Origin of the sequence: Streptomyces sp. NPDC017676 (assembly GCF_044329325.1) — a bacterium.
Classification (GTDB): Bacteria; Actinomycetota; Actinomycetes; order Streptomycetales; family Streptomycetaceae; genus Streptomyces.
Genome location: NZ_JBIRJA010000002.1, coordinates 400,291 through 628,148 on the forward strand (window position 1 = coordinate 400,291; position 227,858 = coordinate 628,148).

Consider the following 227,858-nt stretch of genomic DNA (forward strand, 5'->3'; position numbering starts at 1 on the left):
GCCGTCGCAGACGAGGCGGCCCGCGCGGAAGCGATGCCCGAGCCGCCCGGCACCGCCCACGCGGACCTCGGCACCGCGCGCGTACAGCGCCCACGCGGCCACGCACGCGTACAGCGCCTACGCCGACCACCCGCGCGTACCTCCCGCGCACCCGACACGCGCGCGTGCGTACGGGCGAGCGACCCCCACGCGCGCGTGGGGACGTGCGACCCCCTCCCACGCGCGCGTGGGCGCGGGGCCCTCACGCGCGCGTGGGCGAGACGGCTCCCCGCGGTGCGCGAACCTCACGACCCCCTACGCCGGCCGTTGCAGCACCGTCAAGCTGCGGTCCGGCAGGGTGATGCGGTCGCCGGCCGCCACCTTCGCGCCCGCTCCCGGTGGGACCCCTTCCGGGCGGGCCGTGTCGACGACCACCTGCCACTGGCGGCCGTGGTCGACCGGCACCAGGAAGTCCAGCGGCTCGGGGGAGGCGTTGAACATCAGCAGGAAGGAGTCGTCGGTGATGCGCTCGCCGCGTGGGCCGGGCTCGGAGATGGCGTTGCCGTTCAGGAACACGGTCAGCGCGGACGCCTGCGCCGAGGTCCAGTCCCGTTGCGTCATCTCCCCGCCCTCGGGGGTGAACCAGGCGATGTCGGACAGCTCGTCGTGGGTGCCCTCCACCGGACGGCCGTGGAAGAAGCGGCGCCGGCGCAGGACGGGGTGGTCGCGGCGCAGCCACACCATCGCGCGCGTGAACTCCAGCAGGTCGCTCTCCAGGGACTCCGGCCAGTCCACCCAGGACAGCTCGTTGTCCTGGCAGTAGGCGTTGTTGTTGCCGCGCTGGGTGCGCGCGAACTCGTCGCCGTGGCTGATCATCGGCACGCCCTGGGACAGCATCAGCGTGGCGATGAAGTTCCGCATCTGCCGTGCGCGCAGCCGCAGCACCTCCGGGTCGTCGGTCTCCCCCTCCGCCCCGCAGTTCCACGACCGGTTGTGGCTCTCGCCGTCCCGGTTCTCCTCGCCGTTCGCCTCGTTGTGCTTCTCGTTGTACGACACGAGGTCGTGCAGCGTGAATCCGTCGTGGCAGGTGACGAAGTTGATCGAGGCCAGCGGGCGGCGGCCGTCGTCCTGGTAGAGGTCGGAGGAACCGGTCAGCCGGGAGGCGAACTCGGCGAGCGTGCGCTGCTCGCCCCGCCACAGGTCCCGGACCGTGTCCCGGTACTTGCCGTTCCACTCGGTCCACAGCGGCGGGAAGTTGCCCACCTGGTAACCGCCCTCGCCCACGTCCCACGGCTCGGCGATCAGCTTCACCTGCGAGACGACCGGGTCCTGCTGCACCAGGTCGAAGAACGACGACAGCCGGTCCACCTCGTGGAACTGCCGGGCGAGGGTCGCCGCGAGGTCGAAGCGGAAGCCGTCGACGTGCATGTCGGTGACCCAGTACCGCAGCGAGTCCATGATCAGCTGGAGCACGTGCGGGGACCGCATGAGCAGCGAGTTCCCGGTGCCCGTGGTGTCCATGTAGTAGCGCGGGTCCTCCGTCAGCCGGTAGTACGACGGGTTGTCGATGCCCTTGAAGGACAACGTCGGACCCAGGTGGTTGCCCTCGGCGGTGTGGTTGTACACCACGTCCAGGATGACCTCGATCCCGGCCTCGTGCAGCGCCCGGACCGCCGACTTGAACTCCAGCACCTGCTGGCCGCGGTCGCCCCAGGAGGCGTACGCGTTGTGCGGGGCGAAGAAGCCGATGGTGTTGTAGCCCCAGTAGTTGTTCAAGCCCATGTCGACGAGCCGGTGGTCGTTCACGAACTGGTGCACGGGCATCAGTTCGAGCGCGGTCACCCCGAGCTTGGTCAGGTGCTCGATGATCGCCGGGTGGGCGAGGGCCGCGTAGGTGCCGCGCAACTCCTCCGGCAGTCCGGGGTGACGCATGGTCAGGCCCTTGACGTGGGCCTCGTAGATCACCGTGTGGTGGTACTCGGTGCGCGGCGGGCGGTCGTCACCCCAGTCGAAATAGGGGTTGATCACCACCGAGGTCATGGTGTGCGGCGCCGAGTCCAGGTCGTTGCGCCTCTCGGGCGCGCCGAAGTGGTAGCCGTACACCTCCTCGCCCCACCGGACCGACCCGCTGATCGCCTTCGCGTACGGGTCGAGCAGCAGCTTCGCGGAGTTGCAGCGCAGCCCGCGTCCGGGGTCGTACGGGCCGTGCACCCGGAACCCGTACCGCTGTCCCGGCATCACGCCCGGCACGTACGCGTGCCGCACGAACGCGTCGCTCTCGCGCAGTTCCACCGCCGTCTCCGAGCCGTCGTCGTGCAACAGACACAGCTCTACTCGGTCCGCGGCCTCCGTGAAGACCGCGAAGTTGGTTCCGGCGCCGTCATAGGTGGCGCCGAGCGGATACGCCTCTCCAGGCCAGACCTGCATGGATACGACTCTCCCAGGTGTGCCGTCCGCCGGGGGCCGCCTTGGCCCCGAGTCTCGTCCGAAAGTGAGGCAACCTCCCGTGGCTCGCCCGCCCTCTTATCCAGTGACCAGTGCGCACGGCGGTTCTGGTACCCGCCGTGCGCCGAACCAGCGGGGCAGATACGTACTCCCGGGGACCAGGGGGAGTAGGGGGAGAATGTGCGTGAGACAGTCCACCGCCATCTGGGCAAAGTACTGACCGGTGCGGCCCTCGCGGCGGCGGGGACCGCCGCGATGGTCGCGGTCATCTTGCCGGGCACGGCGGGAGCGGACGAATCCGGAGGGGCCGGCGGCGGCACGCGGGCCGCGCGACAGGCCGGGCAGGACCCGGACGCCGCGCCGCCCGGCGTCGTGGAGCAGGCACCGGCCGAGGAGAAGCAGGGCACGGGCCGTGACCCGCTCACCGACGACGAGTTGCGGCGGGTCGAGAAGATCGCCGCGGCGGGACGGCTTTCGGCCACGGCCCGGGACGTCGACGGCGACCGCGGACCGCAGCGGCTGAGCGTCGACCTCGCCGAGCCGGAGGCCGCGGAGGCGGACGACCCGGACGCGCCCCGGCGCGCGGACGTGACCTTCTACGACTACAAGAACGACACGCTCGTCACCAGGACCGTCAACCTGAGCACCGGGAAGGTCGAGCGGACCGGCACCCAGCGCGGCGTCCAGCCGCCGCCGAGCCGCGCCGAGAACGCCGAGGCGGCCCGGATCCTGATCGCCGGCCCGCTGGGCGCGGGACTCAAGGCGGACTACAAGGACGCCACCGGCAAGGAACTCACCTCACCGGACCAACTGGAGCTCAGCGGAGGGATCTACGAGGCCTCGCCCGGCGCCCAGCCCGCGGTGCTCGACAAGTGCGGCGCCCACCGGTGCGTGCGGCTGTTCTCCAAGGTCCGCAACGGGCCGTGGATCGACACCAGGGACCTCGTGATCGACCTGAGCGCCCGCAGGACCGCCGCCCTCGACCGCGGCTGACCGGCCGCCGCCCGACCTTCACACCCGTACTCCGGTAAGGGAGTCACCTCTTCATGCCCGAGAAGCACCTGTCCGGCGCGGTTCGGCCGCGAGGCCTCGGCCGCGCCGTCCGCAAGACCGCGGCCGTCGGCGTGTCCCTGGCCGCGCTGGCCGCCGGCGCGACGACCCTCGCCGGTCCGGCCGCGGCCCGGCCGGGGACCGCCCCGGCCGCGGCGGCCCCCGGCTGCAGCACCGCCTACACGATCGAACAGAAGCTCACCACCGGCACGACCTGGCGGATGTGCTGGCGCTACGACAGCAAGGCCGGCCTCGTCCTGGAGAACATCTCCTACCAGCCGAAGGGCGAGGCCAAGCCGATCAAGGTCCTCAACAGCGCCAGACTCGGCCAGATCCACGTCCCGTACGACGACGGGAAGCACGAGTACTACGACCTGACGGGCCAGGACTTCGCCCAGGAGCTGATGGAGCTGTCGCCGGGCGAGTGCCCCGGCGGCACCATCAAGACCGTCAAGGTCCCGGACGGCGACCCGCGCCACCCGAACGTCAACGGCCTGTGCACGACCACCCGTTCGCGCGGCCACGCCTACCGGATGCACGACCTGTTCCAGTCGGGCAAGACCTACCAGCAGCAGGGCAAGGACCTGCTGGTCTACACGGTCAACCAGGTCGGCTGGTACGAGTACATCACCGAGTGGCGCTTCCAGGACGACGGCACGATCAACATGAACGTCGGCGCGACCGGCAGCCTTTCCTTCGAGGACTACAACGCCCAGGACGGACGCGGCTGGCCCATCGGCAAGGGTGCCCGGGACTACGCCACCAGCCACAGCCACAACGTCTTGTGGCGGCTCGACTTCGGCCTCGACGGCTCGTCGAAGACGAAGGTCGAGCAGTACGACTCCACCGTCAGCGCCCCGGCCGGACGGGAGGGCCCGACCGCCAGGACCACCCGCACCAGGATCGGCAAGGAACTCGCGGGCGACTACAAGACCTACCGCTGGTGGCGGGTGGTCAGCGCCACCGGCAAGAACAAGGACGGCCACGCCCGTTCCTACGAGCTGGTCCCCGGGCCGACCACCAAGTACCCGGGCCGCAGCTTCACCAAGCACGACATGTACGTCACCGAGTACGACAAGTGCGAGCTGTTCGCCAGCAACAACCCGACGTGCGCGGCCGGCCACCCGAAGTCGGTCGACAAGTGGGTGGGCGGCCAGGCCCTCACACACCCCGTGGTCTGGGTGAACGTCGGTTTCCACCACATCGCCCGGGACGAGGACCAGCAGCCCATGCCGGTGCACTGGCAGGGCTTCTCCATAGCCCCGCGGGACGTCACGGCTATGAATCCGCTCACTCCGAAGGAGCTGGCATGGGAGAACGGGCACTGGGAATGGCGTAGTTGAGCACAGCAGCCGGGAAACCGGACCTGTCCATCCGGCTGCACCGCCGACCGCTCGCGGAGTACCCTTCCTTGATCGTTGAGACGGGAAAGGCCCGGGGGAGCGGAAGGCGGTGCACGGGTGGGCTCGGGAGGGCTGGAGCTGCCTCCTGGTGACGAGGGTCACGAGGGGAACTCCACAGACGTCCCGCCCGGCGCGGTGTCCCTGGCCCGGCCGATGGACGCGGGTTCCATCGGTCCGGAGCTGGACTGGGACGCCGACGCCTGGCGCGAGGTGCGCACCCGCGCCCAGCGGGCCGGCCGGGCCTACATCTGGCTGAACCTCGTCGAACAGCGGCTGCGCGCGGTCGTGGCGGCCGTGCTGCGGCCCATCTACGAACCCGTCCACGGCGACGAGTGGGTCGTGGCGGCGGCCGGGCCGGCCGGGCAGGAGTGGGTGCAGCGCGCGGTCGCCGTCCGCGAGGTCAGCCGCCGCAAGGGCTACTTGCTCGACCCGGCCGACGACAACGTGCTCAGCTTCCTCACCCTGCCCCAGCTGCGCGAGCTGGTGGTGCAGCACTGGCCGTGCTTCGAGCCGTACTTCGACGAGCGCCGGGACCTCGAACTCGCCCTGGACGAGCTGGAGGTCACCCGCAACGTGGTCTCCCGCAACCGGGCCCTGTCCGAGGCGGTCCTCAGCCAGGCCGAACGGGCCTCCGCCCGGCTGCTGGAGATGCTCGGCGCGGGCGGTGACGTCCCCTCGGCGCGCCGGCTGCCCGTCGACGCGGTCGAGGACCTGGTCGGCGACCGGTACGCCGACGTCGTCGCCGTCCACGCCGACCGGGTACGGCTGCTGCGCCAGTTCCCGGCCGAGGACATCTTCGGCGGCGCCCGTCGGCTCGACGCCATCGGCATCGGCCTGAACCTGCTGGTGCAGAACTTCTCCGGACGGCGCCTGGTCCGGCTCGCCGAGAGCGGCTGCCGGGTACGGCTGCTCTTCCTCAACCCGGCCTCCAGCTCGGTCAAGCGCCGCGAACGCGAACTCGGGATGAAACGGGGCGAACTGAGCCGCTCGGTGGAGATGAACATCCTGCACATGCGCCGGGTGCGGTCCCGGCTGCGCGACCCGGGCGCGTTCGAGATCCAGGTGTACGACGAGACGCCCCGCTTCACCGCCTACCTGGTGGACGGCGACGGCGCCGACGGCGTCGCCGTGGTGCAGTCCTATCTGCGCGGGGCGCGGGGGATGGAGTCGCCGGTGCTGGTGCTGCGCAACGGCAGCCGGCTGGTCAAGTCGGATGACGTGGGTGAAGTCGGACTCTTCCCGACATACCGCGAGGAATTCGAGCTGGCCTGGGCGGATTCGCGCCCGGTGTCCTGAACGGCCGGGACCGGGTGCGGGGGCGGGTTCGGCGGCGGGTTGCGGGGCCGGGTGCGGGCCGGTGCGGGGCCCGGAAGCGGAACGCTGTCGTCTGATTGTCAGTGCCGCGTGCGATGGTGGAGGCCACTGGGGGAAAGCACCACCAAGAAGGGGGGCCGCCCATGGGCTGGCACCGGGAGCTGCTGATCGGCTTCGACCTGGAGACGACCGGGACCGATCCGCGCGAGGCGCGCATCGTCACGGGCGCCGTGATCGAGGTCAAGGCCGGTGAGCCCATGGGACGCCGGGAATGGCTGGCCGATCCGGGCGTGGAGATCCCGGCCGACGCGGTCGCCGTGCACGGCATCAGCAACGAACGCGCGACGGCCGAGGGCCGCCCGGCCGACCAGGTGGCCGACGCCATCGCCGAGGTCCTGGTGTCGTACTGGAAGGCGGGCGTTCCGGTCGTCGCCTACAACGCGGCGTTCGACCTCACGCTGCTCTCGGCGGAACTGCGGCGGTACGGTCTGCCGTCCCTGACCGACCGGTTGGGCGGCACCCACCCCGCCCCGGTCGTCGACCCGTACACCATCGACCGCTGGGTCGACCGCTACCGCCGCGGCAAACGGAACCTGGAGGCGGTCTGCGCCGAGTACGGCATAGTCCTCGGCGCGGCGCACAACGCCAGCGCCGACGCCCTCGCCGCGGCGCGGCTCGCATCCGCGATAGCCGACCGCCACCCGAAGATAGCGTCCCTGGTCCCGGCGGAACTGCACCGCCGCCAGATCGAGTGGTACGCGCAGTGGGCGGCGGACTTCCAGGCGTTCCTGCGGCGCAAGGGGGAAGCGGACGCGGTGGTCGACGGCCGGTGGCCGCTCAGGGAACTGACCGAGGGCCAGCCCGCCTAGCCGTTCCGGTCCGCGGGCGCGTCGTGGCGGGCAGCGCGGTCAGCCGTCTCGCCGGGCCGCGTCCGATGGGCACCCTCAGAAGGGATACCACCGCACCGTCGCGTCCCCGTCCCGCAGCGACGCCACCCGGCGCCGGAACTCGGCCAGCGCCTTCGGGTTGGACGGCGCGTGCTGGGCCACCCACGCGCAGCTCGCCGTCTCCCGGGCGCCCCGCAGGACCGCGCAGCCCTCCCACTCCCGCACATCCCACCCGTACGCCTCGGTGAAGGAGTCGTACGCCTCGGCGGGCAGCCCGTAGCGGTCGCGGGAGAGAGCCATGGCGACCAGGTCGTGCTCGCGCAGATCGGCCGAGAAGGTCTCCAGGTCGACCAGGACCGGCCCCTCCGGCCCGACGTGCACATTGCGGGGCAGCGCGTCCCCATGGATCGGCCCCGGCGTCAGACGCGGTGTGAGCGCCGCCGCCTCGGCGGCGAAGCCGTCACGGCGCGCACGGAGGAAGGCCGCGTCCTCCGGGTCGATCGCGTCGCCCGCGAGCCGCAGCCAGCGTTCCACACCGCCCAGCAGATCGCGGGGCGGCAACCCGAAGGGAGGAGAGGGCAGTGCGTGCACCCCGCGCAGCAGGACGGCCAGATCCCGCGGCTCGGCCGGCCGTACGGGATCCGGCAGCCGGTGCCACACGGTCACCGGGTGGCCGTCCACCAGCAGCGGCTTCGGCTCTGCCGCCCGAACCGCGGGCACGTCCGCCTCGGCCAGCCAGCCGGCGACGGCCAGCTCGCGCTCGGCCCGCCCCAGCAGCTCCGCGTCCCGGCCCACCTTCACCACCAGGTCGCCGGCCGCGAACACCGCGTTCTCCCCGAGGGCCAGGAGCCGTGCGTCCCGGGCCGGGCCCAGCAGCACTCCCGCCGCGGCCAGTACGTCCCGCGCGCGTGCCTCGTCCATCGTCCTGCCTCCGTGCCGTCTTCCCGTGCCGTGTCCGTCCGGTCCTCGGCCAGTCTCGCATTCGCCCAGGCCGGCCACCGGGCACGGGCCCGGCCCTGGTGCGCGGTCCCTTGACGGGGTACCGGGCCTTTACGAACATGAACGCGCCCATCGGAGCAGGCAAAGGGGCTGGTTCCGTGACATCAGTGGCCGAAGCGCGGACAGCACCGGCCGGAGCACGGCGGCCGGCGGGCCGCCGCGTCGCCGATCGCGGCGCCTGGTTCCTGGTCCTGCCCGCCCTCATCCCGATCCTCCTGCTCAGCGTCGGCCCGCTGCTCTACGGCATCCTGCTGGCCTTCACCGACGCCCAGTCCGGCCGGACTGCCGCCACCCGGTGGATCGGCGCCCTCAACTTCCGCGACCTGCTGCACGACACCCTGTTCTGGGAGTCTTTCCGGATCGGGCTGGTCTGGGCGGCCGGCGTGACCGTGCCGCAGTTCCTGCTGGCGCTCGGCCTGGCCCTGCTGCTGAACCAGGATCTGCGCCTGCGCGGCCTGGCCCGCGCCCTAGCGATCGTGCCCTGGGCGATGCCCGAGGTCGTCGTCGGCATCATGTGGCGCCTCGTCTACAACCCGGACGCCGGCGTCCTCAACGAAACCCTGCGCGACCTCGGCCTCGGCACCGGCCGGGACTGGCTGAGCGGCCTGGCCACCGCGCTGCCCGCGGTGATCGTCGTCGGCGTCTGGGCAGGCCTGCCGCAGACCACGGTCGCCCTGCTCGCCGGACTGCAGAACGTCCCGCGCGAACTCCACGAGGCCGCGGCGGTCGACGGCGCGGGCGCCTGGCGCCGCTTCCGCACCGTCACCTGGCCGGCGCTCAGACCGGTGGCCCTCGCCATCACCGCGCTCAACCTCATCTGGAACCTCAACTCCTTCGCGCTGGTCTACGTGCTCACGAGCGGCGGCCCCGGCGGGAGGACCCGGCTGCCGATGCTCTTCGCCTACGAGGAGGCCTTCCGTTACGGCCAGTTCGGCTACGCGGCGGCGATGGGCTGCGTGCTCGTCGCGGTGGTCGCGGTCCTGCTCGCGGTGTTCCTGGCCGGCCGGCTGCGGGGCGGTGAGGAGGCATGAGGACCCGCCGCGCGGCCCGCGCCGGACAGTACGCCGCCCTCCTCGGCTACCTGCTCTTCCTGGCCTTCCCCTTGCTGTGGCTGCTGTCCACCGCGCTCAAGGCCCCGCGGGAGCTGGGCAGCCCGCACCCCACCTGGATCCCGCGCCACCCCACCCTGGCCAACGTCCGGCAGGCGTTCGCGGAGCAGCCGCTGGCGCACGCCGCGCTGAACTCCCTGCTGGTGGCGCTCTGCACGGCCGTCGTCGCGGTCCTGCTCGCGACCCCGATGGCCTACGTCATGGCCCGGCACCGCTCCCCACTGACCCGGGCCGCGACGGGGTGGGTGGTGGTCAGCCAGGCGTTCCCCTTCGTGCTGGTGATCATCCCGCTGTTCCTGGTGCTGAAGAACCTGCGGCTGATCGACTCCCTGACCGGGCTGGTGCTGGTGTACGTGGTGTGGGCGCTGCCGTTCGCGCTGTGGATGCTCACCGGGCACGTCCGGGCGGTGCCCGCCGAACTGGAGGAGGCGGCGGCCGTGGACGGCGCCGGGCGGCTGAGAACCCTCGTGTCGGTGACGGCGCCGCTGCTCGCACCCGGCATCGCGGCGACGGCGCTGTTCGCGTTCGTCACCGCGTGGAACGAGTTCTTCTTCGCGCTGGTGCTGCTCAAGAGCCCGGAGAGGCAGACCCTGCCGGTGATCCTCACCCACTTCATCGGCGCGGAGGGCGTGGCCGACCTCGGTCCGCTGGCCGCCGCCGCGTTCCTCGCCACCCTTCCCTCCGTGGCCGTCTTCGCGCTCGTCCAGCGGCGGATCACGGGCGGCCTGCTCGCCGGGGCGGTGAAGAGCTGATGGGCGGTGAAGAGCCGGTGCGGACCAGAAGCGCCACGGCGCTCGTCGTGCTCCTGCTGCTCCTCGCGGGCTGCTCTCCGGGCGGTCGCACGGACGGCGGCCCGATCACCCTGCGCTTCCAGTCCCTGGCCTGGCAACAGGAGTCCGTCACCGCCAGCAAGGAGCTGGTGAAGGAGTGGAACGCGTCCCACCCGGACATCAAGGTCGAGTACGTCCAGGGCAGTTGGGACGGCGTGCACGACCAGCTGCTCACCTCCTTCGAGGGCGGTGAGGCCCCCGACGTCATCCACGACGCCTCCGACGACCTCGCCGACTTCGCCCACGGCGGTTACCTCGCCGACCTGACCGGCCTGCTGCCCGCCCGGCTCAGGTCCGACATCCCACGGAGCAGCTGGGAGACGGCCGCGTTCGGGAACGGCCTCTACGGCGTGCCGTTCCTCCAGGAACCCCGTGTCCTGATCGCGAACGCGGACCGGCTGCGCGCGGCCGGGGTGCGCACACCGACACCGGAACACCCGTGGAGCTGGGCGGAGTTCCGGCAGGTGGCCAAGCGGCTCAGCGGGCCCGGGCGGTACGGCGTGGCCTGGCCGCTGAAGGAGCCTGTCTCCGCCACGCTCAACCTGTCCCTGTCGGCGGGCGGGCGGCTGTTCCACCGGGGCGCGGACGGGAAGGTCACCGTACGGTTCACGGCCGGGGACGCGGTCGTACCGCGCACCGTGCACGACCAGGTCGCCGTCGACCGCAGCGCGCCCGCCTCCACGCTCGGCAGCGGCGGCTCGGACACTCTGCCGGGCTTCTTCGGCGGCCGGTACGCGATGGTCCCGCTGGGCTTCTCCTACCGCCAGCAGATCGCGCAGCAGGCGCCCGAGGGATTCCACTGGGAGGTGCTGCCCGCGCCGGCGGGTGCCGACGGGCTCACCCAGGGCGTCAGCCCGCAGACTCTGTCCGTCTCCGCCGACTGCCCGCACAAGAAGGAGGCCGTCGCGTTCATCGACTTCCTGCTGCGGCCCAGGAACATGGTCCGCCTCGCACTCGGCGACTGGATGCTGCCCACCGGTACCGAGGCCCTGAAGGACCCGGCCCTGCACACCACGGAGAACGGCTGGGCCACCGGCACCGCCCTCGCGGCCCGGCTGCGCCCGGCGCCCGCCCAGTCCGTGCGCGGCTACCCCGAGTGGAAGGACAAGGTGGCCACCCCGGCCTACCAGGAGTACTACAGCGGCGCCATCGGCCTCGCCGAACTGCGCCGCCGCCTGGAGAGGGACGGCAATCTGGTGCTGGCCCGCTACCAGCGCTGAGCGCGGCCTCCGGTCCGGGTGGGGCCGGTCCGGCCTCGCACGCGCCGTCGCGCCGGGCGGGAATTCGATTGAACGAGACGTCTCGTCTCGCCTAGCCTTCCGGACATGACCGCACCCGCCCACATCGCCATGTTCTCCGTCGCCGCCCACGGCCATGTGAACCCCAGCCTGGAGGTGATCCGTGAACTCGTCGCCCGGGGGCACCGCGTCACCTACGCCATCCCGCCCGTCTTCGCCGAGAAGGTGGCCGCCACCGGGGCCCGGCCCGTGCTCTACACCTCCACCCTGCCGGGCCCGGACGCCGACCCCGAGGCCTGGGGGACCACCCTGCTGGACAACGTGGAACCGTTCCTGGACAACGCCGCCCAGGCGCTCCCCCAGCTCGTCGAGGCCTACGCCGACGACACCCCCGACCTCGTCCTGTACGACATCACCTCCTACTCGGCCCGGGTCCTCGCCCACCGCTGGGGCGTCCCGGCGATCTCGCTCTCCCCGAACCTCGTCGCCTGGGAGGGCTACGAGGAGGAGGTCGCCGAGCCGATGTGGGCCGAGCCGAGGAAGACCGAGCGCGGACGGGCGTACTACGCCCGGTTCGCGGCGTGGCTGGCCGAGAACGGGATCAGCCAGGACCCGGACTCCTTCGCCGGCCGCCCCGCGCGCTCCCTCGTGCTCATCCCGAAGGCGCTCCAGCCGCACGCCGACCGGGTGGACGAGCGCGTCCACACCTTCGTCGGCGCCTGTCAGGGCGACCGCGCCGACCAGGGCGACTGGCAGCGGCCCGCCGGTGCGGAGAAGGTCGTCCTGGTCTCGCTCGGCTCGGCCTTCACCAAGCAGCCCGCCTTCTACCGGGAGTGCGTGCGCGCCTTCGGCGACCTGCCCGGATGGCATGTCGTCCTCCAGGTCGGCCGGCATGTGAGCCGCGCCGAGCTGGGCGACGTACCGGCCCGGGTCGACGTGCGCGACTGGGTGCCGCAGCAGGCGATCCTGCGGCAGGCCGACCTGTTCGTCACGCACGCGGGCGCCGGCGGCAGCCAGGAGGGGCTGGCGACCGGGACGCCGATGATCGCCGTACCGCAGGCCGTCGACCAGTTCGGCAACGCCGACATGCTCCAGGCGCTCGGGGTCGCCCGGCACCTGCCCGCCGAGGAGGCCACCGCCGACCGCCTCCGCGAGGCCGCGCTCGCCCTGGTGGACGACCCGGAGGTCGCGCGCCGGCTCAAGGAGGTGCAGGCGGAGATGGCCCAGGAGGGCGGCACCCGGCGGGCCGCGGACCTCATCGAGGCCGAACTGCCGGGCCGCCGCCCGACGTAGGGAGCCGTCAGAGATACGCCGTGGTGTCGAGCCGGGCCTTGTGGACGATCGCTCCCGGCCGGGCCCGGTCGACCCCGCTCACGTTGAAGTGGACGTACTTCGTCCCGAAGGCGTTGCCGCCCGCCACCGCCCCCGTCCACATCTGCTCGCCGGAGGCGTGGCGCACGTACGACTTCACCAGCTTGCGCGTGTGCAGGGTCGTCCGCCGCATCGTCGAGGTGTCGACCGCGTAGACGCCGTTGGTGTCGGTGACCAGGAGCCGGCCGGGGTGCTGGTGGTCCGGCTGGAGGTCGTGCGGGTGGTGGAAGCCGGTGAGCCGGCGGGCGGTGTCCTCCACCAGCCGCGCCGAACTCGCCGTCGTCACGATCCGGTAGGCCGTCAGCACGGAGCCGCCCGCCGCCCACATCCGCTCCAGTCGCGGGTCCCACAGCAGGCCGTGCGCCTGGTGGAAGGGGATCGGCGCACCCGCGCGGACCAGCGAGCCGCTGTGGCTGCCGGTGGGCCGGAAGACGTGCAGGCTGCCGCCCTTGGCGTCGCCGCCGCCCGGCCCCCTGCTGCGGCCGGCGACCACCACCACGCCGGTGCCCGGTGCCCGCTCGATGGCGTGCGGGTAGTTGGGGACGTTCGCGGACCACAGCAGCTTCTTGTCGCGGCGCCGGTAGATGCTCGCAGTCCCGCTGTCCGGGGTGCCGTCACGGCGAGCAGGACCTGGCCGTCGCCGCTCGTGTCGCGGAAGCGGTGCTCCATGGGGTGGCCCGAACCCGCCGGATTCAGCTGCCACTTGATGTGGGCGTCGGTGAACGGCTTGTTGCGGTCGAAGAGGTAGATCTTCCCGGAGTTCACGTCCCCGACGAGCACGTCGAACGCCGGCGGTCCGGCCGCGCCCGCCGCGTGTGCGGGTGCCCCGGTCAGCAGCCCGGCCGCGGGCACGGCCAGCGCGCCCTTGAGCAGACTCCGCCTGTCCATGTGGTTCCTCCCCCGTGATACGGCGTACCTGTCCGGACAACGAGAGCACGGACAGGGCCCGTCGGTTCCCGGGGGCCGACGGGCCCTGTGGCAACGGGCGGAATCAGACAGTCAGCCGCTCGCCCCGGTCGGGCACCGGCGACGCCACCGGCTCCGGGGTCTCGTCGTGGGTGAGGTCCGGCAGGCGGTGCAGCCACTTCGGCAGGTACCAGTTGCGCTCGCCGAGCAGCGCCATCACTGCCGGCAGCAGCACCCCGCGGATGACCGTGGCGTCGATCAGGACCGCCGCGGCCAGGCCCACGCCCATCTGCTTCATGGACTGCATGGAGAGCGTGCCGAAGATCGCGAACACGGCGACCATGATGACCGCGGCGCTCGTGACGACCCCGGCCGTGGTGACCACGCCGTGCCGGATCGCGTCCTTCGTCGTACGGCCGCGCATCCGGGCCTCGCGGATCCGGGAGACCACGAACACGTGGTAGTCCATCGACAGCCCGAACAGGATCACGAAGAGGAACAGCGGCAGCCAGGTGACGATCGCGCCGACGCCCTCCGCGCCCACCAGCGAGGCGCCCCAGCCGTGCTGGAAGACGGCGACGAGGATGCCGTAGGCGGCGGCCACCGACAGCAGATTGAGCACGATCGACGTGACCGCGACGGTCAGCGAGCGGAACGACAGCAGCATCAGCAGGAAGGCGAAGACGACCACGAACACGAAGACCGGGACGACAGAGCCCATCAATTGGTCGTTGAAGTCGTGGTTGCCCGCGACCTGCCCGGTCACCGGCGCCCGCACGCCGTCGACCTTGCCGAGCGTGGCGGGCCGCACCTCGTCGCGCAGCTTCTCCAGGCTCTCGGTCGCCCGGTCCATGTCGGAGCCGCCGACCAGCGGCACGGACACCAGGGCCACGTCCTGGGCGTCGTACAGCTTGACGTCGACCGGGCCGCGCGAGGCGCCCGAGGTGACCGCCTGCTCCTTGAAGTCGGCCAGCGCCCGCCGGACTTCGGGGGCGTTGATGTCCTTGGCCTTGACGACGACCTCGGCCGGTTCGCTGCCGCCCGGGAAGGCGTCGTTGATGCGGTTGTACGTCTGCACGATCGGCAGCGAGTCGCCGAACTCCTGGTCCAGGGTGAGCTGCTGGGTCTTCATGCCGAGCGCGGGCGCGGCGACCGCCAGCAGCGCGCCGGCCGCGACGACGACCGAGACCAGCGGCTTGGCCAGCACACCCCGCAGCACGGCCGTCCAGAACCGGCTGTCCCCGTTCCCCCCGCGCCTGCGGCGGCCCAGGAACGGAAGCCGCCCCTTCTCCACCCGCTCGCCGAGCAGCGACAGCAGCGCGGGCAGCACGGTCACCGAGCCCACCATGGCGACCGCCACCACCATCAGCGAGGCCAGGCCCATCGCCTCGAACTCGGCCAGCCCGGTGAACAGCATGCCCGCCATCGCCACGCACACCGTGACACCGGAGACGATGATCGCCCGGCCGCTGGTCGCGGCGGCGATCCGGAGGGCGGTGCCGGCGTCCCGGCCGGCCATCCGCTCCTCGCGCTCCCGGCGCAGGTAGAACAGGCAGTAGTCGACACCGACGGCCATGCCGACCAGCAGCATCACCGAGTTGGCCGTGTCGCTCATCGGCTGGAGGTGGCTGACCAGGCCCATCAGACCCATCGTCGCCATGATCGCGGTGATCGCGAGGGCCACCGGCAGCAGCGCGGCCACCAGCGCACCGAACGCGATCAGCAGGATGCCGAGCGCCACCGGCACCGCCGAGTACTCGGCCTGCTGGAAGTCGTCCCCGAAGGCGTCCTTGTACTGCTTCTGCATGCTGGCGCCGCCGATCTCCTCGATCCGCAGCGTGCCGTGGTCCTTCTGCACCCCGGCGACGGCCTTGAGCACCGGCTCGATCCGGTCGGCGGCCGTCTCCGCGTCACCACGCAGGTCGAACTGGACCAGCGCGCTGCGGCCGTCCCGGGAGACGGTGTGCGTGTCGTACGGCGAGGTCACGCCCGTCACCCTGCCGGTGGCCCCGACGGCCTCGACCACGTCGGCGACGGCCGCGCGGAACTGCGGGCTGGTGGCCTTGACGGTGTCGTCCTTCGACTGGATCAGGACCGTCTCCGAGGCCGGCTCCTTGATCCCGGCGTCATCGATGATCTTCGCGGCGGTGTGCGTCTCGCCCTTGAGCTGGTCGCTCTCGCTCACGTCGACCCGGCCCGCCGCCGAGCCGAGGCCCATCGCCAGGACGACGAACAACACCCATATGCCGACGGCCGCCCAGCGGTGCCGGGCGCTCCAGCCGCCGGCGCGGGCGGCCAGCCCCCGCACCCGCACCTCTGTGTTCCCCATGACGGGTCTGCCCCCTCGTGTGCGGTGACGGCCCCCTGCCGCCACGTCTGCTTGCTCCTGTTCGACGGTAGGGGCCGGATAAAGCCATCTCGTCGTACTGCCCGGTGAACCGCGCCGGGTCCGGATCACCGCTGGGGAGGACAGTGGGCCCTTACATCTATCGCCGGTTCTCGGGGGCGGCCCTCAGGGACGCGATGTCCGATCCGCCGCCAGGGACCCCCTTTGTCATTACGAAAGCTTGTTGAACAAGTCACAGCTGTGTGGAGGAGTTGAACCCGGCCCCGCCGATCGGCCAGAGTTTCGCCCAAGCCGGCCGGCGCCCCGCCCGGCATGCGCAGAGCCCGGCCGTCGTGCCCGCCCCCACGGGGCACGACGGCCGCACCGCACCGGCGCCGCCAGGCGGACGTGTGTGCGAGGCTCTGCCCATGCGCTACATCATCATCGGGGCCGGCGCCGTCGGCGGTACCGTCGGCGGGCGGCTGGCCCAGGCCGGGCGGGAGGTCGTCCTCGTGGCCCGGGGCCCGCACCTGGCCGCCCTCCGCGAGCACGGACTGCGACTGCGGGTTCCCCAGGGCGAGTCGACGCACCGGCTGCCCGCCGTCGACGGACCGGGACCGCTCGGCGAACTGCGCGCCGACGACGTCCTCGTCCTCGCCGTGAAGACCCAGGACACCGTGGCCGCCCTGGAGACCTGGGCCGGCCTGCCCGTCGCCGGCGGCGGGACGGCGGCCGAACTGCTGCCGCTGGTCTGCCTCCAGAACGGCGTCGAGAGCGGCCGGCTGGCGCTGCGCCGCTTCCGGCACGTGTACGGCGTCTGCGTCTGGCTGCCGTCGACCTTCGTGGAACCCGGTGTCGTCTCCGCCGCCGGCGCCCCGCTCACCGGCGTCCTGCACCTCGGCCGCCTCCCGCACGGCACCGACGACACCGCCCGCCGGATCGCCGCCGACCTCGCGGACTCCCACTTCGAGGCGCCGGTGGTGCCCGACGTGGCCCGCTGGCAGTACGCCAAGCTCCTCGGAAACCTCGGCAACGCCCTCGAAGCGGTCAGCGGGCCGGTGGCGAGCGAGGAGGCACGGGCCCTGTTCGCGCGCGTGCGGGCCGAGGGGGAGGCCGTGCTGGACGCCGCCGGCATCCCGTACACCGGCGCGGAGGAGCAGCGCGCGGCCCGCGGCGACAAGGTCACCCTGGTCCCGCTGGACGGCGCTCCCCGCGGCGGCGGCTCCTCCTGGCAGTCCCTGGTCCGGGGCACCGGCACCATCGAGGCGGACTACCTCAACGGTGAGATCGCCCTGCTCGGCCGGCTGCACGGCGTCCCCACCCCGCTGAACGAACTGCTGCAAGGCCTCGCCAACCGGTTCGCCCGGGAGCGCCGGGCGGCGGGCTCGCTGCCCGTCGCCGACCTGGTCCGACTGGCCGACGAGGCGGTGCGCGCGTGACCGCCGGCTGAAATGGGTCAAGAGAACGGTGATGGATTGGGCCGGGATTCCGGACCACCGGCGCACTAGCGTCGACGCCATGACGCACAGCAGCACCGTCACGGATACGGATACGGACACGGACACCGCCACCACCGCCCCGACCCGGGTCGACTTCTTCTTCGACCCCGCCTGTCCCTTCGCCTGGATCACCTCCCGCTGGCTGCTGGAGGTGGAGCGACTGCGCCCGCTCGACCTCCGGTTCCGCGTGATGAGCCTGTACCTGCACAACACCGGCAACGAACTCCCCGACTGGTACCGCGACCTGGTGGACCGCTCGATCGGACCTGTACGGGTCGCCGTGGCCGCCGCCGAGCGGTACGGCGAGAAGGTGCTGCGCGAGCTGTACACCGCGTTCGGCACCCGCATCCACGAACAGGGCGTCGAGGACTTCGACACGGTGATCACCGAGTCACTGGCCGGACTCGGGCTCTCCGCCGATCTGTCCGCCGCCGCCCACGACCCGTCGTACGACGACGCGGTCCGCCGCAGCCACGCGGCCGGCGCCGAGCCGGAGACCGGTGGCTACGTCGGCACACCCACCCTCCACATCGACGGCACCGTCTGGTTCGGACCCGTGCTGCGCGCCGTCCCGCGCGGCGCCGAGGCGGCCGAACTCTTCGACAGCTTCCGGGTGTTGGCCCGGCACCCCGACGTCTTCGAACTGAAACGCACCCGCACCGGTGCGCTGCGGTTCGACTGACCCGGAGCGGGTTGGCCGATAAACGCCCCTCCGGCGGGCCGGCCGTACCGGACGTGTGACACGACGGCGCCGTCCGGCGCAGAACCAAGAGCCACCGCGGTCCGACGTCACAGGGGAGCGCCGGACCGCGGCGGCCGATACCACACGACCGCCCCCCGGCACCGCCCCTCACCGAACCAGGCGACAATCCCGCGGACTTGTCCCTAGGGTGAACGGCGCGGAAGGCCTGAGGGGGACGGACGGATGAGTGTGACGGGCAGACCATTGCCGTCATTGCCGCAGTACCGCAAGGACGGGGTGACCCGGCGCCTGAGCGCCTCGGTGCACCTCGACGACGACTTCGCCCTGTACGCCGACCGGATGCTCACCGGAGACCGGCTCAACGCGATCGGGCTCAGCCTCGACATCAACTTCGTCGCCCTCGCCCGGCACGCGCGTGCGGCCACCCGCCGCCGCGCCGCCCTCGACCGCCGGCTCGCCTGCCTCCGGACGGCCGTACCCCTCGCGCTCCTTGTCGGGCTCTGGGGACTGGTCAACGGACACCGGTCACTCGGACGGGTGGCGATTTTCGGCCCTCTCGGCGCCTACGCGATCGCCTGGACACGGTTCCGCCACACCCAGGCGCGCAGCCGCGTCATGGCACGGGAGGTGTTCCTCTCCACCGGCACACCCGAGCAGACCGCACCCCCGGTGGAGACCGGGGCCGAGGCCGCGCTGCACGACCTGAAACGCGCCGACGTCCTGCCCTACGCCGACGAGGCCGCCTGCACCGAGCCGTTCGTCGGCAGCGGCGACAAGACCAGGGAAGTCGTCCGGCAGCCCATCGACATCAACAGGCCCGCCGACGCCCCGGGCGGCGGCAAGCTGCCGATGCGCCCGTCCGACGTCATCGACCCGCACACCTACGTGGCACGGCACATGGAGAACATCTCGGGGCTCCAGGGGCTGCGGGCCAGGAACCGGCTCCACGTCCTCGGCAGCAACGCCCGCCTCATGGCCGAGCTGGTGCCCGACCCCACCCGGCGGCCCCGCGCGTACCTGCGGGCGATCCTCCACCACCCCAGCCTGACCTGGGAGGTGGCCGCCTCCGCGATACCGCCGCTGGTCGGCCCTTCTACCGCGTGGACCGGCTCCCGGTCGCCCCCTGGGAGAGCTGGTGGGACTTCCGGTACGCCACCCGCCGCACCGGCCCGGAACCGCACGGGGCCCTCGGCCGCATCCTGCGGCGCCACCGCCGGCAGGCCGACCACGACCGGGCGCCGGCCCGGACCCGCCGCGCCGTCACCAGGCAACACGTCCGCCACGACTACGGCGCCACGGGCAGCCTGCGCGAGGACCTCGGCGCCTGGGACGAGGCCGGCTCCGCCGAACGCACCGACATGCAGCACTTCCTGTTCCGGCTCCAGCAGGGCGTGCTGACCGCCACGGAACGGTTCCTGCGGGACCACGACATCGGCACCGGTTCCTTCGACAAGGCCGTACAGGTCATCAACACGCAGACCTACAACATCGGTAACGTCAGCGGTCCCGGCAACTTCGGCGCCCACGGCACGACCCTCCTGGGCGGGCGGCAAGGGCCCGGACCCCAGGACGGCCAGGGAGCCCAGGGCGGCCCCGGTCCCGCGGGATCAGGCCCGCCCGCGCCGAGGCCGTAACCGCAACCCCACCCATCCGACGGCTCCTCCGGTCCGGGGCGAGCCGCCGGACCGCGAGCGAGGACAGGACATGAGCACCTACAACTTCGGCAACGTCAACGGCCCCGCCGACTTCGGCGACCACGGCCAGACCCAGATCGACCACGCCCACCCCGACCTGCCCACCATGATGGACCTCGCCCAGCGGCTCACGGACACGCTGCGCGCCGAGTACCCGGAACTGGTGCCCCAGGGCGAGATCATCCAGGCCCAGTTCCAGGAGTCCGCCGAGGACGGCCTGCCGCCGAACCGCGGCCGGATCCGCTCCGCGCTGGAGACGATCGCCATCGCGGCCTCGGCCGGCACCGGCAGCCTCGCCTTCACCCAGCAGCTCATCAACGCCCTCGGGCTCTGACCGGCCGGAGCCCCGCCGCCACGGGGCTTCGGCCCTGCCACGTCACCGGGCCCGCACCACCGCCCGGACCCCGCCGCCGAGGCCGAGATCGAGCCCCGACCGCAGCGGCACCGTCTGACCGGCGGGCTGCCGGACCCGACAGGGCCCTGGGCAGCTCCAGGCGACACCCGAACTCCCGACCGGCCACGCGAACCGGGGTCCGGCCCAGGAGATCCGGAAGTGCCCGGGAGGGATTTTCGAGGAAGCCGGGCAGGTGGGAGCGGGCCGTGACGACTGATGCATCCCGGTACCGCCAGGGGCGCCGGGTACCGCGCGCCCCGCCGCCATGGAGCCGTCGGCGTCACCGCATCCGGGCGGCGCGACACGGCCGCGCGGCGGTCACGCGCCGAGTGCCGCCAGGGCAGGCCGGCAGGCGCTGTCGTACCGCTCCAGCGCCACCCGGGCCACCTCGGGGGCGGGACCGAGCACCTCGGCGAGCACGTCCGCCCCGGCCGCGCCGCGCGCGATCCGGTCCGGCAGGAAGCCGGGGGCCAGGACGTACGGCGCGACGGCGACCCGCTCGCAGCCGAGGGCGCGCAGCTCACGTACCGCGTCCTCGGTGCGGGGAAGGGACGCGGAGGCGAACGCGGGTCGCACGGCGCACCAACCGGTGTGCCACCACTCCCGCGCGATGTCGGCGATCACCGCGATCGCCTCCGGGTCGGAGGACCCCGCCGAGGCCAGCACGACCCCGGTCGAGGACTTGTCGGCGGGCGACAGGCCCGCCTCGTACAGCCGCCGTTCCAGCGCGGACAGCAGCAGCGGGGACGGGCCGAGCACGTCCGCCTGCCGGATCCGCAGCCGCGCCGGCGCGTCCCGCAGCACGGCGGGGATGTCGGCCTTGGCGTGGAACGCGCGGGTCAGCAGCAGCGGCAGGGCGACGACGTCCCCCACGCCCTCCACCGCCAGCGACTGGAGCACCCCGTGCACCGACGGGACGTTGAAGTCCAGGAACCCGGTCTCCACGCGCAGGCCCGGCCGCAGCGACCGCACCCGCTCCACCAGGGCGTGCACGGTCGCCGCGTGCCGCGGGTCGCGGCTGCCGTGGGCGATGACGAGGAGGACCGGACGGCGCATGGTCAGCCCTTCACCAGCAGGCCGCGGCTGCGCAGCACCCACCGCTCCAGCGGGCTGAAGATGAGCAGGTCGATGGCGATGCCGACGAACAGGATCAGGAAGATGGCCTCGAACACCATGGACATGGAACTGGCGTTGCGGCCGTTCTCCAGCAGCGCGCCCAGGCCGATGCCCAGGTCGGGGGAGGAGGCGATGATCTCCGCGGCCATCAGCGAGCGCCAGGAGAAGGCCCAGCCCTGCTTCAGGCCCGCGAGGTAGCCCGGCAGCGCGGCCGGCAGGACGATGTGCCAGGCGCCCCGCACCCCGGTCGCGCCCATGGTGCGGCCCGCCCGCAGGAACAGCGGAGGCACCTGGTCGATGCCGGAGACCAGGCCGTTGGCGATCGACGGGACCGCGCCGAGCAGGATCACCGCGTACATCATCTTGTTGTCGAGGCCCAGCCAGATCACCGCCGGCGGCACCCACGCCACCGACGGCAGCGACTGCAGACCGGACAGCACCGGGCCGATGGCCGCGCGCACGAACTTCACCCGCGCGACCAGCAGACCGAGCGGGGTGCCGATGGCCAGCGCGAACAGGAAGCCCAGCAGACCGCGCGAGACGCTGGTCCAGATGTAGCCCAGCAGCGTGCCCTCCAGCCAGGCACGCTTGAACTCGCCGCCGACGTCGGCGGGGGAGGGCAGCTTCGTCGGGTCGTCGACGATCTTGAAGGAGATCAGCGCCTGCCACACGACCAGCACCACCACGGTGGCGATGACCGGAGGCAGGATCTTGCTGGTGAACGTCTGCCGGAACGGCGTACGGCCGGCGGCGACGACCTCCAGGGCGTCCAGGCCCGCCTCGACGCTCCCCGCGTCCGCGACGGTCTTGGTCTCAGTGCTGGCCATGACGCCGGATCTCCCCACGCAGTACTTCGGTGATCTCCAAGGACAGTTCGGCGACCGGCGCGTCCTCGATGCGCCGCGGCTGCGGGATGTCCACCCGCCACTCACGGGCCACCCGGCCGGGGCGGGACGACAGCAGCACCACCCGCTGCGCCAGCCGTACCGCCTCGCGCACGTTGTGTGTGACGAACAGGACGGACACGCCCGTCTCCGCCCAGATACGGGTCAGCTCGTCGTGCAGCAGGTCCCGGGTGATCGCGTCCAGCGCGGCGAACGGCTCGTCCATCAGCAGCAGCTGGCTGTCCTGCGCGAGCGCGCGGGCCATGGCCACACGCTGGCGCATACCGCCGGACAGCTCGTGCACCCGCTTGCCGTACGAGCCCTGCAGCCGCACCAGTTCGAGCAGCTGCTCGGCCCGCTCGCGGCGCTCGTTCTTCGCGACGCCCCTGAGCTTGAGGGCGAGTTCGATGTTCTTGCCCGCGGTCAGCCACGGGAACAGGGCGTGCTCCTGGAACATCAGGGCCGGACGCCCGTCGGTCGCGATGCTGCCGGCGGAGGGCCGGTCCAGCCCCGCCACCAGGTTCAGCAGCGTCGACTTGCCGCAGCCCGAGGCCCCCAGGAGGGTGACGAACTCACCCGGTGCGACATCGAGGCTGATGTCGTCCAGGACGAGCTGCTGCCCGCCCGGTGTCGCGAAGGACTTCGAGACGTGCTCGATGCGCGCCGCGTGCTCGACCGTCTCGGCGGCCTCGGCGAAGGTCGTTGCCATGGTCGTCACCTCCTGGGAACTCATCGGCTACGGGACTTACTCGGCGCCGAGTCCGGCGTCACTGACGGTCGGCTCGCCCTCGGCCTTGAGGACCTTGTTCAGGAGGGTGAGGTCGTAGATGCCGTCCAGCTTGGGGTTCTCCAGCAGGCCGGCCTTGACGGCGTGCTTCGCCTCGGTGTCGAGGGTCGCGGCCAGCGGGTCGTCGGTGAACTGGACGGACTTCCACGCCGGGTCCAGCACCTTCGCGGGCAGCTCCTTGCCGGAGTCGACGCCGAGCTGCTTGTTCGCGGCGGCCTTCGCCTCGTCCGGGTTGGCGTTGATCCACTTGTTGGTCTCGACCGACGCCTTGAGGACCGCCTCGACGGCCTTCGGGTGCTCCTTGAGGAACTTCTGCGACACGATGATGTTCGTGATCACGAACTTCTTGTCCGGCCACAGCGTCGACTCGTCCAGCAGCACCTTGCCGCCCTCGGCGACCAGCTTGGACGCGGTCGGCTCCGGGACCCAGGCGCCGTCTATGGAGCCGGACTTGTAGGCGTCCGGGGTCACCTTGTTGTCCGTGCGGACGACGGACACGTCACCCTTGCCGCTCTGCGCGTCGACCTTCCAGCCCTGCTCGGCCACCCAGTTGAGGAACGCCACGTCCTGCGTGTTGCCGAGCTGGGGGGTCGCGATCTTCTTGCCCTTGACGTCCTTCAGGGACGTGATCTTCTTCGGGTTGACGACCAGCTTCACCCCGCCGGAGGCCGAACCGCCGATGATGCGCAGGCTCTTTCCGTCGGACTTGGTGTAGCCGTTGATCGCGGGGGAGGGGCCGATCCAGCCGATGTCGATGGAACCCGAGTTCAGCGCCTCGATCTCGGACGGACCGGCGTTGAAGACCTGGTACTTGGCCTCGGTGGCGCCCAGCTCCTTCTGGAAGAAGCCCTTCTGCTTGCCGACCAGGGCGGTGGCGTGGGTGAGGTTGCCGAAGTAGCCGATCTTGACGGAGCCGAGCCCGTCGATCTTCTTGGCGCCGGTGGCGATCTTGGCGCCCGCGTTGTCGTCCTTGGAGTCGGACCCGTAGCCGCAGGCTGCGAGGGACAGCAGGGGAAGTGCGGCGATCGCGGCGATGCCGCCACGGAGCAGAGCGGAGCGGTTGGCAGGCACGGGAGGCTTTCCTCTCGTTGGCCCGGCGGTCACGGTCTCTCAGGTCGTGGCCGGGAGTCGGCAAAGGGTCTTCGTCGCTTCCGGGACGTCGGGTGGGGGGACGGGGCGCGCAGGCAGTGCGCGTACGTCACAGCGCACATCGCGCGACCCCGCCCTGCCCGCTGCCGAGGGCGCCGCTGCCGACACGGCCGCCCTCCTTCGCGAACGTCGAGTAGAAATCGGTGGAGTTCATCGCTCAGAAGTCCCAGCCGTCGTCGTCGGCCGCGTCCTTGACCGGCTCCGGGGACGCGAACGACTCGCCGACCATGCCCGCGGTGAGCGTGGTGCCGTCGGCGGGGTCGATGAGGATGAAGGAGCCCGTGCGGCGCGAGTCGGCGTAGGAGTCGACCGGCAGCGGCTCGGCGGTACGGATCTTCACCCGGCCGATGTCGTTGGCGACGAGCTGTCCCGGGTGCGGGTGCAGGGACAGGTCGTCGAGGGTCAGCCGGGACGGGATGTCCTTCACGATCGCCTTGACCGTGCGGGTGCCGTGCTTGAGCAGCACCCGGTGACCGACGGTCAGCGGCGCGTCCGCGACGTGGCAGACGGTCGCCTCCACGTCCTGCGTGGTGGCCGGGGCGTCCTTCGTCGGCACGATCAGGTCGCCGCGCGAGACGTCGATGTCGTCGGCGAGCAGCACCGTCACCGACTGCGTCGTCCAGGCCACGTCGACCGGCTCGCCGAGCAGGTCGATGCCGGAGATCGTCGAGGTACGGCCGGACGGCAGGACGGTGACCGGCTCGCCCACGCGGAACGTACCGGCCGCGATCTGGCCCGCGTAGCCCCGGTAGTCCGGGTGCTCGGCGGTCTGCGGACGGATCACGTACTGCACGGGCAGCCGCGCGTGGCAGTGCGCCAGGTCGTGGCTGACCGGCACGGTCTCCAGATGCTCCAGCACGGTCGGGCCGCCGTACCAGTCCATGTTCGCGGAGGGCTCCACCACGTTGTCGCCGGCCAGTGCCGAGATCGGGATCGCGGTGACCTCCGGGACGCCCAGCTCGGTCGCGTACGCCGTGAACTCCTCGGCGATCGCGGCGAAGACCTTCTCCTCGTATCCGACGAGGTCCATCTTGTTGACGGCGAGGACGACGTGCGGGACGCGCAGGAGGGCGGCGATGGCCGCGTGCCGGCGGGTCTGCTCGACGACGCCGTTGCGGGCGTCGACCAGGATCACCGTCAGCTCGGCCGTGGAGGCGCCGGTGACCATGTTGCGGGTGTACTGCACATGGCCCGGGGTGTCGGCGAGGATGAACCGGCGGCGCGGGGTCGCGAAGTACCGGTAGGCGACGTCGATGGTGATGCCCTGCTCGCGTTCGGCGCGCAGGCCGTCGGTGAGCAGCGCGAGGTCCGGGCCGTCCTGGCCCCGGCTCGCGGAGGCGCGCTCGACGGCCTCCAGCTGGTCGGCGAGGACCGACTTGGAGTCGTGCAGCAGCCGTCCGACGAGCGTGGACTTGCCGTCGTCGACGGAGCCGGCGGTGGCGAACCGCAGCAGGGTGGTGGCCGAGAGCGCCTCGGTCGTGGTCGTGCTCATCCTTAGAAGTACCCCTCGCGCTTGCGGTCTTCCATCGCGGCCTCGGACAGCTTGTCGTCGGCGCGGGTCGCGCCCCGCTCGGTCAGCCGGGACGCGGCGATCTCGGCGATGACCTTCTCGATCGTGTCGGCGTCGGAGTCGACCGCGCCGGTGCAGGACATGTCGCCGACGGTGCGGTAGCGCACCTGCCGCTTCTCGACCGTCTCGCCGTCCTTCGGGCCGCCCCACTCCCCGGCGGTGAGCCACATGCCGCCGCGCTGGAACACCTCGCGCTCGTGGGCGAAGTAGATCTCCGGCAGCTCGATGCCCTCGCGGGCGATGTACTGCCAGACGTCCAGCTCGGTCCAGTTGCTGAGCGGGAAGACCCGGACGTGCTCACCGGGGGCGTGCCGGCCGTTGTACAGGTTCCACAGCTCCGGGCGCTGGCGGCGCGGGTCCCACTGGGAGAACTCGTCGCGCAGCGAGAAGACCCGCTCCTTGGCGCGGGCCTTCTCCTCGTCGCGGCGGCCACCGCCGAAGACGGCGTCGAACTTCTCGCTCTGGATCTTCTCCGTCAGCGGGAGCGTCTGGAGCGGGTTGCGGGTGCCGTCGGGACGTTCCTTGAGCACACCGCGGTCGATGTAGTCCTGGACGGACGCCACATGGAGGCGCAGCCCATGTGCGGCCACCACACGGTCCCGGTACTCAAGGACCTCCGGGAAGTTGTGTCCGGTGTCCACATGGAGCAGGGAGAACGGCACCGGCGCGGGGGTGAAGGCCTTCAGCGCGAGGTGCAGCATGACGATGGAGTCCTTGCCCCCGGAGAACAGGATCACCGGGTTCTCGAACTCGCCCGCGACCTCGCGGAAGATGTGCACCGCCTCGGACTCCAGCGCGTCCAGGTGCGACAGCGCGTACGGGCTGTCCGTGCCCTCGTCCACCGTGGCGACCGTGGTCATGCCAGTCCCCTCTCGCTCAGCAGCGCGTACACCGACGCGGCCGACTCCTGGACCGTCTGGTGCTGCGACTCGATCCGCAGATCGGGCTTCTCCGGCTCCTCGTACGGGTCGTCGACCCCGGTGAGCCCGGTCAGCTCGCCCGCGGCCTGCTTGGCGTACAGCCCCTTCACGTCGCGCACGCTGCACACCTCGACCGGGGTCGCCACATGGATCTCCAGGTACGGCGTCCCGTTCTCCTCGTGCCGCCCCCGCACCGCGTCCCGGCTCTCCGTGTACGGCGCGATCACCGGGACCAGCGCCTTGACGCCGTTGCGGGCCAGCAGCTCGGCGACGAAGCCGATGCGCTGCACATTGGTGTGCCGGTCCTCCCGGGAGAAGCCGAGGCCCGCCGAGATGAACTCGCGGATCTCGTCGCCGTCGAGCACCTCGACACGGTGGCCCTCGGCGCGCAGCCGGCCCGCCAGCTCGTACGCGATGGTGGTCTTGCCGGCGCTCGGCAGACCCGTGAGCCAGACGGTGGCTCCGGTCGTCACGTGGTTCTCCTGAATCCGCTCGTTCGTCATCCGTGCAGTCCGCACTCGGTCTTGGCCCGGCCCGCCCAGCGGCCGGCCCGCGCGTCCTCGCCCTCCAGGACCCTGCGGGTGCACGGGGCGCAGCCGACGGAGGCGTAGCCGTCCATCAGCAACGGGTTGGTGAGCACGCCGTGTTCGGTGATGTACGCGTCCACGTCGTCCTGGGTCCAGCGGGCGATCGGCGAGATCTTGACCTTCCGCCGCTTCTCGTCCCAGCCGACGACCGGGGTGTTCGCCCGGGTCGGGGACTCGTCGCGGCGCAGGCCCGTCGCCCAGGCCTGGTAGTTCTTCAGGCCCTCTTCCAGCGGCCGCACCTTGCGCAGCGCGCAGCACAGGTCGGGGTCGCGGTCGTGCAGCTTCGGGCCGTACTCGGCGTCCTGTTCGGCGACCGTCTGCTTCGGCGTGAGGGTGATGACGTTGACGTCCATCACGGCCTCCACGGCGTCCCGCGTGCCGATGGTCTCCGGGAAGTGGTAGCCGGTGTCGAGGAAGACGACGTCGACGCCCTTCAGCACGCGCGAGGCGAGATGGGCGACCACGGCGTCCTCCATCGAGGACGTGACGCAGAACTTCGTGCCGAAGGTGTCCACCGCCCACTGGAGGATCTCCAGCGCGGACGCGTCCTCCAGATCGCGGCCCGCCTGCTCGGCGAGCGCCCTCAGCTCCTCGGTCGTACGCTCTTCCTGAGCCGTCGTCATATCAGGTCGTCCCCTCCGTTGTCGGCTCGCTGAACGCCCCGGGCCAGCAGACCCAGGAACTTCAGCTGGAATGCGCGGTTGCACGCGGCGCATTCCCAGGCGCCGTGGCCCTCGCCGCTCGGGCGCAGGTCCTCGTCGCCGCAGTAGGGGCAGTAGAAGGGCGCGGCCCGCTCGCTCACGACAGCGCCTCCTCGCTCGCCCGCGCCGCCCAGGTCGCGAACCGCTCGCCGTCCGCGCGCTCGGCCTGGAACCGCTTGAGCACCCGCTCGATGTAGTCGGGCAGCTCCTCCGCGGTGACCTTCAGGCCGCGCACCTTGCGGCCGAAGGCCGGCTCCAGCCCGAGGGCGCCGCCGAGGTGCACCTGGTAGCCCTCGACCTGCTCGCCCTTGTCGTCGAGGACCAACTGGCCCTTGAGACCGATGTCCGCGACCTGGATACGGGCGCAGGCGTTCGGGCAGCCGTTGAGGTTGATGGTGATCGGCTCGTCGAAGTCCGGCAGCCGGCGCTCCAGTTCGTCGATCAGTTGCGAGCCGCGCTGCTTGGTCTCCACGATGGCGAGCTTGCAGAACTCGATGCCGGTGCAGGCCATGGTGCCGCGCCGGAAGGAGGACGGCCGGGCGGTGAGGTCCAGCGCCTCCAGGGCCTCCACCAGCGAGTCGACCCGGTCCTGTTCGATGTCGAGAATGATCATCTTCTGCTCGACGGTGGTGCGCACCCGGCCCGAGCCGTGCGCCTCCGCGAGGTCGGCGACCTTCGTCAGCGTGGCGCCGTCGACCCGGCCGACGCGCGGCGCGAAACCGACGTAGAACCGGCCGTCCTTCTGCCGGTGCACACCGATGTGGTCGCGCCACTGCTGCACCGGCTGCTCGGGAGCGGGACCGTCGGTCAGCTTGCGCTTCAGGTACTCGTCCTCCAGCACCTGCCGGAACTTCTCCGCGCCCCAGTCGGCGACGAGGAACTTCAGCCGGGCCCGGTTGCGCAGCCGGCGGTAACCGTAGTCGCGGAAGATCGAGATGACGCCCTCGTAGACATCGGGGACCTCGTCGATCGGCACCCAGGCGCCGAGGCGCACGCCCAGCTTGGGGTTGGTGGACAGACCGCCGCCGACCCAGACGTCGAAGCCCGGGCCGTGTTCGGGGTGGCGGACGCCGACGAACGCCACGTCGTTGATCTCGTGCACGACGTCCAGCAGCGGCGAACCCGAGATGGCCGTCTTGAACTTGCGCGGCAGGTTGGAGTACGCCTTGTTGTTCAGGACGCGGCGCTTCATCTCCTCCAGCGCCGGCGTGGCGTCGATGATCTCGTCCTCGGCGATGCCCGCCACCGGGGAGCCGATCATCACACGCGGGGTGTCACCGCAGGCGGTGACGGTGGACAGGCCGACGCCCTCCAGCCGGTCCCAGATCTCGGGCACGTCCTCGATCCGGATCCAGTGGTACTGGACGTTCTGCCGGTCGGTGATGTCCGCCGTGCCGCGCGCGAACTCCTGCGAGATCTCACCGATCACCCGGAGCTGCGCCGTGGTCAGCGCGCCGCCGTCGATGCGGACGCGCAGCATGAAGTACTCGTCGTCCAGCTCCTCCGGCTCCAGGATCGCGGTCTTGCCGCCGTCGATCCCGGGCTTGCGCTGGGTGTACAGCCCCCACCAGCGCATCCGGCCGCGAAGGTCGTTCGGGTCGATGGAGTCGAAGCCGCGCTTGGAGTAGATCGTCTCAATGCGTGTCCGCACATTGAGACCGTCGTCGTCCTTCTTGAACTGCTCATTGCCGTTGAGGGGCGTGAAATGGCCAACGGCCCACTGGCCCTCACCGCGGTGACGGCTCACCTTGCGGCGGGGCGCGGAGGCGGCGGGGTTCTGTGGGGTGGCGGCCATGGATGTACGTCCTTCGGGACAGGCGGGAATGCGGCTGACCTGCACGTCCGTGCGCATGCGGCAGGGGTGCGCGTCATTGCGCACACGTGATCGGGTGCAAGGGGGAACGGCGGTGCTGGGAGGCGTCAGCTCGCCGGACAGATGGCGCTGGACATGCGGCCGAGGTCGACGTGCCGCCGACTCACCAAGGCAATTCCAGTTCCGGACATGACGGAAGCGTGTCACGGCGATCTGGACACAGTCCAGCTTCATCCATCATGCGGACACCCTTGTCCCGGAATATGGAACAAGGGTGTCGTCGCTCACATGCGCCGTCGAAAGGCTTGTCCTGGCAGGTCAGGCGGGGTATGCGCCGGGCCAGGGACCCGGCGCGGCCACGTCCGGCTCCAGCTCCACCTTGGTGTCGAACAGCTTGAAGCCGCGCCGCTGGTAGTTGTCCATCGCGAACTCACCGTCCTTGCTGCACGTGTGCAGCCACACCCGCTTCGTCGGCGTCCGCCCCGGCCACCGCTCGGCCAGGTCCCACGCGCGGGCCGTCCCGTACATCAGCAGGTGGCCGCCGATGCGCCGGCCGCGGAAGGCGGGGATCAGCCCGAAGTACACGATCTCCACCGCGCCCTCGTCCTGCGGCTCCAGCTCGACGTAGCCCGCCGGGGTGCCGCGGTCGTAGGCCACCCACGTCTCCACACCGGGCCGCTCCAGGTGATCCCGCCACCGCGCGTAGGTCCAGCCCAGCCGGTCGGTCCAGCGGATGTCGCCGCCGACCGAGGCGTACAGGAACCGGCTGAACTCGGGGGAGGGTACCTCGGCGCGGACGATCCGGACGTCGCCGTCGGGGGCGGCGGCGGGCAGGAGGTCGGCCGGGGAGGTCTGCTCAAGGGACCAGGTGGTGACAGGGGCGCTGCTCATGCGAGCCAGGGAACCATCCTGCCGCCCGGTCTGTCGATCGGGTCCGGGGTGCCCCCGGCCAGGCCCCGGAGCCGAGCAGGCACGCCGCGGCCTCCGGAGCCGTGGGTCACGACGGCCCCCGGTGGCGGCCGTCAGTCCAGGGAGCGGTCCAGCTCGGCCAGCGGCAGCGCGAACAGCATGCGGTCCGACAGCGACCACACCTCGCCGGTCTCCTGCCAGTAGGAGAGGGAGCCCGCGTCCTGCGCCCAGCAGCGGTCCGAGGCGTCGGCTCCGCAGCGGGCCGCCCGGGCACCCCGGGTGTCCTGCCGCCACAGCCCGCCGTGCCCGTCCTGCGACTCGGGCAGCCGTCCCACATACCAGGACGGGCGGTCCGCCCCGGGCTTCCGGTACGACAGCAGGCCCCGGATCCCGTCGGCCCGGGTCCGGTACGCCTCCACCGCGTCCGCCCGCCCCCAGGCGTCCGTGGCGAGCGGCCCGGGACGCGCCGGATCGTCACTGAACGCGTACCGCCACAGCCGGGCGCTCCGGTCGCCGCCGGGCGCGGTCCACTCCGCGGCCAAGAGACTGTCGGGTGTCGTACCGCGGTCGAGGGCGAGCGCGCCCGGACAGGGCGGCCCGGAGGGGCCGCAACGTCCGGAGGTGAAGCGGTACGAAGCGACCGCGGGCAGTACGTAGTCGTGGCCGTCGGCGGACCAGCCGCCGGCCACGCGGCCGATCGCCGGCCCGTCGACCGTGGTGCGCTGGATGCGGTCCAGGTCGTAGACGTAGAGCGCGTCGGCGCCGCCGGCCGCGGTGGTGACCAGCAGCTTGTTCCGGTACCAGACCATGCCGGAGAGGCCGGAGGTCAGGCCCCGGTAGTCCCGGCCGCCGTCGACCGGCACCACCAGCAGCACCCAGCGGTAGGAGAGGTGTGCGGGATCGTCCGCGTCGACGAAGGCGACCCGGGCGAGGCCGCGCTCGGCGGGGCGGCCGGTGGTGGTGCTGTGCGTCCAGCCGGCGAGGACGACCCGGTGGGTGCCCCAGACGCCGTCCTCGTCGGCGTCCCCCGAGGTGGTCACCGAGGCGGGCCGCCAGTCGCCGGCGGCGGTGTCGGCCGGGTCCCAGCAGTAGGCGCGGGCGGCGGCCGGGGCGACGGGCAGCGAGGCGCGGTCGCCGGTGGAGCAGTCGTCACCCTCGCGCAGGGATCGGTCGGTGCTCCGGAGCACGGCGTCCACACCGACCGGGCGGCCCATCGCGCCGGCGAGGCGGTCCAGGGAGCGCGCGGGGACCCGGTGCTCCTGGAGGCGGAGCCGGCCGGTGTCCGCCGGGGAGGTCAGCGGCTTCAGCGCGCCCGGGTTCTCGGTGACGTCGGCCTGGGAGGCGCTGATCAGGGTGGCCGCGGCGGTGAGCGCGAGCGCGGCGCCGGTCAGGACCGCGCGCAGCGCAGCGCCCCGTCTGCGTCGGCGGTGTCTGCCGCGATGCTTCATCTCTCCTCCAGAGGACGGGCCAACTGCGCCTGACGATCCGTAGGTTCACGCGAGGAGCAGGTGGGGAGGCCCGTACGGGATGCTACGGCAGGAACGGGCCGCGCAGGGCAAAGTCCGCGCAGATGGGCGGAAGACGCGCGCGGGGCCGGGTCGGGCCGGATGGTCACGCTGGCTCGGGCTGCTCGGTACGGCCGTCGTGCACGGCGTTCCGCTTCCGGGTCACCGCTGGTGCTGTCGACTGGGGGAGCAGGTGGGACGGATCATCTGGAAGGATCACATCCACTTCCGTGTCGTCGCGGAAACGATACGGCCGATGCTGGAGAAGTTCCCCAAGGTACCTCCGGATCCGGGACATCTCGGCCCGTACCGTCACGGTACGGGAAGGATCGCCGAACAGATCCTCGGCCAGCCCCGCCGCCCCGCGCCCGGCACGGTTCTCGGCGAGCAGGAACAGCAACTCGGCATGGCGCGGACTCAGTTCCCGCGACCAGGTACCCGCCGACGCCGTGACCGTCACCGTGCAGCGGCCCGGCCGGGCGAGGTCCAGCACGATCCGGTGAGCACCGGCCCGCGACTCCTCCTCCGCCCGCAGCAGCCAGCCCCCGGCCAGCGGCTCCACCGCGCAGGAGCCGAGCGAGGGCAGCCACCGGCGGCCCGGCGCCAGCGTCCTGGGCAGCGTCACCCGCCGCACGTACGGCATCCCGGTCACGGCCGCCGCCCAGCCGTCGCGGTCCACCACCAGCGCCCGCCCGGCCAGCCGGGCCAGCACCGGTGCCGCCACCACCCGCAGCCGCTCCAGCGAGGCCAGATGAAGCTCCCGCAGCCGGGCCTCGGCCAGCTTGGCCACCGAGTCCACCCAGGCGAGGGTCGCCGGATGCATGGTCTCCAGCGGCCCGCTGACGTCCACCACGCCGAGCAGCCGCCCGTCCCGCGGATCCGTGATCGGCGCGCCCGAACAGGTCCAGGAGACGTGGGACCGTACGAAGTGCTCGCCGGCGAACACCTGGACCGGCCGCCGTACCACCGCCGGGGTGCCCACCCCGTTGGTGCCGACGACGTCTTCCCGCCAGTCCGCGCCGAGTTCGAAGCCGAGCCCGTCGGCCTTCCGCAGTACCGACGGCGCCCCCTCCCGCCACAGCACGCGGCCGTCGGCGTCCGCGACGACCATGATGTGCTGGGCGACGTCCGCGACCGAAAGCAGCCCCTCCCGCAGCACCGGCAGGACGTGCCGCAGCGGCGACTCCTCCCGCCGGCGCCGCACCTCGTCCGAGGGCAACAGCCCGGACCTGAAGTCGCGTTCGGGGTCGACGCCGCTGCGCAGCATCCGTCCCCACGACTGCTCGATCACCGGACGGGGCGCGAGCCGCGTCCGCTGCCCGGCGAGCGTGGCCTCGCGCACCTCGCTCAGCACCCGCGCCGCCTGCGCCGCGTCCACGGCGGCCAGGCGCGCCACGTTCATCGGCGGGTTCACCACTGCGGTCCTCCCGGAAAGGGGCGTCGAACACACTTGTCAAGCCGTCCGGGCGGCGGTTTCCGGTCCGGCTGTGCCCCTCATACTGCCGTTCCGGACATGGCGGAGGCACAGACTCCGCGCATGTGCCCCCATAAGTTGCAACCCCCTGCAACCCTGGTGAACCGCCCGGCCCTGGCCGAGACTTGACCCAGGCGGTAGGGGGTGGTGCCGTGTCGGCGCAGCACCACCCCCTCCCTCCGAGACCTCGGCCGGGTACGGCAGGTCAGACCGGGCGCGCTCGATCCACCACCGACTCCAGGTCCAGGCCCGTCGGCAACGTGCCGAAGGACGCGCCGTGGTCGCCGCCCAGGCGGGAGGCGCAGAAGGCGTCGGCCACCTCCGACGGGGCGTACCGGACCAGGAGGGAGCCCTGGAGGACCAGCGCCAGCCGCTCCACCAGGCGCCGGGCGCGCCCCTCGACGCCCTCCAGGTCGGCGAGTTCGGTGAACAGGTCCTTCACCGCCCGGTCCAGCCGGTGGTCCGCGCCGTGCGCCCGGCCGATCTCGGTGAGGCAGGCGTCCAGCGCGCCCGGCTCCCGCCGCAGGGCCCGCAGCACGTCCAGCGCCTGCACGTTCCCCGCACCCTCCCAGACGGAGTTCAGCGGCGACTCCCGCACCAGCCGGGGCAGACCGGACTCCTCCACGTACCCGTTGCCGCCCAGGCACTCGGCGGCCTCCACGGCCACCGGGGCGCAGCGCTTGGTGATCCAGTACTTCGCGGCCGGCACCGCGAGCCGCAGGAGGGCGAGCTCCTGCTCGCCACCGTCGTCCCAGGCCGCGGCCAGCCGCAGCGCGAGCGCGGTCGCCGCCTCCGACTCCAGCGCCAGATCGGCGAGGACATTGCGCATCAACGGCTTGTCGACCAGCTTCCCGCCGAACACCTCCCGGTGCGCGCAGTGGTGCACGGCCTGCGCCACCGCCTGCCGCATCAGGCCCGCCGAGCCGAGCGCGCAGTCCAGCCGGGTCGCTGCGACCATCCCGATGATCGTGCGGACCCCGCGCCCCTCCTCGCCGACCCGGCGCGCCCAGGTGCCGTCGAACTCGACCTCCGCGGAGGCGTTGGAGCGGTTGCCCAGCTTGTCCTTCAGCCGCTGGATCAGGAAGACGTTGCGGCCGCCGTCGGGCAGGACCCGCGGGACCAGGAAGCAGGTGAGCCCGCCCGGGGCCTGCGCGAGCACCAGAAACGCGTCCGACATCGGCGCCGAGCAGAACCACTTGTGCCCGGTCAGCACGTACGCGCCGTCCTCCGCGAGGGGCCGCGCCGCGGTGGTGTTCGCGCGGACGTCGCTGCCGCCCTGCTTCTCGGTCATGCCCATTCCGAACAGGGCACCGGGCTTCTGTCCGGCGGGCCGCAGCTCCCGGTCGTAGACCGTGGACGCCAGCCGGGGCTCCCACTCGGAGGCCAGCTCCGCGTCGGCGCGCAGGGCGGGCACGGCAGCGTGCGTCATCGACAGCGGGCAGCAGGTGCCCGCCTCGACCTGCGTCCAGACCAGGAACCCGGCCGCCCGGCGCACATGCCCCGACGGGCGCGTCCAGGCGCCGGTCAGCCCGGCCGAGACGCCCTTGCCGAGCAGCCGGTGCCAGGCCGGGTGGAAGTCGACCTCGTCGATCCGGTGGCCGTACCGGTCGTGGCTGCGCAGCCGGGGCGGATCCTCGTTCGCCTGCGTCGCCCACTCCTGGAGCTGGGCCGAACCGGCGGCCCGGCCCAGCGCGGACAGCTCGGCGCGCACCTCCTCCAGGACGTCGGCCCCGGTGTACCGGTCGACGGCCTCGGCGAGGGCCCGGTCGGCGGTGAAGACGTCGTAGCCGGCCAGCGGGGGCGGCTGGTTCGTCACGGTGTGGGTGGAGGTGCCTGCCATGGTTGCGAACCTACCCGGGACGGCGGCGGTGATGGCTCCCGGAGTGGCACAGCGCCGGAAATCGACGCGTCCGGCGATGCGTCTCCCGGTGATCGCCCCCGGAAGGTGAGGACGGGCCGGTGCGGCGGCTACCGTTAGGACGTGCAGCCAGCAAGTGAACCCCCCGAGCGGCCGGCCGGCCGGCTCCACCGGGCCAGAGCCCTCTACCGGAACGTCTCCAAGCGCAGGACCGCCTGGCTGTTGCTCAAGGACACCGTCAACTCCTGCATGGAGTACCGCATCCTGGGCCTGGCGGCCGAGGCGGCGTTCTTCACGCTGCTGTCCGTGCCGCCGCTGCTGCTGAGCCTGATCGGACTGCTCGGCTACGTCGACGACTGGACCGGCGCCGACACCATCCACAGCCTGGAGACCAACCTCCTGGAGGCCTCCCGCACGGTGCTGTCCGACAAGGGCGTCAAGGAGATCGCCGAGCCGATCCTGCACGACGTGATGAAGGGCGGCCGGCCCGACGTGATCTCCATCGGCTTCCTGTTCGCCCTGTGGTCGGGTTCGCGCGCGGTGAACGTCTTCATCGACACCATCACCGTCATGTACGGCCTCGACGGCGTCCGGGGCATCGTGAAGACCCGGATCATGGCGTTCCTGCTGTTCATCGTGGCGCTGCTGATCGGCTCGGTGGCACTGCCGCTGATGGTGGCCGGGCCGGACGCGGTGGTGCGGATCCTGCCGTGGTCGGAGACGGTCGTCCAGGTCCTGTACTGGCCGGTCGTGATCGTCCTGTCCATCGTCTTCCTGACGACCCTGTACCACGTGTCGGTGCCGGTCCGCTCCCCGTGGATCGAGGACGTGCCCGGCGCGCTGGTCGCCCTCGCCATGTGGGTCCTCGGCAGCTTCCTGCTGCGGATCTACCTCACGAGCACCATCGAGGGCGCCACCATCTACGGCTCCCTCGCCGCCGCCGTCGCCGTCCTGCTGTGGATCGGTGTGTCCGCGTTCGCCGTGCTCGTCGGCGCGGCCGTGAACGCGGCCATCGACCGGGTCTGGCCGGCCGCGGCCACGGCGGCCGCGCGCGAGGCCAACGAGCGGATGCGGCACGCGCAGGTCGCCGAGTACGTCGCCCGCGCCGCGGCGGCCCGGGAGGTCGACCCCGACGACCCCGACATGCCCTCCGAGTTCCCCGAACGCTGGTCCCGCTTCCTGCCCCCCGAGGACGTGACGGCCCGCCTGCGCACCCATGCCAAGAACCCGCATCACGCGCACAAGGGGAATGGGCGGGCCGGGGGTGGCGGGGGTGCCGGGGACGAGGGTGGGAACGGGGGTTCGGCGAAGGGTGGAGCTGGTCGGTTGTGATCGGCTGAGGGTTGGCTGTGATCGGCTGAGGGCTGTGATCGGCTGACGCTGGGAGTGGCCCCCCTGTCCCTCCCAGGCTCCCCCCTGACCCTCCCCGGTCCTCTCCACCCTCGGGGTGGACCCTGCGGTGGAGAAGGCGGCCGCGCTGGTCCCCGGAATGTCCACCCGGCACTCCACCCCTGCGTCGATCCGCCGGACACCGTCCCGCGCCTAGCGTGAACGTCGTGAATGCGCGGGCCGGAGGCGTCCGGCCAGAGCGGACAGCCGGGCGGCGCCGTGATTCGTCACGTCGTCCGGTACGGCTTTCGGCACCGGGCGAGGAGGCGGCGGACATGGCGGATCGGACGGGACACAGGGGACGGAGTGGTACGACGGGGAGGGCGGGCGGCGCGTGCGGGGACGCCGGGGCCGACGGGAGCGGTGCCGGCAGGGCGACCGGGCCCCCGGGGACGAGCGACACGACCGGGACGGCCGTGGCGACCAGGATCGCCGGGACCGCTCGCGGCCCCCTGTTCCCCCTCGCTGGGGACCTCGTCCTGCCGCTCCTCGTCTACGAGACGACGAGCGGCATGCGGTAGCGGTGGGCGCCCACGCTGAAGCCCACCCGGGTCCCGGCGGTCGTCGCCACCGCGAGCGGCCGGCGCAGGTCCGGTATCCGGAGGTGGGGCGAAGAGGTCGAGGTAGACGGCGGCGGCCGGAGTCGTGGCGGCGGCGCGGCAGCGGGTGTGTCGCGGCCGCCTCGGCCGTCGGGACCGGCACACGTAACTGGTGACCGCCGCGTACATGAAGCCGCCGTACAGCGGCACTCCGGCGACGTTGGTGAGAGCGTCCTCGGGATGACTCCACGACCCCAGGCGCACCTTGACCATCTCGAACAGCCGCCCCAGCACATGGCAGACGGCGATCACCGCGGTGTCCCGCACGGTCTCCCGGCCCACCCGGCGGGCGACGCGGGTGAGCAGTACGCCGTGGACGAGGACCAGGTCGTAGCGCGCCACCGGCAGCGGGGGCAGCAGCCGGGAGCGCCGATCCCGGCCGGCAGTGCCACGGCGAAGGCGCAGGCGCGGGCCTGGACGCCCCCCCACCGCGCCAGTTGCCCGGGCCCGTGCCGAAGCCCGCTCGCGGCGGCCTCTCCGCGTTGGGCATGCCCCTCCTTCGCGTGACAGCGCGGGCCAGATGGCGGGGGCCCCTGCTTGACCACGTGCACATCCGGCGGCCCGGTTCTCTGGACCGCGTCCGAATCTCCTTGTGGGCCGACGAGGGGCAGTGGTAGTTGGCCGATGCGTTCGTGTGTGCCGGATGCGGTGCGGAGTTGACCGTGCCCCTGCGGCGGGTGGCCCTGCCGGTGCGGGCCCGGCACCAGTGCGGGCACGAGATGCTCCCGGTGCTGATGGGGTCCGGGACCTACGCCGTCGCCCCGGAGCCCTGGGGCCACGGAGCGCCACCCACCGGCCCTGCTCGGCCAAGCCGGGACACGTCGGCACCCACCCGCACACGCGCCCGTCGTGGTCGTCGCGGTCCGGCTGACGGGCCCTCTGGCCCGCACCGTCCTGGGCCTGTTCCGGCCGGTCCACTCCTCTTTTCCCAGGTGACGGTCACCGCCACGATGGGGCGAGCGATGGATCTCCGCACAACGTTCCGCATCTGAAGTACGCCGTGCATCTCTTGCCCGGCTCGCCTGGGCCATCCACCGCCGGGTGCCCGGAGGCGGGACTGTGCGCGCGTCGGCAGCACCGGGACAGCGCGCCTTGTCGGAATCGCACTCCCACTTTCCCAGCACTGGAGTAGCCATGCCTCGATTCAGTACCGCACGCCTGCCCCTCATCACCCTCACTCTGGCCGGCGCCGCTCTGGCACTGCTGCCCGGTACTGCCGAGGCCGCGTCCGTCACCACCTGGGAGAAGGTCGCCGACTGCGAGAGCGGGGGCAACTGGAGCATCAACACCGGCAACGGTTACTACGGCGGTCTTCAGTTCTCGCTGAGCACCTGGAACGCCTACGGTGGCCGTGCCTACGCCGACTACCCCCACCAGGCCACCGAGAAGGAGCAGATCCTCATCGGCGAGAAGGTGCTCGCCGCGCAGGGCGAGCAGGCCTGGCCGTCCTGCGGCCCGCAGGCAGGCCTGGGTGCGGACACCGCCGACCCGTTCCCAGCCGATCCCACTCCGCCGTCGGGGAAGGTGTACGACCGGACCCGGTCGGCGTCGGGCGCGTGGTCGTCGGCGACCAACATCGACGGCAACACGGCGATCACCGAGATCGCCGCGTCCGGCCTGCCGGACGGCACCCTGCACGTGCAGTCCCTGGTGAACGGGAAGGTGTACGACCGCACTCGATCTGCGTCGGGTGCGTGGTCGTCGACGACGAACATCGATGACAACGGCGCCATCACGAAGATCGCCTCTGCGGCCCTGCCGGACGGCACACTGCACGTCCTGACCGTGGTCAACGGCGACATCTGGGACCGCACACGATCGGCCTCGGGCTCGTGGTCGTCCGCGACGAAGATCGACGACAACGGCGGTATCAAGGACCTCGCCGCGTCCAGCCTGCCGGACGGCACACTGCACGTGCAGGCGCTGGTCAACGGCGACATCTGGGACCGCACGCGGGCCGCCTCCGGGTCCTGGAGCAGTGCCGTGAAGATCGACGACAACGGCGGTATCAAGGACCTTGCCGCGTCCGGCCTGCCGGACGGCACACTGCACGTGCAGGCGCTGGTCAACGGCGACATCTGGGACCGCACGCGGGCCGCCTCCGGGTCCTGGAGCAGTGCCGTGAAGATCGACGACAACGGCACCATCAAGGCGATCTCCTCCGGCGCGGTCTCCGACGGCGGCATGCACGTTCAGGCCGTCGTCAACGGCGACGTCTGGGACCGCGAGATGTCCGCGGCGGGCAGCTTCTCCAGCGCCACACAGATCGATGACAACGGCGGCATCATCGCCACCTCAGCGGCTGGACTGCCGGACGGCACCTTCCACGTCGGCACCATCGCCTGATCGATCGCGGTCACCGCGACCCGTGCAGAGGATGCCGGAAGGCAGCGGACACTCCTGCACGTGAGGCGGTGGACCCGGGCGGCGGGGTGGTGGCCGCGAACGACCGACACCGTGATGGGTGTCTGCACGGATGAGGGCCTTCTGGGGTCCGGAGTGGACTGCGACATCCACCGCCGGAGCCCAGGAGGCCCTCTCGTCTCACCGCGATGCCCCGCTGACGCCGACGCCCACGGTGCTGTGCAGATGGGCGTAGCCGGTCCAGGACCGGTCAGCCGGCCAGGGGGTCTTCGAGGTCGTCCTGTACGCGTTGGTCCACCGTGACGCCAAGGACCGGCCGGGACGCCGAGGTGCGCGTCGATAGGAACAGCTGATCGTCATACACGTTGTTCGCACGTGCCGAGCGCGGGCCGCCGGTGGTTCGGCTACTTGCCGGGCACTCCGGTGGCAGCGGAACTCGCGCGGACCTCGCAGCCCGGCGCGGCGCGAACCCGTGGCGCCCGCACGACGAACCTCGCCGCGGTGTGGCCGGCCTGGAGGCGTTCCAGTTCGGAACCGGTGACAGCTCCACCACGCCGGAGGTCTCCGCCACAGGCGGGAAGGTGTCCGACGCGGGACCGGCCGACCGGGAGAGCGCCGCGTTCCTCCGGCGGTGCACAGGACGGCAGTCGCTCGCCGGCGGGCGCCGTTCACGCCCTGCCCCACGGGCCTCACCGTTCGGTCCGCGGTCGGCAGGGAGTCCCTGGGACCCGAACACCGGCCGCTGCCGGGAAGCGACCATCGGACATGACGGGCGCGAGGGCCCTTCGCCGGTGATCGGGGTGGAGACGGATGTCGTCGCCCACGCCGGACCGGAGGGCCCTCGCGCGATGTGCCGGGATGTGCGGCGGGTCGGTGCTCAGACGATCGTCTGCAGGTGCACGGTGCCGTCGGGCAGGCCAGCGGACTGGACCGCGAAGACGCCGCCGTTGGCGTCGACCTTCGTGGCGGAGCCCTGCCAGGTGCCGGAGGCGCTGCGGGCACGGTCCCACACGCCCGAACCCGGTACCACCGCGTCGACGGTCATGCTTCCGTCGGGCAGCGCCGCCGCGCTCACCGCGCTGATGTCGCCGTTGGTGTCGATCTGGGTGGATGCCTGCCAGTTGCCCGCGGTGTTACGGACGCGGTCCCAGATGCCGGAGCCGGGCACGACGGCCTCGATGCGCTGGGTGCCGTCCGGCAGCGCCACCGTGGCCAGCGCGGTGATGTTCCCGTTGGTGTCGATCTGGGTCGCCGACGTCTGCCACGTGCCGGAGGCGCTGCGCACCCGCTCCCAGATGCCCGAGCCGGGCACGAGCGTCTCCAGGTGCAGGCTGCCGTCGGTGAGACCCGCCGCGGCGACCCGGGTGACGGACGGGTTGTCGTCGATCTTCGTGGCCGCCGTCCAGGTGCCGTCGGTCTTCCGTGTGCGGTCCCACACGCCCGAGTTCTTCACCACCACGTCGACGTGGAGCGTGCCGTCCTTGAGCGCGGCGGCGGACACGGCGACGATGTTGTCGTTGTCGTCCATCTTCACGGCGTTCGCCGCCCAGGTGCCCGAGGCGCTGCGCACCCGTTCCCAGACCCCGGAGCCGGGAACCACCGTGAAGGTGTGCAGGGTGCCGTCGGGCAGCGCGGCCGAGGCGACGGCGGTGATGGCGTCGTTGTCGTCGATCTCGGTGGAGCTGCCCGCCCAGGTGCCGGAGGAACCGCGCGTACGGTCCCAGACGGTGCCGTGGGGGACGGCGGAGGCGGTCGGGGCGACGTCGAGGTAGTCCGAGTCGATGTTGATCGAGACGCCGCCGTAGGTCTCGGTGTGTCCGCCGCTGTACTGGTGGATGCGCTGGTGGTTCGCCCACAGCGTGGACGGGACGGCCGGGTCGCCGGTGTCGGCGCTGCCGTTCCACAGCGCGTCGTAGATGACGTCGGGCATCTGGTAGCCGCTGCCGTAGTGGTCCGCCAGGTCGGAGATGCCGGAGCTGGAACTGCTGTAGACGCCGGAGTCGTAGCCCCGGGCGTGGAGTTCCTTGGTCCAGGCGGACAGGAAGCTCAGCACGTCGGAGGAGTCGGAAGAGCTGTACGCCTCCATGTCGTAGTAGAGCACCGAGCCCGCAGGGAAGCCGAGTGAGGCGGCCTGGGTGATCGCGTCGTCGGCGGCGCTGGTGCCCTGGGCGGTGGGCGAGGTGATGTCGGCGGCCTGGACGCCGACGTAGATCGGGATGAAGTGCCAGCCCGCGGACGCCTGTTGGGAAACCCATGAGGCGGTGAGGTTGGGCTGGCTGCAGGCGCGGTAGGCGCCGCCGATGTAGATGCCGACGGCGCCGTACGGGGACGAGCTGTTCCAGGCGTTCATGGCGCTCGCCGAGGGCGCGGCGCAGGCGTCGAAGCCCTTGCCGGTGTAGTGGGTGCTGCTGCTGGAGAGGGACGCGGCGGTGAGCGTGGAGGGCGCGGGCTCGGGCGAGGAGGCGCTCCGCAGGGTGAGGCCCGCGTCGGTGGCGATGTCCTCGACGAGCCCCGGGTCGCTGTCGTAGGTGCCGGTGAGCCGCACCTGGGCGTCGCCTGCTGCCAGTTGGTGGGCGGCCCTGTCGGTGCGCGCCTGGTCGGCGCCTCGGGAACCGGCGGGCTGGACGAGCAGTGCCTCGGTGCGTCCGACGAGGTGGGAGGGGCAGTCCTGGTCCGTGGAGGGGGTGCCGTAGTACAGGGTGTGGCGGTCGAAGCGGACGCAGGCGCGCGGGTCGCGGTCGAGGTCGACCGTGTCCCAGCCAGCCGGAACGGTGAACTGGTGGCCCCGGTAGGTGACGGAACGGGACGCGGGGCCGGCCGCGTGGGCGGCCGGGAGCGCGATGCCGGTGAGCACAGCCGCGGTGGCGGTGAGCGTGAGGGACCTGCGCAGCGCTCTGCGCAGGGCGGTGGGTACGGGCACGGAAAACCTCTCAATTCCCAGGCGCGTGCATGACAAGTAGGGGGGCGGGTTGTTCAGCGGGCTACGGCTGCCACCAGCGGGCCTTGTAGATGCCGCCGTCCGCGAGCGTGTACGGGGCGACGGTGCTGGAGGCGTTGCGGACGTAGCGGGTCAGCCAGTCGGGGCTCAGATCGCCGTCCGGCATCGTGAAGATGACGCTGCTGCCGTAGTTGCTCACGGCCTTCACACCACCCCACAGGCCGCAGGCCGAACTGCCGTAGGGCGTGAAGGTGCGCGCCGACTTCGAGTACTGGTACAGCGCCTGCCCGGTGGACACCCACAGCAGATCGGACGAGCCCGCCACGGCGCCCACGTCGTGGCCGTCGGGCGTGGGGAGGTCCACGGAGGCGGAGGTCTTCTCGGTGAGGCCGGGCTGTGCCGGAGTGCCGTCGAGGGTGTACGCGGCGAGCCTGCTGCCGCCCACCGCCCACAGCACGTTCGCGCTGGAGTCCCAGTGCACGCCGTGCGCCGTGGCCAGAGGGGTGGTGAAGTGGGCCGTGGCGGCGGGGCCCTGGGAGGCGGCGTAGACGCGGACGGCGTTGCCGGTGCTGCACGCGACGGCGACGTTGCCGTCCGGCAGCAGCTCGATGCTGTGCGGGTTGAGGTCGTCCCCCGGTCCGGAGTCGGCGACCAGGCCGGCCCAGCGGCGGTTGCCGGTCGGGTACTCGACCACGGCCGCGAAGCCGTACGAGGCGGTGACGAGCAGGAGCGTGGAGCCGCCCGACGCGCGCGCCTTCACCTCGCTGACATAGGTGAAGCTGGAGGCCGGCTGGAGGTCCGCGTACCGGGAATCGCCGTCCGGGGTGAACGACCACCGCACCACCGACGGATCGGCCACCGGATCCCAGCTGGTCCTCGCCGGGTCGAGCAGCAGCACCTTGCGGGCCTTCTGGTCGCCGACCAGAACCGGGGGCAGGGTGGCGGCGCGGGCGTTGCCGCCGAGCGGCACAGCGGCCCCGAGGGCGGTGCCCAGTCCGGCGAGCAGGAGCGAGCGTCGGGAGGGCAGGCGTGAGGGCGGGTCGGAGGATGCCATCCTGGTGCCTCTCACTGCCAGATCATGTCGTCGGTGGTCATCGCGGTGCCGGCCGGCTGCCCGGCGGTGGCGGTGGCGGGCTGTCCCTGGGCGGCGACGGCGGTAGGAACAGGGTGCGCGATGTGGGCACCGGCAGCGGCGAGGACGCCGAGGGAGAGGGTCGCGACCGCAGCGGCGACGGCGAGGCGCAGTTCGGGCATGACGAAACGTCCTTCTGGTCAAGGGAGTCGGAAGTACCGGCCACGAACCGAGGTCAGCGGACAACCTCTTCGGACACGTCCCGCGGTGACGCGCCCTGCGGCCTGGAACTAATGTCCGTCCTGGTCAGGGCGTTCGGAAGGGCTGACGTCGGGCCGGAAGGGGCTGTGGCCCGAAGGGGCCAGCAGTGGTACCTCGGCGCCCAGCAGCGACCAGCCGGCGAATTCGGGCCCGGCGGCCAGCGCCCGCAGACACAGGGCGGTCGCCACCTGCTCGGCCTCACGCAACGACGCGACGCGCAGCCACAGCCCGACCACCGCGCAGGGCCGGACGGCCGGGGGGAGGCTGACGTGTTCCAGCCGGTCCTCGGGACGAGCCGCTTCGCGCAGCAGGCCGGCGGCCACGGGGGGCAGAGGCACACCGCCTCCCGGGGAGCGCAGTCGTGCGTGAACGAGATACATACTGGTCAACGCTTTCAAAAGATCTGCATTTCACGCTACTTGCCGGGCTTGGACGGTTGTACCGGAGGCCGGAAAAGGCCACACCGCTTCACACATCGACCACAGCCGACCTTGTTGTGCGATGATCTTTTTGATTCGGTGAACATCGCAGGGTCGGGGGGATGAATGCTGGCAGCACTGGGCGTCGATCCGATCACGGAAGCCGTCTACCGGGCCATGCTCGAACACCGCGCCGAAGGTGTCGCCGAGTTGGCGGTGCGGCTGGAGCTGTCCGAGGCCGAGGTGCGCCGGGCCCTCGACCGGCTCAGTGAACTCGCCCTGGTCCGCCACTCGTACGAGGTGCCCGGTGCCCTGCACGCCGTCAGCCCCGAGGTGGGCCTGGAGTCGTTGCTCGCCCGTCAGCAGGCCGAACTGGCCGCTCAGCAGCAGCGTGTGGAGGCCTCCCGGGCCGCGGCGGCCCAGCTGATCGCCGAGCACGCCGCCCAGCGCACCACCGCCCCCGGTGTGGAGCAGCTCACCGGCATCGACGAGATCCGTGACCGGCTGGCCCGGCTCACCCGGGACGTGGCCGAGGAGGTCATGACCTTCGCCCCGGACGGTGAGCACACGCCGCAGGCCATCGCCGCCGCCCGGCCGCTGAACACCTCCCTTCTGGAGCGCGGCGTGCGGCTGCGCACCATCTACCTGGACAGCGTCCGCAACAATCCGCGGACACTGGAGTACCTGGAGTGGCTGAGCGGGCGCGGCGGTGAGATCCGTACCGTCGCCACCCTGCCCACCCGCCTGATCATCGTCGACCGCAGGGTCGCGGTCTGCCCCGTCAGCAGCAACGACACGGCCGCCGGTGCGGTGTTGCTCAGCGGCCAAGGCACACTGACCGCGATGTGCGCGCTCTTCGAGAGTGTCTGGCAGTCCGCCAAGCCGCTCGCCGAGAGCAGCCGACGTGGCCCGGAGGGGCTGACGGACACCGAGGCGGCCGTGGTCAAGCTGCTGGCCGAGGGCCATACCGACGAGGCCATCGCCAAACGTCTGGGCGTCTCCCCCCGTACCGCCCGCCGGATCGCGACGGGGCTCATGCACCACCTGAACGCGCGAAGCCGCTTCGAGGCGGGGGTGCGCGCGGCCCAGCGCGGCTGGCTGGGCTGAGCCGGCACCGGCCCGCCACGGCCTCTTCCGGCCTCCCCCCGGACTCGCCCCGCTTCCGGCCCCGCCCGACGCCCGGTTGTCCGCGGGGCCGATCCCTCTGCTCCCCTCTCTGCCCACACCCGGACCGTCCGCCGCTGGCCGGAACCGTCCGCGGACCCTTCTGACCAGGTCAAAGCCATACCGCTGACTGCGTGTAACGGTCACTCTCTTCTCGGCGCCTGCGGCGAGAGCCTCAAGCCGCGGACCGTTCCGGCGCCCGTCGCCGCCCCCGCGGCGCGCCGACGAACCGTGCCCGCCGCAGGCCGTCCTGCCGGGCACGCCCCTGCCCGTGAAGGAGATCCGCCATGTCCAGCCGCGTTCGAGGCCGCGTCCGTGTCATAGCCCTCGCCGCCGTGCCGCTCGCCGCCGCGGCGGCCGTCGGTGCCGTCAGGTACGCCGTCGACCCGGCGCCCACGGCAACGGCCGCCAGAGCGCTGCCCGTTGCGACCGCCTCCCCGGTCCAGGCGGAGCCGGGGGGACGCGGTGACTGGACCACCACCGCGCCCAGTGCCGCGGCCACCCCCAGCCCCAGCCCGTCCGCGGCCCGTCCCACGCCGAAGGCCGCGCCGAAGACCACGTCGAAGGCCGCGCCGAAGACCGCGTCCAAGGCGGCGCGTCCGCTGCCCGCCGCACAACTGCCCGACGCGCACCGCTCCGGCTGGAAGGAGATCGGTCCGCCGCGCACCCGGCAGACCACCCAGGACGTGGGCGTCAGCGAGTGCGGCTGGGTGCACGGGGCCGTCGGCTGGCGGCAGCAGGGTTACGTCGGCAAGACGAAAACTCCCGCCATCCAGGACACGTTCACCTTCGACTCCGCCACGGCCGCGGACGCCGCCTACCGCAAGCTCGTCACCGCCTTCGACGGCTGCCAGCACGACCTGCGCGCCATCCAGGCACAGCACGACACACCGGAGGACGCCGTGGTCACGAAGACGGCGTCCACGACCGGCGGCACCGCCTACGCACGCTCCTGGACCGCGGTGGCGGGCATCTCCATGCCCGGTCGGCAGACCAACCACTACTACGTCGTCAGGCGTGGGGCGGCGCTGACGGTCGTGCAGTACACCGAGCCGGGCGACACCCCCGCGGCCGACCCGGCCCACCAGCGGTCCGACGACCGGGCGGAGTTGTCCGTCATCGCCGCGCACATGTGACCTCCGTCCCTCTTCCCCGCATTTCTCTCCTGTTTCACAGAAAGCGAGTTCACCATGCGGAATCTCCGCACGTCCCGACTGCGTGCCCTGGCCGTCCTCACGGCCGTGACGGCCACCACGACCTTCGCGGCGGTCCTGCCCGCGCACGCCGACTCCAGTGTCGACGGACCCATCACCCGCAGCGAGGTGCTCAACCGGGCGCAGAGCTGGGTGGACGCCGGCGTGCCGTACAACAAGGCCGGTGAGTACGGCGGTTACCGGGAGGACTGCTCGGGCTACGTCTCGATGGCCTGGCACCTGTCGTCGAGTCTGGTCACCTGGACCCTGCCGAACGTCTCCACCAAGGAGAGCTTCTCCAGCCTCCTGCCCGGCGACATCATGGACTACACCGCCGAGCACACCTTCATCTTCGCCGGCTGGACGAACAAGACGAGCGGCGACTTCACGTACTACGCGGAGAGCAACCCCAACAACCCCACCCACGGCCCGACCCACGCCAACATCAACTGGTCGAGCATCGAAGGGTGGCCCACCAGCTATTACGACGCGTACCGCTACAAGAACATCGTCGACGACCCGGTCACCCCGGCCGGCACGGTCTGGGACCGCACCCGCAGCGCCTCGGGCACCTGGGACGCGCACGCCACCGAGATCGACGACAACAGCCACATCAGCGCGGTGGCGTCGGCGACGCTTCCGGACGGCACCGTGCACGTGCTGACCATCGTGCCCGGCTCGGGTGTGTGGGACCGGGTGCGCAGCGCCTCCGGCACCTGGGCGGGCTCCGCCACCCAGATCGACTCCAACGGCGACGTGTCCGCGGTCTCGGCCGCCGCCCTGCCCGACGGCACGCTGCACGTGCAGACCCTCGTCCCGGGCGCCGGTGTCTGGGACCGTACCCGGAGCGCGTCCGGCAGCTGGTCGGCCAGCACCCAGATCGACTCCAACGGCAACATCACCGCGCTCTCCGCGTCGGGCCTGAAGGACGGCACCCTGCACGTCCAGGCCCTCCTGCCGGGCTCCGGCGTCTGGGACCGTACCCGCAGCTCCTCGGGCAGCTGGAGTTCCGCCACCAAGATCGACGACAACGGCAACATCTCCGCCATCGCCTCGACGGCGCTCCCGGACGGTTCGATGCACGTCGACGCGGTCGTGCCGGGCTCCGGCGTCTGGGACCGGGTGCGCAGCGCGTCGGGCACCTGGGCCGGTGCGGCCACGCAGATCGACGCCAACGGTGACGTCACCTCGGTGTCCACGTCCGCCCTCCCGGACGGTTCGATGCACGTCGACGCGGTCGTGCCGGGGTCCGGAGTCTGGGACCGGGTGCGCAGCTCGTCCGGCGCGTGGTCGAAGGCCACGAACATCGACAGCAACGGTGACATCTTCGACACCTACACGGTCGGGCTTCCGGACGGCTCGATGCACGTGGGCACCATCGCCTGACCGGCGGGCACGCCCGTGACGGGCGGCGAGACGTGGAACCCTCGATCGCCGATCACGGTCGTGTGGCGGGGAACACCATTCGTTCAGCGATCATCAACGGCCGGACGTCACCGTTCCGCCGGCCGGGATGATCGCTGAACTGGTGTCCGGGAACAACACCGGCGATGGTAACGGCAGAGTTCGGCGGGGATGTCCTGCAGGCCGGCCAGGTAGATGACGGAGTTGCATCCGAGCGTCCACCACACGGTGACCAGCACGAGCGCCCACCAGGCGGTCGGGGTGTCGGTGGTCCACTGGATGTCGTCCGGCCGGCCGATGGCACGAGCGCGAAGTGAGGAAGAGCCGATGTGGAGACGGTCCTGGCCTTCCGTCACGACCGGCAGGACGGGGCGCGGCTGCCCTTGACCGGCGGCCTGCCCCGGGACGTGCAGCGCGGCGATCCGCCGCCCTGCGCCCCCGGGGCCCGCTCCGCCTCGACCAGAACCTGGTTCTGCACGCCCTGGCCGGGATACCAAGGGCCCCGGCCGGAGTTGACCGGTCCGTGCGGGGAACGGCGCCGTGCTCCACCTCCACGTCGATCGGGGGCTGCGCCGCCGACTGCCCGGAGGGCTACGCCTGCGTGGCACCGGCGAAGGGCCGGGTGGTCCGGACCAGCGGCGAGAAGGTCCCGGCCGATGTGCTCCGCAGTGCCGCGGACGCCGTCCACCCGGCCCGCACCGGCGGAACTCGCCGCGCTCCTGCCGCCGGCCCGCACGGCGGCGGCACCGGTGCGGCGCGGGGACCTGCCGTCGTACGGTGACGGTGCGTCGGACAGCAGCGTGGACGAAGGCGGTTGAGCGGAACGTTCCGTGGCCCGGCGGTGCCGGACCAGGGGACGGCGGACCGCACTGCCGGATCGTCGGGCGTGCGCCTAGAGTCCCGTGGCATGCCTCCTCGTCTCCTCCTGTGCACCCGCACCACCGAATACCGCCACGACTCCCTCCCGGACGCGGTCGCCGCTGTCCGGGGGCTCGGCGGGTTCGCCGTCGAGCACACCGAGGACCCCGCGGACCTCGAACGGCCGCTGGACGGGTTCGCGGCCGTGGTCTTCCTCTCAACCAGCGGGGACGTGCTGACCCCGGCCGGGCGCGAGCGGCTGGAGCTGTACGTCCGGTCGGGCGGCGGCTTCGCCGGGGTGCACGCGGCGGCCTGCACCGAGTACGGGTGGCCGTACTACGGCGAACTCCTCGGCGCCCGCTTCACCCGGCACCCCGCCCACCAGCCGGGCCGGGCCCTCGTCGCCGACCCCGGTCACCCCGCGACCCGACGGCTGCCGTCCGTCTGGGAGTTCACCGACGAGTGGTACGACTTCGACCACGCCCCGAGCGGCGGGGCACGCGTGCTGCTGCGCGCCGACGAGACGTCGTACGACGGCGGCGGCATGGGCGCGGACCATCCGCTGGCCTGGTGCTACGAGCGGGGTCCCGGAGGCGGACGCGTGTTCTACACGGCCCTCGGCCACGCCGCCGACGCCTACCGCGACCCGGTCTTCCTCGCGCACCTGAACGGCGGCCTCACCTGGGCGGCAACGGCTGACCAGTGACGTTTCTGCGGTGAACCCGTTGCGCCGTTGGAGTGAGTAAAGCTGGCGTAGGGGGAAGGTCACGTGACTATCTAGAGATGCTCTTGTCTTGGCAAAGGGCGTCGAGACGCGGCGGCCCCCCTTCCGCCCCGCGTCACCCACCCACAGGAGGAGCCGGACCTTGACCTACGGTAATAAGCTGCGCGAGCGCATCGCCGGTCCCGGAACCACACCGCTGATCGGCGTGTACGACATGTACTCGGCGTCGATCGCGGCCAAGCACTACGACGGGATGTTCGTATCGGGCTTCGGCTTCGCGGCCTCGTACTACGGACTGCCGGACATCGGATTCATCGCCTGGCCCGACATGGTGGCCTTCGTCCAGCGGCTGCGCGGCGCGTTCCCCCACCACCACCTGCTGGTCGACATCGACGACGGGTACGTCGACCCGGAGGTCGCCTGTCACGTCGTCGAGGGCCTGGAGCGCATCGGCGCCTCCGGGGTGATCCTGGAGGACCAGAAGCGGCCGCGCCGCTGCGGCCACGCCGACGGCAAGCAGGTACTGCCCCTGGAGGAGTACCTGGAGAAGCTGCACAAGGTCCTGGAGACCCGCAAGGACCTGGTCGTCGTCGCCCGCACGGACGCCACCGACGAGCACGACATCCTGCACCGCGCCGAACGGCTCGCGGCCACCGACGCCGACGTGGTGCTGGTCGACGGGGTGCGCAGCGTCGAGTGGATCAAGCGGATCCGTGAGGTCGTCGGGGACAAGCCGCTGCTGTTCAACCAGATCGCGGGCGGCAAGTCGCCGCGGCTGTCCCTCGGTGAGCTGTCGGACCTCGGCGTGGACGTCGCCATCTACAGCACCCCGTGCCTGTTCGCCGCGCACGAGGCGATGGACTCCGCGCTCGCCGGCCTGAAGGCGGCCGACGGCCGGCTGCCCGAGGTGGACCCCGCGAGCGGCGTCGGCGTGAAGGCCTCCACCAGCCTGCTGGAGCGCAACATCGCCCGCGAGCGGCTCACCCCCGAGGGCGTGGGCGTGTGAGCGGTGCCGTACCGCGGCTCGGCGTGGCCACGGCGGTGGCCGCCGTGCTCCTCGGGGCCGGCGCCGTGCCCGCCGTCGCGTCCGGGGGCCTGATCACCGTGATCGACAACTCCCACGCCGACTCCTGGCTCGAAGTCGATCGCGCGGCCAACCTCCAGACCGGCAGCGGCACCGCCGGCAGCGACCACGACGGCAGCGCCGTGGACGTGGTCGAGGCCCTGGTCGGCGCCGACCGGGGCGAGGAGGACTGAGCGGCCACCGGACGACACGACGGCCGGGCACCCCCTGCGGGAGGTGTCCGGCCGTCACCGTGTCACCGGCTCCTGGCGTCCGGCCGTCGGACTCAGTCCTCCGTGAGGCCGGGACGGCCGTTCTCGTCGAGTTCGACGTCCTCCTCCGGGTCGTGCTCGTGGACGGGCGAGGCCACGGTGGCGCGCCGCTGTCCCGGGGCGCGGGTGCGGCAGGCGGCGTGGGCCGTGCCGTAGGCGGTGACCAGGGCGTCCGCGGCCACGGAGAGGGCGGCGGCGATACGCGTGGAGTGCTTCATGCCCGGCGCACGATGCTCGCCGGGGCGGGGTCACCTCACGCGCCGGGATCCGCCGCCGGCATCACGCACTCGGCCGTTCGGTCCGGCGAGCGGCCGTCCGGTCGGCGTGGTTCACGGGCGGCACGCGGCGGGCCCGTTCCCGGGTGGGGCCGTGCTCGCGCGCCGCACCAGTCGTGTCGACAGCTCCGTCCGCGTCCCCTCGGGGCGGTCGCCGCGCATCATCCGCACCAGCAGCCGCAGCGCCGTCGCCGCCATCTCCGCCAGCGGCGGGCGCACGGTCGTCAGCGCCGGGGTGGCCCAGCGCGCTTCGGGCAGATCGCCGAACCCCACCACGCTGACGTCGTCCGGCACCCGCAGCCCCCGCTCGGCCAGCGCCGTGTACACCCCGAGCACCATCCGGTCGGAGCACACGAACACCGCGCTGGGCGGCTCGGGCAGGTCCAGCAGCTCGTGCGTGCGAAGCCGGGCGGTGGTCTCGTCGGGGCCCGCGTGCCGCACGTAATCGGCCCGGTGCCGCACTCCCGCCGTAGCGAGCGCCGAGCGGTGGCCGGCCACCCGGGCGCCGTCGGCCATCGTGCGCCGGTGCCCGGCGATCACCGCGATCCGCTCGTGCCCGAGCCCCAGCAGGTGCTCGGTCGCGCTCACCCCGCCCTGCCAGTTGGCCGCCCCGACCGACACCACGCCGGCCGGCGGCTCGTGCGCCGGGTCGATGAGCACGTACGGGATGCGGTGATGGTCCAGCCAGGCGTACTGGGAGGCGGACAGCTCCGCCCGGTCGACCAGCACGCCCGAGGAGCCGCGCGCGGTCAGCTTGTCCAGCCAGTCGCGCTCCGGGCGGGTGCCCCGGGGCCGGGCCGGGCCGGCCGAGACGACCACCTCAAGGCCCGCCTCGTGCGCCGCCGCCTCCACCCCGTGCAGCACCGCACCCGACCAGGAACTCTCCGGTGAGTGCAGCACCAGGTCCACCAGGCCGGGCGCCTTCGCCGCGTCGAAGCGGGGACGGCGCACGTAACCGAGGCGGTCGAGCGCCTCGGTCACCCGGCGGCGAGTCTCCGGGGCCACGTCCTCGCGGCCGTTGACGACCTTCGAAGCGGTGGGCACCGACACGCCCGCCTCCCGGGCCACCACCGCCAGCGTCGGCCCGGCCCCCACGCTCGCACTCCCCGCACGGACCATAGGGAACCACCTCTCCGGCCCGCCCGTGGGCCATCGAAAGTCGCGACCAGCGCTGCTTCCGAGGTCTGCACACCGACGACCTCCCAGAAAGCGCTTCCTACGATAGGTGCGGGGCAAGACGGCGGGAAGACGGGGGAATCACCGGACGGCTCCGGCGGAGACTTTCGAAACGCGGCCACCCGCGGGACAGCGCACCCCGCGGATCCGTGCACCGGAATAGGTCCGGGCGATCCGGTGCTCTTGGTGGGACGAGGCACGCGCGCGTGGCGAAGGGCTGGTGGGCGATGACGGCAGACCAGACGGGCCCCGTGGTCAGAACGCCCCGCGGGGCCGTACGCGGCCGGTACGAGCGGGGGATCGCGGTCTTCCGGGGCATCCCGTACGCCGCCCCGCCCGTCGGCTTCCTGCGCTTCCGCCCGCCCCGGCCGCCCGAGCCCTGGGACGGGGTCCGGGACGCCGGCGCGTTCGGGCCGACCGCGCCGAAGCCGCCGTACTCCGAGGCGTTCGCCCAGTACCTGTCCGACCCCGTGATCCCGGGGGACGACTGCCTCAACCTGAACGTCTGGACCCCCGAGCCGGGGCCCGGCGCCCGGCTCCCGGTCCTGGTCTGGCTGCACGGCGGCGCGCTGACCAGGGGTTCCTCGGCGGTGCCGGTGTACGACGGCAGGACTTTCGCGCGCGACGGAGTCGTCTTCGTCTCGCTCAACTACCGACTGGGGGTGGAGGGCTACGGGCTGTTCCCCGACGCGCCCCCGAACCCCGGCCTGCGCGACCAGCTCGCCGCGCTGCGCTGGGTGCACGAGACGATCGAGGCCTTCGGCGGCGACCCGGACCGGATCACCCTGTGCGGCCAGTCGGCCGGCGCCATCAGCGCCGGCGTCCTCCTCGCCGCACCCCAGACACGGGGCCTGGTCCGGCGGGCGGTCCTGCAGAGCGGCGCGCCCGAGGCCGTCGACCGCGACAAGGTGCGGCGGATGGTGCGCCGGATGGCCGCCCGGCTGAAGATCCCGGCCACGGCCGAGGCGTTCGCGGCGGTCGACCGCGCACTGCTGCTGCGCACCCAGGCCGAGGTCGGCCGGCTCGGCAGCCCGGTGCTGGGCGGGCCCGCGTTCGGCGTCGTCGTGGACGGCGACCTCGTGCCCCGCGACCCGCTGAAGGCGCTGACCGAAGGCGGCGCGGCCCGGGACGTCGACCTGCTCATGGGATGGACCCGGGACGAGTACCGGCTGTGGCTGGTGCCCGGCGGACTGCTGGAGCACGTCGACCGGCTCGGCGCGGTCGCCCTGGCCGGGGCGATGGCCCGCTGCCACGCCGGGCACGAGGTGGCGCGCGGCTACCGCGCGCTGCACCCGGACGCCGGGACCGCCGAGATCGTCGGCCAGATGGTCACCGACCACCTGCTGCGGGTGCCGCTGCACCGGCTCGCCGACGCCCACCCCGGCGCCAGTCACCTGTACGAGTTCGCGTGGCCCTCCCGGCTGCCCGGCCTCGGCGCCTGCCACGCCCTGGAGCTGGGGTTCGTCTTCGACAGCGGGGACGTGCCCGAGTCGCGGAAGCTGGCCGGTGAGGGCGCCCCGCAGGAACTGGCCGACGCGATGCACGCCGCCTGGGTGCGGTTCGCGGCGACCGGGGACCCCGGCTGGGCGGCCTGGGACGCGACGCATCCGGTGCGGGTCTTCGGCGAGGACGAGCCGCGTACCGTGCGCGGCCCACGGGATGCGGAGACCGGCCTCTGGCCGACCGCCCGCTCGGTCGTCCCGGAGATCAGCCCCGCGTCCGGGGGCCGGGCTCCGGGGGCGGAGCTGGCGGCGGCGGTACGGCGTCTGCGGCGCTCGGTGGTGGCCCGGCGCCGCTGAGGGCATCCAAGAACCCTGCCCGCCTTGACGGTTGCTCCGGTGCGCCGGCTGCCGGCGACCCCCGGTCCTCCTCACGACCCGTCAGATGTGCAGCTCCTGTGAAGGGTGCAAGCACGTTTTGGGCGCCAAGTCCGTTGTATTACCTAGAACTTGACAGACCTTTACACCCCTGGGAGAGTCCTGCCCGATCAAGATCAAGATCAAGCCATACAAGGCCGATATCAAGCCAAAGGCGAGATCATGTCATGGAGAGTAGGAAGATCCCTGTGAAGAACAAGCGCAGCCTGAAGGTCGCGATTGCCGCCGGTGCCCTCGTCATCGCCGGTGCCACTCCGGCACTGGCCACCATCTCCTACCCGGCGGAGGGTGGCACCTGGGACCACGGAGCCGGCACCTCGTACGTGTGGTCCGACTACTACCTGTCCAGCCGCTGCCACGGCTCGACCTCCGTCGGTGAGTACATCGACACCGACGAGGCGAGCGCGGGCAACTGGAGCATCACCCAGGCCGACGCTGCGCTGTACGGCAACAAGGCGTACTACAAGACCAGCTGCTGACCCATCGGGGCCGGTGAGCCCCTGTTCCTCGTGGTGAGGTGAGCACCCCCGCCCGCGGAGAGAATGCCATGTCCCCCCGCGGGCGGTCCACTCCCCGCCCGTTCTGCCCTCCCGGAGCCGCGCTCCCCGATCTGGGTCGTCGATGCTGCACCGAAGTATCAAGTTCGTTCACGCCGCCGTACTGGCGTTCTCCGCAGTGCTCTCCTTCCTGTTCCTCCGGGACCTCGACGGACGCTGGGTCATGGGCCACACGGCCGTCGTCTGGGTGACGGACACCAAGGGGGAGACCTCCGGCGCCCATGTCACCCGTGTCATGGCCGAGTTCGCCCGGTCCCACGGGGCGACGGTCGCGCGGGAGACCCCCGACCTCAAAGAGCCGTACAGCCGGCGGCATCTCTACCTGGCCCCCGGAGGACCCCACTCCGACTGGCTGCGCGACGGCTACCCCGCCTTCGACCGCGACTACCGCACCGATGTGCACCCCGTCGCGGAGCTGGGCAACCGCGACCCGCGGGGCTACTACTACGTGTTCGGCTCGGACCGGGACGTCGACGAACTGGTCCGGACGTTCACCGGCCTCGGTTTCGAGGCGGCGCCCTACCGCCCCTACTCGCTCGGGCAGCTGACCCCGGCCTACTCCGACAGCGCTCTGCTCCGCTCCTTCTTCGTCGTCACCCTCGCCGTCGTGACGATGACGGGCGCCGGCGTCATGCTCAGCGCCAAGGGATACGGGGTGCAGCGCCTCCAGGGCAGGTCGTTCGGGCAGATCCTGCTGCGGGACCTGCGGCAACTGGCCACCTTCTGGGCGGCGGCCTTCGGCGGGGTGACCGCCCTGGCCCTGCTGCTGCTCGGCCTCTACAACGGACTGGCCTGGATCGGCGTCTTCGCCCTGGTCGCCCTGGGCATCGCCGCCGTCCTCGGGCTCGTCTCCATCGCCGTGCACGCGATCACGCTCCAGCTCACCTCCCAGACCGCCCTGTTGCGAGCGCTGAAGGGCGAACTCCCCGCCCGGACCGCGGCGATGAGCACCTACCTGGTGCGGATCCCCGCGCTGCTGCTCGCGGTGAGCATCGCCGGTGACGTCGTCATGGCCGGACAGAACATCGCGAGCCGGGAAGCCAGCATCGAGACGTACCGGAAGATCGGCGACACCACCGCGATCGCCCTCAACGGCAGCACGGCGAGCGAGGGCGCCTTCGAAGTCCTGGACGAGAAGGTGGGCGGCTGGCTCCGCAAGGCCGACGGGGACGGGCAGATCATCATCGCCGGGCACCGCAGGCTCCGGCACCTGGGCGACCTGGCCGGTCTACCGGACCGCGACCTGCTGATCGTCAACGAGTCCTATCTCGCGGCACAGCCCGTGCTCGACGCCGCGGGGCGGCGGGTCCCCGCGACCACGGCCGACGGGACCCGGGTGAGACTGCTCGTCCCCGCGGACCTGGACCGGTACACCGGCCGTCTCGCCGCCTCGGTCCCCGAACTGCTGAACCCGAGCCGCCCGGAGACGGTTCCCGCCGAGCGGGTCACGGCCCTGCGGGCCCGGGACGGCCAGCGGCTCTTCACCTACAACCCCCGGGGCCGGCTCCAGGCCATGACCAACCCCGACGCGGACGAGTCCTTCGTCACCGACCCGGTGGTCATCGTCTTCCCCGACGGCTCGCCCTCCCTGAGCAACCGGGGCTACGTCGCCTACGCCTCCCAGCAGAGTCTCGTCTTCAAGAACCCGGACGACGTGACGGACGGGATCGCCGAGCACCATCTGGAGACCTACGTCACCGGGATGAGCCCGGTCGGACAGAACGCGGCCCTCAAGCTCCGCGATCTCGTCGCCGACTTCCGGCTCCAGTTGTTCAACCTGGCCGTGGCGGTCGTGGTGCTGCTCATCACCGGAGTCGGGGTCTGCATCGTCCACTCCCGGAAGAACGCGCAGACCATCTTCGCCCGGTACATCAGCGGCTGGCGGTTCACGGCCACACACCGTGCGCTCCTCGGCGTCGAGGGCCTGCTGGCCGTCCTCCTCGCCGTATGGGTGCCCTTCCAGGTGTGGTGGCAGAACCAGGAGCTGGAGGAGTACCGCAGAACCGGCCTCAAACCGCCCGCCGAACCCGTCCACATCACCGGCCTCGACCTGGGCGCCAACGCCGGGCTCGTCGCCGTCGAGATCGCCGCGGTGCTCGCGGCCCTGGCCTTCTTCCACCGTCGGATCGTCAAGGAAGGGGCGGCAGAGTCGTGACCCCCCACCGTCCCATCGGAGCCACCTCGTGATCGAGATCGAGAACCTGCGCAAGTCCTACGGTCCGCGTACCCTCTGGTCCGGCCTCGATTTCACGGTCCGGCGAGGCCAGTTGCTGGCCCTGGTCGGGCCGAGCGGCTCCGGCAAGTCGACGCTGCTCAACTGCCTCGGCCTGCTCGACACCCCGAGCTCCGGCGCGATCCGCCACGAGGGCCGGGACATCACGGGATCCGGCCCGCGCGCCGCCCGGCACTACCGGCGCGACGTCCTCGGCTACCTCTTCCAGAACTACGCCCTGATCGAGAACGCGAGCGTCGCGGCCAACCTCGAAGTCGCCATGAAGCCCCGGCGGAAGAGGGCCGACGCTCCGACGGTCGCCGACGCCCTGGCGCGCGTCGGGCTGGCAGGCCGGGAGAAGGAGCAGGTGCACCGGCTCAGCGGTGGCGAACAGCAGCGCGTCGCCCTGGCCCGCCTCATCGTCAAACAGCCCGCCCTCGTGCTGGCCGACGAGCCCACCGGCGCTCTCGACCACGACAACACCACCCTCGTCGTCGACATCCTGCGCACGATGAGCGAGGACGGCTGCGCCGTCGTCATCGCCACCCACAACGACGCGGTCCGCGACCGCTGCGACGCCGTGCTGACCGTCGGAAGCACGACCCAACCCGAACCCGTGAAAGGAAGGCAGCTCGCATGAAGATCCGTCTCACCTGGGCCGCTCCCCTCGCCCTTCTCGTTCTCGCCGCCATCGCGGTCTTCGCCGTCTACGGCACGCACGCCTTCACCATCCTCGGACGGATCGGGGGGAGGATCTTCTGAGCGTCCCGTTCGGCCGCTGCGGGGGCGGTGCGGCGGCACCCGACCGGACCGCGTGGTCGCCGGTCACCCGCCCGGCCCACCCCGCCCCACCGGCCGACCGCCGCCACCGACTCCCGCACCCCCGGTCGTGCTGAGCGGCGGACAAGCCGACTCACTGCCGGCGGACCCCTCCGGTTTCCGTTCCCACGGCCGTCCGTCGGCAGGTCAACGGGTCAGTGCCCGGCGCAGCGCGGCCGGCACCTCCCGCGCGGAGCGCAGCAGCAGACCGAGGACGCGGTGGGCGGCGTCGCGGCGGTGCCGGTGCCGGGACCAGACGGCCGGGACGATCACACCGGCGAACAGCAGGAGGAACGTCACGAGGAACAGCGTGCCGAACGGGGTGAGGAACTCGGCGGACCGGACGACGACGGCCATGGGCACTCCCTGATCGAAGCGGAACGGAAGCCGCGTGCGGCGGCGGTCACGAAGGTGCCCGTCCAGCGGGGCGTTCCGCGACCGTCCGCGCACATTGGACGGCAGGCCCGCGAAGCGGCTGTTCAGCGCCATAGACTTCCGGGCGTCCAGTCCTGTCCGCTGGGCGGTCGAACGCTGGGGGAGCGGGTGGCGAACGGAGCACACGAGGGGGGCGTGGAGGAGGCGTTCCGGGCGGATCTGCGCCGGCTCGGGGAACTGCACCGGATCCTGCTGGGCGGGAGCCCCGGCCTCTCGGTGCTGGCCCGGGCCGCCGGGGTGCGGTCGAAGTCGACGGTCAGCGCGTGGCTGACCGGCGACCGGACGCCCAAGGACGTGGACCATCTGCTCGGCGTGGTACGGACGTTGCGCGAGCAGGTGAGCGGACTCGGGGAGACGATTCCCGGCGTGGACCAGGACCTGCTGAGGCCGGGCTGGTGGCGTGCGCGCTACGCCGAGCTGGCGGGCACACGGAACCACGCCGTGGGGCAGGCGGTGCGCAGTGCGCAGGCCGCCCGGGCCCTGGAACGGCACGACGCGCGATCCCGCCGCGCGGCGCTGCCGGACCTGCCCCGGCCGGTCGCCGACTGGCATCCCGGCAGCCTCGGAGTGCACCCCGCCATCCCCGGCACCGTGGCTGCTCCCGGCGGCACGACCCCCGCGGCGGCGATGGATTTCGTCCTGCCCGCCTACGTTCCGCGTGACCACGACCGGCACCTGCGGCAGCGGCTGGAACAGGCGGCGCTCGGGCAGGACGCGACGCTCGTGCTCGTCCTGGGCGAGTCCTGCACCGGTAAGACACGAACCGCGTTCGAGGCGGTGCGCACCTGCCTGCCGGACTGGGACCTGGTCTTCCCGAAGGACTCCGACAGCCTGCTCGGCCTGCTCGACGCCGGCGTGGCGCGGCCACGGACCGTGCTGTGGCTGGACGAGGGGCAGAACTTCCTCGCCCGGGAACGGGGGGAAGAGGTCGCCGCACAGTTGCGCAGACTTCTGGAGCGGCCACAGCCGGTCGTCGTGCTGATGACCATGTGGCGCGAACACCACCGTTCGCTGACCGTCCAGCCCGGTGCCCCCGGCAAGGACCCGCACCCGCAGGCACGGGCCCTGCTCACCCAGGCGATCGGCGTCCGGGTGCCGTTGGCCTTCTCGCCCGCTGCCCTGCGGGACATCAAGGGCACGCGCGATCCGTCCCTGGCCGTGGCGAGCCTCACGAGCAGGGACGGCACCCTCACCCAGACACTGGCGGCGGGACCGCAGCTCGTCGAGTTCTACGAGGCCGCCGACGACTCACCGGCCTGTTACGGCAAGGCGGTTCTCACGGCGGCGATGGACGCCCGGCGCCTGGGCCACGGTCCCGCACTTCCGGACGGCCTCCTGGAGGCGGCCTCCCCGGCGTACCTCAGCGAGACGCAGCGGGCCGGAGCCGGCCCCGACTGGTTCGCCGGGGCCCTGGACCACGGGCGGCAGAGGGTCAAAGGGGTCGTGGCCCCCCTGGGCGAGGTGCCCGCGGCGAGCGGGATGGGCGCGCGGCCGGGACAGCGGAGGCTGGCCGACTACCTCGACCAGTACGGTCGCCTCGCGCGGTCCTACGTCTGTCCCGGCGCGCCCTTCTGGGAGGCGGCCGAGCGGTTCGCGGCCGACGCCGCCGACCTGCACGAACTGGCGGACTCCGCCCGCCGCAGGGGACGGTACGCCCTCGCCGACACCCTCTTCCGGCGGGCGGCCGAACGGGGGCACGCCCCCGCGTGGACCGAGATGGCCAACCTCCGGGAGACCCGCGGATGCCGGGAGGAGGCCGTCGAGCTCATCTGGAAGGCGCATCACGCGGGTGACGCCACCGCACTGCTCGATCTCGCCTCCTGGTACGAGGAGGACGAGGATCTGGAGGCGGCGCGACGGCTTGCTCCGGAGATCGCCCGGACCGGTGAACCGACGGCCCTGCTCTTCCTCGCGGAGAACGAGGAACTCGTCGGCGGCGACGGCGAGATGGAGCGGCTTGCCGTGGCCGCGGCCGAACTCGGTGCGGCCGCGGCCCTGACCTTCCTGGGCCGCCGTCGCATGATCGCCGGAGAACGGGGCGCGGCGGAGCGGTACTTCCGCTCGGCCATCGCCGCCGGAGACCACTCTGCCGCTTTCGAACTGGCCCGCATGCGGCTGGCGGGGGAACACGACGTACCCGGTGCCGTCGCGGCGGCGCAGCAGGCCGCCGAGCTGGGAGACTTCTTCACCCTCGGGGTCATGGCCCAGCTCGTGATGGGCGTCGATCCGGCGGAGGGCGAACGCATGGCCCGGCAGGCCGCGGCTCTGGGCGGCCTGAGCCCGGCGCGGATGGTGAACCTGTCGTTCGGCGAGTACATGGGCCGGCAGCAGGGACTGGCCGTGCTTGCGGACCGCGCCGAGGCAGCGGACGGGGCCGGAGCGGGAGAGGCGGTCCTGCGGGCGGCTGCCGACGAGGGAGACCTGCACGCCATGGCGTGGCTGGCACAGCGGCAGTGGGCCTTCGGCGATCCGGCCGAGGCGGAGCGCCTCTACGAGGACGCCGCCGAGGGAGGTCACGCCCCCGCGCTGCTGGAGCTCGCCCGCATCCGGCAGGAGGCCGGCCACCTCGCCGAGGCGGAACGTCTGTGCCGGGTGGCGGTGGATGCCGGGGAACCGAGTGCCGTGGGGCAACTCGCGCGGACGTGGGAGGTCGCGGGCAGGACGGAGCACGCCGGCAGCCTCGTGCTGCACGGGCTGGACGCGGACGGCGAACCGGCCCAGCCGTGGCTGCCGAGCCGTCCGGAGCACGACACGTCCCTGGGTATGCACGCGGTCAAGGGCTGGATCCTGATCCAGCACGGCCGGCCGGCCGAGCCGGAGGGCCCCTGACAGAGCCCGACGAAGGCCGTGCCCGGATGCGGAGGGGTCTGGCGGAGCCCGAAGGGGCGGCCACGTCCGGGTGTGGAGGCCGGTGGCCGGAGGCATCACTGTGCCCGGCACCCCCGTCGCGCGGCAGTGACGGAGCCCCTCATCGCCCGTGGCGGAGGCTCCCCCGTGGCCGGAGCCTTCCCCGAGACGGTTGCGACCCGGAGGTCCAAATGACCCGCTCGGCCCGCCCTATGCCGCGAGCGCTGCGGCGATCCCCGTGATCGCCTCCGGTCCGACCCGGCAGCACCCTCCGATCAGCCGTGCTCCCGCCTCCCGCCACGCCTTGACCTGCTCGGCGCCGAACGTGGTGCGTCCGCGCCAGGCCCGTGCCCGCGCGTCCCACGCCTCGCCGCTGTTGGGGTACACCACGACCGGTTTGCCGGTGACACGCGCCGCGATCTCCACCGCGCCCCGCACGTCCTCGGGCGCACAGCAGTTGACGCCGACCGCGATCACCTCATTGGCGTCGGCGGCGAGCCCGAACGCCTCCTCCAGGGGCTGCCCGGCCCGAGTCCGCGAGCCCTCGACGGTGTACGACAGCCAGGCCGGCACCCCCAGCCCCCGCACCGCCCGCAGCAGCGCGGCGGCCTCGTCGGCGTCCGGGACGGTCTCCAGCGCCAGCACGTCCGGCGCGGCGGCGGCCAGCACCTCCATCCGGGGCCGGTGGAACCGCTCCAGTTCGGCCACGCTCAGCCCGTACCGGCCCCGGTACTCGGAGCCGTCCGCGAGCATCGCCCCGTAGGGGCCGACGGAAGCGGCCACCCACAGCGGGCGCGAGACACCCGCTCCACGGGCCTTGCCGGCCGCCTCCCGGGCCAGTTCCACGCTCAACCCGAGCAGCCGTGCGGCTTCCTCCCGGCCGATGCCGCGCTTGCCGAAGCCCTCGAAGGTGGCCTGGTAGCTGGAGGTGATCGCCATGCTCGCGCCGGCGAGGTAATAGGCGAGGTGCGCCTCGGTCACCGCTTCGGGCCGCTCGGCGAGCAGCCGTGCCGACCACAGCTCGTCGCTCAGGTCGTGGCCGGCCGACTCCAGCTGGTTGGACATGCCGCCGTCTAGCACGACGGTCCCGGCGGCGAGGGCGTCGGCGAGGTCGGGGGAGGTGTGGCTGGTCATGGTCACGACGCTAGTCGAAGGGAGAGGGGAAAGGGCTTTCCCCTCCGTCGCGCTTTCTCCGCCCGAACCATTGACCCCCTCGTGACACCCCCTTACCTTTTCGGCGTTCGGAATCACAGATGACGTACGGGATACCGAACAAGCAGTGATCCAGCAGTCCTGGAAGGCACCGCTTCCCCACCGAGAGGCAGTCCCCATGAGCCGCGACCACGACCTGCCCGAAGCCCCCAGTCGCAGACTGATGCTGAAGGGGTACGACGTGACCGTCCGGCTCGGCGGCGCCACCGCGTCCAGCACGCGCGTCACGGGCGAGACCCGGCGCTCGCTGTTCCCGGAGACCGCCGTCGCGGCCGGCGAGCACGTCACCCGCGGCTTCACCGTCGACGTCCGCACCCCCGAGGGGGAACCCACCGGTCCTGACGGAACTCCCGGTCTCGACCTGGCACTCGGCGGCTCGGCACCCGCCCTCGCCGACATCGAGGTCACCCCCGCCCGGCATGCCCGCCGGATCATCCTCGCCGACGACTCCACGGTGTGCGACCAGCCCGCCGACCCCTACTCCGGCTGGGGCCAGCAGCTCCCGCAGTACCTGCGCAAGGGCCTGTCCGTCGCCAACCACGCCGACTCCGGCGAGAGCACGGTCACCTATCTGGAGAACCCGCGGCTGTGGGCCACCGTCCAGCCGCTGATCCGGCCCGGCGACCTCGTCCTGATCCAGCTCGCCCACAACGACAAGACCACCGACGCGACCACCTACCGCGCCAACCTGGAGACACTCGTGGCGGGCGTGCGGGGGAAGAGCGGCGAGCCGGTGCTCGTCACCCCGGTCGTGCGCCGCTGGTTCAACGCCGACGGCACCCTGAACAACCCCACCGCCCTGCTGGTCAACGGACTCGGTGTCGACCACCCGGCCGTCGTCCGCTCGGTCGCCGCGGCCGAGGACGTCCCGCTGATCGACCTCACCGCGAGGACCAAGGCGCTCGTGGAGTCCCTCGGCGTGGAGGGCTCGAAGGCGGTCTACCTGTACGACGAGAAGCGCGACAACACGCACACCTCCGCGTACGGCGCCACCCTCTACGCGGGCCTGGTCCGCGACGCGTTGCTCGCCCTGGGTCTGGTGCCCCCGGGAGAGGTGAGGGTGGGATGACCCCCGGGGCGCCCCGACCGGAACCGGGGCGCCCCGGGCCCCGCGAGGAAGGACCGCCACCGACGTGATCGAACTGCCCGCCGAGGACCGCGTGTCGAGCGCGTACACCGGCTTCACCCGTGCCCACTGGGAGGCCGCCGCCGACGCCTGCTCGCCGCCGTCGAGCCGTACGCCACCCCCGACCGCGCCCTCTACCACCTGCCCGGCGACCAGGTGAGCCACGCCGGCCACCTCTCCGACGGCCTCGAAGGGTACGCGCGCACCCTGCTGCTGGCCGCGTTCCGCCGCGACGAGACGGTGGGGTGCCCTACGCTTCGGCGGGCGCCGAACCGACCGTGGTCCAGCATGGCCGTATGACCGCAGAGCCCGCTGCCGCACCCTCCTTCGCCGGCCTCCACCACCGTCCGTGCGAGCCGCTGCTGCTGCCCAACGCCTGGGACCACGCCTCGGCCGCCGCCCTCGCCGCCCGGGGGTTCCCGGCGATCGGCACGACCAGCCTGGCGGTGGCGGCGGCCGTGGGGCTGCCCGACGGGGAGGGCGCGACCCGCGAGCACACCGTGCGCCTCGCCCGGGTCCTCGGCTCCGGGCCGTACCTCCTCTCGGTCGACGCCGAGGACGGCTTCAGCGACGATCCGGCCGAAGTCGCCCAGTTGGCAGATCAGTTGTGGGAAGCCGGGACCGTCGGAATCAATCTGGAGGACGGCCTGGGCCCGGCCCGGCGGCACGCGGCGAAGATCGCCGCCGTCAAGGCGGCCGTACCGGGTCTGTTCGTCAACGCCCGCACCGACACCTACTGGTCGGGCGACGGTGACGAGAGGGAGACCCTGCGCCGGCTCGACGCCTACCAGGAAGCGGGCGCCGACGGGGTGTTCGTGCCCGGCGTCACCGACCCGGGGCGCATCGCGGCCCTCGTCCGGCACACCGCCGCCCCCCTCAACGTCCTCCACTCGCCCACCGGACCCACGCTCGGTCACCTCGCCGGACTCGGTGTGCGCCGCGTCAGCCTCGGCTCGCTGCTGTACCGCAGGGCGCTCGGCGCGGCCCTGGACGCGGTCGTTGACATCGCGGCCGGGCGGGCCCCGGCCGGTACGACCCCGTCCTACGCCGACGTGCGCGCGCTGGAACGCAGTGTCTCGGCGAGCGAGTCGGCGAACTCCACGGGGTGATCCAGCGTGCCGAGATGCCCGCCCGGGAACTCGGTGAAGGAGCAGCCCGTGCGTGCGGCGATGAACTCGGCCGTGCGGTACAGGAGTTGACCGCGCGACGCGGCGCCGGCGGCGAGGGTGAGCCGGCCGGGGGGCGGGCTGAGGACGGGTGCGTACGCGGTGAACGGGCGCAGCACACGGGCCAGGAAGACACCCATCGGGGTCGCCGACTCGCCCTCGGCGGGCGGCCGTCCGGGGCCGTCCAACTGCTCGATCAGCTCGGCCCGGCGCGCCGCCCCGTCCGGCAGGACCGTCACGCACGGCGGTTCGTGCGCGACCACGTGCGCCAGCCGCCCGGGGTACCGCGCCAGCAGGTCCAGCACCGCGATGCCACCGGAGCTGGTGCCGAACACCGACGCGGTGGCGCCCTGCGGCAGCACCTCCTCCAGCACCCGCCGCGCGCCCTCGCTCCAGTCCGCGACCCGCTGCTCGGCGACCGGGTGCCCGAGCCGGCCGTGGGCGAGGCCCAGCGGGTCGTACGTCACCACGGTGAAGCGCGCGGCCAGCCGCTCGGTCAGCGGTCCGAGGCCCATCGGATGCCCGGCCCCGCCCGGCACGAGCAGCAGCACGGGACCCCGGCCCGTGACGTCGTAGCAGGGCGTGTCAGTCATCGTTCTGCTCCCGGGGCCAGTGTGCGAGGGCGACGTGCAGGGCGTCGACGGCCTTGTCCCAGGAAGCCTGCACGTCCCGGTCCGCGCCGAAGCCGCCCGCGCCCTCCAGGAGGCAGTAGCCGTGGAAGGTGCTGCGCAGCAGGCGCACCGCGTCCGTCAGGTCCGGTTCCTCCAGGCCGTACGCGCGCAGCATGCCGTAGGTGATCTGTGCGGTGCGGCGCAGTGCGGCGGAGTCGGCGACGAGGGCCTGGTCCATACGGGTCTGCGTGGCCGCGTACCGGCCCGGGTGTTCCAGGGCGTAGTCCCGGTAGGCGCCGGCGAAGGCCCGCAGCGCCTCCTTGCCCGACCGGCCGGCCACCGCCGCCGCGATCCGGTCGATCAGCTCGCCGCCCGCGTACAGGGCGAGCCGCGTGCGCAGGTCCTGGAGACTGCGGACGTGCGAGTACAGGCTCGCGTCCTTGACGCCGAAGCGGCGCGCCAGCGCCGAGATGCTGACGTGGTCGAAACCGGCCTCGTCCGCCAGCTCCGCGGCCGCCACCACCAGCCGCTCGACGGTCACTCCCACCCGGGCCACCGCCACCTCCCTTGGACTCCTAGGTCACAGCCTAGGACCGCTAGGTGGCGGGGTGTCAACATGCTCGGCGAGTCACCGCCGGACCGGCCCGGCGCCCCGGTTCGTCGCGCACCTACACCTGGGCGGTGCCGGGGGAGGAGGTGAGTCCGGCGAGGGCGAGTGCCCGCCGCGAGGACGCCGAGGAATCTGCTGTTCGGTCGCATGCGGTCATGTTCACGCCAACGGGCAGGGTTTTGCAGGGAGTCGGGAGAACCGTCGCGTGAACAGTCGTCTCACGGAACACCGCGTGGATGCCGGAAGCCTCGGTGCCGACACCCGGCAGGGGCGGCGCCGCGACCCCGCCGGCCATGGAGGCGGCGATCACCCACGCACCGGCCCACCGGGCACCCGGCGGCGCCCGGTCGAGTCCACCGCGGCCGGCCGGGAGAAGAGCCCGGCGGCCGCGGTGGGCGCCGGGACCGTGTCGGTCAGCTGGTCTCCGGAGCGGGGGCCGGGGAGAAGACGAACGAGAACTCCGCCGGCTCGGCCCGCAGGTGGTACCGGGGCAGCGGACCCGGACCGCAGGACTGGGAGCCGATGCCGTGCTGGCCGTGGTCGAGGTTGACCCACACCCCCGCGGCGGAGCCGCTGTCGGACGCGGTGGCGGGCACCAGGTCGGTGCGGTGGGCCGCCGCGTCGAGCTGCTCGGTGGTCCAGCGGCGGGCGGTGAACCAGTACGCCGGGTCCCCCTCGATGCGCAGGCCGCCCAGTTCCGCCCAGCGGACGTCGATCCGGGCACCGTTCTCCTGCGGGCGGACGTACGGCGTCTGGAGCTCGTCCACGGTCGACTGCCAGCGGGCGATCCGGGCCGCCGTCCGCGTGTCCGGGTACGCCTCGCCGGGCCCGCCGCCGTACCACCGCACCCGGTCGGCCGCGGCCAGCCCGAAGCGGATGCCGAGGCGGGGCAGCGGGACCGTCCAGTCGCCTTCCGGGACGGTGGTCACGGTCAGCCGGAGCCGGTCCCCGTCCGAGGTCCAGCGGTACACCGTCGACAGCCCCACCTCCCGGGCGGCCGGCGCCACCCGGGTACGGACCGTCAGCGCGTCCTCGCCGGTCTCGACCGCGTCCAGGCGGTGCCGCATCCGGTGCAGGCCGAGCTTCCGCCACAGCGGGCCGAAGCGCAGGTCGCTCTGCCAGGCGGCACCGTCGTCGTTGTCGGTGGTGGCCCGCCACACGTCCAGGCGCAGACCGGTGACCGGTACCGCGCCGATCGTGCGCAGCGCCCCGGTGCGGGCGTCGAAGACGGCCGGGCCGAGGGTGATCACCCCGTCAGCCGGTGCCGGGCGGGCGGATGCGGCGACGTACGGCGTCCGGCGCGCCGACACCGGTAGCTGGCCCCAGGCGACGACATGGTCCCGCGGCGCCCACGCGGTGTCGGAGGCGAGCACCGCCCGGACGGTCCAGTACGCCTCGCCCGCCGGGGCACCGGCCGGTACGGCGGGCAGCTTGACCTCGGCGGACTCACCGGGGGCCAGCGCGGGCACCGACAGGCTGCCCGAGTCCACGCTCTCGCCCTCGACCTCGTACGACCAGGAGAAGGCCAGCGCCGACAGGTCCGCGAAGTCGTACGTGTTGGTGACACGGACGGTGCCGGCCGTGCCGTCGCCCGTGACGGCGACCGGTTCGATCACCTTCTTGTACTCGACCAGGCCGGGGGAGGGCCGCCGGTCCGGGAACAGCAGGCCGTCGCAGACGAAGTTGCCGTCGTGCAGTTCCTCGCCGAAGTCGCCGCCGTAGGCGTAGCCCAGTTCGGGGTGGGCGATGCCGTGGTCGATCCACTCCCAGACGAAGCCGCCCTGGAGCCGGTCGTGGGCCTCGAACAGCCGCTGGTAGTCGGCGAGTCCGCCGGGGCCGTTGCCCATGGCGTGTGCGTACTCGCACAGGATGAAGGGGAGTTCGCGGCGCCTGAGCGGTCCGCCGTCCAGGTGCCGGCCGATCCGCTCGACCTCGGCGTGGTTCGCGTACATCCGTGAATAGACGTCGGTGTCACGGCAGGTGTGGTCGCCCTCGTAGTGCACGAGCCGGGAGGCGTCACGTGCGTGGATCCACTCGGCCATCGCGGTCAGGCCCCGGCCGGTGCCGGCCTCGTTGCCGAGCGACCAGATGACGACCGAGGGGTGGTTCTTGTCCCGCTCGACCATGCGGGCCGCCCGGTCGAGCAGGGCCGGGGTCCAGCGGTCGTCGTCGACGGGGTTGTCCCGCCAGCCCTGCTCGGTGAAGCCGTGCGTCTCCAGGTCGCACTCGTCGATCACCCACAGGCCGTACTCGTCGCACAGGTCGAGGAAGGCCGGGTGGGGCGGGTAGTGGGAGGTGCGGACGGCGTTGATGTTGTGCCGCTTCATCAGCAGCACGTCCTCGCGCATGGTCGCGAGGTCGAGGGCCCGGCCCTTCTCCGGGTGCCACTCGTGCCGGTTGACGCCCTTGAAGAGCACCGGGCGGCCGTTCACCTTGATCAGGCCGTCCGACAGCTCCACCGTGCGGAAGCCGATGCGCAGCGGCACCCGCTCGCCCTCGGTGGCCAGCACGCCGTCGTACAGCCTCGGCGTCTCGGCGGTCCACGGCTCGACCGGGACGGTGACCGGCTCACCGGTGGGGACGTCCACACCGAGGCCCGGCACGGTCACCCGGCCCGCCACGTCGGAGTCGACGCGCAGGGTGCCGGTGCCGGACACGTGGTCGTAGGAGGCGTGCACGAAGAAGTCCCGGACGCTGCCCGGCGGCCGGTGCAGCAGGGTGACGTCCCGGAAGATGCCCGGCAGCCACCACTGGTCCTGGTCCTCCAGGTACGAACCGGCCGACCACTGGTGGACGCGCACCGCCAGCACATTGCCCGAGGCCCTCAGGTGCGGGCCGACCGCGAACTCGTGCGGCAGCCGGGAGCCCTTGAACTCGCCCAGCTCGGTGCCGTTCAGCCAGATCCGGGCGCAGGACTCCACTCCGTCGAAGCGCAGCACGGCCTCACCGCCGGCCGGCCAGTCGGCGGGCAGGTCGAAGACGCGCAGGTGGTCGCCGGTCGGGTTCTCGGTCGGCACCCGGGGCGGGTCGACCGGGAACGGGTAGAGGTGGTTGGTGTAGACGGGGGAGCCGTGGCCCTGGAGCACCCAGTGGCCCGGGACCGTGACCTCCGCCCAGTCACCGGCGTCGTACCCCGGCGCCGCGAAGGAGTCGTCCTGGGCGTCGGCCGTGTCCGACAGCCGGAAACGCCAGCCGCCGCCAAGGGAGAGGGACGCGGCGTCGGAGGACGCGTACCAGGCGCGCGGCGGCAGCGCCCCGGTCCCCGGGGAGACGTCCTCGATGTAGTCGGTGCGGGTGTGGAAAGACATCGGTCTCCTAGCTCAGCCCTTGATGCCGGTCTGCGCGGTCCCCAGCGCCGGCCGGCGCTGGAGGAAGAGGAACACGTACGCGGGACAGATGTGATGAGGGCCGCCGGGTCAGGGGAGTGACCGGCGGCCCTCGGTCGGGAAGCGGTCGCGCTACTGCCTGGTCCAGGCCTCGTTGGCGCCGCCGGTGCAGCGGTACAGGATCACCCTGGAGCCGTCGGCCGTCGCCTGTCCGCTGACGTCCAGGCACCTGCCCGAAGCCTCGTTCACGATCTGCCCGTTGGAGTTCAGCAGCCAGCGCTGCGTGCCGTCACCGCTGTACGCGGATGTGGTCGTCAGCCCCGAAGTTCCGGCCGTGAGGTAGCCGTTGGCGCCCTTCAGGGTGCCTCTCGCGTCGTACGACCAGGACTGCTCCGCGGTGCCCGTGCAGCCGGCGATCGTGGCACCCGCGGCATCGGCCGTCAGGCACTTGCCGGACTGCTCACCCACCAGGGCACCCGTCAGCGCCGAACTCCCGTGTCCCTTGCGGTCGAGGACGTACGTCGTGACCGAACGGGCCGCGAGCGTGGCCGACATGGTGCCCTCCACGACCGAGGGCTTGGCCACCTTCGCCCAGTTCTCGTCGGCGGAGGTCCGCACGGCCCGCGTGGCCCGCACCGGCGTCCGGCTGTTGAAGTGCAGGTTCAGCGCGGTGTCGGTCGCGTTGTGGTTGTTGACCACGACCACCCAGCCGCCGTTCCTGTCGTACGCGGACACCTCGACACCGTCCGGCGCGCCGGTCACGTCGTGCAGGGCCGCGCCGGGCCGGACGAACTTGCTGTACTGGCCGAGCGCGTAGTAGCGCTTGGTGAAGTACAGGGTCTGGTTGCCGTTCTTCGCGTAGTCCGGGTCGTAGTAGATCAGGCCGTCGTTCCAGCCCTCGTCGTTCCGGGCCGTCGGATCGCTGCCGATCATCTCCGACAGCGCCACCCACCACTGGAACGCCGAGTCATGGGCGGTCGCGAAATCCTTGTAGATGATCCGGGAGAGGTTCAGCCCGCCGTCGATCGTCGGGTCGTACTCCTGCGCCCAGCCCGTGCCGCCCTTGCCGAAGCAGCAGATCTCCGTCGACCAGGACTCCTTGCCGGCCGCCCTGGACGTCTCGTACACCTGTGCCCGGTCGGCGTCTCCCGGGTTGTCGTACGTGTGGTGGGCCAGCCTGGCGACGTACGGGGCCGTACCCGGCTCGGAGATCCACTGCGGGACCTCGGAGTTGAACTTCACCGTGCTGGTCGACTCGTCCGCGATGATCGTCGCCTTCTGGTGCCGGGCCCGCTGTTCGGCGCCGAGCGCGCGCACGATGTCGTCGCGCTGGGGGACGTCGACGAGCATGCCCTCCTGGCCGCACGAGTCGAAGCTGTTCGTCGGCTCGTTGAACGGGCTGATGTAGTCGAGCCGCACGCCCTGTTGCGCGAAGTGGTCGGTGACGTCGGCGACGTACTTCGCGAAGTCCCGCTCGTTCTCCGCCTTCAGATGGCCGCCGCAGCTCTTGCCGTTCGTCTTCCACGCGGCCGGCGCGCTGTTGACGAACCCGATCAGGTCCTCGACGCCGTACCGGGCGGCGGCGGAGAGGAAGTAGCGGCCGGCCTCGTCCTTGCTCCAGTCGTAGCCGCCGTCCGGCTTCAGGAAGTCCTCGGCGGCGCGGGGCGCGTACGTCACGCCGGTGCCGCCGCCGCCGATGTTGTACCGGTAGGCGCTGAGGTCCAGGCCGTCCTCGGAGAACAGCAGCCCGGCGACCCGGGCCCGGACCTCCGGGTCGAAGTTCTTCAGGTCGTTGACCCACCAGGCACCGGACGCGCCGATGTTGTCGATGGTCTGGGCGGCGTGCGGGGAGACCTCGGCGGCGGGGGTGCCGGTGGTGCCGGCGGCGCTCGCGGGCGGGGAGCCGAGCAGGGCTCCGGTGACGGCCAGCGCGGCCGAGGCGGTCAGCAGGACCGGTCTGCGGGTGCGGGGCCGAGGGATCCGGGGCCGGGAAGTGGGGGGCCGGGAGGTGCGGAGGTGAGACACGTGCATCCCTTCCGTCGTCACGAAGGCGGTGCGGTACGGCTCCATGCGGGGGCGGTGGTGCGCTTGGTGCTGGTCCGCTGCCCGACGGACTGCAGCGCCCCCTCCAGCGCGAACGTGGCCGCGCCGAGGGACACCGGGTCGGTGGGGATCGGGGAGAGGACGATCTCGGTGGCGGCCAGGGGCCGGCCCAGGGCGTGCCGGGCGACCGCCCGGCGGACCTCCCCGAGCAGCGGTTCGCCCAGCCGGGAGGCCACCCAGCTGCTGAGGACGACCACTTCGGGGTTGAGGAGATTGATCAGGTCGGAGATGCCGGCACCGAGGTAACGGGCCGTGTCCCGGAGGACCTTGAGTGCCACCGGGTCGTCCTCGGCGACCGCGCGGGCCAGCGCGTCGATGGTGGCCGTCTGGTCCCCGGGGTGCAACAGGACCGAGCCCGGGTCGAGTTCGCGCAGGTTCTGCATGATGCCCGGGGCGCCGACGTACGTCTCCACGCAGCCGTGGTTGCCGCAGTGGCACAGTCGGCCGTCCAGCACGAGCGTGGTGTGCCCCCACTCACCGGCGCTGTTGCTCACCCCGCGGTGCAGACCGCCGCCGAGGGCCAGGCCGGCGCCGACGCCGGTGCCGAGGTTGACCACGACGGCGTCCCCGCGGCCCCGCGCCGCACCGAACCACAGCTCGGCCACCGCGCAGGCGCGCAGCGGGTTGTCCAGGTACAGCGGGTGGGCGATGTGTCCGGCGAGCAGACCGAGCAACGGCACGTCGTGCCAGTCCCAGTTGGGCGCGTACTCGGCGACCCCGGTGTCCCGGTCGACCTGGCCCGGCACGCTCACCCCGACGCCCAGCACCCGGGCCGCCTCGATGCCGGCCTGGGCGACGACCGAGTCCACCGCGGCGGCGACGTGCCCGACCACCTGCTCGGGCCGGCTCTCGCCGGGCCGCATGTCCTCGTCGGCGCGGGCCAGCACGTTCAACGCCAGGTCGAACAGCTCCACGTGGACGTACGTCTCGGCGATGTCCACGCCGATCAGCGCGCCCCCCGACGCGTTGACGGCGACCAGCCCCCGGGGGCGGCCCCCGGCCGAGTCCTCGAACCCCACCTCGGTGATCATGCGGAGGTCCAGCAGCTCACCGACGAGCGTGGCCACCGTGGCGAGGCTCAGCCCGGTGGCCGCGGCCAGCTCCTGACGGGAGGTGGGGGACTCGGCGATGATCTGGCGCAGCACCTCGTAGCGGTTCGCGGTGCGGATGTCACGTGAGGTGCGCTTCACGTGGCTGCCCCTCCCCTCCCGTCGGACCAGTGCGGGCCGAGGCGGCTCCGGCACCGGCGCGGACGTCAGGCTAGGGGCTGGGAGGGGCTTTCGACAAGGGGTTCGGAAAGGGGGTGGAGAAAGTGCGGGGTGGCGCGAGTGCCCCGGCGAACGGCCGTCAGTGGCCGAGGAGGTCCCGCACGAAGGCGTTGGCGAACGTGCCGGAGGGATCCAGGGCGCGGACCAGGTCCCGGAAGTCGGCGAACCGCGCGTACCGCCCGCGCAGCGCGGCCGGCGGGATCTGGAAGACCTTCCCCCAGTGCGGGCGCGGGTCGAACGGCTCCAGCACCTCCTCCAGCCGGCGCACCACCGGCAGCACCGCCGTCTCGTCCTTCACCCAGGTGAAGTGCAGCGCGACCGAGTCCCGTCCGTGGGCCGGGCTCAGCCACTGCGCGTCGGCGGCGACCGTCCGCACCTCGCAGGTCTGCAGCACCCCGGCGACCGTCTCCCGGATGCCGTCGATCGCGTGCAGCGCGCCGAGGGCCGACGGCCGCGGCAGCAGGTACTCCGACTGGATCTCCTCCCCGCTGCTCGGCGTGAACTCGGCCCGGAAGTGCGGCAGCCGCTCGTGCCACGGCCCCGGCGCCCCCAGCTGCTCCGTGCAGTTCACCGCGGGCATGCCCGGTACCGGGTGCAGCGGCTCCGTCGCGGGCGCCGCCCACGGGAAGTCCACCGCCGGCCGGTCCGTGCGCCGCTTGACCCACACCTGCCGGAAGCCCGGCCGCCGCCAGTCGGTGAAGAGGCTCACGCTGTATCCGGCGGCGGCTACGGTCTCGAAGTCCAGCCCGTCCAACGGGAGTTCGGTGTAGACCCGCTGCTCCACCTCATACGCCGGCTCCAGGTCGAGGGTGAGCGCGGTGACGGCGCCCAGCGCGCCGAGGGAGGTGACGGCACCGGCGAACCGCGCGTCGTCCCGGCCGATCGTCTCGGTCGTACCGTCCGCGACGACCATCTCCACCTCGCGGACCGCCGCCGCCAGCGGGCCGTTGGTCACCCCCGAGCCGTGCGTGCCCGTCGCCACCGAACCGGCCACCGAGATGTGCGGCAGGGAGGCCATGTTGGACAGGGCGAGACCGTGCGCGTGGACCGTGCGGGCCAGTTCGGCGTAGCGGACGCCGCCCGACACCCGGACCGTACGCGCGGCCGTGTCGACGTCGATCGTCTGCGGCAGTCCGGCGGTGGACACCAGGATGCCGTCCGGGCCCGGGTCGGCGATCCGGTTGAAGGAGTGCCCGCTGCCCAGTATCCGCACCCTCGCGCTCCCCGCCACCAGCGCCGCCAGCTCCTCCGGCGTGCGCGGACGGTGGAACTCGCGCGCCGCGTACGTGACGGTGCGTGCCCAGTTGGTGACCGTGCCGGCGCCCCCGGCCCCCGTCCTCCCGGTGGTTCCTGCGGTCTCAGCCATCCCTGTGTCCTCTCCCGGTGCGTTGCGTCTGCGTTGACCCTCTCATCAGGCGCCACCTACGGTAGAGACCGGTTGCTGTCCGAGCGTCACCGAGCCGGAAGGTCACCTCCTTGCCCGAGCGTCCCCAGGCGCTGTTCGCCATGACAGCCCGGAACGTGCCGCTCGTCTTCCCGCCGGAACTGCTGACCCGGCTGCGCGCCTGCGTGGACATCGATCCCGCCCTGGTGGCGCACGACTTCACCGGGGCCCGGGTGCGGGAGGCCCTCGCCCGCACCGAGATCCTGATCACCGGCTGGGGCTGTCCCCGCCTGGACGCGGCCGTCCTGGACGCCGCGCCGAAGCTGCGCGCCGTGCTGCACGCGGCCGGCTCGGTCAAGGGGTTCACCACGCCCGCGGTGTGGCAGCGGGGCATCGCCGTCTCCTCGGCCGCCGCCGCCAACGCCGTACCCGTCGCCGAGTACACCCTCGCCATGATCCTGCTCGCCGGGAAGGACGTCTTCGCCCACCGCGACCGGCTGCGCGACCGGCGCGCCTTCCCCTACGGCGAGATCCTGCCCGGCATCGGCAACCACGGCCGCCGCGTCGGCATCGTCGGCGCCTCCCGGACCGGCCGCCGCCTGCTGGAACTGCTCCGCCCGTACGACCTCGCGGTCACGCTCGCCGACCCGTACGTGGACGCGGCGGAGGCCGCCCGGCTCGGTGTACCGCTGCTGCCGCTGGACGAGCTGCTGCGCACCTCCGACATCGTCACGCTGCACGCCCCGCAGACCGCCGAGACCCACCGTCTGATCGGGGCCCGCGAACTCGCCCTCATGCCCGCCGGATCCGTGCTCGTCAACACCGCGCGCGGCGCCCTGGTCGACCACGAGGCGCTGATCGCGGAGCTGCGCGCCGGCCGCCTCGGCGCCGTGCTGGACGTGACCGACCCCGAACCGCTGCCCGCCGACTCCCCGCTGTACGACCTGCCGAACGCCTTCGTCACCCCGCACCTGGCCGGCTCGCAGGGCAACGAGGTGGCCCGGCTGGGGCAGGCGGTCGTGGAGGAGGCCGAGCGACTGTCGGCGGGCGCCGCTCTGCTGCACGCGGTCGACCCGGCCGAACTGGGGAGAACGGCCTGAGCCTGCCGCTCGGGCGGGGCGCGGGTGCCGCGCCCGGCGGGACCACGGCGTCCGCCGCCGTCGGCCTGATCGCCTCCAGGATCTCGCGGGCCCTGCGCGCGGGCGGACCGCCGGACGGTGGGCGACGTGGCCGGGCAGGGCGGCATCCCGTGCGCCCGGGAGGTCCGCCCGGCCCGGCGCCGCACGGGGTTGTCCGACCAGGGCACCTTGTTGATTTCGGCTCAAAGGTGGGGGTAAGGGGCGTACCGGTAGGATCGCCGGGGCCCCGGCACCGGTGTGCCGGTGACGGGGGCATACGGTGAGAGGCGTACGCCTGAGCCGGGAGGAGACAGACGGATGGGCAGTCGTACCGCGCTGGTCGAGGATCTGATGGAGCGGTTCCCGCAGGTGCCGCGGGAGGCCGTCTTCAAGGAGGACCTGCTCCGGGGCGGTGTCGCCTTCGACAAATCCGCACTCAGTGACAACGAGGACGGGGACGTCAAACCGAAGTCCTACTTCATCTTCTCCTTCGACCACGGCACCCTGCCCGAGCTGGGCGAGGCCGCGCTGCGCCGGCCCCCGGAGGAGATCATCCTGACGGGCGGCCCGTACGACCTGAGGCGCACGGTCGTCTCCGTACGGGTGAACCCCGCCTCGCCGTACCGGGTCGCCGCCGACGAGGAAGGGATGCTCGGGCTGTACCTCGACGGCAGGCGCATCGCCGACGTCGGGGTGCCGCCGATGCCCGAGTACTACCGGCACACCCTCTCCAACGGGAAGTCCGTGATGGAGGTCGCGCCCACCATCCAGTGGGGCTACCTGATCTACCTGACCGTCTTCCGGGTCTGCCAGTACTTCGGCGCCAAGGAGGAGTGCCAGTACTGCGACATCAATCACAACTGGCGCCAGCACAAGGCCGCCGGCCGGCCCTACACCGGCGTCAAGGACGTCGATGAGGTCCTGGAGGCGCTGGACATCATCGACCGGTACGACACCCAGAAGGCGTCGACGGCCTACACCCTCACCGGCGGTGCGATCACCTCGAAGGTGGCGGGCCGGGACGAGGCCGACTTCTACGGCCACTACGCCAAGGCCATCGAGGAGCGCTTCCCGGGCCGCTGGATCGGCAAGGTCGTCGCGCAGGCGCTGCCCAAGGCGGACGTGCAGCGGTTCAAGGACTACGGCGTGCAGATCTACCACCCCAACTTCGAGGTGTGGGACCGCCGGCTGTTCGAGCTGTACTGCCCCGGCAAGGAGCGCTACGTCGGCCGGGACGAGTGGCACCGCCGCATCCTGGACTCCGCCGAGGTGTTCGGCGCGCGCAACGTGATCCCCAACTTCGTGGCGGGCGTGGAGATGGCCGAGCCGTTCGGCTTCACCACCGTCGACGAGGCCATCGCCTCCACCACGGAGGGCCTGCGCTTCTTCATGTCGCACGGCATCACCCCGCGCTTCACCACCTGGTGCCCGGAGCCCACCACCCCGCTCGGCAAGGCCAACCCGCAGGGCGCGCCGCTGGAGTACCACATCCGGCTGCTCCAGGCCTACCGGCAGACCATGGACGACTTCGGCCTGTCCTCCCCGCCCGGCTACGGCCCGCCCGGCCCCGGCCGCGCGGTCTTCTCCGTCAGCTCCTTCATGGACAGCCTGCCCGCGGACGGCACGTCGGCGGAGGGCACGGAGGGCACGGAGGGCACGGAGACGGGGGAGAAGCCCGTCCGGGTGTGACCCTGCGAGGTCTCGGCGAGGTCCGGGTGTGACCCGGCGAGGTCCGGGCGTGACCCGGTGAGCAGAACCGCGTCCGCGTCCGTACCAGAGGCCGGAGTCGCGGGCTGATCGTGGCGCGCGCGCCCGCCGCCACTGTCGGTAGCCGGATGTGAACAGGCCGCTTGTCAGTTGTGGCGGGAGCGTGAAAGGCTCTGTGCCCTGCCGCGGGGTTCCCCGCAACTCCCCTTTCCCTTTGGTGAGTTGCCCTCGCTCGTGGATGCAGGAGTCCCATGCCCGACCTGCCGACCCCTCAGGACGACACCGAGGCCGCGCTGTTCTCGGAGTGCTGGGACGCGGTGCTCTCCTACGCGGACCTGTGCACCTCCGGGTCCCTGACGGCCCACCAGCTCGCCACCGAGGCGTTCACGCTCGGCATGCGGGAGGTCCGCGCCGCCGCGAGCACCCATGTGCGCGGCGCCGGCAGCCGCACCGCACGGCTGCCGACGATCCCGGCGCTGCTCACCGCCGTACGCACCACCGCGGCCGCGTGGGAGGCGGACGGACAGGGGCACAAGCTCGACCCCGAGCTGCGGCTGTGGCTCAACTCCGGCAGCGCGGCCCGGTTCACGGGGCCGCCGCTCGGGCGGCCGGTCGCGCTTCGGGGCCTGCGGGACATGCAGGAGGCGGACGCCGCGCTGCTCTGGCTGGCCGAGGTGGAGGCGCTCCCGCTGCCCACCGTGGCCCGCCGGCTCGGCCTGGACATCGCCACCGTCGCCGACGAACTCGACCAGGTCCGTGGCCTGTTCCGGGACCGCTGTCACCGCGCCCACCTCGACTCCCCGATGGACGCGCAGTGCCGCAGCTACGCCCGCCTGCTCGACGCGGTCACCCGCTCGGCCGTCGCCGAGACCCCCGGCGACCTCTCCCGGCACCTCGCCACCTGCGTGCGGTGCGCCGAGGCCGCCGCCTGTCTGCGCCTGCACGGCGGCGGACTGCCCGGCGCGCTGGCCGGCGGAGTGATCGGCTGGGGCGGCCTCGCCTACCTGGAACGGCGCCGCCGCGCCACGGAGGTCCGCCTCGGCGCGGGCCACCCGGGCGGCGCCGACGCCGACGACCGCGAGGAGGGCACGGGCCGCAGCCGGGTGCTGCGCGGCGGACTCCTCGCCGCCGCGGTGCTGCTGTCGGCGCTGGCGCTCGGAGTGTCGATGATGCCGTTCGGGGGTTCCGGCGACGGCACCGCCGCCGCCCAGGACGACCGGCAGCCGGTCGCCGACCCCGGCGTCTCCCGCACCGCGGCGCGCCCCACCGCCACGGACTCCCCCTCCGCCCCGGCCCCCGCGACCCGCACCGCGCGCCCGCCCGCCCGGCAGAAGCCCGACCCCGAACCGCAGGGCACCTCCTCCGCCACCCACCGCGCGGGCCCGACGAACGCCCCCGCCACCACCCGGCCGGCCGGCTGCCGGGTCGCCTACGAGCTGGACAGCCAGTGGCCCGACGGCTTCCAGGCCACCGTCAGCGTCACCACCGACCGGGCCCTCACCGGCTGGGAGGTGTCCTGGACCTTCCGCGACGGCCAGCAGGTCGGCCAGATGTGGGACGCCACCGTGCGCCAGGACGGCCCCCGCGTCACCGCCACCGCCGCCGACTACAACAAGGCGGTCGCCGCGCACGGCACCCTGTCCTTCGGCTTCCTGGGTTCCTGGGCCGACGCCAACCGCACGCCGTACCGCTTCACGCTCAACGGATCGCCCTGCGCGGTCGGTTGACCCCGGGGGCGGAAACCGCGGGGCGTGCGGAAAATGCTTTGACGTACCGGCCCGCCCGCGGGCTAGAGTTGCCTGGCACGCCGAGGTGGTGTGCGGACGCGCGAGCGAGGACGAGGAGGTGTCGACAGATGGCTGTCACTGTGCTGGGCGCTGCCCTCATCCAGGAACTCATCAAGTCCACCTCCGTGGCCACCGGCTGAACCGACCGCGCACCGTACGCGCCCGCCCGGGGCCACCCTTGTGAAGGGTCTCCCTTGACTTCCACCTCCGCTGCTTTCTCCGCACTGGCTCCCTACGGCTGGGACGAGGCCTGGGCCGAGGCGTTCGCCCCGTTCGAGGCCGACGGGCTGCTGCCCGGACGGGTCGTCCGGGTCGACCGGGGACAGTGCGACATCGTCACCGCGGACGGGACCGTCCGCGCCGACACCGAGTTCGTCGTGCCCCGCGACCCGATGAAGGTCGTGTGCACGGGGGACTGGGTCGCCGTCGACCCCGGCGGCGACCCCCGGTACGTGCGCGCCTACCTGCCGCGCCGCACCGCCTTCGTCCGCTCCACCTCCTCCAAGCGGTCCGAGGGGCAGATCCTCGCCGCCAACGTCGACCACGCCGTCGTCGCCGTGTCCCTCGCCGTCGAACTCGACCTGGGCCGCGTCGAGCGCTTCCTCGCCCTCGCCTGGGAGTCCGGCGCCCAGCCCGTCGTCGTCCTCACCAAGGCCGACCTCGTGCCGGACCCGGTCACCCTGGCCCACCTCGTGCAGGACGTGGAGACCAGCGCGCCCGGCGTGCCCGTCCTCACCGTCAGCGCCCTGCACGGCGACGGACTCGACGTGCTCGTCGCGCTCGTCGGCTCCGGCACGAGCGTGCTGCTCGGCCAGTCCGGCGCGGGCAAGTCCACCCTCGCCAACGCGCTCGTCGGCGCCGACGTCATGGACGTGCAGGCGGCCCGCGACATCGACGGCAAGGGGCGGCACACCACGACCACCCGCAACCTGCTCGCCCTGCCCTCCGGCGGGGTGCTCATCGACACACCCGGGCTGCGGGGCGTCGGCCTCTTCGACGCCGAGGCCGGCGTCGGGCAGGTGTTCACCGAGATCGAGGAGCTGGCCGAGCGGTGCCGGTTCCACGACTGCGCCCACGAGTCCGAGCCGGGCTGCGCGGTGCGGTCCGCCGTGGAGAACGGGGAGCTGCCGCAGCGGCGGCTGGAGAGCTACCGGAAGCTGCTCCGGGAGAACCAGTGGATCGTGGCCAAGACCGACGCGCGGCTCCGGGCCGAGATCAAGAGGGACTGGAAGCGGAAGGGGGCCGAGGGGAAGGCCGCGATGGAGGCGAAGCGGGGCCGGTGGTCGTAGAAATCCACCGGCCGTGCCCGTCAGCTCCACGTCCGATTTCCGCTGGCCGGTCACCCGTCCCCGCCCCACACTGGACGATGTGAAGGACGAAGACAGCAGGTACGAGGCGGTGCGCAGCCGGGACGGCCGGTTCGACGGGGTGTTCTTCTTCGCCGTCGAGACCACCGGCATCTACTGCCGGCCCAGCTGCCCGGCCGTGACGCCGAAACGGCGCAACGTACGGTTCTTCGCGACGGCCGCCGCCGCGCAGGGCTCCGGGTTCCGGGCCTGCCGGCGGTGCCGGCCGGACGCCGTGCCGGGCTCGGCGGAGTGGAACGTCCGCGCGGACGTCGTCGGCCGGGCCATGCGCCTGATCGCCGACGGCGTCGTGGACCGCGAAGGCGTCGCCGGGCTCGCCGCACGGCTCGGCTACAGCGCCCGGCAGGTCCAGCGACAGCTCACCGCCGAGCTGGGCGCCGGGCCCGTGGCGCTCGCCCGGGCCCAGCGGGCGCACACCGCGCGGGTGCTGCTCCAGACCACCGGCCTGCCGGTCACCGAGATCGCGTTCGCGTCCGGGTTCGCCAGCGTGCGGCAGTTCAACGACACCATCCGCGAGGTGTACGCCGCGACCCCCACCGAGGTGCGCGCCGCCGCACCCCGGAACCGGGCCGACCGCCGGGCCGCACCCGGCGCCGGCATCCCGCTCCGGCTCGCCCACCGCGGCCCCTACCAGTCCGCCGCCGTCTTCGACCAGCTCGCCCGGGAGGCCGTACCGGGCGTCGAGGAGGTGACCGGCGCCCCCGGCGCCCGCACCTACCGGCGCACCCTGCGCCTGCCGTACGGCACCGGCCTCGCCGCCGTCCAGGAACGCGCCCGCACCCCGCGGACCGGCACCGGCACCCGCCCTGGCGGCTGGCTCGACGCCCGGCTGCACCTCACCGACCCCCGGGACCTCACCACCGCCGTGCAGCGGCTGCGCCGGCTGTTCGACCTGGACGCCGACCCCTACGCCGTCGACGAACGGCTCGGCGCCGACCCCCGGCTCGCCCCGCTGGTCGCCGCCCGGCCCGGACTGCGCTCGCCCGGCGCCGTGGACCCACTGGAGCCCGCCGTACGCACCCTCGCCGGCACCCATGGCGCCGGGGAACTGGTACGCCGGTACGGCAAGGTGCTCGACGCGCCCCACGGCGGCCTGACCCACCTCTTCCCGGAGCCCGCCGTCCTCGCCGAGGCCGAGCCCGGCGGCCCGCTCGGCGCGCTCGCCGCCGCCCTCGCCGACGGCACCGTACGGCTGGACCCGGGTGCCGACCGGCACGACGCCGAGGAGGCCCTGCTCGCCCTGCCCGGCATGGACCCGGCCACCGTCGCCACCCTCCGCGTCCGCGCCCTCGGCGATCCCGATGTCGCCCCGCCCGGCGCCGACGTCCCCGACGCCTGGCGGCCCTGGCGGTCGTACGCCGTCCAGCACCTGCGGGTGGCGGGGGAGCCGATCCGGTGACCGCCTGCCCGAACACCGAAACCGTCCGCCCGTCCCCTGACCGCCGAGCCGAGGAAGCCGCTCCGATGACCACCGTCTACTGCACCCACCTGGACGCCCCCGTCGGGCGGCTGCTGCTCACCGCCGACGCGGACGGCGCGCTGACCTCCCTGTCCGTGCCCGGGCAGAAGGGCGGCCGGACCGTCCTGGACGGCTGGCGGCACGACCCCGGTCCGTTCCGCGCGGCCGCCGACCAGCTCGCCGCCTACTTCGCCGGGGAACTGAAGGAGTTCCGGCTGCCGTTCCGGGTGACCGGCACCGAGTTCCGGCAGCGGGTCTGGGCCGCGCTGGACGAGCTGCCGTACGGCGCCACCACCACCTACGGTGAGATCGCCGCCCGGATCGGCGCGCCCCGCGCCGCCGTTCGCGCCGTCGGCGGGGCGATCGGGGCCAACCCGCTGCTCATCGTGCGCCCTTGCCACCGGGTGATCGGCGCGAACGGATCGATGACCGGATACGCGGGGGGACTTGAGCGCAAGGTCCGGCTGCTCACCCTGGAGGGCGTGCTCCCCTGACGCGCCGCCCGTCCCGTGGCCCCCCGGTGCGCCCGTTGGGCCGAGCGGGTGGACCCCCGTCGATGCTCCGGCGGCGCGGCCCGCCCGTGTGGCACGGTCGCCTCCGACGGCCGACGGGGAAGGGCGGGCACACATGGCCAAGGTCGTACGGGTCCTCGCGGTCCTCCTCCCGGCGCTGCTGCCGGGCCTGACGGCACCGGCCGTCGCCGAACCGGCCCCGCCGCCCTGGACCGGCAGCTGGGAGACCGCGCCCTCCGGCACCGCCGCCGCGCTGCCCGGTGCCGCCGTCCGCAACGTCGTCCACCTCAGCGTCGGCGGCAGCGCGGTCCGCGTCCGGCTCAGCAACCGGCTCGGCACCACGCCCCTGCGCCTCGGCGCGGTCACCGTCGCGCTGAGCCGGGCGGCCGGCCCCGAGGCCGTACCCGGCACCCTGCGCACCGCCACCTTCCGCAGCGCCACGGAGCTGACCGTCCCACCGGGCGCGGACGCGGTCACCGACCCGGTGCCGCTGCGGGTCCCGGCCGGAGCCGACCTGCTCGTCACCGTGTACACGCCGGAGAACTCCGGGCCCGCCACCTACCACCGCACCGCCCTCCAGACCAGCTATGTGGCCCCGGTGGGCGCCGGCCGGGCCACCGACGAGGACGGCAGCGCGTACACGGCGACCACCAGCCGCTGGTACTACGTCACCGGCGTCGACGTCCGCGGGCCCGCCGCCGGCAGTGTCGTCGCGTTCGGGGACTCGCTCACCGACGGCAACGGCTCCACCCCCGACACCAACCGCCGCTGGCCCGACCGGCTCGCCCAGCGGCTGCGCGAGCGGCGGCTCGGCGTCCTCAACGCGGGCATCGCCGGCAACCGCCTGCTGCTGGACGGCGCCGGACCGAGCGCTCTCGCCCGCCTGGACGCGGACGCGCTGGACCGGACCGGGGTGCGGGTCCTGGTCGTCTTCGAGGGCATCAACGACATCAAGGGCACCCCGGAGGCGAACGACGCCACCGCCTTCGCCGACGCCTACCGCGCCGTGGTGACCCGCGCCCACGCCCGCGGTGTCCGGGTCGTCGGCGTCACCCTCACCCCCTACGGCGGGTACCCCGCCTGGACCGCCGCCGGCGAGGCGGTACGGCAGCGGGTGAACGCCTTCATCCGGGACGGCGGAGCCTTCGACGCGGTCGCCGACGCGGACGCGACCGTCCGGGACCCGGACGACCCCGGTCGCATCCTGCCCGCCTACGACCCCGGCGACCACCTGCACTTCAACGACGCCGGCATGGCCGCCGTGGCCGACACCGTCCACCGCGTGCTGATCCGGGGGCCGCTCGCAGCCCACCTGACGGACCGCGCCCACACCACAGCGCCGGTCACCCACGCGGCACCGCTCGCACGACCAGCAGGCGGGTGAACGGCTGCGCCGGCGCGCCCAGGGCCAGCCGGCGGTGAACGGCTTCGTCGGCGTGGGGTCAGTCGTCGGTTTCGCGGGGATGTCCAGCGGTGGGTGATCGGCTGCGCCGGCGCATCCGGGGTCAGTCGGCGGGTTCGCGGGACACCCAGCCGCGTTCGCAGGCGTGCCAGCCCAGTTGGAGGCGGGTCGTCACCCCGGCCAGTTCCATCAGGCGTCGTACCCGGCGCTGCACCGTCCGCAGCCCCAGGTCCAGCTGTTTGGCCACGCTCGCGTCGGTCAGCCCGGCCAGCAGCAGCGACAGCACCTCCAGATCGGTGGCGTCCGGGCCGTCCGGCTCCTCCTCGGTCACCCCGGCGGCGCCGAGCCGCAACGGCAGCGCCTCCCGCCACACCGACTCGAACAGCCCGGCGAGCAGCTCCAGCAGCCCGCTGGCGTGCACCACCAGCGCGGCCGGCTCCGACGTCCTCGACGTCAGCGGCACCATCGCGAGCGACCGGTCGGCCACCACCAGCTTCGTCGGCACCCGGTCCACCACCCGCACCCGCTCGTCCCGGCCGAGCGCCGCCGTCAGCTCGGTCAGCCCGTGCGGCAGGTCCAGCACCGCCCGCTCCACCACCACCCGGTAGCGCACCCCGCGCCCGGTCGCCCGCTCCTCCGCGTCGTTCTCCATGCCGGAGACGACCAGCGGGTTGCCGGTCACCAGCGCGCACACCTCCTCGGCCGCGCCGAGCTGGAGCTGGAGGAAGCGCTGCGCGACCGCGGAGGCGCCGGTCACCACCTCCACCAGGTCGTGCACCGCCGGTTCGGCCGCCGCCGCCCGGTACTCCTCCGCGAGCAGCGCCGCCGCCAGCTCCGCCTTCTCCAGTTCGTGCCGCTGCTGGGTGAGCAGCGCGCCCAGCGCCACCCCGGGCGGAGCCGCCACCCAGCGGCCCGGCCACGCCGAGGACTGGGCCGCGAGACCCTGCCGCTCCAGCCGGCGCAGCGCCCGCTCGGTGTCCTGCTCGGCCAGCGTCAGACGCCGCGCCAGATCGGTGACGTCGGCCGCTCCCACGGACACCAGCGCCCGGTACGCGGCCTCGTGCGTCTCGTCCAGTCCCAGCGCTGCCAGCATCGCCCCGCGTCCCTCCCCTGTGCACAAACCGACGGAAGCGGAGCGGCGTGGCGGAAACCGGCCACGGCGCAAACCCGCCGCCGACATCATCGCCGTACCAGGGGTGACTCTGCCAAGGTGGGTCCGGACGTCGCCGGGCGGTCCTCCCGTGGGGGGTGGGGCCGCCCGGCGGCCACCAACCGTGGCTCGTACGGCAGTTCACCCGCTCACCCGATACGCCGTTCGACGGGGGCGATACGCCGGATTTTCCCGATGCCCCGTTTTCCCACCGCCCGTGCGGTGGACAATCAGGGGCATGAGCCAGCAGGGGGGAACTCCCGCCCGTCACGACGACGACTGGTGGGGCCAGCTGTACGACGACTCCACCGAGGACACGGGTCCCACGGCAGCGCCCGATTCCGTGGACGACCGCTTCGCCTCGGCGCGCGACGCGGTGGGGGGACGGCCGCCGGACACGGTGGAACGAGGACCGTCGGACGCGGCACCGGTGGACGCGGGACCGGTGGATCCCGGACCAGCCGAGCCGGCGCCTCCGGAACCGGCCCCCGTGACAGCGCCGGTGCCGACGCAGCGTGCGGCGCCGCCGCCACCGGCAGGACCCGCCCTCCCCACCGACCTGGCGCTCCCCGCCGAGTTCGCCCCGCCCGCGGAGGGCCCTCCACCGTCGGTGAGCACCCTGCCCACCGAGAGCACCCCGCCGTCCGAGAGCACCCCGCCGTCCGAGAGCACCCCGCCCTCCCCACCCCCCTCCGTCGGCTACGTCGGTTCCGGTCCCCCCACCTACGACCCCGAGCCCACCGCGCTTCCGGTCGCCGAGCCGGACGGGCTCGGTGAGCTGGTCGCGGACACCGTGCTGGACGGCGCCCGCTACGGCGCCTGCACCCTGCGGGCCGTCTCGCTGCGCGGGGACTCGGCCCGGTACCGGGGCGAGCCGCGCCGGGACGCGTTGCTCACCGCCCGGTTCGGGGCGGGAGAGCAGGCGCTGATCCTGGTCGCGATGGCCACCGGTGCCCGGGCCGCGCCGGGCGCGCACCTGGCGGCGGCCGAGGCGTGCCGCTGGATCGGGCAGGCCGTGGGCCGCAGTCACCAGCGGCTCGTGGAGGACATCCGCGCGGCCCGGCGCGGCGACCTGAAGTCGGGTCTGCACCGGCTGACCGACCGCAGTCTCGGCAGGCTCCGCGCGAGCGCGGCCGAACAGGGCCTGGACCCCGGGGAGTACACGGCGAGCCTGCGCTGTCTGCTGCTGCCCGCCGACCCCGACTGCCGTACCCGCGTGTTCTTCGGCGTCGGGGACGGCGGGCTGTTCCGGTTGCGGGACGACGTCTGGCAGGACATCGAGCCGCAGGTCGCGCCGGAGGACGGTACCGGCGCACCCGTCGCCGGCCCCGGCTCGCCGCCGGAGCGGACGCCCGAGGGCGACCGGCTGACGATGGACCTCGGCCTCCCCGCCCCGCCGAGCCCGTTCGAGCCCGCGGCGCCGGCCCCGGAGCCGCCCCGCGAGCCGTTCCGGTTCCGGGCCTCGGTAGCCCGCCCGGGTGATGCGCTGGTGATGTGCTCGGCGGGCCTGGCCGGCCCGCTGCGCGACGAGCCCGCCCTCTGCGCCTACCTGGCCCGCCGCTGGTCGGGCCGTACCCCGCCGGGCCTCGCCGCCTTCCTCGCCGACGCCCAGGTACGGGTGAAGGGCTACGCCGACGACCGTACGGCGGCGGCCGTGTGGGAGGCGTAACCACCGCCCCTGTGGATTGATGGAACGGGAGGGCCGTATCCCGGGACAGCGAAGGGGCTGACGCGCGCCATGGCCAAACAGAACGTCGCCGAGCAGTTCGTCGACATCCTCGTCCGCGCCGGGGTGCGGCGCCTGTACGGCGTCGTCGGCGACAGCCTCAACCCGGTCGTGGACGCCGTCCGCCGCAACGCCGCCATCGACTGGATCCACGTCCGCCACGAGGAGTCGGCCGCCTTCGCGGCCGGCGCCGAGGCCCAGATCACCGGGAAGCTGGCCGCCTGCGCGGGCTCCTGCGGCCCGGGCAACCTGCACCTGATCAACGGCCTGTACGACGCCCACCGCTCGATGGCCCCGGTGCTGGCCCTCGCCTCGCACATCCCGTCGAGCGAGATCGGCCTCGGTTACTTCCAGGAGACCCATCCGGAACGGCTGTTCCAGGAGTGCAGCCACTACTGCGAGCTGATCTCCAGCCCGAAGCAGATGCCCCGGCTGCTGCAGACCGCCATCCAGCACGCGGTCGGCCGCAGCGGGGTGAGCGTGGTGGCCCTGCCCGGCGACATCGCCGCCGAACCGGCCCCGGAGAAGGCGGCGCAGAGCGCGCTCGTCACCTCCCGGCCCACCGTGCGGCCGGGCGACGCCGAGATCGACGCGCTCGCGGAGATGATCGACGAGGCCGACAGAGTCACCCTGTTCTGCGGGAGCGGCACGGCCGGAGCCCACGCCGAGGTCATGGAGTTCGCCGGGCGGATCAAGTCGCCGGTCGGGCACGCGCTGCGCGGCAAGGAGTTCATCCAGTACGACAACCCGTACGACGTCGGCATGAGCGGGCTGCTCGGCTACGGCGCCGCCTACGAGGCCACCCACGAGTGCGATCTGCTGATCCTGATCGGCACCGACTTCCCGTACAACGCGTTCCTGCCGGACGACGTGCGGATCGCGCAGATCGACGTACGGCCCGAGGTGCTCGGCCGCCGCTCCCGGCTCGACCTGGCCGTGTGGGGCGACGTCCGCGAGACGCTGCGGTGCCTGGTCCCGCGCGTCAGGGAGAAGACGGACCGGCGCTTCCTCGACCGGATGCTCAAGAGGCACGCCGACGCGCTGGAGGGCGTGGTCAAGGCGTACACCCGGAAGGTCGACAAGCACATCCCGATCCATCCCGAGTACGTGGCCGCCGTACTGGACGAAGTCGCCGGCGAGGACACCGTGTTCACCGTGGACACCGGGATGTGCAACGTCTGGGCCGCCCGGTACGTCTCGCCCAACGGCCGCCGCCGGATCATCGGTTCCTTCTCGCACGGGTCGATGGCCAACGCGCTGCCGATGGCGATCGGCGCCCAGTTCACCGACCGGCGCCGGCAGGTGGTCGCCATGGCCGGGGACGGCGGGTTCTCCATGCTGATGGGGGACTTCCTGACCCTCGTGCAGTACGACCTGCCGGTCAAGGTGGTGCTGTTCAACAACTCCTCGCTGGGCATGGTGGAGCTGGAGATGCTGGTCGCCGGGCTGCCCTCGTACGGCACCACCAACACCAACCCCGACTTCGCCGCCGTCGCCCGGGCCTGCGGCGCGTACGGCGTGAGCGTGGAGAAGCCGAAGCAGCTCGCCGGGGCCCTCAGGGACGCCTTCCGGCACAAGGGGCCGGCCCTGGTCGACGTCGTCACCGACCCCAACGCCCTGTCCATCCCGCCGAAGATCAGCGCCGAGATGGTGACCGGGTTCGCGCTGTCCGCCTCCAAGATCGTGCTGGACGGCGGGGTCGGCCGGATGCTCCAAATGGCCCGCTCGAACCTGCGCAACGTACCGCGGCTCTGAGGGGAGTGATTTCGGCCAGTTTCACGTGGCGTGACGACGTGACGTCAGCCGGTGCCGGACGCGGCCGGACCGGTGTCCCGGGGCGTCCGTGGCGTCCGGCGGCGTCCGGTGAGCGCGGGGTCCGGCCGCGGCGGTGTCCGACGGCCGGGCCGGGCGGGGTGCGGATATGGCCGAACCACCGGTCATCGGGCACGCTCCAGGACTGCCCGGGAGCCTGCTGGGCAAGCATCCCCCCGTGAACGTGTTCGACCAGGAGGGGCAGGGACCGGCGGCGTGCGGGCGGGGGTCATGAAGAGGCAGGCGCGAGGGGGCGGTCCCGTGACGGTAGGGGCCTTCTCGGCGACAACGGGGGAAGAGACCGACACCACCACCGAACACGCGCGGCGGCTGCGGCGCGAGCTGGGCCGGGCGGACCTCAGGGCGGTGCCGGAGGCCCGCCGGGAGCTGCGCGAACTGCTGCGGCACTGGGGCAAACCGGGCCGCTCGGAGATCGCCGAACTGCTCACCAGCGAACTCGTCACCAACGCGCTCGTCCACACCGACGACGACGCCGTCCTCACGGCCGTCGTGGACCCCGGCGGACTGCGCGTGGAGGTACGCGACTTCGTGGCCCGCAGACCCGAGCCGCGGGTGCCGGACACGGACGACGACACCCACGGCCGGGGCCTGCTGCTGGTGCGGTCCCTCGCCGACGCCTGGGGCGTACGGCCGCACGAGGTGGGCAAGTCGGTGTGGTTCGAACTCGGCGCCGAGGCGGCGTGAGGCGGAGCGCAACGGGACGGGGGCGTGACCCGCGCGGTCACGCCCCCGTCCCGTACCGCGGTGGCACCGCGGGGCCGGCTGTCAGCCGAACTGCTGCTCCAGGTCCTTCAGCTTGCGCTCCAGGGAGTCCAGCCGCGGCAGGGCCATGGTGTCGTCCTCGGCGGTGAGGTCGACGGTCACCGGCTCACCCCCGCTGGGGACCCGCTGCAGGGAGGGCCGTGCGCGGACGGGCAGTGGTTCCGCGCTCGATATGGCAGGCTCCGCGGTCGCGGGAGCCGGGCCGCGCTCCACGGCCTGCACCTCGACCTGGCGGCCGGCACCCCGGCCGACGAAGCCGCGCTGGCCCCGGCTGATCGCCTTCAGCTGGGCGCGCTCCACACGCTGCTGGTCGCGCCGCCGCTGCCGGGTCTCCTCCTTCTGCCGCTTGTCCTCCCGGACCTCCTCGACGGCCTCGTCGAGGCTGCGCACGCCCTCCAGGAGCATCAGCGACCAGGCCTTGTACGTCTCGCGGGGCGCCCGCACCCAGCGCACGATCCGGATCTGCGGCAGCGGACGGGGCACCAGGCCCTGCTCGCGCAGCGCGGCCCGGCGGGTCTGCTTCAACGCCCGGTCGAACAGTACGGCCGCCGACAGCGACATGCCGGAGAAGAACTGCGGCGCACCGGCGTGCCCGGCGCCCCGGGGCGCGTGCACCCAGTTGAACCAGGCCGCCGCCGCGGCGAACAGCCAGACCAGTATCCGGGAACCGAGTGCCGCGTCACCGTGGCTGGCCTCGCGGACCGCGAGGACGGAGCAGAACATCGCCGCGCCGTCCAGGCCGAACGGCACCAGGTACTGCCAGCCGTCGGTCAGTCCGAGGTTCTGCTCACCGAAGCCGACGAGGCCGTGGAAGGACAGGGCCGCCGCCACCGCCGCACAGCAGAACAGCAGTACGTAGGAGGCCGTGCCGTAGATGGCCTCCTTGCGCCTGCGGCGCTCCTCGCTGCGCTCCCACGAGTCGTCCGCGCTCGCGTTCTCCCCGGAGGAGCGCTTGCCGCGCGCGAGCACCGCCACCGCCGCCAGCACGCCCAGGAGCAGTACGGCGCCCGGAAGCAACCAGTTCAGCGATATGTCGGTCAGTCTCATCAGGGGTCCCTTGCATTGGGATAGGGCGTAACGCCCGCCATAGTGGCCCACTCCCGAGGGCCCTCAGGGGGTTTCGGGGCAAGAGGCCGCCAATAAGGTGCAAGGGGATGCCCAGGACGGCGTTCTGCTCGAACTGCCGCGTGAGGGGCGGGAGTTGAGTTCGAATAAGACTACCCGTACGGGTGGTTCCTCGGAAAGTTCCCGCGACAGGTGAGGAAGTTGTGAATCACCAGTCCGTGAACCGGGCCGAGGGCGGGTGGTCCTGTGCCGGTGATCCTAGTGGACCCACGGGTGTGCTCCCGACCTGAGCGCCCCTCAAGCGGCCGCGGCAGTGGTGAGTTTGGCGATCCGATCGCTGTCGCAGGTACGCGGGCAGGTGGCGCAGGTGTCGTCCGGGCGGACGGTGTAGAACATGCAGCAGCTCACCCGGTCCCGGGTGGGCAGCGGTGAGCCGTCCGGCCCGGTCAGCGTCCGGAACCCGGCGGAGCCGGCGTACGGCAGGGTCGCCCCCGGCAGCAGCAGCTCCAGCTCCCGTACGGCCCGCGCCGCCTCCCGCTCACCGAACAGCCCGGCGACGTACCACAGCCCCTCCACGAGCTCGTCGGTGGCCATGCCCCACAGCGCACGCCCGCGTCGCCGCATCCGGGGCCCGAAGGCGCCGAGCACCGGCTCCAGGTGCCCGGCCACGGCCGCCCGCACCTCGGCCCGCAGCGCCTCCTCGTCCGGCACGACGACCGTGCCGGGCAGCGCGGCGGCCGGGTCGCCCGGCAGGCAGGCGACGGAGACGGGGGGCCGTACGGCCATCCGGCCGGCCGCGCGGTCGTACCAGACGTGGGTCACGGGCAGCCGGGGCACCCGGCGGTGCAGGAACCAGGGGACGGTGATCAGCAGGCAGGCCGGCCAGGCGTAGCGGTGCAGGCCGAAGCTCGCGACGACGTCCGGGCGGGCGGGCCGGCCGTAGTCCCGCACCACCTGGTCCGCGTCCCGGGCGAGGAAGGAGTCCAGTTCCGTGCCGCCCGCCGCGAGCCCGGCGGCGCCGGTCCAGCCTCCGCCCGCGGGCGCCGGGTCGTCCGGTCCCAGCTCGGTCACGGTCAGGCCCGGGAAGGCCGTGGCGAGGCGGTCGTAGGCGGCGGTGAGCGGCGAGGCCGCAGCGGGCATGGCGGGACCACCGGTCCTTGGACGCGTCCGTGATCACGGACTGGGCTGCACAGGTAAGCCTTACCTTACCCGGAGTTGTCGGAGTTTGAACTGTCGCCCGGTGCGCCTAAGGTGCTTGACGGACAAGCGACAACCCGTCGTTAATGACCCCAAGTGCCGACAAGCTGCCAGGAGGAGCCGTGAAGCAGGGCGTGCAGGGCTCCCCGGGCGCGCCGGCCGCCGCCCGGGTGCCCGCGCAGCAGCGGCAGCGGCCGGCGGCCGGTGCCGACCCGGGCCGGGAACGGGACGCCGCGGTGCCGGACGCGGCGCGGGGCGAGCACACCCACGGTGAGTGGCCGGTCCCGGAGTCGCGGGCCGCGGTGCAGCGCTCCTCGGTGCGCGGGCAGATCCTGGACGCGCTGCGCACGGCGCTGGTCACCGGCGACCTCAAGCCGGGCGAGGTCTACTCGGCGCCGGTGCTCGGGGAACGCTTCGGCGTCTCGGCCACGCCCGTACGGGAGGCCATGCAGCAGCTCGCGCTGGAGGGCGCCGTCGAGGTCGTGCCCAACCGTGGCTTCCGGGTGGTCGAGCGGGGCGCCCGGGAGCTGGCCGAGCTGGCGGAGGTGCGCGCGCTCATCGAGGTACCGGTGATGCTGCGGCTCGCGCGGACGGTGCCCGCCGAGCGGTGGGCCGAGCTGCGGCCGCTCGCGGAGGAGACGGTACGGGTGGCCGCCGCCGGCTGCCCGGCGACGTACGCGGAGTCCGACCGGGCCTTCCACCGGACCCTGCTGGGCCTGTCGGGCAACGAGCAACTGGTCCGCATCGCCGAGGACCTGCACCGGCGGTCCCAGTGGCCCCCGGTGCGGCGGGGACGGCCCGAGCTGCTCGCCGACGCGACGGAGCACCTCGCCCTGCTGGACGCCCTTGCCTCCGGCGACGTGGAGCGGGTGCGGGGGCTCGTGGGCGGGCATTTCGCGGGCGCGGGCTGAGTCTTCGCGGGGTGCCGCCGCTGGGGTGCGGGCCGTCTGCCGGGTGCGGGCCCGTCGTGGCTGGTCGAGCACCACGGGCCCGCAGACGGCAACGCACCCCCGGTCTCTAGGCCGTCGCCGCCCCCGGCGCGGGCGGCGCCAGTTGCTGTGCCAGCCACGTCGGCACACCCCCCAGCAGCCGGAACAGACGGCGCGCCTCCTCGCGCAGTCGGGACGCCTCCGGTTCCTCCTCCGTGTCGGCCAGGGAGACCAGCGCGGGTGCCGTGCCCACCAGGTAGCCCAACTCCTCCCTGATGCGGAGGGATTCGGCGAAGCCGTGCCGCGCTTCCGCCAACTCACCGTCCCGCAGGGCGAGTCCCGCCAGGTGGCGCCAGGTGAAGGAGAGCAGCAACGGGTCGGCGTCGGCCGCGGCGGCAGCGTGCGCCCGGCGGAACGCGGCGCGGGCCGCCTGCGGGGCGCCGGCCAGGTTCTGCGCCACCAGCCCGCGCCGGAAGTCCAGCAGGGCCCGCCCGGAGGCCCCCGGCGGGATCAGCGCAGCCGCCCGGCCCAGCGCGGCCCGCGCCTCGTCGGCCCGGTCGCGCACGCCGAGCAGCGTGGCGGCGTACGCGAGGTAGCCCCGCTCGCACGCGGCGGCCCCCCGCTCCTCGTCGCTGTGCGCCACCGCCTCCGCCGTTCGCAGCGCGTCCTCCGCCTCCTCCCAGCCCCGCTCGGTGTACAGGCACCGTTCGGCCAGCAGGGCGGCCCGCTGCAACGCCGGGGCTGGGCGGTCGGCGGGCAGCAGGGCCGCCGCGTCGGCCCAGCAGGCCCGGCTGCGCAACCGCCATACCGCGGTCTGGAGCGGATCGTCACCGGTGGTTCCGTTACCAGACATGGCGGTATGCGCCACGTTGCCCTCCCCGAGCACGCCATCGAGCTGTTGAGTGGTGGCGGCATTCCAGCACCAATCGCGGGGCCCGGCCAAGAGGGTGGGTGAAAGATTTCACAAAGTAGTGGGGTGCGGGCGTGACCTCGTCCGGCCGCCGCACGCCCCGCTGACCTCAGCTCATGCGCAGGGCCAGGAAGAAGTCCAGCTTGTCCTCCAGGCGGGACAGGTCCCGTCCCGTCAACTGCTCGATGCGGCCGACCCGGTAGCGCAGCGTGTTGACGTGCAGGTGCAGACGGGTGGCGCAGCGCGTCCAGGAGCCGTCGGAGTCGAGGAACGCCTCCAGGGTCGGGATCAGCTCGGCCCGGTGCCGGCGGTCGTACTCCTTCAGCGGGTCCAGCAGGCGGGCCGTGAAGGCGCGCCGGACGTCGTCCGGGACGAACGGGAGCAGCAGGACGTGCGACGCCAGCTCCTGGTGGCCGGCCGCGCAGACCCGGCCGGAGCGGGCGGCGGCGACCCGGCGGGCGTGCCGGGCCTCCTCCAGGGCGCCGCGCAGGCCCTCCGCCGAGTGCACGGCCGCGCTGACCCCGAGGGTGAGCCGGCCGTCGTCGTCCAGGCCCGCCGACAGCGGCTCGCGCACCGACCGCAGCAGGGCGTCGGCGAGCAGGCCGGTCTCCGAGCCGTCGTGCTCGGCGGCGACCGCGGGCAGTGGCACCAGGGCGACGGCCTCGTCGCCGGTGTGCGCGACGGCTATGCGGTCGGAGGGCTCGGGACCGGTGGCCAGCGGGTCGACCAGCACCTCCTCCAGCAGGGACTGGGCGACCGGGCCGCCCTCGACCTCGCCGCCCTCCCACTCCACCCGGGCCACCACGACCTGCCAGTGCGGGGCCGCCCCGAGCCCGGGCAGCAGCACCGGGGCCGCCACCCGGAGGCGGGCGGCGATCTCGGCGGGCGCGGCGCCCGTCTGCACCAGCTCCAGCACCTCCTGGGCGAGGCGGCGGCGGACCGTGCGGGCCGCGTCCCGGCGGTCCCGCTCGACGGCGATCAGCTGGGTCACGCCCTGGAGCAGGTCCAGACGCTCACCGGGCCAGTCGCCCGCGTCCGCCTCGACGGCCAGCAGCCAGTCCGACAGGACCGTCTCGCGGACATCGCGGGCGGCCTGCGGGGAGCGGCCCGAGGAGCGGACCGGGAAGAGGGAGTAGGTGGTGCCGTGCACCTGGACGCGGTGCGGGCCGCGGCGGCCGGTGCGGGTGGCCGCCAGGTGCTCGGCGGCGAGCCGGGCGCAGGTCTCGGCGGGCAGCGCCGGGCCCGCCACCTTGGAGCCGGCGATCATCCGGCCGGTGGGGGAGAGCACCCAGGCGCGCAGGTCGAGATCGGAGCCGAGCAGGTCCAGGACGACGTCCGGGCCGCCGCCGGCCGGGCCCGAGGTCATCATCCGGCGGTGCCGGTCCACGACGGCCGCCAGGTCCCCGGCGCGCTCGCCGGACACCTGCCGGACCACGTGCTCGGTGATCGTCGCGAACGCCACCGACTCGTGCACCGCGAACAGCGGCAGCCGGTGCTTCGCGCAGGCCAGCACCAGGTCGTCCGGCACATCTCCGAGCTCGGCCTCGCCGGCCGCGAGGGCGGCCACCCCGGCCTGCACCAGGATCCGTACGAAGGGCTCGGAGTCGGCGGCGTCCCGGCGCCAGGCCAGGCCGGTGAGCACCAGTTCACCGCCGGAGAGGTAGCGGCTCGGGTCGCGCAGGTCGGTGGTCATGACCCCGCGCACCGCGCGGTCCAGCTCGTCCTCGCCGCCGAGCAGCCGCAGGCCCAGCGCGTCGGTGTCCAGCAGTGCGCGCAGCCGCATCTCGTCGCCGCCGTTCTTTGTCTCGAAACCTACGATGGATCTTGGAGGAGTGCCGGGAAGTGGTCCGGTGAGGGGCCGCACCGGCCGGAGTCCGGGGTCGCCGTGCCGTCACCCGCGTTTCCCCGGGAAAACGGAGAGGTTAGCGATGACCTCCGTTCATACGAATCTACAAGATGCTCGTGCTGGCCAGCGAACTCCTTCATGGTTTCGGTGACTGACCCCGTCGGAGCACAGGACGGTGTACTGAGTCCACTCCGCGTTAACAGCACATGAACGAGCCGGGCCCGCCGCACACGGATTGGCTCAATCTGCACGACCTCAACAGCACTGAGACGAAGAAGAGAGCCGGTCATGGACTTCCTTCGCCCCGCCAGCTGGGAGGAGGCGCTCGCCGCTAAGGCCGAGCACCCCACCGCTGTGCCGATTGCGGGTGGCACCGATGTGATGGTCGAGATCAACTTCGATCACCGCCGGCCCGAGTACCTCCTCGACCTGAACCGCGTCGGCGACCTCTACGAGTGGGAGGTCGGCGAGGACACCGTACGGCTGGGTGCCTCCGTCCCGTACACCGCGATCATGGAGAACCTCCGTGCCGAGCTGCCGGGCCTCGCGCTCGCCTCGCACACGGTCGCCTCCCCGCAGATCCGCAACCGCGGCGGCGTCGGCGGCAACCTCGGCACTGCCTCGCCCGCCGGTGACGCCCACCCCGCCCTCCTCGCGGCCGGCGCCGAGGTCGAGGTGGCGTCGGCGGCCCGGGGCACCCGCCTCGTCCCGATCGACGCGTTCTACACGGGCGTCAAGCGCAACGCGCTCCAGCCCGACGAGCTGATCCGGGCGGTGCACATCAAGAAGGCCGACGGCCCGCAGCAGTACTCGAAGGTCGGCACCCGCAACGCCATGGTCATCGCCGTGTGCGCCTTCGGGCTCGCCCTGCACCCGGAGACCCGGACCGTGCGCACCGGCATCGGCTCCGCCGCCCCCACCCCGGTGCGGGCCAAGACCGCCGAGGAGTTCCTGAACGCGGCCCTGGAGGAGGGCGGTTTCTGGGACAACGGAAAGATCATCACCCCGTCGGTCGCCAAGCGGTTCGCGGACCTGTGCTCCGCCGCCTGCAACCCGATCGACGACGTCCGGGGCACCGCGAGCTACCGCCGGCACGCGGTCGGCGTGATGGCCCGCCGGACGCTGACCTGGACCTGGGAGTCGTACCGCGGCGCCCGCCGCGCCACCGAGGGAGCTGCGTGATGCGCGTCAACTTCACCGTCAACGGACGTCCGCAGGAGGCCGACGACGTCTGGGAGGGTGAGTCCCTGCTGTACGTGCTGCGCGAGCGGCTCGGCCTGCCGGGCTCCAAGAACGCCTGTGAGCAGGGCGAGTGCGGTTCCTGCACGGTCCGCCTCGACGGCGTGCCCGTGTGCGCCTGCCTGGTCGCGGCCGGCCAGGCCGAGGGCCGCGAGGTCGTGACCGTGGAGGGGCTCGCGGACTACGCCCGGCAGCGCTCCTGCGGGACGGGTGCCCGCGGTGGCACGAGCCTGGACGAGGCCAGGGGATGGCAGGCCAGGGGCGCCGACTCGCAGACCGGCGAGGGCACCGAACTCTCCCCAGTCCAGCAGGCGTTCATCGACGCCGGCGCCGTCCAGTGCGGCTTCTGCACCCCGGGCCTGCTCGTCGCCGCCGACGAGATGCTGGAACGCAACCCGAACCCGACCGACGCCGACATCCGGGAGGCGCTGTCGGGCAACCTGTGCCGCTGCACGGGCTACGAGAAGATCATGGACGCGGTCCGCCTGGCGGCCGCACGGCAGTCCGAGGGGGTCTGAGCATGCCGGCCAACGGTGCACCCACCAAGATCACCCAGGGTTCGCAGACCAAGGGCGGCATCGGGGAGTCCACGCTCCGCCCGGACGGCACCCTCAAGGTCACCGGGGAGTTCGCGTACTCGTCCGACATGTGGCACGAGGACATGCTGTGGGGCCAGATCCTGCGCTCCACCGTCGCGCACGCCGAGATCCTCTCCATCGACACCGCCGAGGCCCTCGCGATGCCGGGCGTGTACGCCGTCATGACGTACGACGACCTGCCCACCGACGTGCGGAACTACGGCCTGGAGATCCAGGACACCCCGGTCCTCGCGCACGGCAAGGTGCGCCACCACGGCGAACCGGTCGCGATCGTCGCCGCCGACCACCCGGAGACGGCCCGCCGCGCCGCCGCCAAGATCAAGGTGGACTACAAGGAGCTGCCCGTCATCACCGACGAGGCCTCCGCGACCGCCCCGGACGCGATCCTCGTCCACGAGAACCGCGACGACCACCACGCCGGGCACGTCCCGCACCCGAACATCGTGCACCGCCAGCCGATCGTCCGCGGCGACGTGGAGGAGGCGCGCAGGCGCGCGGACGTGATCGTGACGGGCGAGTACACCTTCGGCATGCAGGACCAGGCCTTCCTCGGCCCCGAGTCCGGCCTCGCCGTGCCCGAGGAGGACGGCGGCGTCCACCTCTACATCGCCACCCAGTGGCTCCACTCCGACCTGCGCCAGATGGCGCCCGTCCTCGGCCTGCCCGAGGACAAGGTGCGCATGACGCTGGCCGGTGTCGGCGGCGCGTTCGGCGGCCGCGAGGACCTGTCGATGCAGATCCACGCCTGTCTGCTGGCGCTGCGCACCGGCAAGCCGGTGAAGATCGTCTACAACCGGTTCGAGTCCTTCTTCGGGCACGTCCACCGCCACCCGGCGAAGCTCCACTACGAGCACGGGGCCACGCGCGACGGCAAGCTGACCCACATGAAGTGCCGGATCGTCCTGGACGGCGGCGCCTACGCCTCCGCGTCCCCGGCGGTCGTCGGCAACGCCTCCTCGCTGAGCGTCGGCCCGTACGTGATCGACGACGTCGACATCGAGGCCATCGCCCTCTACACCAACAACCCGCCCTGCGGTGCCATGCGCGGCTTCGGCGCGGTCCAGGCGTGCTTCGCCTACGAGGCGCAGATGGACAAGCTGGCGAAGGAACTCGGCATGGACCCGGTGGAGTTCCGGCAGCTCAACGCGATGGAGCAGGGCACCCTCATGCCGACCGGGCAGCCCGTCGACTCCCCGGCCCCGGTCGCCGAACTCCTGCGCCGCGTCAAGGCGATGCCCATGCCGCCGGAGCGCCAGTGGGAGTCCAGCGAGGGCGCCGACGTACGGCAGCTGCCCGGCGGCCTGTCCAACACCACGCACGGCGAGGGCGTCGTACGCGGGGTCGGCTACGCGGTCGGCATCAAGAACGTCGGCTTCTCCGAGGGCTTCGACGACTACTCCACCGCCAAGGTGCGCATGGAGGTCGTGGGCGGTGAGCCGGTCGCCACCGTGCACACCGCGATGGCGGAGGTGGGCCAGGGCGGAGTCACCGTCCACGCGCAGATCGCCCGCACCGAGCTGGGCGTTGCGCAGGTGACCATCCACCCGGCGGACACCCAGGTGGGTTCGGCCGGTTCGACCTCGGCCTCCCGGCAGACGTACGTCACCGGCGGTGCCGTGAAGAACGCCTGCGAGCTGGTCCGCGAGAGGGTCCTGGAGATCGGCCGGCGCAAGTTCGGCTCCTACCACCCCGCGTGGGCCACGGCGGAGCTGCTGCTGGAGGGCGGCAAGGTCGTCACCGACGGCGGCGAGGTCCTCGCGGACCTGGCCGACGTCCTGGAGGACGAGGCCGTGGAGGTCGAGAAGGAGTGGCGGCACCGGCCGACCGAGCCCTTCGACCTGCGCACCGGCCAGGGCAACGGACACGTCCAGTACTCCTTCGCCGCCCACCGCGCGGTCGTCGAGGTCGACACCGAACTCGGCCTGGTCAAGGTGATCGAACTGGCCTGCGCCCAGGACGTCGGCAAGGCGCTCAACCCGCTCTCCGTCATCGGCCAGATCCAGGGCGGTACGACGCAGGGCCTGGGCGTGGCCGTGATGGAGGAGATCATCGTGGACCCGAAGACCGCGAAGGTCAGGAACCCCTCCTTCACGGACTACCTGATCCCCACCATCCTCGACACGCCGACCATCCCGGTCGACGTGCTCGAACTCGCCGACGAGCACGCCCCGTACGGGCTGCGCGGCATCGGCGAGGCTCCGACCCTGTCGTCCACCCCGGCCGTCCTCGCGGCGATCCGGAACGCGACCGGGCTGGAGCTCGACCGCACACCGGTGCGGCCCGAGCACCTGACCGGCACGTGACCCTTCGGGGCTCCGACCGGTGAGCTCCCGGGGGGACCTCGTCCCCCCGGACCCCCCTGTTCGTCTCGGGCCGTCCCCCGGGTCGTCCATTCCCAAATCCCGTGCCCGGACAAGGCGCCGCACGGGTGCACCTATGAACCTTGGGAGTTGGCCCATGACCCAGCAGTCAGTGGAGCCCAGGACCGCCGCCGAGGACGCGGGCGAAGGCAGCCGCGTCCCGGCCGGGCGGTCCTGGCTCGACCGGTACTTCCACATATCCGGAAGAGGATCGACGGTCGCGCGTGAGGTGCGCGGCGGCATCACCACCTTCATGGCGATGGCCTACATCCTCCTGCTCAACCCCCTCATCCTGTCCGGCAAGGACGCGGCGGGGGACACACTCGGCCAGAAGGCGCTGATCACCGCGACCGCGTTCGCGGCGGCCCTCACCACGCTGCTGATGGGTCTCGTCGGCAAGGTGCCGCTCGCCCTCGCCGCCGGCCTCTCCGTCTCCGGGGTCCTGTCCTCACAGGTCGCCCCCGCCATGACCTGGCCGCAGGCCATGGGCATGTGCGTGCTGTACGGCGTGGTGATCATGCTGCTGGTCGTCACCGGCCTGCGCGAGATGATCATGAACGCGATCCCGCTCGCGCTCAAGCACGGCATCACCATGGGCATCGGTCTGTTCATCGCCCTCATCGGTCTCTACAAGTCCGGCTTCGTGCACCAGGGCAAGGCCACCCCGCTCACCCTCGGCCCCGCCGGGGAACTCGCCGGCTGGCCCGTGCTGCTCTTCGCCGGCACCCTGCTGCTGATCTTCATGCTCCAGGCCCGTAACGTCCCCGGCGCCATCCTCATCGGCATCGTCTCCGGCACGGTCGTCGCCGCCGTCCTCAACGGCCTCGGTGTCATCGCCCCGGCGCAGTGGGCGGGCGGCGCCCCCCAGCTGCACGGCAGTGCCGTCTCGATGCCCGACTTCTCGCTCTTCGGGAACGTCGAGTTCGGCGGCTGGGGCGAGGTCGGCGCGATGACGATCGGCATGATCGTCTTCACTCTGGTGCTCGCCGGTTTCTTCGACGCGATGGCCACCATCATCGGCGTCGGCACCGAGGCCGGACTGGCCGACGACAAGGGCCGGATGCCGGGCCTGTCCAAGGCGCTGTTCATCGACGGCGCCGGCGGCGCGATCGGCGGTGTGGCGGGCGGCTCCGGTCAGACCGTGTTCATCGAGTCGGCGACGGGCGTCGGCGAGGGAGCCCGCACGGGTCTCGCCTCCGTCGTCACCGGCCTGTTCTTCGCGGCCTGCCTGTTCTTCACCCCGGTCACCGCGATCGTGCCGCAGGAGGTCGCGTCCGCCGCGCTGGTCGTCATCGGGGCCATGATGCTGATGAACGCCCGGCACGTGGAATGGGCCGACCGGGCGACCGCGATCCCGGTCTTCCTGACCGTCGTCCTGATGCCGTTCACGTACACCATCACCACCGGTGTCGCCGCGGGCGTGATCTCCTACACCGCCATCAAGGCGGCCCAGGGCAAGGCCCGCGAGATCGGCGCCTTCATGTGGGGCCTGACGGTCGTCTTCCTGGTCTACTTCGCCCTCCATCCCATCGAGGCATGGCTGGGCGTGCACTAGGCCCTGTCGTCAAACTCCCGCCCGCCGACGGTGCCGTGACGGGCCGCCCGCCCTCCGCGGGCCCGTCGTGGCCGGTCGCGCAGTTCCCCGCGCCCCTCCGGGGCGCCCGTCCCCCGACCCCGTGAGGAGACCGACAGATGCTGGACATCGCCGAGGAGCTGGACCAGTGGGTCCAGCAGGGCCGTGACTTCGCCGTCGCCACCGTGGTGGCCGTCGGCGGCAGCGCCCCGCGCCGGCCCGGCGCCGCCCTCGCGGTGGACGCCGACGGCACGGCGATCGGCTCGGTCTCCGGCGGGTGCGTGGAGGGCGCCGTGTACGAGCTGTGCCGACAGGCGCTGGAGGACGGCCACACCGTCCTCGAACGCTTCGGGTACAGCGACGAGGACGCCTTCGCCGTCGGCCTGACCTGTGGCGGCGTCATCGACATCCTCGTCACACCGGTCCGGGCGGACGGTCCCGCCCGGCCGGTGTTCGCGTCCGCGCTGGCCGCCGCCGCCCGAGGGGAGGCGGCGGCGGTCGCGCGGATCGCCGAGGGCCCGGCGGAGCTGCGCGGCCGGCCCCTGCTGGTCCGGCCCGACGGGTCGTACGACGGCGGCTTCGGCGCCCACCCCGAGCTGGACCGCACGGTCGCCGCCGAGGCCGGAGCCTTCCTGGACGCGGGGCGCACCGGGACCCTGGAGATCGGTGAACAGGGCTCGCGCTGCGGCGCCCCGCTCACGGTCCTGGTCGAGTGCTCCGTCCCCGCACCCCGGATGATCGTCTTCGGCGCGATCGACTTCGCGTCGGCGCTGGTCCGGATCGGCAAGTTCCTCGGCTACCACGTCACCGTGTGCGACGCCCGCCCGGTGTTCGCCACCCGCGCCCGCTTCCCCGAGGCCGACGAGGTCGTCGTCGAATGGCCCCACAGGTACCTGGAGCGCACCGAGGTCGACGGCCGCAGCGTCCTGTGCGTCCTCACCCACGACGCCAAGTTCGACGTCCCCCTGCTCAAGCTGGCGCTGCGGCTGCCGGTCGCCTACGTCGGCGCGATGGGCTCCCGCCGTACCCACCTGGACCGCGGCGAGCGGCTGCGTGCGGTCGGCGTCACCGACCTGGAGCTGGCCCGGCTGCGCTCCCCGATCGGCCTGGACCTCGGCGCCCGCACACCGGAGGAGACGGCGCTGTCCATCGCGGCGGAGATCGTCGCGGGCCGGCGAGGGGGCAGCGGGGTGCCGCTGACCGGCGCGCACACCCCCATCCACCACGACACGGCGACGCTGCCCGCGGGGCGGACCGCGGGGCGGATCGGGTCGGTGGCCTGAAAAGCGTTTGCCGACCGCCGTCGCGGCTGTGTTGCATGACGACATGGTGTCCCCCGACCGTCTGGCGGCCTTCGCCGTCCTGTCCTTCCTGCTCATCATCGTCCCCGGCCCCAGCGTGCTGTTCGTGATCGGGCGGGCGCTGGCCCACGGCCGCCGGGCCGCGCTGACCACCGTCGTCGGCAACACGCTGGGCGCCTACCTGCTCGTGGTCGCCGTGGCGTTCGGCATCGGGTCGGTCGTCGAGCGCTCGGTGCTCGTCTTCACCGCCCTGAAGCTCGCGGGCGCCGCGTATCTCGTGCACCTCGGGGTCAAGGCGTGGCGGCGGCGCGGCTCGCTGCGGGCCGCGGTCGCGGAGTCCGGTCCGGCGCGCGGTGGTCTGCGCACCCTGGGGGAGGGGTTCGCGGTCGGCGTGGCCAACCCCAAGACGATGGTCTTCTTCGCCGCCGTGCTGCCCCAGTTCGTGGACCGCGGGCACGGTCACGTCCCGGCGCAGATGCTGCTGCTCGGGCTCGTCTTCAACGCCATCGCGGTGATCTCCGACGCCGTCTGGGGCCTGGCCGCCTCGGCCGCCCGCGACTGGTTCGCCCGCTCTCCCCGCCGGCTGTCCGCGGTCGGCGGCACGGGCGGCCTGACCATGATCGGCCTGGGCGTGACGGTGGCCCTGACGGGCCGCAAGGACTGAGGACCGCGCGGACGCACCCACCCCCGGCTCAGCCCCGTGTCAGCAGATGGTCCGCCGCCCGGCCGAACAACAGGCGGGAGGCCGACGTGAGCGGGCCGTCGAAGGCCCGGGGGAGGAAGCGGACGCTCAGCTCCTCCCGCCACACCACCCGGCTGCGGCCCCCGGGCCCCGGGTGGACCTCGATCTCCGCCCAGCCGAGGATCAGCCGGCCGCGTTTCTCCAGGCGGCACAGGCCGGGGACGTCGTCGGCCGGCGGGCGCCACACCGTCACCTCCATCACGTCGTCGAAGGTGAGCGGGCCGAGCCCAGAGCGGGCCACGAAGCGCGTGCCCTCGCGGGTCGGCGGCGGCGTCAGCACCGTGATCCGGGTCAGCGGGACCGCGTCGGCGTGGCGCGGCCAGTCCGTGAGCCGGCGCCACGCCTCGTCGGGCGGGAGCGGCACCGTGCGTTCGAAGGAGAAGGTGGGCACGGCACGATCGTAGGCAAGGGACGCCGGTCACCCGCGCGTTCACCCGCCGCGCCGGCCCGCTCGCCTAGCAGGTGTCCATGAGGGGTCGTATTCTGGAACAGTGGGTGCGCGGGGCGGCGCCACCGGGATCCTGCTTCTACGCTTCCTGTGACGGGCCGGTCAAGCAGCCCGTCGTACGGGGGAGTTGATCGTCATGCCGGTGAAGAACTACGGCGTTCTCATCGCCCGCGCCGTCGAGACGCGGCGCGAGGGCGCGCGGGAGACACCGCACTACCAGATCCACCTCACGGACGACCACGGCACGCACTACCGCGCCGCCGTCAACGTGCTCTCCCAGGAGCACCCTTCCGAACTGCTCTACCTGGTCGCCGACGACTTCCGGCACCCGCTGACCACCGCCCTGGAGGGCCTGCCCGGCGGCTGGAACACCCTGCCGGCCGGCCCCGGTGGCCCGACCCTCGACTTCGTGCGCGGCAACCTCTTCGACCCGGCCGGGATGCGCACGCTCCCACCGGACGTCGAGGGACCGGACAACGACCTCGCCGACCTCCTCGACCACTACGTCCAGCGCGCGGTGGCGGACCCGCAGGCGCGGGCTTACGTCTTCGGATCCCGATTCGGCCCTGAACCCGCCGTCAAGGACAAGGTGTTCGGCTTCCTGCCCGGCAACGGCGTGCACGACGTCCACATGAACCAGGGCAACAGCCGCCGCTTCAAGGGCGACGACGGGGTGTGGCAGGACGGCGGACTGCTGCTGCGCTTCCCCGCGCAGTCCCGCTGGGTCGGCATCTTCCTGGCCTTCCAGAGTCAGTCCTGGCACACCGACGACACCACCGGGCACACCCTGGAGGACGTCGACGGCACCCGGCCCACGACCGGCGCGCAGCCCGTGGTGATCATCGCCGCGTCGGTCAACCCGAAGGGCCCCGCCCCGGAGACGGAGAGCGTGACCCTGCTCAACGCCTCGCCGGAGCCCGCGGACCTGACCGGCTGGCGGATCGTCAGCCGCCTCGGCCACGACTCGCCGGTCCCGGCCACGGCCCCGCTCGCGCCCGGCGACTGCCTCACCGTGCCACTCACCGCGGACACCCCGCTCGGCAACCAGGGCGGCGAGATCACGCTCCTCGACGCGGCCGGCCTGAAGGTCCACGGCGTCTCCAACACCGCCGAACAGGCCTCCCGCGAGGGCTGGTCGGTGGTGTTCTGAGCCGGGGGAGGGGCTACGGGCGGTACACCTTGCCGGGCTCGGCCCTGCCGGGCGCCAGCAGCTGGGGGACCGTCACGAAGACGTAGCCCCGCGCCTTCAGCGCGTCGATGATGCCGGGCACGGCCGGCACGGTCCCGGGGTAGATGTCGTGCAGCAGGATGATCCCGTCCCGGGACGACTGGTCGAGGACCCGCTTGGTGATGAGCGCCGAGTCGTCGGTCGTGTAGTCCTTGGCGGTCACGCTCCACAGCACCTCCGCCAGGCCCAGCTCCTTGCAGATCCTGTGCACGTCGGCGTCGGTGCGGCCCTGCGGCGGGCGCATCAGCGTCGGCTTGCGCCCGGTGAGCCGCTCGATCGCGTCGTCGGGGCGCGTCAGCTCCTCGCGTATCTCCGCGTCCGATATGCGGGTGAGGATCTTGTGGTCCCAGGTGTGGCTCGCGACCTCGTGGCCCTCCGCCGCCATCCGCTTGACCAGCTCCGGGTACTTCTCGATGTGCCGCTTGCCGAGGAGGAAGAAGGTGGCCGGGACCTTCTTCTCCTTCAGGATGTCGAGCAGCTTCGCCGAGTTCTCGCTGGGGCCCGCGTCGAAGGTGAGCGCGATGCACTTGGCCTCCCGGCAGTCGACGGTCCCGAACCGCGCCGCTGTCCCCTGCGCCGCCTCGGCGCGGGCGGTGCTCGGGGCGATCGTGTCGACCTGCGCGCAGCCGGACAGGGTGAGCGTCAGGCCGGCGGCGGCGGACGCGAGCGCCCAGCCACGCAACCTCCGGCCCGTTCCGCGCATCTTCCTGGGCGCGTCGGTGGTCGCGTGCGTCGGCGTCGAGCTCGTCTCGGTCGTAAGAGGCATGCCCGGACTATACACCGCGTGTATAGTGCAGGCGTTCGCACCGTGCTGTCCGGCTTCCGCAACAACCCCGTGCATACCAGTAGTATCGGGCGTGGTACGCGGAGTAACCTCGGGACCATGACGCGCACGGGGGAGCGAGTCGCCGCATCGCGCTTACGGACACCGTCCTGGATCGCGCGCATCGAGACACCGGACGGCCGGGTCCGGGGCGCGGGCGTGCTGCTGGCCCCCGAGCGGGTCCTCACCGCCGCGCACGTCGTCAGCCCCGGGCACCGCTACACCGTCCGCCTGGTCGGCGTCCCCGGCCTGGCCGCCGTGACCGCCACCGTCCGCCCGGACGAACACGTACCCCAGAGCGAGGACACCTTCGGCGACCGCAGCGGCGACCTCGCCCTGCTGTGCCTGTCGGCACCCCTGCCCGCCGAGCACATCACCCGGCTCTACCGGCTCGCCGCCCCCCACGGCCCCGTCAGCATGTACGGCTTTCCGCGCGGCGACGACGGCGGACGCTGGCACAGCGCCACCCTGGTCGCCGCGCGCGGCCGGGACAGCCAGGTGCAGCTGCGCCCGCTCACCCCCGAAGAACTCGCCGACGACGGCTTCAGCGGCGGCGGCGTCGTCGACCACGCCACCGACCAGGTCATCGGCATCGTCCTGAGCGTGGACGACGGCCCCGGCTCCGCCTTCAGCTACATGAGCCCCACCGAGACCATCCTCAGCCACCTGCCGCAGGTCGCCGCCTGGACCGACGGCGCCGAGGCCGTCGACCCCCGGCTGCGCACCGGCACCGGCGCGGCCGCCGGCCGGCTCGACGTCCCGTTCGCCACCGAACTCGCCTCCTGGTTCCGTGGCGAGGGCTGGCCCGTGCTCGTCACCGTCGTCCCCGCGCACGGCGACCGCGCCTGGACCCTGCAACGGGCCGTCACCCTCGCCGACCGCGAGCTGCGCACCCACCGCAACACCAGCGCCGTCAGCCACGACCCGCCCGAGACCGTGCCCCCCGCCGGCGCCCACGACCTCGCCCTGGACATCAAGGGGCTGACGGACGCGGAGGTCATGGACCGGATCGCCGAACGCCTCGGCATCCGCGACGACCCCCGGCCCGAACGGCTCGGCACCCTGCGCCTCCCGCTCGCCGCCGTCCTGGTCGCCGTCGACGAGGCCGCCGAACCCGACGCCCTGCTCGGCCTGCTGGACCGGCTCGCCCGGCAGGGCGCACGGCTGCTGCTGGCCTTCCGCGACCGGGGAGAACGCGCCGAGCAGGCCGCCGAGTTCCTCGTGCACCGGCCGCTGCGCGAGCGCTGGGCCCGCCTGCGCACCGAACTCGACCGGATCACCGACGAGCTGGGGCCCGCGCTCGAAGCCCGCCGGGACCGCGTACTGCCCCCACCCGGCACCCGGCAGCTCATCGACCGGGCCGAGGCCGGCGTCCGGCGCAGCGGGATGCTGCGCGCCTGGATCGACCACGCCCCCGAGCAGGAACGCGGACCCGCCCGCGCCGGACGGCTGTTCACCTTCGAGGACGCCGTCGGCCGCCGCCGGCGCCGCCTGGAGAAGGCCGTCGACCTGCTCGACGCCCGGCTGCGCCGCCGCGAGGAACTCCTCGGCCGCGTCGGCGCCGAGTGGCCGCTGTGCCGGCAGCGGGCCGCCGCGCAGGGCGACCGGGTGGTGGCGGCGTACCGGCTCTACGAACAGGCCGTCTCGCTGCTGCGGCAGACCCCCTGCGACATCGAGCGGGCCGAGACCGCCGTCGAGCGGTTCGTCGGCTTCTGCTCCGCCCCCGCACCCGGTGAGGAGGGAGCCTCGTGACCTCGTGCGTCCGGCCCGGCTGCGCGGGCCGCATCATGGGCACCGGCTACTGCGACACCTGCGGCCACCGGCACGCCGAACCGCGCACCGCACCACCGGACCGGCCCCCGGCCGGCACCGCAGGGGAGCCCGAACCGCCCGGCCCGGCGCCCGTGCACGCCGTCGCCGGCATCGGCGAACTCGACCAGCACGGACTGGTCGTCCTGCCCGAGGTCCCCGTCCCCGACGACGTCCTCGTCGAGGACCCGCGACCGCCCACCGGGGGCCGCCGCTGCGGCGCGAACGGCTGCACCATGACCATCGGCATCGGCTACGGCGGCCAGCCCGCCCGCGACACCGGCCGGTGCCCCCGCTGCGGCACGCCCTACTCCTTCCGGCCGCAGCTCACCAGGGGCGACATCGTCGCCGACCACTACGAGGTCCTCGGCTGCCTCGCCCACGGCGGCCTCGGCTGGGTGTACCTCGCCGAGGACACCCGCGCCGACGGCCACCGGGTCGTCCTCAAGGGCCAGATCAACGTCCACGACGCCCTCGCCCGCCGCACCGCCGTCGAGGAGCGCCGCTCCCTGACCGACCTGCACCACCCCGACATCGTCCGCATCATCACCTACGCCGAACACCGGCCCCCCGGCCGCCCGCCCACCGGCTACCTGGTCATGGACTACATCGGCGGACGCTCCCTGCAACAGCTCTTCGACGCCGACGACGTCGAGCGGATCTTCCACGGCCGCCCCCGGCTCGACCACGTCCTCACCTACGGCTGCAAGATCCTCGGCGCCCTCCAGTACATGCACGAACGCGGGCTGCTCCACTGCGACATGAAGCCCGCCAACGTCATCCACTTCGGACGGGCGATCAAGGTCATCGACCTCGGCGCCGTCCGCGCCATCGGCGACCGCACCTCCGCCTACGTCCACACGGCCGGCTACGCCCCGCCCCAGGAGGAGATCGACCGGCGCGGCTGGCACGTCGACAGCGACCTCTACACCGTCGGCATGACCCTCCAGGCGCTGGCCAGGAGCACCGAACCCGCCCGCGGCCTCGCCCCCGACTCCTTCCGCCGCCTCATCGCCCGCGCCACCCACGCCGAACCCCGCGCCCGGTTCCGCTCCGCCGCCGAGATGTCCCGTCAACTCTGGGAGGTACTCCGCGAGTTCCGCTCGCTCCAGTTCGGCGAGCAACTGCCGGAGAGCTCCACCCGGTTCCGCGCGACCGGCGCGAGCCTCGACGCCGGACTCGGCGCCATCCCCGCCCTGGACCACTGGACCACCCGCCGCGGCGAGCGGCCCGCCGGCCTGGACGTCTCCCCGCCCGCCGCCGCCGAGGTGGCCGGCGCCCTGCCCGAGCCGCTGCCCGACCCCGACGACGGCGCCGCCCTGCTCCTGGACACCTTCCCGCCCGACGCCCCCGACCGGGTCGCCCGGCAGTGGCCCCGCGAATCCCGCCTCGGCACCCCCGAGACCGCGCTGTGGCTGTGCCGCGCCTACCTCAGGAAGGGCGAGCAACAGGCGGCGGAGAGCTGGCTCGCCGAGGCCGAGACCCAGCTCGGCGAACGCGCCGCCCATGACTGGCGCATCGCCTGGCACCACGGCGTGCTGCACCTCAGCAAGGGCGAGGTGGAGCCGGCGGGCGCCCGCTTCGACGCCGTCTACCGGGCCCTGCCCGGCGAGTACGTGCCCAAGCTCGCCCTCGGCTACTGCGCCGAGCACACCGGCTCCCAGCCCGCGCGCCATGGGCGCCCCACGCGGGCCATGCGGTACTACGAAGCCGTCTGGAAACGGGACTCCGCGCACACCGCCGCCGCGTTCGGCCTGGCCCGCGGCCACCTGGCCGGCGGCGACCGGGACGCCGCCGTCCACGTCCTCGACGAGGTGCCCGCCACCTCCCGGCACCACGACGCCGCCCGCGTCGCGGCCGTCCGCATCCGCGCCGGTGTCCTGCACGGCGACCCGCCCACCCCGGCCGGCCTGCGGGACGCCGTCCGGCGGCTGCCCGAACTGCGCCTGGACGGCGGCGCGGCGGCCGGGGAGTCCCGGGCCCGGCTGGTGGCGGAGGTCCGCGAGAACGCCCTGCACGGCCGGCCGGCCCAGGGCTGGGGACCGGACTTCCCCGCCGGGGAGCTCCTCGGACCCGGGGACGAGGACAGCCTGCGCACCCGGCTGGAGCAGTCGTTCCGGCAACTGGCCGCCCAGGCGCGCACCGCCGGCGAACACGGCCGGCTCCTCGACCTGGCCCACGCGGTCCGGCCGATGACCATGTTCTGACCCCCGCACCGCCCTCCGGGAGCCCGACGCCCCGGGGGAGACGACCTTCCGGACCACTTGGGAAGAGGCAGCGATGACCGTGGCCGAGGAGACCGAGGTGACGCTCGCGGTCGGCCAGCAGAAGGAACTGCCGGTCGCGCCGGACCCCGCCGGGCGGCACCCCGACCCGGAGATGCACGCCATCCTGGAGATCGGGGTCAGGAGCCGGGGCCGCCCGGAACACCCCGGCGCGCCCGTGCTCGGCACCGGACCCGCGCTCGCCGAGGTGCTGATCGTCGACACCTCCCGCTCGATGCTCCACCCCGCCGCCAAACTGCACGCGGCCAAGGACGCCACCGTCGCGGCGGTCCGGATGCTGCCCGACGGCACCGCGTTCGCCGTGCTCTCCGGACGGTTCGACGCCACCCTCGTCCACCCCGGAGCCGGCGGCGCGGTGCTCGCCGTCGCCGGTCCCGGCGAACGCGAGGCCGCCGAACGCGCCGTACGGATCCTGGACGCGGACGGCGGCACCGCCATCGGCACCTGGCTCGACCTCGCCCGCCGGCTGCTCAAGGACCACCCCGCCCCCGTGAAACACGTCCTGCTGCTCACCGACGGGCGCAACGAGCACGACCACCGGGCCGCCATGTCCCTGGAGACCGCGCTCGACGCCTGCGAGGGCCGGTTCGTCTGCGACGCCTGGGGCATCGGCGACGACTGGGACGCCGACCTGCTGCTGCGCATCACCCGGCGGCTGCACGGGCGCGCCCGGGCCGTCCGCGCCGAGTCCGAACTGACCGCGGCGTACGAGGAGTTGGTGGCCGGCCTGCTCGGCACGGCGGTACCCGAGCTGCGCATCCGGCTCACCCCCACCCCGGGCACGGTGATCCGTCAGGTCAAGCAGGTGGTGCCGAGCGAACAGGAACTGCCGCCCGTCCCGGCCGGCTCCGGCGGGCGCGGCGCGGAGTACGTCACCCGTGCCTGGGGCGACGAGGTGCGGCACTTCCAGGTCGTCCTCACCGCCGACCCCACCGGCCGCGAGACCGGCGAGGACCTCCAGCTCGCCGCCGTGGAGATCGCCGTACCCGACTTCGGCCGGCCGGTACGGCTGCCCGCGCCGCAGCCCGTCCTGGTGCGCTGGACCGACAACCCGCTGGACGCCTCCCGGCAGCACCCCGGGGTCCGCCGGCACGAGCTGTACCGGCAGGCGAGCGCCGCCGTGGCCGGCGCCTACCGGGCCTGGCTGCGCGGCACGGACGGCCGCGACACCGCGGACCGGGAACTCACCCGTGCGCTCGCGCTGGCCACCGAACTGGGCGACACCCAACTGCTCGGCGCGCTCCGGCTGATCGAGGCCGCACCGGGCACCGGCCGGGTCCGCACCGGGCTGAAGGACGTCGACTGGCAGCACCTGATCCTCTCCAGCGCCCTGACGACGCCACCGGAACAGCCGGCGGGGGGCTCGGGGGAGGGGCGTGCCGCCGCGCGGAGCACCGACGCCGCCGGGACCCCAGGAGGCTCCGCCGGCCCCCGGGGCTCCGCCGCCTCGCCGGGCTTGGCCGCTCCGCGGGGCTCCGCCGCCCTGCCGGGCTCAGCCGTCCTGCCGGTTTCCGCCGCCCTGCCGGGCTCAGCCGTCCTGCCGGTTTCCGCCGCGCCACCGGGCTCCGCCAGTCCACGGGGCTCCGCCGCCTCGCCGGGCGCCGCCGGGAGCCCACCGGGCTCCGCCAGCCCACCCGGCTCCGCCACACCGGATGGGGCCGCCCCGCCGGGCTCCGTCGCGCCGGATGGGGCCGCCCCGCCAGGACACGTCACGCGGGATGGGGCCGCCCCGCCGGGCTCCGTCGCGCCGGATGGGGCCGCCCCGCCAGGACACGTCACGCGGGATGGGGCCGCCCCGCCAGGACACGTCACGCGGGATGGGGCCGCCCCGCCGGGCTCCGTCGCGCCGGATGGGGCCGCCCCGCCGGGACGCGTCACGCCGGATGGAGCCACCCCAGCCGGATCCGTCGATCCGCCCCTGCCCGTACGCCCCGACGGTCTCATCGAGTGCCCCGGCTGCAAGTGGCTCGGTCCGGCCGACTCCGTGTACTGCGGCGGCACGTGCGGCCGGCCGCTGAGAGGGGCGCCCGCATGACCACCGGCAGGGGGACGACACCCGGCACCGGCCCCGCGACCGGCGCGCAGCCGACCACCCCGCCCACCCCACGCCCCGCACGGGCCCGCCCCGCCGACCGCCGCGCCCCCGGCAGGGCGTCGCGCCGCCTCGCCCGCCCGCGGCTCCGGCTCCCCGGTGCCGGGCCGCGCCCGGCGGACGGCGGCAGCACGACCGCCCACGACCTGACCCTCCGCCACCGCCTGCTGCTGGCCCTGTCGGCCCTGCTCGCGCTGTCACTGTTCGGGTCGTACCAGGGCGTGCACGGCGACGCGAACCCGCTGCGCACCTCCAGCGCCCCGGCCGTCCTGTCCCTGGACACCGCGCTGTACGCGCTCGGCCAGGCCGAGCGGGACGCCGGCGCGCCCGCCCCGACCAGCGACTTCCAGAAGCAGATCTCGGTCGCCGCGCAGAGCCTGGCGGCCGCCGCCGCGGACGACGACGTGGGCGGCCCGGCGGGCCGGCAGACCCTCCAGACGATCGCCGGGCTGATCACGGTCTACGCGGACAAGGTCCAGAGGTCCCAGCTCCAGCCGGACGGCAGCCTGTTGCGCGAGGCGTACCGCAGCTATGCCACCAGCATCCTGACGGAGAAGGGCACGGGCATACAGGACCGGCTGAAGGCGCTGCAACGGCAACAGCGGGCGGCCGTGCACCGGCAGACCTCGTTCGGCCCGCTGCTCCGGCTCGCCTGGAGCGTCACCCTGCTGCTGGCCCTCGCCTTCTGCGCCGCGCTGCTGGAGACCCAGCTCTTCCTCCGCCGCCGCCTCCGGCGCCGCTACAACCGCCCACTCCTGGCCGCCCTGGCGCTGTCGGCGGCCGGTGTCGTCACCGCCGCGCTGTTCACCGTGTGGACCCAGCAGGGGATGGCGGACACCCGGCAGTTGCTCGACAGCCCGCTGCACGGGCGGCTCATACCCGACGCGGGGCGGCACACCGCCTCGTACCTGGCGCACACCGGCTTCCGCGCGTCGGCGGCGGTGTGGATCCTGATAGGAGGCGTCCTGCTGATGGCACTGGCCGAGACGGGCCTGCGGCGGCACATCGACGACTACCGGTTCAGGCCCCGGTGAACGCGCACCCCGGCGGCTCCGCGACGGCCGACCCCGGCACCCCGTCCCGCCCCTCCCGCCGCCTGGTCCGTGTCGTCACGGTGGTGGCGAGCTGCCTGGCCGTGCTGGCGGCGGCCGTCGTGGTGGGCGTACGCGTCCTCGGGCAGGAGCCGACCGTCACCTTGCTGGCCAACTGGACCGGCGAGGACGAGGAGAACTTCCGGAAGGCGGTCATCGAGCCGTTCGAGCGGAAGTACCGCATCCACGTCGACTACCAGGGCAGCAACGCCGAGAGCCAGGTGCTCGGCGCCGACGTCGAGGCCGGGACGCCACCCGACGTCGTGGCGCTCACCGGCCCCGGCGAACTCGCCGAGTACGCCCGGCAGAAGCACCTCCTGCCGCTGGAGGACCTGGTGGACCAGGCAGACTTCGGGCCCTCCTGGGCCATGCCGCTGGCGGACGGGCACGTGTACTGGTTCCCGCTCAAGGCCGATCTGAAGAGCGTCGTCTGGTACCCGGCCGACGTGGGGGAACAGGAGCGGAAGCAGGCGGCGCACCGGCCGGCCGCGTGGTGCGTCGGCATGGGTTCCGGGGCCACCAGCGGCTGGCCCGGCACCGACTGGATCGAGGACATCCTGCTGCAACGGTACGGCCCGGACGTCTACGAGCAGTGGGCGCGCGGCGCACTGCCCTGGGGATCGAAGCCGGTCAGGACCGCCTGGACCACCTGGCGCGACCTGGTCGGCGCGGGAGGCGACCCGGACCTCGTCCGGCGGGCCCTGAAGACCCCGTACGAGGCGGCGTCGCGGCCGGTGACCGCGAGCCCGCGGGGCTGCACGCTGGAGCACCAGGCGTCGTTCATCCGGGGGCGCCAGCACGCCTGGAAGGACGTCGACGGCCGCTACGAGCCCTCCGCCCGGCTGCTCCTCGGCGCCCCCGCCAACCGCGCGTGGGAGGTCTCCGGAGACCTGGTCGCCCTGCTGCACGCCACCCCGGCGGCCAAGAAGCTGATCCGGTACCTGGCCTCCACCGACACCCAACGTGCCTGGAGCGCCCAGCAGTCCGGCTTCTCCGTCCACACCGGAGTCCCGCCCGCCGGCGGCACCGACCCGGACTGGCGCCGCTCCCTGGCACTCACTCTCCGCGACCGGCAGGCTGCACTGCTTCGACGCCTCCGACGCGATGCCGCCCGCGGTACGGGACGCGTTCGCCGAGGCGGCGATCGAATTCCTCGCCCACCCCGGCCACTTGGAGGACCTCCTGCACTCCCTGGACACCCTCAGCGCCACCCCGGGCCTGACCTGGCTGCCGTCCGTCTGCGACCACCCGTCATGAACGGCCGGCACACGGACGGCGCCGCCGTCAGGGCACGCCGCGCCACACCCCGACGGCGTACCGGCACGTCTCCCTCGGCCCGCGACGGTACGGCGGGCAGGCCGCCCTCGGCCCGTGACCGCACGGCGTGCGGACAGGCGCGCGGGCGGCGCCGCCGTCAGGGCACGCCCGCGCCACACCCCGACGGCACACGGACAGGTCCCCTCGCCCTGCGACGGCCGCGCGTTCGGGCAGGCCGCCCTCGGCCCGCGACCGTACGGCGTTCGGGCAAGCCGCCCTCGGCCCGCCACGGCACGGCCTGCGGGCAACCGCTCGTCCCGCCACGGCACGGCGTTCCGGCACACCGCCCTCCGCCCCTGACCGCACGGCGTGCGGGTCCGGTCAGTCCCGTGTCCAGGGCAGGGTGAGCGCGCGGCCCTGGACACGGCCCGCCTCGGCGGCGGGGCGGCGGGTGGCCGGGTCGAGGGCGTTGTCGCCGATCGCCGCGGCGGACGCCTCGTCGGGAGCGACGACCACGACCTCGGCACCCCCCGCGCGCAGCTCCGCCACGGACCGCTCCAGCGGCCGCTCGCTGGGGAAGGGCTCGGTGGCACCCAGCGGCACCAGGACCAGCACCCGGTCGGCACCGGCGGCGAGGTCGGCGTTGGCGACGGACCGCACCCCGCCGTCCACGTACCGGCGTTCGCCGATCGTCACCGGCGGCCACACGCCCGGCACGGCGCAGCTCGCGGCGACCGCGTCGACCAGCGGCACGCCCGAGGCCCGGTCGAAGACCCGCGGCTCACCGCTCTCCGCGTCCACCGCGACGATCTTCAACGGCCGCTCCGGCCACCCGTGGGACGGCAGCCGGGACTCGATCACCGCGCGGCGCTCCGCCTCGGAGACCGTCCGCGCGTCCAGGGCCACCCGCCCGACCGCGCGCCGCAACTCCGTCATGGACGCGGCCGATTCCAGGGCCGCGCCGATCTCCGCCGCGAACTTCTCCAGGTCCATCTCGGCCATGATCTCGGCGGCCTGGAGGGCGGGGTCCACCTGCCGGGCGTACAGCTCCTCCAGCTCCAGCCCGCTGCCCACCTGCGCCGCCACGGTGGACCCGGCGGAGGTCCCCACGAGCAGCCCGGCGCCGGTCACGTCCCGCCCGGCCTCGGCGAGTCCCGTCAGCACCCCGGTGATCCAGGCGATCCCGCCCACACCCCCGCCGCCCAGCACCAACGCCTTGCCCATGTCCGCCCCTTCCGGAGAGCCAGCCCTCGATCCACGGGTACGACACCACAGCCGGCGGCGGAGGGACAACCGCGGGGCATCGCGGACAGGCGTTGTCCGCGAAGGGCGTTAGCGTGCGCCCATGACCCAGAGCAGCGGTGAGCAGAGCAGTGTCCGGAGCGGTGCGGGAAGCGCCCCGGTGATGGACGTCCGTGCGCTGAACCGCGCCACCCTCGCCCGGCAGCTGCTGCTGAGCCGGTCCGCGCGGTCGGCCGGGGACGCGGTGAGTCATCTCCTCGGGCTCCAGGCGCAGAACACCAGACCCCCGTACTACGCCCTCGCCGCCCGCCTCGACGGGTTCACGCCGGAGCGGTTGGCCACGCTCATGGCCGGCCGGGACGTGGCCCGGATCGTCACGCTGCGCTCCACGATCCACACCCACACCGCCGACGACTGCCTCACCCTGCGGCCCTTCGTCCAGCCGGCCCGCGACCGGGAGCTGGGGAACTTCCGCGCGGGGCTGACCGGCGTCGACCTGGACCGGCTCGCGGCCGTCGCCCGGGAACTGGTGGAGGCCGAGCCGCGGACCATGGCCCAGTTGCGCGCGGCGCTCGGCGCCGAGTGGCCGGACGCCGACCCGCGGGCCCTCGCCGTCGCGGCCCGCTGCACGCTCCCGCTCGTCCAGGTGACCCCGCGCGGTCTGTGGGACGAGAGCGGCCAGGTCGCCCTCACCACCGCCGAGCACTGGCTGGGCCGCCCCGCCGGACCCGCCCCCACGCCGGACGCCGTGATCCTGCGCTATCTCGCGGCCTTCGGCCCCGCCTCCGTGCGGGACATGCAGACCTGGGCCGGGCTCACCCGCCTCAAGCCCGCCTTCGAACGCCTGCGCCCCCGGCTGCTGACCTTCCGTGACCCGGACGGCGTCGAACTCTTCGACCTCCCCGACGCCCCGCGCCCCGACGCGGCCACCCCCGCACCGCCCCGCTTCCTGCCCGAGTTCGACAACCTCCTGCTCGGCCACGCCGACCGCACCCGTGTCGTACCGCCCGCGCATCGCGGCCGGCACTGGCAGGGCAACCAGGCCCACCGCACCCTGCTGGTCGACGGTTTCCTGGCCGGTCTGTGGAAGCTCGACGGCGGCACCCTCGTCATCGAGACCTTCGCCGGGCTGAGCAGGGCGCGGCGGGAGGAGGTGACCGCGGAGGGGGAGCGGATGCTCGCGGTCATGCACCCGGGCGCCACGCACGACATCCGGTTCGGGGACGTCGTACGGCGGTGAGGGCGGCCGTCGGCGCGACCGGAGCGGTGGAGAGGGGGGGGGGGGGGGGGGGGGGGGGGGGGGGGCCCCCCCCCCCCCCCCCCCCGGCCGTCACCCGAGGGGTGCTCGGGAAGTCTTCCGGGTCACGAGTTGACCTGCGCGGTCACCAGGTTCGAGAAGGTGGTCAGCCGGGTGTAGACACCCGGGTAACCGGCCTCCGCGCACCCCTCGCCCCAGGAAGTGATCCCTGCCAGGACGCCCCCGATGAGCAGGGGACCGCCGCTGTCGCCCTGGCAGGTGTCAACGCCGCCGGACGTGTATCCGGCGCAGACCATGTCGGACTGGACGAAGTCCGAACCGTAGGAGGATCGGCAGCTGGAGTCGGACACGACCGGGACGGTCGCGGTCCGCAACTGGTTGGAGGAGCCGCCGTTCTCCGAGGTGGTCCCCCAGCCGAGGATGCGGGCGGTGGTGCCGGCCGCGTACACGCCCGTCTGGGAGGAGGAGACGTACTTCGCCGTGGTGTACGGCATCGACGTCGAGAGGGTCAGCACGGCCACGTCGTCGCCGTTGGTGGCGTCCGTGTAGTCCGGGTTGATCCAGATGTTGCTGACCCGGCTCACCGTGCCGTTGGTGCCGTTGAGGTAGGTCCGGCCGCCGACCACGCGAACGCTGCTCGTGGTCTCGCCGACCATGCAGTGCGCCGCCGTCACCACCTTCCTGGGCGCCACCAGGGTGCCGCCGCAGAACTGGTTCTGGGACGCGTCCGTGATCTGCATCATGAACGGGTACGCGGTCGTCGTGGTGGTCGTACCGCCGACGATGGGCTGAGGCGCGGCGCTCGCCGTGGGGGAGGCGAGCAGCGCGGACGCCGCCGCGGCGGCGGTGGCCACCACGGTCGCGGCGGTCTTTCTTGCACGTGTGAGCCCGAACATGAGTCTCCTCAGTGGGGGTTGCACCGGTGGGGGGTCGCGCGGGTCTGTGTGGGGGGTTTGCATGGGGGTCGCGGGACCGACCCCCATGTGCCCGGGCGAGCGGCACGCCCATTACGCTAGGACCCGGCACCCTCGGCTCCCAATGAGGGAACCCCCTAGGGGGTTGGGTGAGGGAAAACCCTCGGTCCGGTTCAGTTAACAAGAGCACCGCTCAGGGCGCGCGGTGACCTGCCGCCAATCGGACGATGTCCACCCGCGAGCGGATCCCCAGCTTGCGGTAGACCCGCGTCAGGGTCGCCTCCACCGTCTTCACGCTGATGAACAGCCGGGCCGCGATCTCCCGGTTGGTGGCGCCCTCCATGACGAGCGCGGCGACCTGACGCTCCATCGCGGCCAGCGCGTGCAGCGCGGCCGGCGCCTCCGGCACGGCCGGTGCCGGTTCCGGACCGTCGGTGGCCGGGGATTCGTCCACTTGGCGCAGCCAGGGCAGCGCCCGGCAGCGCCGGAACATCCGGGTGGCCTCGTCGAACACCGCGGGTGACGGCCCCGGGCCGCCCCGCAGCCGGGCCAGCGCGAACGCGGCCCGAGCCTCCTCCAGGCCGTAGCCGAGCTTGCCGAGCCGGTCCTGAGCGGACGTCAGCTGGGCGAGCGCGGCCTCCAGGTCGCCGCGGGCGGCGCGCACCAGCGCCTCGGAGCGGTCGAGCACGGCGAGGACGCTCTCCCGGCCGAGCCGCAGCGCGTGTTCCCGGCTGACGTCGATGACGTCCTGCGCCTCGGCCACCTCACCGGTCCGCACCAGTGCCTCGGCGAGGTCGCCCTGCCAGCGGCCCCGGGCCGGGTCGGTGATGCCGAGGCCCAGCTCCAGGGTGCGCACCCGGCGCAGCGAGCGCACGGTGCCCGCCGGGTCCCCGGCCACGAGCTGGGCGTACCCGAGGGCGCCCAGCGCGCGGGACAGGTACATCTGGTCACCGTCCTCCTCGGCGTGGTCCACCGCCTCCCGGGCGAGGGCCAGGGCGCGGTCCACATCGCCGCCGGAGGCCTCGGCGAGCGAGGTGAGCATCGCCGAGGCGGTCTCGCCGATCCCGGAGTCCCGGGCGAGCCGCAGGCTGTCGCGGGCCAGTTCCAGGGCACGCCCGCAGTGCCCGGCGCGCAGCTCGGTCTCGGCGAGGCCGCGCAGGAAATGCACCTCGCTCTCCACCGAGCCGCGCCGACGCACCTCGCGCAGCAGCGCCGTGACGGTGGCCCGGGCCTCGGCCAGCTGGTCGCCCATGACCAGCCAGCGGAACCGGGCGCTGCCCGCGCCGTTGTGATGCCACGCCACCCGGGGGTCCTGGGGCTCCTTCAGGGCCCGCTTGATGGTGCGGGGCGCCTCCGGATGGCCCATCAGGGTCTCGGTCTGCGCCTGGAAGGCGAGGGAGAGCAGCTCGGTGCGCCGGTCCGCGCCGCGGGCGGCCAGCTCGGCGGCGTGCGCGGCGGCCTGCCGGGCCTCGGTGAAGTCGCCCTCCACGATGAGCGCGCGCCAGGCCAGCTGGTAGTGGACCAGGGCGAGCAGCCGGGGGTCGTCGCCGGCGTCGGCGAGGGCCTGCGGGAAGACGGCGTCGACCTCGGCCATGGTGTGGCCGGCGGTGTCGATGACGATCATCCAGGCCCGCACCCGGTCGGCGGGCACGGTCGCCCGGGCCAGTACCTCCCGGGCGATGTCCCGGGCCAGGTCGACCTCGCCGGCGGTGATCGCGTCCTCGGCGGCCGTCAGCCGGCGTTCCTCCGGGCTGGGGGTGCCGTCGGCCGGGGTGTGCCGGGCGGCGAGCAGCCCCAGCTGGGCGGCGACCGAGGGCGCTCCGCGGTCCCGGGCGAGGGCGGCGGCCTCGGCGAGCCGGGCGGCGACCTCCGGGTCGGTGCCGGTGGTGGCCAGGGCCAGGTGCCGGGCCCGTTCGATCGGGTCGGAGGCTGCGGTGGACAGCGCCGCGTGGGCGGCCCGCCGTTCGTGGGCGGGCGCCTCCGCGTACAGCGCGGCGGATATCAGCGGGTGCGCGAACCGCACGGCCGGGGCGTCCGGCTCGGTGGCCAGCAGCCCGAGTTCGGCGGCCTGGGCGCACTCGGCCTCGGCGTTCTCCCGGCCGGCCGCGTGCAGCAGGGCCGGGGTGGGGCGGGCGCCGGCACTGGCCACCAGCAGGGTGCGGCGGGCCTCCACCGAGAGCATGTCCAGCCGGCTGAGCACCAGGGCGCGCAGCGAGGTCGGCACGGGCAGCGGCTCGCCCGGCCGGGGCGGGGTGGGGCTGTCGGCGAGGGCGCGGCCCAGCTCCAGGGCGAAGAGCGGGTTGCCGCCGCTGGTGCGGTGGATCTCGCGGACCGTGGAGCGGGACAGGCAGCCGTGGCCGCGGTGGTCGAGCAGCTCGGCGACCTGGGTGCGGGAGAGCGGGCCCAGCCGGACCGCGAGGGTGCCCGGCGGGCAGGCGCGCAGGTGGCGGTCGTACTCCTGGCTCTGCCGGCCCTCCGTGCGGACCGCGCACAGCAGTTGCACCGGGGTGCCCTCCAGGCGCCGGGCGGCGAAGCCGAGGAGTTCCGCGCTGGCCGGGTCCAGCCACTGGAGGTCGTCGGCGACGACCAGGACGGGGCCGTGGGCGGCGAGGGCGCGCAGCGCGGACAGCACGGCCAGGCGCAGGGCGAGTCCGTCGCGCTGGAGGCTGGACTCGCCGCGGCCGGTGAGCGCCGACTCCAGGGCGGTGCGCTGGGCGGCGGGCAGCCGTGGGGAGACCTCGTCGAGCACCAGGCCGAGGAGGTCGGCGAGCGCGAGGAAGGGGAGGTGGGATTCGGACTCGGTCGCGGAGCAGCGCAAGACCGTGCGCGCGGTGGCGCCGTATTCCTCGGCCAATGCCCGCAGGACGGTGGATTTCCCAATTCCCGCGGGGCCGTGGAGCAGCACACTGCCCCCGGAGGCGAGTTGCTCACGCGCGGACGCGAACAGCTCCTCGCGGCCGATGACCAGGTCGGGGCGGCACCTGGCAGGCTCCTGGAAGTCCCGTCGCACGGTCACCGCTCCCCTCGTGTCGTGTCCGGACCAAATTCTAGGCAACGATCCTTGAAATTCGGACGGAAGCCCTGGTGAGGGAAATAACAAACGGTCAAGCAGAGGGAAATTCAAAGTTGCGCCGGATGAATGGTCAGGTTTCCTGACCGACGGGTTTCATGACCGTCAGGTTTCCTGGCCGGCCTCGGGCTACGGCAGCAGTCCCGCCCTGCGCGCCGCGGTCACCGCCTCCCCTCGTGTGTGCGCGCCCAGCTTCCGCATCGCCGAACGCAGATACCCCTTGACCGTCTCCGAGCCGATGCCCAGCCGCTCGGCCACCGCCGCGTTGGTGGCCCCCGCCGCCACCCAGGACAGCACGTCCACCTCGCGTGGCGCCAGGGTCACGCCCCCGGCTCGCGGCGGCGCGGTCAGCAGCCCGCACGCGGCCAGCAGTTCGGCCCGCAGCCGCGGATCGGTGATCCGGGGGGCCAGCGCCCGCAGCGCCGCGTGCGCCTCGCGCACCTGTTCCCACACGGCACCGTCGTCGGGGCCGGTCCGCTCGGGCCGGGCCGCCGCCAGCAACTCCCGCGCCTCGTCCCGCACCACGAGCGTCTGCTCCACGTCCCGCGCCACCGCCACCGCCGCGCCCAGCGTGCGGTCACCGAGCGGCCGGGCCGAGCGCAGTGCGCCGTACAGCACCCCGCGCACCCGGCGGCGCACCACCACCGGCACGGCGAGCACCGCGCGGATGCCCTCGGCGGCCACCGGTACGTCGTACTCGTGGCTGATCTGCCGTGAGCTGGAGTAGTCGGTCACCGCGCACGGCCGGGCCAGCGCCACCGCCTTGCCGCCGAGCCCGCTGCCGGAGGTCACCGCGAGCGAGCGCAGCGCGGCCGTGGTCGTGCCGCTCAGCTCGCTGATCCGGATCTGCGGCCGGCCGGACTCCACCAGGCCGCCGAAGGCCACGGGGAGTCCCGTCGCCCGCCGCAGCCGGGCCAGCGCGCCCCCGATCTCCACCGCCCCCACCGCGTCCGCCGTCACCGTTCGCCCTTTCGGCCGCCCACACCCCCGTTCGGGGGTAGTGAGACCCGCATCACGGATTAGACGATGCCAGAGAGCCGCCCGGCAATGGTCCGGAGCATAGGAGGAAAACCGATGACGACGGCGACGGAGATGTTCCGCAGGGCACGGGACTTCCTGCTGGAACACCGAGAGGACTACGCCACCGCCTACGAGGGCTTCCGCTGGCCCCGGCCCGAGCACTTCAACTGGGCGCTGGACTGGTTCGACGAGATCGCCGACGGCAACGACCGCACCGCGCTGCACATCGTCGAGGAGGACGGCACCGAGACCCGGCTCTCCTTCGCGGAGCTGTCCGAACGGTCGAACCGGGTGGCCCGGTGGCTGCGCGAGCGCGGGGTCGCCGCCGAGGACCGCGTCCTCGTCATGCTCGGCAACCAGGCCGAGCTGTGGGAGACCGCGCTGGCCGCGATGAAGCTGCGCGCGGTCGTCATCCCGGCCACCCCGCTGCTCGGGCCGGCCGACCTCGCCGACCGGGTGGAGCGGGGCCGGGTGAAACACGTCGTCGTCCGGGCGGAGGACACCGCCAAGTTCGCCGACGTGCCCGGCGCCTACACCAGGATCTCCGTCGGCGGCCTGCCGCAGGAGGGCTGGGAGCCGTACGAGGACGCCTACGCGGCCCCCGCCGACTTCGTCCCGGACGGCCCGACGCTGGCCGACGACCCGCTCATGCTGTACTTCACCTCCGGGACGACCGCCCGCCCCAAGCTGGTCGAGCACACCCACACCTCGTACCCGGTCGGGCACCTGGCCACCATGTACTGGATCGGCCTCAAGCCCGGCGACGTCCACCTGAACATCTCCTCGCCCGGCTGGGCCAAGCACGCCTGGTCCAACCTCTTCGCGCCGTGGAACGCGGAGGCGACCGTCTTCGTCTTCAACTACACCCGCTTCGACGCGGCCCGGCTGATGGCCGAGATGGACCGCGCCGGCGTCACCACCTTCTGCGCCCCGCCGACCGTGTGGCGGATGCTGATCCAGGCCGACCTCGGGCAGCTGCGCACCCCGCCCCGCGAGATCGTGGCCGCCGGCGAGCCGCTCAACCCCGAGGTCATCGAGCAGGTCCGGCGCGCCTGGGGGGTGTCCGTCCGGGACGGCTTCGGGCAGACCGAGACGGCCGTGCAGGTCTCCAACAGCCCCGGCCAGCCGCTGAAGACCGGTTCCATGGGCCGCCCCAGCCCCGGCTTCCGGGTGGAACTCCTGGACCCGGTCTCCGGCGCGCCCGGCGCGACCGAGGGCGAGATCGCGCTCGACCTCGCCGAGCGCCCGGTCGGCCTGATGACCGGCTACCACGGCGACCCGGACCGCACGGCGGAGGCCATGGCGGGCGGCTACTACCGCACCGGGGACATCGCCACCAGGGACGAGGAGGGATACCTCACTTACATCGGGCGCAGCGACGACGTCTTCAAGGCCTCCGACTACAAGGTGAGCCCGTTCGAGCTGGAGAGCGCGCTGCTGGAGCACGAGGCGGTGGCCGAGGCGGCCGTCGTCCCCGCCCCGGACGCACTGCGGCTCGCGGTGCCCAAGGCGTACGTCGTCCTCGCCGAGGGCTGGGAGCCCGGCCCGGACACCGCGAAGGTCATCTTCGAGCACTCCCGTGACGTGCTCGCGCCCTACAAGCGCATCCGCCGGCTGGAGTTCGGCGCGCTGCCCAAGACCGTGTCCGGGAAGATCCGCCGGATCGAGCTGCGCGAGGCCACGGCGGCCGGCTCGGAGAACGAGTACCGCGAGGAGGACTTCCGGTGACCGCGCAGCTCTCGTACACGCACGGGACGAGCCCCACCGTCCTGCTCGGCGACACCATCGGCGCCAACCTGGACCGGGCCGTGGCGGCCTGGCCGGACCGCGAGGCCCTGGTCGACATGCCGTCCGGGCGGCGCTGGACCTACGCCGAATTCGGCGCGGCCGTCGAGGAGTTGGCACAGGCCCTGGTGGCCAGTGGCGTCACCAAGGGCGACCGGGTGGGCATCTGGGCGGTCAACTGCCCGGAGTGGGTGCTGGTGCAGTACGCCACCGCACGCGTCGGCGCGATCATGGTCAACATCAACCCGGCCTACCGCACCCACGAGGCCGAGTACGTCCTCAGGCAGTCGGGCGTCTCGCTGCTGGTGGCCTCCCTCAGCCACAGGACGAGCGACTACCGGGCGATGGCCGAGCAAGTGCGCGGACACTGCCCCGAGTTGCGCGAGATCGTGTACATCGGCGACCCGAGCTGGGACGCACTGCTCCGGCGGGCGACGCCCGACGTGACCTACGAGGAGCTGTCCTGCGACGACCCGATCAACATCCAGTACACCTCGGGCACGACCGGCTTCCCGAAGGGCGCCACCCTCTCCCACCACAACATCCTCAACAACGGCTACTTCGTGGGGGAGTCGATCGCCTACAGCGAGCAGGACCGCATCTGCATCCCGGTCCCCTTCTACCACTGCTTCGGCATGGTGATGGGCAACCTGGCGGCCACCTCGCACGGCGCCTGCATGGTCATACCGGCGCCGTCCTTCGACCCGGCGGCCACGCTGGAGGCGGTGCAGCGGGAGCGGTGCACGTCGCTGTACGGCGTCCCGACCATGTTCATCGCGGAGCTGAACCTCCCCGACTTCGCCTCCTACGACCTCTCCACCCTGCGCACCGGCATCATGGCGGGTTCCCCGTGCCCGGTGGAGGTGATGAAGCGGGTGGTGGCCGAGATGCACATGGAGCAGGTCTCCATCTGCTACGGCATGACGGAGACGTCCCCGGTGTCGTTGCAGACACGGATCGAGGACGACCTGGAGCACCGCACCGCCACCGTCGGCCGGGTCCTGCCGCACCTGGAGGTCAAGGTCGTCGACCCGGCCACCGGGGTCACCCGGCCACGGGGCACGGCGGGGGAGTTGTGCACGCGCGGCTACAGCGTGATGCTCGGCTACTGGAACGAGCCGGAGAAGACGGCCGAGGCCATCGACGCGGGCCGCTGGATGCACACCGGGGACCTGGCGGTGATGCGCGAGGACGGGTACGTCGAGATCGTCGGCCGGATCAAGGACATGATCATCCGGGGTGGCGAGAACATCTACCCGCGCGAGATCGAGGAGTTCCTCTACGCCCATCCGAAGATCCGGGACGTCCAGGTCGTCGGGGTGCCGCACGAGCGGTACGGCGAGGAGGTCCTCGCCTGTGTCATCCCGAGCGACCCCGCCGACCCCCTCACACTGGAGGAGCTGCGGGACTTCTGCGCGGGGCGGCTCGCGCACTACAAGATCCCCAGCAGGCTCCAGCTCCTCGACGCCTTCCCGATGACGGTGTCCGGGAAGGTCCGGAAGGTGGAGCTGCGGGACACGTACGGGGTGTGATCGCGGGTGTGAAACGGCCGGGAACGAGCATGCGCTGAATGTTCCACGGCGGTCCCCGGGCGAGCGCACGGTCGGTGGCGCGCTCGGCCCGGGGGTCGTCGGGTGGGCGGCTTCCGATCCTCGACGTCGCCCTCGGCCCGGGGGCGACTCACACGGGCGGGGCCGGCCGGCAGGGGCACGTGCGGGGCCGTACCGCGAGAGGTGAGAAGGTCAGGCCTGTCCGTCCCGTGCCCTCGTTCCCCGTTCCGGAGCGCCCGTGGTGTGCAGGACGTCGGCGGGGTCGTTCACCGGCTGCGGGACCCCCGCGAGGTCGAGCACGAACAGCGGGATGCCGAGGGCGTCCGCGCCGGCCCGGGCGGCGTCGGTGTAGCCGGCGAGGGAGAAGTACACGCACTCGGCGGACTCGGTCATCGCCGTCAGCCACAGGCACTCCACGTCCCTCGGCCCGGCCGGCCACACGGTCGGGTCCACCTGGGCGAGCAGCCCGCGGGCGGCGATCCCGACGCCGTTCGGCGGCCGCTGGTCCGCCCGGCGGATGTCCCGGTAGCCGAGCCAGCGGAGGTACAGCGCGGCGGTGGTGACGGCGTCCCGGGCGGTACGGATGGTGCGGGGCTGGAACGGGGGCCGATGACCGGGCGACCGGTGGACCACGGCCGGTTCCCGTGCGTCGGTGGGTTCCGTTGAGCCACGCGGTTCTCGTGCGCTGTGTTCCGTCGAGCCACGCGGTTCCCGTGTGCCGGTGGGTTCCGGCGGGCCGGACGGCCCGCGCGCGCCGTCGGGTGTGTGCGCGCCGGCGGGTCCGGGCGGGCTCGCGGGTCCGTGTGGGTCCGTCGGGGCCTGGGCGTCGGCAGGGCCCCGTGTCCCCGGTGATCCCCACGCCCCGGCCGGTCCCTGTGCCCCCGCTGTCGGTTCCGCCGCCCGCGCCCCCGTCACCGGAATGCGCAGGACCGTGCCGCAGGGGCAGCCCAGTTCCGGGTGGGGCCAGTGGCCCAGGCGCCCGCAGGCGGCGCACGACACGGTGAGCCACTCGTCGTCCCAGGCGCGGTGCGCCGCCACGGCCGGTTCGGCCGCCGGATCCAGCCGGGGCACGGTCGGTGCCCCGCACGCGCAGGGATACGCCGGCGCGGTGTAGACGTGTGCGCGCCGGCAGGCCGGGCAACGCACGGGAACGCTCTCGGGCATGGCCCACTCCAAGGCCTCGCGTCGGGACGGCGCTCCCATGGTGCTCCTCCCCGGCCGCTCCTGTCCGGCGCTTGCCGGTGTCCGGACCACTCTTGACGACCTTGCCCCACCCCTTTACATTGCTTCCAGATAGCAGAAATGAGTTTCCGTTATACGGAAAACATGGGTGCTCACCGCGGGGCGCGACGGGAGTACGCATCCGACAGCCGAAGCAGGAGTACTCGATGGCTCGTATGACCGCTGCCCGCGCGGCAGTTGAGATCCTCAAGCGCGAGGGCGTCACCGACGCCTTCGGTGTGCCGGGCGCGGCGATCAACCCGTTCTACAAGGCCCTCAAGGAGGGCGGCGGCATCAACCACACCCTCGCCCGCCACGTCGAGGGCGCCTCGCACATGGCCGAGGGCTACACCCGGACCGCACCGGGCAACATCGGTGTCTGCATCGGCACCTCCGGCCCGGCCGGCACCGACATGATCACCGGCCTGTACTCCGCCATCGGCGACTCGATCCCGATCCTGTGCATCACGGGCCAGGCGCCCACCAACGTGATCCACAAGGAGGACTTCCAGGCCGTCGACATCGCCTCGATCGCGGGGCCGGTGACGAAGATGGCGGTGACCGTCCTGGAGGCCGCGCAGGTCCCCGGCGTCTTCCAGCAGGCGTTCCACCTGATGCGCTCCGGCCGCCCCGGCCCCGTCCTGATCGACCTGCCGATCGACGTCCAGCTCACCGAGATCGAGTTCGACCCGGAGACCTACGAGCCGCTGCCCGTCTACAAGCCGGCCGCGACCCGGGCCCAGATCGAGAAGGCCATCACCTTTCTTCTGGAGTCGGAACGCCCCGTCATCGTCGCCGGCGGCGGTGTCATCGGCGCCGACGCCACCGACCTGCTGGTGGAGTTCGCCGAGCTGACCCGGACCCCGGTCATCCCGACCCTGATGGGCTGGGGCGCGGTGCCCGACGACCACGAGCTGAACGCCGGCATGGTCGGGGTGCAGACCTCGCACCGCTACGGCAACGCCACCTTCCTGGCCTCCGACTTCGTGCTCGGCATCGGCAACCGCTGGGCCAACCGCCACACCGGCTACAAGCTCGACGTCTACCGCGGTGACCGCACGTTCGTCCACGTCGACATCGAGCCCACCCAGATCGGCAGGATATTCCCGCCGGACTACGGGGTCGTCTCCGACGCCAAGGCCGCGCTGGAGCTCTTCGTCGAGGTGGCGAAGGAGCTGAAGGCCGAGGGCAGGCTCCCCGACCGCTCCGACTGGGTCGCCGCCACCCAGGAGCGCAAGGCCACGCTGCTGCGCCGTACGCACTTCGACAACGTGCCGATGAAGCCGCAGCGCGTGTACGAGGAGATGAACAGGGCCTTCGGCCCGGACACCCGGTACGTCACCACGATCGGCCTCTCGCAGATCGCCGGCGCGCAGATGCTGCACGTCTACAAGCCGCGCCACTGGATCAACTGCGGCCAGGCCGGCCCGCTCGGCTGGACCATCCCGGCGGCGATCGGCGTCGCCAAGGCCGACCCGGACTCCCCGGTCGTCGCGCTCTCCGGCGACTACGACTTCCAGTTCCTGATCGAGGAGCTGGCGGTCGCCGCGCAGCACAGGATCCCGTACGTCCACGTGCTGGTGAACAACGCCTACCTGGGCCTGATCCGGCAGGCGCAGCTCGGCCTGGACATCGACTTCCAGGTCAACCTGGAGTTCGAGAACATCAACACGCCCGAGATCGGGGTCTACGGCGTCGACCACGTCAAGGTCGCCGAGGGGCTGGGCTGCAAGGCGATCCGGGTCACCGAGCCGGACCAGCTCGGCGCCGCCTTCGAGCAGGCGAAGAAGCTGGCCGCCGAGTACCGGGTGCCGGTCGTCGTCGAGGCGATCCTGGAGCGGATCACCAACATCTCGATGAGCCGCACCATGGACATCAGCGACATCACCGAGTTCGAGGACCTGGCCACCGAGCCCGGCCACGCGCCGACGTCCGTCAAGCCGCTGAAGGTCTGACCCGTCGCACCCACCGTGCGCCGCAGGGGCGGCCCGTCATCCGGACGGGCCGCCCCTCCCGTCGTACGCGCGCCCGCCCGGTCCTCAGTCGGACCCGCCGCCCCCGCCGCACCCGCCCCCGTAGTCGTGACCCCCGTGGCCGTGCCCGCCGTACCCACCGCCACCGCCGTCCCAGCCGCCGTAGCCGGCCTCGTCCCCCACGACGTACCGGAAGGCGGTGCCCCGGCCGAACGGGAAGCGGCCCTCGTCCGCGAGCGCGCCCCGGCCGGTGAGACCCGCTTCCCGGGCGAAACGCGGTGCGAGGACGGTCAGGGCCCGGCCGCCGTACAGCGCGACGGCGAGCAGCACCTCGTCCTCCGCCAGACCGTCCGGTCCCTCGGGGAGCGGACGGCGCTCGCGGAGGTCCGCCAGCAGACGGCGGGCGGCACGGGTGCGGCCGGGCGGCAGCACCCGCAGCAGCCCCTCCGCCGCCAGCTCGGCCCGCATCCGGGCGAGGGCCCGCCGCACCACCGCGCGGCCGGGCAGCTCCCGGGGTCCGGCCGGCCGGTAGAGGGCGGTACGGACCGCCTTCTCCAGCGGGTACCGGAAGGTCCCGGCGTCGCCGGTCGCGGTCTTGCGCAGAGTGCCCGGCCGGCCCGCCTCGACCGCGCCGCGCAGATGCATCCCGAGCACGGCCACGGTGAGGGCGGCGCGGTCGCCCCCGCGCAGCAGCGCGACCGCGCAAGGGTCCGGCGGATTGGACGTCGTACGGCTCATCAGACACCCCCGTACGGAGCCCGTCGCCCCCGTGCCGACGGGCCCCGTGTGCCGTTAATGTGCCCTGGCGCCGGGGTGGTTGAAGCCTCCGCCGCACTCTTCAGAGGTTGATTTGAGGGTTGCGCACCCGGTCTACGACCGCTGCCGTAGGCGCCGCCGTCACCACTCGTGCTCCGACAGCCCCGGCCAGTCGTCCGGGCCGCCGCCCTGCCATTCGATCAGGTCGCTCTGCTCCACCTCGATCCGGTCCAGATCGGCCAGCCGCAGGATCTCCACGACGTCGTCGAGATGCGAGGCGATCCCCAGCGTCACGTCCCCCTCGGTGACCCGCCGGGAACCGTCCAGGGCCGGGGGGTGGACCACGATGTGCGGGTAGTGGGTCGGATTGGCCATGCCTTCAGCCTGCGGCGCGGGAACCGGATCTGCACGCCGGGACGGTGACTGTCGGTGGCGGCCCCCACACTGTCGTCCATGAGCGTGAGAAGTGACATGGTGCTGGAGCGGCAGCTGGGGCAGGTGCGCGCGGTGGCCGCCGCCGACTCCGTGCGGTCGGCGGTGGACGCGGTCCTCACCTACATGGGCAGCGGCAGCCACGGCCGACGCAGACAGGGCAAGGAACTCGTCAGGCTCATGGAGGCCGCCCGGGGCACGGCGGCGGAGGCGGGGGAGTGGCACGTCGTCCGGCTCTTGCAGGACTCGCTGGACTACGCGGAGGGCCGCGTCCTCCAGCAGGACTTCGAGGAGCGGTACCGGATCTTCCAGGACGGGGCGCGCAGCGAACGGTCCCGTGACTTCGTGGCGAGCAGCCTGCGGGCGATGCACCAGTGGCTGGTCGCCGCGGGCGAGGCGTATCTGAGGGATCATCCCGGTGCGAGCGCCGAGGAGACGCTGAACCACTTCCGGCTCCAGGGCGAGGACGCCGCGTTCCTGCGTGCCCCCGACGAACGCCCGGGGCGCTATGTGATCCCCCGTGGGGCGGCCGAGATCTCGCTGTGGCTGGAGCGGCTGATGCGGAGCGACCGGATCGACGTCGCGGACCCGGCCGAGTCGGCGCGCAGGATCGTCGGCTCTCCGCAGGCCGTCTCCCTGCTCGCCGCCGACCGTGCGGGACAGCTGGTCCTGCGGGCCGCCGAGCTGCGGCGTCGCGCCGAGCGGCTGAAGGCGCTGCGGGCTGTCGTGGAGGACCGTGCGGCTACCGAGGCGGATCTCCAGCACGCCCTCGAAGGGAACCACTGGATCTTCGGCGGCCGGTTCGTCGGCGAGGCCGCGCGGCGTCGGCTGGTGCCGGGGGACGAGGTGGACATCCCACTCATACGCGCAGACGGGGCGCTGTACATCGTCGAGCTCAAGCGGGCCATGAGCCTCAGGCCCCCGCTGGTCAAACGCCAGCGCAACGCCTGGGTGCCCGCGGCGCAGGTCCACGAGGCCGTCGGTCAGGCCGTCAACTACCTGGTCGGACTGGACGAACACCGCGCCCGTATCCGTGACGAGTTCGGCATCGAGACCCGGCGAGCCGGCGCGCTGGTGCTCGTCGGTCACCCCGGTCTGCACCCCGACGTCCCGGAATCCGAGGTCAACGAGGCCCTGCGGACCTTCAACTCGCACGTCACCCGGGTCGAGGTGCTCACCTACAAAGAGCTGCTGGACAACGCCGAACGCTCCCTCGCCGGGGGACATGACCCCGGTGCGGGGAGCGCTTGGTAGCCGTCCGACGGCGCGAGGCTGGGCGCGACAGGTCGTTCGCGCCGCCGGACGGGGTGGGTGGGCCCCCCGGGAGGGGCCGGGTGGGACCGCGGTGGGTGCGACGGAACCGGGTGCCCTTCCCTCTGGTCGAGAAGGGGACGCGGGTCCTTCACCACCGCACTGGCTCGCAGGCCACCGCGGTCCTCGCCCTGCCCGCGCGGTCCGCCCGGCGGCCACCCCTCATCCGGGCCGCCCGGCGTGCCGCGCGGGCCGCGTGCGAAATCATGACCTCCCGTCAGATTCCGTACGCAGTTCGCGGGTTCCCGGTGCTCAGTCCTCGCGCAGGGCGCGGACCGCCTCCTCCACGCGCCTGCCGTACTCGGGGTCGGCGGCGTGGAAGTGGGCCAGGTTCTTCTCGATCACGTCGTCGCGGGAGACCTGCGAGAGGCCGCCGGCGATGTTCGCGACCAGGCGGGACTTCTCCTCCGCCGACATCAGCCGGTACAGCTCGCCGGCCTGGAAGAAGTCGTCGTCCTTGGTGTGCAGGGGCGCCTCGTGGGTGCCCGTGTGGCCCGAGACCGCGAGCGGGGCCGAGAGGGGGCGGCCGGTCTCGACCGGGCCGTCGTAGGAGTTCGGCTCGTAGTTCTTGGCGTGGCGGCCCTGCGCGTTGAGCGCCATGAAGCCGTCCCGGCCGTAGTTCCGCGCGCCGCCGGGGACCGCCTTCGGGGCGTTCACGGGGAGCAGGGTGTGGTTGACGCCGAGGCGGTAGCGGTGGGCGTCGGCGTAGGCGAACAGGCGGCCCTGGAGCATCTTGTCCGGGGACGGGCCGATGCCGGGCACGAAGTTGTTCGGGGAGAAGGCGGCCTGCTCGACCTCGGCGAACACGTTGTCCGGGTTGCGGTCGAGGACCAGGCGGCCCACCCGCCGCAGCGGGTAGTCCCGGTGCGGCCACACCTTGGTCAGGTCGAACGGGTTGAAGCGGTAGTCCGCCGCCTCGGCCGCCGGCATGATCTGCACGTACAGCGTCCAGGACGGGTGCACGCCCCGCTCGATCGCCTGGAGCAGGTCGGTCTGGTGGGAGGCGGGGTCCTTGCCGGCCAGCTCCTGCGCCTGCTCGGCGGACAGGCAGCGGATGCCCTGGTTCGTCTTGAAGTGGTACTTGACGAAGAAAGCCTCGCCCTCGGCGCTCGTCCACTGGTAGGTGTGCGAGCCGTAGCCGTTCATGTGCCGGTACGACGCCGGGATGCCGCGGTCGCCCATCAGCCAGGTCACCTGGTGCGTGGCCTCGGGGGAGTGCGCCCAGAAGTCCCAGACGTTGTCCGGCTCCTGCCTGCCCGTGAACGGGTCCCGCTTCTGCGAGTGGATGAAGTCGGGGAACTTGATCGGGTCCTTGATGAAGAACACGGGGGTGTTGTTGCCGACGAGGTCGTAGTTGCCCTCCTCGGTGTAGAACTTCACCGCGAAACCGCGCGGGTCGCGGACGGCGTCCGCGCCGCCGAGCGAGTCGGCCACGGTCGAGAAGCGCACGAAGACCTCGGTGCGCCTGCCGATCTCGCCGAGGAAGGCGGCGTGGGTGTAGCCGGTGACGTCGTCCGTCACCTCGAAGTGGCCGTACGCGCCGGAGCCACGGGCGTGCACCACGCGCTCCGGGATCCGCTCGCGGTTGAAGCGCGCGAGCTTCTCCAGCAGGTGCTGGTCCTGGATCAGGAGCGGGCCGCCGACGCCGGCGGAGGCGGAGTTCTGGTTGTCGGCGACCGGGGCGCCGGACTCGGTGGTGAGCACGCGCTGCGACATCGTGGACCTTCCGTGCGGGTGTCAGCGGAAAACTGTTTCCGCTTCGTGGAGCCTAGGAGTGGGGCGATCTGGGCGTCAACAGTTTGTTGAAATGGATCAGTGCCGTGGTGGAGGTGGTTCCGGGCCGTGGCGCCGCCTGGGCGCGACAGGACAGGTGTCGGCGGCGCCACGGCCCGGAAGTCCGCGAGGGGCCGTCAGACCTGGGCGCCGGACAGGCGCTCCACGGCCCGTAGCAGGGCCGAGTGGTCCAGGCCGCCGTCACCCTGGGCGCGCAGCGACGCGACGAGCTGGGCGACCACGGCGCCGACCGGCAGGGCCGCGCCGACGGTGCGGGCGGCGTCGGTGACGATGCCCATGTCCTTGTGGTGCAGGTCGATGCGGAAGCCCGGCCTGAAGTCGCGGTTCAGGAAGTTGTCCTTCTTGCGCGTCAGCACGGTCGAGCCGGCGAGGCCGCCGCCCAGGACGTCCAGCGCGGCCTTCAGGTCCACGCCCGACTTCTCCAGGAAGACCACGGCCTCGGCGCACGCCTGGATGTTGACGGCGACGATGAGCTGGTTGGCCGCCTTCACGGTCTGGCCGGAGCCGTGCGGACCGCACAGCACGATGGTCTTGCCGAGCGCCTCGAAGACCGGCCTCGCCTCGTCGAAGTCGGCCTGCTCACCGCCGACCATGATCGACAGTACGGCCTCGACGGCGCCGGCCTCACCGCCGGAGACGGGCGCGTCCAGGACGCGGATGCCCTTCTCCTTCGCGTTCTTCGCGAGGTCGACGGAGGTCTGCGGGGTGATCGAGGACATGTCGATCAGCAGGGCGCCCCGCCCGGCGTTCTCCAGGATGCCGTCCGGGCCGTAGGCGATGGCCTCGACCTGGGGGGAGGCGGGCACCATCGTGATCACCACGTCGGCGTCCCGCACGGCCTCGGCGATCGAGGCGGCGGCCGTACCGCCGGCGGCGGCCAGCCGGTCCAGCTTCTCCGGCTCCAGGGTGTAGCCGGTGACGTCGTAACCCGCCTTGATCAGGTTCTCGGACATGGGGGAGCCCATGATGCCGAGGCCGATCCAGGCGATCTTGGGAAGACTCATCGGGGGTGCCTTTCTCAGTGCGGGGTGGTCAGCGGGCCGCGCGGGCCTGGACGGGCAGCCAGTCGAAGGCCTCGGCGCTCGGTCGGTCGCCCGGCTTGTACTCAAGGCCGACCCAGCCGTCGTAACCGGCCTTCCTCAGCCGGCCGAGCAGGTCCTCCAGCGGGAGCGAACCCGTACCGGGGGCGCCGCGGCCGGGGTTGTCGGCGATCTGCACATGGCCGGTCCTCGCGGTGTACCGCTCGATGACCGAGGGCAGGTCCTCGCCGTTCATGGACAGGTGGTACAGATCCATCAGGAACTTCGCGTTCCCGAGGCCCGTCGCCTCGTTGACCTTGTCCACGACCGCGATGGCCGCGGGCGCGCTCACCAGCGGGTACAGCGGTGACTCGGGCTTGTTGAGGGCCTCGATCAGCAGGATGGCGCCGATCCGGTCGGCCGCCCGGGCCGCGAGGGTCAGGTTCTCCAGGGCGAGCGCGTCCTGCTCGGCCGGGTCCACGCCCTCGACGCGGTTGCCGTACAGCGCGTTGAGCGCCGTGCAGCCGAGGGAGGCCGCGAAGCCGGCGGCGACGTCGATGTTGGCACGGAACCTCTCCGACTCCTCGCCGGGGACCGACAGGGCGCCGCGGTCCGGGCCCGGGAGCCGGCCGGCGTAGAAGTTCAGGCCCGTGAGCCGTACCCCCGCGTCCTCGATCGCCTTCCTCAGGGCGTCCAGCTCGGACCGCGCGGGGGTGGGGGAGTCGATCCAGGGCCACCACAGCTCGACCGCGGAGAAGCCCGCCGCGGCGGCGGCCGCGGGACGCTCCAGGAGCGGGAGCTCGGTGAAGAGGATCGACAGGTTGACGTTGAAGCGCTGGTCTGCGGCGGTGCTCCACTCGAAACCCGGCATTCGGGCCGCGCTCCCTTCCGTGTGTTGAGATTCCGTATTACGGAAGTTCGTTTCTGCTTAATGGAAGATTGCCGTCGGGTGTCGGAGCTTGTCAAGGGGGGCCGGTCGCTGGCCGCCCGAAAAGCCGCGCCGGGCGTTAGGTTGAGCGCGTGCGATTGAGAGTGGAGTTCACGACCGAACCCTTCGACCTGGACGAGGCGCCCGCGCACGCCCTGGTGGCGCGCGAGGTCATCGAGACGGCCGAGCTGGACGCCGTCGACGTCGGCCCGTTCGGCAACACGGCGGAGGGCGGCGCCGATCGCGTGCTCACCGCCGTGGACGCGCTGCTGCGCAAGACCCTGGAGGCCGGCGCCACCCGGGTCTCGCTCCAGGTCAACGTGATCGACGACGTGAACGGCGACGGGACCGCGGAGGGCGGCAGGTGACCGGGGACGAGCCGTTCATCGCGGCCGTGAAGCCACTGGTCGACGCGATGGGCGGGGAGATGCTCCCACCCGACGAGGCCGGCCCCGAGGACGTCGTGCTCGCCTGGGAGGGCGTCGACGTCGTCGCCGTGCGCCTGCCCCAGCTCGCGGACTCCCTCGACCACATCCTGGCCGCCATGGAGCGCAGGCAGGGCCGGCCGCTGGCCGACCTCGACCGCAAGGCCAAGCAGGAACTCGTCCGCAGCCTGGAGGCGCGCGGCGCGTTCGCCGTGCGGCACGGCGTGGAGACCGTGGCCGGCGCGCTGGGCGTCAGCCGGTTCACGGTCTACAACTACCTCAACCGGGAGAAGGGTTCCTGACCGGGCCGGAAGCGGGGGCCGCCGTGCCGTCCGGGCCCGGCCCGGCTTGTTACGCGGAATTTTCAACAAAGTGTTGACGTGATGTTTCCGAGGGCGTTAGCTATCGGCAGCCCGATCAGCACGACGGCCCATCGTGGCCACGGAGGCTCCCGTGACGTCGACTTCCACGCCCCCGGGCCTGGCCCGGTTCAACGATCTGGAGGAGCGCGCGGCCCTCGCCGCCCTCCACGAGGCGTGCGCCTCCACCGAGTGGGCCCGGCGACTGCTCGCCACCCGCCCCTACGCCACGCCGGAGGACCTGTACGCCGCCAGCGACGCCGCCATGGCCGAGCTGACCACCGCGGACCTTGAGGAGGCGATGGCCGGACATCCGCCGATCGGGCGCCCCAAGCCCGGCGACCCGGCCTCCGCCCGCGAGCAACGCGGCATGGCCGGCGCCTCCGACGAGCTCAAGGCGGAGATGCTGGAACTGAACCTGGCCTATCAGGAGAAGTTCGGCCACGTCTTCCTCATCTGCGCCACCGGCCGGACCGGGGAGCAGATGCGGGACGCGGTCAAGGAGCGGATCGGCAACGCGCCGGAGCAGGAGCGGGAGATCGTCCGCACCGAGCTGGGCAAGATCAACCGCATCCGACTGGCCCGACTCGTCGCAGAGGACGCCTGACACCATGAGCACCAGCACCACCGCCTCCGTGTCCACGCACATCCTGGACACCTCGATCGGCCGCCCCGCCGGGGGCGTCGCCGTCCACCTCTCCGCCCGCAGTGGCCAGGGAGCCCCTTACGGGCAGGGAGGGGACTGGGAGGCGCTCGGCGGCTCCGCGACCGACGCCGACGGCCGGTGCAAGGACCTGCCGGCCCTGCCGGAGGGGACCACCCACGTACGGCTCGACTTCGAGGTGGAGCCGTACTTCGCGAAGAAGCAAGCCGATGCGCAGCAGGACGCCCCCGCGAATCGGGACAGCGGTGCGTCGCCCGTGTTCTTCCCGGAGGTGGCGATCACGTTCGCCGTCGTACCGGGCGAGCACTACCACGTACCGCTGCTGCTCAACCCGTTCGGCTACTCCGTTTACCGAGGGAGCTAGCAGACACATGCCCACGATCCTGGGACAGAACCAGTACGGCAAGGCCGAGAACCGAGTCGTCAAGATCACGCGGGACGGCGCCACCCACCACATCAAGGACCTCAACGTCTCCGTCGCGCTGAGCGGCGACATGGACGAGGTCCACTACTCCGGCTCCAACGCCCACGTCCTGCCGACCGACACCACCAAGAACACGGTGTTCGCGTTCGCCAAGGAGTACGGCATCGAGTCCGCCGAGCAGTTCGGCATCCACCTCGCCCGGCACTTCGTCACCAGCCAGGAGCCGATCCATCGCGCCCGGATCCGCATCGAGGAGTACGCCTGGGAGCGGATCGAGACCTCCGACGCCAACTCCAGGTTCATCGGCGCCGACGAGGTCAAGCACTCCTTCGTCCGCAAGGGCCAGGAGACCCGCCTCACCCAGATCACCTACGACGGCGAGCGGTGGGAGGTCATCTCCGGCCTGAAGGACCTGGTCGTGATGAACTCGACCAACTCCGAGTTCTGGGGCTACGTCAAGGACAAGTACACCACCCTCCAGGAGGCGTACGACCGCATCCTGGCCACCGAGGTCTCCGGCCGCTGGCGGTTCAACTGGACCGACGACGAGCAGAAGATGCCCCACTGGGAGAAGTCCTACGAGCAGACGAAGAAGCACATGCTCCAGGCCTTCGCCGAGACGTACTCCCTCTCCCTCCAGCAGACGCTGTACCAGATGGGCGCGCGCGTCATCAACAACCGCGGCGAGATCGACGAGGTCCGCTTCTCGCTGCCGAACAAGCACCACTTCCTGGTGGACCTGGAGCCGTTCGGTCTCAAGAACGACAACGAGGTCTACTTCGCCGCCGACCGCCCCTACGGCCTCATCGAGGCCACCGTCCTGCGGGACGGCTGCGAGGCCCGTATCCCGGTCGACATGACCAACCTCTGACGCGGGACGCGCGCCCCCGGCCCCGCCACCCGGGCCGGGGGCCCGCCACACCGGAGGGAACGAAATGGCACAGCCTGCGAAGGGGCCCGCCACAGCCCCCTGTTCCACCCCGCCGGAGCACACCGAGGACGCCGTCACGTCCGTGCACCCGGTGGACGAGAAGCTCCACCTCCCGCGGCTCGTCCCCGCCGCGCTCCAGCACATCGCCGCCATGTACGCGGGCGTTGTCACTCCTCCGCTCATCATCGGCCAGGCATGCGGACTCGACATCGCGGCCCGCACCCGGCTCATCGCCGCGAGCCTGCTCATCGCGGGCGTCGCGACCGTCCTGCAGACCCTCGGCGTCAAGGGCCTCGTCGGCAACCGGCTGCCCTTCGTCAACGCCGCCTCCTCCGCCGGCATCGCCCCGATCCTCGCGATCGCCGAGACCAACGGAAAGGGCCATCAACTCCCCGCCATCTACGGGGCGGTGATGGTCGCCGGCGCCATCTGCCTGGCCCTCGGCCCGTTCTTCGGCCGGCTGCTCCGCTTCTTCCCGCCCCTGGTCACCGGCGTCGTCATCACCCTGATCGGCGTCACGCTGATGCCCGTACCGGTCGGCTGGGCCCAGGGCGGCGACAAGACCGCCGCCGACTTCGGCGCCATGCGGAACCTCGCGCTCGCCGGGTTCACCCTCGTCGTGATCCTGCTCATCCAGCGCTTCGGCAGGGGCTTCGTCCGGCAGATCGCGCTGCTGTTCGGGCTGTTCATCGGCACCCTCACCGCGATCCCCTTCGGCATGGCCGACTTCAGCGGCCTGAAGTCCGCGCCCCTCGCCGCGCTGCCCACGCCGTTCGCCTTCGGCGCCCCCGAGTTCCAGCCCGCGGCCATCCTCTCCCTGTGCATCGTGATGCTGGTGCTGATGACCGAGTCCAGCGCCGGCATGCTCGCCCTCGGCGAGATCTGCGACCGCCGCGCCGACGCGCGGACCATCACCCGCGGTCTGCGCACCGACGGCATCGCCACCCTGCTCGGCCCCGTCTTCGGCGGCTTCCCCACCTCGGCCTTCGCCCAGAACGTCGGCGTGGTCTCGCTCACCCGGGTGCGCAGCCGGTACGTCGTCGCCGTCGCCGGTGCCGCCCTGCTGGTCCTCGGCGCCTTCCCGGTCCTCGGCGCGGTCGTCTCCCTGGTCCCCATGCCGGTCCTCGGCGGCGCGGGCATCGTCCTGTTCGGCTCCATCGCCGTCAGCGGCATCCGAACGCTGTCCGAGGCGGGCCTGGACGACAGCTCCAACATCATCCTGGTGGCCGTGGCCCTCGGCGCCGGCATCATCCCGCTGGCCGCGCCGACCTTCTACGCCGGCTTCCCGGCCTGGGCGCAGACCGTGCTCGGCTCCGGCATCAGCGCCGGCGCGCTCGTCGCGGTCCTGCTCAACCTGTTCTTCCACCACCTCGGCACCCGGAGCGGGCAACCGGCTCCGGCACTCAAATCCTCCTAGGGTCCTGCCGTGCCCTCCCCGTGGACGCCCCGTTCACGGGCCGCCACCGAAAGACAAGGAAGCACGATGGCACCATCGGCAGCCGAGCGCATCGTCATCGAGAACTGCGCCATCGCGACCGTGGACGCGGGCGACACGGAGTACGCCTCCGGGCACCTGGTCCTGGCCGGCAACCGCATCGAGTCGGTCGGCGCGGGCAGGGCGCCCGAGGGCCTGGAGAACGTGGTGCGCCGGATCGACGCGACCGGCCACCTCGCCACGCCCGGTCTGGTCAACACCCACCACCACTTCTACCAGTGGATCACCCGGGGCCTGGCCACCGACCACAACCTGTTCAACTGGCTGGTCGCGCTCTACCCGACCTGGGCGCGCATCGACGAGCAGATGACGTACGCCGCCGCGCGGGGATCGCTCGCCATGATGGCCCGGGGCGGTGTCACCACCGCCATGGACCACCACTACGTCTACCCGCACGGCTCCGGCGACCTGTCCGGCTCGATCATCCGCGCCGCCGCGGAGTCGGGCGTCCGGTTCACGCTGGCGCGCGGCTCGATGGACCGCAGCGAGAAGGACGGCGGGCTGCCGCCGGACTTCGCCGTCGAGACACTGGAGGGTGCCCTCGCCGCGACCGAGGAGACCGTCAAGAGGCATCACGACGCCTCCTTCGACGCGATGACCCAGGTGGCGGTCGCTCCCTGCTCGCCGTTCTCCGTCTCGACCGAACTCATGCGCGAGGGCGCCGAGCTGGCCCGCCGTCTCGGCGTACGGCTGCACACCCACGGCTCGGAGACGGTGGAGGAGGAGAAGTTCTGCCACGAGCTGTTCGGCATGGGCCCGACCGACTACTTCGAGTCCACCGGCTGGCTCGGTGCGGACGTGTGGATGGCGCACTGCGTCCACATGACCGACTCCGACATCGCCGCGTTCGCCCGCACGGGGACCGGCGTCGCCCACTGCCCGTCCTCCAACGCCCGCCTCGCGGCAGGCATCGCCCGCGTCCCCGACATGCTCCGTGCGGGCGTCCCGGTCGGCCTCGGCGTCGACGGCACCGCCTCCAACGAGTCCGGCGAACTCCACACCGAACTGCGCAACGCGCTCCTGATCAACCGCCTCGGTGCCCACCGCGAGGCCGCACTCAACGCCCGCCAGGCGCTGCGGCTCGGCACCCACGGCGGCGCCCGGGTCCTCGGCCGGGCGGAGCAGATCGGCTCGCTGGAGCCCGGCAAGCTCGCCGACCTGGTGCTGTGGAAGATGGACACGCTCGCCCACGCCTCCATCGCCGACCCGGTGACCGCGCTCGTGTTCGGCGCCGCGGCCCCCGTCACCGCGTCCTTCGTGAACGGCCGGCAGATCGTCGAGAACGGCCGCCTGCTCACCGTGGACGAGGACGCCATCGCCGTCTCCACCCGCGCGGAGGCCCAGCGCCTGGCCCGCATCACCGCACAGGCCTGATCCGGCTCGGGCCCGTACAGACTCCGGCCGGGAGGGACGGCTCCCGGCCGGGACCCGTGGATCCGAGCGGGATCCACGGCAGCCGTCCCCGGGGCGGGTGCACGCACGCGCCCCGGGGACGGTCACCCCCACACCGCTCGCCCCCGCTCGCCGCCCCACCCCCGTCAGGACCCTCCCCGAGCTCTCCGCTTCGCTCGACCAGGGAGGTGCCCCCATGCCCACCCGCACCACCTCCATGAAACCCACGTCGACGACGACGTGTTACCCGCCCGGAGGACCGCCGTGGCCGCCCATCCCGTAGACGAGAAACTCCCCGCCCTGAGAATGGCGACCAGCGGCCTGCAGCACGTGGCCGCCATGTACGCCGGGGTCGTCGCCCCACCGCTCATCGTCGGCGCGGCCATTGGCCTGAGCGCGACCGACCTGACCTTCCTCACCGGTGCCTGCCTGTTCACCGCGGGCCTCGCCACCTTCCTCCAGACGCTCGGCTTCTGGAAGATCGGCGCCCGGCTGCCCTTCGTCAACGGCGTCACCTTCGCCGGTGTCGCCCCCATGACCGCGATCGTCGCCTCCACCGAGGACAAGTCCGACGCCCTGCCGGTCATCTTCGGCGCGGTCATCGTCGCCGGCCTCCTCGGCTTCCTCGCCGCGCCCGTCTTCTGCAAGGCGGTCCGCTTCTTCCCGCCCGTCGTCACCGGCTCCGTCATCACCCTGATCGGCGTGTCCCTGCTGCCGGTCGCCTTCGGCTGGGCCCAGGGCCCCGATCCCCGGGCGGACGACTACGGTTCCACGACCTACCTCACACTCGCCGGCATCACCCTGCTCATCGTCCTGCTGCTGCGCCGCTTCACCCGCGGCTTCGTCAAGCAGATCGCCGTCCTGCTCGGCCTGATCGTGGGCACGCTCGTCGCGATACCGTTCGGCGTCACGGACTTCGGCCCCGTCGCCCACGCGGACGTGGTCGGCTTCCCCACCCCGTTCCACTTCGGCGCCCCGCAGTTCCAGCTCGCCGCGATCCTCTCGCTGTGCGTGGTGATGGTGGTCTCGATGACCGAGTCGACCGCCGACATGCTGGCGCTCGGCGAGATCGTGGAGCGCCCCGCGGACGAGAAGACCATCGCGGCCGGCCTGCGCGCCGACACCCTCGGCTCCGCGATCAGCCCGCTGTTCAACGGCTTCATGTGCAGCGCCTTCGCCCAGAACATCGGCCTGGTCGCGATGACCAGGATCCGCAGCCGGTACGTCGTCGCGACCGGCGGCGGCTTCCTGGTCCTGATGGGTCTGTGCCCGATGGCCGCCTCGCTCATCGCGGTCGTACCCCGGCCGGTCCTCGGCGGCGCCGGGGTCGTCCTGTTCGGCTCGGTCGCCGCGAGCGGCATCCAGACCCTGGTCCGGGCCGGCCTGGACCGGGACAACAACGTCCTGATCGTGGCCGTGTCCCTCGCGGTCGGCATCATCCCGATCACTGCGCCGGAGTTCTACCACGCGTTCCCCGAGACCGCGAAGATCGTCCTGGACTCGGGCATCTCCACGGGCTGCGTCACCGCCGTGGTGCTCAACCTCCTCTTCAACCACCTCGGCAAGGGCCGCGAGGCCCACGACGTCACCCACCCCATGGAGTCGGGCCAGGAGATCGCCGCCGCGCACTGAGGCCGGCGGCCGGCACTCAAGCGGCCGGGGGCGACGGCGGCGACGCCGCGGCCCCCGGCCACTGCATGAGGTTGGCCAGCAACTCCGCCTGCTCGATCGCGTCGTCCAGCGCGTGGTGCGTGTGCCGGCGCCGCGACAGCAGTTCCCGCGGCATGGTCCCCTTCGCCACCGCCCGCAGCGGCAGCCGGGCCTTCGTCGCGTACAGCGTCTTCATGTCCAGGCAGCCGGAGTGCCCGAAGGGGCTGCTCCCGGTGAAGCGGATCAGGTACCAGTACAGGAACGTCCAGTCGTACGACGCCGGGTAGCCGCACATCACCGGCTGCGCGCCCGCGTCCGCGCTGACCTCACGCACCCACGCGGCGAACTCCGCCAGCGCCACGGCCGGTTCGGCACCCTCGGCGGTCAGCCGGGCCCGGTCGAGACCGCTCACCGCCAGCGCCTGCGGCACGAACTCCTCGCTGATCGGGCGCAGTTCCCGGTAGAAGGTCCGCTCCTCGGGATCGGCCGCGGTGAAACCGGTGGCGTCCTGCACCCCGGCGACCGCCGCCCCGAGGCTGAGCACGGAGTACGGTCCGGGGATCGGTCCGTCGGCCTCGACGTCGACGGAGATGTACAGACTGGGCTTGACACGACGTGCGGACATGCCCCGGAGCATCCCACCCTCCCCGCGCGCCCCGCATCTCCATTCGGCCCGCACGGAGACGCGGGGCGCCACGCCTGGTGGCGGTCGCCCCGGCCGGCGTCGGGCGTGACCGGCCCCGTGTCCTCGCCCGCCTCAGCCGCGGCGCCCGCGCAGGACCAGTGCCGCCAGGACCAGGGCCGTCGCCGCGATGCCGGTGGCCACGGTGAACGCCAGCCGGTAGCCCGCGGCGGTCGCGGGCAGCAGGGACGCGCCGTCGGCGAGCAGGCCCTGAGTGCGGCTCGCCGCGAGCGTCGACAGGACGGCCAGACCCAGCGAACCCCCCACCACCTGCGTGGTGTTGAACAGCCCGGACGCGAGCCCCGCGTCCTCCGCCCGGGCGCCCGACATCGCCAGCCCGGTGAGCGCCGGCATGGCCGCCGCGAACCCGGCGGACAGCAGCAGCATCGCCGGCAGCACATCGGTGACGTAGGAACCGTCGGCGGGCGCCCGGCCCAGCAGGGCCATGCCGGTCGTGATCAGCACCAGGCCGGTCAGCAGCACCCGGTACCCGCCGAACCGGGCCACGGTCCGCGCGGACAGCCCCAGCATCAGCACACCGATCGTGATCGGAGCCGGCAGGAACGCGGTGCCCGTGGCGAGCGCGCCATGACCCAGCACCCGTTGCAGATACAGGGCGCCGATGAACTGGAAGCCGTACATCGTGGCGATCATCAGCACCTGGACCGCGTTGGCGCCGGTCAGCAGCCGGGAACGGAACAGCCGCAGCCGCAGCAGCGGGCGCGCGGCCCGGGCCTGGCGCAGGGCGAACGCCGCGAACAGGGCGAGGGCGAGGGCCGCCAGCAGCAGGGTGACGGCGCGGGAGCGGTCTCCCGCGCCGACGATCACGTACACCGTCAGCATCAGCGCGCCGGTGACCAGGGCCGCCCCGGGGTAGTCGGCGCCCCGGCCGAGCCCGGCGCCGGGCTCCGGGGTGAGGACCCGTACCGCGGCCAGCCACGCGGCCACCCCGATCGGCAGGTTGATCAGGAAGATCCAGTGCCAGCTCAGCGCCTCGGTCAGAGCGCCGCCGAGGAACGTGCCGAGCGCGCCGCCCGCCGCACCGACCGCGCTGAACGCCGCGATGGCGCGGGCCTGTTCGCGCGGCTCGGGGAACAGTGCCACCAGCATCCCGAGGACCACCGCCGAGGCCATCGCCCCGCCCGCGCCCTGCACCGCCCGCGCCGCGATCAGCATGCCCTGCCCGGTCGCCGTCCCGCACAGCACCGATGCCAGCGTGAACACCGCGAGCCCCGCCGTGAACATCCGCTTGCGGCCCACCAGGTCGCCGAGCCGTCCCGCCAGCAGGAGCAGTCCGCCGAAGGAGATCAGGTAGGCGTTGACGACCCAGGCCAGTCCGGGCCCGCTGAAGCCGAGGTCGCTCTGGATGGCGGGCATCGCCACCGTGACGATGTTGCCGTCCAGTACCGTCATCAGCGTGCCCGCGCACAGCACGGCGAGGGAGGTCCAGCGGGAGTACCGTGCCCCCGCGGCCACCGCCACCGGTGACGGACTGTTCTCGATCATGGCCGACATCGTGTGCCGCCTCCCCGTTCTTCCCGTGTTCCCGGTTCTTTCCGTGCGCCTTGGTGCACGACTTGTAACGGGGATCATCGTGGGTGACCATGAAGCCCGGCGTAAGGAGGCAGTCCGATGTCCCAGGGGAACACCGGTGTTACGGTCCAGGCAGTGAACGCGCACGCGTGCCCCGTCCGCGAAGTTCTTGACAGGGTGGCCGGCAAGTGGAGCGTGCAGATCCTCGTCGCCGCGGCGCACGGACCCATCCGGTTCACGGAGTTGGAGCGCGGCATCGAGGGCATCAGCCGCCGCATGCTCACCCTCACCCTGCGCAACCTGGAACGGGACGGCCTGGTGACGCGGACCGTCCATCCGACGGTGCCGCCGAAGGTGGAGTACGAACTCACGCCCGTCGCCCGTGAGTTGCACGACACCCTGCAACGGCTGACCGACTGGGCCGAGCGCAATCGGGTGTACGTCGCCGAGGCGCGGGCGGCCTACGACGCCGAGCACCGGCCGGACTCGCTCGACGCGTAGGCCCCCGGCGGGCCTACAGGCCGAACAGAGCGGGGTCCGTCGCCAGTTCCTCGAACACCTCCCGGGGGTCGGCCAGCAGCTTGCGCGCGGTGAGGTCCATCAGACCGCCCACCGCGACGACCTCGGCCGCCAGGGTGCCGTCGGTCTTCACGATCTCCTGCCGGATCCGGAAGGTCTTTCCCTCCCCCCACTCGAACGCGCAGGTCACGTCGACCTCGTCGCCGGCGAGCAGCTCACGGCGGTAGCGGATGGTCGTCTCCAGTGCCACCGGGCCCACGCCCTGCCCCGCCAGCCGGGCCTGGCTGATCCCGGCCGCCTGGAGCAGCGACCAGCGGGCGTGCTCCGCGTAGTTGAGGTACACCGCCTGGTTGAGGTGCCCCTGCACATCGGTCTCGTAGCCGCGGACGGTCACACGGACGGAAAACGGTTCGGCCACTGCTTGCCCTTCCCCTGTTCGATTCTCGGGTCGACCGATCCTGACACGGCGGTCACACCCGGCGCGGCGAGGCCAGCAGATAGCGCGCTCTCGTCCGGGGCTCGGTGTACTCGCCCGTCTGCCAGCCGGCCCGCTCCAGCGTGGCCGCGCAGTCGGCCAGCGTCCGCGCGTCCGGCGCGTACACCGCCACCGCCTCCGGCTGCGGGGTCGCCCGGACCCGGTAACCGTCCGCGTCCCCGCCCGCCGGCCGGTGCCCGGCCGCCTCCAGCGCGAGCGCCGCGGCCCGCACCAGATGCGTCCGCTCCCACCCGCACGGCCGGTCCGCCGCGCCGTCGGGATTCGTCATCCGGCGCAGCTCCAGCAGCCCCTGCCAGGCACTGTGCACCTCGCGCTGCCGCGCCGGACCGGACGCGGGCGGCTCCTCCTCACCACCGACGCGGGCCGTGAACACGCCGGTGTCCCGGGTCGGTTCCGCCGCCGGCTCGGGCACCGCCTCCCGTATCCGGTGGCCGGCCGGGGTGAGGAAGTGGTCGTGCGGCGGCCGGGGATGCCGGAAGGCCAGCCCCCGCTTCACCAGTGCCGCGAGCTGGGCCTCGGTACCGCGCAGCCGGCCGGTGACCGGGTCGGCGTCCTCGATCACCCGCCGCTGCGCGGCGGTGGGCGGTCGGGCCACGGGAGGCTCCTCTCGGGGTCGTCGTCGGGGTGACGGCCGGGTGACCGCCGACGGGTTGTCCAGCGGGGCCGCCGGACGGTCGGCCCCCGGGCCGTCGGAGGGGCGGCCCACTCGCAGAGTACGACCCGGGTCTGACACCGCTCCCTGCTCCTCACCCACTCAGGGCCCACCCCGCCCGGCTCCTCACTCCCCCCGGGGCCGGATGTTCCACCCAGCGACGACCGGCCGGCCGTGCTCCGTGCCGAGGCGGCACAGTGCGCCCGTCGCGAGCTGGAAGAGGGCCCCGTGCTGGGGTGGCAGGCCCAGGCGGCGGGCGGTGAGGACGCGGAGGAAGTGGCCGTGGGCGATGAGCACGACGACCCCCTCGGTGTCGGCGAGCGCCGCGTCGACCTTGGCCAGCATCCGGTCGGCGCGCTCCCCGACCTGCTCCGGGGTCTCGCCCGGGTGGTCCGGCGGCCCGGGGGCGACGCCGTCCGTGAACAGGAACCAGCCGGGCCGGCTCCGCTGGATGTCCGCGGTGGTCACCCCCTCGTAGCCGCCGTAGTCCCACTCATGGAGGTCGGCGTCGACCCGCGCGTCCGGGACACCGATGAGCCGGGCGGTCTCCCGGGCGCGCTGCAAGGGGCTGACGAACGCCGCCCCGATCCGCTGCGAGCGGATCAGCGGGACCAGCCGGCGCGCCTCCTCCCGCCCGTGCTCGGTGAGGGGTACGTCGGTCCGGCCCGTGTGCCGCCCGGACCGCGACCACTCGGTCTCACCGTGCCGCACGAGAAGGAGGTCACCCATGACGGCACGGTGGCACAGGGCGCCCACCGCCCGCAGGACGGACTGCGCCAGACGGCCGGTCCCGGAGCGACGGCCTTCGCGCAGCGGCCCTCGGTCCGCGGGACCGCTGTCTCAGGGCCCCGGCCGGTGTCCGGCGCGGTACCGTCATGGCGAGGGTTTCCCCGCAGGCGTCGATCGTGGTGGTCTTCCCTCGCGCGTCGGTGACGGGGACGACGGTGTCACGGGTGTCGTGCGGTGCCCGGACCGATGCCGGGCCCGCAGCCTCAGGACCCGGCCGGTGTCCGGCGCGGTACCGTCATGGCGAGGGTTTCCCCGCAGGCGTCGATCGTGGTGGTCTTCCCCCGCGCGTCGGTGACGGGGACGACGGTGTCACGGGTGTCGTGCGGTGCCCGGACCGATGCCTCGCCCTGTCGCACGCACCAGCTGTCGTCCGCGCCCTTCGCGCCACGGCGCGTGTAGTGGAGGTCCACGGTCACGGAGTCCCCGCCGGACAGGACGAGGGAGGCCGGGCGGCCCCGCCCGGTGCCCTCGATGCTCTCGGCCTTGCCGTTGTGGATCTCCAGGACCGGGTAGCCCGCGAACACGCACGCGCCGGGGCCCTTGTTGGCGGCGGTGAGCCGTGCGTCGGGCCGGTCGGTGCCCTTCTCCCTGTCGCCGCCCTCGTCCGCGCCGTCCCCGTCGAGCAGGGACAGCGTCCACGTCAGTGAGGCGGTCCGGCAGGGCGGTGCGGTGGCGTCCGGCGCGGCCGTCGTGCCGGTGTCGCAGGACGTCAGAGCCAGGCCGGCCGTCAGCAGGGTCAGGCCGCCGGCGAGGCGAGTGGTCACGCGCATGATTCCCCCTTGACGGTACGCGGTGGCACGATCAGGTGCCGGGATGGACCAGCGTGAGCTCGGTGCCGACCGCCTTCGGGCCGGTGTCGGCGTACAGCGTCGTCTCCCCGTCGGACCAGCGCACGACGAGGTCGTTCCCCGGGTCGCCGTGGCGGAAGCCGCCGACCGTCAGCCCCTGCGCGTGCCGCCACAGGCCGTTCGGGCCGCGCAGCCGCGTCCTGGTGCCGAGCCCCGCCGCCGAGGTGCCGGTGTACGTGTCGAGCGCGCCGTCCGCCCAGCGCACCAGCAGGTCCCCGCCGGCCGTACCGTCGAAGTCGCCGCTGGCCAGCAGGGCGGCCTTGGTCCAGGTGCCGTTCGCCGCGACGAGCCGCGTGCCGGTGCCCAGGCCACCGGCCCCGGCCTGCGGGTACAGCGTGAGCGCGCCGTCGGCCCAGCGGACCAGCAGCCCCGTGCCCCCGTCCGCGCGGAACGCCCCGGAAGTGAACTGGACGGCCTTCTTCCACACGGAGCCGGGCGGCGCCGTCCGGATCTCCCGGCCCAGTCCGGAGGGGCCGGGCTGTGGGTAGAGGGTGACCTCGCCGTCGGACCAGCGCACCAGCAGGCCGGACCGGGCGCCGCCGGTGAAGGTGCCGCCGGTCAGGGCGCGGGCGTGGGTCCAGGTGGAGTTGGCCCGCCGCAGCCGCTTCTCGGCCAGGAAACCGCCCTTGCCGTCGCCCGGGTGCAGGGTGACCCCGCCGTCGGACCAGACCACGAGCAGGTCGTCGTGCCGGTCGCCGGTGTAGTCGCCGGACGCCATGAGCGCGGCCCCGCGCCAGCGTGCGGCGCCACCCGGCAGCGCGCCCTTGACTCCCCGGTACGGCGGCAGGTCGGCGGGCGGGGTCCGGTCGGCGACGGCGTCGGCGAGGAGGTTCGCGGCATCCGCGCCGAACGCGGTGGCGTAGCTGATGTAGTCGACCTCGGCGTCGTTCCCGCCGCCGTTGTAGCCGCCGAGGTCGCCGATGACGTGCCCGGTGCGGGCGTCGTCCTTGTAGTCGGTGATCCACGGGCTGCCGGAGACACCGCCGTAGTAGCCGCCGCAGGTCATCGACAACTGCCGGTAGCCCCGCAACTGCTTTGTCGGGACCGTGCACTTGACGGCGCGTCCGGCGCTGTTGTGCCGGTGCGAGGGGTAGCCCACGACGGTGACGTTCCGGTGGGTGTAGCCGGCCGGCCGGGTGAAGGTCAGCCCGCCGCCCACGGCGTCCTGGAGGGACGTGCCCCGCTGGTTGGCCGAGACCCGGGCGAACGCCGTGTCCAGGTCGGACGCGGCCTTCTTGGTGGTGGCCGAACCACGGTCGGGCACGTACCGGGGGTCGATGAAGATCCGCTGGATGTGGAAGATGCCGTACGGCTGCCGGTCGGGGGCCGCGCCCTTCATGAACTCCGGGACGAAGATGTAGTCGCCCGTCATGTTCAGCGCGCAGTGGGCCGCGGTGAGGACGATGTTCCGCGCCTTGGTGTCGATCACGCTGCCGGTGCAGTGCCAGGTGGTGCCGCGCGGTCCGTCGGCGCCGAAGAACGTGCCCACCAGCCGGGTTCCCTTGAACAGGGTGCCCTTCGGCCGGGCCGCCGCCGCGGTCGCCGCCCCCGGCTCCGCCGGCACGTGCCGCGCCGCGTCCAGTGGCCGGGCGTCGGCCATGCGCTGCGCCGTCCAGAACCGCGCGGCCTGCCGTGCCTCCTGCCCTGCGGGCGGCGCGAGGGGCTGAGGCCCGCTTCCGGCCCGGGCGCCCGGCGCCGAGAGCCCGAGTACGACCGCGCACAGCACGGCGACGGCCGTGCGGCGCTTCCCGTGCGTACGGCGTTGTCCGTACGAGAACACTGCTGCTCCCCCTGGTCTGACGTCTCCGGCCGGTCCGCCGGAACCGGACCAGGGGGGTGCGGCGCTGGTCAGGCGCGCACCGGCGGCCGATGGGCGGCCCGCCCCGCGTCGGACCCCCGGTCGTCAACGGAGGTGATCTTCGCACGGATGCGCGAAACGGGCCAGGCGCCTACTGCCGGTACCCGCTGAGGAACCTGCCGATGCGGCCGATCGCCGCCTCCAGGTCGTCCGCGTGCGGCAGGGTCAGGATGCGGAAGTGGTCGGGGGCGGGCCAGTTGAAGCCGGTGCCCTGGACGACCTGGATCTTCTCGCGCAGCAGCAGGTCCAGGACGAACTTCTCGTCGTCGTGGATCGGGTGCACCTTGGGGTCGATGCGCGGGAACGCGTACAGCGCGCCCCTGGGTTTGACGCAGGACACGCCCGGGATCTCGTTGAGCTTCTCCCAGGCCACGTTCCGCTGCTCGTACAACCGCCCGCCGGGGACGGTGAGTTCGCCGATGGACTGGCGTCCGCCGAGCGCGGCCTGGATGGCGTACTGGGCGGGCGCGTTGGCGCACAGCCGCATGGAGGCCAGCATCGTCAGGCCCTCCAGGTAGTCCCTGGCGTGCTGCTTCGGCCCGGTGACCACCAGCCAGCCGGAGCGGAAGCCCGCCACCCGGTAGGTCTTGGACAGGCCGCAGAAGGTGAGGACGACGAGGTCGGGGGCGAGCGCCGCGGCCGAGTGGTGGACGGCGTCGTCGTAGAGGATCTGGTCGTAGATCTCGTCGGCGAACACCATCAGGCCGTGCCGGCGGGCCAGGTCGAGGATGCCCTCGACGACCTCCTTCGGGTAGACCGCGCCGGTCGGGTTGTTCGGGTTGATGATGACCACGGCCTTGGTGCGGTCGGTGATCTTCGACGCCATGTCGGCCAGGTCCGGGTTCCAGTCGGCCTGTTCGTCGCACAGGTAGTGCACGGCCTTGCCGCCGGCCAGTGTGGTGACGGCCGTCCAGAGGGGGAAGTCCGGCGCGGGGACGAGGACTTCGTCGCCGTCCTCGATCAGTGCCTGTACGGCCATGGAGACCAGCTCCGAGACGCCGTTGCCCAGGTAGACGTCGTCCACGTCCACGTCGAGGCCCAGGGTCTGGTAGCGCTGGGCGACCGCGCGGCGGGCGGAGAGGACGCCGCGGGAGTCCGTGTAGCCGTGGGCCCGCGGCAGCATCCGGATCATGTCCTGGAGGATCTCCTCCGGCGCCTCGAAGCCGAAGGCCGCGGGATTGCCGGTGTTCAGGCGCAGCACGCTGTGCCCCGCCTCCTCCAGCGCGTTGGCGTGCTCGATCACCGGGCCGCGGATCTCGTAGCACACCTCGCTGAGCTTGTTGGACTGCCGGAACTCCATGCGCCCCTCCGGAAACTCGTGTTGCTTGGTTTTACCAAGCTGGAGCTTGGAAAGTCCAACAACGCGTCTAGACTGCGTCGCATGTCACCTCGCCGAAGCTACGACCAGTACTGCTCCGCAGCCCGCGCCCTCGACCTCGTCGGCGACCGCTGGACCCTGCTGATCGTCCGCGAACTGCTCGCCGGCCCGCGCCGCTACACGGACCTGCACGCGGACCTGCCCGGCGTCAGCACGGACGTACTCGCCTCACGGCTGAAGGACATGGAACGGGACGGGCTCACCACCAGACGGCGGCTGCCCCCGCCGGGTGCCGCGTACGTGTACGAACTCACCCCACGCGGACGCCAGTTGCTGCCCGTACTGCAAGCGCTGGGTACGTGGGGCGAGGCAGAACTGGGGGAGCGCCGGCCCACCGACGCCGTCCGCGCGCACTGGTTCGCACTGCCGCTGCTGCGGGCGCTGGACGGGGAGGGCGTCGTGGAAGTCGGTCTGGAGGAGGGGGACTTCCACCTCCACGTCGGCGCGGAGGAGGGCCCGGTGTACGGCGACGGGCCCGCGCCCGGCGCGGCGGACGCGCGCCTGGTGATGGACGCGGCGACCTGCGAGGCCATCGCCCGCGGGGAGACGGGGCTGCCGGACGCGGTACGGGACGGCCGGGTCACGGTGACCGGGGACGGCACGCTGGCCAAGGCACTGCGGGAGGCGTGAGGCCCGGGGAACGGCAAAGCCCGGCGAACGGGAGGGCCCGGCGAGCGGGAGGGCCCGGCGAGCGGGAGGGCCCGGCGAGCGGGAGGGCCCGGCGAGCGGGAGGGCCCGGCGAGCGGGAGGGCCCGGCGAACGGGAAGGCCCGCCGTCGGGCGGGCCTTCGCGCTACTTCGGCTCAGACACCCGGCGGCACCCGCGACGGCCTCCCGGACCCCCGCGTCAGCACGTACCCGCCGATGCCGGCGAGCGCGGCCAGCACCGCGCCGATCCCGGTCCACACCCACCGGTCGGACCACCACCCGGACGACCAGCCGTCGTCGGAGCCGAAGCTGGACAGCACGGCACCCTTCGAACCGTCCCCGTCCTCCGCGGACTTGGCGGCGATCCCGGGGACGAGCGGCTTGCCCAGCGAGCCGTCCACGGCCGCCGGGCCGCCGATGCCCTTGGAGTCGACGCGCACCTCGGCGCTCACGGGCTTGCCGAGGTCGGCGGCGCCGAGGTCCACCACCGTCAGCCGGATGTAGTACGTGCCCGGCAGCGGGTCATTGGCCCACGGCTCCGCCCAGCCGCGCACCGTGCGCAGCACACAGGCCAGTTCGACCGAGCCGGCGCCCTGCGCGGCGGTGCGGGACTGGGCGCCGTACTGGCAGGACTGGCGGCGCCGCAGACCGTCGTACACATCGAGCTGCCAGGTCTCGGAGCCGTGCGCGTCGGGGAGTTTCACCGTCGCCTTGACGGTGGGGCGCTGCCCGGTGTCCGCGGGGAACGACCAGTACAGGTAGTCGCCCGTGGAGCCGGAGGCGGTGGCCTGCTGCCCCTGGTCGATCTCGGTCGCCGTACGGAAGGAGGTGCCCGCCCGGGTGGGCGCGTCGCCGTCGGCGGAGGCGCTCGGGGAGGGCGAGGAGTCGGCGGCGGCCGGTCCGGCGGCCAGTCCCAGCGCCAGCAGGGCGGCGCCCCACACGCGTGTGATCCGCATCAGTTCGTCCTCCAGACGGCGACCCGCCAGCGCGACAGCCAGCCCCACAGCAGACCGGCGAGGAAGCCGATCAACACCAGCGTGCCGAGCAGCCACCAGCCACGGCCGAGACCGAACGCGGCCACGTCGTGGTGACCGGACGGCCCGTCCACGACGTCGACGGTCAGCTCCAGCGGCAGACCGGGGGTCGTCTTCACGCCGGACGCGGCCGAGAAGGAGCTGGTGACCTGGAGGCACACCGTCTCCGTGGGCGCCGCGTCGTCGTCGCTGTCCGGCCTGGGGTAGCGCAGACCGGTGGAGACGACGTCCGTACGGCCGGTGCCGGCGGCCTCACCGCGGACGATCTCCCGGCCGTGCACGGTCACCGCCCGCAGCAGCACACCGTGGTTCGGCTGGACGGCCCGGTCGTCCGCCACGCTCACCGAGGCGCGCAGTTCCTGACCGGGATCGACGTCCACCTTGTACCAGCGCTGCTGCCCGAACTCCACGCGGTCGGTGTACAGGCCGGACTTGAGCGCCGGCGCCTTCTCGCACCGGTCCGCGCCCTCGGTGGCCACCGGCGTGACCACCGGGTCCGCCGCACGGTCCACCAACTCGCCGACGCGGTCGCTCAGTTCCTCCTTGTGCCGCACGTCGGTGTAGGTGCCGCCGGTGGCGTCGGCGATGCAGCTGAGCTGGTCGCGGGTCTTGGCGTCCGGCACCAGGCCGAGGGTGTCGATGGTCAGCCCGATGCCCTTGGCGGCTATCTCCCGCGCCACCTCGCACGGGTCGAGCGGCTGGCAGGTGTCCTCGCCGTCGCTGATCAGGACGATACGGCGGGTTCCGTCACCGCCGTTCAGGTCGTCCGCCGCCTTCAGCAGCGCGGGCCCGATCGGCGTCCAGCCGGTCGGCGCCAGCGTGGCCACGGCCGTCTTCGCGTCGGTCCGGTTCAGCGGGCCGACCGGGTACAGCTGCTCGGTGTCCTTGCAGCCCTCCTTGCGGTCGTCGCCGCGGTAGTTGGCGCCGAGCGTACGGATGCCGAGCTGGACCTCCTCCGGGGTCGCGTCCAGCACCTCGTTGAACGCCTGCTTCGCCGCGGCCATCCGGGTGCCGCCGTCGATGTCACGGGTGCGCATGGAACCGCTGACGTCCAGCACCAGTTCGACCTTCGGAGCGGTCTGGTCCGTCTCGTCGGCGACCGCGCCGGCGGGAAACGCGATCCCGGCCGTCAGGGCGGCGAGCAGAGCACAGACGCCCGCCGCCAGCCGTTGTCTTCTGATCATCGCCGGATCCTATTGATCAGACAGGCCGTCCTCCAAAACGACCGCCGCCCGCCTGCCCGGGGGTGCCTCAGTCACCGTCGTCCGGCGCCGGAGTCCCGAACAGCCCTGCCAGGCGGGCCCGGTAGAGCGCGGCGACGGTGAAGCCGTCGGTGATCCGCCCGTCGGCCACCATCTCCTCCGCCTCGGCCGGCGTCACCGTGATCGCCCGGTGGATCGCCTCGCCCCGCTCGACCGGGCCGATGCCGTCCACATGTGCCGCGTACAGGGCGACCTTGTGGCCGAGCAGCCCGGTGTCGGGGTGCAGTTCCCCCAGCGGGAGCACCGCCGTCGGCGTGGCCGCGATCTCCTCCCGCAGCTCCCGGGTGACGTTCTCGGTGGGCGTCGCGCCGGGGGCCCCGAAGCCGCGTACCACCTCCCAGTGCCGGCTCCGGGTGGCGTGCCGGTGGTGCTCGATCAGCACGACCTCCTTCCCGTGACCGAGCAGCGGCAGGACCACCACGCCGGGAGTGGAGGCCGGGGGCGGCAGGATCCGGTCGTACAGGCCGAGGCGGCCGTCGGGGAAGCGCACCGGGTCGCGCAGGTACCACAGGTAGCGGTCGGCCGACACGACACCCGCGGGGACCGGCCGCAGCACGGCCCGCAGCCGTGCCCACAGGGCGCCGAACAGGCCGCCGTGGCCGGTGTGCCCGGCCGCGGTCGCCTGGCGGCGGGCGTCGCGGATCAGTGCCGGGTCCGTGAGGATCCGGACCCCTTCGGGATCGTCGCGGAACCACTCCGGCACGTCCCGGCGCAGTGCCTCGTAGCGGTTCATCGGGGCCTCGGCAGGCTGGGCAAAGCGATACTCCGGCTCATCGGTCCCTCAGTAGTCGGGCAGGTCCTCGTTGTCCTGGGTGGTCGTCGACGCCGTGCCCGTCGGAGCCCGGTCCGCCGTGCCCCGGTACCCGGGCAGGCGCCGCACCAGGTCGTGGAACTGCGCCCATTCTCGTTCACTCGCCAGGCGTACGGAGGCGATCTCGCGGGCGAACCTCTGTTCCTGCCGGCCGGCGATGTGGTTGCGCAGCACCAGTTGCACCGAGCCGGTCAGCGAGCCGCTCACCGTCAGCGGCAGGACCGTACCGGCGACCTCCCAGATGTCGTTGCCGCTGACGGCGGTGAACACGGCCGCGCCCACCGTGACGACGACCTCGACCACCGGGCGCCAGGGGGCCGGCCGGGCCTGCCGGCGCTCCCGCGCGAGCCGGAGGATCTCCGAGTTGAGCCGGACGTAGGAGTCGAAGACCTGCCCGACGCCGTCCCGGAAGGTCTCCGGCGCGGCCGTCAGCGCGCCGAACGCCTTGATGTAGGAGTTCCAGGCGGGGGTCTGCCGCAGCCGCCAGATGTCGTGCAGGGTCAGGTCGTTCACCGCCTGCGGCGTCAGGTGGTCCTGTACGACTGCGAAGGTCTGCTGCCGCAGGAACGTCAGCAGTTGCTCCGGGTCCTGGACGACACCGACGGTCGAGGACGTGGCCTCGCGGGCCTCCTGGAGCACCACGCGCCGCAGGCTGCCGACCGGTGTGAGGGGGTAACGCCCGAGGGCGTCGGCCAGGTTCACGTTGTAGATGAGGTCCAGGAGCTGCTTTATCTCCGCCGCGAAGGGCTTGGCGCGGTCGTACCTGCCCTCCGCCACGTTCGTGCCCGGGACGGTCACGAACTCCTCGTACAGGGTGTTGCGCACCACCGGCTGCCGGCGCACGCTCAGGCCGTTGCTGAACGCGACCACCTCGCCGAGCCGTTCGCCGAACCGGTCCGTGTCCTCGCGGGCCACGCCGACCTGCGCGGCGAGGATGTCGATGTCCTTGGCCGTGAGTCCCTGGACCTTCTCGGTGAACGGCTGGTAGAGCCGTATCCGGGTACGGTTCAGGTTCTCCTGGTCGCCGGCGGAGTCGTCCCAGGACATGCGCACACAGCGCACCCGGTCGCCCGCGGACATGCCCTCCAGTGTCTCCCGCCAGGCGGTGAAGCCCCCGCGCCGCAGGTGGAGGTGGGCGGGGGGTTCCTCGGCCGGGTGGCGTTCCCGCAGCAGGAAGGGGACGATGGCGCCCGAGGCGAGCAGCTTGCGGTGCGCCGCGCGGGCCTCCCCCTCCTGGGCGAGGTCCCGGCTGATCGCGTCGTTGTTGTAGAAGTAGGCGCGGTTGATCACGACCTGGCTGGCGTTGATGAGGCTGCGGAAGTACTCGGCCCGCACCTCCCGCACGCGTCGGCGGTCGACCTGGTCCAGGGACTCACCGCGCTCGATCATCTCCCGGGTGAGCTGCGCGGGGACCCACTGGTTGTCGAGCGACTGGGCGATCACGGCCCCCGGGTCCAGTTGTTCGGGCTGGATCGGCGACATCAGGCTGTCACTGCGGTCGTCGTCAGTCATCTCCTGCTCTCGAAGCTCTCGAAGCTCTCGTGTCCTGGCCGGCTCATCAGGGGTACACCGCCGGACGGCGCATCGTAGAGCAAAGACCTTTTCAGTCAGGGAACATGACGCAAAATCAGCCCTGGGCCGGGAACGGCACCGCGCAGGGATGGGGCAGGGTCGTCCAGATGTCCCCCGTGTGGTCGGGTGACAGACGCATCAGCGTCAACGCCTTCGCCGGAAGCGGGTCCTCGCGCAGGGGCGCCAGGTCCGGGCCGGGCGGCAGATCGGGCAGGGCGGCCCGCAGCGCGGCGCCCAGTGCGGGGGCCGAGCCGGCGGTGCCCGCCAGTGCCCCCGCCACCAGCGAGCCGAACAGTTTGCGGCGCAGGGCGGTGTCGTCGTCGGTGATCAGGCGGCCCGTGAGCGCGGGTGGGGTGATGCCGTGACGGGTCAGGCGGGCCGGGCTGATCCGGATGTCGGCCAGGTCGCGGTAGACCAGGCGCAGCGGGGTGCCGTCGGCCGACAGCACGACCAGCAGGTTCTGGCCGTGGGCCTCCAGGGCCACGCCGAGCTCCAGCAGCCGCAGGCCCACCGTGAGCGCCAGCCGGGCGAACGCGGCCAGCCAGGCGGGGGAGCCGGGCAGGGACGTGGTGGCGAGCGCGGCCACCGGCAGGACGCGTTCACCCGGGCCGGCATACACCTCCGGCGACTCCCGCAGCAGCGCGGCCAGGTCGGGGGAGTGGGCCGTGACCGCCCCCAGCGTGCGGGTGATGTGCAGCAGGCCGTCCGTGCGCGCCGCCAGGTCCTCGGCGAACGCCGACAGCGGCGCCGCGGCCCGCACCGAGTACACCGAGATGTCCCGCACCGACGACGTCAGCCGGGCGCTCAGCGCGGTCTTCACGTGCGGGCCGCCGGGCACCGCCAGCGTGCGCAGGGACATCAGCGGGCGGGCGGCGCGCCAGACGTCGTACGGCCGCCCCAGCACATGCGCGGCCTGCCACGGGTGGACCGGCACCAGGATCCGGTCGCCGTCGCGGAGCTCGGCCGGCCAGTCGCCGGACACCAGGCACCCGTCCGCCGGCACCGGCACCGTCCCCAGCTCCACCACCGGCCCGTGCTCGGGGGCGTACGCCAGCTGGTCCGCCACCGAGAAACCTGGCCGGGAACGGCAGTTGGGGTGGTACGGGTGCCCGTCGACCACCCGCTGCTCCCACTCCCAGTCCCTCCCGCCCCCGTCCACCGGCCACTGCCTCGGGTGACCGGCGCCGGCCCGGGACAGCGCCAGCGAGGCCACGCTGTGCGCCAGCTCCGCGGCGAACGCGGACGCGTGCGGCACCCCGAGCGCGGTCATCAGCCGCGCCGGATCGTCGTACCGCTCCCGGTCCAGGCGTACGGCGGTGACGTACGCGCTCGTGGCGTACGGATCGGCGTGCGGCCCGTGCAGGGTCCGCCCGTCGGCCAGGCGCAGGGCGAGGCCGTCCGCCCCGGGCACCCGGCCGGACAGCCACGGCAGCGGCTCATGGGCCAGCGCCCGCCACAGCCGGGTCAGCACGGCGGCGCGGGCACCGGGCAGCTGCGCCCGGTACCGGGGCAGCAGCGCGGGCCGGACGGCGGCCAGCTCCTCGGCGATCTCGGCCTCGGCGGTCGGCGGACGGTGCACGGTCGGCTCCTCGGGTACACGGGGCACGACACGATTGTCCGGGACGGCAGCCATACTGATCGTCACCGGCTCCCGCACGGCGCACCCGGCGTGCCCCGGGGAGACCGCGGGCCCCCTGGACGAAGAACGAATGGATCGCGTGGACCTCACACCCCCCGACGGCGCCGTCGGCCGCCGCGCCGACGCGTACGCGACCGCGCCCCTGCTCAACTGCCTCCTGCGCGAGGTCGCCGAACCGCTCCCGGACGCCGGGGACCGCCGCGTCCACCGGCTGCCGGACGGCCGGCTGCTGCGGGTGCGCCCCGGCCGGCGCCCCGCCGACCCCGAGCTGTACACGGCCGGGGCCTGGCACCGCGTCGGCCACTCGGAGCTGGTCAAACTGGTCGCCGAGGAGCTGCGCCGGCACACCGGGCTGCCCGGCGGCGACCTGCCCGCCGAGATGATCGACAGCCGGGACGCGATCGCCGCCCTGCTCACCGCCCGCGCCCGGGCCACGGCGCCCGAGGACCCGTACCTGCGCTCCGAGCAGTCCCTGCTCACCGGCCACCCCCACCATCCGGCCCCCAAGGCGCGCGGCGGCGGCCCGGTCGCGTCCTGGCTGCCGTACGCCCCCGAGGCGCACGCCCGGTTCCCGCTGACGCTGCTCGGCGTCCGCGAGGACCAGGTGGCCGAGGAGGGCGACACCCGGGCCCTGGACGCCCTCGGCACCGCCCCGCCCGGCTACCGGCTGCTGCCCGCCCATCCCTGGCAGCTCGACCTCGTCGCCCGCGACCTCGCGCCCGCCTTCGCCGACGGCCGGCTGCTGCGGCTGGGCACGACCCCCTTCGACACCTGGCCCACGGCCGCCGTCCGCACGGTGTACGAGCCGCGCCGCGACCTGTTCCTGAAGTTCAGCCTGGACGTCCGCATCACCAACGACATCCGCCGGCTGTGGCGCCACGACCTGCGCAGGCTGCGCCGCACCGACACCGCCGCCCGGCACGCCTTCGCGGCGATGGGCCCGCCCGCGGCCTGGCTCAGCGACCGCGGCTACCGCACCGCCGCGTTCGCCTTCGAGGAGCTGGCCGTCCTGGTCCGCGACGGGCTGCGCGGGCACCTGCTGCCGGGCGCCACCCCGCTGCTCGCGGCGGGCCTCGCCGAGGGCTTCGACGGCAGCCCGCTCGCCGCCGCCACCGACCCGGCCGCCTGGTGGGAGGCGTACCTGCGGCAGGTCGTGCCGCCCGCCCTGACCGCGTTCGACGACCACGGGGTGGTCCTGGAGGCCCACCTGCAGAACACGCTCGTCGCCGTGGACGCGGCCGGCACGCCCGTGCAGGCCCTGTTCCGGGACGCGGAGGGCGCCAAGCTGCTGCCGGACGTGACCCGGGCCGCCGGCTGGGAGCGACTGGTGTACTGCCTGGTCGTCAACCACCTCGTCGAGATCGCCGGCGCCCTCGCCGACCACCACCCCGGCCTCGACCCCTGGCCCGCCGCCCGCCGGGAACTCGCCCGCCACGACCTCCCCGAGATCCCCGCCCTGCTCACCGCCCCCACCCTGCCGGGCAAGACCAACCTGCTCCTGCGCTGGACCGGCGCGGACGGCGCGGACGCCCGCTACCTGCCGCTGCCGAACCCGCTGGCCGGCGCCTGACCTGCCGTAGTCTGGCCGGTGTGCTGCGCGACGTGACTGCTGTTCGATACGTGACCCCGCTCCACTCCGGCGGCTCCGTGCCCGGAGTCGTGGAGGCCGACGACGACGGCACCTACGTCGTGAAGTTCACGGGCTCGGCGCAGGGGCACAAGGCGCTGGTCGCCGAGATCATCGTCGGCGAACTCGCCCGTGCGCTCGGCCTGCGCTTTCCCGAGCTGGTCCTCGTGCACTTCGACCCGGCCATCGCCGCCGCCGAGCCCCACCAGGAGGTGCGCGAGCTGCACAGCGCCAGCGCGGGCGTCAACCTCGGCATGGACTATCTGCCGGGCGCCCGTGACTTCACCCCGGAGACAGCCCGGACGTTCCCGGTGGACCCGCTGGAGGCCGGCCGGATCGTCTGGCTGGACGCGCTGACCGTGAACGTCGACCGTACGGTCCACAGCTCCAACCTGATGGTCTGGCCCACGCTCGGGACCGCGCCCGCGCGCCTGTGGCTGATCGACCACGGTGCCGCGCTCGTCTTCCACCACCGCTGGGACACCACGGCCCCGGGCCGGCGGTACGACTTCCGGCACCACGCCCTCGGTCACTACGGCCCCGACGTGCGCGCCGCCGACGCCGAACTGGCGCCCCGGGTGACCGAGGGGCTGCTGCGCGCGATCGTCGCCGAGGTGCCGGACGCCTGGCTCGCCGAGGACGCCGGGTTCGCCACGCCCGACGACGTCCGGGACGCCTACGTCGGCTACCTCCTGGACCGGGTGCGGCTCTCCGCTCAGTGGCTGCCCACCGACTTCCCGAGCCGCGAGGAGCTGGCCGCCGAGGAGGCCGCCCGCGCGCAGAAGACACAGGCGGGCCGCCCGGACTGGCTGAAGCGGGTGCCCGACCTGCACGGCAAGCCGGCGGCGGAACAGGACTGGTCGGTGCACCTCGGATGACCCGCCGGGCGGCCCCGGGGCCGCCCGGACGGGCACGGCCTCAGCCGCGCAGCTGCCGGTACGCCGGCAGGGTGAGGAAGTCGGCGTAGTCCTCGTCGAGGGCCACCCGCAGCAGCAGGTCGTGCGCCTCCTGCCAGTGCCCGGCGGCGAAGGCCTCCTCGCCGATCTCCTTGCGGACGGCGTCGAGTTCCTCGGCGGCGACCTTGCGGGCCAGCTCCGGTGTGGCGCGCTCCCCGTTCTCGAACTCGACGCCGGCGTTGATCCACTGCCAGATCTGCGAGCGGGAGATCTCGGCGGTGGCCGCGTCCTCCATCAGGTTGAAGATGGCGACCGCGCCGAGCCCGCGCAGCCAGGCCTCGATGTACCGGATGCCGACCTGGACGGCGTTGACCAGCCCGGCGTACGTCGGCTTCGCGTCGAGCGAGTCGATCGCGATCAGGTCGGCCGCCTCGACGTGGACGTCCTCGCGCAGGCGGTCCTTCTGGTTCGGCCTGTCGCCGAGGACCTTGTCGAAGGACTCCATGGCGATCGGGACCAGGTCGGGATGGGCGACCCAGGAGCCGTCGAAACCGTCGTTCGCCTCGCGGTCCTTGTCGGCGCGGACCTTCTCGAAGGCGACCTTGTTGACCTCGGGGTCCTTGCGGGACGGGATGAAGGCCGCCATGCCGCCGATGGCGTGCGCGCCGCGCTTGTGGCAGGTGCGGACGAGGAGTTCGGTGTACGCCCGCATGAACGGGGCGGTCATCGTCACCGCGTTGCGGTCCGGAAGGACGAACCTGGGGCCGCCGTCACGGAAGTTCTTCACGATGGAGAACAGGTAGTCCCAGCGGCCGGCGTTCAGCCCGGAGGCGTGGTCACGCAGTTCGTAGAGGATCTCCTCCATCTCGTACGCGGCCGTGATGGTCTCGATCAGCACGGTGGCGCGGACGGTGCCCTGCGGGACGCCGACGTGGTCCTGCGCGAAGACGAACACGTCGTTCCACAGCCGGGCTTCGAGGTGCGACTCGGTCTTCGGCAGGTAGAAGTAGGGACCCTTGCCGAGGTCGAGCAGCCGCTGGGCGTTGTGGAAGAAGTACAGGCCGAAGTCGACGAGGGCGCCGGGGACGGCACGGCCGTCGGCGTCGGTCAGATGCCGCTCGTCCAGGTGCCAGCCGCGCGGGCGCATGACGACGGTCGCCAGCTCCTCGTCCGGCCGCAGGGCGTACGACTTGCCGCTGCGCTCGTCGGTGAAGTCGATGTTCCGGGTGTAGGCGTCGATCAGGTTGAGCTGGCCGAGGACGACGTTCTCCCAGGTGGGGGCGGAGGCGTCCTCGAAGTCGGCGAGCCAGACCTTCGCGCCCGAGTTGAGCGCGTTGATGGTCATCTTGCGGTCGGTGGGGCCGGTGATCTCGACGCGCCGGTCGTTCAGCGCGGCCGGGGCCGGGGCGACCTTCCAGGAGTCGTCCGCGCGGATCGCGGCCGTCTCCGGCAGGAAGTCGAGCGTGGAGGTGCGGGCGATCTCGGCGCGGCGCTCGGCCCGGCGGGCCAGGAGTTCGTCACGGCGCGGGGTGAACCGCCGGTGCAGCTCCGCCACGAAGGCGAGCGCCGCGTCCGTGAGGACCTCCTCCTGCCGGGGCAGGGGCTCGGCGTCGACGATGGCCAGCGGGGACGGCGCTGGTGCGGACATGAGCTGTCACTTCCTTCAGCGGTGGCACCTCGTGCCAAGGGGCACGAACAGGACGGTGAGCGCCGACTGTGCGGACAGGCGCTTCTGATCAGTGGATAGTAGTTTCCTCATCGTGGAAGTTCAATGGTTTGTTGATGTCGAGATTCTCCGGGTCGAGGCAAGGTGGCGCCCCGTGCCACCCCGGTCACCGCAGGCGGCTCAGGTCGGCCTCCGTGTCGATGTCGTACGGCTCGGCGACGTCCGCGCACTCCACGAGCCGGATCTCCCCCTCGTGCGCCTTCAGGTAGGCCCGCGCCCCGCGGTCCCCGGTGGCCGTCTCGGCGATGCCCGCCCAGTGCGCCGCACCGAACAGCACCGGATGCCCGCGTACCCCCGCGTAGGCGGCCGAGGCCAGGGACGTCTCGTCCTCGCAGGCGCCGAGCACCCGGGCCGTCGCGGCCGGGCCGATGCCAGGCTGGTCGACCAGGCTCACCAGGGCCGCGCGGACGCCCGTACCGGTGAGTGAGGCCAGCCCCGCGCGCAGCGAGGAGCCCATGCCCGCCGCCCAGTCCGGGTTGTCCACCAGCACACAGCCGTCGAGCCGGGCGCGCTGCCGGACCTCGTCCGCGGCGGCGCCCAGCACCACGTGGATCCGCTCGCATCCGGCCGCGCGCAGCACCCCGACCGCGTGCTCGACCAGGGGCCGGCCCCGGTGCGGCAGCAGTGCCTTGGGGCGCCCGCCGAGCCGTCTGCCGCCGCCGGCGGCGAGCAGCAGCCCCGCGACACCCCCCTGGAGATCCTGGTTGTCCGTCATGGGTCCTGCATACCCCGACGGCCGTGGATTCGGCCGGTTTTCCGGCGTCGCTTCCGTTGGGCTGAAATTCGGTCCGCGCTGTGGCGCTCCCGCACGGGGTGGCGTTTACTGGCCCGCGCACGACGGCGTGTCAGGGGGGAGGGCTGTGTTGCGGAGCTTGGGGCAGAGGCCAGTGACCGGCAGCGACGAGGACCCGAGGGTGGCGGAACTGCGGACCGCGGTGTCCCGTCTGCGCCGCGAACTCGCCGTGCTGCCCGCGGACTTCCCCGACCGGGTGATAGCGGAGGACGAACTCGCGGCGCTGGCCGCGATGGCCGCCGGCGGTCTGCCGGAGATCCCGCGCCTGCGCAGCTCCCTGTTACTGGTCGCCGGCGCCATCGGTTCGGTGAGCGCGCTGGCCCGGGGGCTGTCCCAGGTGCGCGACGCGGTGGACCTGTTCGGCGAACCGCCCCGCGACCGGGCCCCGCGGCGCCGGGCGGATCCGGACGACGGGGCCTGACCGTCCGCTACGGCCGCGTGTCGCCCCGGCAGCCCGCCGCCGACGGCATGTCCTGGCAGACCTGGTCCTGGTGGGACTGCGCGGCGGCCCCGCCGAAGACGATGAGGCACACCAGGGCGGCCATGACGGCCTGGGTGGCCACCGTGACGACGGCACCGGCCCGCGCGGCGATCAGGCCCGCCACGAGGGCGAGCACGCCGACTCCGCCGGCCGCGGCCAGGTAGTTCCACAAGGGGTCGCTCGTGGCGGTCTCGGCCGTGTCGAAAGTCCATCCGGACAACGCCCACAGCCCGAAGATCACCACCAGGGCGACCAGCTCCAGGAACACCAGCCCGCACCCGGCTCCGACATCGGCCCCCCGGTCGGCGCGGCGGTGGGGTCCGGGACCGTCGGTGGCGTCGAAGGCGGGCGGGGCGACGGGGAGGTCCATCCCGCCACCCTGCCCGGGCGGGCGGAGGGGGCGCATGAGTACGGGTACTCAGCCGGGCCCGAGCCGGGGTGCAGGTGCGATGCCCGGTGCCCCGTCGCCGGGGCGTGCCCGGGTGGCCCGGCGCCGGTGAGCGGCGGCAGGTGGTGCCGCCCGGGCGGCCCGGTGCCGGTCGGCGGGGGCAGGTGGTGCCGGTCGGCGTGCAGGGCGTCCTCCGAAGCGGCTGCGGGCTAGCCGGGGCCGGGCGAGCCGGACGGATCCGAGTGGCTGTCGCCCCTCGAAGCGGATGCCCCGGCCTCCCCGGACACGGGGATCAGCTCCCGAGGTCGTGCGGGCCAGCCCCCGACATCGTGCGGATCGGCTCTGGAGGTCGTGCGAGGTCAGCCCCCGACGCCGTACGGATCAGCCCCCGAGCTCGTACGGATCGGCTCCCGACGCCGTATCGATCAGCCCTGGCCGTCCGGGTGGGCGACGGCCTCCTCGCCGCGCCGGCGCTCGACGTACCGGCCGGGCCGGCGCCGTACCCCCGTCAGCCCTGGTTCTGGCTGACCAGTGCCGCCGACAGTTCGTCGGCGATCTGCTGGAGCACCGGCACGATCTTGTCGGTGGCCGCTTCGGTGACCCGTCCCGCCGGTCCGGAGATGGAGATGGCGGCCGCCGTGGGGGAGTCCGGCACGGACACCGCGAGGCACCGCACCCCGACCTCCTGCTCGTTGTCGTCCACCGCGTAGCCCAGCCGCCGCACCTCCTCCAGCGCCGCCAGGAACCCCTCCGGCGTGGTGATGGTCTTCTCCGTGGCGGCCGGCATGCCCGTCCGGGCCAGCAGCGCCCGCACCTCGTCGTCCGGCACCCCGGCCAGCAGCGCCTTGCCCACGCCGGTCGAGTGCGGCAGCACCCGCCGGCCGACCTCGGTGAACATCCGCATCGAGTGCTTCGACGGCACCTGGGCCACGTACACGATCTCGTCCCCGTCGAGCAGCGCCATGTTCGCCGTCTCGCCGGTCTCCTCCACCAGCCGGGCCAGGTACGGCCGCGCCCAGGTGCCGAGCAGCCGGGAGGCGGACTCGCCGAGGCGGATCAGCCGGGGCCCGAGGGCGTAGCGCCGGTTGGCCTGCTGGCGGACGTAACCGCAGGCGACCAGCGTGCGCATCAGCCGGTGGATGGTCGGCAGCGGCAGCCCGCTCGCCGCGGACAGCTCGCTCAGCCCCACCTCGCCGCCCGCGTCCGCCATCCGCTCAAGCAGGTCGAAGGCGCGCTCCAGGGACTGCACCCCGCCGGCGGCGGAGGGCTTGGCGGAGTCGGTGGTGCTGGCGCTGGACGTCGGCACGGCGCGTTCCTTTCGGGACTGGCGGGGAGAGCAGAAGCCTACCCGGCAGTCGGTTGACTCCCTGCTTGTACGTAGCTACGTTCTGCTTGCTGGAATTCTAATTCCGCTTTGTGGAAACGTCCAGACCTGGTGGCGCATCGATGCTGCCCAGAAGTGTGCCTCTTGACGACGGGGAAGCGGGAGTGAAGACTCCTTCAACAGAACGTTGAAATCCGTTACGTGGCTGTAAATCCCGTTTCCTGGACGTAAAACGGCGGTAGAGAGAGGGGTTCGGGTGTCCGACGCTGAACTGGTGCTGCGCTCCACGCGCGTGATCACTCCGGAGGGGACACGGGCCGCCACCGTCACCGTGTCCGCCGGGACGATCACGGCCGTCCTGCCGTACGACGCCGAGGTCCCGGCCGCCGCCCGGCTGGAGGACGTCGGCGACCACGTCCTGCTGCCCGGCCTGGTCGACACCCACGTGCACGTCAACGACCCGGGCCGCACCGAGTGGGAGGGCTTCTGGACCGCCACCCGCGCGGCGGCGGCCGGCGGCATCACCACCCTGATCGACATGCCGCTCAACTCCCTGCCGCCCACCACCACGGTCGAGCACCTGCGCATCAAGCAGGACGTCGCCCGCGACAAGGCACACATCGACGTCGGTTTCTGGGGCGGCGCCCTGCCCGACAACCTCAAGGACCTGCGCCCGCTGCACGACGCCGGCGTCTTCGGCTTCAAGGCCTTCCTGTCCCCGTCCGGCGTGGACGAGTTCCCGCACCTCGACCAGGAGCGGCTCGCCCAGTGCCTGGCCGAGACCGCCGGGTTCGACGGGCTGCTCATCGTGCACGCCGAGGACCCGCACCACCTGGCCGCGGCCCCGCAGCAGGGCGGCCCCAGGTACGCCGACTTCCTCGCCTCCCGCCCGCGCGACGCCGAGGACACCGCCATCGCGAACCTCATCGCACAGGCCCGGCGCCTGAACGCGCGCGTGCACGTACTGCACCTGTCCTCCAGCGACGCCCTGCCACTGATCCGCGCCGCCCGTGCCGAGGGCGTCCGCATCACCGTGGAGACCTGCCCGCACTACCTCACCCTGACCGCCGAGGAGGTCCCGGACGGCGCCAGCGAGTTCAAGTGCTGCCCGCCCATCCGCGAGGCCGCCAACCAGGACCTGCTCTGGGAGGCGCTCTCCGACGGCACCATCGACTGCGTGGTCACCGACCACTCGCCGTCCACCGCCGACCTGAAGACGGACGACTTCGCCACCGCGTGGGGCGGCATCTCCGGCCTCCAGCTCAGCCTGTCCGCCGTCTGGACCGCGGCCCGCGAGCGCGGCCACGGCCTGGAGGACGTCGTGCGCTGGATGTCCACGCGGACCGCCGGCCTCGTCGGCCTCGGCGCCTCCAAGGGCGCCATCGCCCCGGGCCACGACGCCGACTTCGCCGTCCTCGCCCCCGACGAGACCTTCACCGTCGACCCGGCCGGCCTCCAGCACCGCAACCGGGTCACCGCATACGCCGGCCGGACCCTGTACGGCGTCGTCAAGTCCACCTGGCTGCGCGGCGAACGCATCGTCGCCGACGGCGAGTTCACCGCGCCGCGGGGCACGCTGCTCGCCCGCCCCCAGTGACCCACCACCGCACCCGCACCCGGCCGACTCCCAGAGAGGACCCACTGATCACCGTGACGGCGATTGAGAGCTTCACCGGCGACGCGAACCCCTACGGAGGCGGCGACCCGTACGCGGACTACCGCACCGCCGACTTCCCCTTCACCCGGTACGCCAACCTCGCCGACCGGCGGCTCGGCGCGGGCGTCATCGCCGCCAACGACGAGTTCTTCGCCCAGCGGGAGAACCTGCTGGTGCCCGAGCGGGCCGAGTTCGACCCCGAGCACTTCGGGCACAAGGGCAAGATCATGGACGGCTGGGAGACCCGCCGCCGGCGCGGCGCCTCCGCCGGGCACCCGTGGCCGACCGCCGAGGACCACGACTGGGCGCTGGTCCGCCTCGGTGCGCCCGGCGTGATCCGCGGGATCGTCGTCGACACCGCCCACTTCCGCGGCAACTACCCGCAGGCCGTCTCGGTCGAGGCCACGTCCGTACCCGGCTCGCCGTCCCCGGAGGAGCTGCTGGGCGACGACGTGAAGTGGACGACGATCGTCCCGCGCACCGCCGTCGGCGGCCACGCGGCGAACGGCTTCGCCGTCTCCGTCGAGCAGCGCTTCACGCACCTGCGGGTCAACCAGCACCCCGACGGGGGCATCGCACGCCTGCGCGTGTACGGCGAGGTGGTCCCCGATCCCGAGTGGCTGGCGGTCCTCGGCACCTTCGACGTGGTCGCCCTGGAGAACGGCGGCCGGGTCGAGGACGCCTCCGACCTCTTCTACTCCCCGGCCACCAACACCATCCAGCCTGGCCGCTCCCGGAAGATGGACGACGGCTGGGAGACCCGCCGCCGCCGCGACCAGGGCAACGACTGGATCCGCTACCGGCTCGTCGCCCGGTCCCAGATCCGCGCGATCGAGATCGACACGGCCTACCTGAAGGGCAACAGCGCCGGCTGGGCCTCGGTGTCCGTGCAGGACGGGGAGGACGGCGAGTGGCGGGAGATCCTGCCCCGCACCCGCCTCCAGCCCGACACCGACCACCGCTTCGTCCTGCCCGAGCCGGCGGTCGGCACCCACGCGCGGATCGACATCTTCCCCGACGGCGGCATCTCCCGCCTGCGCCTGTTCGGCTCCCTGACCGAGCAGGGCGCGAGCGGCCTCGCCGCCCGCCACCAGGAACTCGGCGGCTGATCCCGCGGCGACGCCCTCCCCACGCGCGCGGGCGCGCCGATGCCCGTGACGCGCGTGGGCGCGCCGGCACACGCTCCACACGCGCGTGGGCGCGCCGGCACACGCTCCACACGCGCGTGGCCTTGCTGACACCCTCCACGCGCGCGTGCGCGCCGATGCCCGTCCAAGCGCGTGGGACGCCCCGGCCGGACAGCACCGGGGCGTCCCGCGCGTCACCTGCGCGGACCCCTGTTCCGGGCTGCCGGAACTCTTCCCTCCCCCCTTCGCGTTCTCCCCACGTGACCCTTAAGCAAGAGATCGTCGGCAACGCCATGCAGATGGCGGTCGTCAACCTGCACCCCGGCCAGACCGTGTACTGCGAGGCCGGGAAGTTCCTGTTCAAGACGACGAACGTGACCATGGAGACGCGGCTGTCCGGCCCGTCCGGCAGCGGCGGCCAGCAGCAGGGCGGCTCGGGCGGCGGCATGGGCGGTCTGCTCCGCCAGGCCATGGGCACCGCCATGCAGGTCGGCCAGCGCGTGCTCGCCGGTGAGTCGCTTGCCTTCCAGTACTTCACCGCCCAGGGCGGCGAGGGCACGGTCGGCTTCGCGGGCGTGCTGCCCGGCGAGATGCGCGCCCTGGAGCTGGACGGCACGCGCGCGTGGTTCGCCGAGAAGGACGCCTTCGTGGCCGCCGAGTCCACCGTCGACTTCGGCATCGCCTTCGCCGGCGGCCGCACCGGCATGAGCGGCGGCGAGGGCTTCGTCCTGGAGAAGTTCACCGGACACGGCACGGTGATCATCGCGGGCGCGGGCAACTTCATCGACCTGAACCCGGCGGACTTCGGCGGGCGCATCGAGGTCGACACCGGCTGTGTGGTCGCCTTCGAGGAGGGCATCCAGTACGGCGTCCAGCGCGTCGGCGGCCTCAACCGCCAGGGCCTGATGAACGCCGTGTTCGGCGGCGAGGGCCTGTCCCTGGCCACGCTGGAGGGCAACGGCCGGGTGATCCTCCAGTCCCTCACCATCGAGAGCCTCGCCAACGCCCTGAAGAAGGCCCAGGGCGGCGACAAGCAGGGCCCGACCGGCGGACTGTTCTCCACGCACGCCGGCTGAGCCGGGTTCTGCCCGGGGACGGCGGCCGGACCGATGAGTCATGGCCGGGGGCCGGCGGCCGGACCGATGAGTCGCGGCCCGGGGACACGCGGCCGGACCGATGAGTTGCGGGCGGGCGCGGGGTCTGACCTGTTGACCGCAGACCCCGCACCCGGAAGAAGGCACCCGCCATGGGCAAGCTCGTCTCCACGGTCTTCGTCACCCTCGACGGCGTCCACCAGGCACCCGGCGGCCCCCAGGAGGACACCACCGGCGGCTTCGACCAGGGCGGCTGGAGCTTCCCGCTCGCCGACGACGACTCCGGCAGATACATCACCGAGGTCTTCGACCGCGCGGCCGGCTTCCTGCTCGGCCGCCGTACGTACGACATCTTCACCTCCTACTGGCCGAAGGTGACCGACCCCGCCCACCCGATCGCCGGCAAGCTCAACGCGCTCCCGAAGTACGTCGTCTCCGCCACCCTCCAGGCACCCGGGTGGGCCGGCACCACCGTCGTCTCCGGCGACCTCGCCAAGGAGGTCACCGCGCTGAAGGAGCGTACGGACGGCGAACTCCAGATCCACGGCAGCGGCGCCCTGGTCCGTTCGCTGCTGGACCTCCGGCTTGTCGACACCCTGCACCTGCTGACGTTCCCGGTCGTCCTCGGCGCCGGCCGCCGCCTGTTCACGGAGGGCACGCTCCCCGCCCGCTTCGCCCACCGCTCCGGCCACGTCACCGGCTCGGGCATCTCCATCCAGACGTACGACCTGGCGGGCAGCCCGGAGTACGGCACGTACGACCTCCCCGAGCGGGCCCGGTCCGAGCCGGCCTGACCCGGGGACAGCCGGGCCGGAAGGCCTGGCCGAAGATCGTCCGCGTCGGTACGGTGAGCGCGTCCCGTGCGAGCCGCCGTCGTCTCCGCACCCCTTTTCCGGTGACCGGGAGAGCCGCACCGATGTCCTCGCTCGCCGTGCCCGCCGCGCTCGCGCCCCGCCGGGCCTGGCACACCGACCTGCCCGTGCTGCTCGTCGCGGTCTGCTGGGGCGCCAGCTACCTCGCGGCGAAGGAGATCACCACCGCCCGGACGGTGCTCGCCGTCCTGGTGCTGCGGTTCGCACTCGCGCTGCCCGCCCTGGCCCTCGCCGGCCGCCGCGCCCTGCGCGCGCTCACCGGCGCCCAGTGGCGCGGCGCGGCCCTGCTCGGGCTGATCCTCGCCGGAGTCTTCCTGCTGGAGACGTACGGGGTGGTGCACACGTCGGCGACCAACGCCGGTCTGATCATCAGTCTCACCATGCTCTTCACCCCGCTCGCCGAGGCCGCCGTCACCCGCACCCGGCCCACGCCGTCCTTCCTCGGCGCGGCGGCCCTGTCGGTGCTGGGCGTCGTCCTGCTCACCCAGGGCGCCGGCTTCACCCGGCCCTCCCTCGGCGATCTGCTGATGCTGCTCGCCGCGTGCGCCCGCACCGTGCACGTCCTGGCCATGTCCCGGATCAGGGCCGTACAGGACGCCGGCGCGCTGCCGCTGACGACGGTCCAGCTCGGCTCCGCCGTCGTCGTCTTCGCCCTGCTGTCGGCCGCCGGGGGCGGACCGGCGCCGTGGACCGCGGCGACGGGCTTCGGCGCCGGGGAGTGGGCGGGGCTGCTGTTCCTGTCGGCCCTGTGCACGGTGTTCGCCTTCTTCGTGCAGATGTGGGCCGTCCGCCGCACCTCTCCCTCGCGGGTCGGCCTGCTGCTCGGCACCGAGCCGCTGTGGGCCGCAGGCGCCGGTATCGCGCTGGGCGGCGACCGGCTCGGCGCGCTCGGCCTGGCGGGCGGCGCGCTGGTGCTCGCCGGGACCGCGTGGGGGCGCCGGGCGGCAGCCTGATCCGAGCGGGGGGCCCTTCGGGCGGCGTTCACGGCCAGTCCCGCGCCCGACCCGCGCCAGGAGTGCCGGACCGGCGGTTCGAAAGGGCGGTCGATTCCCTGGCCTGTGAACTGCCGCACATCGCCCGGCGGTCGATCGAAACGTTTGAGTTTCGCTTGGCGATTGCCTACCTTTGCAGTACGAAACTGTTTCGGACCGATGGCGGCGGGGACACGGTCGTCCTGCCGGCGCTGACGCACAACCGAGCAATCCGAGCCCCATCAGGGAGTCCCATCGTGGAAGCCATCCCGGTCGCCACCGTCCAGGCCGGGCCGTCCGGCCACACCCATGCCCCGCCGCAGCACCGCTGGTGGGCACTGGCCGTGATCGGCCTCGCCCAGCTCATGGTCGTGCTCGACGCCACGATCGTGAACATCGCGCTGCCCTCCGCCCAGCAGGACCTGGGCTTCGACAACAACGGGCGGCAGTGGATCGTCACCGCCTACTCCCTGGCGTTCGGCAGCCTGCTGCTGCTCGGCGGCCGGCTCGCCGACCTCTTCGGCCGCAAGACGACCTTCATCGTCGGCATCGTCGGCTTCGCCGCCGCCTCCGCGGTCGGCGGCGCGGCGAACGGCTTCACCATGCTGGTCGTCGCGCGCGCCGTGCAGGGACTGTTCGGCGCCCTGCTCGCGCCGGCGGCGCTGTCCCTGCTGACCACGACGTTCACCGAACCCAAGGAACGCGCCAAGGCGTTCGGCATATTCGGCGCCATCGCCGGCTCCGGTGCCGCTGTCGGCCTGGTCCTCGGCGGCCTGCTCACCGAGTACCTCAACTGGCGCTGGACGCTGTACGTCAACGACGTCATCGCGATTCCCGCGCTGATCGGCGCGGTCGTCCTCATCGGCCGTTCCGTCCCGGCCGAGCGGCCCAAGCTGGACATCCTCGGCGCGGTCCTGGTCTCCGGCGGTCTGTTCGGTGTCGTCTACGGCTTCGCCAACGCCGAGACGCACGACTGGGACAACTGGATGACCTGGGGCTTCCTCGCCGCGGGCGGTCTGCTGCTGGTGGCGTTCTTCCTGTGGCAGGCCCGTGCGAAGCACCCCGTCCTGCCCCTGCGCGTCCTGGCCGACCGGGACCGCGCCGCCGCCCTGTCGACCGTGCTCATCTCCTCCGCCGGGATGTTCGGCGTCTTCCTCTTCCTCACCTACTACCTCCAGTCGACGCTGGGCTACTCGCCGGTGAAGAACGGTGTGGCCTTCCTGCCGATGGTCGGCGCGCTCATGGTGATGGCGCAGCTCTCCACCAACTGGCTGGTGCCGAGGATCGGGCCCAAGATCGTCGTTCCCGTCGGCATGCTGCTGGCCGTGGGCGGCATGGTCTGGCTGACCCGCCTCGACCTGCACAGCAGCTACGCGCCGCACGTGCTGCCGCCGCTGCTGCTGCTGGGCGCCGGCCTCGGCATGTCGATGCCCGCGGCCATGAGCTACGCCACCCTCGGGGTGCGGGCGAGTGACCAGGGCGTGGCCTCGGCGGCCGTCAACACCACCCAGCAGGTGGGCGGCTCGATCAGCACCGCGCTGCTGAACACGCTGGCCACCAGCGCGGCCACCGACTACGCGAAGCACCACCTGACCGACCCCCTGGTCAAGGCCAACGCGGCGCTGCACAGCTACACCGTCGCCTACTGGTGGTCGGCCGGCTTCTTCGCCTTCGCCGTGCTCGTCACCGTGCTGCTGTTCCGCGCCAGGAAGAGGGCGAGCCTGCCCGCTCAGGACGCCGGGGGACGTCCCCGAGCCGAGACCACCCCTGCCACCGGGGCCGAACCCGGCGCCGTGGCCCCCGCCGCCGCCGGGGCCACGCCCGGGACCGCCGCGGGGACCGCCACCGCCCCCCTCCCGGCCGTCGGTGCGGCGGCCATCCGTGGCCAGGTGCGGGACGGTGCGGGCGTACCCGTGCCCGGTACCGCGATCACCGTGCTGGACGCGACGGGTCACCAGCTCGCCCGCACCACCTCCGGACAGGACGGCTGGTACGCCGTGGACATTCCCGAGCGCGGCAGCCTGGTCCTCATCGGCTCGGCGTCCGGATACCAGCCGCAGGTCGCCACGCTGACCCTGGACGGCACGCCCGTCTCCCACGACCTCGTGGTCCTGCCCAGCCCGGGTGGCGTGGCCGGCACGGTGCGCGGGGGGAACGGGGAGGTGCTTCCCGGCGCCCTGGTGGTGGCCACCGACCGGCACGGTGACGTGACGGCTTCCGCGACCACCGGTACGGGCGGCGGCTACCGGATCGGCGACCTGCTGCCCGGCGACTACACGCTCAGCGTGAGCGCGCCGGGTCACCGCCCGGCCGCCGTGCCGGCCACCGTCTCCGCCGAGACCACCCGCTGCGACATCCGGCTGTCCACCGCGGCGACCCTGTGGGGGACGGTGCACACCCAGGACGGACGGCCACTGGAGGACGCCCGGGTGACCCTGATCGACGCCGCCGGGAACGTCGTCGGGACGCGCACCACGAGCGTCGACGGCAGCTACTCCTTCACCGACCTCGCCAGTGAGCAGTACACCGTGATCGCCGCCGGGTACGCGCCGGTGGCCACGCAGGTCACCGTGGACGGCAGCCAGGCCGGAGTCGACATCCTGCTCAGCCACAAGGAGGCGTAGGCCCGACGGTCGCACGGACGACGTCCGCGCGACCGTGCCGGCCGCCCCGCCCCGTGACCGGGTTCTCCGTGGGGGGAGTACGCGGGGCGGGGACCCGGGCCGGACCTCAGCAGCCGAAGTCGACCAGGTCGAACGTGGCGTAGTGGTCGGAGGTGTAGTAGTCCTCCTGGTACCGGTCGCCGGTGACGATGCGTCGGGCGCCGCGCGTGGACGAGCCCGGCGTGATCACCGTGTACTCGTGGTAGTAGCCGGACGCCCGGCCGGGCAGCACGCCTTCCCGGTTCTGGAAGACGGTGCCGTCCTGCGCGTACGGGAACGGCCCGCCCCGCTCGATCAGGTCGAGCGTGTCGTACGCCTGTGAGGGCAGGTCGCTGTAACAGATGCTGCCGACCGCGGCGGCCGCCGGGGTGGCGGTGACGGTGCCGCCGACGAGGAGGGCGGACAGGACAGCGGCCGCGGCGCCGATGCGTGTGATCCGTGGGGGGAATCTCATGGCCTCATGATGACGCGCGTAGAAGGTGGCATGTCAATGACAACCCTGAAGGATTTACCGTGAAGTACGAGAAGTTCCCGCGGAGTTGACCCGGTGTCCGGCGCCTCAGTCGGAACCCCCGCTCTCCGCCGCGGCGAACAGGGCGAACGCCGGCAGCAGGAGCGCGACGCTCGCGTAGACCTGGTAGCCGTCGAGGAGGCCGATCCGCTGCACGAGACCCACATGCCAGTCGGTGAACTCGTGCACCAGGCCCAGCGCGCCCTGCACCAGGGCGATGAATCCGACGCATTCCCGTACCTGTTTCGCACCACGACTCCTGCCGCGCGGCCTGACCCCACGCATCGGCCGCAGGGCGGACGCCCCGTGTCCAAAGTCCGTGCCCGCGCCGGCGGGCGGCATCCGGAAGTCCACGGCGGTGCGACTTCGGTCGACGATCCCGGTCGCTCGGTCGGTGATCCGGGCGCGGACCGGCCGCAGGGCGCGATCCGGCCGTAGATTGCGACCGTGACCGAAGACGAACAGGCGCGGGCGCCAGGGGAGTTCACCGGCCGCCGGTGGCTGTTCCCCTCCGCCCTCGTCCACGAGCTGGACCCCGACGCCGGGGCCCCCGGCCGACGGCCGCGGCGCACGGCACGCGACTGGGTCGTCGACTTCTCCTGCTTCCTCCTGGCCGTCGTCCTCGGCCTGGCCGCCGCCCAGGGCCTCGCCGAGGAACCCGGCCTGCCGCACTCCCTCGCCGTCCTCGACCAGACGCTGGGCGTCCTGTCCTGCGGCGCCGTCTGGCTGCGCCGCCGGTGGCCCGTCGGGCTCGCCGTCGCGATGATCCCGGTCGGCCTGCTGTCCAACAGCTCGGGCGGCGCCGCGATGGTCGCCCTGTTCACGCTCGCCGTCCACCGGCCCTTCCGGTACGTCGCCTGGACCGGCGGCGTCGACCTCGCGCTCATCCCGCTGTTCTACTGGGTACGGCCCGACCCCGAACTGCCCTACGCGGGCGTCGTCGCGTTCACCACACTGCTCACCGTGTCCGTCACCGGCTGGGGCATGTTCGTCCGCTCCAAGCGGATGCTGATGCTGAGCCTCAGGGACCGGGCGCACCGGGCGGAGACCGAGGCCCGGCTCCGCGCCGAGCAGGCGCAGCGGCTGGCCCGCGAGGCCATCGCCCGCGAGATGCACGACGTGCTCGCCCACCGGCTCACCCTGCTCAGCGTGCACGCGGGCGCCCTGGAGTTCCGGCCGGACGCGCCCCGCGAGGAGACGGCGCGGGCCGCCGGGGTGATCCGGGAGAGCGCCCACGAGGCACTTCAGGACCTGCGGGAGATCATCGGCGTCCTGCGGACCGGGGAGGCCGAGGAACCGTCCGGCGCCCGTCCCCAGCCGACGCTGGCCGCGCTGGACACCCTCGTCGCCGAGTGCCGCGAGGCCGGCATGAAGGTCACCCTCGACCACCGCGTCACCGACCCGGCCACCGTCCCCGCCTCCGTCGGCCGCACCGCCTACCGCATCGCCCAGGAGGCGCTGACCAACGCCCGCAAGCACGCCCCGGGCACCGAGGTCACCCTCCGCCTCACCGGCACGCCCGGCGACGGCCTGACGATCACCGCCGTCAACCCCGCCCCACCCGCCGAGGTCCCGCCCGTCCCCGGCTCCGGCCAGGGCCTGATCGGCCTGCGCGAACGGGCCACGCTGGCCGGCGGACACCTGGAACACGGCACGCGTCCGGACGGGGGGTTCGTCGTGCGGGGGTGGCTGCCGTGGCCGCGGACCTGAGGACCCGGCGTCGTACACCGGCGTACGCGCACGCGTGCCCCCGAATCCCGGCCGTTCCCGCCGCCCCGCCTCCCCACCCGTGATTTCGTGACCCCATGACTGCGACGCCGATCAGACTCCTCCTCGTGGACGACGACCCCCTCGTACGCGCCGGTCTGGCGCTGATGATCGGCGGGGCCGAGGACATCGAGATCGTCGGGGAGGCCGCCGACGGCGCGGAGGCCGAGGAAGTGGCGCGGCGGACCCGGCCGGACGTCGTCCTGATGGACCTCCGGATGCCGGTGGTGGACGGGATCACCACGACACGACGGCTGCGCGCGCGGCCGGACGCGCCGCAGGTCGTCGTGCTCACCACCTTCCACGCCGACGAACAGGTCCTGCACGCCCTGCGCGCCGGAGCCGCCGGTTTCGTCCTGAAGGACACCCCGCCCGCCGAGATCGTCGACGCCGTGCGCCGGGTCGCGGCCGGCGACCCGGTGCTGTCGCCCGCCGTCACCCGGCAGTTGATGCGGCACGCGGCCGGTACCGCCGCCGACGCCCGGCGGACCCGCGCGCGTGACCGGCTCGCCGTCCTCAACGACCGCGAACGCGAGGTCGCCGTCGCCGTCGGCCGCGGCCTCGCCAACGCCCGGATCGCCGCCGAACTCTTCCTCAGCGTGGCCACCGTCAAGGCCCACGTCTCGCGCATCCTCGCCAAGCTCGGCCTGGACAACCGGGTCCAGATCGCCCTGCTCGCCTATGACGCGGGGCTGCTGGAGGACACCGACGACGGGGCGCAGACGGGCTGGCACGGGGCGACACGTCATTGAACCCGACCCAGCCGGCCGGGTCGCCAGTGTCGAACAGCCGCTCGCTGCGGCGCGGCCCGAAGGGCATCAACCTCCCAGCGAGGGGCGCAGCCAGGTCTCCGTCGTATGTAGTGTGCGGAAATGACAAGAAGCGAGCGGCTCGCGGACCAGCTGGACCGGCACTGGCACAAGAACCTGCGGCCGCGGCTGCACGGTCTTGCCGATGAGGAGTACTTCTGGGAGCCGGTGCGCGGCTGCTGGAGCATCCGCCCTCGGGGCACGTCGGCCGCACCGATGCCGGCGGGTTCGGGGGAATGGACGATGGACTCGGCGGACTCCGCGTCCACTGATCCGGTGCCGGCGCCGGTGACCACGATCGCCTGGCGGCTGGCGCACATCATCGTCTCCTGCCTGGGCTATCGGGTCGCATGGCACTTCGGCGGCCAGGACGTCGACTCCCGGACATTCGCCTACGCGGGGACCGCTGACGAGGCGCTGAAACAGCTCGATGAGATGTATGGGAGATGGAACGCGGGGGTCCGCGAGCTCTCGGACGCTGACCTGGAGAATCCGCCCACGGTGGGTCCCGAGCGGTTTCCCATGGAGGGCATCGTCCTGCACGTCAACAGGGAGCTGATCCACCACGGCGCCGAGATCTCCCTGCTGCGCGACCTCTACCGCTGGCAGGACGGAGCCGTACCGCGCCGCATATGACTCTCCGGTGACCGGCGATCGAGCTTCGGAGACTCTCGTGGGACTCCGTGACGCTCCGTGGTGGCGAGCTTCAGAGGAGCCTCACGACACCGCCCTGATCAGCTGCTTCACGATGGCGCGGCTTCACTGATCGGCGGCTGCCGGCAGGCGGGCACGATCCGGACGCCGTGCGCGTTGTGCCGGTACCGGCCGCTGTCCGGGACCTCGGGGCAGTCCACAGGGGGAGACATGGAACGAGTGATCGACCTGACGGAGTTCGGCGACGCACTCCGCCGGGACCCGCACCCGGTCTACGCGCGGCTGCGCGAGCGGGGTCCCGTCCACCGGGTCCGGCTCGCCATGCCGGGCGGAGCCTGGGAGACCTGGCTGGTGGTGGGGTACGAGGAGGCGCGGGCCGCCCTCGCCGACCAACGGCTGGCGAAGGACAGCGCCAAGACGGGCTTCGTGCCCCTGGACGAGCAGCTCATCGGCAAGTACCTGCTCGTCGCCGACCCGCCGCAGCACACCCGTCTGCGGGGCCTCGTCGCGCGCGCCTTCACCATGCGCCGGGTCGAGCGACTGCGCCCGCGGATCCAGCAGATCACCGACGAACTGCTCGACGACATGCTGCCGCGCGGCCGCGCCGACCTCATCGACTCCCTCGCCTACCCGCTGCCGATCACGGTCATCTGCGAGCTGCTCGGGGTGCCCGAGATGGACCGCGCGGAGTTCCGGAAGACCTCCACCGAGGTCGTCGCGCCGACCGACGCGGACTCCGAACGCGCGGCGACCGTCCGCCTCGCCGAGTACCTCACCGAGCTGATCGAGGACAAGCGGTGCGCGGGCCCCACGGGCGATCTGCTCAGCGACCTGATCCGCACCACCGCCGAGGACGGCGACCGGCTCTCGATGGACGAGCTGCGGGGCATGGCCTACCTGCTCCTCATCGCCGGCCACGAGACCACGGTCAACCTCATCGGCAACGCCGTCCTCGCGCTGCTCACACATCCCGCCCAACTGGCGGCCCTGCGCGCCGACACGACCCTCCTCGACGGAGCGGTGGAGGAGACCCTGCGCTGGGAAGGTCCGGTGGAGAACGCGACGTACCGCTACGCCGCCGAGCCGCTGGAGATCGCGGGCACCAGCATCGGGCGGGGCGACGACGTGCTGATCGGCCTCACCGCCGCCCAGCGCGACGGCGCCCGGTTCGCCGACCCCGACCGCTTCGACATCCGCCGTGACACCCGCGGCCACCTCGCCTTCGGCCACGGCATCCACTACTGCCTGGGCGCACCCCTGGCCCGTCTGGAGGCCGGCATCGCGCTCGGCACACTCCTGGACCGCGCTCCCGGCCTCACCCTGGACGGCGAGCCGGGGGAGTGGCTGCCGGGCATGCTCATACGAGGCGTGAGAAGCCTGCCGGTCCGCTGGTGACGGAGCGCGGCCGGATGCCAACAGCCGCACAAGGGCTGCGTTCCCGGGCCGCGCCGGCATGGCCGACGACCCGCGCGGCGGGCCGGCACCGGGCCGACGTACGACGTCGAGCCGCACGGAGGCGAGGGTCTGCACCCCGGTCGCGGTGGGGCGCCCCTCGGGCGCAGGGGGTCTGCACCCCGGTCGCGGTGGCGCGCCCCTCGGGCCCACGGGGGACGTGCCCCGCCGCCCTCGCCCGAACCCGGCGCCGTACCGACCAGCCCTACAGGGTCCCCGTTCCGCCCGGCACCTCGGCCAGTGCCACCGGGCGCCGCTCGCGGCGGGAACGTTCGCAGGCCTCGGCGATCCGCAGGGCCTGGAGCGCCTCGCGGCCGTCGCACGGGTTGGGCCGTTCGCCGCGCACCACCTCCACGAAGGCGTTCAGTTCGGCCTCGTAGGCGGGGCCGAACCGCTCCAGGAAGCCCGCCCACGGCTTGTCCGCGGGCGGCGGACCGGTCGGCTCGGTGGACGCGAGGGGCGTGCGGTCGTCCAGGCCCACCACCACCGTGTCGCGCTCCCCGGCCAGCTCCATGCGGACGTCGTAGCCCGCGCCGTTCATCCGGGTCGCCGTCGCCGTGGCCAGGGTGCCGTCGTCCAGCGTGAGCAGCGCCGCGCCCGTGTCGACGTCCCCCGCCTCCCGGAACATCGCGGGGCCGCGGTCGGAGCCGGCGGCGTACACGTCGGTCACCTCCCGGCCCGTCACCCAGCGCAGCACGTCGAAGTCGTGGATCAGCGTGTCCCGGAACAGCCCGCCGGACAGCGGCAGCCATTCCACCGGCGGCGGGGCCTGGTCGCAGGTCAGGGCCCGTACCGTGTGCAGCCGGCCGAGCCGGCCCGCGCGGACCGCCTCCCGGGCGCCGGCGTAGCCCGCGTCGAACCGCCGCTGGAAGCCCATCTGCAGCACCGTCCCGGCCGTCTCCACCTCGGCCAGCGCGTGCAGCGTGCCCGGCAGGTCCAGCGCGATGGGCTTCTCGCAGAAGACCGGCAGGCCCGAGCGGGCCGCCCGGCCGATGAGCTCGGCGTGGGCCGCCGTCGCCGTGGTGATCACCACCGCGTCCACGCCCCACCGGAAGATCTCGTCGACGCCCGGCGCCGCCGTCTCGCCCAGCCGGTGCGCCAGCGTCTGCGCCCGCGCCGGGTCCGTGTCCGTCAGGATCAGGGACCCGACCTCGCGGTGGCGGCTGAGCGTCCTCGCGTGAAGGGTGCCGATGCGGCCCGTACCGATGACCCCGATGCGCATGGAAACAAAGTGAGGGCCGACCCCGCACGCTGTCAATGCGTATGTCCGGACAACCGGACTACACGACTTCCCGTCAACCGGGCACGGGGCTACGCTCGGGCCCGTGCCGAAACCAGATGTGGACCCGACCGTGTCGCTCGACCTCCGTGTGGACCGTAGCTCCCCGGTGCCGCTGTACTTCCAGCTCTCCCAGCAGCTCGAAGCCGCCATCGAGCACGGCAGCCTCACCCCGGGCAGCCTGCTGGGCAACGAGATCGAGCTGGCCGCGCGGCTCGGGCTGTCCCGGCCGACCGTCCGCCAGGCCATCCAGTCGCTCGTCGACAAGGGCCTCCTCGTGCGGCGCCGCGGTGTGGGCACCCAGGTCGTGCACAGCCAGGTCAAGCGCCCGCTGGAACTGAGCAGCCTCTACGACGACCTGGAGGCGGCCGGCCAGCGCCCCGCGACGAAGGTGCTGGTCAACACGGTCGTCCCGGCCTCCGCCGCGGTCGCCGCCGCGCTCGGCGTCACGGAGGGCGGTGACGTGCACCGCATCGAGCGGCTGCGCCTCGCGCACGGCGAGCCGATGGCGTACCTGATCAACCACCTGCCGCCCGGCCTGCTCGACCTGGACACCGACCAGCTGGAGGCCACCGGCCTGTACCGGCTGATGCGCGCCGCCGGGATCACCCTGCACAGCGCCCGCCAGTCCATCGGCGCCCGCGGCGCGACGGCCACCGAGGCCGAGCGGCTCGGCGAGGCCGAGGGCGCCCCGCTGCTCACCATGCAGCGCACCACCTTCGACGACACCGGCCGCGCGGTGGAGTTCGGCGACCACACCTACCGCCCGAGCCGCTACTCCTTCGAGTTCCAGCTCCTCGTACGCCCCTGAGCGGCCGACCGCCTTCGTCGCAATGTCCGGACAATGCGACCCGTGCGGGCTCCCCGGTCATGTCATGGGTGTTCCCCGTGTTCGATACTGGAGTGTTTGGGGCCGCTGATGCGATCGACGGCCCCTTGCGTCTGTACGAACACGGCAAGAAGGGCACGGCCTCGTGGCACGGTTTCGGACCTGGGTAGGCATAGCGCTGGCGGGGGCACTCTCCGTGTCCCTGGCGGGATGCAGCAGCACCGGAGGCAAACGGGCGGAGGACGCCCGCAAGGCCGCCGCCGCCCAGGGCAGGGCGGCGGTGAACACTCCGCGCTGGACCTTCGCGATGATCACGCACTCGGGGGACGGCGACACCTTCTGGGACATCGTGCAGAGCGGCGCGAAGCAGGCCGCCGTCAAGGACAACATCAACTTCCTGTACTCGCACGACGACGAGGCCCAGCAGCAGGCCCAGCTCGTGGACGCGGCCGTGGACAAGAAGGTCGACGGCATCATCGTCACCCTCGCCAAGCCGGACGCCATGAAGGCCGCCGTGGCCCGTGCCGAGAAGGCCGGCATCCCCGTGATCACCGTGAACTCCGGCTCGGAGGAGTCCAAGGCCTTCGGCGCCCTCACCCACATCGGCCAGGACGAGACCGTCGCCGGCGAGGCCGTCGGCGACGAGCTGAACAAGCGCGGGAAGAAGAAGGCCCTGTGCGTGCTGCACGAGCAGGGCAACGTCGGGCACGAGCAGCGCTGTGACGGCGTCGCCAAGACCTTCCGCGGCACGCTGCGCAAGCTCTACGTCAACGGCACCAACATGCCCGACGTGCAGTCCGCGATCGAGGCCAAGCTCCAGGCCGACAAGTCCATCGACTCCGTCGTCACCCTCGGCGCCCCGTACGCCGACACCGCCGTGAAGGCGCGGACGGACGCGGGCAGCAAGGCCGAGATCGACACCTTCGACCTCAACGCCAAGGTGGCGGCCTCGCTGAAGAACGGCACCCTCGGCTTCGCCGTGGACCAGCAGCCGTACCTCCAGGGCTACCAGGCCGTCGACCTGCTGTGGCTGTACAAGTACAACGGCGACGTCCTCGGCGGCGGCCGGCCGGTGCTGACCGGCCCGCAGATCATCACCAAGGACCAGGCGTCCGCCCTCGCGGAGTACACCGAGCGGGGCACCCGATGAGCGCGGTCACGGACGAGAAACTGCTCGACGAAAGGATTCTGCAGACCTCTCCGCTGCGGAAGCTGCTGGCCCGCCCGGAACTGGGCTCGGTCGTCGGCGCCCTCGCCGTCTTCGTCTTCTTCGCGTTCGCCGCCGACGGCTTCCTGCGCGCCACCAGCCTCAGCACGGTCCTGTACGCCTCCTCGACCATCGGGATCATGGCCGTCCCCGTGGCCCTGCTGATGATCGGCGGCGAGTTCGACCTCTCGGCAGGCGTCCTGGTGACGTCGTCCGCGCTGGTCTCCTCGATGTTCAGCTACCAGATGACGGCGAACACCTGGGTCGGCGTGGGTGTGTCCCTGCTGGTCACGCTGGCCATCGGCGCCTTCAACGGCTTCATGCTCACCCGCACCAAGCTGCCCAGCTTCATCATCACGCTGGGCACCTTCCTGATGCTGACCGGCATGAACCTCGGCTTCACCAAGCTGATCGACGGCACGGTCTCCACCAAGACCATCGCCGACATGGAGGGTTTCACCAGCGCCCACGCCGTCTTCGCCTCGACGATCGGCGTCGGCGGCGTCGACGTCAAGGTCACCATCCTGTGGTGGCTGGGCCTGGTCGCCCTCGCCTCCTGGATCCTGCTGCGCACCCGCACCGGCAACTGGATCTTCGCCGTCGGCGGCAACGAGGACGCGGCCCGCGCGGTCGGCGTCCCGGTCGCCCGCACCAAGATCGGCCTCTACATGGGCGTCGCGTTCGGTGCCTGGATCTCCGGCCAGCACCTGCTCTTCTCCTTCGACGCCGTCCAGTCCGGCGAGGGCGTCGGCAACGAGCTGATCTACATCATCGCGGCCGTCATCGGCGGCTGCCTGATCACCGGCGGTCACGGCAGCGCGGTCGGCTCGGCCGTCGGCGCGCTCCTGTTCGGCATGACCAGCAAGGGCATCGTCTTCGCCGAGTGGAACCCCGACTGGTTCAAGTTCTTCCTCGGAGCGATGCTGCTCCTCGCGACCCTGCTCAACGCCTGGGTCCGCAAGCGCGCGGAGGCCACCACATGACACTCGTCGAGCTGACCGACGTCAGCAAGCACTACGGCACCGTCCGCGCCCTCGAAGGGGTCTCGCTGGAGGTCCACGCGGGTGAGATCACCTGCGTCCTCGGCGACAACGGCGCGGGCAAGTCCACCCTGATCAAGATCGTCGCGGGCCTGCACCGGCACGACGGCGGCACCCTGCGCGTCGAGGGGGAGGAGACGACCCTCTCCTCCCCGCGCGAGGCACTGGACCGGGGCATCGCCACGGTCTACCAGGACCTGGCCGTCGTCCCCCTCATGCCGGTCTGGCGCAACTTCTTCCTCGGCTCCGAGCCCCGCAAGGGCGCCGGCCCCTTCAAGCGCCTGGACACCGACTTCATGCGCCGCACCACCCGCGAGGCACTGCTCCGCATGGGCATCGACCTCCGGGACGTCGACCAGCCCATCGGCACGCTGTCGGGCGGCGAGCGCCAGTGCGTCGCCATCGCGAGGGCGGTCCACTTCGGCGCGAAGGTGCTGGTCCTGGACGAGCCGACGGCGGCACTGGGAGTCAAGCAGTCCGGTGTGGTCCTCAAATATGTGGCGGCGGCACGGGACGAGGGCCTGGGTGTTGTCTTGATCACCCACAACCCGCACCACGCCTACTTGGTGGGCGACCGTTTCGTGTTGTTGAGACGCGGCACCATGGTGGGCCACTACACACGGAACGACATCACGCTCGACGAGTTGACCCAGCAGATGGCCGGGGGATCCGACCTCGACGCTCTCCGCCACGAACTGCAACGGAGCTGAGGGGCGCGGACCTGTGCCGGTGTGCGGCTCCGCCGCGCGGGTGCGGCACACCACGACGCACCCGCGCCCGGCGTCGGACGCGCACCCCTCCCTCCGGCCCCGCGCGGCACCCGGCGTGAGCGTGCGGCACAATCGAGCCCGATGAGCACCTACCGCGACCTCACCGCCCCCATCGGTTCCCGCCGAGCCCCGGTCCTGCGCACCGTGGGCACACGAGAGCGCCGGTCACACCTGACCGCGCCCCGTGTCCCCACCGTCGGCATCGACATCGGCGGCACCAAGGTCATGGCGGGCGTCGTGGACGCCGACGGCAACATCCTGGAGAAGCTCCGCACGGAGACCCCGGACAAGTCCAAGAGCCCCAAGGTCGTAGAGGACACCATCGTCGAGCTGGTGCTGGACCTGTCCGACCGGCACGACGTGCACGCGGTCGGCATCGGCGCGGCCGGCTGGGTCGACGCCGACCGCAACCGCGTCCTGTTCGCCCCCCACCTGTCCTGGCGCAACGAACCGCTGCGCGACCGCCTCGCCAGCCGGCTCTCCGTACCGGTCCTGGTGGACAACGACGCCAACACGGCCGCCTGGGCGGAGTGGCGCTTCGGCGCCGGCCGCGGCGAGGACCACCTGGTCATGATCACGCTCGGCACCGGCATCGGCGGCGCCATCCTGGAGGACGGCCAGGTCAAGCGGGGCAAGTTCGGCGTCGCCGGCGAGTTCGGCCACATGCAGGTCGTTCCCGGCGGACACCGCTGCCCGTGCGGCAACCGCGGCTGCTGGGAGCAGTACAGCTCCGGCAACGCGCTGGTCCGCGAGGCGCGCGAGCTGGCCGCCGCCGACTCGCCGGTCGCCTACGGCATCATCGAGCACGTCAAGGGCAACATCGGCGACATCACCGGCCCGATGATCACCGAGCTGGCCCGCGAGGGCGACGCGATGTGCGTGGAGCTGCTCCAGGACATCGGCCAGTGGCTCGGCGTCGGCATCGCCAACCTCGCCGCCGCCCTCGACCCGTCCTGCTTCGTGATCGGCGGTGGCGTCTCGGCCGCCGACGACCTGCTCATCGGCCCGGCCCGGGACGCCTTCAAACGGCACCTCACCGGCCGCGGCTACCGCCCCGAGGCCCGCATCACCCGCGCCCAGCTCGGCCCCGAGGCGGGCATGGTGGGCGCCGCAGACCTGGCCCGGCTGGTCGCCCGCCGGTTCCGCCGGGCCAAGCGGCGCCGCGTGGAGCGGTACGAGCGCTACGAGCGGTACGCCCAGGCGCGCCGCGACCGGGACACCGCATGACGCCGTCGCTGCCCCACCAGGGCGGCCCCCCGGACGAGCCACAGCGGCCCGCCGAGGACCCGCGCCACAAGGCCAGGCGCCGGGCGCTCACCCTGCTGATCATCGTCCTCCTCATCGGCGTCCCGGCGGGCTACCTGGTGATCTCCGCGAACCAGAGCCGCGACAGCGGCAAGGACAAGGAGGCGAAGTACTCGGCGACCGGTCTCACCCCGGGGTGGCCGTCGAAGGTGCAGCGCCGTCTCTACCAGGTGACCGTGCCGCACCCCGCCGACGACGTCGCCTACTACGAGACGAACAACTGGAAGACCAGCCGCCTCTACGTGCAGTTCCGCACCAACCCCGCCGGTCTGGACAGCTTCCTGGAGGCCATGGGCGTACGCCGGGACCAGCTGGAGAAGGACGACATCGCCATCGGCGAACGCGACCGCAAGGTCAGCGGCTGGACCTTCGGCGGCAGCGGCCCCTGGTGGGGCCTCACCCACGAGCAGAAGAACCCGGCGCCGACCCAGGACGTGGTCGTCAACCTGTCCGACCCGGAGTATCCGATGGTGTTCGTGGTCTCCCGCACGGTCCCGTAGCGACGGCCGGCACCCGCCGCCGGAGCCGAGTGTCAGACCCCGCCCGTAGAGTCGAAGACGTCTGATCCGACACACGGGCGGGAGGTGGCAGGACGTATGAGCGGCACGGCTGCGCTGGCCGAGCGAGCGGGGGGTCCCCGGGAGACGGGGACCGGGCACCCGGTCCCGGCGCGCCTCGCGTCCGTCTACCTGCCCGCGCCCCTGCCCCGTCAGGGACGCCTCGCCTTCTGGGACCCCGCCGGCGACCCGCTGCCCACCGCGAGCGGGGGCGACCCCGAGGAGCTGACGGTCGTACGACGGCACGGCGCCGGTGTGCGCCGCCGGCAGGTCCCCGCGCTGACCCTGCCCCTCGCCGAGGCGCTGCCGCTGCTGGTCGGCGCCCGGCGCGACCCGGCCGCCCACCCGGCCACCGCCTGCTGGGGCGCCGCCGCCCTGCACGCGCTGCGGCTCGTCGCCCGCGGCCGGCTGCTGCCGGGCCTGACCCCGGCCGGCCACGACGCCTGGCGCGCCGGCCCGCTGGAACCCGACGACATCGCCCACCTGCGCGCCATCGCCGCGGCCCTGCCCCCGGAGGGCCACGCCGTTCCCCTCCCCGGCCCGGGCGCCCTCCGGCTGCCCGAGCCCGAGGCCCTCATCCGCTCCTTCCTGGACGCGGTCGCCGACACCCTGCCGCGCACCCCCGCCGCCCCGTACACCGCCGGCCGGCCCTTCGCCGCCCGTGAACCCCAGAGCCTGCCCGCGGCGCACGAGTGGGCGGCCGAGGTCGCCGCCGGGATGGACGCGGGCGTCCGCGTCTCGCTCCGCCTGGACCTCTCCGCCTACGACGTCTTCGACGCCGGCGCGAGCGAGGGCGCCCGCGCCGCCGGAGCGGCCGTCGTGCAGGTGCACAGCCTCGCCGACCCCACCCTGGTGGCCGACGCGGCGGCCCTGTGGGCGGGCGAGGCGGACGAGGCGTTCGGGCCCCGCGCGCGCGTCGACGCGGCCCTCGCCGTGCGACGCGCCGCCCGGGTGTGGCCGCCCCTGGACCGCCTCGCCGAGCAGGACGTCCCCGACGTCCTCGCCCTGTCCGAGGAGGAGCTGGGCGAGCTGCTCGGCGTGGCCGCCTCCCGGCTCGCGGCCGCCGGGGTCGCCGTGCACTGGCCCCGGGACCTCGCCCGCGACCTGACCGCCACCGCCGTGGTCCGCCCGGCGCCCGGCTCGGCGACCGACGGCACCGGCTTCTTCGAGAGCGAGGACCTGCTCCGGTTCCGCTGGCAGCTCGCCCTCGGCGGCGACCCGCTCAGCGAGGCCGAGATGGACGCCCTCGCCGAGGCCCACCGCCCGGTGGTACGGCTCCGGGACCGCTGGGTACTGGTCGATCCCGCACTCGTCCGCAAGGCCCGCACACGTGAACTCGGCCTGCTCGACCCGGTCGACGCGCTCGCCGTCGCCCTCACCGGCACCGCCGAGGTCGACGGCGAGACCGTCGAGGCCGTCCCCGCCGGCGCGCTGGCCACCCTCCGCGACCGCCTCACCGCCGGCCTGCGCCCCGCCGACCCGCCCCCCGGCCTGCGCGCCACCCTCCGCGACTACCAGCTCCGCGGCCTGGCCTGGCTCGACCTGATGACCTCCCTCGGCCTCGGCGGCTGCCTCGCCGACGACATGGGCCTCGGCAAGACCGTCACCCTCATCGCCCTGCATCTGAAGCGGGCCCGCACCGAGCCGACCCTCGTCGTCTGTCCGGCCAGCCTCCTCGGCAACTGGCAGCGGGAGATCACCCGGTTCGCGCCCGGCGTCCCCGTCCGCCGCTTCCACGGCCCCGAACGCACCCTGGACGGTGTGGACGGCGGCTTCGTCCTCACCACGTACGGAACGATGCGCTCCACGGCGGCCCTCCTCGCCGAACAGCCCTGGGGCATGGTCGTCGCCGACGAGGCCCAGCACGTGAAGAACCCCTACTCGGCCACCGCCAAGGCACTGCGCACCATCCCGTCCCCCGCGCGCGTGGCGCTGACCGGCACTCCCGTGGAGAACAACCTCTCCGAACTGTGGGCCCTGCTCGACTGGACCACTCCCGGACTCCTCGGCCCGCTGAAGTCCTTCCGCGCGCGGCACGCGCGGGCGGTGGAGAACGGGGAGGACGAGGAAGCGGTGCAGCGCCTGGCCCGACTGGTCCGCCCCTTCCTCCTGCGCCGCAAGAAGTCCGACCCCGGCATCGTGCCCGAGCTGCCGCCCAAGACGGAGACGGACCACCCGGTGCCGCTCACCCGGGAACAGGCCGCGCTGTACGAGGCGGTGGTGCGCGAGTCGATGCTGGCCATCGAGACGGCGCAGGGCATGGCCCGCCGCGGCCTGGTGCTGAAGCTCCTCGGCGCCCTGAAGCAGATCTGCGACCACCCGGCTCTCTATCTGAAGGAGGACCCGCGCCCCGACCGCCTGGCCGCCCGCTCCGGCAAACTCGCCCTCCTGGACGAGCTGCTGGACACCCTGCTCGTCGAGGACGGCTCGGCGCTCGTCTTCACCCAGTACGTCGGCATGGCCCGCCTCCTCACCGCCCACCTGTCCGCCCGCGCGATCCCCGTCGACCTGCTGCACGGCGGCACACCGGTGCCGGAGCGCGAACGCATGGTGGACCGCTTCCAGGACGGCGGCACACCGGTGCTGGTGCTGTCCCTGAAGGCCGCCGGCACCGGCCTGAACCTCACCCGCGCCGGCCATGTCATCCACTTCGACCGCTGGTGGAACCCGGCCGTGGAGGAACAGGCCACCGACCGCGCGTACCGCATCGGCCAGACCCAGCCGGTGCAGGTCCACCGCCTGGTCACCGAGGGCACGGTGGAGGACCGCATCGCCGAGATGCTCGCGTCCAAGCGCGCCCTGGCCGACGCGATCCTGGGCTCCGGCGAGGCGGCCCTCACGGAGCTGACCGACCGCGAACTCTCCGACCTCGTCTCCCTGCGGAGGATCCCATGACGCCCCCGCCCCGCCCCGGCGACGCCGCCCGCCGGGCCCTCCGCGCGGCCCGCGAGCGAGCGGAGGCCGACCGGGCACGCACGGCGGGACCGACGGGGGACACCTCTCAGGAGACGGCCGCCGAGCCGGGCGCCGAGACGGGCGCCGAGACGGGCGCCGAGACGGCCGCGGGGCCGCGCGACTTCATCGTGGAGGCGACGACTCACTCGGGGAGCGGGGACGGGACGGAGCCCGGGGTGGGAGTGGGACCCTCCGACGGCGGGTCGAGGCCTGGTGGCGGGTCGAGGCCTGGCGGCGGGGTGCCGTCTGGTGGCGAGAGCGAGCTGGGGGGCGTGCCGCAGGCGGTGCCTGGCGCTGGTGGTCGGGGGGAGTTGGGTGGTGCGGTGCCGTCCGGGGGTGAGGGGGAGCCGGTTGATGGGGGGCCGACCGGGGTTGAGGGGGAACCGGGGGACCTGCCGCACGGTGCGCTTGTTGCTGGTGGCCGGGCCGAGCCGGGTGATGCGGTGCCGTCCGAGGACGAGAGCGAGCCGACTGATGGGGGGCGGGCCGGGCTTGCCGGCGCTCCAGGGGGCAGGCCCGGCGATGTGGCGCGCGCGGCTCTGAGGGCCGCCGTCGCCACGCGCCGGGGTCAGGGCGTGCCGCCGACGGCCGCCGGCCCGGCAGCGGTGGCTGATGCCGACGGCCCGGTGGCGGAGGGAGACCGTGCGGAGGCCGCACGTCCTGCGGCGGGGCCCGGGCGGGGAGCGGGCGCGGCTCACGCTGGTGCCGCTGACGCGGGTGCGGAGGATGCGGGACCGGCCGGTGCCATGGGCAGGCGTCCCGGTGATGTCGCTCGGCAGGCGCTGCGGGCGGCCCGGCGCGAAGCGGAAGCGCTGCGCGCGCAGACGGCGGAACCCGGGCGTGAGCGGCGGACACCAGGGCGTTCCGCCACCGCCACGCCGGGCACCTCGCCCGCACCGGGGCGGCGGACCTCGGCCGCCAGGGCCAAGGCCGCGCAGGACATGCGGCACTACCTGGCGACCGCCTTCCGCATGCCCACGTGGGAGGAGACCGTCGAGGAGCCGGAGGAACACGACCCGACCAAGCCGACCGAGCCGGCTCCGTCGACGTCGGCGTCAGCAGCGTCGCCCTCGGGGTCCGAGCCTGCGTACCCGGTCTCCGCCGCCCAGGCCCCTGTCCCCGCACCAGAGCCTTCGGCTGCTGCACCCGAGTCCTCGGCCCCCGCCCCTTCGCCCGAAGTCGGCGGCACCACTCCCAAGGACCCGTTGACCGGTTCGGCGTCCCCGGACCCCGCCTCCGAGCCGGTCTCCGCACCCTCCGCGACGGGGGTGCCCGTCGCCCCCGCCGAGGCGTCCCGACCCACCCCCTCGGCCCTGTCCGCCCCGAAGCCCACGCCTGCGCCTTCGGCAGACACGCCCGCCCGCCCCGCCCCGGCCGGGCCGTTCGCCCGCTGGACCCCGGCCGCCCGGCCCACCCCGGCTGGGGGCGCCTCGGTGCAGGCCGGCCCGTCCGAGCCCTCCACGACAGGCACCCCGCCCACCCCGGCTGGGGGTGCCTCGGTGCAGGCGGGCCCGGCTGAGCGTCCCGCGCATCGCGCGACCGGCGCTTCTCCCACCCCGGCTGGCGGTGCCTCGGCACAGGCCGGCCCGTCCGAGCCCTCCACGACAGGCACCCCGCCCGGCCCGGCAGGGTCCTCCGCGCACCACGCGATCGGTACCCGTCCCACCCCCGCCGCCCCGCGCGTACCGACGACCATGGCCACCCCGCACCGTGACACCGAACTCCGCCGTACCTTCCCGGCGTTCGCCCCGCGTGAGACCGGTGGGAACGGGCCGTTCGCCGGGACCTGGTGGGGCAACGCCTGGGTCGGGGCGTTGGAGCAGGGCGCGTTGGACGTGAAGCGGCTGGCGCGGGGGCGGGGGTACGCGGACCAGGGGCATGTGGACGCGATCACCGTCACCCCGGGGCTCGTGCTGGCGTACGTGCGCGGAAGCCGGCCCCGGCCGTACCGCGTGCAGGTGCGGTTGCGGACGCTGGAGGACGAGGACTGGGAGAGGTTCCTGGACGCGGCGGCCGACCGGCCGGGGAACATCGCGGCGCTGCTCGACAAGGAGTTGCCCCAGTCGCTCGCCGACTGCGGGGTGCCCCTGCTGCCCGGCCCCGGCGACCTCGCCCCCCGTTGCAGCTGCCCGGACGCCGGCCACCCCTGCAAGCACGCCGCCGCCCTCTGCTACCAGACGGCCCGTCTGCTCGACGCCGACCCCTTCGTGCTGCTCCTGCTGCGCGGCCGGGGCGAGAAGGAACTGCTCGACGCGCTGTCCCGGCGCAGTGCCGCCCGAGCCGCCCGCGCCGCCCAGGAACGGCAGCCGCAGGCGCTGCCGGGCGTCAGTGCCGCCGACGCCCTCGCTCCGCGCGAACTCCCGCCTCCGCCCCCGCCGTTGCCGGTGCCCCCGCACCCCGAGCAGCCCCCGGCGTACCCGTCGGCGCCCGGCGGCCCCGACCCCTTCGCGCTGGACCAGTTGGCGACCGACGCCGCCGCCCGCGCCCATGCCCTGCTCGCCACCGGACGCGACCCGGTCGGTGAACTGACTCTGTGGCAGGACGCGGTACGGCTCGCCGCGGCCCGCCCCGGTTCCGGGCTGACCGCGGCCACCCGCACGCTGTACGCCACGCTCGCCGACGCCGCCCAGCGCACCCCGGCCGATCTCGCGCGTGCCGTCGCGGCCTGGCGGCAGGGCGGCTCGGCGGGGCTGGCCGCGCTGGAGGAGCCGTGGGACCCGCCGGCCGGCCGCTTCGACCGGGCCCGGCCGCTGCTGCTCGCCGCCGACCTGCCGGCGTTCCGGCCCTGGCGCAACCGCCTCACCCACCCCCGCGGCCACGTCCAGCTCCGCCTGGGCCGCGACGGTCTGTGGTACGCCTATGAGTCGGATCCCGGCCAGGACGACTGGTGGCCCCGCGGCACCCCGGACCTCGACCCGGTCGGCGCCCTGACCGGCCTCGGCAGACCGGACGACGCGGTGTGAGCAACCCCCGCCGTTCTGAGGTGCGTTGCCGCAAGGCCGTATCCGACTGCGGAGCACCGCCACTCCGGTGCCGCGACCTCGGCTCAAGAGCCGGCGGTCCTCGTCGGCAGACCGGACGACGCGGTCTTAGCAACCTCCGCCGGTCTCAGGGGCGTCGCCGCAAGGCCGTATCCGACTGCGGAGCACCGCCACTCCGGTGCCGCGACCTCGGCCTCAGGGGCCGGCGGTCCCCGTCTTCCGGCGTCGGCCGTATGTCAGATGCAGTACATGCCGGCCCAGAGCGACCGCGTTGATCAGGAGGACCGCGGTCATCGCCGTGGCCCACCCGAAGTGGCGGTACAGGGTGACGCCCGCCCATGACCCCAGGCTGCCGCCGAGGAAGACACAGGTCATGTAGGTCGTGTTGAGCCGGCTCCGGGCGTCGGGGCGCACGGTGAAGATGCGGGTCTGGTTGGCCACCTGCCCGGACTGGAGGGCGACGTCCAGCACGAGCATCCCGGCGATCAGCGCCGTCATACCGGCCGCGCCGCCCGCCGACGAGGGCAGCAGGACGACGGGGGCCGCCAGCGCGCCGAGCAGACACCACAGGCTCATGCGGTCGGTCCCGTGCCGGTCGATGAGCCGGCCCGCGAACGGGGTCGACAGGACGCTGCCGGCCCCCACCAGGGCGACGAGTCCGACGGCCTCGGTACCGAGGTGGTAGGCGGGCCCGGTCATGAGCAGGGGCACCAGCGTCCAGGAGGCGCTGAATCCGGCGAAAACCAGGGCCTGGTAGAGGCAGGAGCGGCGCAGTTCGGGGACCGTGCGCAGCAGCTCGGCGGGCGCCTTCAGCAGGTCGAGGTAGGCGGGCGCGCCAGCCGGCCGGTGGGCGGGGACGAGACTGGGCACGACGGCGGCGAGGATCAGGACGAGGGCGCCGGCCAGGAGGTAGGGTGCGCGCCAGCCCAGCCAGCCGCCCAGGCCGCCGCCGAACGCCCGGGCGAGCAGGATGCCCAGGGTGAGACCGCTGAGCAGGATGCCGGTCGCCGTGCCGCGCCGGTGCTCGGGGACGAGACCGGCGGCCAGCGGGATGATGATCTGCGGTACCACGGTGGTCGTCCCGACCAGCACGCTGGCGACGGTCAGGACGAGCGGCGTCGTCGCGGTACCGGCGACGAGGAGTCCCGCCCCGGTGAGGGCGAGCAGGACGGCGAGCAGTCGGCGCCAGGGGAGGCGGTCGCCGAGCGGGACGAGGAGGAAGATGCCCGCCGCGTAACCGAACTGGCCGGCCGTCACGACGAGCGCGGCCGCTCCGGACGATATGTGGAAGTCGTCGGCGATGAGCGGGGTGAGGGCCTGCGGGAAGTAGATGTTGGCGACGCTGACACCGCAGGTGAGGGACAGCAGGGCCAGGAGCCGGCCGGGTAACCGGGTCGTGGTGGTGGCGGGTGCGGAGGTGACGGACACGAGAAGCCCCAAGAGGAGACGCGGAAACGAGGAGACGCGGAAGTGAAAAGACGCGGAAGACCGACAGGGTGCGAGAACCGGTTTAAGTGGTTCCCTCAGGGTTCCTCAAGGTACCAGTCAAACCGGTGCCGTCAGTAGGCTTGCCGGTATGAACAGGCCCGGTTCGATCGTCTTCCGGCAGGGCGCGGGGCGTCTCAGCCTCGACTTCCTGCGCACCCTGCGGTACCGCGGTGACGCCGATGAGGTGGAGGAACTGCGCACACCTCGCGAGCTGTTGGCATGGGCCGAACAGTGCTGCGCCTGCGCCCCGGCGGAGGGATCGCGGCCGGTGCGCCAGGAGGACGTGAACCGCGCGCGCGAGGCGCGCGAGGTGCTGTACGACCTGCTGGCGGACAGGCTGGGCGGCACGGGCCCGGTCCAGGTGCCCCAGGAGGTTCGCGCCCGTCTCAACGCATGGGCGTCCGCGCCCACACCGGTGCCCCACCTCGACGCGGCCGGCCGGCTGAGCCGGCAGGCCGACGATGTCGTCGCTGCGGTGCTGTCCCTGGTGGCGCGGGACGTGCTGGACCTCGTCACCTCCCCGGCGATGGGGCGCGTACGCCGTTGCGGCGGTCCGCGTTGCGGGGCCCTGTTCCTCGACAACTCCCGCCCCGGAAGCCGCCGCTGGTGCTCGATGGGCGCGTGCGGCAACCAGGAGAAGAAGCGCGCGAGACGGGAGCGCACGGCACCGGTCTCCGGCTGATCCGCGCACGGCACCGGCCTCCGGTTGACCCGCGCACGGCACCGGCCTCCGGTTGACCCGCGCACGGCACCGGCCTCCGGTTGACCCGCGCACGGCACCGGCCTCCGGTTGACCCGCGCACCGCACCGGCCTCCGGTTGACCCGCGCATGGCACCGGGCCCCGGCTGACTCCGCGGACGGCACCGGCGTACGCCTGACTCCTCAGCGGTTCACGCGGACGTCTGCTCCAGCAGGAACGGGCTGACGTGCCGCGGATCCCTGGTGCAGGGGACCACCGCGTGCAGCACCTCCACGGTCCGCTCGATGATGTCCTCCCGGTCGTGCAGGACCCAGGACATGTGCTGGGCACCGAAGAACGCGGAGACCAGCACCCGGGCCAGCGTCGCGGGCGGGGTCTCGTGCTCCAGTTCCCCGGCGGCCAGCGCGCTGCGGAACCAGGACGTGATCAGCGCGGTGTAGTCCTGGAACGGGATGGGCAGGTCGACGTCGATCAGCCCCCGCTCTATCTGGAGCCGTGCCCCGGCCTTCATCATCGGCTCGTCCCGCAGCGCCGCCGCCGTGCGCAGCAGAAGTTCCGCCACCGAGGCGACCGGCGGCAGCTCCAGATCGGCGACGGCGTCGGAGATGGCGGGCAGCCGCTTGTAGAACTCGGTGGTCACCGCGAGGGCCAGTGCCTCCTTGTTGGTGAAGTGGAAGTACACGGCTCCCTTGGTCATGCCGGACAGTTCGGCGACATCGAGCATCGTCACGGCCGGGTAGCCCCGCCCGGCGAACGCCCGGGCCGCGGCCAGCAGGATGTTCCCCCGCGAGCGGATGGCACGCTCCTGCTTGAGCTCCTTGCGCTGTGCCGTCGGGCCGTGGCCGGCGGTCGTGTCGTGGGGGTCTTTCATCTGACGTCTCCAATGCCTAGGGGTCCCTCTTCCGCTGCGCGCCGGCGAGACGTTCTTTGCCAGGGAATAAACCTTCCCAAAGGTAGGTTTGATGTGGGGGGTTGGCCGTTCGGCCGTCTCAGACGCAACCGGGGGAGTATGCATGAGCGAGGTGCAGCAGGGTAACGCAGGCGCACGGAATCGCCCTGGCGGGCATGCGGGGCGACTCACCTTCCAACGGACCGTTCCGCGCCACCTGGTGCACCGGGCGTCCGTGGCGGAGGTGTTCCTCACGGACGCGCTGGCGCTCGGTGACGACCGCTTCCTGGTCGGCGCGCAGTGGCCGCGTGATCACGCTCTCTACCACCCTGACGTACTCGGGCACAGCGATCCGCTGCTCGCCGCCGAGACCGTCCGTCAGGCACTCGTCTACCTCGCGCACTGGCACTACGCGATACCGCTGGACCGGCGGTTCGTCGGCCGGCGCATGGAACTGGACATCACGGAACCGCAGGCGCTGCGGGTCACCAAGCAGCCGCTGCCCGTCGTGCTGGAAGCACGCTGGGAGTGGGTGGACAGCCGGCCGCCGCACCGCCACGGCATGCGGCTGGAGGCCGAACTGGCCGTGGACGGCCGCAAGATCGGCCGGGGGAGCCTCCAGGTCGTCGCCCTGGACGAGCGCCGTTACTCCGTGCTGAGACGGCGAACAGGCGGCAGCGGTACGGTGATTCCCGCGCAGCGGCGCCGGGCGCTCACCCTGCCCGCCGCCCAGGTCGGCCGGCTGCGCGGCAAGGACAGCGTGCTGGCCGCGACCGGGCGGGCCGGTGAATGGGAGCTCCACGCCGACCTCGACCACGCCGTCCTCTTCGACCATCCCACGGATCATGTCCCGCTGATGGTCCTGTTGGAAGGGGTGCGGCAGCTCGGGCACGTGGTGACCAGCGGCCACGGCGCGAGCGGAGGCCGGCCCTCCGTCACCTCCCAGCTCACCTCCCTGACCGTCGACTGCCTCGCCTTCGCGGAGCTGGACTCGCCGGTCCGGCTCAGGGTCACCGACGACCGCACCACCGCCCGCGGGGGCCGGCACCTGGCCATCGACGCCGCCCAGGACGACCGTGGCGTCGCCGCGATCACGGGGCGCTGGCACCACGCCGGCACGCACGTGCCGTCCGACAGCCCTCGATAGCCCCGTCCGGCCACCCCCGTCAGGAAACAGCGCCATGCATACCGATCAGCAGACCTGCGACAACACACCGATACCGCGGTCGACGACTGCTTCCGGACGTCCCGGTGACGCGCCGGCCGTCCCGGAGGTGCCCCAACCCCTCGCGCCCGCCGTCGGGTTGGACGCCGTACGGACAACCGGACTGAACTGGGAGGGAGTTGAGCGCGCCGCTCGCGTGGCCGCGCGACTGGCCCCGGACGCACACGCCCGGCGCAGCCTCCACGAGGAGACGCTGTGCGCTCTGGACGAGGCCGGGTTCGCCCGGCACTTCGTTCCCGTCCGGTGGGGCGGCGGCAGCGGCACGTTCCGCGAACTGCTGCACGCCAGCGCCGCGTTGGCCGAGAGCTGCGCGTCCACCGCCTGGTGCGGCATGCTCTGGGCGACGCACGGCCGGTTCGCCGCGCGCCTCCCGCTGCCGGCGCAGCGGGAGGTGTGGGACGCGGGTCCGGACACCCGGATCGCCGCGGGTCTGCGGCCGTCGTCCGGCCGGGCCCGGAAGGCGTCCCGGGGATGGCTGGTCGAGGGCCGCTGGCCGGTGGTCAGCGGCGCGCACCACGCCGCGTGGCTGCTGCTGGTCGCGCCGGAGGACGAGGGCGGTCCGGCCCGGGTCTTCGCCGTGCCGGGCGACGCGGTCGCCGTGAGCGACACCTGGAACGCGGCCGGGTTGCGCGCCACCGGCAGCCACCGCGTCACGCTCAGCGAGACGTTCGTGCCCGAGCACCGGAGCCTGCCGCTGTCCGCCCTGCTGGAGGCGCGCGAGGACCGGGACGGGGCGCGGTGCCACACGGCCCCGGCCCATCTGGCCGGTCAGCTCCTGATGTGCGCCCCGGCCCTGGGCGCCGCCAGAGCGGCGCTGCGCGCGTGGACGCGCCAGGTCCGGCCGGGGCTGGAGGCGCCGCAGCAGGCCCCCCGCCGCCTCGGCCTGGCCCGCGTCAGCGCGGACATCGACGCGGTCGAACTGCTGCTGGACGCCGCCGCCCGCCGCGCCGACTCCGACCCCGTCACTCCCGGGACGGTGGCCCGTAACCAACGGGACGCGGCCGTCTCCGCGCAGCGCCTGGCCGACGCGGTGTCGTCCCTCACGCTGGCCGAGACCTCCCCGCCGCACGCCCTCGACGGCGAGTTCCGGCGCAGCTGCGACGACGTACGGACGGTCACCACACACGGCGCCCTGAGCCTCGACGCGGCAGCCACCGCCTATGCCGCGGGCCTGCCGGCCGGTGAGCGTCCATGAGGGGCACCCGCCGCGCCGCGTCCCTGGGCACCGGCTCCGCCGTGTCCCCGGGCACCCGCCGCGCCGCCCCGGGCACCCACCGCGCCGCGTCCCCGGGCACCAGCTCCACCGCGTCCCCGGGCGCGAGCCCCGCCGTGTCCCCAGGCACCCACCGCGCCGCGTCCCCAGGCACCCGCTCCGCCGTCTCCCCGGACGTGGCCGAGAGCCGTCCGGCGAGCATCGTCTTCAGTGACGTCGACGAGACGCTGATCGCGTGCAAGAGCCTGTTCGACTTCATGGACCACTACTTCCTCGGCGGGCCCCGGGCACACCGCGCGGAGGACACGCGCCGCGCCGTCGCACGGCTGCTCGCCGCCGGCGGCGGTCGCGTAGAGGCCAACCGGCTCTACTACCGGGTGTGGAGCGGCGAGGCGGTGACCGACGTCGAGGCGGCGGCGAACCGCTGGGCGGCCGACCGGCGGCGCGACCACCGGCTCTTCCTGAAGGCCACCCGCGCCGCCCTGCTGCGGCACCGCGCGCGGGGCTCGCTGCTGGTGCTGGTGTCCGGCTCGTTCCCCGCTCTGCTGGCGCCGATAGCGTCAGAGGTGGGAGCGGACCACCTGCTGTGCAGCCGCCCCGAGATCCGCGACGGCCGCTACACCGGGGAGCTGGTCGGTGAGCCGGTCATCGGCGCGGGCAAGCGGCGGGCCGTGGAGGAGGTCTTCCGCCGCTATCCGCACGTCTCGCCCGCCGTCTGCCACGCGTACGGTGACCACATCAGCGACCTGCCGATGCTCAAGGCCGTGGGACACCCGGTGGTGGTGGGGGACGACCCGGAGCTGATCCGGGCCCTGCCGGGCGCGCACCGCCTGCCCGCCCGGCAGGGCCCCGGTCACCGCTGACCGCACAGGGCGGGCAGGGAGGGCGGAGCGGCCTCGGCGCCCTCGCCGCCGCGCACGACCTGCTGCCACAGGGCGCACACCGCGTCACCGAACCGGCCCGTGCCGCACGCGGGGGTGGTGTAGTAGACGCCGTACATGAGGACCAGCAGCAGCTGCCCGAGCCATTCGGGATCCTGCAACCCCGCCGAGCGCCCCTGCCGTTGGGCCTCGGCCGCCAGCCCCAGCACGCAGCTGCTGAAGTCCAGGGCGAAGCGGGGGAGCCGGCCGTGGGTGCGGGCGTCCTCGCTGGCCAGGTGGAACCCGGCGCGGAAGCGGAGATCCGCCTGGAGCCGCCCGGCGAGCGCGTCCGTGATGAGGCGCAGCCGCTCCGCCGGTGACAGGTCGGTCCGTCCGGCCTGCGCCAGCAGTTCGCGCCAGGTGGTCTCGAACGGCGCGATCAGCGCGTTCGCCAGCAGGCGCTTCGATGTGAAGTGCGCGTACAGCGCTCCCTTGGTCAGGTTGGCCTCCTCGGCCACGCGCTGCAGGTTGGCCCCCACATAGCCGTGGCGGACGAACTCCGCGGCCGCCGTGTCCAGCAGCAGCTCATGGGTCCTTCGTGCTCTGTCCTGCTTGACCACAGCGCCCCTTCGGCATCGGTACGAAGAACAAACCATCATTACGGAATTTTTTCCCAGCGGGGCAGGGCCGACAAGCGGAAGGGCGCGAGCTGTCCGAAACCGGCACCGGGCCCGTCCCGCCCGTTGGCCCGGCTCGGACCTCGCGAAGTCGTACCGCCATCTCGGCAGGTCCCCCGCTCCCTGGATCCGCGCGCTCGCGCGTCAGGTATACAGCGGCAGGGCCGGCCCGCACCGAAGACGCCGGCACAGCGACAAGGAGACCCGATGCTCGCCGAACCGAAGGGGCTGTCCGTCTTCTACCCCGCGCCGCCCCGGGACCTGGACGGCATGGCGGCCTTCGCGTCCTTCGTCCGGCGCCTGGGTGCCGGACGGCTGTGGCTGGGGCAGTCCTTCCACCTCGAATCCCAGATGGCACTGGCCGCGCTCGCCGCCCGGCAGCCGGGTCTCCCGCTCGGCACCGCGGTCTCCCTCGCGCCGCTGCGCCACCCCTACCAGGCCGCCGTCGAGGCCCGCACGGTGAGCGTGCTGTCGAAGGCGCCGTACGTCGCCGGGTACGGGCCGGGCTCGCTCGACCTCCAGGAGCGCCTGCTGCCGGAGCCGTACGGCAGCCCGCTGACGGCCATGGCCGATTACGCGACGGTCATGCGGCGGTTACTGGACGGGGACGCCGTCGAGCACCGGGGCGCCGCGCACACCACCCGCTACGCCCTGCCCGAACTCCCTTCCCGGGGCGTCGAGGTGGGGCTCGGGGTGCTCCGCCCCGGGATGGCGAGAACCGCGGGCGCCTGCGCCGACGTGGCCATCACCTGGCTGGCACCGCTGCCCTACCTCACCGACCGGATCATGCCCGCGCTGCGTGCCGGGGCCCGTGCGGCGGACCGGCCCGTGCCGCGGGTGGCGAGCGTCGTGCACCTCGCGGTACGTCGGCCGGGCCGCGACCTGGACCAGGTCGCCTTCGCCGCCGTAGGAGCCCACCTGGGATCGGCCCACTACACCGACATGCTCCGCCGGGCCGGGCTGGACGTCGACCCGGGCCGGCCCCGGGAGGCGGCCGGCCGGCTCGTCGGTGACGGCGTCCACCTGAGCGGTGATCCGAAGGACATCGCGGCGCGACTGCACGAGTACCGGGCCGCGGGCGTCGACGAGGTGATCCTCAACGTCACCGGGGTGTTCCTCACCGAGGGTGCCCGCGCGGCCCTGGAGGACCTGCACGCCGTCACAACCGCTTTCCAGTCCTGATCCGGCGACAACTTCCCTGGTCACGGGGTGAATTCGCAAAGTCGTTCCTACATCCGGGAAAACTACCTGTGGGAAGGTATTTTTGGCTGCGGCCGGCTGGCCGACGGCCGGCACCCGCTGCGGTGGGTGGGTGACAAGGGGGAAACACCGGATGTTAGAGATGTACGAGGGGCACCCGACCATCCCGGAGAGCGCCGCCGTCGCAGCCTTCGTCAACAAGATCTTCGCCTCGCTCCCACGCGTCGACCAGCGCAGGTGGGCGCAGGCCTATCTCCACGGTCTGCTGACCGTGCCGGGCAGGAAGACCCTGCGCGGCCTCGCCCAGGCGGTCACTCCCCGTACGGCGTCCGCGCACGGTCTCCAGCAGTTCATCAACGGCAGTCCCTGGGACTGGGCCCCGGTGCGCCAGGCCCTGGTACGGGCCATCACCGAACACGACCGGCCACGGGCATGGAGCATCGCCACCATCACCATCCGCAAGCGCGGCCACCACTCGGTGGGCGTCCACCGGCGCTTCGACCCGCGCGCCGGACGCGTCGTCAACTGCCAGGTCGCCATCGGGCTGTTCGCGGTCACGCCGTACGGCAGCCTGCCCGTGGACTGGCGGCTGCTCCTGGACGACACCTGGAGCACCGACGCCGTACGGCGCGGACGGGCCCGTGTGCCCGACACGGAGACCGCGCGGACCCTGGCCGAACACGTACGGGGACTGGTGACCGGGGTCCCGGCCCCGCCGGACGGCGGCCAGGCGCCCTGGGTGCTGGACCTGACCGAGACGCCGGACGCCGCCCTGGTCGTCGACGCGCTGACGGAGCACGGGCAGGACTTCCTGTGCGAGGTCGGCCCGGCCCAGCGGATGCACCTGGCCGCCCTGGGCCGGCGTCCCGTGTCGGCCGCCACCGCCATGACGCACCGCCGGGGACAGCCGGCCCTCGCGTCGGCGGTCCCTCCGGACGACCGCCGTTCGGGGCGCTTCCTGCTGCACACCGGACCCGCCTGCCTCTCCGGAGGGCCGCACCGCGTCCCGCCCTCCCACCGGCTCGTCATGCAGCCCGCGTCGCCCTTCAGCCGCGACGGTCGGTACTGGCTGACGAACATGGCGACCCGGATCCACGAGGTGCCGACGCTGGCGGAGACCGTCACGGCCACCGACTGCGCCATCGCCGACCTCATCGACGATTTCGGCGTCCAGGACTTCGAAGGGCGTTCCTACCCGGGCTGGCACCACCACATGACCATGGCCGCCGCCGCCTACGTCTTCAGCCGCCTCCACCGCACCGCGCCCCGGACCTGCCGGCACGGTCACCACCCGACCCCCAGGGAGGCACTGCTCCGACTCACGTCCTAGACGACGTCACGCCGATGCCGTATCCGAGCCGAAAGGCAGGGGGAAGGAACGACAATGGCCCACCGGAAGTCGTCGAACGCCGGCGGACCTCCACCCGACCACGCGCCACCGACCGCGGCGCCACCGACCGCGGCGCCACCGACCGAGGCGCCACCGACCGAGGCGCCGACGACGGAGGAACACGCCGTCCTCACGGCGGTCTCCCCGATCGTCCACACCGTCGACATCAGCGACCTGCTCCCCGCGGACTCGCCCCGCAGCGTCCACGAGGACGACGAGCACGTCCGCACCCTCGCCGAGAGCGACGCGCCACTGCCACCCGTGATCGTGCACGCCGGGACCCTGCGCCTCATCGACGGCACGCACCGCGTGCACGCCGCCAGGCTGCGCGGACAGACCACGGTCCCGGCCCGCTTCTACGAAGGACCGGACGACGGCGCCTTCGTCCTGGCGGTGGCCTCGAACGTACGGCACGGGCTGCCGCTGTCCAGGGCCGAGCGGCTGACCGCCGCGGAACGCGTCCTCGACTCGCACCCCCACTGGTCCGACCGTGCCGTCGCCCACGTCACGGGCCTGTCGGCGACCACGATCGGCAAGCTCCGGCAGAAGTGTGCAACCGGCCGGGAACAGCAGTTGCACACCCGGATCGGCCGGGACGGGCGGGCCCGTCCGGTCGACGGGGCGGACGGCCGGGAGCGCGCGGCGGCCTTCCTCCGACGGCACCCCGACGCGTCCCTGCGGCAGGTGGCACAGGCCGCGGGAATCTCCCCCGGCACCGCGCGCGACGTCCGCCGGCGACTGCAGAGCAGCGAGGACCCGCTTCCGCCCCGGTTACGCCGGCGGGCGGGAAGGGGAGCCGCGCAGACCGACCCTCCCGGGCCGCCGGACCGGACCGGGCGCCGGACGAGCGGACCGACGCTCGCGGCCCTCATGCGGGACCCCTCCCTGCGGCACACCCAGACCGGGCGCCTGCTGCTGAAACTGCTCGACAACCGGCTCCTGTCGCAGGCGGAGAGCGAGCGGCTCATAGCGGGCCTCCCGCCCCACAGCCTGTCGGGACTGTCCGCCGCCGCACGCGAATGCGCGCAGGTGTGGCTCGACTTCAGCAGGCGCCTGGAAGAAAGAGGATGAGCTCCCCATGCCGAACACACCCTCCACGCCGCACGCACGGAGTGCGCGCCGGCACGTGCGGGCCCTGGAACTGTCCCGCGTCCCCCAGGTGAACGAGCTGCTGGACACGCTCGGGCTCGGCCGGCTGCGCGAGGCGGACGTGACGTCGTACCCCGGCCGGAACGCGAACTGGGCCGGCACCACCACGCGCGGCGTCAAACTGTTCGTCAAACGGCTCGACGGCGCAGGGCGGGCACCCGGCCGACGGCTGGAGCGGGCCATCGCCTTCGAGCAGGCCCGGCGCGGCGGTGACCACTCCCGCCACCTCGGGCCGAGGTGCCTGGGCTGGGACCCGGCCGCCTGCCTCATGGCGTTCGAACTGCTGGAGGACGCGCGCTCCGGCAGTGACGTCGCCGAGACCGACGACGGCTTCTCCACGACCTGGTGCGAGCGCGCCGGCGAACTCGTCGCCGACGTCCACGGCCTGGTACCGGACCCGTCGTCGCCCGCCGCGCCCGCGTCCTTCTTCCCACGCGAGCCGTTGCGCGCCCTCACCGCGGAGACGTACCTCAACTCGACGCGGGCGGAGCTGGACGCGTGGGCGCTGCTGCAACGCGACACCCGGCTGCACGAGGCCCTCGACCGGCTGCGGGACGCCTCGGCCGCGGCCGCCGCCCGGCCTGTCCACGCCGACCTGCGTCTGGACCAGTTCCTGATCTCGGCGGGCGAGATGTACCTGTCGGACTGGGAGGAGTTCTGCCTCGGCGACCCGGCCCGCGACCTCGGCAGTCTCGCGGGGGAGTGGCTGTTCCGCTCGCTGACCCGGGTGATGCGCGGCGAGGGCGCGCCCGCACCGACCCACGAGCAGATGACCGCACGGCTGACCGAGGCGATCGCGGCGGCCCGGGTGCAGATCACCGCCTTCTGGCAGAGCTACCTGACCGCCCGGCGGCGCATGGCGGACGCGGGAGGGGAGTGGTCCCTCGGTGCTCCGGACCGGGACCTCGCGGTACGCGCCGCCGCCTACGCGGGCTGGCACATGTACGACCGCCTGCTGGCCGGCGCCACACAGTCCGCCCGACTGGGCGCGGTCGACCGCGCCGCCGCCGGAGTCGGCCGACGCCTCCTCCTCACCCCCGAACGCTTCACGGCGGCCCTGGGCCTGGAGGCGACCACATGACCGACGACGCGCGCCTGCCCGAGGCTCCGCATGCGGTCCGCCTCGATACCGAGGCCGAGTCGGGAGGTGGCCGTGAGACGGGTGGCGCGTGTCTGCGCGCCGTCCCTGCCGATGCCACGGCCATCGAGCCGGAGTCGCCGCCTCACCGCTTTCCGCTCGGAGGTGGCCGTATGACCGACGACGCGCGCCTGTCCGAGGCTCCGCATGCGGTCCGCCTCGATACCGAGGCCGAGTCGGGAGGTGGCCGTGAGACGGGTGGCGCGTGTCTGCGCGCCGTCCCTGCCGATGCCACGGCCATCGAGCCGGAGTCGCCGCCTCACCGCTTTCCGCTCGGAGGTGGCCGTATGACCGGCGACGCGCGCCTGTCCGAGGCTCCGCATGCGGTCCGCCTCGATACCGAGGCCGAATCCGGAGGTGGCCCTGTGGCCCGTGACACCCGTCTGCCCGAGGCCCTGTCGGCGGCTCTGCGCGCCGTTCGGGTCGATGTCACGGCGGCCGAGGCCGAGTTGGCCGATCGGCGGGTGACCGCCGAGGACGCACGGCAGTTGACCGGTGTGCTCGCCGACGCCCTGTACGCGAGCCTGCACGCCGGCCTGCCGGAGTCGTCGGCCCCTTCCCAGCGGCTGCGCGACCCGCAACTGGAAGAGGCTCTGGCCCGTGAGGTGCCGCACACCACCTACCCCTCGGACGCCGAGCTGATCGGCAGCCGCGCACCGGGCTCCGGCGCCGGTCGCCAAGTCGTGGTGCGGACAGGGGGCGTGGCGGTGGCGGTGCCCGGCGCGTGGCTGACCGGGCCGGCGGAGGACGGGCGGCCGGTCAGGCTGGCCTGGCCGGCCGCGCACCCGGCGGTCTCCCCGGGCTTCTTCTTCGTCACCGGCTCGCAGGGACCACCGCCCCGCCAACAGCCCCTGCTCCGCGTCTATCTGCACGTCCGCGACGCGGACGCCGCTCCCGGGCTGTTCGGGCGGGTGCTGAGGGCGCTGGAGGCCGGCGGGCGGCCCTACAGGGCCAAGGCGGCCTCCGTTCCCCATCAGTACCCGCGGTACGACGCCGTCGTCGTGTACCTGGCGGCCGAGGACCGGGCGCTGCTCGACCTGGTGGCCCACGAGGTGGCGGGGCATCCCGCGCTGGGCGAGGAGACGTCGCTCTTCGCCCGCCGGCACGCGCCCGGCGTGGCATCGGCGGCGGAGCCCGGCGACCCACGGCCGGGCATGCGGGGGATGAGCTTCGGACAGCACCGCAGTCACGTCATGGCCCAGGCCCTGGTCGAGCACGCCACCACCGGCCGCGGCGAAAGCCTCGACGTGTTGCTCGCACGACGGCTGGCGGAGGCGCGTATCGATCCCTGCGACCCGGCCCGCAATCTCACCGCATGATGTAGCGCGTATTTCACACGCCGGTTACCCGGAAAGGCGCCGCACTGTGCAAGATGCATCTTGGTGGTCAGATCCGTGCTTGCTATAAAGGAAATGTCTCCGGCCGGAGCCCCTGAAAACAAACAGGAGGTAGCAGCATGATGAACGAGACCGCCGAACTGGCCACTGGTTTCGACGCCTACACCGACCTTGAGGAACTCGCCGCCGCCGTCGAGGCGTCGACCGAGGCCAAGACCCCGGGATTCTCCATCACCCCGACCTTCAGCCTCACCGGCCAGCACTGACGAACCGCGCCGCACGGCGCGGACGCCGAGCCCGGGAGAACTCACCGAGTTCTCCCGGGCTCTTTTTTGTCGTCCGCGGCGTGCAACTTCCCGGCGGTGGGGCTTGCCCGGCGCACCGGTCGTTCCCAGAATGGAGAACGAAGCCGCGAGGTGGGAGCACCGTTCGCGGAGTGAGCGAAGAAGCCTCGGATTCCCTTTTCGGAGGGAAGAACCGCTGCCCGGCGCCAAGGCTGCCCGCCGTGAGGCCGACGCTCTCCAGTTCCAGCGTCAACGTGGACGCATTCCTTCGCAGTTCGCAGTTCATGTCCTGCGGTTTTCTCTCGTAACCCATTCCGGGACAGTACGGAGCTATCTCATGAATGAATTCAGCGTCGAGCACGCGCTGCCTTCCGTCTTGCCGGACGAGGAGACGCAAGCGTGGCTGGACCGGGTCCAGCGGATCGCGCCGGTCATCGAGGCGGCACGTGAGGAGGCCGACCGCGAGCGCGTGACCCCGCGGCCCGTGTTCGAGGCCCTGCGGGACGCGGGGATCCCGCGGATGTGGGTCTCGCGGCGGTTCGGCGGCTCACAGGTCAGCATCCGGACCGGCTCCGCCGTCATCCAGGCGCTCGCCCGTCTGGACGCCTCCGTGGCCTGGCAGATGGGCGTGCAGGGCGCCATCGGCCGGCTCGCCGACTACCTGCCCGAGGCCACCTCCACCGAGCTGTTCCGTGACCACGACGGCCTCGTCGTGGGCGGCGTCAACCCGTCCGGCCGCGCCGAGGCCGTCCCGGGCGGCTACCGGCTCAGCGGCGAGTGGGCGTTCGCCAGCGGATCGGCCCACGCCGACTGGCTCGTGTGCGCCGCCTTCGTCACGGAGGGGGGACAGGTGCGCCGTACCGACAGCGGCCCCGAACTGCGCATGCTGTTCGTGCCGCGCAAGTCGGTCGAGTTCAGAGACACCTGGTACACCGTCGGGCTGCGCGGAACCGGCAGCAACCACTACACCGTCCAGGACGTCTTCGTCCCGAAGGAATACACCGTCGACGGCGCGGAGATGACCCGCCCGCCGGCCGCCCGGGAATCGCGCGCGTACGCCATCAGCTACGACGACTTCGGGCCGTTCACCTCCGCCTCCACCGCGCTCGGAATCGCCCAGGACGCGGTCGGCGCGTTCAAGGAACTCGCGGTCAGGAAGACCGCGACCGGTGCCGGCAGCACTCTGGCCACCAGTCATGTGGTCCAGGAGAAACTGGCGCGCGCCGAAATGCTCGTCCACACCACGCGCCTGCTGCTCTCCGACACCGCCGCCCGCGTCAGCGAATTCGGTGAGACGGGTGGAAAGCCGCTGACCGCGCTCGTGCGCCTGACCGCGGCGACGGTGGCGGAGAACACCTCGGCCGCGGTCGACATCGCCTACAACCTGGCGGGCGCCACCTCCGTCTACGCCACCAGCCGGCTGGAGCGCTGTTTCCGTGACGTGCATTCCGCGGTCAAGCACATCACGCTGTCGTCCACGCACTACGAAATGGCCGGCCAGTACCTCCTCGGCGGAGAACTGCTGAAGCGCCGCTGACCCCGAGAAGTATCCAAGAATCCGACGCCGGCACATCCCGGAGGAAACCAGTGGAATCGATGAAGGCAGTGCAGCTCCTGGCCCCCCGCAAGACCGTCCTGGCCGAACTCCCGGTCCCCGCGGCCCCGGTCGACGGCCTGTTGATGAAGACGCGGTGCGTGTCGATCTGCTCAACCGACATCTCCTTCTACGAAGGACACCTCTTCCCGTCCGAATACCCCGTCATCCTGGGCCACGAGTACCTGGGCGAAGTGGTCGACATCGGTCCCGAGTTCGACGGCGGCTCCGTCGACGTCAAGGTCGGGGACCGCATCGTCTACTGGGGCCAGACGGACTTCGGCGGCTTCGCCGAGTACCGCACCGTGCGCCCCATCTTCTCCGGTCAGGTGAAGGAGGACGTCTTCGCCGCCGACCGCAACTTCAACGACGACCGGCGGGCGGCGGCGGTCAAGATACCGGAGGAGCTGGGCGACCTGGAGGCGTCGTTCATCGAGCCGGTCACCGGCGCCATGCGCTCGGTGCTGTCCAACCCGCCGCGGGTCGGTGACAAGGTGCTCATCCTGGGCACCGGCCCCATCGGCATCATCGCGGGCAGCGTGATCAAGAAGCTCCTCGCCGCCAACACGGTCGTCTCCGTCGACACCAACCCGGCCCGCAACGCCTTCGCCGAGAGCCAGTTCTCCGACCGGGCCTACCTGCCGGAGGAGCTGATCGACTCCGTCCCGGAGGGCACCTTCGACTACGTCTTCGACGCCCTGCCCACCGTGAAGGGCGTGGACGAGGAGAAGGACCCGCGCCGGGTCGCCATGCGCAAGATGAAGGCCGGGGGGCGCTACGTCCTGTACGGGGCGTCCCAGGAGATGCAGAAGTTCGACACCTGGCTCATGCTCGCCAAGGGCATCAACATCCGCTCGGCGCCCTTCGACGTCACCCACTTCCCGATGCACAAGAGCGCCAACGTCATCGCGGCGGCCATGCAGATGCTGCTCCGGGGCATCGTCGACGGCAAGGCGCTGCTGTCCACCGTCCACCCCTTCGACGACTACGACGGTCTGGTGGCCATCTTCGAGAACTACCGGTTCACCACCGACCTGAAGACCATCGTCGACTTCCGCAAGTGACCCGCCGCCGGGTGTGCCGCCGGCGACCACCGGCCGGCGCACCCGGCGCGGCGCCCCCGCCCCAGCCCGTCGCACAAGGAGCTTCCGGATGGACGACGAAGACACGCAGGCACCGCGAGCACGGGCCGGCCTCGTGGTGGTGGCCAACCGCCTGCCCGTGAGCCTGGAACGCGACGCCGCCGGCCGCCCGCACTGGCGGCACAGCCCCGGAGGCCTCGTCAACGCCCTGGAGCCGTTCCTGCGCGGAAGGCGGGGCGTGTGGGTGGGATGGCCCGGGACCACCGCCGATGACCTGCCCGACCTCCCGGACGACGGCCTGCGCCTGCATCCCGTGCGGCTCTCCGCCGACGACGTCCGCGGCTTCTACGAGGGCTTCTCCAACGGCACCCTCTGGCCGCTGTACCACGACGTGATCGTGCCGCCCGAGTACCACCGCGGCTGGTGGGAGGCCTACGTGCGGGTCAACCGCACCTTCGCCGAGGCCGCGAGCCGGGCCAGCGGCCCCGGAGCCACCGTGTGGATCCAGGACTACCAGCTCCAGCTCGTCCCGGCCATGCTGCGCGAACTGCGCCCCGACGTGCGCATCGGCTTCTTCCTGCACATCCCGTTCCCGCCCGTGGAACTGTTCATGCAGCTGCCCTGGCGGACCGAGATCGTGCGCGGTCTGCTCGGCGCCGACCTCATCGGCTTCCACCGGCCCGGCGGTGCCCAGAACTTCCGCTGGCTCGCGCACCGGCTCACCGGCCTGCCCACCGCACCGCATCCCGCGTCGGGTTCCGGCCAGGAGGAGGTCCGGCTGGGCGACCGCGACGTCCGCATCGGGGCCTTCCCCATCTCCATCGACGCGGCCGAACTCGACCGGCTCGCCCGGCGGCCCGACGTCCAGCGGCGCGCCCGGCAGATCCGCGAGGAACTGGGCGACCCCGAGAAGATCATCCTCGGGGTGGACCGGCTGGACTACACGAAGGGCATCGACGTCCGCCTCCGGGCGGTCCACGAGATGCTCTCCGAGGGGAGCATCCGTCCCGACCGGGTCGCCTTCGTCCAGATCGCCATCCCCAGCCGCGAACGCGTCGAGCACTACGTCCGGTTGCGCGAGGACGTCGAGCGTGCCGTGGGACGGGTCAACGGCGAGTTCAGCCGCGTCGGCCGGCCGGTCGTCCACTATCTGCACACCTCCGTCAGCCGGGAGGAACTCGCCGCCTTCTACAGCGCGGCCGACGTCATGCTGGTGACCCCGCTGCGCGACGGCATGAACCTCGTGTGCAAGGAGTACGTCGCCTGCCGGTACCGCGAGGACGGGGCCCTGGTGCTCAGCGAGTTCGCGGGCGCGGCGGCCGAGCTGACCGGCGCGTTCCTGGTCAACCCGCACCACCTGGACGAGGTCAAGACCGCCCTCGCCGAGGCGCTGGCCCAGTCCCCGCAGCAGGCGCGCCGCCGCATGGGCGGACTGCGCCGCCAAGTCCTCACCCACGACGTGGAGTTCTGGGCGCGGTCGTTCCTCGCCGCCCTCTGCGACGGCCGTCCCGGCGCTTCCGGCTCCCCCGTGGCGGACGGCCCCGCGCCGCTCGCCTCCGACACCGAATGGGCCCTGACATGACACCCGTACCGCCCGTCCCCCTGAGGAAGGCCGTCATCCCCGCGGCAGGCATGGGAACGCGGTTCCTGCCCGCCACGAAGGCCACGCCCAAGGAGATGCTGCCCGTCGTCGACAAGCCGGCCATCCAGTACGTCGTCGAGGAGGCCGTGGCCGCCGGACTGACCGACGTCCTCATGGTCACCGGGCGCAGCAAGAGAGCGCTGGAGGACCACTTCGACCGCAACCAGGAGCTGGAACTCCTCCTGCGGGCCAAGGGCGACCACGGCCGGCTGGAGAAGGTGCGGGCCACCAACGACCTAGCCGCCCTGCACTACGTGCGTCAGGGAGAGCCCAGGGGTCTCGGCCACGCCGTCCTGTGCGCCGCCCCGCACGTGGGGGACGAACCCTTCGCCGTACTGCTCGGGGACGACCTCATCGACCCGCGCGACCCCCTGCTCGCCCGGATGGCCGAGGTCCAGAGCGAGTACGGCGGCAGCGTCATCGCCCTGATGGAGGTCGACCCCGCCCAGATCCACCTCTACGGCTGCGCCGCGGTCGACCTCACCGAGGACTCCGACGTCGTCCGGGTGACCTCCCTGGTGGAGAAGCCGCGGCCCGGCACGGCACCCAGTGACCTGGCCGTCATCGGCCGGTACGTGCTGTCCCCGGCCGTCTTCGGCGTCCTGCGCGACACCCCGCCCGGCCGGGGAGGCGAGATCCAGCTCACCGACGCGCTGCAACGGCTGCTGTCCGACGGGGACGAGCAGATCCACGCCGTCGTCTTCAAGGGCCGCCGCTACGACACCGGTGACCGCGGCGACTACCTGCGCGCCATCGTGCGGCTCGCGTGCGAACGCGAGGACCTCGGCGAGGAGTTCCGCACCTGGCTGCACCGGTACGTCACCGAGTCGATGACGAAGAGCCCCTGAAAACCGGCCACCTCCCTCACCCGGCCGGCCACCCCGGCCCCGCGAAACGGATGTTCTCCATGACCGTCGACCGTTCCCTCTTCACCCGTGCCATGGCCCGCGTTCCGGCTCCCGTGACGATCGCCACGACCGTCGACGCGTCCGGTAACCGGTCGGGTTTCACCGGAAGTTCCTTCAGCTCGCTGTCCCTCACACCGCCGCTGGTCCTGATCTGCCTGGACAAGAAGGCCAGCACCCACCACGCCTTCGTGACCGCCGAGCGGTTCCTGGTCAACGTCCTGGCCGCCGACCAGAGCGACGTCGCCCTGCGCTTCGCCCGCTCCGGCGTGGACCGGTTCGCCGACGGCGACATGGAGACCTGCGAGTTCGGCCTCCCCGGCCTGCGCGACGCGGCGGCGCGCGTCGCCTGCGCCCTGCACGACATCGTCGACGGGGGAGACCACAGCATCCTCATCGGCCGCGTGGAGGCGATCCACACCGGCGACGGCGTCCCGCTGGTCTACAGCGACCGATCCTTCGGCCGGCCCGTTCCCGAGGCCACCGCCGTCGGCGCCCGCTGACACCGCCGGACGTGACGCCAAGGGACAGCGACCCGTCGAGACCACTCCACGTGGCCCTGCTCGGCACCTCGCACGTGCACTTCCGTGACTACCACGACCTGCTGGCCCGTGAGCCCCGGGTCTCGGCGGTGGTACTCCCCGCGGCACCGGACACCGGCGACAGGCCGGCGTTCGGTGCCGCGTCCGTGCGGGAGGCGCTGCGGTGCGCGGACGCCGCCGTCATCACCTCCACCACCGCGCAGCACGCCCAGCTCCTGCCCCACACCGCCAGGGCCGGCGTACCGACCCTGGTCGAGAAGCCCCTGGCTGCGACGGCCGGGCAGACCGCCCGTCTGCTGCCGCTGCTGGCGGCCGGCGGACCCACGACCACCGCCATGTTCCTGCGCTGCGCGCCCGGCCTGCGACGGGTGCGGCAGCTGCTGCGGCAGGACGTCCTCGGGCCGCTCACCGCCGTACGGCTGGGCTTCGCGCACGCCGGTCTCACCGACGGCGTCTTCACGGGGGAGGCGGCCTGGATGCTGGATCCCGCCCACGGGGCGGCCGGAGCACTGAGCGACCTCGGCATCCACCTGATCGACCTGCTGCTGTGGCTGGCCCCCCGCCGGCCGCTCGGCGTCGTCGACGCGGAGCTGCGCCACCGCCCGGGGCTCGTGCTGGAACCGGCCGGCATCGCGGTGCTGCGCTGGGGAGGCGTCCCCGTCACGCTGCACGCGAGCTGGATCGGTCCGCGCACCGGCTTCTCCGCGCACTTCGCGGGGCGGTACGGCACGATCCGGGTCGCCGGCGGCAGCGTCACGCTGTGGACGGGACGGACCGCGACGACATGGCGGCACGAACCGCCCCGGGCCCGGGCGGCGCTCACCGCGTTCCTGCGGCAGCTCGGCGGCCGGCCGGCCTGGCGGCCCCCCGGCCACGACGACATCCGGCGTACGGCCGCGCTGCTGGAGGAGATCGGGAGCGTGGCCCGGCGCCGGCGCTGATCTCCGGCCGGGCCGGGGCGGACCGGTCAGCCCTGCCGCTGGAGGCCGGCCTCGCTGCGCGCGCCGTCCAGGATGGCGTCCAGGAGACCGGGGTAGCGGTGGTCGAGGTCGGCGCGGCGCAGCGACAGCAGGTTCTCCCGGCCCGAGGGGCGCTGCCAGATGACGCCGGCGTCGCGCAGAACGCGCCAGTGGTGCGTCATCGACGACTTCGAGACCCCGTCCAGGATGCTGCCGCAGTTGTGCTCCTCGCCGTCGCTGAGGACGCGGACAACGGTCAGGCGCATGGGGTTGCCGAGGGCGCTGAGGACGTTCTCAAGGCGGATCTGATCACGGTCGGGGTGGTGGGCGATCATTGTTCCACTGTACCGCGACAGTATGACCATCTCTTGGGCGTGCGGCCCTCGTTGTCCGGCGCGCGGGGTCATGGCTGGATCACGTCCCCCCGGTTGCTGACGGTTCGATTGTACGTAAGCATGTGAACAGTCGTACTGGTTGGGCTGCCCTGCCCATGACCCAAAGGGGCTGACCTCTCATGTCCACTTCACCCACGCTGCAGTCGGGCCACGCGGGCCCGGACGGGCGACGACTGGGCTGGAGTCTGGCGCTGCTGGCCCTGGCGCAGCTGATCTTCTCGCTCGACCTGAACATCGTCTTCGTCGCCCTGCCCGACATCGGCGACGACCTGGGCTTCCCCGGCCAGACGCAGCAACTGGTCGTCAGCGCCTACGTCGTCTTCGCCGGCGGCTTCCTGCTGCTCGGCGGGCGGGCGGCGGACCTGCTCGGGCGACGCCGGATCTTCGTCCTCGCACTCACCGTCTACGCCGTGTCGTCCCTGGCCGGCGGGCTGGCCGGCAGTCCGGCCGTCATCATCGCCGCCCGCGCGGTCCAGGGCATCGGCGGCGCGCTCCTGCTGCCGTCCACGCTGTCCCTGATCAACACCCTCTTCGAGGAAGGGCCCAAGCGGAACCGTGCACTCGCCGTGTGGGGCGGGGCCGGCGCCAGCGGTCTGACCGTCGGCGCGCTGCTGGGCGGCATCCTCACCGAGAGCTTCGGCTGGCCCGCCGTCTTCTTCGTCAACGTGCCGCTGGCCGGTCTCGTCGCCCTCGCCGCACTGACCGTCATCCCGCGCGACGAGGCGCGCACCGCGGGCCGCCGCTTCGACCTGCCCGGTGCCCTCACGGTCACCGCCGGTGCCACCCTGCTGGTGTTCGCCCTGGTGGAGGGCCCGGAGAACGGCTGGACCGCGCCCGAGGTCATCGGCTCCTTCGTCGCCGCCGTCGTCTTCCTCATCGCCTTCGCCGTCATCGAGTCGCGCAGCCGGGACCCGCTCATGCCGTTCCGTCTGTTCCGCAACCGCAGCCTCAGCGTGGGCATCACCGTCACGTTCCTCTACATGGCCACCTTCGGCACCCTGCCGTACTTCCTGACCGTGCTGCTCCAGTCCGTCCACGGCTTCAGCGCACTCCAGACCGGCCTGGCCTTCCTCGTGCCCTCCGTCGCCATCGCCACCGGCACCCAGCTGGGCGAGCGCCTGACCACCCGGCTGGGCACCCGCCCCACGCTGCTGGCCGGCTTCCTCGTCGGCGCCGTGGGCACCGCGCTCCTCGCCTGGGGCTTCGACGCGGACGCCACCTACCTGATGGCCGTACCCGGCCTGATCGTCTCCGGTGTGGGCCAGGGAATCGTCTGGACCGCCATGTGGATCGCCGCCTCCACCGGAGTCGCCGCCAACGAGCAGGGCATCGCCAACGGCATGGCCTCCACGACCCTGAACATCGGCAACGCCATCGGGCTGGCCGTCCTGACCGCCATCGCCGACGCCGGCACCGGGGGCAAGACCGGCCAGGCACTGAAGGCCGCCACCGCCGACGGCGAGTTCCTCGTCGTCCTGCTCACCGCGGTCGGCATGGTGGTCGGCCTGCTCATCACGCTCGGCCTGCCCGGCAAGAAGGCGCGGGCCGCCTCCGCGGCCGTCGAGGATCCCGTCCTCACGGTTCGGTGAGCGCGCACGGCCACCACGCGTCCGACCATCCCCCGCGGGACGCGCACGGCGGCCGACACGCTCAGGTGCCCCGGCGGCCACGGCCGCCGGGGCACCTTTCCGCGCGCCTCCCGTACCGGCGGCCGACGGCGCGTCCGGCCGCGGAAGGGGGTCCGCGGACGGAGGTCCGAGCGGAGAGCCGCTTACCGTCGTCCGAGCGGGAGGCCGCTCACCGTCACCGCCGTACGAAGGTCACGTCACGCGCCGCCGGGACGGGAAGCCATGGGCCCGCGCGGCGAGCACCACGGCGAGCACGGGCAGCAGGAGCACCAGCACGGTCCAGGGGAACGAGCCGCTGCCGGCCGCGTCCAGCAGGACGCCGCCCAGCACGCCGCCGCCGGCCATGGCCACGTTCCAGAGCGTGACCAGCATCGCCTGCGCCGCGTCGGCCCGGTCACCGCCCGCGTCGCCGACGGCGGTCTGCAAGAGGGTGGGCAGCCCGCCCCAGCCGAGCCCCCACAGCGCGGCGGCCACGTACACCGGCGCGCCACCGTCGCCCAGCACCCCGAACCAGGCCGCGGCCACCGCCACCAGCACGGTGCAGGCGATGGTCAACGAGCGCAGCGAGTGCTGGATCCGGGCCCCCACGACCCAGACGCCCAGCAGCGAGGTGACGCCGAACGCGAGCAGCACCAGGTCGGTGTCGTCGCCCATCCCCAGACCGTCCAGGAACGTGGCGATGTAGGCGTACAGCACCGTGTGGGCCAGCACGAAGACGAGCGTCACGAAGAGCACCGGGCGCACGCCCGGAACCCCCAGCGCCCGCAGCATCCGCGGGCGTTCGCCGCGCGGCAGGCCCGGATGATCGGGCACCACGGCGGTGATCCACACCAGCAGCATCACCGTGAGCGCCGTCATCGCCCAGAACGCCACGCGCCAGCCGAGGGCCTGACCGAGGAAGGTCCCGGCCGGCACGCCGAGGGAGAGCGCCACCGGAATCCCCGTCATGGCCACGGCGATCGCCCGGCCCTGGAGGGGGGCCTCCACCATACGCCGCGCGTAGCCGGCGAGCAGGGACCACGCCAGGCCCGCCGCGACACCGGCGAGGAAGCGGGCCACCATCGTCAGGCCGTAGACGGACGACACGGCCGTGACCGTGTTGGCCACGGCGAAGCCCGCCACGGCGGTGAGCAGCAGCCGCTTGCGCCGCCAGGCGGCGGTGGCCGCCGTGAGCGGGATCGCGGTGAGCGCCGTGCCGATCGCGTAGACCGTGACCGTCTGCCCGGTCGCGGACTCGCTCACCCCCAGGTCCTGGCTCATCCCGGGGAGCAGGCCCGCGGGGAGCGTCTCGGTGAGGCTGGTGAGGAACACCGCGGTGGCGAGGGCGAGCAGCGCGGGCAGCGGCAGTTTCCCGCCGCGCCGCCGCGCGGGCGGCGCGGCCCCTGAATCCCTGCCGGACGGGGCGGCCGTGTCGGGGGAGGCGGTCATGGTGAGGCACTCCGTATCTCGTCTGATCCGTGTCTCGTGGAACTGTGCGGGCGGGCGCTTCGGGAATGCTTCGGAAATCCTTCGGGAACGTTGCGGCGCCGGACGGAACGGCCGGGCCGCTCACCGGACGGGTACGGTGGTGCGCATGCGGTTTGGGGTGCTCGGACCACTCGCGGTGTGGGACGACGAAGGGGAACCGCTCAAGGTCCCCGAGACCAAGGTGCGGGCGCTGCTGGCGGATCTGCTCGCGCACGACGGCGGCCCCGTCTCCGCCGACCGGCTCGTCCACGACCTGTGGGGCGACCACCTCCCCGGCCGTCCGGCGGGCGCGCTCCAGGCCAAGGTCTCCCAACTGCGCCGGGTGGTCGGCCGCGAACGGCTCGAACGGCAGCCGCCGGGGTACCGGCTGCGGCTCGGCCCGGCCGACGACGTGGACGCCGAACGGTTCGGCCGGCTCGTCGCCGAGGCGCGCGCCGTCGCGGACCCACGGGCGCGGGCGGCCCTGCTCACCGAGGCCCTGGGGCTGTGGCGGGGGCCGGCGTACGCCGACTTCGCCGACGAGGAGTTCGCCGGCGCGGCCCGCCAGTGCCTGGAGGAGCAGCGGCTGGCCGTGCTGGAGGAGCGGGCCGAGGCCCGGCTCGCCGCGGGGGACCACCTGCTCCTCGCCGGTGAACTGGCCGCGCTCGTCGCCGAGCATCCGCTGCGGGAGCGCCTGCGCGCGGTGCAGATGCGGGCGCTGTACCGCGCGGGCCACCAGGGCGAAGCACTCGCCTCCTACGAGGACCTCCGCACCCGCCTCGCGGACGAACTCGGCGCCTGTCCCGGCCCCGCCCTGAGCGCCCTCCACCGGGCGATGCTCCGCCAGGACCCGTCGCTGACCACCGACACCCTGACTCCGACCGGGGACACCGCGGCTCCGACCGGGGACACCGCGCGACCGGCGCGTTCTGCGGGCCCCGCAGCTCCGGCCGGTGACTCGGCGCGACCGACGCCTTCTGGGGGCCCCGCGTCGAGCCACCTGGGCTCCGTGCCGAGGTCTCACGTCCTCGCGTCGAGCTCGCAGGATGCCGTGCCGAGCGCCCAGGGTTTCGCGGAGAGCCCTCAGCTCACCGCGTCGAGCCCCCAGGGCTCCGTGCCGAACCCCCAGCTCACCGCGTCGACCGCCGTCCCGCACTCCGAGGGCGCCGCGCGACCGCACCGGACGCCCTTGCCCCGTACGACCCCGTGGACGACCCCGCGGACGCCCCCCGAGACCACCCCCGCCACCCCCACCAACGTCCCTGCTCCCACCAACGTCCCTGCCCCCACCAACGTCCCTGCCTCCACCAACCTCCCCCACCCCCTCACCGCCCTCATAGGCCGCGAGGAAGCCCTCGCGCGTCTCGTCCCTCTCCTCGCGCGGCAGCGGCTGGTCACCCTCACCGGTCCCGGTGGCGTCGGGAAGACGCGTCTCGCGGTGGCCGCCGCGCAGGGGTTCGCGTCCGGAGACGTACCCGACGGGGTCTGGTTCGTGGAGTTCTCGGGTGTCCGCGGCGCCACCCCCGACGATCTCGCCGGGATCGTCGCCGCGACCCTCGGCGTCCGTGACGACGCTCCCTCCGCCCCGCCCGCCACCGGCACCGTGGCCGCATCCCCCGTGCACCGGCTGGCCGCCGCCCTGCGCGACCGCCGTACCCTGCTCGTGCTGGACAACTGCGAGCACGTCGTCGCGTCCGCCGCCGAACTGGTCGCGCTGCTCCTGCGCGAAGCCCCCCGGCTGCGCGTCCTCACCACCAGCCAGGAACCGCTCGCCCTGGCCGGTGAAACGGTGTTCCTGGTCGCGCCGCTGCCCACCCCGGACGCCGTACGCCTGTTCACCGAGCGGGCCGCGGCCTGCGCGCCCGGCTTCCGGCTCGGCACCGGCGAGGGCGGCGGAGACGGCGAGGACCAGGGAGCCGACCCCGTCGTCGTGGCCGAGATCTGCCGTCGGCTGGACGGCATCCCGCTCGCCCTGGAACTCGCCGCGTCCCGCGTGAGAGTCCTCGGGGTACGGGAGTTGGCCACACGCCTGGACGACCGGTTCCGGGTGCTGACCTCCGGGCAGCGGGGCGCCCCCGCCCGTCAGCAGACCCTGCGCGCGATGATCGACTGGAGCTGGGAGCTGCTCAGCGTGCCGGAACGCCTCGTACTGAGCCGTCTCGCCGTGCACAGCGACGGCTGCGCCCTCGACGCGGCGGAGGCGGTGTGCGCGGGGGAGGGCGTGCCCGGCGGCGCGGTGCTCGACCTCGTCACCCGGCTCGTGGAGAAGTCCCTCGTCGTCGTCACGAACGGCCCGGCCGGTCCCCGCTACCGCCTCCTGGAGTCGGTCGCCGAATACGCCGCCGAACGACTGCGCGGGACGGCCGACGAGACCGCCGTACGCGAGCGGCACCTGCGCCACTACCTCGCGCTCGCCGAACGCGCGGAGCGTCGGCTGCGCGGACCACGGCAACGGGACTGGCTCACCCGCCTGGACACCGAGGGGGGCAATCTGCGCGCCGCCCTGGACGAGGCGGTGCGCCGGGCCGCCGCCGGACGCGGCGAGGAGGCCGTACGGCTGGTCGCCGCCCTGTCCTGGTGGTGGCTGCTGCGCGGCCGGCTCACCGAGGGCCGCCGCGGCCTGGCCGCCGTCCTCGCCGCCACCGCCGACGGTCCCGATCCTGAAGCCGCCCTGCTGCACAGCGCGTTCGTCCTGCTCACCGGGGAGCGCACGGTGACCCCCGGCGCCGAGGCCGTCCCCGACCCCGTGCGCCGCGCCCGGGCGCTGTGGCTGAACGCCTACGGCGGGTTCAGCGTGGGCGATCTGGACGGCAGCCGCGCCCTGAACGCCCGTGCCCTGGCCCATTTCGAGGCGGCGGACGAGCGGTGGGGCACCGCCGCCGCGCTCGGCCTGCGGGCGGCGCTCGCCCTGGTCCGCGGTGACCTGGACGCGGTCGACCGCGACGGACGGCGCAGCCGTGCCCTCTTCCGCGAACTGGGCGACCGCTGGGGCGAGTTGCAGACCGTCTCGCCGCTCGCCGTGCTCGCCGAGATCAAGGGGGAGTACGCGCAGGCGGCGCACCGGCAGCAGGAAGGGCTCCAGATCGCCCGGGAGTGGTGCCTGGAGGCCGAGGTGTCGGCGCGGCTGTCCGGGCTCGGCCGCCTGGCACTGCTCGCCCACGACTTCGACCGCGCCCGCGAACTGCACGAGCAGGCCCGCCGGATCGCCGTCGAACAGGGCTACAAGTACGGCGAGATCCACGCCGACATGGGTCTGGCCCTCGGCGCACGGCGCTCCGGCGACATCGACGCGGCCGAGACGCACCTGCTGCGCATCCGCGCCGCCCACGCCGACGTCTCCTCCCCGGCCGGTGATCACCTCCTGCACGCCGAACTCGGCTTCCTCGCCGAACTCCGCGGCGATGCCGCCCGGTCCGCCGCCCATCACCTGCGCGGCCTGCGGATCGCCCGCTCCCTGGACGAGCCCCGCGCCCTCGCCCTCTCCCTGGAAGGGCTCGCCGGGACGGCCGCCCTGTACGGACACCGGTCCGGCGCCACCTGCGCGGCCCTGCTCCTCGGCGCCGCCCACGCCGCGCGCCGCAGCGTGGGCGCACCGCTGCCGCCCGCCGAGCGCGGCGACGTCAACCGCGTCACCGCCGCGGCGCAGGCGGTCCTGGGCCCGAGCGCCTTCGCGGAGGCGTTCGGGCGCGGTGAGCGGCTGACCCCGGCCGAGGCGGAGCGGCACGTGCGCGCCACCCTGGCCGGGCCGGGGGACCGGGCCGCCCGGGCCCGTTCTCGGTGCGCCGTCGCCGTCCCGCACGCGGACGGCCCCGCTCACCCCTGACGAGGTGGTTCGCCCAGGCCCGGCGGGTTACCCGGTGGGCCCAGGCAGCCCAGGGAGCGATGCGCATGGTGAGGAACGCGGGGCCGGAATCGGAAGGCCGCATCCGGGCCCGGCGTCTGCGCCGTACGGCGGCGGACGTCTTCGGCTGGGAGCACCTCCTGCCGGAGCAGCTCACGGCCATGGAGTGGGTGCTGCAGGGCCACGACACCCTCGTCGTCATGCCGACGGGCTCCGGCAAGTCGGCCGTCTACCAGGTACCGGCGGCGCTGCTGCCCGGCCCGGTCGTCGTGGTGTCACCGTTGCTCGCGCTCCAGCGGGACCAGATCGCGGGTCTTCCCGAGGGCGACGACGCCCCGGGTGCCGTCGCGGTCAACTCGGACCTGGGCGCGGCACAGACCGAGGCGGCCTGGGAGGACGTACGGTCGGGCCGGGCCCGCCTCGTCTACCTGGCGCCGGAGCAGCTCGCACGGGACGACGTCGTGGGCGCCCTGGCCGCGGCGGGCCCGGCCCTGTTCGTGGTGGACGAGGCCCAGTGCGTCTCCTCGTGGGGGCACGACTTCCGCCCCGACTACCTGCGTCTGGAGCAGGCCGCGCAGCGTGTGGGCAGACCGCCCGTGCTGGCCCTGACCGCGACCGCCGCCCCGCCCGTGCGCCGGGAGATCACCGAACGCCTGGGCATGCGCCGGCCCCGGCTGATGGTCACCGGATTCGACCGGCCGAACATCCGGCTGGAGGTCCGCCGCTTCCTCGACGAGGACGAGCGTCGGCAGGCCGTGGTGGAGCGGGCCGCCGCCGAGCCCAAACCCGGCATCGTCTACGCGGCGACCCGGAAGGACAGCGAGCGGTACGCGGGCGAACTCGCCGCTCTCGGACTGGCCGCCGAGGCCTACCACGCCGGACTGCGCGCCGCCGAACGCGACCGCGTCCACCGTGCCTTCCTGGCCGGTGAGACCGACGTCGTCGTGGCGACCTCGGCGTTCGGCATGGGCATCGACAAGGAGGACGTGCGGTACGTCCTGCACGCCTCGCTGCCCGGCTCCCTGGACGCCTACTACCAGGAGATCGGCCGCTGCGGCAGGGACGGGCAGCCCGCGCTCGCGGTGCTGCACTACCGGGCGCGGGACACCGGGATGCAGACGTATTTCGCGGGCCGGACCCCCGGCCGCACGGTCCTGTCCCGGGTGGCCGAAGCCGTCCACCGGCGTCGCGGGGACCCCTTTGACCTGGAGGACCTGCGCAAGGAGACGGGGCTGTCCCGGAACCGGGTCACCGCCGCCGTCAACCTCCTCCAGGAGGCCGGGGCCGTCGCCACGGCGGAGGGCGGCGCGGTGCGCCCGGCCGAGGGCGTGTCACCGGGCCGGGCAGTGGAGCGAGCGGAACGGGCGGCCGAGGCCCACCGCCGTACGGACCGGTCGCGGGTGGACATGGCCCGGGCCTACGCCGAGACGACCGGCTGCCGGCGGCACTTCCTCCTCGGCTATTTCGGCGAGGCGTACGAGGCTCCGTGCGGGAACTGCGACACCTGCGCGGAAGGGGCCGCCGCCCAGGCCGACCACGGCACGAGCCGTGACCAGCGGCCCGCGCACCCCACCGCCACCTCCTTCCCGACAGGGACCGAGGTCCGGCACGAGAAGTGGGGCGAGGGCACGGTGCTCAACGAGGAACCGGACCGCATCACCGTGCTGTTCGACCGGGCCGGCTACCACACGCTCTCACTGGAAGCCGTGGCGGACCACGACGACCTGCTCACCGTCGTACGCCGGCCCGGCGAGGATCAGCCGGATACCTGACAGCGGAGCCGGGACCGGAGCCGGCCGGAGTCCCGGGCCGCCGATCACACTGTCAACCGGGGTGGCCCGGCCGGGGGAACCACGCGCGCCGGGGGCGTCCACGAGTGGCGACGAGATGGACACCGGCGACCCCGAGTTCCTGCCCCGGCTGATGAAGCCGCGGACCGATGTCCAGGAGCACGCCCGGGCGGAAGAGCGCCACGAGTTCACGCACATCCGGCGCAGCGCCGACGTCACCAACCTCGCCGCCATGGCCAAGGCCGTCAAGGCGGCCCCGTCGCCCGCCCTCGTGGACCGCACCAAGGACGCCGTCCGCAAGCCGATGGGCAAGGACTGACGGGCAAGGAGGGGCGGGCAGGAATGAGGCGCACGCACTGAGGGGGCGGGCGCGGTCGGCAAGGGCTCGCGGGATCACCGGCTCCGTCCGGTGGTCCCGCGAGCTCCCGTCTGGTCGCGGAGCGGGGTCAGCCGCGACCGGGTGCGTACGACGCCGACATGCCGCGCCGTGCCTCGGACGACTCCGCCGCCCGGGCGGCCGCGCTGGCGGCCAGGGCCAGCAGGAGGGCCAGCGCGCCGACGATGACGTTGTTCACGATCGTCTTCGTCGTACTGACGTTGCCGGCGACCACCCACGGCGCGATGATCGCCCACACGCCCAGAGCACAGGACGCCCACGCCATGCTGTGGGTGCGTTCGTAGGCACGGCCGAATCCGCCGCTCATCAGGACCGCGTAGGCGATGCCGGTGAGCAGGTTGGTGACGGCCAGGGTGGACAGGGCGTTGAAGCCCGTGATCCACGGCGATGCCGCGAGGTACAGACCGGTGAGCAGCGCCAGGGTCTCGATGGCCTGGCCCTTGGGCGTGCTGGTGGCGCGCTCGGCCATCTCGTGCCGAAGGCGCATGTCGACGATGTCGGGGTGCGTCTCCATGGACGGCCTGGGGGAAGTGGTCATGGTCCTCACCTTCGGAAGGTGTAGTACGTCCTGACTTCCGCGAGTACCCCGATCCGGGGGCGCAATCTTGGATAAAAGGGGCGATGCGTCACCGGGTGCGTCGGGCCGCTTCCGGAGGTCCGACGGTCGTCAGGAGGCCGCCCTCGTCAGGCCGAGGAACTCGCCGCGGGAGCGGGCGTCGGAGACGGGACACCTCCCGGCCGCCTGGGCCCCGAACGCTGGGCTGACCGCCTGCGAACGGCTGCTGGACCAGTACGGCTACGAACCCGTCCGGGACACCCCGACCCGGCTCCGGCTGCGCAACTGCCCCTTCCACCCGCTGGCCGCGAAGGCGCCGGAGCTGGTGTGCGGCATGAACCAGGCCTTCCTCTCCGGCTGCCTCCGCGGCCTGGAGGTCAACGGGGTCCAGGCCGTCCTGGCTCCGGAGCCCGGGGAGTGCTGTGTCCGGCTGGGCCCGAGCGACCCCGAGCACGAGGAGGAGGGGGCAGAGGACCACCGTGCCGAGTGATCCAGGAACTCGCTGGGCACACTGCAGGAGACCGCAGCGCCCTGAGGCGGTAACCGGCACGGGTACGGGTTGGGGGGGGACACACGATGGCGACGGGGCCGAGTCCGGAACCGAACGGCGCACCGTGGAGAGGGACATCCGGCGCATGGCGGATGTGGTGGAAAGTACTCGTCTCACTCGCGGCGGGCGGCCTGGCGTCCGTCGTCACCAAGGTCGCCGACCCGGAGGCCAAGTGGCAGGTCGGCGTCGGCATCTTCGTCGGTGGCTGCCTGCTGATCCTTCAGCTCCTCGGCGACCTGATCAATCAGGTGAGGGACTTCAGGGCCGTGCTGCCTCGGCACCAGGCGCAGACACAGGAAACGGTCGTGCGGGGCTTCGCCCGGATCAGCGAGGCGACCAGGTTCTACAGCGAGATGGAGAGGCTGCCTCCCGACGGAGTGGCCGCGCTGGCCACCAGCGCGGTGGAGGTCGTCTCCACGGGGCCGGACATCATGAGGCGCTTCGCCGAGGAGCTGATGCGGCGCCTCGCCGTTGACATGGAGGCACTCAGGAGCGGGAGTGTCGACTGCGCCGGCGAGAACCACGACTGGCTGCTGGCCCTCACCCACTGCGCCACGGATTCCATCGACACCACCAGCACGCTCTCGCTGGTGGACCGGGACTTCTGGAGCAGCGAGCCCGCCGGCCGCTATCTCCAGGCGCAGCGCGAAGCGATGGCGAGGGGGGTGACGGTACGACGGCTGTTCCTGGTGGCCGACGCGACGGACGTCGACGACGAGCTGCGCCACATAAGCCGGGAACAGGAGGAGTTGGGCATCCAGACACGTGTGGTCGTCCGGAACCGGCTGCCCCAGGCCCTCAGGCGGGGCCTGGTGGACGAGTTCGTCGTCTTCGACAAGGCGATCTGCTACGAGATCGAACAGGATCAGCGGCACGTCAACACCTCGACACGGGTCAGGTCGCATGAGAACCACGTCAGGCTGAGGACCCAGCGGTTCGCCGAGCTCTGGGACGCGGGCGTGCCGACGCAGACGGTGGGAACCCCGACAGGTGGGTCAGGGGCGGCCGGCGCGTGATGTGCGCTGCGTCGAACAGCGCCGTCCGTTCAGGCGGTTGTCAGTCGGCGGCAGGGCGGGTGCGGGCCAGCAGGAGGGTGATGTCGTCGTCCACCGGTCCGTCAGGGACCACGGTGTCGATGACCGACGCGCACAGCTCGTCCAGACTGGAGACGGGGCCGGTGAGAGCCGTGCGCAGCCGCCGCAGGCCGCGGTCGATGTCGTGGTCCGTCTCGATCAGACCGTCGCTGTACAGCCCCACCACGCTGCGGTCCGGCAGCTCCACCTCGGTCGACTCGTAGGCGCCCAGTCCCACCCCGATGGGCGCCCCTGGAGGTACGTCGGCGAAGTCGACCGATCCGTCGGGGGAGATGATCGCGGGCGGGGGGTGGCCGGCACTGGACATGGTGCAGCGCCGGGATCCCGGGTCGTACACACCGTAGAAGCAGGTGGCTCCGAAAGCCGTTGGCATGGAAGGGCCGTCGTCGGAACGGTCCTCGGTGACATCGACGGCCAGTTCGTCCATGAGACGGAGCAGTTCGTCCGGCGGCAGGGCCAACTTGCTCAGCGCACGGGTCGTGGCGCGCAGGCGCCCCATGGTCACGGCCGCGTGGATGCCGTGACCGACAACGTCCCCCACGACCAGGGCCACGCGGGCGTCGGACAGCTGGATGACGTCGAACCAGTCGCCGCCGACGCCGCCATGGGTGTCCGCGGGCAGGTAGCGGGTGGCCACCTCCACGGTGCTGCCCCCGGACAAGCGGTGCGGCATCAGGTCGCGTTGGATGGCGAGCGCCGCTGTTCGCCCTCGCGTGAAGCGCAGGGCGTTGTCGATGATCAGTGCGGCCCGGGCCGCGAGTTCCTCCGCGAGAGCGAGGTCCGCCCCGCTGAACGGAACCGGGTTCTCGCTGCGCACGAAGACGGCGATGCCGAGCATCGCACCGCGCGCCTGCAAGGGGACGATCATGAGCGAGTGCATTCCGGTCTGGTGGATGACCCGGGCCCGGTCCGGGTCGTCGTCGAGCCATGTGCCGGGGGAGGTGTCGAGAACAGGCTCGAAGTAGGACCTGCGACGGTCGAGCACGGTGGTGAACGGGGACGCCGGCGGAACGTAGACCGGTGTTCCGCGTGCCCAGAGGGACTCGCGGAGATCGTCGTGGATGGAAGCGGCGCCGGCGCGGTAGAACCCGGGGATCCTCGAATCGGTGGACCTGAGGCGTCTCAGGGGCTCCCTGTCCAGCGGCACAGCCTGGACGAGGTCGATGGTCACGTAGTCGGCGAGGTTCGGTACCGCTGTCTCCGCCAGACTCTGACTGGTGACCAACGGGTCCAGATCCGTGCCGATGCGGCTCTTCGCCTCATTGAGCAGACGCAGTCGCCCGCCTTCCTGCCCGGTGCCGGCCTGGACGGCCACGGAACACACGCCCAGCGGCCGGCCGTCCGGCCCTTCGAGACGGACCAGGGCAACTCGGTAGCAGCGGCCGGGAGTCCGCACCTCGGCCGGCCACAGTTCGTGCCCGAGCAGCGGCTCGCCGTTCCGGAAGACGCGCGCCATGGCTCGTTCCAGGAACTCCGGGTGACGGGCGCGGACCACGTCGGTGACATGACCGCCCAGCTCCGGCCCGGAGCCGTAGAGGTCCTGATGGTGCGCGCTGTCGTTGAACCAGACACACCGCAGTTCCCGGTCCCAGATCGCCAGACTGATCGGCGAGTGGTGGAGGAGCGCGTCCACCGCAGCCGGGTCCAGGCCGGGCCGGTCGCACGCGCTCGGCCCCCATACGAGCCAGCCCGCGCCGCCGTCGGCGTCCAGAGGGGTGATCCGCAGGTACACGGTCGCCTCACGGCCGTCGCGGCGGCGGATCCGCACCCGCCCAGACCAGGGGCCGCCCGCAAAGACGCGGGGAACGTCCGGGGCGCTCGGAACCAGCAGTCTCTCGGCGGGGCGGTGGAGCACCTGGTCGACCGCGTAGCCCCACAGGCGCTCGGCGGCCCCGGTCCACACGGAGACCGTCATGTCGGCACTGAGCACTGCCAGGACGTCACCCGCTTCCACGGCCCGCTCTTCAGCCGAGGATCTCCCCGCGTGATCCGTGGACATACTGCAACTATGCCGCGCGTGCGCCGCACCCTGCCACGGCAGCGGGGAGCGGCGGCTCCCCGGGGCAGGGGGCCGTCGCGGACCGTCCGGCGCGCTGAAGCGGGGGCTCCCGAGTAGCGTGGGACCCACGACGTGCTCACCGGCCGCCTTCCTCTGCGGGGCCTGTCCGTCGTCCCCCGCGGCACGGCATCCCCCATGCGGCTCGGGCACGGAACCTTCATGACCGTGCGAATCACCGTGCGAATTCCGGACAAGGCTGAAGGGGCGACCATGGCCTTTGCCACCGCCAAGGACGGCACGCAGATCTACTACAAGGAATGGGGGTCGGGCCCACCGGTGGTCTTCTCCCACGGCTGGCCACTGATCGCGGACGCGTGGGACCCGCAGCTGAAGCTGATGGCGGACAACGGCTTCCGGGCCGTGGCCCACGACCGGCGCGGGGGCGGACGCTCGGGCCAGCCGTGGCAGGGCAACGACCTCGACACGTACGCCGACGACCTGGCCTCGGTCATCGAGACCCTCGACCTGCGCCACGTCATCCTGGTCGGTCACTCGACCGGTGGGGGAGAGGTCACCCGCTACATCGGCCGGCACGGATCGGACCGTGTCGCCAAGGTGGTCCTGCTCGGGGCGATCCCCCCGCTGATGCTCAAGACGGAAGCGAACCCCGAGGGGCTGCCGATCGACGTCTTCGACGAGATCCGGAACGGCGTGCTGACGGACCGCTCCCAGTACTACCAGGACCTCAGCGCTCCCTTCTTCGGCGCCAACCGCGAGGGATCGACAGTCTCGCAGGGGACCCGCGACGAGTTCTGGCTCTGGAGCATGACCGTGGGCATCAAGGGCGCCCACGACTGCGTCAGGGCCTTCTCCGAGACCGACCTCACCGAGGACCTCAGGAAGTTCGACAAGCCCACGCTGATCATCCACGGTGACGACGACCAGATCGTCCCCATCGTGGCATCCGCCGAGAAGTCGTCGCAGATCGTCGAGGACGCGACCCTCAAGGTGTACTCGGGTGCTCCGCACGGCTTGTCGATGGTCCCCGAGTTCGCGGAACGGTTCAACGCCGACCTGCTGGAATTCGTCCGGGGCTGACCGGCCGGCCTGTCCGGATGCGGGTGACTCATGGCCGGACCGGGGCGGCGCCGGGCCCGGGGTGGTCGGCACTGTGGAAGGCGGACGCACCGTCCACGCGTAGCGCAGCGATGCCGGAGACCTCATGCAAGCCGTCACAGTCCGAGACCGCGACGCCGGAGTCGCCGGGATGTCCCTCACGGACGTGCCCCACCCCCACGTGGCCGAGAACGACGTCATCGTGCGGGTGCACGCCGCCGGCTTCACCCCCGGAGAGCTGGACTGGCCCGCCACGTGGACCGATCGCGCCGGCCGCGACCGGACGCCGAGCGTCCCCGGGCACGAGCTCTCGGGCGTCATCGTGGAGCTGGGGTACGGCACCACCGGCCTGAGCGTCGGACAGCGGGTGTTCGGGCCGGCCGACTGGACCCGCGACGGGACCTTCGCCGAGTACACCGCGGTGGAGGCCCGCAACCTCGCCCCGCTGCCGGCGGACATCGACCACACCCTGGCCGCCGCACTGCCGATCTCCGGGCTCACGGCCTGGCAGGGCCTGTTCGACCACGGCCGTCTCACCACGGGCCAGACCGTCCTGATCCACGGTGCCGCGGGCGGCGTCGGCTCGATCGCGGTGCAACTCGCCCGCGAGGCCGGGGCCCGCGTCATCGGCACCGGCCGGTCCTCCGCCCGGGAGAGGGCGCTCACCCTGGGCGTCGACACCTTCCTCGATCTGGAGACCGACAAGCTGGAGGAGGCCGGCGAGGCCGACGACGTGTTCGACGTGATCGGCGGCGACATCCTCGACCGCTCCGCCGCCCTGGTCCGCCCCGCTGGCACGCTCGTCACCATCGCCATGCCGCCCACGGCCCGGCCGAAGGACGGACGGGCCGTCTTCTTCGTCGTCGAACCCGACCGCGCCCGGCTCACCGATCTCGCCGCGCGGCTGAGGGACGGCCGGCTCAAGCCGGTCGTCGGTGCCGCACGGCCGCTCGCCGAAGCACCCTCCGCGTTCGCCCCCGGCACGCGCACCCCGGGCAAGACGATCATCCGCGTCACGGAAGACCGAACAGGAGACCGATCATGATGGGAATGCGGATCGCCGGCGGCTTGCTGGCCGTGGCCGCGCTGGCCACGGCCTGCTCGACCTCCGACCGGCCCGCCCACGCCGAGCGGCCGACCCCGGGCGTGGTGTCGCCCGCGGCCATGGCGTCGACGCGCCCCACCGAAACCCTCAAGCCGCTGCTCCAGCAGGCACTTCCGAATGTGAAGGGCAAGACGTTCACCTCGGTGATCGTCGACTTCCCGCCCGACGCACGCGCGATGCCGCACCGGCACGGCCAGGCGTTCGTGTACGCCTACGTCCTCGAAGGCACCGTGCGCAGCCGGCTCGAAGGCAAGCCCGTGCGGACCTACCACCAGGGCGAGAACTGGGTCGAGGAGCCGGGCGCCCACCACGTCCTCACCGAGAACACCAGCTCGACCGAGCGGGCCGAGCTCCTGGTCGTCTTCGTGTCCAACACCGGGGACAAGCTCAAGGTCGACGACCCGGGGTCATAGAACGGAGGGCCTCGACACCCGCGCGGTCCATGTCTTCCGGTACCGCGTTGAGACGGTGGATCAGCACCCAGCGGCCGTCGTCCGTCGCCCCGGCGAAGAGCGAGTCGTGGCGCGTCGCCCCGTTGTGCCGGCGCAGGGCCCCGGAGGTCTGCCAACTCGGCGCGGGGTCGCCCAGCCGGCGGTCCACCAGGAGCCGCACCACCAAGTCGGCTGCCGCCCTCGGCGTGGCCCGCAGACCTCCCGCGGGAAGGATCGCGCCATCCATCGTCCACGGCCTGCGGGGCCGGCCGAGGAGCCCCGGAACCGGCAGGCACCGGGCGGGATCGGGGCGCGCGGTGATCTCCGTGATGCCGAGCGGCCGCAGGACGTACTCGGTCACCAACTCCGCGTACGTCGTCCCGGAAGCAGCGGTCGGAGCGGCGCC

The 227,858-nt window shown here is 73.0% G+C and carries 191 protein-coding genes and 3 pseudogenes (1 of these 194 running past the window's edge); 115 read left to right on the forward strand and 79 right to left on the reverse strand.

The genetic code is table 11. The features are described 5' to 3' along the window. Nucleotides 1-294: 294 nt before the first annotated feature. The gene (glgX, locus tag ACH4LD_RS05995) at nt 295-2,406 is read right to left on the reverse strand and encodes a glycogen debranching protein GlgX (protein ID WP_398054340.1); all 2,112 of its coding nucleotides are present in this window, start codon (nt 2,404-2,406) and stop codon (nt 295-297) included. 198 nt (nt 2,407-2,604) lie between these two features. Between glgX and ACH4LD_RS06000 the strand changes: the two genes are divergently transcribed. The 4 genes from ACH4LD_RS06000 to ACH4LD_RS06015 all read left to right on the forward strand — a co-directional run bounded on the left by ACH4LD_RS06000 (nt 2,605) and on the right by ACH4LD_RS06015 (nt 7,060). Then, nucleotides 2,605-3,417, forward strand: coding sequence for a Tat pathway signal sequence domain protein (locus ACH4LD_RS06000; RefSeq protein WP_398054339.1), 813 nt, complete (start codon nt 2,605-2,607; stop codon nt 3,415-3,417). 53 nt (nt 3,418-3,470) lie between these two features. Beyond that, a complete protein-coding gene (locus tag ACH4LD_RS06005; RefSeq protein WP_398054338.1) occupies nt 3,471-4,817 on the forward strand; it encodes a copper amine oxidase in 1,347 nt (448 codons plus the stop codon). Between the two features lie 117 nt (nt 4,818-4,934). Continuing rightward, nucleotides 4,935-6,173, forward strand: coding sequence for an SAV2148 family HEPN domain-containing protein (locus ACH4LD_RS06010; RefSeq protein ID WP_103811629.1), 1,239 nt, complete (start codon nt 4,935-4,937; stop codon nt 6,171-6,173). Nucleotides 6,174-6,334: 161 nt separating this feature from the next. Beyond that, the gene (locus tag ACH4LD_RS06015; protein WP_398054337.1) at nt 6,335-7,060 is read left to right on the forward strand and encodes a 3'-5' exonuclease; all 726 of its coding nucleotides are present in this window, start codon (nt 6,335-6,337) and stop codon (nt 7,058-7,060) included. A 75-nt stretch (nt 7,061-7,135) separates the two neighbouring features. Here ACH4LD_RS06015 and ACH4LD_RS06020 read toward each other — a convergent pair whose 3' ends face one another. Next, on the reverse strand, nt 7,136-7,999 hold the full coding sequence (locus tag ACH4LD_RS06020) for a phosphotransferase enzyme family protein (RefSeq protein ID WP_398054336.1): 864 nt from the start codon (nt 7,997-7,999) through the stop codon (nt 7,136-7,138). A gap of 137 nt (nt 8,000-8,136) precedes the next feature. Here ACH4LD_RS06020 and ACH4LD_RS06025 point away from each other — a divergent pair, with 137 nt between their 5' ends. The 4 genes and pseudogenes from ACH4LD_RS06025 (at nt 8,137) to mgt (ending at nt 12,547) form a co-directional block, all read left to right on the forward strand. After that, nucleotides 8,137-9,108, forward strand: coding sequence for a carbohydrate ABC transporter permease (locus ACH4LD_RS06025; protein ID WP_398106157.1), 972 nt, complete (start codon nt 8,137-8,139; stop codon nt 9,106-9,108). Next, the gene (locus ACH4LD_RS06030) at nt 9,105-9,938 is read left to right on the forward strand and encodes a carbohydrate ABC transporter permease (protein ID WP_398054334.1); all 834 of its coding nucleotides are present in this window, start codon (nt 9,105-9,107) and stop codon (nt 9,936-9,938) included. The genes ACH4LD_RS06025 and ACH4LD_RS06030 overlap by 4 nt, the downstream gene beginning before the upstream one ends. Then, entirely contained in the window at nt 9,938-11,236 is a 1,299-nt protein-coding gene (locus ACH4LD_RS06035; protein WP_398054333.1) for an ABC transporter substrate-binding protein, read from the forward strand. Before ACH4LD_RS06030 ends, ACH4LD_RS06035 begins: the two co-directional genes overlap by 1 nt. A 62-nt stretch (nt 11,237-11,298) precedes the next feature. Further along, a pseudogene (gene mgt / locus ACH4LD_RS06040) lies at nt 11,299-12,547 on the forward strand (macrolide-inactivating glycosyltransferase). A 7-nt stretch (nt 12,548-12,554) separates the two neighbouring features. On the opposite strand, the gene ACH4LD_RS06045 reads toward mgt, so the two are convergent. Together ACH4LD_RS06045 and ACH4LD_RS06050 are read right to left on the reverse strand one after the other, a co-directional pair. Continuing rightward, nucleotides 12,555-13,328, reverse strand: coding sequence for a hypothetical protein (locus ACH4LD_RS06045; protein ID WP_398054577.1), 774 nt, complete (start codon nt 13,326-13,328; stop codon nt 12,555-12,557). 288 nt (nt 13,329-13,616) lie between these two features. After that, on the reverse strand, nt 13,617-15,860 hold the full coding sequence (locus ACH4LD_RS06050; protein WP_398054332.1) for an MMPL family transporter: 2,244 nt from the start codon (nt 15,858-15,860) through the stop codon (nt 13,617-13,619). Nucleotides 15,861-16,285: 425 nt separating this feature from the next. Here ACH4LD_RS06050 and ACH4LD_RS06055 point away from each other — a divergent pair, with 425 nt between their 5' ends. From ACH4LD_RS06055 to ACH4LD_RS06075, 5 genes are all read left to right on the forward strand, one after another. Next, complete coding sequence (locus tag ACH4LD_RS06055; RefSeq protein ID WP_398054331.1) at nt 16,286-17,296, forward strand: ketopantoate reductase family protein; 1,011 nt, start codon at nt 16,286-16,288, stop codon at nt 17,294-17,296. A 79-nt stretch (nt 17,297-17,375) separates the two neighbouring features. Next, the gene (locus tag ACH4LD_RS06060; RefSeq protein WP_398054330.1) at nt 17,376-18,038 is read left to right on the forward strand and encodes a DsbA family protein; all 663 of its coding nucleotides are present in this window, start codon (nt 17,376-17,378) and stop codon (nt 18,036-18,038) included. A 273-nt stretch (nt 18,039-18,311) separates the two neighbouring features. Then, nucleotides 18,312-19,457, forward strand: a complete 1,146-nt coding sequence (locus tag ACH4LD_RS06065) for a hypothetical protein (RefSeq protein WP_398054329.1) — start codon at nt 18,312-18,314, stop codon at nt 19,455-19,457. Next, entirely contained in the window at nt 19,418-19,693 is a 276-nt protein-coding gene (locus ACH4LD_RS06070; protein ID WP_398054328.1) for a hypothetical protein, read from the forward strand. The genes ACH4LD_RS06065 and ACH4LD_RS06070 overlap by 40 nt, the downstream gene beginning before the upstream one ends. Before the next feature lie 70 nt (nt 19,694-19,763). Further along, nucleotides 19,764-20,087 carry a hypothetical protein gene (locus ACH4LD_RS06075; RefSeq protein ID WP_398054327.1) on the forward strand — a complete coding sequence of 108 codons (324 nt, stop codon included), beginning with the start codon at nt 19,764-19,766 and terminating at the stop codon, nt 20,085-20,087. A 378-nt stretch (nt 20,088-20,465) separates the two neighbouring features. Here ACH4LD_RS06075 and ACH4LD_RS06080 read toward each other — a convergent pair whose 3' ends face one another. The 15 genes from ACH4LD_RS06080 to ACH4LD_RS06150 form a co-directional block, all read right to left on the reverse strand. Further along, the gene (locus ACH4LD_RS06080) at nt 20,466-21,203 is read right to left on the reverse strand and encodes a sirohydrochlorin chelatase (protein WP_398054326.1); all 738 of its coding nucleotides are present in this window, start codon (nt 21,201-21,203) and stop codon (nt 20,466-20,468) included. 2 nt (nt 21,204-21,205) lie between these two features. Further along, nucleotides 21,206-22,090 (reverse strand): ABC transporter permease, encoded by an 885-nt coding sequence (locus tag ACH4LD_RS06085; protein ID WP_132783143.1) that lies wholly within the window; start codon nt 22,088-22,090, stop codon nt 21,206-21,208. Next, nucleotides 22,077-22,880, reverse strand: coding sequence for an ABC transporter ATP-binding protein (locus ACH4LD_RS06090; protein ID WP_165951494.1), 804 nt, complete (start codon nt 22,878-22,880; stop codon nt 22,077-22,079). The genes ACH4LD_RS06085 and ACH4LD_RS06090 overlap by 14 nt, the downstream gene beginning before the upstream one ends. 12 nt (nt 22,881-22,892) lie before the next feature. Beyond that, a complete protein-coding gene (locus tag ACH4LD_RS06095; RefSeq protein ID WP_398054325.1) occupies nt 22,893-24,005 on the reverse strand; it encodes an aliphatic sulfonate ABC transporter substrate-binding protein in 1,113 nt (370 codons plus the stop codon). 235 nt (nt 24,006-24,240) lie between these two features. Further along, a complete protein-coding gene (locus ACH4LD_RS06100) occupies nt 24,241-25,575 on the reverse strand; it encodes a GTP-binding protein (RefSeq protein WP_132783141.1) in 1,335 nt (444 codons plus the stop codon). Nucleotides 25,576-25,577: 2 nt separating this feature from the next. Next, nucleotides 25,578-26,513: a sulfate adenylyltransferase subunit CysD gene (gene cysD / locus ACH4LD_RS06105; RefSeq protein ID WP_132783140.1), complete on the reverse strand. Its 936-nt coding sequence runs from the start codon at nt 26,511-26,513 to the stop codon at nt 25,578-25,580. Beyond that, nucleotides 26,510-27,076 (reverse strand): adenylyl-sulfate kinase, encoded by a 567-nt coding sequence (gene cysC / locus ACH4LD_RS06110; RefSeq protein ID WP_103811653.1) that lies wholly within the window; start codon nt 27,074-27,076, stop codon nt 26,510-26,512. The genes cysD and cysC overlap by 4 nt, the downstream gene beginning before the upstream one ends. Further along, nucleotides 27,073-27,783 (reverse strand): phosphoadenylyl-sulfate reductase, encoded by a 711-nt coding sequence (locus tag ACH4LD_RS06115; RefSeq protein WP_398054324.1) that lies wholly within the window; start codon nt 27,781-27,783, stop codon nt 27,073-27,075. Before ACH4LD_RS06115 ends, cysC begins: the two co-directional genes overlap by 4 nt. Further along, nucleotides 27,780-27,962 (reverse strand): hypothetical protein, encoded by a 183-nt coding sequence (locus ACH4LD_RS06120; protein ID WP_030645814.1) that lies wholly within the window; start codon nt 27,960-27,962, stop codon nt 27,780-27,782. Before ACH4LD_RS06120 ends, ACH4LD_RS06115 begins: the two co-directional genes overlap by 4 nt. Then, nucleotides 27,959-29,656, reverse strand: a complete 1,698-nt coding sequence (locus tag ACH4LD_RS06125; protein WP_398054323.1) for a nitrite/sulfite reductase — start codon at nt 29,654-29,656, stop codon at nt 27,959-27,961. The genes ACH4LD_RS06120 and ACH4LD_RS06125 overlap by 4 nt, the downstream gene beginning before the upstream one ends. A 125-nt stretch (nt 29,657-29,781) precedes the next feature. After that, nucleotides 29,782-29,865 (reverse strand): putative leader peptide, encoded by an 84-nt coding sequence (locus ACH4LD_RS06130; RefSeq protein ID WP_309486338.1) that lies wholly within the window; start codon nt 29,863-29,865, stop codon nt 29,782-29,784. Nucleotides 29,866-29,992: 127 nt separating this feature from the next. Next, nucleotides 29,993-30,565 (reverse strand): GNAT family N-acetyltransferase, encoded by a 573-nt coding sequence (locus ACH4LD_RS06135; protein WP_398054322.1) that lies wholly within the window; start codon nt 30,563-30,565, stop codon nt 29,993-29,995. 131 nt (nt 30,566-30,696) lie between these two features. Beyond that, on the reverse strand, nt 30,697-32,031 hold the full coding sequence (locus ACH4LD_RS06140) for a hypothetical protein (RefSeq protein WP_398054321.1): 1,335 nt from the start codon (nt 32,029-32,031) through the stop codon (nt 30,697-30,699). 163 nt (nt 32,032-32,194) lie between these two features. Then, complete coding sequence (locus ACH4LD_RS06145; protein ID WP_398054320.1) at nt 32,195-33,490, reverse strand: GAF domain-containing protein; 1,296 nt, start codon at nt 33,488-33,490, stop codon at nt 32,195-32,197. A 277-nt stretch (nt 33,491-33,767) separates the two neighbouring features. Beyond that, the gene (locus tag ACH4LD_RS06150; RefSeq protein WP_398054319.1) at nt 33,768-35,402 is read right to left on the reverse strand and encodes an acyl-CoA dehydrogenase family protein; all 1,635 of its coding nucleotides are present in this window, start codon (nt 35,400-35,402) and stop codon (nt 33,768-33,770) included. A gap of 141 nt (nt 35,403-35,543) precedes the next feature. Between ACH4LD_RS06150 and ACH4LD_RS06155 the strand changes: the two genes are divergently transcribed. Further along, nucleotides 35,544-36,752 carry a YihY/virulence factor BrkB family protein gene (locus tag ACH4LD_RS06155; protein WP_398054318.1) on the forward strand — a complete coding sequence of 403 codons (1,209 nt, stop codon included), beginning with the start codon at nt 35,544-35,546 and terminating at the stop codon, nt 36,750-36,752. A gap of 725 nt (nt 36,753-37,477) precedes the next feature. On the opposite strand, the pseudogene ACH4LD_RS06160 reads toward ACH4LD_RS06155, so the two are convergent. Next, nucleotides 37,478-38,326, reverse strand: a pseudogene (locus ACH4LD_RS06160) (DUF817 family protein); the annotation flags it as partial. 216 nt (nt 38,327-38,542) lie between these two features. On the opposite strand from ACH4LD_RS06160, the gene ACH4LD_RS06165 reads away from it, so the two are divergent. After that, nucleotides 38,543-39,754 (forward strand): transglycosylase family protein, encoded by a 1,212-nt coding sequence (locus ACH4LD_RS06165; protein ID WP_398106158.1) that lies wholly within the window; start codon nt 38,543-38,545, stop codon nt 39,752-39,754. A gap of 895 nt (nt 39,755-40,649) precedes the next feature. Here ACH4LD_RS06165 and ACH4LD_RS06170 read toward each other — a convergent pair. The 4 genes from ACH4LD_RS06170 to ACH4LD_RS06185 form a co-directional block, all read right to left on the reverse strand. Continuing rightward, on the reverse strand, nt 40,650-42,692 hold the full coding sequence (locus tag ACH4LD_RS06170) for a glycoside hydrolase domain-containing protein (protein ID WP_398054315.1): 2,043 nt from the start codon (nt 42,690-42,692) through the stop codon (nt 40,650-40,652). A gap of 61 nt (nt 42,693-42,753) precedes the next feature. After that, on the reverse strand, nt 42,754-43,764 hold the full coding sequence (locus tag ACH4LD_RS06175; protein ID WP_398054314.1) for a DUF6528 family protein: 1,011 nt from the start codon (nt 43,762-43,764) through the stop codon (nt 42,754-42,756). Between the two features lie 11 nt (nt 43,765-43,775). After that, entirely contained in the window at nt 43,776-43,964 is a 189-nt protein-coding gene (locus ACH4LD_RS06180) for a hypothetical protein (RefSeq protein ID WP_398054313.1), read from the reverse strand. A 108-nt stretch (nt 43,965-44,072) separates the two neighbouring features. Continuing rightward, the gene (locus tag ACH4LD_RS06185; protein WP_398054312.1) at nt 44,073-44,381 is read right to left on the reverse strand and encodes a hypothetical protein; all 309 of its coding nucleotides are present in this window, start codon (nt 44,379-44,381) and stop codon (nt 44,073-44,075) included. Between the two features lie 207 nt (nt 44,382-44,588). Here ACH4LD_RS06185 and ACH4LD_RS06190 point away from each other — a divergent pair, with 207 nt between their 5' ends. The 7 genes from ACH4LD_RS06190 (at nt 44,589) to ACH4LD_RS06220 (ending at nt 51,062) form a co-directional block, all read left to right on the forward strand. Further along, nucleotides 44,589-45,569 carry a LuxR C-terminal-related transcriptional regulator gene (locus ACH4LD_RS06190; protein ID WP_398054311.1) on the forward strand — a complete coding sequence of 327 codons (981 nt, stop codon included), beginning with the start codon at nt 44,589-44,591 and terminating at the stop codon, nt 45,567-45,569. 344 nt (nt 45,570-45,913) lie between these two features. Continuing rightward, entirely contained in the window at nt 45,914-46,762 is an 849-nt protein-coding gene (locus ACH4LD_RS06195) for a hypothetical protein (RefSeq protein ID WP_398054310.1), read from the forward strand. A gap of 54 nt (nt 46,763-46,816) precedes the next feature. Next, a complete protein-coding gene (locus tag ACH4LD_RS06200) occupies nt 46,817-48,205 on the forward strand; it encodes a hypothetical protein (protein ID WP_398054309.1) in 1,389 nt (462 codons plus the stop codon). 674 nt (nt 48,206-48,879) lie between these two features. Then, nucleotides 48,880-49,041 (forward strand): hypothetical protein, encoded by a 162-nt coding sequence (locus ACH4LD_RS06205; protein WP_398054308.1) that lies wholly within the window; start codon nt 48,880-48,882, stop codon nt 49,039-49,041. Nucleotides 49,042-49,130: 89 nt separating this feature from the next. Then, nucleotides 49,131-49,787 carry a ThuA domain-containing protein gene (locus tag ACH4LD_RS06210; protein WP_398054307.1) on the forward strand — a complete coding sequence of 219 codons (657 nt, stop codon included), beginning with the start codon at nt 49,131-49,133 and terminating at the stop codon, nt 49,785-49,787. A gap of 160 nt (nt 49,788-49,947) precedes the next feature. Next, nucleotides 49,948-50,811 (forward strand): oxaloacetate decarboxylase, encoded by an 864-nt coding sequence (locus ACH4LD_RS06215; RefSeq protein ID WP_030645782.1) that lies wholly within the window; start codon nt 49,948-49,950, stop codon nt 50,809-50,811. Continuing rightward, entirely contained in the window at nt 50,808-51,062 is a 255-nt protein-coding gene (locus tag ACH4LD_RS06220) for a hypothetical protein (protein WP_398054306.1), read from the forward strand. Before ACH4LD_RS06215 ends, ACH4LD_RS06220 begins: the two co-directional genes overlap by 4 nt. Before the next feature lie 92 nt (nt 51,063-51,154). Here ACH4LD_RS06220 and ACH4LD_RS06225 read toward each other — a convergent pair whose 3' ends face one another. Both ACH4LD_RS06225 and ACH4LD_RS06230 read right to left on the reverse strand, forming a co-directional pair. Then, nucleotides 51,155-51,358 (reverse strand): hypothetical protein, encoded by a 204-nt coding sequence (locus ACH4LD_RS06225; RefSeq protein ID WP_398054305.1) that lies wholly within the window; start codon nt 51,356-51,358, stop codon nt 51,155-51,157. A 111-nt stretch (nt 51,359-51,469) separates the two neighbouring features. Beyond that, entirely contained in the window at nt 51,470-52,534 is a 1,065-nt protein-coding gene (locus ACH4LD_RS06230; RefSeq protein WP_398054304.1) for a LacI family DNA-binding transcriptional regulator, read from the reverse strand. Between the two features lie 284 nt (nt 52,535-52,818). On the opposite strand from ACH4LD_RS06230, the gene ACH4LD_RS06235 reads away from it, so the two are divergent. The 5 genes from ACH4LD_RS06235 to ACH4LD_RS06255 all read left to right on the forward strand — a co-directional run bounded on the left by ACH4LD_RS06235 (nt 52,819) and on the right by ACH4LD_RS06255 (nt 57,999). Beyond that, nucleotides 52,819-54,390 carry a carboxylesterase/lipase family protein gene (locus ACH4LD_RS06235; protein WP_398054303.1) on the forward strand — a complete coding sequence of 524 codons (1,572 nt, stop codon included), beginning with the start codon at nt 52,819-52,821 and terminating at the stop codon, nt 54,388-54,390. Nucleotides 54,391-54,635: 245 nt separating this feature from the next. Further along, a complete protein-coding gene (locus tag ACH4LD_RS06240; RefSeq protein ID WP_103811674.1) occupies nt 54,636-54,947 on the forward strand; it encodes a lactococcin 972 family bacteriocin in 312 nt (103 codons plus the stop codon). A gap of 142 nt (nt 54,948-55,089) precedes the next feature. After that, nucleotides 55,090-57,180 carry a bacteriocin-associated integral membrane family protein gene (locus ACH4LD_RS06245; RefSeq protein WP_398054302.1) on the forward strand — a complete coding sequence of 697 codons (2,091 nt, stop codon included), beginning with the start codon at nt 55,090-55,092 and terminating at the stop codon, nt 57,178-57,180. 28 nt (nt 57,181-57,208) lie between these two features. Next, nucleotides 57,209-57,877, forward strand: a complete 669-nt coding sequence (locus tag ACH4LD_RS06250; RefSeq protein WP_398054301.1) for an ABC transporter ATP-binding protein — start codon at nt 57,209-57,211, stop codon at nt 57,875-57,877. Continuing rightward, nucleotides 57,874-57,999 carry a hypothetical protein gene (locus tag ACH4LD_RS06255; protein WP_398054300.1) on the forward strand — a complete coding sequence of 42 codons (126 nt, stop codon included), beginning with the start codon at nt 57,874-57,876 and terminating at the stop codon, nt 57,997-57,999. The genes ACH4LD_RS06250 and ACH4LD_RS06255 overlap by 4 nt, the downstream gene beginning before the upstream one ends. A gap of 204 nt (nt 58,000-58,203) precedes the next feature. Here ACH4LD_RS06255 and ACH4LD_RS06260 read toward each other — a convergent pair whose 3' ends face one another. Then, a complete protein-coding gene (locus tag ACH4LD_RS06260; protein WP_132783122.1) occupies nt 58,204-58,413 on the reverse strand; it encodes a hypothetical protein in 210 nt (69 codons plus the stop codon). Nucleotides 58,414-58,599: 186 nt separating this feature from the next. Between ACH4LD_RS06260 and ACH4LD_RS06265 the strand changes: the two genes are divergently transcribed. After that, nucleotides 58,600-61,320 carry a hypothetical protein gene (locus ACH4LD_RS06265; RefSeq protein WP_398054299.1) on the forward strand — a complete coding sequence of 907 codons (2,721 nt, stop codon included), beginning with the start codon at nt 58,600-58,602 and terminating at the stop codon, nt 61,318-61,320. Nucleotides 61,321-61,548: 228 nt separating this feature from the next. Here ACH4LD_RS06265 and mmuM read toward each other — a convergent pair whose 3' ends face one another. Then, on the reverse strand, nt 61,549-62,472 hold the full coding sequence (gene mmuM / locus ACH4LD_RS06270; protein WP_398054298.1) for a homocysteine S-methyltransferase: 924 nt from the start codon (nt 62,470-62,472) through the stop codon (nt 61,549-61,551). Nucleotides 62,473-62,668: 196 nt separating this feature from the next. On the opposite strand from mmuM, the gene ACH4LD_RS06275 reads away from it, so the two are divergent. The 3 genes and pseudogenes from ACH4LD_RS06275 (at nt 62,669) to ACH4LD_RS06285 (ending at nt 64,785) form a co-directional block, all read left to right on the forward strand. After that, nucleotides 62,669-63,619 carry a rhamnogalacturonan acetylesterase gene (locus ACH4LD_RS06275; RefSeq protein WP_398054297.1) on the forward strand — a complete coding sequence of 317 codons (951 nt, stop codon included), beginning with the start codon at nt 62,669-62,671 and terminating at the stop codon, nt 63,617-63,619. A 67-nt stretch (nt 63,620-63,686) separates the two neighbouring features. Then, nucleotides 63,687-63,916 (forward strand): annotated as a pseudogene (locus tag ACH4LD_RS06280) (DUF2264 domain-containing protein); the annotation flags it as partial. A gap of 56 nt (nt 63,917-63,972) precedes the next feature. Then, on the forward strand, nt 63,973-64,785 hold the full coding sequence (locus ACH4LD_RS06285; RefSeq protein ID WP_398054296.1) for an isocitrate lyase/phosphoenolpyruvate mutase family protein: 813 nt from the start codon (nt 63,973-63,975) through the stop codon (nt 64,783-64,785). Here the strand turns inward: ACH4LD_RS06285 and ACH4LD_RS06290 are convergent. The 6 genes from ACH4LD_RS06290 to ACH4LD_RS06315 all read right to left on the reverse strand — a co-directional run bounded on the left by ACH4LD_RS06290 (nt 64,719) and on the right by ACH4LD_RS06315 (nt 74,126). Beyond that, on the reverse strand, nt 64,719-65,435 hold the full coding sequence (locus ACH4LD_RS06290; protein WP_398054295.1) for an alpha/beta fold hydrolase: 717 nt from the start codon (nt 65,433-65,435) through the stop codon (nt 64,719-64,721). The two genes, ACH4LD_RS06285 and ACH4LD_RS06290, sit on opposite strands and share 67 nt — an antisense overlap. Next, nucleotides 65,428-66,009: a TetR/AcrR family transcriptional regulator gene (locus ACH4LD_RS06295; RefSeq protein WP_398054294.1), complete on the reverse strand. Its 582-nt coding sequence runs from the start codon at nt 66,007-66,009 to the stop codon at nt 65,428-65,430. The genes ACH4LD_RS06290 and ACH4LD_RS06295 overlap by 8 nt, the downstream gene beginning before the upstream one ends. Nucleotides 66,010-66,476: 467 nt before the next feature. Then, nucleotides 66,477-69,371, reverse strand: a complete 2,895-nt coding sequence (locus ACH4LD_RS06300) for a glycoside hydrolase family 2 TIM barrel-domain containing protein (protein ID WP_398054293.1) — start codon at nt 69,369-69,371, stop codon at nt 66,477-66,479. A gap of 150 nt (nt 69,372-69,521) precedes the next feature. Further along, the gene (locus tag ACH4LD_RS06305) at nt 69,522-71,420 is read right to left on the reverse strand and encodes a glycoside hydrolase (RefSeq protein WP_398054566.1); all 1,899 of its coding nucleotides are present in this window, start codon (nt 71,418-71,420) and stop codon (nt 69,522-69,524) included. Between the two features lie 11 nt (nt 71,421-71,431). Next, nucleotides 71,432-72,682, reverse strand: coding sequence for an ROK family transcriptional regulator (locus tag ACH4LD_RS06310; RefSeq protein WP_398054292.1), 1,251 nt, complete (start codon nt 72,680-72,682; stop codon nt 71,432-71,434). Between the two features lie 157 nt (nt 72,683-72,839). Continuing rightward, on the reverse strand, nt 72,840-74,126 hold the full coding sequence (locus ACH4LD_RS06315; RefSeq protein ID WP_398054291.1) for an FAD-binding protein: 1,287 nt from the start codon (nt 74,124-74,126) through the stop codon (nt 72,840-72,842). Nucleotides 74,127-74,236: 110 nt separating this feature from the next. Between ACH4LD_RS06315 and ACH4LD_RS06320 the strand changes: the two genes are divergently transcribed. From ACH4LD_RS06320 to ACH4LD_RS06350, 7 genes are all read left to right on the forward strand, one after another. Then, complete coding sequence (locus tag ACH4LD_RS06320; RefSeq protein ID WP_398054290.1) at nt 74,237-75,244, forward strand: hydroxyacid dehydrogenase; 1,008 nt, start codon at nt 74,237-74,239, stop codon at nt 75,242-75,244. A 336-nt stretch (nt 75,245-75,580) separates the two neighbouring features. Beyond that, complete coding sequence (locus ACH4LD_RS06325) at nt 75,581-76,951, forward strand: radical SAM protein (RefSeq protein ID WP_398054289.1); 1,371 nt, start codon at nt 75,581-75,583, stop codon at nt 76,949-76,951. Between the two features lie 269 nt (nt 76,952-77,220). Further along, on the forward strand, nt 77,221-78,696 hold the full coding sequence (locus tag ACH4LD_RS06330) for a cellulose binding domain-containing protein (protein ID WP_398054288.1): 1,476 nt from the start codon (nt 77,221-77,223) through the stop codon (nt 78,694-78,696). 254 nt (nt 78,697-78,950) lie between these two features. After that, nucleotides 78,951-80,045 carry a ribosome small subunit-dependent GTPase A gene (rsgA, locus tag ACH4LD_RS06335; protein ID WP_398054287.1) on the forward strand — a complete coding sequence of 365 codons (1,095 nt, stop codon included), beginning with the start codon at nt 78,951-78,953 and terminating at the stop codon, nt 80,043-80,045. Nucleotides 80,046-80,124: 79 nt separating this feature from the next. Beyond that, nucleotides 80,125-81,522, forward strand: a complete 1,398-nt coding sequence (locus ACH4LD_RS06340; protein WP_398054286.1) for a DNA-3-methyladenine glycosylase 2 family protein — start codon at nt 80,125-80,127, stop codon at nt 81,520-81,522. Between the two features lie 65 nt (nt 81,523-81,587). Beyond that, nucleotides 81,588-82,076 (forward strand): methylated-DNA--[protein]-cysteine S-methyltransferase, encoded by a 489-nt coding sequence (locus ACH4LD_RS06345; RefSeq protein WP_132783107.1) that lies wholly within the window; start codon nt 81,588-81,590, stop codon nt 82,074-82,076. Between the two features lie 133 nt (nt 82,077-82,209). Next, nucleotides 82,210-83,478 (forward strand): SGNH/GDSL hydrolase family protein, encoded by a 1,269-nt coding sequence (locus tag ACH4LD_RS06350; RefSeq protein WP_398054285.1) that lies wholly within the window; start codon nt 82,210-82,212, stop codon nt 83,476-83,478. Between the two features lie 121 nt (nt 83,479-83,599). Here the strand turns inward: ACH4LD_RS06350 and ACH4LD_RS06355 are convergent, their stop codons facing one another. After that, complete coding sequence (locus ACH4LD_RS06355; protein ID WP_398054284.1) at nt 83,600-84,589, reverse strand: helix-turn-helix domain-containing protein; 990 nt, start codon at nt 84,587-84,589, stop codon at nt 83,600-83,602. Between the two features lie 295 nt (nt 84,590-84,884). Here ACH4LD_RS06355 and ACH4LD_RS06360 point away from each other — a divergent pair, with 295 nt between their 5' ends. The 3 genes from ACH4LD_RS06360 to ACH4LD_RS06370 all read left to right on the forward strand — a co-directional run bounded on the left by ACH4LD_RS06360 (nt 84,885) and on the right by ACH4LD_RS06370 (nt 88,889). Beyond that, nucleotides 84,885-86,315 carry a protein phosphatase 2C domain-containing protein gene (locus ACH4LD_RS06360; RefSeq protein ID WP_398054283.1) on the forward strand — a complete coding sequence of 477 codons (1,431 nt, stop codon included), beginning with the start codon at nt 84,885-84,887 and terminating at the stop codon, nt 86,313-86,315. Between the two features lie 69 nt (nt 86,316-86,384). Continuing rightward, nucleotides 86,385-88,127 (forward strand): pyruvate dehydrogenase, encoded by a 1,743-nt coding sequence (locus ACH4LD_RS06365; RefSeq protein ID WP_398054282.1) that lies wholly within the window; start codon nt 86,385-86,387, stop codon nt 88,125-88,127. Nucleotides 88,128-88,445: 318 nt separating this feature from the next. Continuing rightward, entirely contained in the window at nt 88,446-88,889 is a 444-nt protein-coding gene (locus ACH4LD_RS06370; protein WP_132783101.1) for an ATP-binding protein, read from the forward strand. Between the two features lie 81 nt (nt 88,890-88,970). Here ACH4LD_RS06370 and ACH4LD_RS06375 read toward each other — a convergent pair whose 3' ends face one another. Together ACH4LD_RS06375 and ACH4LD_RS06380 are read right to left on the reverse strand one after the other, a co-directional pair. Further along, nucleotides 88,971-90,014: a DUF2637 domain-containing protein gene (locus tag ACH4LD_RS06375; protein ID WP_132783100.1), complete on the reverse strand. Its 1,044-nt coding sequence runs from the start codon at nt 90,012-90,014 to the stop codon at nt 88,971-88,973. A gap of 315 nt (nt 90,015-90,329) precedes the next feature. Then, the gene (locus ACH4LD_RS06380) at nt 90,330-91,172 is read right to left on the reverse strand and encodes a (2Fe-2S)-binding protein (RefSeq protein WP_398054281.1); all 843 of its coding nucleotides are present in this window, start codon (nt 91,170-91,172) and stop codon (nt 90,330-90,332) included. A 179-nt stretch (nt 91,173-91,351) separates the two neighbouring features. Here ACH4LD_RS06380 and ACH4LD_RS06385 point away from each other — a divergent pair, with 179 nt between their 5' ends. Next, nucleotides 91,352-92,140, forward strand: coding sequence for a GntR family transcriptional regulator (locus ACH4LD_RS06385; protein WP_398054280.1), 789 nt, complete (start codon nt 91,352-91,354; stop codon nt 92,138-92,140). A gap of 106 nt (nt 92,141-92,246) precedes the next feature. Here ACH4LD_RS06385 and ACH4LD_RS06390 read toward each other — a convergent pair whose 3' ends face one another. Further along, entirely contained in the window at nt 92,247-93,011 is a 765-nt protein-coding gene (locus ACH4LD_RS06390; protein ID WP_207928195.1) for a hypothetical protein, read from the reverse strand. 166 nt (nt 93,012-93,177) lie between these two features. Continuing rightward, entirely contained in the window at nt 93,178-94,851 is a 1,674-nt protein-coding gene (locus tag ACH4LD_RS06395) for a PucR family transcriptional regulator (RefSeq protein WP_398054279.1), read from the reverse strand. 351 nt (nt 94,852-95,202) lie between these two features. Here ACH4LD_RS06395 and ACH4LD_RS06400 point away from each other — a divergent pair, with 351 nt between their 5' ends. From ACH4LD_RS06400 to ACH4LD_RS06425, 6 genes are all read left to right on the forward strand, one after another. Beyond that, nucleotides 95,203-96,096 (forward strand): FAD binding domain-containing protein, encoded by an 894-nt coding sequence (locus ACH4LD_RS06400; protein WP_132783095.1) that lies wholly within the window; start codon nt 95,203-95,205, stop codon nt 96,094-96,096. Then, on the forward strand, nt 96,096-96,671 hold the full coding sequence (locus ACH4LD_RS06405) for a (2Fe-2S)-binding protein (protein ID WP_132783094.1): 576 nt from the start codon (nt 96,096-96,098) through the stop codon (nt 96,669-96,671). Before ACH4LD_RS06400 ends, ACH4LD_RS06405 begins: the two co-directional genes overlap by 1 nt. A 2-nt stretch (nt 96,672-96,673) precedes the next feature. Next, on the forward strand, nt 96,674-99,055 hold the full coding sequence (locus ACH4LD_RS06410; RefSeq protein WP_398054278.1) for a xanthine dehydrogenase family protein molybdopterin-binding subunit: 2,382 nt from the start codon (nt 96,674-96,676) through the stop codon (nt 99,053-99,055). Between the two features lie 154 nt (nt 99,056-99,209). Continuing rightward, nucleotides 99,210-100,667, forward strand: coding sequence for an NCS2 family permease (locus ACH4LD_RS06415; RefSeq protein ID WP_398054277.1), 1,458 nt, complete (start codon nt 99,210-99,212; stop codon nt 100,665-100,667). A 137-nt stretch (nt 100,668-100,804) separates the two neighbouring features. Continuing rightward, complete coding sequence (locus ACH4LD_RS06420) at nt 100,805-101,968, forward strand: XdhC family protein (protein ID WP_398054276.1); 1,164 nt, start codon at nt 100,805-100,807, stop codon at nt 101,966-101,968. Between the two features lie 43 nt (nt 101,969-102,011). Beyond that, nucleotides 102,012-102,650 carry a LysE family translocator gene (locus ACH4LD_RS06425; RefSeq protein ID WP_398054275.1) on the forward strand — a complete coding sequence of 213 codons (639 nt, stop codon included), beginning with the start codon at nt 102,012-102,014 and terminating at the stop codon, nt 102,648-102,650. Nucleotides 102,651-102,678: 28 nt separating this feature from the next. On the opposite strand, the gene ACH4LD_RS06430 is transcribed toward ACH4LD_RS06425, so the two are convergent. Beyond that, complete coding sequence (locus ACH4LD_RS06430) at nt 102,679-103,119, reverse strand: SRPBCC family protein (protein ID WP_398054274.1); 441 nt, start codon at nt 103,117-103,119, stop codon at nt 102,679-102,681. 193 nt (nt 103,120-103,312) lie between these two features. Here ACH4LD_RS06430 and ACH4LD_RS06435 point away from each other — a divergent pair, with 193 nt between their 5' ends. Beyond that, nucleotides 103,313-104,326, forward strand: a complete 1,014-nt coding sequence (locus ACH4LD_RS06435) for a DUF2278 family protein (RefSeq protein ID WP_398054273.1) — start codon at nt 103,313-103,315, stop codon at nt 104,324-104,326. 13 nt (nt 104,327-104,339) lie between these two features. Here the strand turns inward: ACH4LD_RS06435 and ACH4LD_RS06440 are convergent, their stop codons facing one another. Further along, nucleotides 104,340-105,107 carry a polysaccharide deacetylase family protein gene (locus ACH4LD_RS06440; RefSeq protein WP_398054565.1) on the reverse strand — a complete coding sequence of 256 codons (768 nt, stop codon included), beginning with the start codon at nt 105,105-105,107 and terminating at the stop codon, nt 104,340-104,342. 180 nt (nt 105,108-105,287) lie between these two features. Between ACH4LD_RS06440 and ACH4LD_RS06445 the strand changes: the two genes are divergently transcribed. The 5 genes from ACH4LD_RS06445 to ACH4LD_RS06465 all read left to right on the forward strand — a co-directional run bounded on the left by ACH4LD_RS06445 (nt 105,288) and on the right by ACH4LD_RS06465 (nt 114,168). Next, nucleotides 105,288-106,979, forward strand: a complete 1,692-nt coding sequence (locus ACH4LD_RS06445; protein ID WP_398054272.1) for a serine protease — start codon at nt 105,288-105,290, stop codon at nt 106,977-106,979. Continuing rightward, complete coding sequence (locus ACH4LD_RS06450) at nt 106,976-109,243, forward strand: tetratricopeptide repeat protein (RefSeq protein ID WP_398054271.1); 2,268 nt, start codon at nt 106,976-106,978, stop codon at nt 109,241-109,243. The genes ACH4LD_RS06445 and ACH4LD_RS06450 overlap by 4 nt, the downstream gene beginning before the upstream one ends. Before the next feature lie 73 nt (nt 109,244-109,316). Next, on the forward strand, nt 109,317-111,356 hold the full coding sequence (locus ACH4LD_RS06455) for a VWA domain-containing protein (RefSeq protein ID WP_398054270.1): 2,040 nt from the start codon (nt 109,317-109,319) through the stop codon (nt 111,354-111,356). Beyond that, nucleotides 111,353-112,447 (forward strand): hypothetical protein, encoded by a 1,095-nt coding sequence (locus ACH4LD_RS06460; RefSeq protein WP_398054269.1) that lies wholly within the window; start codon nt 111,353-111,355, stop codon nt 112,445-112,447. Before ACH4LD_RS06455 ends, ACH4LD_RS06460 begins: the two co-directional genes overlap by 4 nt. Then, nucleotides 112,444-114,168, forward strand: a complete 1,725-nt coding sequence (locus tag ACH4LD_RS06465; protein ID WP_398054268.1) for an ABC transporter substrate-binding protein — start codon at nt 112,444-112,446, stop codon at nt 114,166-114,168. The genes ACH4LD_RS06460 and ACH4LD_RS06465 overlap by 4 nt, the downstream gene beginning before the upstream one ends. Here ACH4LD_RS06465 and ACH4LD_RS06470 read toward each other — a convergent pair. Further along, nucleotides 114,143-114,985 carry a patatin-like phospholipase family protein gene (locus ACH4LD_RS06470; RefSeq protein WP_398054267.1) on the reverse strand — a complete coding sequence of 281 codons (843 nt, stop codon included), beginning with the start codon at nt 114,983-114,985 and terminating at the stop codon, nt 114,143-114,145. The genes ACH4LD_RS06465 and ACH4LD_RS06470 overlap by 26 nt on opposite strands. 121 nt (nt 114,986-115,106) lie before the next feature. Between ACH4LD_RS06470 and ACH4LD_RS06475 the strand changes: the two genes are divergently transcribed. Further along, nucleotides 115,107-116,243 carry a winged helix DNA-binding domain-containing protein gene (locus ACH4LD_RS06475; RefSeq protein WP_398054266.1) on the forward strand — a complete coding sequence of 379 codons (1,137 nt, stop codon included), beginning with the start codon at nt 115,107-115,109 and terminating at the stop codon, nt 116,241-116,243. A 122-nt stretch (nt 116,244-116,365) separates the two neighbouring features. Here the strand turns inward: ACH4LD_RS06475 and ACH4LD_RS06480 are convergent, their stop codons facing one another. The 3 genes from ACH4LD_RS06480 to ACH4LD_RS06490 form a co-directional block, all read right to left on the reverse strand. Continuing rightward, the gene (locus ACH4LD_RS06480; RefSeq protein WP_103811716.1) at nt 116,366-117,157 is read right to left on the reverse strand and encodes a trypsin-like serine protease; all 792 of its coding nucleotides are present in this window, start codon (nt 117,155-117,157) and stop codon (nt 116,366-116,368) included. A gap of 211 nt (nt 117,158-117,368) precedes the next feature. Next, nucleotides 117,369-120,191, reverse strand: coding sequence for an ATP-binding protein (locus ACH4LD_RS06485; RefSeq protein ID WP_398054265.1), 2,823 nt, complete (start codon nt 120,189-120,191; stop codon nt 117,369-117,371). A 183-nt stretch (nt 120,192-120,374) separates the two neighbouring features. Then, complete coding sequence (locus ACH4LD_RS06490; protein WP_398054264.1) at nt 120,375-121,205, reverse strand: response regulator transcription factor; 831 nt, start codon at nt 121,203-121,205, stop codon at nt 120,375-120,377. A gap of 114 nt (nt 121,206-121,319) precedes the next feature. On the opposite strand from ACH4LD_RS06490, the gene ACH4LD_RS06495 reads away from it, so the two are divergent. Together ACH4LD_RS06495 and ACH4LD_RS06500 are read left to right on the forward strand one after the other, a co-directional pair. Further along, nucleotides 121,320-122,993, forward strand: coding sequence for an AMP-binding protein (locus tag ACH4LD_RS06495; protein WP_398054263.1), 1,674 nt, complete (start codon nt 121,320-121,322; stop codon nt 122,991-122,993). Further along, nucleotides 122,990-124,582 carry an AMP-binding protein gene (locus ACH4LD_RS06500; RefSeq protein ID WP_398054262.1) on the forward strand — a complete coding sequence of 531 codons (1,593 nt, stop codon included), beginning with the start codon at nt 122,990-122,992 and terminating at the stop codon, nt 124,580-124,582. Before ACH4LD_RS06495 ends, ACH4LD_RS06500 begins: the two co-directional genes overlap by 4 nt. A 210-nt stretch (nt 124,583-124,792) precedes the next feature. On the opposite strand, the gene ACH4LD_RS06505 is transcribed toward ACH4LD_RS06500, so the two are convergent. Then, entirely contained in the window at nt 124,793-125,233 is a 441-nt protein-coding gene (locus ACH4LD_RS06505; protein WP_398054261.1) for a hypothetical protein, read from the reverse strand. Nucleotides 125,234-125,988: 755 nt separating this feature from the next. Between ACH4LD_RS06505 and gcl the strand changes: the two genes are divergently transcribed. After that, complete coding sequence (gene gcl, locus ACH4LD_RS06510) at nt 125,989-127,776, forward strand: glyoxylate carboligase (protein ID WP_398054260.1); 1,788 nt, start codon at nt 125,989-125,991, stop codon at nt 127,774-127,776. Nucleotides 127,777-127,860: 84 nt separating this feature from the next. On the opposite strand, the gene ACH4LD_RS06515 is transcribed toward gcl, so the two are convergent. Continuing rightward, on the reverse strand, nt 127,861-128,532 hold the full coding sequence (locus ACH4LD_RS06515; protein ID WP_132783075.1) for a TIGR04222 domain-containing membrane protein: 672 nt from the start codon (nt 128,530-128,532) through the stop codon (nt 127,861-127,863). 159 nt (nt 128,533-128,691) lie between these two features. Next, nucleotides 128,692-128,925 carry a hypothetical protein gene (locus ACH4LD_RS06520; protein ID WP_103811724.1) on the reverse strand — a complete coding sequence of 78 codons (234 nt, stop codon included), beginning with the start codon at nt 128,923-128,925 and terminating at the stop codon, nt 128,692-128,694. Between the two features lie 78 nt (nt 128,926-129,003). Here ACH4LD_RS06520 and ACH4LD_RS06525 point away from each other — a divergent pair, with 78 nt between their 5' ends. Beyond that, nucleotides 129,004-130,236, forward strand: a complete 1,233-nt coding sequence (locus tag ACH4LD_RS06525) for a Shedu anti-phage system protein SduA domain-containing protein (protein WP_398054259.1) — start codon at nt 129,004-129,006, stop codon at nt 130,234-130,236. Nucleotides 130,237-130,545: 309 nt separating this feature from the next. Here ACH4LD_RS06525 and ACH4LD_RS06530 read toward each other — a convergent pair whose 3' ends face one another. The 3 genes from ACH4LD_RS06530 to ACH4LD_RS06540 form a co-directional block, all read right to left on the reverse strand. Beyond that, nucleotides 130,546-132,009: a catalase gene (locus tag ACH4LD_RS06530; RefSeq protein ID WP_132783074.1), complete on the reverse strand. Its 1,464-nt coding sequence runs from the start codon at nt 132,007-132,009 to the stop codon at nt 130,546-130,548. A gap of 194 nt (nt 132,010-132,203) precedes the next feature. Beyond that, complete coding sequence (locus ACH4LD_RS06535; protein WP_132783073.1) at nt 132,204-133,091, reverse strand: 2-hydroxy-3-oxopropionate reductase; 888 nt, start codon at nt 133,089-133,091, stop codon at nt 132,204-132,206. A 28-nt stretch (nt 133,092-133,119) separates the two neighbouring features. Next, on the reverse strand, nt 133,120-133,977 hold the full coding sequence (locus ACH4LD_RS06540) for a TIM barrel protein (RefSeq protein ID WP_132783072.1): 858 nt from the start codon (nt 133,975-133,977) through the stop codon (nt 133,120-133,122). A 149-nt stretch (nt 133,978-134,126) separates the two neighbouring features. Between ACH4LD_RS06540 and ACH4LD_RS06545 the strand changes: the two genes are divergently transcribed. The 8 genes from ACH4LD_RS06545 to ACH4LD_RS06580 all read left to right on the forward strand — a co-directional run bounded on the left by ACH4LD_RS06545 (nt 134,127) and on the right by ACH4LD_RS06580 (nt 141,356). Then, nucleotides 134,127-134,402, forward strand: a complete 276-nt coding sequence (locus ACH4LD_RS06545) for a thiamine-binding protein (RefSeq protein WP_132783071.1) — start codon at nt 134,127-134,129, stop codon at nt 134,400-134,402. A 47-nt stretch (nt 134,403-134,449) separates the two neighbouring features. Then, nucleotides 134,450-134,761 (forward strand): helix-turn-helix domain-containing protein, encoded by a 312-nt coding sequence (locus ACH4LD_RS06550; protein ID WP_207928227.1) that lies wholly within the window; start codon nt 134,450-134,452, stop codon nt 134,759-134,761. Between the two features lie 151 nt (nt 134,762-134,912). Beyond that, nucleotides 134,913-135,425 carry a 2-oxo-4-hydroxy-4-carboxy-5-ureidoimidazoline decarboxylase gene (uraD, locus tag ACH4LD_RS06555; RefSeq protein WP_398054258.1) on the forward strand — a complete coding sequence of 171 codons (513 nt, stop codon included), beginning with the start codon at nt 134,913-134,915 and terminating at the stop codon, nt 135,423-135,425. 4 nt (nt 135,426-135,429) lie between these two features. Next, on the forward strand, nt 135,430-135,846 hold the full coding sequence (gene uraH / locus ACH4LD_RS06560) for a hydroxyisourate hydrolase (RefSeq protein ID WP_398054257.1): 417 nt from the start codon (nt 135,430-135,432) through the stop codon (nt 135,844-135,846). A 7-nt stretch (nt 135,847-135,853) separates the two neighbouring features. Beyond that, nucleotides 135,854-136,777, forward strand: coding sequence for a factor-independent urate hydroxylase (pucL, locus tag ACH4LD_RS06565; protein WP_398054256.1), 924 nt, complete (start codon nt 135,854-135,856; stop codon nt 136,775-136,777). 64 nt (nt 136,778-136,841) lie between these two features. Further along, entirely contained in the window at nt 136,842-138,254 is a 1,413-nt protein-coding gene (locus tag ACH4LD_RS06570; RefSeq protein ID WP_398054255.1) for a nucleobase:cation symporter-2 family protein, read from the forward strand. A 66-nt stretch (nt 138,255-138,320) separates the two neighbouring features. Further along, the gene (locus ACH4LD_RS06575; RefSeq protein WP_398054254.1) at nt 138,321-139,706 is read left to right on the forward strand and encodes an 8-oxoguanine deaminase; all 1,386 of its coding nucleotides are present in this window, start codon (nt 138,321-138,323) and stop codon (nt 139,704-139,706) included. A gap of 282 nt (nt 139,707-139,988) precedes the next feature. Then, a complete protein-coding gene (locus ACH4LD_RS06580) occupies nt 139,989-141,356 on the forward strand; it encodes a nucleobase:cation symporter-2 family protein (RefSeq protein ID WP_398054253.1) in 1,368 nt (455 codons plus the stop codon). A 16-nt stretch (nt 141,357-141,372) separates the two neighbouring features. Here ACH4LD_RS06580 and ACH4LD_RS06585 read toward each other — a convergent pair whose 3' ends face one another. Both ACH4LD_RS06585 and ACH4LD_RS06590 read right to left on the reverse strand, forming a co-directional pair. After that, nucleotides 141,373-141,999, reverse strand: a complete 627-nt coding sequence (locus ACH4LD_RS06585) for a 3'-5' exoribonuclease domain-containing protein (protein WP_398054252.1) — start codon at nt 141,997-141,999, stop codon at nt 141,373-141,375. 132 nt (nt 142,000-142,131) lie between these two features. Next, the gene (locus ACH4LD_RS06590; protein ID WP_398054251.1) at nt 142,132-143,571 is read right to left on the reverse strand and encodes an MFS transporter; all 1,440 of its coding nucleotides are present in this window, start codon (nt 143,569-143,571) and stop codon (nt 142,132-142,134) included. A gap of 117 nt (nt 143,572-143,688) precedes the next feature. Between ACH4LD_RS06590 and ACH4LD_RS06595 the strand changes: the two genes are divergently transcribed. Beyond that, on the forward strand, nt 143,689-144,090 hold the full coding sequence (locus ACH4LD_RS06595) for a winged helix-turn-helix transcriptional regulator (RefSeq protein ID WP_398054250.1): 402 nt from the start codon (nt 143,689-143,691) through the stop codon (nt 144,088-144,090). Between the two features lie 13 nt (nt 144,091-144,103). Here the strand turns inward: ACH4LD_RS06595 and ACH4LD_RS06600 are convergent, their stop codons facing one another. The 6 genes from ACH4LD_RS06600 to ACH4LD_RS06625 form a co-directional block, all read right to left on the reverse strand. Then, nucleotides 144,104-144,526 (reverse strand): acyl-CoA thioesterase, encoded by a 423-nt coding sequence (locus ACH4LD_RS06600; RefSeq protein WP_398054249.1) that lies wholly within the window; start codon nt 144,524-144,526, stop codon nt 144,104-144,106. A gap of 52 nt (nt 144,527-144,578) precedes the next feature. Next, nucleotides 144,579-145,199, reverse strand: a complete 621-nt coding sequence (locus ACH4LD_RS06605; protein ID WP_398054248.1) for a hypothetical protein — start codon at nt 145,197-145,199, stop codon at nt 144,579-144,581. A gap of 183 nt (nt 145,200-145,382) precedes the next feature. Then, nucleotides 145,383-145,985 (reverse strand): histidine phosphatase family protein, encoded by a 603-nt coding sequence (locus tag ACH4LD_RS06610; RefSeq protein ID WP_132783059.1) that lies wholly within the window; start codon nt 145,983-145,985, stop codon nt 145,383-145,385. A 263-nt stretch (nt 145,986-146,248) separates the two neighbouring features. Further along, a complete protein-coding gene (locus ACH4LD_RS06615; protein WP_398054247.1) occupies nt 146,249-146,815 on the reverse strand; it encodes a DUF4232 domain-containing protein in 567 nt (188 codons plus the stop codon). A 31-nt stretch (nt 146,816-146,846) separates the two neighbouring features. Beyond that, nucleotides 146,847-148,673 carry a trypsin-like serine peptidase gene (locus ACH4LD_RS06620; protein WP_398054246.1) on the reverse strand — a complete coding sequence of 609 codons (1,827 nt, stop codon included), beginning with the start codon at nt 148,671-148,673 and terminating at the stop codon, nt 146,847-146,849. A 169-nt stretch (nt 148,674-148,842) separates the two neighbouring features. Continuing rightward, a complete protein-coding gene (locus ACH4LD_RS06625; RefSeq protein WP_398054245.1) occupies nt 148,843-150,051 on the reverse strand; it encodes a pyridoxal phosphate-dependent aminotransferase in 1,209 nt (402 codons plus the stop codon). Between the two features lie 81 nt (nt 150,052-150,132). Here ACH4LD_RS06625 and ACH4LD_RS06630 point away from each other — a divergent pair, with 81 nt between their 5' ends. Continuing rightward, a complete protein-coding gene (locus ACH4LD_RS06630; protein WP_398054244.1) occupies nt 150,133-150,759 on the forward strand; it encodes a winged helix-turn-helix transcriptional regulator in 627 nt (208 codons plus the stop codon). Between the two features lie 172 nt (nt 150,760-150,931). Here ACH4LD_RS06630 and ACH4LD_RS06635 read toward each other — a convergent pair whose 3' ends face one another. From ACH4LD_RS06635 to ACH4LD_RS06655, 5 genes are all read right to left on the reverse strand, one after another. After that, nucleotides 150,932-151,732, reverse strand: coding sequence for a hypothetical protein (locus ACH4LD_RS06635; protein WP_398054243.1), 801 nt, complete (start codon nt 151,730-151,732; stop codon nt 150,932-150,934). Then, on the reverse strand, nt 151,732-152,994 hold the full coding sequence (locus tag ACH4LD_RS06640) for a VWA domain-containing protein (protein ID WP_398054242.1): 1,263 nt from the start codon (nt 152,992-152,994) through the stop codon (nt 151,732-151,734). The genes ACH4LD_RS06635 and ACH4LD_RS06640 overlap by 1 nt, the downstream gene beginning before the upstream one ends. Nucleotides 152,995-153,061: 67 nt before the next feature. Beyond that, nucleotides 153,062-153,805, reverse strand: a complete 744-nt coding sequence (locus ACH4LD_RS06645; RefSeq protein ID WP_398054241.1) for an NUDIX hydrolase — start codon at nt 153,803-153,805, stop codon at nt 153,062-153,064. Nucleotides 153,806-153,853: 48 nt separating this feature from the next. Then, nucleotides 153,854-155,395, reverse strand: coding sequence for a hypothetical protein (locus ACH4LD_RS06650; protein ID WP_398054240.1), 1,542 nt, complete (start codon nt 155,393-155,395; stop codon nt 153,854-153,856). A gap of 115 nt (nt 155,396-155,510) precedes the next feature. Continuing rightward, nucleotides 155,511-157,034: an IucA/IucC family protein gene (locus tag ACH4LD_RS06655; protein WP_398054564.1), complete on the reverse strand. Its 1,524-nt coding sequence runs from the start codon at nt 157,032-157,034 to the stop codon at nt 155,511-155,513. A gap of 130 nt (nt 157,035-157,164) precedes the next feature. Between ACH4LD_RS06655 and ACH4LD_RS06660 the strand changes: the two genes are divergently transcribed. Next, complete coding sequence (locus ACH4LD_RS06660) at nt 157,165-158,664, forward strand: IucA/IucC family protein (RefSeq protein ID WP_398054239.1); 1,500 nt, start codon at nt 157,165-157,167, stop codon at nt 158,662-158,664. 20 nt (nt 158,665-158,684) lie between these two features. Beyond that, entirely contained in the window at nt 158,685-159,599 is a 915-nt protein-coding gene (locus ACH4LD_RS06665; RefSeq protein ID WP_398054238.1) for a HipA family kinase, read from the forward strand. Between the two features lie 40 nt (nt 159,600-159,639). Here ACH4LD_RS06665 and aceB read toward each other — a convergent pair whose 3' ends face one another. Both aceB and ACH4LD_RS06675 read right to left on the reverse strand, forming a co-directional pair. Next, nucleotides 159,640-161,265, reverse strand: a complete 1,626-nt coding sequence (gene aceB, locus ACH4LD_RS06670; RefSeq protein WP_398054237.1) for a malate synthase A — start codon at nt 161,263-161,265, stop codon at nt 159,640-159,642. Between the two features lie 184 nt (nt 161,266-161,449). Continuing rightward, a complete protein-coding gene (locus ACH4LD_RS06675; protein WP_398054236.1) occupies nt 161,450-162,058 on the reverse strand; it encodes an NTP transferase domain-containing protein in 609 nt (202 codons plus the stop codon). A 145-nt stretch (nt 162,059-162,203) separates the two neighbouring features. On the opposite strand from ACH4LD_RS06675, the gene ACH4LD_RS06680 reads away from it, so the two are divergent. Next, nucleotides 162,204-162,557, forward strand: a complete 354-nt coding sequence (locus tag ACH4LD_RS06680) for a DUF5955 family protein (protein ID WP_398054235.1) — start codon at nt 162,204-162,206, stop codon at nt 162,555-162,557. Nucleotides 162,558-162,564: 7 nt separating this feature from the next. Here ACH4LD_RS06680 and ACH4LD_RS06685 read toward each other — a convergent pair whose 3' ends face one another. Together ACH4LD_RS06685 and ACH4LD_RS06690 are read right to left on the reverse strand one after the other, a co-directional pair. Then, nucleotides 162,565-162,987, reverse strand: coding sequence for a DUF6234 family protein (locus tag ACH4LD_RS06685; RefSeq protein ID WP_398054234.1), 423 nt, complete (start codon nt 162,985-162,987; stop codon nt 162,565-162,567). Between the two features lie 526 nt (nt 162,988-163,513). Then, nucleotides 163,514-164,311, reverse strand: a complete 798-nt coding sequence (locus ACH4LD_RS06690) for an IclR family transcriptional regulator (protein ID WP_132783045.1) — start codon at nt 164,309-164,311, stop codon at nt 163,514-163,516. 274 nt (nt 164,312-164,585) lie between these two features. On the opposite strand from ACH4LD_RS06690, the gene allB reads away from it, so the two are divergent. The 6 genes from allB (at nt 164,586) to ACH4LD_RS06720 (ending at nt 172,674) form a co-directional block, all read left to right on the forward strand. Next, on the forward strand, nt 164,586-165,926 hold the full coding sequence (allB, locus tag ACH4LD_RS06695) for an allantoinase AllB (protein WP_398054233.1): 1,341 nt from the start codon (nt 164,586-164,588) through the stop codon (nt 165,924-165,926). 53 nt (nt 165,927-165,979) lie between these two features. Continuing rightward, on the forward strand, nt 165,980-167,095 hold the full coding sequence (alc, locus tag ACH4LD_RS06700; protein WP_398054232.1) for an allantoicase: 1,116 nt from the start codon (nt 165,980-165,982) through the stop codon (nt 167,093-167,095). A 278-nt stretch (nt 167,096-167,373) separates the two neighbouring features. Next, the gene (locus ACH4LD_RS06705; protein ID WP_132783042.1) at nt 167,374-168,189 is read left to right on the forward strand and encodes an AIM24 family protein; all 816 of its coding nucleotides are present in this window, start codon (nt 167,374-167,376) and stop codon (nt 168,187-168,189) included. Between the two features lie 170 nt (nt 168,190-168,359). Continuing rightward, nucleotides 168,360-169,001, forward strand: coding sequence for a dihydrofolate reductase family protein (locus tag ACH4LD_RS06710; protein ID WP_398054231.1), 642 nt, complete (start codon nt 168,360-168,362; stop codon nt 168,999-169,001). A 122-nt stretch (nt 169,002-169,123) separates the two neighbouring features. Then, complete coding sequence (locus tag ACH4LD_RS06715; RefSeq protein WP_398054230.1) at nt 169,124-170,032, forward strand: DMT family transporter; 909 nt, start codon at nt 169,124-169,126, stop codon at nt 170,030-170,032. A 275-nt stretch (nt 170,033-170,307) separates the two neighbouring features. Further along, complete coding sequence (locus ACH4LD_RS06720) at nt 170,308-172,674, forward strand: MFS transporter (RefSeq protein ID WP_398054229.1); 2,367 nt, start codon at nt 170,308-170,310, stop codon at nt 172,672-172,674. Nucleotides 172,675-172,780: 106 nt separating this feature from the next. Here ACH4LD_RS06720 and ACH4LD_RS06725 read toward each other — a convergent pair whose 3' ends face one another. Next, nucleotides 172,781-173,167: a ribonuclease domain-containing protein gene (locus ACH4LD_RS06725; protein WP_132783038.1), complete on the reverse strand. Its 387-nt coding sequence runs from the start codon at nt 173,165-173,167 to the stop codon at nt 172,781-172,783. 105 nt (nt 173,168-173,272) lie between these two features. Then, complete coding sequence (locus tag ACH4LD_RS06730) at nt 173,273-173,509, reverse strand: hypothetical protein (RefSeq protein ID WP_398054228.1); 237 nt, start codon at nt 173,507-173,509, stop codon at nt 173,273-173,275. 162 nt (nt 173,510-173,671) lie between these two features. On the opposite strand from ACH4LD_RS06730, the gene ACH4LD_RS06735 reads away from it, so the two are divergent. The 4 genes from ACH4LD_RS06735 to ACH4LD_RS06750 all read left to right on the forward strand — a co-directional run bounded on the left by ACH4LD_RS06735 (nt 173,672) and on the right by ACH4LD_RS06750 (nt 177,849). Further along, nucleotides 173,672-174,934 carry a sensor histidine kinase gene (locus tag ACH4LD_RS06735; RefSeq protein ID WP_398054227.1) on the forward strand — a complete coding sequence of 421 codons (1,263 nt, stop codon included), beginning with the start codon at nt 173,672-173,674 and terminating at the stop codon, nt 174,932-174,934. 95 nt (nt 174,935-175,029) lie between these two features. Continuing rightward, on the forward strand, nt 175,030-175,743 hold the full coding sequence (locus ACH4LD_RS06740; RefSeq protein ID WP_398054226.1) for a response regulator: 714 nt from the start codon (nt 175,030-175,032) through the stop codon (nt 175,741-175,743). A gap of 120 nt (nt 175,744-175,863) precedes the next feature. After that, nucleotides 175,864-176,436: a DinB family protein gene (locus ACH4LD_RS06745; protein ID WP_398054225.1), complete on the forward strand. Its 573-nt coding sequence runs from the start codon at nt 175,864-175,866 to the stop codon at nt 176,434-176,436. A 228-nt stretch (nt 176,437-176,664) separates the two neighbouring features. Beyond that, nucleotides 176,665-177,849 carry a cytochrome P450 gene (locus ACH4LD_RS06750; RefSeq protein ID WP_398054224.1) on the forward strand — a complete coding sequence of 395 codons (1,185 nt, stop codon included), beginning with the start codon at nt 176,665-176,667 and terminating at the stop codon, nt 177,847-177,849. A 262-nt stretch (nt 177,850-178,111) separates the two neighbouring features. Here the strand turns inward: ACH4LD_RS06750 and ACH4LD_RS06755 are convergent, their stop codons facing one another. After that, the gene (locus ACH4LD_RS06755; protein ID WP_132783034.1) at nt 178,112-179,128 is read right to left on the reverse strand and encodes a Gfo/Idh/MocA family oxidoreductase; all 1,017 of its coding nucleotides are present in this window, start codon (nt 179,126-179,128) and stop codon (nt 178,112-178,114) included. A gap of 130 nt (nt 179,129-179,258) precedes the next feature. On the opposite strand from ACH4LD_RS06755, the gene ACH4LD_RS06760 reads away from it, so the two are divergent. From ACH4LD_RS06760 to ACH4LD_RS06795, 8 genes are all read left to right on the forward strand, one after another. Then, complete coding sequence (locus tag ACH4LD_RS06760) at nt 179,259-179,996, forward strand: GntR family transcriptional regulator (RefSeq protein WP_398054563.1); 738 nt, start codon at nt 179,259-179,261, stop codon at nt 179,994-179,996. Between the two features lie 163 nt (nt 179,997-180,159). Continuing rightward, a complete protein-coding gene (locus tag ACH4LD_RS06765) occupies nt 180,160-181,164 on the forward strand; it encodes a sugar ABC transporter substrate-binding protein (protein WP_132783033.1) in 1,005 nt (334 codons plus the stop codon). After that, nucleotides 181,161-182,204, forward strand: coding sequence for an ABC transporter permease (locus tag ACH4LD_RS06770; protein ID WP_132783032.1), 1,044 nt, complete (start codon nt 181,161-181,163; stop codon nt 182,202-182,204). The genes ACH4LD_RS06765 and ACH4LD_RS06770 overlap by 4 nt, the downstream gene beginning before the upstream one ends. Next, a complete protein-coding gene (locus tag ACH4LD_RS06775) occupies nt 182,201-182,971 on the forward strand; it encodes an ATP-binding cassette domain-containing protein (protein ID WP_398054223.1) in 771 nt (256 codons plus the stop codon). Before ACH4LD_RS06770 ends, ACH4LD_RS06775 begins: the two co-directional genes overlap by 4 nt. Nucleotides 182,972-183,112: 141 nt before the next feature. Next, complete coding sequence (locus ACH4LD_RS06780; protein WP_365706199.1) at nt 183,113-184,258, forward strand: ROK family glucokinase; 1,146 nt, start codon at nt 183,113-183,115, stop codon at nt 184,256-184,258. Continuing rightward, the gene (locus tag ACH4LD_RS06785; protein ID WP_132783029.1) at nt 184,255-184,836 is read left to right on the forward strand and encodes a sugar kinase; all 582 of its coding nucleotides are present in this window, start codon (nt 184,255-184,257) and stop codon (nt 184,834-184,836) included. The genes ACH4LD_RS06780 and ACH4LD_RS06785 overlap by 4 nt, the downstream gene beginning before the upstream one ends. Before the next feature lie 96 nt (nt 184,837-184,932). Continuing rightward, nucleotides 184,933-187,788 carry a DEAD/DEAH box helicase gene (locus tag ACH4LD_RS06790; protein ID WP_398054222.1) on the forward strand — a complete coding sequence of 952 codons (2,856 nt, stop codon included), beginning with the start codon at nt 184,933-184,935 and terminating at the stop codon, nt 187,786-187,788. Between the two features lie 806 nt (nt 187,789-188,594). After that, a complete protein-coding gene (locus ACH4LD_RS06795) occupies nt 188,595-190,811 on the forward strand; it encodes an SWIM zinc finger family protein (protein WP_398054221.1) in 2,217 nt (738 codons plus the stop codon). A 213-nt stretch (nt 190,812-191,024) separates the two neighbouring features. Here ACH4LD_RS06795 and ACH4LD_RS06800 read toward each other — a convergent pair whose 3' ends face one another. Next, complete coding sequence (locus ACH4LD_RS06800) at nt 191,025-192,257, reverse strand: MFS transporter (protein WP_398054220.1); 1,233 nt, start codon at nt 192,255-192,257, stop codon at nt 191,025-191,027. Nucleotides 192,258-192,405: 148 nt separating this feature from the next. Here ACH4LD_RS06800 and ACH4LD_RS06805 point away from each other — a divergent pair, with 148 nt between their 5' ends. Beyond that, nucleotides 192,406-192,999 carry a CGNR zinc finger domain-containing protein gene (locus tag ACH4LD_RS06805; protein ID WP_398054219.1) on the forward strand — a complete coding sequence of 198 codons (594 nt, stop codon included), beginning with the start codon at nt 192,406-192,408 and terminating at the stop codon, nt 192,997-192,999. 209 nt (nt 193,000-193,208) lie between these two features. Here ACH4LD_RS06805 and ACH4LD_RS06810 read toward each other — a convergent pair whose 3' ends face one another. After that, nucleotides 193,209-193,889: a ScbR family autoregulator-binding transcription factor gene (locus tag ACH4LD_RS06810; RefSeq protein ID WP_398054218.1), complete on the reverse strand. Its 681-nt coding sequence runs from the start codon at nt 193,887-193,889 to the stop codon at nt 193,209-193,211. Nucleotides 193,890-194,031: 142 nt separating this feature from the next. Here ACH4LD_RS06810 and ACH4LD_RS06815 point away from each other — a divergent pair, with 142 nt between their 5' ends. From ACH4LD_RS06815 to ACH4LD_RS06825, 3 genes are all read left to right on the forward strand, one after another. Further along, nucleotides 194,032-195,054, forward strand: coding sequence for a ScbA/BarX family gamma-butyrolactone biosynthesis protein (locus ACH4LD_RS06815; RefSeq protein WP_398106159.1), 1,023 nt, complete (start codon nt 194,032-194,034; stop codon nt 195,052-195,054). Between the two features lie 214 nt (nt 195,055-195,268). Beyond that, nucleotides 195,269-196,327, forward strand: a complete 1,059-nt coding sequence (locus tag ACH4LD_RS06820) for an oxidoreductase (RefSeq protein WP_398054216.1) — start codon at nt 195,269-195,271, stop codon at nt 196,325-196,327. Then, complete coding sequence (locus ACH4LD_RS06825) at nt 196,324-197,208, forward strand: HAD family hydrolase (protein ID WP_398054215.1); 885 nt, start codon at nt 196,324-196,326, stop codon at nt 197,206-197,208. Before ACH4LD_RS06820 ends, ACH4LD_RS06825 begins: the two co-directional genes overlap by 4 nt. Here ACH4LD_RS06825 and ACH4LD_RS06830 read toward each other — a convergent pair. Next, nucleotides 197,199-197,825, reverse strand: a complete 627-nt coding sequence (locus ACH4LD_RS06830) for a TetR family transcriptional regulator (protein ID WP_398054214.1) — start codon at nt 197,823-197,825, stop codon at nt 197,199-197,201. The two genes, ACH4LD_RS06825 and ACH4LD_RS06830, sit on opposite strands and share 10 nt — an antisense overlap. A 264-nt stretch (nt 197,826-198,089) precedes the next feature. Here ACH4LD_RS06830 and ACH4LD_RS06835 point away from each other — a divergent pair, with 264 nt between their 5' ends. The 12 genes from ACH4LD_RS06835 to ACH4LD_RS06890 all read left to right on the forward strand — a co-directional run bounded on the left by ACH4LD_RS06835 (nt 198,090) and on the right by ACH4LD_RS06890 (nt 211,086). After that, entirely contained in the window at nt 198,090-199,064 is a 975-nt protein-coding gene (locus ACH4LD_RS06835) for an LLM class flavin-dependent oxidoreductase (protein WP_398054213.1), read from the forward strand. Between the two features lie 151 nt (nt 199,065-199,215). After that, the gene (locus tag ACH4LD_RS06840; RefSeq protein WP_398054212.1) at nt 199,216-200,412 is read left to right on the forward strand and encodes an IS701 family transposase; all 1,197 of its coding nucleotides are present in this window, start codon (nt 199,216-199,218) and stop codon (nt 200,410-200,412) included. Nucleotides 200,413-200,466: 54 nt separating this feature from the next. Further along, nucleotides 200,467-201,543, forward strand: coding sequence for a ParB/RepB/Spo0J family partition protein (locus tag ACH4LD_RS06845; protein ID WP_398054211.1), 1,077 nt, complete (start codon nt 200,467-200,469; stop codon nt 201,541-201,543). 7 nt (nt 201,544-201,550) lie between these two features. Further along, entirely contained in the window at nt 201,551-202,702 is a 1,152-nt protein-coding gene (gene lxmK, locus ACH4LD_RS06850) for a class V lanthionine synthetase subunit LxmK (protein ID WP_398054210.1), read from the forward strand. Between the two features lie 422 nt (nt 202,703-203,124). After that, nucleotides 203,125-204,078 carry a T3SS effector HopA1 family protein gene (locus tag ACH4LD_RS06855; protein ID WP_398054208.1) on the forward strand — a complete coding sequence of 318 codons (954 nt, stop codon included), beginning with the start codon at nt 203,125-203,127 and terminating at the stop codon, nt 204,076-204,078. Between the two features lie 137 nt (nt 204,079-204,215). Continuing rightward, entirely contained in the window at nt 204,216-204,362 is a 147-nt protein-coding gene (locus ACH4LD_RS06860) for an LxmA leader domain family RiPP (protein WP_014675881.1), read from the forward strand. Between the two features lie 355 nt (nt 204,363-204,717). Further along, a complete protein-coding gene (locus tag ACH4LD_RS06865; RefSeq protein WP_398054207.1) occupies nt 204,718-205,917 on the forward strand; it encodes an acyl-CoA dehydrogenase family protein in 1,200 nt (399 codons plus the stop codon). 59 nt (nt 205,918-205,976) lie between these two features. Next, a complete protein-coding gene (locus ACH4LD_RS06870) occupies nt 205,977-207,038 on the forward strand; it encodes a zinc-binding dehydrogenase (RefSeq protein ID WP_398054206.1) in 1,062 nt (353 codons plus the stop codon). 88 nt (nt 207,039-207,126) lie between these two features. Next, nucleotides 207,127-208,638: a trehalose-6-phosphate synthase gene (locus tag ACH4LD_RS06875; protein WP_132783017.1), complete on the forward strand. Its 1,512-nt coding sequence runs from the start codon at nt 207,127-207,129 to the stop codon at nt 208,636-208,638. Next, nucleotides 208,635-209,546, forward strand: coding sequence for a UTP--glucose-1-phosphate uridylyltransferase GalU (galU, locus tag ACH4LD_RS06880; protein WP_398054205.1), 912 nt, complete (start codon nt 208,635-208,637; stop codon nt 209,544-209,546). Before ACH4LD_RS06875 ends, galU begins: the two co-directional genes overlap by 4 nt. 59 nt (nt 209,547-209,605) lie before the next feature. Beyond that, nucleotides 209,606-210,106 carry a flavin reductase family protein gene (locus ACH4LD_RS06885; protein WP_398054204.1) on the forward strand — a complete coding sequence of 167 codons (501 nt, stop codon included), beginning with the start codon at nt 209,606-209,608 and terminating at the stop codon, nt 210,104-210,106. Between the two features lie 11 nt (nt 210,107-210,117). Further along, nucleotides 210,118-211,086 carry a Gfo/Idh/MocA family protein gene (locus ACH4LD_RS06890; RefSeq protein WP_398054203.1) on the forward strand — a complete coding sequence of 323 codons (969 nt, stop codon included), beginning with the start codon at nt 210,118-210,120 and terminating at the stop codon, nt 211,084-211,086. Nucleotides 211,087-211,112: 26 nt separating this feature from the next. On the opposite strand, the gene ACH4LD_RS06895 is transcribed toward ACH4LD_RS06890, so the two are convergent. Continuing rightward, on the reverse strand, nt 211,113-211,439 hold the full coding sequence (locus ACH4LD_RS06895; protein ID WP_103811785.1) for a helix-turn-helix transcriptional regulator: 327 nt from the start codon (nt 211,437-211,439) through the stop codon (nt 211,113-211,115). 179 nt (nt 211,440-211,618) lie between these two features. Here ACH4LD_RS06895 and ACH4LD_RS06900 point away from each other — a divergent pair, with 179 nt between their 5' ends. Further along, the gene (locus tag ACH4LD_RS06900; RefSeq protein WP_207928192.1) at nt 211,619-213,088 is read left to right on the forward strand and encodes an MFS transporter; all 1,470 of its coding nucleotides are present in this window, start codon (nt 211,619-211,621) and stop codon (nt 213,086-213,088) included. A 231-nt stretch (nt 213,089-213,319) separates the two neighbouring features. On the opposite strand, the gene ACH4LD_RS06905 is transcribed toward ACH4LD_RS06900, so the two are convergent. Further along, on the reverse strand, nt 213,320-214,555 hold the full coding sequence (locus tag ACH4LD_RS06905) for an MFS transporter (protein ID WP_398054202.1): 1,236 nt from the start codon (nt 214,553-214,555) through the stop codon (nt 213,320-213,322). Nucleotides 214,556-214,700: 145 nt separating this feature from the next. On the opposite strand from ACH4LD_RS06905, the gene ACH4LD_RS06910 reads away from it, so the two are divergent. The 3 genes from ACH4LD_RS06910 to ACH4LD_RS06920 all read left to right on the forward strand — a co-directional run bounded on the left by ACH4LD_RS06910 (nt 214,701) and on the right by ACH4LD_RS06920 (nt 220,523). Further along, nucleotides 214,701-218,396 (forward strand): AfsR/SARP family transcriptional regulator, encoded by a 3,696-nt coding sequence (locus ACH4LD_RS06910; protein WP_398054201.1) that lies wholly within the window; start codon nt 214,701-214,703, stop codon nt 218,394-218,396. Nucleotides 218,397-218,461: 65 nt separating this feature from the next. Then, nucleotides 218,462-220,186, forward strand: coding sequence for a RecQ family ATP-dependent DNA helicase (locus ACH4LD_RS06915; protein WP_398054200.1), 1,725 nt, complete (start codon nt 218,462-218,464; stop codon nt 220,184-220,186). A 115-nt stretch (nt 220,187-220,301) separates the two neighbouring features. After that, a complete protein-coding gene (locus tag ACH4LD_RS06920) occupies nt 220,302-220,523 on the forward strand; it encodes a hypothetical protein (protein ID WP_398054199.1) in 222 nt (73 codons plus the stop codon). Between the two features lie 127 nt (nt 220,524-220,650). Here ACH4LD_RS06920 and ACH4LD_RS06925 read toward each other — a convergent pair whose 3' ends face one another. Beyond that, nucleotides 220,651-221,115 carry an SPW repeat protein gene (locus ACH4LD_RS06925; protein WP_398054562.1) on the reverse strand — a complete coding sequence of 155 codons (465 nt, stop codon included), beginning with the start codon at nt 221,113-221,115 and terminating at the stop codon, nt 220,651-220,653. A 91-nt stretch (nt 221,116-221,206) separates the two neighbouring features. Between ACH4LD_RS06925 and ACH4LD_RS06930 the strand changes: the two genes are divergently transcribed. Continuing rightward, nucleotides 221,207-221,647, forward strand: coding sequence for a hypothetical protein (locus ACH4LD_RS06930; protein WP_398054198.1), 441 nt, complete (start codon nt 221,207-221,209; stop codon nt 221,645-221,647). Between the two features lie 152 nt (nt 221,648-221,799). Further along, on the forward strand, nt 221,800-222,723 hold the full coding sequence (locus ACH4LD_RS06935; protein ID WP_398054197.1) for a DUF6879 family protein: 924 nt from the start codon (nt 221,800-221,802) through the stop codon (nt 222,721-222,723). A gap of 40 nt (nt 222,724-222,763) precedes the next feature. On the opposite strand, the gene ACH4LD_RS06940 is transcribed toward ACH4LD_RS06935, so the two are convergent. Then, a complete protein-coding gene (locus tag ACH4LD_RS06940) occupies nt 222,764-224,800 on the reverse strand; it encodes a SpoIIE family protein phosphatase (protein WP_398054196.1) in 2,037 nt (678 codons plus the stop codon). A gap of 270 nt (nt 224,801-225,070) precedes the next feature. On the opposite strand from ACH4LD_RS06940, the gene ACH4LD_RS06945 reads away from it, so the two are divergent. The 3 genes from ACH4LD_RS06945 to ACH4LD_RS06955 all read left to right on the forward strand — a co-directional run bounded on the left by ACH4LD_RS06945 (nt 225,071) and on the right by ACH4LD_RS06955 (nt 227,434). Continuing rightward, a complete protein-coding gene (locus ACH4LD_RS06945) occupies nt 225,071-225,898 on the forward strand; it encodes an alpha/beta fold hydrolase (protein WP_398054195.1) in 828 nt (275 codons plus the stop codon). 124 nt (nt 225,899-226,022) lie between these two features. Then, nucleotides 226,023-226,961: an NADP-dependent oxidoreductase gene (locus ACH4LD_RS06950; RefSeq protein WP_398054194.1), complete on the forward strand. Its 939-nt coding sequence runs from the start codon at nt 226,023-226,025 to the stop codon at nt 226,959-226,961. After that, complete coding sequence (locus tag ACH4LD_RS06955; RefSeq protein ID WP_398054193.1) at nt 226,958-227,434, forward strand: cupin domain-containing protein; 477 nt, start codon at nt 226,958-226,960, stop codon at nt 227,432-227,434. The genes ACH4LD_RS06950 and ACH4LD_RS06955 overlap by 4 nt, the downstream gene beginning before the upstream one ends. Here the strand turns inward: ACH4LD_RS06955 and ACH4LD_RS06960 are convergent. Further along, nucleotides 227,409-227,858 carry the 3' portion of a serine hydrolase gene (locus tag ACH4LD_RS06960; RefSeq protein ID WP_398054192.1) on the reverse strand. Its footprint extends 6 nt past the window's final position, so only the last 450 of its 456 coding nucleotides appear in the window; the start codon falls outside the window, past its right edge; it ends in the stop codon at nt 227,409-227,411. The two genes, ACH4LD_RS06955 and ACH4LD_RS06960, sit on opposite strands and share 26 nt — an antisense overlap.

What these genes read in the sequence shown, in the direction of transcription:
- glgX (WP_398054340.1), bottom strand. Translation starts at nt 2,406, where the DNA reads ATGCAGGTCTGGCCTGGAGAGGCGTATCCGCTCGGCGCCACCTATGAC.
- ACH4LD_RS06005 (WP_398054338.1), top strand. Translation starts at nt 3,471, where the DNA reads ATGCCCGAGAAGCACCTGTCCGGCGCGGTTCGGCCGCGAGGCCTCGGC.
- ACH4LD_RS06015 (WP_398054337.1), top strand. Translation starts at nt 6,335, where the DNA reads ATGGGCTGGCACCGGGAGCTGCTGATCGGCTTCGACCTGGAGACGACC.
- ACH4LD_RS06020 (WP_398054336.1), bottom strand. Translation starts at nt 7,999, where the DNA reads ATGGACGAGGCACGCGCGCGGGACGTACTGGCCGCGGCGGGAGTGCTG.
- ACH4LD_RS06025 (WP_398106157.1), top strand. Translation starts at nt 8,137, where the DNA reads ATGAACGCGCCCATCGGAGCAGGCAAAGGGGCTGGTTCCGTGACATCA.
- ACH4LD_RS06030 (WP_398054334.1), top strand. Translation starts at nt 9,105, where the DNA reads ATGAGGACCCGCCGCGCGGCCCGCGCCGGACAGTACGCCGCCCTCCTC.
- ACH4LD_RS06035 (WP_398054333.1), top strand. Translation starts at nt 9,938, where the DNA reads ATGGGCGGTGAAGAGCCGGTGCGGACCAGAAGCGCCACGGCGCTCGTC.
- ACH4LD_RS06050 (WP_398054332.1), bottom strand. Translation starts at nt 15,860, where the DNA reads ATGGGGAACACAGAGGTGCGGGTGCGGGGGCTGGCCGCCCGCGCCGGC.
- ACH4LD_RS06055 (WP_398054331.1), top strand. Translation starts at nt 16,286, where the DNA reads ATGCGCTACATCATCATCGGGGCCGGCGCCGTCGGCGGTACCGTCGGC.
- ACH4LD_RS06060 (WP_398054330.1), top strand. Translation starts at nt 17,376, where the DNA reads ATGACGCACAGCAGCACCGTCACGGATACGGATACGGACACGGACACC.
- ACH4LD_RS06070 (WP_398054328.1), top strand. Translation starts at nt 19,418, where the DNA reads ATGCAGCACTTCCTGTTCCGGCTCCAGCAGGGCGTGCTGACCGCCACG.
- ACH4LD_RS06075 (WP_398054327.1), top strand. Translation starts at nt 19,764, where the DNA reads ATGAGCACCTACAACTTCGGCAACGTCAACGGCCCCGCCGACTTCGGC.
- ACH4LD_RS06080 (WP_398054326.1), bottom strand. Translation starts at nt 21,203, where the DNA reads ATGCGCCGTCCGGTCCTCCTCGTCATCGCCCACGGCAGCCGCGACCCG.
- ACH4LD_RS06085 (WP_132783143.1), bottom strand. Translation starts at nt 22,090, where the DNA reads ATGGCCAGCACTGAGACCAAGACCGTCGCGGACGCGGGGAGCGTCGAG.
- ACH4LD_RS06090 (WP_165951494.1), bottom strand. Translation starts at nt 22,880, where the DNA reads ATGAGTTCCCAGGAGGTGACGACCATGGCAACGACCTTCGCCGAGGCC.
- ACH4LD_RS06100 (WP_132783141.1), bottom strand. Translation starts at nt 25,575, where the DNA reads ATGAGCACGACCACGACCGAGGCGCTCTCGGCCACCACCCTGCTGCGG.
- cysD (WP_132783140.1), bottom strand. Translation starts at nt 26,513, where the DNA reads ATGACCACGGTCGCCACGGTGGACGAGGGCACGGACAGCCCGTACGCG.
- cysC (WP_103811653.1), bottom strand. Translation starts at nt 27,076, where the DNA reads ATGACGAACGAGCGGATTCAGGAGAACCACGTGACGACCGGAGCCACC.
- ACH4LD_RS06115 (WP_398054324.1), bottom strand. Translation starts at nt 27,783, where the DNA reads ATGACGACGGCTCAGGAAGAGCGTACGACCGAGGAGCTGAGGGCGCTC.
- ACH4LD_RS06125 (WP_398054323.1), bottom strand. Translation starts at nt 29,656, where the DNA reads ATGGCCGCCACCCCACAGAACCCCGCCGCCTCCGCGCCCCGCCGCAAG.
- ACH4LD_RS06130 (WP_309486338.1), bottom strand. Translation starts at nt 29,865, where the DNA reads ATGTCCGGAACTGGAATTGCCTTGGTGAGTCGGCGGCACGTCGACCTC.
- ACH4LD_RS06135 (WP_398054322.1), bottom strand. Translation starts at nt 30,565, where the DNA reads ATGAGCAGCGCCCCTGTCACCACCTGGTCCCTTGAGCAGACCTCCCCG.
- ACH4LD_RS06140 (WP_398054321.1), bottom strand. Translation starts at nt 32,031, where the DNA reads ATGAAGCATCGCGGCAGACACCGCCGACGCAGACGGGGCGCTGCGCTG.
- ACH4LD_RS06145 (WP_398054320.1), bottom strand. Translation starts at nt 33,490, where the DNA reads ATGAACGTGGCGCGCCTGGCCGCCGTGGACGCGGCGCAGGCGGCGCGG.
- ACH4LD_RS06150 (WP_398054319.1), bottom strand. Translation starts at nt 35,402, where the DNA reads ATGGCAGGCACCTCCACCCACACCGTGACGAACCAGCCGCCCCCGCTG.
- ACH4LD_RS06165 (WP_398106158.1), top strand. Translation starts at nt 38,543, where the DNA reads ATGCCTCGATTCAGTACCGCACGCCTGCCCCTCATCACCCTCACTCTG.
- ACH4LD_RS06175 (WP_398054314.1), bottom strand. Translation starts at nt 43,764, where the DNA reads ATGGCATCCTCCGACCCGCCCTCACGCCTGCCCTCCCGACGCTCGCTC.
- ACH4LD_RS06180 (WP_398054313.1), bottom strand. Translation starts at nt 43,964, where the DNA reads ATGCCCGAACTGCGCCTCGCCGTCGCCGCTGCGGTCGCGACCCTCTCC.
- ACH4LD_RS06190 (WP_398054311.1), top strand. Translation starts at nt 44,589, where the DNA reads ATGCTGGCAGCACTGGGCGTCGATCCGATCACGGAAGCCGTCTACCGG.
- ACH4LD_RS06195 (WP_398054310.1), top strand. Translation starts at nt 45,914, where the DNA reads ATGTCCAGCCGCGTTCGAGGCCGCGTCCGTGTCATAGCCCTCGCCGCC.
- ACH4LD_RS06200 (WP_398054309.1), top strand. Translation starts at nt 46,817, where the DNA reads ATGCGGAATCTCCGCACGTCCCGACTGCGTGCCCTGGCCGTCCTCACG.
- ACH4LD_RS06205 (WP_398054308.1), top strand. Translation starts at nt 48,880, where the DNA reads ATGTGCTCCGCAGTGCCGCGGACGCCGTCCACCCGGCCCGCACCGGCG.
- ACH4LD_RS06210 (WP_398054307.1), top strand. Translation starts at nt 49,131, where the DNA reads ATGCCTCCTCGTCTCCTCCTGTGCACCCGCACCACCGAATACCGCCAC.
- ACH4LD_RS06225 (WP_398054305.1), bottom strand. Translation starts at nt 51,358, where the DNA reads ATGAAGCACTCCACGCGTATCGCCGCCGCCCTCTCCGTGGCCGCGGAC.
- ACH4LD_RS06230 (WP_398054304.1), bottom strand. Translation starts at nt 52,534, where the DNA reads ATGGTCCGTGCGGGGAGTGCGAGCGTGGGGGCCGGGCCGACGCTGGCG.
- ACH4LD_RS06235 (WP_398054303.1), top strand. Translation starts at nt 52,819, where the DNA reads ATGACGGCAGACCAGACGGGCCCCGTGGTCAGAACGCCCCGCGGGGCC.
- ACH4LD_RS06240 (WP_103811674.1), top strand. Translation starts at nt 54,636, where the DNA reads ATGGAGAGTAGGAAGATCCCTGTGAAGAACAAGCGCAGCCTGAAGGTC.
- ACH4LD_RS06245 (WP_398054302.1), top strand. Translation starts at nt 55,090, where the DNA reads ATGCTGCACCGAAGTATCAAGTTCGTTCACGCCGCCGTACTGGCGTTC.
- ACH4LD_RS06255 (WP_398054300.1), top strand. Translation starts at nt 57,874, where the DNA reads ATGAAGATCCGTCTCACCTGGGCCGCTCCCCTCGCCCTTCTCGTTCTC.
- ACH4LD_RS06260 (WP_132783122.1), bottom strand. Translation starts at nt 58,413, where the DNA reads ATGGCCGTCGTCGTCCGGTCCGCCGAGTTCCTCACCCCGTTCGGCACG.
- mmuM (WP_398054298.1), bottom strand. Translation starts at nt 62,472, where the DNA reads ATGACCAGCCACACCTCCCCCGACCTCGCCGACGCCCTCGCCGCCGGG.
- ACH4LD_RS06275 (WP_398054297.1), top strand. Translation starts at nt 62,669, where the DNA reads ATGAGCCGCGACCACGACCTGCCCGAAGCCCCCAGTCGCAGACTGATG.
- ACH4LD_RS06285 (WP_398054296.1), top strand. Translation starts at nt 63,973, where the DNA reads ATGACCGCAGAGCCCGCTGCCGCACCCTCCTTCGCCGGCCTCCACCAC.
- ACH4LD_RS06290 (WP_398054295.1), bottom strand. Translation starts at nt 65,435, where the DNA reads ATGACTGACACGCCCTGCTACGACGTCACGGGCCGGGGTCCCGTGCTG.
- ACH4LD_RS06300 (WP_398054293.1), bottom strand. Translation starts at nt 69,371, where the DNA reads ATGTCTTTCCACACCCGCACCGACTACATCGAGGACGTCTCCCCGGGG.
- ACH4LD_RS06305 (WP_398054566.1), bottom strand. Translation starts at nt 71,420, where the DNA reads ATGCACGTGTCTCACCTCCGCACCTCCCGGCCCCCCACTTCCCGGCCC.
- ACH4LD_RS06315 (WP_398054291.1), bottom strand. Translation starts at nt 74,126, where the DNA reads ATGGCTGAGACCGCAGGAACCACCGGGAGGACGGGGGCCGGGGGCGCC.
- ACH4LD_RS06325 (WP_398054289.1), top strand. Translation starts at nt 75,581, where the DNA reads ATGGGCAGTCGTACCGCGCTGGTCGAGGATCTGATGGAGCGGTTCCCG.
- ACH4LD_RS06330 (WP_398054288.1), top strand. Translation starts at nt 77,221, where the DNA reads ATGCCCGACCTGCCGACCCCTCAGGACGACACCGAGGCCGCGCTGTTC.
- ACH4LD_RS06345 (WP_132783107.1), top strand. Translation starts at nt 81,588, where the DNA reads ATGACCACCGTCTACTGCACCCACCTGGACGCCCCCGTCGGGCGGCTG.
- ACH4LD_RS06350 (WP_398054285.1), top strand. Translation starts at nt 82,210, where the DNA reads ATGGCCAAGGTCGTACGGGTCCTCGCGGTCCTCCTCCCGGCGCTGCTG.
- ACH4LD_RS06355 (WP_398054284.1), bottom strand. Translation starts at nt 84,589, where the DNA reads ATGCTGGCAGCGCTGGGACTGGACGAGACGCACGAGGCCGCGTACCGG.
- ACH4LD_RS06360 (WP_398054283.1), top strand. Translation starts at nt 84,885, where the DNA reads ATGAGCCAGCAGGGGGGAACTCCCGCCCGTCACGACGACGACTGGTGG.
- ACH4LD_RS06365 (WP_398054282.1), top strand. Translation starts at nt 86,385, where the DNA reads ATGGCCAAACAGAACGTCGCCGAGCAGTTCGTCGACATCCTCGTCCGC.
- ACH4LD_RS06375 (WP_132783100.1), bottom strand. Translation starts at nt 90,014, where the DNA reads ATGAGACTGACCGACATATCGCTGAACTGGTTGCTTCCGGGCGCCGTA.
- ACH4LD_RS06380 (WP_398054281.1), bottom strand. Translation starts at nt 91,172, where the DNA reads ATGCCCGCTGCGGCCTCGCCGCTCACCGCCGCCTACGACCGCCTCGCC.
- ACH4LD_RS06390 (WP_207928195.1), bottom strand. Translation starts at nt 93,011, where the DNA reads ATGTCTGGTAACGGAACCACCGGTGACGATCCGCTCCAGACCGCGGTA.
- ACH4LD_RS06395 (WP_398054279.1), bottom strand. Translation starts at nt 94,851, where the DNA reads ATGCGGCTGCGCGCACTGCTGGACACCGACGCGCTGGGCCTGCGGCTG.
- ACH4LD_RS06400 (WP_132783095.1), top strand. Translation starts at nt 95,203, where the DNA reads ATGGACTTCCTTCGCCCCGCCAGCTGGGAGGAGGCGCTCGCCGCTAAG.
- ACH4LD_RS06405 (WP_132783094.1), top strand. Translation starts at nt 96,096, where the DNA reads ATGCGCGTCAACTTCACCGTCAACGGACGTCCGCAGGAGGCCGACGAC.
- ACH4LD_RS06410 (WP_398054278.1), top strand. Translation starts at nt 96,674, where the DNA reads ATGCCGGCCAACGGTGCACCCACCAAGATCACCCAGGGTTCGCAGACC.
- ACH4LD_RS06415 (WP_398054277.1), top strand. Translation starts at nt 99,210, where the DNA reads ATGACCCAGCAGTCAGTGGAGCCCAGGACCGCCGCCGAGGACGCGGGC.
- ACH4LD_RS06420 (WP_398054276.1), top strand. Translation starts at nt 100,805, where the DNA reads ATGCTGGACATCGCCGAGGAGCTGGACCAGTGGGTCCAGCAGGGCCGT.
- ACH4LD_RS06425 (WP_398054275.1), top strand. Translation starts at nt 102,012, where the DNA reads ATGGTGTCCCCCGACCGTCTGGCGGCCTTCGCCGTCCTGTCCTTCCTG.
- ACH4LD_RS06435 (WP_398054273.1), top strand. Translation starts at nt 103,313, where the DNA reads ATGCCGGTGAAGAACTACGGCGTTCTCATCGCCCGCGCCGTCGAGACG.
- ACH4LD_RS06440 (WP_398054565.1), bottom strand. Translation starts at nt 105,107, where the DNA reads ATGCGCGGAACGGGCCGGAGGTTGCGTGGCTGGGCGCTCGCGTCCGCC.
- ACH4LD_RS06445 (WP_398054272.1), top strand. Translation starts at nt 105,288, where the DNA reads ATGACGCGCACGGGGGAGCGAGTCGCCGCATCGCGCTTACGGACACCG.
- ACH4LD_RS06455 (WP_398054270.1), top strand. Translation starts at nt 109,317, where the DNA reads ATGACCGTGGCCGAGGAGACCGAGGTGACGCTCGCGGTCGGCCAGCAG.
- ACH4LD_RS06460 (WP_398054269.1), top strand. Translation starts at nt 111,353, where the DNA reads ATGACCACCGGCAGGGGGACGACACCCGGCACCGGCCCCGCGACCGGC.
- ACH4LD_RS06470 (WP_398054267.1), bottom strand. Translation starts at nt 114,985, where the DNA reads ATGGGCAAGGCGTTGGTGCTGGGCGGCGGGGGTGTGGGCGGGATCGCC.
- ACH4LD_RS06475 (WP_398054266.1), top strand. Translation starts at nt 115,107, where the DNA reads ATGACCCAGAGCAGCGGTGAGCAGAGCAGTGTCCGGAGCGGTGCGGGA.
- ACH4LD_RS06480 (WP_103811716.1), bottom strand. Translation starts at nt 117,157, where the DNA reads ATGTTCGGGCTCACACGTGCAAGAAAGACCGCCGCGACCGTGGTGGCC.
- ACH4LD_RS06495 (WP_398054263.1), top strand. Translation starts at nt 121,320, where the DNA reads ATGACGACGGCGACGGAGATGTTCCGCAGGGCACGGGACTTCCTGCTG.
- gcl (WP_398054260.1), top strand. Translation starts at nt 125,989, where the DNA reads ATGGCTCGTATGACCGCTGCCCGCGCGGCAGTTGAGATCCTCAAGCGC.
- ACH4LD_RS06515 (WP_132783075.1), bottom strand. Translation starts at nt 128,532, where the DNA reads ATGAGCCGTACGACGTCCAATCCGCCGGACCCTTGCGCGGTCGCGCTG.
- ACH4LD_RS06520 (WP_103811724.1), bottom strand. Translation starts at nt 128,925, where the DNA reads ATGGCCAATCCGACCCACTACCCGCACATCGTGGTCCACCCCCCGGCC.
- ACH4LD_RS06525 (WP_398054259.1), top strand. Translation starts at nt 129,004, where the DNA reads ATGAGCGTGAGAAGTGACATGGTGCTGGAGCGGCAGCTGGGGCAGGTG.
- ACH4LD_RS06530 (WP_132783074.1), bottom strand. Translation starts at nt 132,009, where the DNA reads ATGTCGCAGCGCGTGCTCACCACCGAGTCCGGCGCCCCGGTCGCCGAC.
- ACH4LD_RS06535 (WP_132783073.1), bottom strand. Translation starts at nt 133,091, where the DNA reads ATGAGTCTTCCCAAGATCGCCTGGATCGGCCTCGGCATCATGGGCTCC.
- ACH4LD_RS06540 (WP_132783072.1), bottom strand. Translation starts at nt 133,977, where the DNA reads ATGCCGGGTTTCGAGTGGAGCACCGCCGCAGACCAGCGCTTCAACGTC.
- ACH4LD_RS06550 (WP_207928227.1), top strand. Translation starts at nt 134,450, where the DNA reads ATGGGCGGGGAGATGCTCCCACCCGACGAGGCCGGCCCCGAGGACGTC.
- uraH (WP_398054257.1), top strand. Translation starts at nt 135,430, where the DNA reads ATGAGCACCAGCACCACCGCCTCCGTGTCCACGCACATCCTGGACACC.
- pucL (WP_398054256.1), top strand. Translation starts at nt 135,854, where the DNA reads ATGCCCACGATCCTGGGACAGAACCAGTACGGCAAGGCCGAGAACCGA.
- ACH4LD_RS06570 (WP_398054255.1), top strand. Translation starts at nt 136,842, where the DNA reads ATGGCACAGCCTGCGAAGGGGCCCGCCACAGCCCCCTGTTCCACCCCG.
- ACH4LD_RS06575 (WP_398054254.1), top strand. Translation starts at nt 138,321, where the DNA reads ATGGCACCATCGGCAGCCGAGCGCATCGTCATCGAGAACTGCGCCATC.
- ACH4LD_RS06585 (WP_398054252.1), bottom strand. Translation starts at nt 141,999, where the DNA reads ATGTCCGCACGTCGTGTCAAGCCCAGTCTGTACATCTCCGTCGACGTC.
- ACH4LD_RS06590 (WP_398054251.1), bottom strand. Translation starts at nt 143,571, where the DNA reads ATGTCGGCCATGATCGAGAACAGTCCGTCACCGGTGGCGGTGGCCGCG.
- ACH4LD_RS06595 (WP_398054250.1), top strand. Translation starts at nt 143,689, where the DNA reads ATGTCCCAGGGGAACACCGGTGTTACGGTCCAGGCAGTGAACGCGCAC.
- ACH4LD_RS06610 (WP_132783059.1), bottom strand. Translation starts at nt 145,985, where the DNA reads ATGGGTGACCTCCTTCTCGTGCGGCACGGTGAGACCGAGTGGTCGCGG.
- ACH4LD_RS06615 (WP_398054247.1), bottom strand. Translation starts at nt 146,815, where the DNA reads ATGCGCGTGACCACTCGCCTCGCCGGCGGCCTGACCCTGCTGACGGCC.
- ACH4LD_RS06625 (WP_398054245.1), bottom strand. Translation starts at nt 150,051, where the DNA reads ATGGAGTTCCGGCAGTCCAACAAGCTCAGCGAGGTGTGCTACGAGATC.
- ACH4LD_RS06630 (WP_398054244.1), top strand. Translation starts at nt 150,133, where the DNA reads ATGTCACCTCGCCGAAGCTACGACCAGTACTGCTCCGCAGCCCGCGCC.
- ACH4LD_RS06635 (WP_398054243.1), bottom strand. Translation starts at nt 151,732, where the DNA reads ATGCGGATCACACGCGTGTGGGGCGCCGCCCTGCTGGCGCTGGGACTG.
- ACH4LD_RS06640 (WP_398054242.1), bottom strand. Translation starts at nt 152,994, where the DNA reads ATGATCAGAAGACAACGGCTGGCGGCGGGCGTCTGTGCTCTGCTCGCC.
- ACH4LD_RS06645 (WP_398054241.1), bottom strand. Translation starts at nt 153,805, where the DNA reads ATGAACCGCTACGAGGCACTGCGCCGGGACGTGCCGGAGTGGTTCCGC.
- ACH4LD_RS06650 (WP_398054240.1), bottom strand. Translation starts at nt 155,395, where the DNA reads ATGACTGACGACGACCGCAGTGACAGCCTGATGTCGCCGATCCAGCCC.
- ACH4LD_RS06660 (WP_398054239.1), top strand. Translation starts at nt 157,165, where the DNA reads ATGGATCGCGTGGACCTCACACCCCCCGACGGCGCCGTCGGCCGCCGC.
- aceB (WP_398054237.1), bottom strand. Translation starts at nt 161,265, where the DNA reads ATGTCCGCACCAGCGCCGTCCCCGCTGGCCATCGTCGACGCCGAGCCC.
- ACH4LD_RS06675 (WP_398054236.1), bottom strand. Translation starts at nt 162,058, where the DNA reads ATGACGGACAACCAGGATCTCCAGGGGGGTGTCGCGGGGCTGCTGCTC.
- ACH4LD_RS06685 (WP_398054234.1), bottom strand. Translation starts at nt 162,987, where the DNA reads ATGGACCTCCCCGTCGCCCCGCCCGCCTTCGACGCCACCGACGGTCCC.
- ACH4LD_RS06710 (WP_398054231.1), top strand. Translation starts at nt 168,360, where the DNA reads ATGGGCAAGCTCGTCTCCACGGTCTTCGTCACCCTCGACGGCGTCCAC.
- ACH4LD_RS06715 (WP_398054230.1), top strand. Translation starts at nt 169,124, where the DNA reads ATGTCCTCGCTCGCCGTGCCCGCCGCGCTCGCGCCCCGCCGGGCCTGG.
- ACH4LD_RS06725 (WP_132783038.1), bottom strand. Translation starts at nt 173,167, where the DNA reads ATGAGATTCCCCCCACGGATCACACGCATCGGCGCCGCGGCCGCTGTC.
- ACH4LD_RS06730 (WP_398054228.1), bottom strand. Translation starts at nt 173,509, where the DNA reads ATGCGTGGGGTCAGGCCGCGCGGCAGGAGTCGTGGTGCGAAACAGGTA.
- ACH4LD_RS06740 (WP_398054226.1), top strand. Translation starts at nt 175,030, where the DNA reads ATGACTGCGACGCCGATCAGACTCCTCCTCGTGGACGACGACCCCCTC.
- ACH4LD_RS06745 (WP_398054225.1), top strand. Translation starts at nt 175,864, where the DNA reads ATGACAAGAAGCGAGCGGCTCGCGGACCAGCTGGACCGGCACTGGCAC.
- ACH4LD_RS06750 (WP_398054224.1), top strand. Translation starts at nt 176,665, where the DNA reads ATGGAACGAGTGATCGACCTGACGGAGTTCGGCGACGCACTCCGCCGG.
- ACH4LD_RS06755 (WP_132783034.1), bottom strand. Translation starts at nt 179,128, where the DNA reads ATGCGCATCGGGGTCATCGGTACGGGCCGCATCGGCACCCTTCACGCG.
- ACH4LD_RS06770 (WP_132783032.1), top strand. Translation starts at nt 181,161, where the DNA reads ATGAGCGCGGTCACGGACGAGAAACTGCTCGACGAAAGGATTCTGCAG.
- ACH4LD_RS06775 (WP_398054223.1), top strand. Translation starts at nt 182,201, where the DNA reads ATGACACTCGTCGAGCTGACCGACGTCAGCAAGCACTACGGCACCGTC.
- ACH4LD_RS06780 (WP_365706199.1), top strand. Translation starts at nt 183,113, where the DNA reads ATGAGCACCTACCGCGACCTCACCGCCCCCATCGGTTCCCGCCGAGCC.
- ACH4LD_RS06785 (WP_132783029.1), top strand. Translation starts at nt 184,255, where the DNA reads ATGACGCCGTCGCTGCCCCACCAGGGCGGCCCCCCGGACGAGCCACAG.
- ACH4LD_RS06790 (WP_398054222.1), top strand. Translation starts at nt 184,933, where the DNA reads ATGAGCGGCACGGCTGCGCTGGCCGAGCGAGCGGGGGGTCCCCGGGAG.
- ACH4LD_RS06795 (WP_398054221.1), top strand. Translation starts at nt 188,595, where the DNA reads ATGGGCAGGCGTCCCGGTGATGTCGCTCGGCAGGCGCTGCGGGCGGCC.
- ACH4LD_RS06805 (WP_398054219.1), top strand. Translation starts at nt 192,406, where the DNA reads ATGAACAGGCCCGGTTCGATCGTCTTCCGGCAGGGCGCGGGGCGTCTC.
- ACH4LD_RS06810 (WP_398054218.1), bottom strand. Translation starts at nt 193,889, where the DNA reads ATGAAAGACCCCCACGACACGACCGCCGGCCACGGCCCGACGGCACAG.
- ACH4LD_RS06815 (WP_398106159.1), top strand. Translation starts at nt 194,032, where the DNA reads ATGAGCGAGGTGCAGCAGGGTAACGCAGGCGCACGGAATCGCCCTGGC.
- ACH4LD_RS06825 (WP_398054215.1), top strand. Translation starts at nt 196,324, where the DNA reads ATGAGGGGCACCCGCCGCGCCGCGTCCCTGGGCACCGGCTCCGCCGTG.
- ACH4LD_RS06835 (WP_398054213.1), top strand. Translation starts at nt 198,090, where the DNA reads ATGCTCGCCGAACCGAAGGGGCTGTCCGTCTTCTACCCCGCGCCGCCC.
- ACH4LD_RS06840 (WP_398054212.1), top strand. Translation starts at nt 199,216, where the DNA reads ATGTTAGAGATGTACGAGGGGCACCCGACCATCCCGGAGAGCGCCGCC.
- ACH4LD_RS06845 (WP_398054211.1), top strand. Translation starts at nt 200,467, where the DNA reads ATGGCCCACCGGAAGTCGTCGAACGCCGGCGGACCTCCACCCGACCAC.
- lxmK (WP_398054210.1), top strand. Translation starts at nt 201,551, where the DNA reads ATGCCGAACACACCCTCCACGCCGCACGCACGGAGTGCGCGCCGGCAC.
- ACH4LD_RS06860 (WP_014675881.1), top strand. Translation starts at nt 204,216, where the DNA reads ATGATGAACGAGACCGCCGAACTGGCCACTGGTTTCGACGCCTACACC.
- ACH4LD_RS06865 (WP_398054207.1), top strand. Translation starts at nt 204,718, where the DNA reads ATGAATGAATTCAGCGTCGAGCACGCGCTGCCTTCCGTCTTGCCGGAC.
- ACH4LD_RS06870 (WP_398054206.1), top strand. Translation starts at nt 205,977, where the DNA reads ATGAAGGCAGTGCAGCTCCTGGCCCCCCGCAAGACCGTCCTGGCCGAA.
- ACH4LD_RS06875 (WP_132783017.1), top strand. Translation starts at nt 207,127, where the DNA reads ATGGACGACGAAGACACGCAGGCACCGCGAGCACGGGCCGGCCTCGTG.
- galU (WP_398054205.1), top strand. Translation starts at nt 208,635, where the DNA reads ATGACACCCGTACCGCCCGTCCCCCTGAGGAAGGCCGTCATCCCCGCG.
- ACH4LD_RS06885 (WP_398054204.1), top strand. Translation starts at nt 209,606, where the DNA reads ATGACCGTCGACCGTTCCCTCTTCACCCGTGCCATGGCCCGCGTTCCG.
- ACH4LD_RS06895 (WP_103811785.1), bottom strand. Translation starts at nt 211,439, where the DNA reads ATGATCGCCCACCACCCCGACCGTGATCAGATCCGCCTTGAGAACGTC.
- ACH4LD_RS06900 (WP_207928192.1), top strand. Translation starts at nt 211,619, where the DNA reads ATGTCCACTTCACCCACGCTGCAGTCGGGCCACGCGGGCCCGGACGGG.
- ACH4LD_RS06905 (WP_398054202.1), bottom strand. Translation starts at nt 214,555, where the DNA reads ATGACCGCCTCCCCCGACACGGCCGCCCCGTCCGGCAGGGATTCAGGG.
- ACH4LD_RS06910 (WP_398054201.1), top strand. Translation starts at nt 214,701, where the DNA reads ATGCGGTTTGGGGTGCTCGGACCACTCGCGGTGTGGGACGACGAAGGG.
- ACH4LD_RS06915 (WP_398054200.1), top strand. Translation starts at nt 218,462, where the DNA reads ATGGTGAGGAACGCGGGGCCGGAATCGGAAGGCCGCATCCGGGCCCGG.
- ACH4LD_RS06920 (WP_398054199.1), top strand. Translation starts at nt 220,302, where the DNA reads ATGGACACCGGCGACCCCGAGTTCCTGCCCCGGCTGATGAAGCCGCGG.
- ACH4LD_RS06925 (WP_398054562.1), bottom strand. Translation starts at nt 221,115, where the DNA reads ATGGAGACGCACCCCGACATCGTCGACATGCGCCTTCGGCACGAGATG.
- ACH4LD_RS06935 (WP_398054197.1), top strand. Translation starts at nt 221,800, where the DNA reads ATGTGGTGGAAAGTACTCGTCTCACTCGCGGCGGGCGGCCTGGCGTCC.
- ACH4LD_RS06940 (WP_398054196.1), bottom strand. Translation starts at nt 224,800, where the DNA reads ATGTCCACGGATCACGCGGGGAGATCCTCGGCTGAAGAGCGGGCCGTG.
- ACH4LD_RS06945 (WP_398054195.1), top strand. Translation starts at nt 225,071, where the DNA reads ATGGCCTTTGCCACCGCCAAGGACGGCACGCAGATCTACTACAAGGAA.
- ACH4LD_RS06950 (WP_398054194.1), top strand. Translation starts at nt 226,023, where the DNA reads ATGCAAGCCGTCACAGTCCGAGACCGCGACGCCGGAGTCGCCGGGATG.
- ACH4LD_RS06955 (WP_398054193.1), top strand. Translation starts at nt 226,958, where the DNA reads ATGATGGGAATGCGGATCGCCGGCGGCTTGCTGGCCGTGGCCGCGCTG.